The sequence below is a fragment of the Paraglaciecola sp. 20A4 genome (genome assembly GCF_011378905.1).
Taxonomy (GTDB): Bacteria; Pseudomonadota; Gammaproteobacteria; order Enterobacterales; family Alteromonadaceae; genus Paraglaciecola.
Window position 1 is genome coordinate 57672 of sequence record NZ_WTPY01000002.1, and the last position, 230686, is coordinate 288357.

195 protein-coding genes and 2 pseudogenes (2 of these 197 only partly in view) are annotated in these 230686 nt (G+C 43.5%); 111 read left to right on the forward strand and 86 right to left on the reverse strand.

Features of this window, described 5'->3' with window-relative positions:
- Window positions 1-499, reverse strand: the 5' end (the start) of a protein-coding gene (locus tag GQS54_RS02730) for a 7TM diverse intracellular signaling domain-containing protein (RefSeq protein ID WP_240919810.1). Its footprint begins 2519 nt before the window's first position; only the first 499 of its 3018 coding nucleotides appear in the window; its start codon is at window positions 497-499; its stop codon lies beyond the left edge, outside the window.
- 202 nt (window positions 500-701) lie between these two features.
- A complete protein-coding gene (locus GQS54_RS02735; RefSeq protein ID WP_166422481.1) occupies window positions 702-1301 on the reverse strand; it encodes a tRNA-uridine aminocarboxypropyltransferase in 600 nt (199 codons plus the stop codon).
- Between the two features lie 118 nt (window positions 1302-1419).
- Between GQS54_RS02735 and GQS54_RS02740 the strand changes: the two genes are divergently transcribed.
- The gene (locus tag GQS54_RS02740; RefSeq protein WP_166422796.1) at window positions 1420-1764 is read left to right on the forward strand and encodes an MGMT family protein; all 345 of its coding nucleotides are present in this window, start codon (window positions 1420-1422) and stop codon (window positions 1762-1764) included.
- A 99-nt stretch (window positions 1765-1863) separates the two neighbouring features.
- On the opposite strand, the gene GQS54_RS02745 is transcribed toward GQS54_RS02740, so the two are convergent.
- The 4 genes from GQS54_RS02745 to GQS54_RS02760 all read right to left on the reverse strand — a co-directional run bounded on the left by GQS54_RS02745 (window position 1864) and on the right by GQS54_RS02760 (window position 8335).
- Entirely contained in the window at window positions 1864-3354 is a 1491-nt protein-coding gene (locus GQS54_RS02745; RefSeq protein ID WP_166422482.1) for a tryptophan halogenase family protein, read from the reverse strand.
- 26 nt (window positions 3355-3380) lie between these two features.
- The gene (locus tag GQS54_RS02750) at window positions 3381-4424 is read right to left on the reverse strand and encodes a cupin-like domain-containing protein (RefSeq protein WP_346766544.1); all 1044 of its coding nucleotides are present in this window, start codon (window positions 4422-4424) and stop codon (window positions 3381-3383) included.
- A gap of 3 nt (window positions 4425-4427) precedes the next feature.
- A complete protein-coding gene (locus tag GQS54_RS02755) occupies window positions 4428-5168 on the reverse strand; it encodes a SapC family protein (RefSeq protein ID WP_166422483.1) in 741 nt (246 codons plus the stop codon).
- Between the two features lie 125 nt (window positions 5169-5293).
- Complete coding sequence (locus tag GQS54_RS02760) at window positions 5294-8335, reverse strand: TonB-dependent receptor (protein ID WP_166422484.1); 3042 nt, start codon at window positions 8333-8335, stop codon at window positions 5294-5296.
- 389 nt (window positions 8336-8724) lie between these two features.
- Here GQS54_RS02760 and GQS54_RS02765 point away from each other — a divergent pair, with 389 nt between their 5' ends.
- Window positions 8725-9891 (forward strand): HD-GYP domain-containing protein, encoded by a 1167-nt coding sequence (locus tag GQS54_RS02765; RefSeq protein WP_166422485.1) that lies wholly within the window; start codon window positions 8725-8727, stop codon window positions 9889-9891.
- Here GQS54_RS02765 and GQS54_RS23485 read toward each other — a convergent pair.
- The 13 genes and pseudogenes from GQS54_RS23485 to GQS54_RS02830 form a co-directional block, all read right to left on the reverse strand.
- On the reverse strand, window positions 9888-10070 hold the full coding sequence (locus tag GQS54_RS23485; protein WP_166422486.1) for a hypothetical protein: 183 nt from the start codon (window positions 10068-10070) through the stop codon (window positions 9888-9890). The two genes, GQS54_RS02765 and GQS54_RS23485, sit on opposite strands and share 4 nt — an antisense overlap.
- Window positions 10071-10916: 846 nt before the next feature.
- Window positions 10917-14075 carry a DEAD/DEAH box helicase gene (locus tag GQS54_RS02775; RefSeq protein ID WP_166422487.1) on the reverse strand — a complete coding sequence of 1053 codons (3159 nt, stop codon included), beginning with the start codon at window positions 14073-14075 and terminating at the stop codon, window positions 10917-10919.
- Window positions 14065-14874 (reverse strand): Hachiman antiphage defense system protein HamA, encoded by an 810-nt coding sequence (locus GQS54_RS02780; RefSeq protein WP_166422488.1) that lies wholly within the window; start codon window positions 14872-14874, stop codon window positions 14065-14067. Before GQS54_RS02780 ends, GQS54_RS02775 begins: the two co-directional genes overlap by 11 nt.
- Before the next feature lie 12 nt (window positions 14875-14886).
- Window positions 14887-15489, reverse strand: a pseudogene (locus tag GQS54_RS02785) (DEAD/DEAH box helicase); the annotation flags it as partial.
- Window positions 15490-15639: 150 nt separating this feature from the next.
- Complete coding sequence (locus GQS54_RS02790; protein ID WP_166422489.1) at window positions 15640-16041, reverse strand: hypothetical protein; 402 nt, start codon at window positions 16039-16041, stop codon at window positions 15640-15642.
- Between the two features lie 12 nt (window positions 16042-16053).
- Window positions 16054-16509, reverse strand: a complete 456-nt coding sequence (locus tag GQS54_RS02795; RefSeq protein ID WP_166422490.1) for a hypothetical protein — start codon at window positions 16507-16509, stop codon at window positions 16054-16056.
- Between the two features lie 44 nt (window positions 16510-16553).
- Complete coding sequence (locus GQS54_RS02800) at window positions 16554-18590, reverse strand: tetratricopeptide repeat protein (RefSeq protein ID WP_166422491.1); 2037 nt, start codon at window positions 18588-18590, stop codon at window positions 16554-16556.
- Complete coding sequence (locus GQS54_RS02805) at window positions 18587-18820, reverse strand: hypothetical protein (protein WP_166422492.1); 234 nt, start codon at window positions 18818-18820, stop codon at window positions 18587-18589. Before GQS54_RS02805 ends, GQS54_RS02800 begins: the two co-directional genes overlap by 4 nt.
- A gap of 337 nt (window positions 18821-19157) precedes the next feature.
- Entirely contained in the window at window positions 19158-19496 is a 339-nt protein-coding gene (locus GQS54_RS02810) for a type II toxin-antitoxin system PemK/MazF family toxin (protein WP_166422493.1), read from the reverse strand.
- Window positions 19496-19753, reverse strand: a complete 258-nt coding sequence (locus GQS54_RS02815) for an AbrB family transcriptional regulator (RefSeq protein ID WP_166422494.1) — start codon at window positions 19751-19753, stop codon at window positions 19496-19498. Before GQS54_RS02815 ends, GQS54_RS02810 begins: the two co-directional genes overlap by 1 nt.
- A gap of 53 nt (window positions 19754-19806) precedes the next feature.
- The gene (locus GQS54_RS02820; protein WP_166422495.1) at window positions 19807-20331 is read right to left on the reverse strand and encodes a hypothetical protein; all 525 of its coding nucleotides are present in this window, start codon (window positions 20329-20331) and stop codon (window positions 19807-19809) included.
- 92 nt (window positions 20332-20423) lie between these two features.
- Window positions 20424-21650: a site-specific integrase gene (locus GQS54_RS02825; RefSeq protein ID WP_166422496.1), complete on the reverse strand. Its 1227-nt coding sequence runs from the start codon at window positions 21648-21650 to the stop codon at window positions 20424-20426.
- Window positions 21651-21802: 152 nt separating this feature from the next.
- A complete protein-coding gene (locus GQS54_RS02830; RefSeq protein WP_166422497.1) occupies window positions 21803-22666 on the reverse strand; it encodes a YicC/YloC family endoribonuclease in 864 nt (287 codons plus the stop codon).
- Window positions 22667-22843: 177 nt separating this feature from the next.
- Between GQS54_RS02830 and rph the strand changes: the two genes are divergently transcribed.
- The 3 genes from rph to tusA are packed head-to-tail and all read left to right on the forward strand — an operon-like array spanning window position 22844 to window position 24507.
- Entirely contained in the window at window positions 22844-23557 is a 714-nt protein-coding gene (gene rph / locus GQS54_RS02835; protein WP_166422498.1) for a ribonuclease PH, read from the forward strand.
- Between the two features lie 43 nt (window positions 23558-23600).
- Window positions 23601-24254, forward strand: a complete 654-nt coding sequence (pyrE, locus tag GQS54_RS02840) for an orotate phosphoribosyltransferase (protein ID WP_166422499.1) — start codon at window positions 23601-23603, stop codon at window positions 24252-24254.
- Between the two features lies 1 nt (window position 24255).
- The gene (gene tusA, locus GQS54_RS02845; RefSeq protein WP_166422500.1) at window positions 24256-24507 is read left to right on the forward strand and encodes a sulfurtransferase TusA; all 252 of its coding nucleotides are present in this window, start codon (window positions 24256-24258) and stop codon (window positions 24505-24507) included.
- Window positions 24508-24565: 58 nt separating this feature from the next.
- On the opposite strand, the gene GQS54_RS02850 is transcribed toward tusA, so the two are convergent.
- From GQS54_RS02850 to GQS54_RS02875, 6 genes are all read right to left on the reverse strand, one after another.
- Window positions 24566-24745 (reverse strand): hypothetical protein, encoded by a 180-nt coding sequence (locus GQS54_RS02850; RefSeq protein WP_166422501.1) that lies wholly within the window; start codon window positions 24743-24745, stop codon window positions 24566-24568.
- 25 nt (window positions 24746-24770) lie between these two features.
- Entirely contained in the window at window positions 24771-25223 is a 453-nt protein-coding gene (locus tag GQS54_RS02855; protein ID WP_166422502.1) for a hypothetical protein, read from the reverse strand.
- Window positions 25224-25384: 161 nt separating this feature from the next.
- Window positions 25385-26152, reverse strand: a complete 768-nt coding sequence (locus GQS54_RS02860; protein WP_166422503.1) for a class I SAM-dependent methyltransferase — start codon at window positions 26150-26152, stop codon at window positions 25385-25387.
- A 130-nt stretch (window positions 26153-26282) separates the two neighbouring features.
- Complete coding sequence (locus tag GQS54_RS02865) at window positions 26283-27578, reverse strand: amidohydrolase family protein (RefSeq protein WP_166422504.1); 1296 nt, start codon at window positions 27576-27578, stop codon at window positions 26283-26285.
- 172 nt (window positions 27579-27750) lie between these two features.
- Window positions 27751-28275, reverse strand: coding sequence for a DUF1285 domain-containing protein (locus tag GQS54_RS02870; RefSeq protein ID WP_166422505.1), 525 nt, complete (start codon window positions 28273-28275; stop codon window positions 27751-27753).
- 12 nt (window positions 28276-28287) lie between these two features.
- Complete coding sequence (locus GQS54_RS02875) at window positions 28288-29124, reverse strand: DUF3014 domain-containing protein (RefSeq protein WP_166422506.1); 837 nt, start codon at window positions 29122-29124, stop codon at window positions 28288-28290.
- Window positions 29125-29434: 310 nt separating this feature from the next.
- On the opposite strand from GQS54_RS02875, the gene GQS54_RS02880 reads away from it, so the two are divergent.
- Both GQS54_RS02880 and GQS54_RS02885 read left to right on the forward strand, forming a co-directional pair.
- Entirely contained in the window at window positions 29435-30673 is a 1239-nt protein-coding gene (locus GQS54_RS02880) for a sterol desaturase family protein (RefSeq protein ID WP_166422507.1), read from the forward strand.
- Between the two features lie 89 nt (window positions 30674-30762).
- Entirely contained in the window at window positions 30763-31059 is a 297-nt protein-coding gene (locus GQS54_RS02885) for a DUF6482 family protein (RefSeq protein ID WP_240919811.1), read from the forward strand.
- Between the two features lie 14 nt (window positions 31060-31073).
- On the opposite strand, the gene GQS54_RS23405 is transcribed toward GQS54_RS02885, so the two are convergent.
- The 4 genes from GQS54_RS23405 to GQS54_RS02900 form a co-directional block, all read right to left on the reverse strand.
- Entirely contained in the window at window positions 31074-31196 is a 123-nt protein-coding gene (locus GQS54_RS23405; RefSeq protein WP_255455655.1) for a hypothetical protein, read from the reverse strand.
- A 130-nt stretch (window positions 31197-31326) separates the two neighbouring features.
- On the reverse strand, window positions 31327-32451 hold the full coding sequence (locus GQS54_RS02890) for an AI-2E family transporter (protein WP_166422509.1): 1125 nt from the start codon (window positions 32449-32451) through the stop codon (window positions 31327-31329).
- A 114-nt stretch (window positions 32452-32565) separates the two neighbouring features.
- A complete protein-coding gene (locus tag GQS54_RS02895) occupies window positions 32566-33075 on the reverse strand; it encodes a DUF6702 family protein (RefSeq protein ID WP_166422510.1) in 510 nt (169 codons plus the stop codon).
- Window positions 33076-33077: 2 nt separating this feature from the next.
- Window positions 33078-35534 carry a M1 family metallopeptidase gene (locus tag GQS54_RS02900; protein ID WP_166422511.1) on the reverse strand — a complete coding sequence of 819 codons (2457 nt, stop codon included), beginning with the start codon at window positions 35532-35534 and terminating at the stop codon, window positions 33078-33080.
- Window positions 35535-35816: 282 nt separating this feature from the next.
- Here GQS54_RS02900 and proB point away from each other — a divergent pair, with 282 nt between their 5' ends.
- From proB to GQS54_RS02930, 6 genes are all read left to right on the forward strand, one after another.
- Window positions 35817-36914 (forward strand): glutamate 5-kinase, encoded by a 1098-nt coding sequence (proB, locus tag GQS54_RS02905; protein WP_166422512.1) that lies wholly within the window; start codon window positions 35817-35819, stop codon window positions 36912-36914.
- A gap of 78 nt (window positions 36915-36992) precedes the next feature.
- On the forward strand, window positions 36993-38243 hold the full coding sequence (locus GQS54_RS02910; protein WP_166422513.1) for a glutamate-5-semialdehyde dehydrogenase: 1251 nt from the start codon (window positions 36993-36995) through the stop codon (window positions 38241-38243).
- Window positions 38244-38603: 360 nt separating this feature from the next.
- On the forward strand, window positions 38604-39896 hold the full coding sequence (locus GQS54_RS02915) for an NAD(P)/FAD-dependent oxidoreductase (RefSeq protein ID WP_166422514.1): 1293 nt from the start codon (window positions 38604-38606) through the stop codon (window positions 39894-39896).
- A 242-nt stretch (window positions 39897-40138) separates the two neighbouring features.
- A complete protein-coding gene (locus tag GQS54_RS02920) occupies window positions 40139-41416 on the forward strand; it encodes a nidogen-like domain-containing protein (protein WP_166422515.1) in 1278 nt (425 codons plus the stop codon).
- A 28-nt stretch (window positions 41417-41444) separates the two neighbouring features.
- Window positions 41445-41978: an invasion associated locus B family protein gene (locus GQS54_RS02925; RefSeq protein WP_240919812.1), complete on the forward strand. Its 534-nt coding sequence runs from the start codon at window positions 41445-41447 to the stop codon at window positions 41976-41978.
- Window positions 41979-42196: 218 nt separating this feature from the next.
- Window positions 42197-44092 (forward strand): hypothetical protein, encoded by a 1896-nt coding sequence (locus tag GQS54_RS02930; protein ID WP_166422516.1) that lies wholly within the window; start codon window positions 42197-42199, stop codon window positions 44090-44092.
- A 36-nt stretch (window positions 44093-44128) separates the two neighbouring features.
- Here GQS54_RS02930 and GQS54_RS02935 read toward each other — a convergent pair whose 3' ends face one another.
- Window positions 44129-45592, reverse strand: a complete 1464-nt coding sequence (locus GQS54_RS02935; RefSeq protein ID WP_166422517.1) for a M20 family peptidase — start codon at window positions 45590-45592, stop codon at window positions 44129-44131.
- Between the two features lie 73 nt (window positions 45593-45665).
- On the opposite strand from GQS54_RS02935, the gene GQS54_RS02940 reads away from it, so the two are divergent.
- The 5 genes from GQS54_RS02940 to GQS54_RS02960 all read left to right on the forward strand — a co-directional run bounded on the left by GQS54_RS02940 (window position 45666) and on the right by GQS54_RS02960 (window position 50063).
- Window positions 45666-46562: a DMT family transporter gene (locus tag GQS54_RS02940; protein ID WP_166422518.1), complete on the forward strand. Its 897-nt coding sequence runs from the start codon at window positions 45666-45668 to the stop codon at window positions 46560-46562.
- Window positions 46563-46646: 84 nt separating this feature from the next.
- Window positions 46647-47237 (forward strand): carbonate dehydratase, encoded by a 591-nt coding sequence (gene can, locus GQS54_RS02945; protein WP_166422519.1) that lies wholly within the window; start codon window positions 46647-46649, stop codon window positions 47235-47237.
- Between the two features lie 6 nt (window positions 47238-47243).
- On the forward strand, window positions 47244-47738 hold the full coding sequence (locus tag GQS54_RS02950) for a histidine phosphatase family protein (RefSeq protein WP_166422520.1): 495 nt from the start codon (window positions 47244-47246) through the stop codon (window positions 47736-47738).
- Window positions 47739-47987: 249 nt separating this feature from the next.
- Complete coding sequence (locus GQS54_RS02955) at window positions 47988-49220, forward strand: multidrug effflux MFS transporter (protein ID WP_166422521.1); 1233 nt, start codon at window positions 47988-47990, stop codon at window positions 49218-49220.
- 195 nt (window positions 49221-49415) lie between these two features.
- Entirely contained in the window at window positions 49416-50063 is a 648-nt protein-coding gene (locus GQS54_RS02960; protein ID WP_166422522.1) for an OmpA family protein, read from the forward strand.
- 118 nt (window positions 50064-50181) lie between these two features.
- Here GQS54_RS02960 and GQS54_RS02965 read toward each other — a convergent pair whose 3' ends face one another.
- Both GQS54_RS02965 and ilvC read right to left on the reverse strand, forming a co-directional pair.
- A complete protein-coding gene (locus GQS54_RS02965; RefSeq protein ID WP_158772351.1) occupies window positions 50182-50493 on the reverse strand; it encodes a hypothetical protein in 312 nt (103 codons plus the stop codon).
- 755 nt (window positions 50494-51248) lie between these two features.
- Window positions 51249-52733 (reverse strand): ketol-acid reductoisomerase, encoded by a 1485-nt coding sequence (gene ilvC, locus GQS54_RS02970; RefSeq protein ID WP_166422523.1) that lies wholly within the window; start codon window positions 52731-52733, stop codon window positions 51249-51251.
- A gap of 143 nt (window positions 52734-52876) precedes the next feature.
- Here ilvC and ilvY point away from each other — a divergent pair, with 143 nt between their 5' ends.
- Entirely contained in the window at window positions 52877-53731 is an 855-nt protein-coding gene (gene ilvY, locus GQS54_RS02975) for an HTH-type transcriptional activator IlvY (protein ID WP_166422524.1), read from the forward strand.
- Between the two features lie 8 nt (window positions 53732-53739).
- Here ilvY and GQS54_RS02980 read toward each other — a convergent pair whose 3' ends face one another.
- The 3 genes from GQS54_RS02980 to GQS54_RS02990 all read right to left on the reverse strand — a co-directional run bounded on the left by GQS54_RS02980 (window position 53740) and on the right by GQS54_RS02990 (window position 57325).
- Window positions 53740-54960 (reverse strand): PepSY-associated TM helix domain-containing protein, encoded by a 1221-nt coding sequence (locus GQS54_RS02980; RefSeq protein ID WP_240919813.1) that lies wholly within the window; start codon window positions 54958-54960, stop codon window positions 53740-53742.
- 126 nt (window positions 54961-55086) lie between these two features.
- Complete coding sequence (locus GQS54_RS02985; RefSeq protein WP_166422525.1) at window positions 55087-56601, reverse strand: YifB family Mg chelatase-like AAA ATPase; 1515 nt, start codon at window positions 56599-56601, stop codon at window positions 55087-55089.
- A gap of 103 nt (window positions 56602-56704) precedes the next feature.
- Window positions 56705-57325 carry a trimeric intracellular cation channel family protein gene (locus GQS54_RS02990; protein ID WP_166422526.1) on the reverse strand — a complete coding sequence of 207 codons (621 nt, stop codon included), beginning with the start codon at window positions 57323-57325 and terminating at the stop codon, window positions 56705-56707.
- Between the two features lie 502 nt (window positions 57326-57827).
- On the opposite strand from GQS54_RS02990, the gene ilvD reads away from it, so the two are divergent.
- Window positions 57828-59675, forward strand: a complete 1848-nt coding sequence (gene ilvD / locus GQS54_RS02995) for a dihydroxy-acid dehydratase (protein ID WP_166422527.1) — start codon at window positions 57828-57830, stop codon at window positions 59673-59675.
- On the forward strand, window positions 59676-61229 hold the full coding sequence (gene ilvA, locus GQS54_RS03000; RefSeq protein WP_166422528.1) for a threonine ammonia-lyase, biosynthetic: 1554 nt from the start codon (window positions 59676-59678) through the stop codon (window positions 61227-61229).
- A gap of 91 nt (window positions 61230-61320) precedes the next feature.
- Here ilvA and plsB read toward each other — a convergent pair whose 3' ends face one another.
- Window positions 61321-63756 carry a glycerol-3-phosphate 1-O-acyltransferase PlsB gene (gene plsB, locus GQS54_RS03005; protein ID WP_166422529.1) on the reverse strand — a complete coding sequence of 812 codons (2436 nt, stop codon included), beginning with the start codon at window positions 63754-63756 and terminating at the stop codon, window positions 61321-61323.
- A gap of 191 nt (window positions 63757-63947) precedes the next feature.
- Here plsB and lexA point away from each other — a divergent pair, with 191 nt between their 5' ends.
- The 6 genes from lexA to GQS54_RS03035 all read left to right on the forward strand — a co-directional run bounded on the left by lexA (window position 63948) and on the right by GQS54_RS03035 (window position 69469).
- The gene (gene lexA, locus GQS54_RS03010; RefSeq protein ID WP_166422530.1) at window positions 63948-64571 is read left to right on the forward strand and encodes a transcriptional repressor LexA; all 624 of its coding nucleotides are present in this window, start codon (window positions 63948-63950) and stop codon (window positions 64569-64571) included.
- A 420-nt stretch (window positions 64572-64991) separates the two neighbouring features.
- Window positions 64992-66122, forward strand: a complete 1131-nt coding sequence (coxB, locus tag GQS54_RS03015; RefSeq protein WP_166422800.1) for a cytochrome c oxidase subunit II — start codon at window positions 64992-64994, stop codon at window positions 66120-66122.
- 10 nt (window positions 66123-66132) lie between these two features.
- A complete protein-coding gene (gene ctaD / locus GQS54_RS03020; RefSeq protein ID WP_166422531.1) occupies window positions 66133-67731 on the forward strand; it encodes a cytochrome c oxidase subunit I in 1599 nt (532 codons plus the stop codon).
- Window positions 67732-67749: 18 nt separating this feature from the next.
- Window positions 67750-67977 (forward strand): hypothetical protein, encoded by a 228-nt coding sequence (locus GQS54_RS03025; protein WP_166422532.1) that lies wholly within the window; start codon window positions 67750-67752, stop codon window positions 67975-67977.
- On the forward strand, window positions 67974-68588 hold the full coding sequence (locus tag GQS54_RS03030; RefSeq protein ID WP_166422533.1) for a cytochrome c oxidase assembly protein: 615 nt from the start codon (window positions 67974-67976) through the stop codon (window positions 68586-68588). Before GQS54_RS03025 ends, GQS54_RS03030 begins: the two co-directional genes overlap by 4 nt.
- Entirely contained in the window at window positions 68588-69469 is an 882-nt protein-coding gene (locus GQS54_RS03035; protein ID WP_166422534.1) for a cytochrome c oxidase subunit 3, read from the forward strand. The genes GQS54_RS03030 and GQS54_RS03035 overlap by 1 nt, the downstream gene beginning before the upstream one ends.
- A gap of 81 nt (window positions 69470-69550) precedes the next feature.
- On the opposite strand, the gene GQS54_RS03040 is transcribed toward GQS54_RS03035, so the two are convergent.
- On the reverse strand, window positions 69551-69760 hold the full coding sequence (locus GQS54_RS03040) for a DUF2909 domain-containing protein (protein WP_166422535.1): 210 nt from the start codon (window positions 69758-69760) through the stop codon (window positions 69551-69553).
- Between the two features lie 42 nt (window positions 69761-69802).
- Here GQS54_RS03040 and GQS54_RS03045 point away from each other — a divergent pair, with 42 nt between their 5' ends.
- From GQS54_RS03045 to GQS54_RS03070, 6 genes are read left to right on the forward strand one after another with little or no spacing between them, the layout of a single operon-like run.
- Window positions 69803-70534 carry an SURF1 family protein gene (locus GQS54_RS03045; protein WP_240919814.1) on the forward strand — a complete coding sequence of 244 codons (732 nt, stop codon included), beginning with the start codon at window positions 69803-69805 and terminating at the stop codon, window positions 70532-70534.
- The gene (locus GQS54_RS03050; protein ID WP_166422536.1) at window positions 70521-71078 is read left to right on the forward strand and encodes a hypothetical protein; all 558 of its coding nucleotides are present in this window, start codon (window positions 70521-70523) and stop codon (window positions 71076-71078) included. The genes GQS54_RS03045 and GQS54_RS03050 overlap by 14 nt, the downstream gene beginning before the upstream one ends.
- A gap of 10 nt (window positions 71079-71088) precedes the next feature.
- Entirely contained in the window at window positions 71089-72066 is a 978-nt protein-coding gene (locus GQS54_RS03055; protein WP_166422537.1) for a COX15/CtaA family protein, read from the forward strand.
- Window positions 72067-72075: 9 nt separating this feature from the next.
- Window positions 72076-72993: a heme o synthase gene (gene cyoE, locus GQS54_RS03060; RefSeq protein ID WP_166422538.1), complete on the forward strand. Its 918-nt coding sequence runs from the start codon at window positions 72076-72078 to the stop codon at window positions 72991-72993.
- A complete protein-coding gene (locus tag GQS54_RS03065) occupies window positions 72990-73631 on the forward strand; it encodes an SCO family protein (RefSeq protein ID WP_166422539.1) in 642 nt (213 codons plus the stop codon). The genes cyoE and GQS54_RS03065 overlap by 4 nt, the downstream gene beginning before the upstream one ends.
- A complete protein-coding gene (locus GQS54_RS03070) occupies window positions 73631-74248 on the forward strand; it encodes a GNAT family N-acetyltransferase (protein ID WP_166422540.1) in 618 nt (205 codons plus the stop codon). Before GQS54_RS03065 ends, GQS54_RS03070 begins: the two co-directional genes overlap by 1 nt.
- 73 nt (window positions 74249-74321) lie before the next feature.
- Here GQS54_RS03070 and GQS54_RS03075 read toward each other — a convergent pair whose 3' ends face one another.
- Both GQS54_RS03075 and GQS54_RS03080 read right to left on the reverse strand, forming a co-directional pair.
- Complete coding sequence (locus GQS54_RS03075; RefSeq protein ID WP_166422541.1) at window positions 74322-75371, reverse strand: polysaccharide deacetylase family protein; 1050 nt, start codon at window positions 75369-75371, stop codon at window positions 74322-74324.
- A gap of 103 nt (window positions 75372-75474) precedes the next feature.
- Window positions 75475-75612 (reverse strand): hypothetical protein, encoded by a 138-nt coding sequence (locus tag GQS54_RS03080; RefSeq protein ID WP_166422542.1) that lies wholly within the window; start codon window positions 75610-75612, stop codon window positions 75475-75477.
- Between the two features lie 5 nt (window positions 75613-75617).
- Here GQS54_RS03080 and GQS54_RS03085 point away from each other — a divergent pair, with 5 nt between their 5' ends.
- Window positions 75618-76880, forward strand: coding sequence for an MATE family efflux transporter (locus tag GQS54_RS03085; RefSeq protein WP_166422543.1), 1263 nt, complete (start codon window positions 75618-75620; stop codon window positions 76878-76880).
- Here GQS54_RS03085 and GQS54_RS03090 read toward each other — a convergent pair.
- Window positions 76825-77103, reverse strand: coding sequence for a hypothetical protein (locus tag GQS54_RS03090; protein ID WP_166422544.1), 279 nt, complete (start codon window positions 77101-77103; stop codon window positions 76825-76827). The two genes, GQS54_RS03085 and GQS54_RS03090, sit on opposite strands and share 56 nt — an antisense overlap.
- A 16-nt stretch (window positions 77104-77119) precedes the next feature.
- Complete coding sequence (gene nfuA / locus GQS54_RS03095; protein WP_158772002.1) at window positions 77120-77698, reverse strand: Fe-S biogenesis protein NfuA; 579 nt, start codon at window positions 77696-77698, stop codon at window positions 77120-77122.
- 147 nt (window positions 77699-77845) lie between these two features.
- On the opposite strand from nfuA, the gene GQS54_RS03100 reads away from it, so the two are divergent.
- Window positions 77846-80407: a M14 metallopeptidase family protein gene (locus GQS54_RS03100; protein ID WP_166422545.1), complete on the forward strand. Its 2562-nt coding sequence runs from the start codon at window positions 77846-77848 to the stop codon at window positions 80405-80407.
- A 23-nt stretch (window positions 80408-80430) separates the two neighbouring features.
- On the opposite strand, the gene GQS54_RS03105 is transcribed toward GQS54_RS03100, so the two are convergent.
- A complete protein-coding gene (locus GQS54_RS03105) occupies window positions 80431-81144 on the reverse strand; it encodes a ComF family protein (RefSeq protein WP_346766545.1) in 714 nt (237 codons plus the stop codon).
- A 60-nt stretch (window positions 81145-81204) separates the two neighbouring features.
- Between GQS54_RS03105 and bioH the strand changes: the two genes are divergently transcribed.
- The 3 genes from bioH (at window position 81205) to GQS54_RS03120 (ending at window position 83296) form a co-directional block, all read left to right on the forward strand.
- On the forward strand, window positions 81205-81981 hold the full coding sequence (bioH, locus tag GQS54_RS03110) for a pimeloyl-ACP methyl ester esterase BioH (protein WP_166422546.1): 777 nt from the start codon (window positions 81205-81207) through the stop codon (window positions 81979-81981).
- A gap of 68 nt (window positions 81982-82049) precedes the next feature.
- Window positions 82050-82316 carry a hypothetical protein gene (locus tag GQS54_RS03115; protein WP_166422547.1) on the forward strand — a complete coding sequence of 89 codons (267 nt, stop codon included), beginning with the start codon at window positions 82050-82052 and terminating at the stop codon, window positions 82314-82316.
- 35 nt (window positions 82317-82351) lie between these two features.
- On the forward strand, window positions 82352-83296 hold the full coding sequence (locus GQS54_RS03120) for a putative metalloprotease CJM1_0395 family protein (protein WP_166422548.1): 945 nt from the start codon (window positions 82352-82354) through the stop codon (window positions 83294-83296).
- A gap of 124 nt (window positions 83297-83420) precedes the next feature.
- Here GQS54_RS03120 and GQS54_RS03125 read toward each other — a convergent pair whose 3' ends face one another.
- From GQS54_RS03125 to fkpA, 4 genes are all read right to left on the reverse strand, one after another.
- Window positions 83421-83822: a hypothetical protein gene (locus GQS54_RS03125; RefSeq protein ID WP_166422549.1), complete on the reverse strand. Its 402-nt coding sequence runs from the start codon at window positions 83820-83822 to the stop codon at window positions 83421-83423.
- A gap of 327 nt (window positions 83823-84149) precedes the next feature.
- On the reverse strand, window positions 84150-86480 hold the full coding sequence (locus GQS54_RS03130) for a Tex family protein (RefSeq protein ID WP_166422550.1): 2331 nt from the start codon (window positions 86478-86480) through the stop codon (window positions 84150-84152).
- 277 nt (window positions 86481-86757) lie between these two features.
- Window positions 86758-87234, reverse strand: a complete 477-nt coding sequence (gene greB, locus GQS54_RS03135) for a transcription elongation factor GreB (RefSeq protein WP_166422551.1) — start codon at window positions 87232-87234, stop codon at window positions 86758-86760.
- Window positions 87235-87788: 554 nt separating this feature from the next.
- On the reverse strand, window positions 87789-88538 hold the full coding sequence (fkpA, locus tag GQS54_RS03140) for an FKBP-type peptidyl-prolyl cis-trans isomerase (protein ID WP_166422552.1): 750 nt from the start codon (window positions 88536-88538) through the stop codon (window positions 87789-87791).
- Between the two features lie 118 nt (window positions 88539-88656).
- Between fkpA and GQS54_RS03145 the strand changes: the two genes are divergently transcribed.
- Together GQS54_RS03145 and GQS54_RS03150 are read left to right on the forward strand one after the other, a co-directional pair.
- The gene (locus GQS54_RS03145; protein ID WP_166422553.1) at window positions 88657-89631 is read left to right on the forward strand and encodes a hypothetical protein; all 975 of its coding nucleotides are present in this window, start codon (window positions 88657-88659) and stop codon (window positions 89629-89631) included.
- A gap of 17 nt (window positions 89632-89648) precedes the next feature.
- Window positions 89649-89861, forward strand: a complete 213-nt coding sequence (locus GQS54_RS03150) for a SlyX family protein (protein WP_158771991.1) — start codon at window positions 89649-89651, stop codon at window positions 89859-89861.
- Between the two features lie 24 nt (window positions 89862-89885).
- Here the strand turns inward: GQS54_RS03150 and GQS54_RS03155 are convergent, their stop codons facing one another.
- On the reverse strand, window positions 89886-90092 hold the full coding sequence (locus GQS54_RS03155) for a YheV family putative zinc ribbon protein (RefSeq protein WP_166422554.1): 207 nt from the start codon (window positions 90090-90092) through the stop codon (window positions 89886-89888).
- Window positions 90093-90169: 77 nt separating this feature from the next.
- On the opposite strand from GQS54_RS03155, the gene GQS54_RS03160 reads away from it, so the two are divergent.
- Window positions 90170-92092 (forward strand): ATP-binding cassette domain-containing protein, encoded by a 1923-nt coding sequence (locus tag GQS54_RS03160; RefSeq protein ID WP_166422555.1) that lies wholly within the window; start codon window positions 90170-90172, stop codon window positions 92090-92092.
- A gap of 40 nt (window positions 92093-92132) precedes the next feature.
- Window positions 92133-92720 (forward strand): GNAT family N-acetyltransferase, encoded by a 588-nt coding sequence (locus GQS54_RS03165; RefSeq protein WP_166422556.1) that lies wholly within the window; start codon window positions 92133-92135, stop codon window positions 92718-92720.
- Here the strand turns inward: GQS54_RS03165 and GQS54_RS03170 are convergent.
- Complete coding sequence (locus GQS54_RS03170; protein ID WP_166422557.1) at window positions 92706-93593, reverse strand: LysR substrate-binding domain-containing protein; 888 nt, start codon at window positions 93591-93593, stop codon at window positions 92706-92708. The two genes, GQS54_RS03165 and GQS54_RS03170, sit on opposite strands and share 15 nt — an antisense overlap.
- Before the next feature lie 116 nt (window positions 93594-93709).
- On the opposite strand from GQS54_RS03170, the gene GQS54_RS03175 reads away from it, so the two are divergent.
- Window positions 93710-94810, forward strand: a complete 1101-nt coding sequence (locus GQS54_RS03175; protein ID WP_166422558.1) for a YeiH family protein — start codon at window positions 93710-93712, stop codon at window positions 94808-94810.
- A 53-nt stretch (window positions 94811-94863) separates the two neighbouring features.
- Here GQS54_RS03175 and GQS54_RS03180 read toward each other — a convergent pair whose 3' ends face one another.
- The 5 genes from GQS54_RS03180 to GQS54_RS03200 all read right to left on the reverse strand — a co-directional run bounded on the left by GQS54_RS03180 (window position 94864) and on the right by GQS54_RS03200 (window position 104269).
- Entirely contained in the window at window positions 94864-97122 is a 2259-nt protein-coding gene (locus tag GQS54_RS03180; RefSeq protein WP_166422559.1) for a GH92 family glycosyl hydrolase, read from the reverse strand.
- The gene (locus tag GQS54_RS03185; protein WP_166422560.1) at window positions 97119-99350 is read right to left on the reverse strand and encodes a GH92 family glycosyl hydrolase; all 2232 of its coding nucleotides are present in this window, start codon (window positions 99348-99350) and stop codon (window positions 97119-97121) included. Before GQS54_RS03185 ends, GQS54_RS03180 begins: the two co-directional genes overlap by 4 nt.
- An 11-nt stretch (window positions 99351-99361) precedes the next feature.
- Window positions 99362-100549, reverse strand: coding sequence for an AGE family epimerase/isomerase (locus GQS54_RS03190; protein ID WP_166422561.1), 1188 nt, complete (start codon window positions 100547-100549; stop codon window positions 99362-99364).
- A gap of 80 nt (window positions 100550-100629) precedes the next feature.
- On the reverse strand, window positions 100630-101895 hold the full coding sequence (locus GQS54_RS03195) for a sugar MFS transporter (RefSeq protein WP_166422562.1): 1266 nt from the start codon (window positions 101893-101895) through the stop codon (window positions 100630-100632).
- Window positions 101896-101950: 55 nt separating this feature from the next.
- Entirely contained in the window at window positions 101951-104269 is a 2319-nt protein-coding gene (locus GQS54_RS03200; RefSeq protein WP_166422563.1) for a GH92 family glycosyl hydrolase, read from the reverse strand.
- A 356-nt stretch (window positions 104270-104625) separates the two neighbouring features.
- On the opposite strand from GQS54_RS03200, the gene GQS54_RS03205 reads away from it, so the two are divergent.
- The 13 genes from GQS54_RS03205 to GQS54_RS03265 all read left to right on the forward strand — a co-directional run bounded on the left by GQS54_RS03205 (window position 104626) and on the right by GQS54_RS03265 (window position 125489).
- Window positions 104626-105633 (forward strand): LacI family DNA-binding transcriptional regulator, encoded by a 1008-nt coding sequence (locus tag GQS54_RS03205; protein ID WP_166422564.1) that lies wholly within the window; start codon window positions 104626-104628, stop codon window positions 105631-105633.
- Window positions 105634-105925: 292 nt separating this feature from the next.
- The gene (locus GQS54_RS03210) at window positions 105926-108820 is read left to right on the forward strand and encodes a TonB-dependent receptor (RefSeq protein ID WP_166422565.1); all 2895 of its coding nucleotides are present in this window, start codon (window positions 105926-105928) and stop codon (window positions 108818-108820) included.
- A 69-nt stretch (window positions 108821-108889) separates the two neighbouring features.
- Complete coding sequence (locus tag GQS54_RS03215; RefSeq protein WP_166422566.1) at window positions 108890-111724, forward strand: discoidin domain-containing protein; 2835 nt, start codon at window positions 108890-108892, stop codon at window positions 111722-111724.
- Window positions 111725-111815: 91 nt separating this feature from the next.
- Entirely contained in the window at window positions 111816-112685 is an 870-nt protein-coding gene (locus GQS54_RS03220; RefSeq protein WP_166422567.1) for a BadF/BadG/BcrA/BcrD ATPase family protein, read from the forward strand.
- A 40-nt stretch (window positions 112686-112725) separates the two neighbouring features.
- Window positions 112726-113706 carry a N(4)-(beta-N-acetylglucosaminyl)-L-asparaginase gene (locus GQS54_RS03225; RefSeq protein ID WP_166422568.1) on the forward strand — a complete coding sequence of 327 codons (981 nt, stop codon included), beginning with the start codon at window positions 112726-112728 and terminating at the stop codon, window positions 113704-113706.
- Complete coding sequence (locus GQS54_RS03230) at window positions 113703-115463, forward strand: endo-beta-N-acetylglucosaminidase (protein WP_166422569.1); 1761 nt, start codon at window positions 113703-113705, stop codon at window positions 115461-115463. The genes GQS54_RS03225 and GQS54_RS03230 overlap by 4 nt, the downstream gene beginning before the upstream one ends.
- The gene (locus tag GQS54_RS03235) at window positions 115463-116188 is read left to right on the forward strand and encodes a copper homeostasis protein CutC (RefSeq protein WP_166422803.1); all 726 of its coding nucleotides are present in this window, start codon (window positions 115463-115465) and stop codon (window positions 116186-116188) included. Before GQS54_RS03230 ends, GQS54_RS03235 begins: the two co-directional genes overlap by 1 nt.
- Window positions 116189-116280: 92 nt before the next feature.
- Entirely contained in the window at window positions 116281-118851 is a 2571-nt protein-coding gene (locus GQS54_RS03240) for a glycoside hydrolase family 2 protein (protein ID WP_166422570.1), read from the forward strand.
- Entirely contained in the window at window positions 118851-120641 is a 1791-nt protein-coding gene (locus GQS54_RS03245) for a sodium:solute symporter family protein (protein WP_166422571.1), read from the forward strand. The genes GQS54_RS03240 and GQS54_RS03245 overlap by 1 nt, the downstream gene beginning before the upstream one ends.
- Before the next feature lie 8 nt (window positions 120642-120649).
- On the forward strand, window positions 120650-122878 hold the full coding sequence (locus GQS54_RS03250) for a GH92 family glycosyl hydrolase (RefSeq protein ID WP_166422572.1): 2229 nt from the start codon (window positions 120650-120652) through the stop codon (window positions 122876-122878).
- Between the two features lie 71 nt (window positions 122879-122949).
- On the forward strand, window positions 122950-123945 hold the full coding sequence (locus tag GQS54_RS03255) for an SIS domain-containing protein (protein ID WP_166422573.1): 996 nt from the start codon (window positions 122950-122952) through the stop codon (window positions 123943-123945).
- Window positions 123946-124171: 226 nt separating this feature from the next.
- Window positions 124172-125233 (forward strand): hydrolase, encoded by a 1062-nt coding sequence (locus tag GQS54_RS03260; RefSeq protein WP_166422574.1) that lies wholly within the window; start codon window positions 124172-124174, stop codon window positions 125231-125233.
- Between the two features lie 19 nt (window positions 125234-125252).
- Entirely contained in the window at window positions 125253-125489 is a 237-nt protein-coding gene (locus GQS54_RS03265; RefSeq protein WP_166422575.1) for a YheU family protein, read from the forward strand.
- An 11-nt stretch (window positions 125490-125500) separates the two neighbouring features.
- Here the strand turns inward: GQS54_RS03265 and GQS54_RS03270 are convergent, their stop codons facing one another.
- From GQS54_RS03270 to nudE, 3 genes are read right to left on the reverse strand one after another with little or no spacing between them, the layout of a single operon-like run.
- Entirely contained in the window at window positions 125501-126097 is a 597-nt protein-coding gene (locus GQS54_RS03270; RefSeq protein ID WP_166422576.1) for a YceI family protein, read from the reverse strand.
- A complete protein-coding gene (gene cysQ, locus GQS54_RS03275; RefSeq protein WP_166422577.1) occupies window positions 126094-126930 on the reverse strand; it encodes a 3'(2'),5'-bisphosphate nucleotidase CysQ in 837 nt (278 codons plus the stop codon). Before cysQ ends, GQS54_RS03270 begins: the two co-directional genes overlap by 4 nt.
- Window positions 126930-127493, reverse strand: a complete 564-nt coding sequence (nudE, locus tag GQS54_RS03280) for an ADP compounds hydrolase NudE (protein ID WP_166422578.1) — start codon at window positions 127491-127493, stop codon at window positions 126930-126932. Before nudE ends, cysQ begins: the two co-directional genes overlap by 1 nt.
- A gap of 94 nt (window positions 127494-127587) precedes the next feature.
- Here nudE and yrfG point away from each other — a divergent pair, with 94 nt between their 5' ends.
- The 4 genes from yrfG to GQS54_RS03300 all read left to right on the forward strand — a co-directional run bounded on the left by yrfG (window position 127588) and on the right by GQS54_RS03300 (window position 130761).
- Window positions 127588-128271, forward strand: coding sequence for a GMP/IMP nucleotidase (gene yrfG, locus GQS54_RS03285; RefSeq protein ID WP_166422579.1), 684 nt, complete (start codon window positions 127588-127590; stop codon window positions 128269-128271).
- Window positions 128272-128427: 156 nt separating this feature from the next.
- The gene (gene ppa / locus GQS54_RS03290; protein ID WP_166422580.1) at window positions 128428-128961 is read left to right on the forward strand and encodes an inorganic diphosphatase; all 534 of its coding nucleotides are present in this window, start codon (window positions 128428-128430) and stop codon (window positions 128959-128961) included.
- 118 nt (window positions 128962-129079) lie between these two features.
- Complete coding sequence (locus tag GQS54_RS03295) at window positions 129080-130303, forward strand: MFS transporter (RefSeq protein ID WP_205967602.1); 1224 nt, start codon at window positions 129080-129082, stop codon at window positions 130301-130303.
- A complete protein-coding gene (locus GQS54_RS03300) occupies window positions 130300-130761 on the forward strand; it encodes a DUF3299 domain-containing protein (RefSeq protein ID WP_166422581.1) in 462 nt (153 codons plus the stop codon). The genes GQS54_RS03295 and GQS54_RS03300 overlap by 4 nt, the downstream gene beginning before the upstream one ends.
- A gap of 138 nt (window positions 130762-130899) precedes the next feature.
- Here GQS54_RS03300 and GQS54_RS03305 read toward each other — a convergent pair whose 3' ends face one another.
- Genes GQS54_RS03305 through uvrA form a run of 3 tightly spaced genes read right to left on the reverse strand, consistent with a single transcriptional unit; the run spans window position 130900 to window position 134852 of the window.
- Entirely contained in the window at window positions 130900-131607 is a 708-nt protein-coding gene (locus GQS54_RS03305) for a 2OG-Fe(II) oxygenase (RefSeq protein WP_166422582.1), read from the reverse strand.
- Window positions 131600-132007, reverse strand: coding sequence for a thioesterase family protein (locus GQS54_RS03310; protein WP_166422583.1), 408 nt, complete (start codon window positions 132005-132007; stop codon window positions 131600-131602). The genes GQS54_RS03305 and GQS54_RS03310 overlap by 8 nt, the downstream gene beginning before the upstream one ends.
- The gene (gene uvrA / locus GQS54_RS03315; protein WP_166422584.1) at window positions 131997-134852 is read right to left on the reverse strand and encodes an excinuclease ABC subunit UvrA; all 2856 of its coding nucleotides are present in this window, start codon (window positions 134850-134852) and stop codon (window positions 131997-131999) included. Before uvrA ends, GQS54_RS03310 begins: the two co-directional genes overlap by 11 nt.
- Window positions 134853-135141: 289 nt before the next feature.
- Here uvrA and GQS54_RS03320 point away from each other — a divergent pair, with 289 nt between their 5' ends.
- The 5 genes and pseudogenes from GQS54_RS03320 to GQS54_RS03345 all read left to right on the forward strand — a co-directional run bounded on the left by GQS54_RS03320 (window position 135142) and on the right by GQS54_RS03345 (window position 141975).
- Window positions 135142-136485 carry an MFS transporter gene (locus tag GQS54_RS03320; RefSeq protein ID WP_166422585.1) on the forward strand — a complete coding sequence of 448 codons (1344 nt, stop codon included), beginning with the start codon at window positions 135142-135144 and terminating at the stop codon, window positions 136483-136485.
- A 272-nt stretch (window positions 136486-136757) separates the two neighbouring features.
- Window positions 136758-137354 (forward strand): single-stranded DNA-binding protein, encoded by a 597-nt coding sequence (locus GQS54_RS03325; RefSeq protein WP_166422586.1) that lies wholly within the window; start codon window positions 136758-136760, stop codon window positions 137352-137354.
- Window positions 137355-137539: 185 nt separating this feature from the next.
- Window positions 137540-138919: pseudogene (locus GQS54_RS23175) on the forward strand (PepSY domain-containing protein).
- Window positions 138920-139254: 335 nt separating this feature from the next.
- Complete coding sequence (locus GQS54_RS03340; protein WP_166422589.1) at window positions 139255-141651, forward strand: TonB-dependent receptor; 2397 nt, start codon at window positions 139255-139257, stop codon at window positions 141649-141651.
- A gap of 174 nt (window positions 141652-141825) precedes the next feature.
- On the forward strand, window positions 141826-141975 hold the full coding sequence (locus GQS54_RS03345; protein WP_166422590.1) for a DUF2256 domain-containing protein: 150 nt from the start codon (window positions 141826-141828) through the stop codon (window positions 141973-141975).
- 31 nt (window positions 141976-142006) lie between these two features.
- Here the strand turns inward: GQS54_RS03345 and GQS54_RS03350 are convergent, their stop codons facing one another.
- From GQS54_RS03350 to GQS54_RS03395, 10 genes are all read right to left on the reverse strand, one after another.
- Window positions 142007-143494: a deoxyribodipyrimidine photo-lyase gene (locus tag GQS54_RS03350; protein ID WP_166422591.1), complete on the reverse strand. Its 1488-nt coding sequence runs from the start codon at window positions 143492-143494 to the stop codon at window positions 142007-142009.
- Window positions 143487-144824 (reverse strand): DASH family cryptochrome, encoded by a 1338-nt coding sequence (locus GQS54_RS03355; RefSeq protein WP_166422592.1) that lies wholly within the window; start codon window positions 144822-144824, stop codon window positions 143487-143489. Before GQS54_RS03355 ends, GQS54_RS03350 begins: the two co-directional genes overlap by 8 nt.
- A gap of 142 nt (window positions 144825-144966) precedes the next feature.
- The gene (locus GQS54_RS03360; protein ID WP_166422593.1) at window positions 144967-146379 is read right to left on the reverse strand and encodes an aldehyde dehydrogenase family protein; all 1413 of its coding nucleotides are present in this window, start codon (window positions 146377-146379) and stop codon (window positions 144967-144969) included.
- 10 nt (window positions 146380-146389) lie between these two features.
- Window positions 146390-148090 (reverse strand): AMP-binding protein, encoded by a 1701-nt coding sequence (locus GQS54_RS03365; protein WP_166422594.1) that lies wholly within the window; start codon window positions 148088-148090, stop codon window positions 146390-146392.
- A 26-nt stretch (window positions 148091-148116) separates the two neighbouring features.
- Complete coding sequence (locus tag GQS54_RS03370; RefSeq protein WP_166422595.1) at window positions 148117-150441, reverse strand: TonB-dependent receptor; 2325 nt, start codon at window positions 150439-150441, stop codon at window positions 148117-148119.
- 30 nt (window positions 150442-150471) lie between these two features.
- Window positions 150472-150927 carry a cytochrome c gene (locus GQS54_RS03375; protein ID WP_240919815.1) on the reverse strand — a complete coding sequence of 152 codons (456 nt, stop codon included), beginning with the start codon at window positions 150925-150927 and terminating at the stop codon, window positions 150472-150474.
- Window positions 150928-150941: 14 nt separating this feature from the next.
- The gene (locus GQS54_RS03380; RefSeq protein ID WP_166422596.1) at window positions 150942-151499 is read right to left on the reverse strand and encodes a methylamine dehydrogenase light chain; all 558 of its coding nucleotides are present in this window, start codon (window positions 151497-151499) and stop codon (window positions 150942-150944) included.
- Window positions 151500-151513: 14 nt separating this feature from the next.
- Window positions 151514-152134 carry a redoxin family protein gene (locus GQS54_RS03385; protein ID WP_166422597.1) on the reverse strand — a complete coding sequence of 207 codons (621 nt, stop codon included), beginning with the start codon at window positions 152132-152134 and terminating at the stop codon, window positions 151514-151516.
- 6 nt (window positions 152135-152140) lie between these two features.
- The gene (locus tag GQS54_RS03390) at window positions 152141-152665 is read right to left on the reverse strand and encodes a MauE/DoxX family redox-associated membrane protein (RefSeq protein ID WP_166422598.1); all 525 of its coding nucleotides are present in this window, start codon (window positions 152663-152665) and stop codon (window positions 152141-152143) included.
- Window positions 152666-152670: 5 nt separating this feature from the next.
- On the reverse strand, window positions 152671-153822 hold the full coding sequence (locus GQS54_RS03395; protein WP_166422599.1) for an amine dehydrogenase large subunit: 1152 nt from the start codon (window positions 153820-153822) through the stop codon (window positions 152671-152673).
- A gap of 258 nt (window positions 153823-154080) precedes the next feature.
- Here GQS54_RS03395 and GQS54_RS03400 point away from each other — a divergent pair, with 258 nt between their 5' ends.
- Entirely contained in the window at window positions 154081-154752 is a 672-nt protein-coding gene (locus GQS54_RS03400; protein WP_166422600.1) for a TetR/AcrR family transcriptional regulator, read from the forward strand.
- 80 nt (window positions 154753-154832) lie between these two features.
- Here the strand turns inward: GQS54_RS03400 and GQS54_RS03405 are convergent, their stop codons facing one another.
- Window positions 154833-155261, reverse strand: coding sequence for an Lrp/AsnC family transcriptional regulator (locus GQS54_RS03405; protein ID WP_158771972.1), 429 nt, complete (start codon window positions 155259-155261; stop codon window positions 154833-154835).
- 154 nt (window positions 155262-155415) lie between these two features.
- Here GQS54_RS03405 and GQS54_RS03410 point away from each other — a divergent pair, with 154 nt between their 5' ends.
- From GQS54_RS03410 to tldD, 28 genes are all read left to right on the forward strand, one after another.
- A complete protein-coding gene (locus GQS54_RS03410; protein WP_166422601.1) occupies window positions 155416-156621 on the forward strand; it encodes an aspartate aminotransferase family protein in 1206 nt (401 codons plus the stop codon).
- Between the two features lie 5 nt (window positions 156622-156626).
- Window positions 156627-157670 (forward strand): arginine N-succinyltransferase, encoded by a 1044-nt coding sequence (gene astA, locus GQS54_RS03415; RefSeq protein WP_166422602.1) that lies wholly within the window; start codon window positions 156627-156629, stop codon window positions 157668-157670.
- Between the two features lie 58 nt (window positions 157671-157728).
- A complete protein-coding gene (locus tag GQS54_RS03420) occupies window positions 157729-158535 on the forward strand; it encodes a DUF1338 domain-containing protein (RefSeq protein WP_166422603.1) in 807 nt (268 codons plus the stop codon).
- Window positions 158536-158786: 251 nt separating this feature from the next.
- On the forward strand, window positions 158787-159719 hold the full coding sequence (locus GQS54_RS03425) for an MSHA biogenesis protein MshI (RefSeq protein WP_166422806.1): 933 nt from the start codon (window positions 158787-158789) through the stop codon (window positions 159717-159719).
- Window positions 159716-160321 (forward strand): PilN domain-containing protein, encoded by a 606-nt coding sequence (locus tag GQS54_RS03430; RefSeq protein WP_166422604.1) that lies wholly within the window; start codon window positions 159716-159718, stop codon window positions 160319-160321. The genes GQS54_RS03425 and GQS54_RS03430 overlap by 4 nt, the downstream gene beginning before the upstream one ends.
- Window positions 160322-160323: 2 nt before the next feature.
- Window positions 160324-161025 (forward strand): type II secretion system protein GspM, encoded by a 702-nt coding sequence (gene gspM, locus GQS54_RS03435; protein WP_166422605.1) that lies wholly within the window; start codon window positions 160324-160326, stop codon window positions 161023-161025.
- Window position 161026: 1 nt separating this feature from the next.
- Window positions 161027-161377, forward strand: a complete 351-nt coding sequence (locus tag GQS54_RS03440; protein WP_166422606.1) for an MSHA biogenesis protein MshK — start codon at window positions 161027-161029, stop codon at window positions 161375-161377.
- Window positions 161367-163022 (forward strand): pilus (MSHA type) biogenesis protein MshL, encoded by a 1656-nt coding sequence (gene mshL, locus GQS54_RS03445; RefSeq protein WP_166422807.1) that lies wholly within the window; start codon window positions 161367-161369, stop codon window positions 163020-163022. The genes GQS54_RS03440 and mshL overlap by 11 nt, the downstream gene beginning before the upstream one ends.
- Before the next feature lie 4 nt (window positions 163023-163026).
- Complete coding sequence (locus tag GQS54_RS03450) at window positions 163027-163935, forward strand: AAA family ATPase (RefSeq protein WP_166422607.1); 909 nt, start codon at window positions 163027-163029, stop codon at window positions 163933-163935.
- Window positions 163932-165011, forward strand: a complete 1080-nt coding sequence (locus GQS54_RS03455) for a tetratricopeptide repeat protein (RefSeq protein WP_166422608.1) — start codon at window positions 163932-163934, stop codon at window positions 165009-165011. The genes GQS54_RS03450 and GQS54_RS03455 overlap by 4 nt, the downstream gene beginning before the upstream one ends.
- Entirely contained in the window at window positions 165008-166888 is a 1881-nt protein-coding gene (locus tag GQS54_RS03460; protein WP_166422609.1) for a GspE/PulE family protein, read from the forward strand. The genes GQS54_RS03455 and GQS54_RS03460 overlap by 4 nt, the downstream gene beginning before the upstream one ends.
- Window positions 166881-168098: a type II secretion system F family protein gene (locus tag GQS54_RS03465; protein WP_166422610.1), complete on the forward strand. Its 1218-nt coding sequence runs from the start codon at window positions 166881-166883 to the stop codon at window positions 168096-168098. The genes GQS54_RS03460 and GQS54_RS03465 overlap by 8 nt, the downstream gene beginning before the upstream one ends.
- Before the next feature lie 3 nt (window positions 168099-168101).
- Window positions 168102-168614 carry a hypothetical protein gene (locus GQS54_RS03470; protein ID WP_166422611.1) on the forward strand — a complete coding sequence of 171 codons (513 nt, stop codon included), beginning with the start codon at window positions 168102-168104 and terminating at the stop codon, window positions 168612-168614.
- Between the two features lie 18 nt (window positions 168615-168632).
- On the forward strand, window positions 168633-169271 hold the full coding sequence (locus GQS54_RS03475) for a type II secretion system protein (RefSeq protein WP_166422612.1): 639 nt from the start codon (window positions 168633-168635) through the stop codon (window positions 169269-169271).
- Between the two features lie 103 nt (window positions 169272-169374).
- The gene (locus GQS54_RS03480) at window positions 169375-169914 is read left to right on the forward strand and encodes a prepilin-type N-terminal cleavage/methylation domain-containing protein (protein WP_166422613.1); all 540 of its coding nucleotides are present in this window, start codon (window positions 169375-169377) and stop codon (window positions 169912-169914) included.
- Between the two features lie 82 nt (window positions 169915-169996).
- Window positions 169997-170566, forward strand: a complete 570-nt coding sequence (locus GQS54_RS03485) for a prepilin-type N-terminal cleavage/methylation domain-containing protein (RefSeq protein WP_166422614.1) — start codon at window positions 169997-169999, stop codon at window positions 170564-170566.
- On the forward strand, window positions 170553-171122 hold the full coding sequence (locus GQS54_RS03490; RefSeq protein WP_166422615.1) for a type II secretion system protein: 570 nt from the start codon (window positions 170553-170555) through the stop codon (window positions 171120-171122). The genes GQS54_RS03485 and GQS54_RS03490 overlap by 14 nt, the downstream gene beginning before the upstream one ends.
- Window positions 171122-171952, forward strand: a complete 831-nt coding sequence (locus tag GQS54_RS03495; RefSeq protein WP_166422616.1) for a prepilin-type N-terminal cleavage/methylation domain-containing protein — start codon at window positions 171122-171124, stop codon at window positions 171950-171952. The genes GQS54_RS03490 and GQS54_RS03495 overlap by 1 nt, the downstream gene beginning before the upstream one ends.
- Window positions 171942-172382 carry a type II secretory pathway protein gene (locus GQS54_RS03500; protein ID WP_346766550.1) on the forward strand — a complete coding sequence of 147 codons (441 nt, stop codon included), beginning with the start codon at window positions 171942-171944 and terminating at the stop codon, window positions 172380-172382. Before GQS54_RS03495 ends, GQS54_RS03500 begins: the two co-directional genes overlap by 11 nt.
- Before the next feature lie 105 nt (window positions 172383-172487).
- A complete protein-coding gene (locus tag GQS54_RS03505) occupies window positions 172488-176678 on the forward strand; it encodes a DUF6701 domain-containing protein (RefSeq protein ID WP_240919818.1) in 4191 nt (1396 codons plus the stop codon).
- A gap of 254 nt (window positions 176679-176932) precedes the next feature.
- Window positions 176933-177976 carry a rod shape-determining protein gene (locus GQS54_RS03510; RefSeq protein ID WP_158771953.1) on the forward strand — a complete coding sequence of 348 codons (1044 nt, stop codon included), beginning with the start codon at window positions 176933-176935 and terminating at the stop codon, window positions 177974-177976.
- Window positions 177977-178027: 51 nt separating this feature from the next.
- Window positions 178028-178888 carry a rod shape-determining protein MreC gene (mreC, locus tag GQS54_RS03515; RefSeq protein WP_166422618.1) on the forward strand — a complete coding sequence of 287 codons (861 nt, stop codon included), beginning with the start codon at window positions 178028-178030 and terminating at the stop codon, window positions 178886-178888.
- A complete protein-coding gene (gene mreD, locus GQS54_RS03520; RefSeq protein ID WP_166422619.1) occupies window positions 178885-179361 on the forward strand; it encodes a rod shape-determining protein MreD in 477 nt (158 codons plus the stop codon). Before mreC ends, mreD begins: the two co-directional genes overlap by 4 nt.
- 19 nt (window positions 179362-179380) lie before the next feature.
- Window positions 179381-179959 carry a Maf family protein gene (locus GQS54_RS03525; protein WP_166422620.1) on the forward strand — a complete coding sequence of 193 codons (579 nt, stop codon included), beginning with the start codon at window positions 179381-179383 and terminating at the stop codon, window positions 179957-179959.
- A complete protein-coding gene (rng, locus tag GQS54_RS03530) occupies window positions 179949-181412 on the forward strand; it encodes a ribonuclease G (protein WP_158771949.1) in 1464 nt (487 codons plus the stop codon). Before GQS54_RS03525 ends, rng begins: the two co-directional genes overlap by 11 nt.
- Window positions 181409-185290 (forward strand): YhdP family protein, encoded by a 3882-nt coding sequence (locus GQS54_RS03535; protein WP_166422621.1) that lies wholly within the window; start codon window positions 181409-181411, stop codon window positions 185288-185290. The genes rng and GQS54_RS03535 overlap by 4 nt, the downstream gene beginning before the upstream one ends.
- On the forward strand, window positions 185283-186110 hold the full coding sequence (locus GQS54_RS03540) for a carbon-nitrogen hydrolase family protein (protein WP_166422622.1): 828 nt from the start codon (window positions 185283-185285) through the stop codon (window positions 186108-186110). The genes GQS54_RS03535 and GQS54_RS03540 overlap by 8 nt, the downstream gene beginning before the upstream one ends.
- Complete coding sequence (gene tldD, locus GQS54_RS03545) at window positions 186103-187545, forward strand: metalloprotease TldD (RefSeq protein WP_166422623.1); 1443 nt, start codon at window positions 186103-186105, stop codon at window positions 187543-187545. Before GQS54_RS03540 ends, tldD begins: the two co-directional genes overlap by 8 nt.
- A gap of 100 nt (window positions 187546-187645) precedes the next feature.
- On the opposite strand, the gene GQS54_RS03550 is transcribed toward tldD, so the two are convergent.
- Window positions 187646-190081 carry an Ig-like domain-containing protein gene (locus tag GQS54_RS03550; protein ID WP_166422624.1) on the reverse strand — a complete coding sequence of 812 codons (2436 nt, stop codon included), beginning with the start codon at window positions 190079-190081 and terminating at the stop codon, window positions 187646-187648.
- Window positions 190082-190088: 7 nt separating this feature from the next.
- On the reverse strand, window positions 190089-190616 hold the full coding sequence (gene yjgA, locus GQS54_RS03555) for a ribosome biogenesis factor YjgA (protein ID WP_166422625.1): 528 nt from the start codon (window positions 190614-190616) through the stop codon (window positions 190089-190091).
- Between the two features lie 101 nt (window positions 190617-190717).
- On the opposite strand from yjgA, the gene pmbA reads away from it, so the two are divergent.
- Window positions 190718-192043 carry a metalloprotease PmbA gene (gene pmbA / locus GQS54_RS03560; RefSeq protein ID WP_166422626.1) on the forward strand — a complete coding sequence of 442 codons (1326 nt, stop codon included), beginning with the start codon at window positions 190718-190720 and terminating at the stop codon, window positions 192041-192043.
- 165 nt (window positions 192044-192208) lie between these two features.
- Here pmbA and GQS54_RS03565 read toward each other — a convergent pair whose 3' ends face one another.
- Complete coding sequence (locus GQS54_RS03565) at window positions 192209-193321, reverse strand: hypothetical protein (RefSeq protein ID WP_166422627.1); 1113 nt, start codon at window positions 193319-193321, stop codon at window positions 192209-192211.
- Between the two features lie 179 nt (window positions 193322-193500).
- On the opposite strand from GQS54_RS03565, the gene GQS54_RS03570 reads away from it, so the two are divergent.
- Window positions 193501-194103, forward strand: coding sequence for a glutathione S-transferase family protein (locus GQS54_RS03570; protein WP_166422628.1), 603 nt, complete (start codon window positions 193501-193503; stop codon window positions 194101-194103).
- Between the two features lie 2 nt (window positions 194104-194105).
- Here GQS54_RS03570 and GQS54_RS03575 read toward each other — a convergent pair whose 3' ends face one another.
- From GQS54_RS03575 to GQS54_RS03590, 4 genes are all read right to left on the reverse strand, one after another.
- Window positions 194106-194558 carry an NfeD family protein gene (locus tag GQS54_RS03575; protein WP_166422809.1) on the reverse strand — a complete coding sequence of 151 codons (453 nt, stop codon included), beginning with the start codon at window positions 194556-194558 and terminating at the stop codon, window positions 194106-194108.
- Window positions 194542-195498, reverse strand: a complete 957-nt coding sequence (locus GQS54_RS03580) for a slipin family protein (RefSeq protein WP_166422629.1) — start codon at window positions 195496-195498, stop codon at window positions 194542-194544. Before GQS54_RS03580 ends, GQS54_RS03575 begins: the two co-directional genes overlap by 17 nt.
- A gap of 164 nt (window positions 195499-195662) precedes the next feature.
- On the reverse strand, window positions 195663-196994 hold the full coding sequence (gene pepQ / locus GQS54_RS03585; protein ID WP_166422630.1) for a Xaa-Pro dipeptidase: 1332 nt from the start codon (window positions 196992-196994) through the stop codon (window positions 195663-195665).
- Window positions 196995-197060: 66 nt separating this feature from the next.
- Window positions 197061-199055 carry a transglycosylase SLT domain-containing protein gene (locus tag GQS54_RS03590; protein WP_240919819.1) on the reverse strand — a complete coding sequence of 665 codons (1995 nt, stop codon included), beginning with the start codon at window positions 199053-199055 and terminating at the stop codon, window positions 197061-197063.
- A 200-nt stretch (window positions 199056-199255) separates the two neighbouring features.
- On the opposite strand from GQS54_RS03590, the gene fadB reads away from it, so the two are divergent.
- The gene (fadB, locus tag GQS54_RS03595; RefSeq protein ID WP_166422631.1) at window positions 199256-201415 is read left to right on the forward strand and encodes a fatty acid oxidation complex subunit alpha FadB; all 2160 of its coding nucleotides are present in this window, start codon (window positions 199256-199258) and stop codon (window positions 201413-201415) included.
- Between the two features lie 21 nt (window positions 201416-201436).
- Window positions 201437-202597, forward strand: a complete 1161-nt coding sequence (gene fadA / locus GQS54_RS03600) for an acetyl-CoA C-acyltransferase FadA (protein ID WP_166422632.1) — start codon at window positions 201437-201439, stop codon at window positions 202595-202597.
- A gap of 290 nt (window positions 202598-202887) precedes the next feature.
- On the opposite strand, the gene GQS54_RS03605 is transcribed toward fadA, so the two are convergent.
- Window positions 202888-204981: a TonB-dependent receptor gene (locus GQS54_RS03605; RefSeq protein ID WP_166422633.1), complete on the reverse strand. Its 2094-nt coding sequence runs from the start codon at window positions 204979-204981 to the stop codon at window positions 202888-202890.
- A 156-nt stretch (window positions 204982-205137) separates the two neighbouring features.
- The gene (locus tag GQS54_RS03610) at window positions 205138-205983 is read right to left on the reverse strand and encodes a hypothetical protein (RefSeq protein ID WP_166422634.1); all 846 of its coding nucleotides are present in this window, start codon (window positions 205981-205983) and stop codon (window positions 205138-205140) included.
- A 569-nt stretch (window positions 205984-206552) separates the two neighbouring features.
- On the opposite strand from GQS54_RS03610, the gene GQS54_RS03615 reads away from it, so the two are divergent.
- From GQS54_RS03615 to GQS54_RS03645, 7 genes are all read left to right on the forward strand, one after another.
- On the forward strand, window positions 206553-207635 hold the full coding sequence (locus GQS54_RS03615; protein WP_166422635.1) for a purine nucleoside permease: 1083 nt from the start codon (window positions 206553-206555) through the stop codon (window positions 207633-207635).
- A 50-nt stretch (window positions 207636-207685) separates the two neighbouring features.
- Window positions 207686-209107, forward strand: a complete 1422-nt coding sequence (locus GQS54_RS03620) for an adenosine deaminase (RefSeq protein WP_166422636.1) — start codon at window positions 207686-207688, stop codon at window positions 209105-209107.
- Window positions 209108-209518: 411 nt separating this feature from the next.
- Window positions 209519-209830 carry a hypothetical protein gene (locus tag GQS54_RS03625; protein WP_166422637.1) on the forward strand — a complete coding sequence of 104 codons (312 nt, stop codon included), beginning with the start codon at window positions 209519-209521 and terminating at the stop codon, window positions 209828-209830.
- Between the two features lie 187 nt (window positions 209831-210017).
- Window positions 210018-212105, forward strand: a complete 2088-nt coding sequence (locus tag GQS54_RS03630) for a TonB-dependent receptor (RefSeq protein ID WP_166422638.1) — start codon at window positions 210018-210020, stop codon at window positions 212103-212105.
- Between the two features lie 88 nt (window positions 212106-212193).
- Window positions 212194-213315 (forward strand): PepSY-associated TM helix domain-containing protein, encoded by a 1122-nt coding sequence (locus GQS54_RS03635; RefSeq protein WP_166422639.1) that lies wholly within the window; start codon window positions 212194-212196, stop codon window positions 213313-213315.
- A 334-nt stretch (window positions 213316-213649) separates the two neighbouring features.
- Window positions 213650-214918, forward strand: coding sequence for an MFS transporter (locus GQS54_RS03640; protein ID WP_166422640.1), 1269 nt, complete (start codon window positions 213650-213652; stop codon window positions 214916-214918).
- An 83-nt stretch (window positions 214919-215001) separates the two neighbouring features.
- Window positions 215002-215499, forward strand: coding sequence for a hypothetical protein (locus tag GQS54_RS03645; RefSeq protein WP_166422641.1), 498 nt, complete (start codon window positions 215002-215004; stop codon window positions 215497-215499).
- 2 nt (window positions 215500-215501) lie between these two features.
- Here the strand turns inward: GQS54_RS03645 and GQS54_RS03650 are convergent, their stop codons facing one another.
- A complete protein-coding gene (locus tag GQS54_RS03650; RefSeq protein WP_166422642.1) occupies window positions 215502-217217 on the reverse strand; it encodes an FAD/NAD(P)-binding protein in 1716 nt (571 codons plus the stop codon).
- 395 nt (window positions 217218-217612) lie between these two features.
- On the opposite strand from GQS54_RS03650, the gene GQS54_RS03655 reads away from it, so the two are divergent.
- Together GQS54_RS03655 and GQS54_RS03660 are read left to right on the forward strand one after the other, a co-directional pair.
- Window positions 217613-218176 carry an HdeD family acid-resistance protein gene (locus GQS54_RS03655; RefSeq protein ID WP_166422643.1) on the forward strand — a complete coding sequence of 188 codons (564 nt, stop codon included), beginning with the start codon at window positions 217613-217615 and terminating at the stop codon, window positions 218174-218176.
- 315 nt (window positions 218177-218491) lie between these two features.
- Entirely contained in the window at window positions 218492-221065 is a 2574-nt protein-coding gene (locus GQS54_RS03660; RefSeq protein ID WP_240919820.1) for a CotH kinase family protein, read from the forward strand.
- Window positions 221066-221127: 62 nt separating this feature from the next.
- Here the strand turns inward: GQS54_RS03660 and GQS54_RS03665 are convergent, their stop codons facing one another.
- Window positions 221128-222024 (reverse strand): dienelactone hydrolase family protein, encoded by an 897-nt coding sequence (locus GQS54_RS03665; RefSeq protein ID WP_166422644.1) that lies wholly within the window; start codon window positions 222022-222024, stop codon window positions 221128-221130.
- Window positions 222025-222380: 356 nt separating this feature from the next.
- Window positions 222381-222977 carry a TetR/AcrR family transcriptional regulator gene (locus tag GQS54_RS03670; protein ID WP_166422645.1) on the reverse strand — a complete coding sequence of 199 codons (597 nt, stop codon included), beginning with the start codon at window positions 222975-222977 and terminating at the stop codon, window positions 222381-222383.
- Between the two features lie 126 nt (window positions 222978-223103).
- On the opposite strand from GQS54_RS03670, the gene GQS54_RS03675 reads away from it, so the two are divergent.
- The 3 genes from GQS54_RS03675 to GQS54_RS03685 all read left to right on the forward strand — a co-directional run bounded on the left by GQS54_RS03675 (window position 223104) and on the right by GQS54_RS03685 (window position 225848).
- On the forward strand, window positions 223104-223838 hold the full coding sequence (locus GQS54_RS03675; RefSeq protein WP_166422646.1) for an SDR family oxidoreductase: 735 nt from the start codon (window positions 223104-223106) through the stop codon (window positions 223836-223838).
- A 199-nt stretch (window positions 223839-224037) separates the two neighbouring features.
- Window positions 224038-224832, forward strand: coding sequence for a formyl transferase (locus GQS54_RS03680; RefSeq protein WP_166422647.1), 795 nt, complete (start codon window positions 224038-224040; stop codon window positions 224830-224832).
- 146 nt (window positions 224833-224978) lie between these two features.
- Complete coding sequence (locus GQS54_RS03685; protein ID WP_166422648.1) at window positions 224979-225848, forward strand: ADP-polyphosphate phosphotransferase; 870 nt, start codon at window positions 224979-224981, stop codon at window positions 225846-225848.
- A gap of 24 nt (window positions 225849-225872) precedes the next feature.
- On the opposite strand, the gene GQS54_RS03690 is transcribed toward GQS54_RS03685, so the two are convergent.
- Complete coding sequence (locus tag GQS54_RS03690; RefSeq protein ID WP_166422649.1) at window positions 225873-226895, reverse strand: patatin-like phospholipase family protein; 1023 nt, start codon at window positions 226893-226895, stop codon at window positions 225873-225875.
- A 178-nt stretch (window positions 226896-227073) separates the two neighbouring features.
- A complete protein-coding gene (locus GQS54_RS03695) occupies window positions 227074-228270 on the reverse strand; it encodes an alanine--glyoxylate aminotransferase family protein (protein ID WP_166422812.1) in 1197 nt (398 codons plus the stop codon).
- Between the two features lie 413 nt (window positions 228271-228683).
- Between GQS54_RS03695 and GQS54_RS03700 the strand changes: the two genes are divergently transcribed.
- Window positions 228684-229346, forward strand: coding sequence for a YitT family protein (locus GQS54_RS03700; protein ID WP_166422650.1), 663 nt, complete (start codon window positions 228684-228686; stop codon window positions 229344-229346).
- Here the strand turns inward: GQS54_RS03700 and GQS54_RS03705 are convergent.
- On the reverse strand, window positions 229343-229762 hold the full coding sequence (locus GQS54_RS03705; RefSeq protein WP_166422651.1) for a VOC family protein: 420 nt from the start codon (window positions 229760-229762) through the stop codon (window positions 229343-229345). The two genes, GQS54_RS03700 and GQS54_RS03705, sit on opposite strands and share 4 nt — an antisense overlap.
- 66 nt (window positions 229763-229828) lie before the next feature.
- Window positions 229829-230686, reverse strand: partial view of an adenylosuccinate synthase gene (locus GQS54_RS03710; protein WP_158771914.1) — the 3' portion only. The gene runs 441 nt beyond the window's last position; the window shows 858 of its 1299 coding nt (coding positions 442-1299); the start codon falls outside the window, past its right edge; its stop codon occupies window positions 229829-229831.

Genomic DNA, 230686 nt, shown 5'->3' on the forward strand with positions numbered 1-230686 from the left:
TTTGTAGCGTTATCTTCATCGGTGCAAAGAAAAAGTCACTGCTGAATAACATTAACACTGTAACTGTTTCACCAGGTTGTATGGTTATATGACTGCCATAATGTAACGGGTAACTATTTTCATGGTCTAGTCCAGATAGTGTTGTCAGGGCTGCATTGTTACTCTTATAAACAGATATTTGTAACGTCTCGACAACTGAACCGTTGGGATGAAGAAACCAATTTTGGTTTTGAGTATCGTTATAAATTTCGAAAACGGTAACGTATCGGTCTTTAAATAGACTACTCATATTCCGATCTTTGAATGAATGTAGCCAGTCTTTCAACGTACTTTGATAGTTAGGAATTTGAGCGCTACCTACACTTAAGTACGCTAGCTCAGTGCTAATATCATTGTGCGTTATTTCTGATGTTGAAAAGTGCGGAACTAATACGCTTTGCGCTTTCGTTTCGGCACAAAAGCAGCACAACATAAAAGCCAAAAAAAAAGCTATTTTCAAAATAACACCAACATACTAACTAAACTCTCTATATTGCTACTTCAAAGGTCACAAAAGCGCGGTCGACCCTACTGTACGACCATAAATTATATTGTCGCCAATCAACGACTAATTCAAATTATGCATGACAAAGCCTAGAAGAGGTTAGTGTTTTTACCGTTTACGGTGTTTTTCCTTAAAATATGTGTGGTTATTAAAAATTTTACTGGTCTTGGCTCGATTGCATCGCTATATGACGTGCGAAGACTCGCGCTTGCATACCCAAAAATGTTTCGAGTAATGGTCCTGTATCAATTCCTTGCGTGAGATACAGCGTTTGGGCCAACGCCTCAAGTGTAGATAAACCTGATCCTACTGTTGTGTTGCGGATGTGGTATTTTCCTTGGGGCGGCTGAGCAAAATGGCATGCGGATAAATCATGTAGCCAAGGGTTTAATTGCCACATTCTATAAGCTTTACGCCAAGTAGCATCGAGCAATATAAGTGTATCAATTTTGCGCCGTTCCCCCTTATCTATCGATTCCAATGGAATGCTATTTTGACTAGGGTAAATCACATAGGCTTCACGCTTTTGCTCTTTCAAATTATGGGTAAGCTGGGAAAAATCGAGGGCCTTCTCACCCACCCAAATTTGACAGTTGGGCACACATAAGCGAATTAATCTCACGCTACTCTTAGCATGATGCGCTTCAGTGGGATGTTGCAGAATAATAATTTTCTGAGTGCTATTAACAGTACACAGCAAACTACATACGCATACTGACTGTGGATAACCGCAATGTGTACATAAAACTCTCCTCATAACGCTAAACCAAGTAGTTGCGAGTCTGATGTGGATGACAAATAAACGTGTTTGAGCATGGGTATTCTTATCGATGAAGGCATAATGGCGCTGAACGACTATTCTATCGAGATATTTTATAGTGAAAAACACATATTATAGCCAAATTTGGCAAACAGTTTGTGCTATCCCAAAGGGAAAAGTTGCCTGTTATGGGCAAATAGCAGATCTGGCCGGATTACCGGGACGCGCGAGACTAGTTGGAAAATCTCTTGGTTTTGTACCCAAGGATATGTTTGTTCCTTGGTACCGTGTATTGCGTTCAACTGGCCAACTTGCTTTTCCCCTAGGTTCTGAACAAGCGTTGCATCAAGCTGGTTTATTACAGGAAGAAAATGTAGCGGTTATCGCAAATAGAGTGAAACTCGCTACTTTTCAATGGCAACCAACGCTAGATGAAATGCTTTGGAAGCTAACTTCTTAACCTTCGTTATTAAATGCTCTAATGAAAAGTGTTCACTTACTGACATTTTCATAAATACAGTAAAGTACGTTTGTAATGTTTAAGACACTAAGAGATTTTTTAAGCAATAGAACTTTTACAGTAATGTTGGATAAAATCTAAATGGTTGGGTAACGAACTCACTCGCTTCGCTGTGTGATGTTTGCTGTGTGCTAAAAACATTGTTAATTCTTGCTCAGACATCGAATCGACTATGGGATGGTAAGCTTCTGGTTTTATGCCTTGTCCCAGCATTACCTGTAACCATGATGCTTCACCAAACAATTCGCCATCACCCTGATAGACATGACCACGTTGCGAAAACTGTTCAATGCGTGTGCGCAATGTATCAGGTATCGACATCTGCTTGCAGTGGCGCCAAAATCTAGAGTCTTTGCGAGCAGTAACGTGGTAATGCAAAACGATAAAATCTCGAATATTGTCGATTTCATTACGCATAGTAGAATTGAATTTTTCCACTAAGGCTGGCTCCATGCGCTTTGTGGGCAAAGACTGCATAAGACGAATGATACTTTGTTGAATAAGATGAATACTGGTTGATTCCAGTGGTTCTATAAAGCCACCCGCTAAACCTATAGCGACACAATTTTTATTCCATAGCTTACGTCTGACACCGGTTTTGAATTTGATCAGGCGAGGTGAATTCAAAGGTTTTCCCTGAATATTGGCCAATAATTGTCCTTGGGCGTCGCTGTCGGTTATGTATTTGCTACAAAATACCATACCATTGCCCATACGGTTCTGTAATGGGATTTGCCACTGCCACCCAGCATCGTGGGCAATTGAGCGGGTATAGGGGACGCTATCATTGTGCAACTCAGTTTGTATGGCCACGGCGCTATCGCAGGGTAACCAATGACTCCAGTCTTCATAGCCAGTGTGAAGAGCTTGTTCGATCAATAAACCACGAAAACCGCTGCAATCAATAAAGAGATCACCATCGAATACCTGTCCACTCTCCAGAACTAATGATTCGATCTGTCCATTTTTTTGATCCAAATTGACCTGCTGAATTTTACCTTCTACCCGAATTACTCCGTTCTTTTGCGCAAGATCGCGTAAAAATTTGGCATATAAACTAGCATCGAAATGGTAAGCGTGGTTTCTATTTTGCTTAGGAGCCGTGGCAAATTTCCCTAATCTGCATGCAAGGTGTTCGGTACAGTAGTCGCCAATTTCACTAGCAATGTTTAATTTATCGCCTCGTAACCAAAAATGATGAAAGCCTGCAGCCCAACACCCGTGAGAGAAATGTCCAAATGAATGTAAATAAGATTGATTTTTTTCTAGCCAGTTTTCGAACTTGATACCTAGTTTGAAGGTGGCGTTTGTGGCTGCCATAAATTCAGCCTCGTTGATTTTTAGTAAATCATGGAATAAATGCAGAGTAGGGATAGTCGCTTCACCAACGCCTACTGTGGGAATAGCATCAGATTCAACGAGCGTCACTTGAATATTTTTGCCAAATAACTTACCAAAAGCGGCTGCAGACATCCAGCCTGCGGTGCCACCACCAGCAATAACCACTTTTTTAATAGCGTGTTCGTTCATTATTCTTACCTGTACTGCACAGCCTTTTAACGTCTGAGCTTGTTTTGTAAGTCGGCACGTAACTTACGTAAGGTTAAATCATCCATTGGACTAGCTAGTATACTTTTAGCATTCTCTGGGATATGTGAGTAATCACTTTTGTTATAATCGAATACATAATGATCGAACAAATGTCGCCAAGCATCCCGCTGATGCTCGGGTAAATCTCGTAGGCTCATCATGGCGAGTAACAAGGCATTGGTAGGTCTGCCCATTTGTGCTGGTGTATCTCGCCACCAATGCGTTATAAGCACATTGAATCCACTCAACCCTTGTACATGATGCCACCACATACTGGGTAAAATAAGCGCATCACCAGCGTCTAGTTCTGCTACTTGGGCTGATTTAAGGGCATCAGTAAACTTGGGATGCCGTATCAAATCAGGATCGGCAAAATCTACGGTACTAATTGCTTGTCCGCCGGGTGCTTTGTCTATTGGACCAACGTACAGATTTTTAATTTGCTCAGGTGGAAACAAAGTAAAGCGTCGTTTGCCTACTGCACAACAGGCTAAATTTTGGGCAAAGTCATAGTGAGCTGCAATGAAACTAGCATTGCCCAACCAAATATTTACCAGCGGTGCGTTAACGTCACGTAATGGTTCTATGTCTTTGAGTAATCGAGGTAAACTCTGGGCAATGCTGGTGGCGCTAACATAGACACATTCTTGGTTGTCACCGTTACCTCGTCTGAGTATCTCGTCCAATACTTGGGTTAATGCCTGTTGCTTTGTCTGAAAATTGAAGCCCGACATATCGCGATTATAAAATACTCGCCCTTTTTCAGATGCTGGCAGATAACTGGCATTGAACGGTGTACCTTGATCGAACTGTAATAAATATTGTGCCGCTGCCAGATCAGATTGTTTAGCCGCCTTTACAAGTGGCCAATGTTGGCAATAGCCTTTTAAGATGATTGGCTCTTGGCTTACAAGTAAGACTGATGGTAAGTTGTCCGGAGACATACCTTCAATACACTTTACCTTTTGCGTAACGTGAGAAGTATGCGTAATTGTTACCTTAGAATTCACAAATCACGCATCTATAGCATGGCTAATACGCTGGTTTTTACGGGCGACTAAATCTCTAAAGTGTACTTGTGAGGCTAAAATCAGATAGGCTGCTTGCAAATAACCGGTGTTGTGTAAGCGCACTATATTTTCCGGACTTAAATTATTAAGTACTTCTTCATTAATCGTATAAAAGCCAATTAATTGATGTTTTTCGCCACTATCTAGAGTGACGTCTAACGTCATCGACTCAAGTAGGTTGAGCGTGGTTAAAGCACTGACGAATGCTTGGTTACCTTGTAGTCCGTGGTGTAATGTTTCTAATATGGCGGCTATATCTTCTAAATATTGACTGTTACCGCCGTACTCTAAAAATAATTCAATGCCTTCGGTTTTACTTAATCGGGGGGAATCCAAATCGATGGTAATAACGCGTTGCTGCTCTGTTATGCCATCAGTGGTTATATCCTGGGTACCGATAAAGAATGGCAATCGTTGAACTGACAAAGGTAGGTAAGCGGCATCCCATTTATCATCATGTAAAAATAGGTTTTCATGCTGTTCAAAACCAAACAAAGTGATGGGAGTGAATTGACCACTTTCAGGATCTTTATGAAATACAATAGGGTAATGTGCTTGTACGCTGCGTATTTCATCCACGAATGTAGGCGTAAACCAAAGGTTATCAGCATACTGCTCACCTCTTTTGGTGAGCACCCGTAAATCGCTATGTTCAATACTATTTAGTAATGCATGGTTTGCCATATAAGCCCCACCTTTATTTATTGTTGCCAATTAATGCTCATTATTAATTATTTTATTTATTCGCTTAATTAGACAAAAGCCGCAGTACTTTTTAAGTACTGCGACGCACTTTTTAAAATTTAATATTAAAAGGTATATCTAGCTCCAATGTTATAACGAGCGCCTGATTGTGTCAGTTTGTAAATCAAACGATTATCCCGGCCGAATTCATTGATATATTCATCAGTAATATTAATGCCTTCTAAGAATACGGTCAGTCCTTCGAGCTGTTTTATTTCGTAACTTACGTTAAAGTCAATTTGATAATAAGCATCGGTAAATATAGGCGCTGTTAAATCACCATTTACTCGGCGTTCATTTAGAAACTCATCACGCCAGTTATAGGCAATTCGCGCTTGTAAACCGTCTTTATCATAGAAAGCAACTAGATTAGCGGTGTCACTCAAACCCACGAGTGCTTCCGTGTCACTTAATGATGATTTATCGTACTCTAGTCCGGAATCAACCATTGTGTAGTTAACTATTGCGCCAAAACCAGATTCACCAAATAGGTGTTGAACATTAAATTCAATACCGTCTATGGTGTGTTCGGTATCACCGTTTACCGGAACATTGATTCTAAAGTTAACAAGGTTGTCAGTGGCTGAATCGCCCAATATTGTTCCGCCGTCCAACTCGCCATTTTCGTCAAACTTGGGTGTAACGTTCGGATCATCAGCATAGTTCTCAAAGATGTATGTGCGTAACTGTTGGTTTGTCGCACCGGCACCTAATGCAGCTACCGCAGCATCAAATTTTTCACCATCTAATGGGTTCGCAAGATTGAAAATCGTTGAATTGCTGGTACCTGTAGTAATCCAATTTTTTACGTCCTTTCTAAAATACCCTAGGGATACATAACTGCCTTCTTCGTAATACCATTCAGCAGATAAATCGTAATTTACCGATTCTAATGGACGAAGTCCTGGATTTCCTGAATTCCCCGAGTAACCACTCAAGCTACCCGCCGTGCTGATAGTCGTACCGCCTTGTAGGGCACCGTAACCAGCACGTGAAATCGTTTTACCCAACGCAGCGCGCAAAATAATGTCATCTGTGACCGACAGATTAAAATTAAAACTGGGTAAGAACTGTGAATAGTCGGCGGATTGCTTAAGGGTTTCTATTCCGGTAACGCCAGTTACAGCGGTAGAGGTCGCTTCTGACCACTCCACTGTACTATACCCTGGCGCTGATGCAGTTGAGGTGATATCCGTTTTTTCATAACGCATACCTAGATGAGCGTTATACGGCATATCACCTAACTCGCCATCATAGTGGAATTGCACAAACGCGGCTGTCGTTTCTTCTTCAGTAAAGCGGTTAGTTTCAGCGTCCCAGTTGGTTGAAGCACAAAAATGCCCTTCACCATTTGGACCCGCAGATGCTCCGTCAGGAGCTAAACAGTCTCCCCATACAGTATCGACGTTGGCCACTGGATCAGCAAATTCAGCAGCACGAACTATTTCATCGAAATCGGCATACCAAATACGATTAAATAAATCATATTCACCTTGAGTTGCCGTTCCCTCAAAATTACCTGCTTTAGCATCGAATTTATCCAGAATAGTGTCTTCAGTCCAGTTTACGTCAGCAAAGTCACCTTCTACTCCTACACCGCCCCAGTCGGCGCGTTGAACTTGGGTATGGCGGTAGCGATTGTTTACCGTATTTATTGATACACCAAAGTCGATGCTGGCGTCGTCATTTAATACGTATTTACCTTTCACTTGGGTTTGGTCTATTTCTGATGTATAGAAATCATTGGCAAACCAACTGCCCGACAAGCGCATGGTATTTGGATTGAAGTTTTCAATATCACCAGTCGCAATACCTGGTAACTCGCCTGTAAGATCTAAACCTGTCCGGGGACGAGTGTAAGAAGGTAATTGAATATTGTTACGAGTTCCATGGCGAGGGTCTGAAGCCTTCATTTCAGCTTCCGAACTGTGGTGATCTAATGTTAGCTCAAGGTCGTCATTAACCTGCCATTCTACATTAAGGCCTATTGAATCAATACTCTCTTCACGACCCCATGCGCCAACTGTCAATGAGGTATCTTCTAAGTCCGCATCACTGTTAACTTCATAAATTTCCGAGTATATCAGCGGCACTGCGTTTGGTTCGCCGGTCCAAACTGATTCGCTGCGATCACCAGCATAACCAAACCATACTGAAGCGTCGGTGTGTTGCTCTTCTATGTTGTTGCGGATCAAAGTGTAATCTAATGTCGCAGTGATGTTGTCAGTAGGCCTAAACTGTAAAACAAGTTGGCCGTTGGTTCTGTCCCTTTGACGTTCTTCAAATACATATCTAGGTTGTTGGGGGTTTGAATAGATACCTGACGTAGGACGATTTGTTCCACCCTCTGCACCAGCTGGTACACCACCCCAACCAGTATTGGTATATTCACTTGCTCGGTAGCCTTGGGTATCAATAAATTCTTGCATTCCGCTTTCACGTTCTTGATAACTACCAGATATAGATATACCAAAAGTTTCGTCAGCGAAGGTTTGCGAATATAAACCGCTTATTTCCGGAGTTTTGTCGCCCTTATCAGTCGATTTATCATCGACTAATTTAGCCCCAAAAGTCGCTTTTGTTCCTGGAGACTGAAATGGGCGGTGAGTCGACAAGTTAATTGTTGCGCCAATACCACCAGACGTTACGCTGGCATCTGCGGTTTTATAAACTTCAACACCAGATACACTTTCTGAGGCAATATTAGCAAAATCGAAGGTTCTACTACCTGTTGTGGTAGGCATTTGACGGCCGTTTAAGGTAATAAGATTATTCGCTGCACCAAAGCCTCGAACGGTGACTTGTGAGCCTTCACCACTGGCGCGGTCAATCGATACACCCGTAATGCGTTGGAGTGATTCGGCGAGGTTAGAATCAGGGAATTTCCCCATGTCTTCTGCGGATATAGCGTCTACTATGCCACTTGAGTCGCGTTTTATATCCATGGCGCGTAATAAACTGCCGCGAATACCACTGACTTGAATAACTTCTACATCTTGCTGGGCTGCTTGCTCTTGAGCCATAACAGGCATAACTGCTGCACTACTGAGTAGCAGTGAAATACTGCTCGTCAGCAATGACTTTTTAAATTTAGTGTGTGAATTCATAAATGTACCTTGTGATCCTGGTTGATAATCATCCAAAGAGGCGCAAACCTTGGTGCTGCAAATAGCCTTACGGTAACAGCAAGATGTAAACGCACGATTACGTTAAAGTCATGTTAACTATATGTCAATGCGCCATATTTAACTTGTTATTAACAAAAGTTGTTATTAATTTATTTTTTTTCGTGAATTGTTACTTTGCAACGTAATTGGAGAATATAAAGTCAGCGATAAGCCTGAATTGATCCGCTTAATATAAATTCGCTGAGAAAGTAATACGGAATGAAAAGGTAATTATTGCTGTTTAACCATCTATCGGATTTGCGCAAATATGCAAAATCGTTTATTTTTCTCGCATCCTCGGTCTTCCGTCTATTTGGAATATATTTTTAGTGTTGAAAACTATCCCGGTAAATGAACTAGAAATCGGCATGTATGTTGACTCGATTGCAGTGCAAAACGGTAACCTAAAAATTAAAAGTAGAGGAAGAGTGACAAGTGACGCTGCTATTGCTGCAATGAAAAAACAAGGGATCGTATCCTTGATTATCGATTTGAGTAAGCAGTTACCTAAACCTGAAGAATCCCTACCTCAAGTTGAAGACGTTAAAGATATAGATATTAGTTTTGCCGATGAAATAGGTAAGGCTGCCAAGTTGCATGATAAGGGTAAAGTTCTGCAACGTCGCTTACTGCAATCGGTAAACAAAGGCCTACCGATCGACATTGCTATACCAAAGGAATTTACCACTAAACTGGTATCGTCTATTAATCGCAATCCCAATGCGTTGTTGTGCATGACGAAAATTCGCGAAAAAGACAGTTATTTACTTGAACACTCATTAAACGTCGCTATTTTATTAGCTAATTTTGCAAGTTACCTAGAAATGCCTGAAGACGAAGTGCAAGAGTTAGCTTTATCTGGGTTTCTACATGATATTGGTAAAATTAAGGTACCTGATAATATTTTGCATAAACCTGGTCGTCTAACGGATCAAGAATTGGTTGTGATGCGTGATCATGTTTATTTCGGTGTGCGTGTATTAGAAGATATGGGGATCCCTGCACGGATTATTGAAACTATCTCCCAGCATCATGAAAGGTTAGATGGTTACGGTTACCCTGAAGGTGCAAGAGGCGACGAGATAGGCCTGTTTGGTCGAATGATAGCGATAGTTGATACTTACGATGCTATTACCGCTGATCGTTGTTACAAGGCAGGAGTGCCATCGCAAAAAGCACTGAAAATTCTGCACGCAGACACACCCGTTAAATACGACCAGCATCTAGTTGAGCAGTTTATTAAATGTATTGGGGTATATCCGGTCGGCAGTTTGGTGAAATTATCCAGTGAGAAAATAGCGGTAGTGATTAAACAGAACGACAACCACCCTCTCAAACCTTTAGTGAAGGTTTTTTATTCTGTACGCAGTGCGCATTACTTATCTCCGGTAGAAATTGACTTATTACACTCTCAATACCGAGTTGAAAAAGCGGTAATGGCGAGTGAATTCAAGTTAGATTTCAACCGGTACTTCAATGAATCAATAGCTCTCTAGCTGCTTCTTACGCACTGTAGAATCACTTTTACCTGATCCGCTGTAACGTCCGAAGGGCATACTCCCTTACTTACCAATGTATGACGAATTTGCTCGGCATTATCGGCAGCTAGCGCGTTGCTATTGCGTTGAATATAACGCGTAAGTTGTTGCTGTAATTTTCGTGTTAAACAAGACATCTGTACATCTAAACCAGTTAATTATCTTTCATTTAAAGTACGCATCCGCAACGTAAACTATATCAGGTAAAATCGCGGCTACACCATGCTAATACTCGTCTGCATATAGCAAGCCATCTAATTAAAAGTAATATAAATCAGCTTGTTAAGAATGCAGCTCCTTTTGTCACCCAGTCATTGTTAAAAATTTTGACATAGACTAAAGATTAGAAAAGCAAGCTTTGATGACGAATATAACTGCCTTTGCGAATGGTAAATCGATGTGTGCGCATACTAGGGTAGTTGCAAAGATAAGAGAACCGTTTCAACAGTTAAAATGCTGCTTATATATTCAGATAGGTTGTTAAAACGTAATAGCCCGCTTTAGCAGAAGTTAGGCTGCATGATTCACGCCGTAAATATATCGCTAACAAACACGAGTAAGTTGTTAAATGAAAGTTGGTCAATCCGCTTCAATGCATGTCATACATGAAACTAAGATCACCATGTTTAGCAGTCACCAATTCTGTTGGGCGGAGATGTCGGTCGATGGGTTTGGGTAACTTAGCAGTTCAAACATAGAGCGTTGCTAGGTGAAAAACTGACTGTTGGTTAAAAAGTATTTTATATTCGACCTAACTAGACATAAAAAAGCCTCTAAAATAGAGGCTATAAGAGTAATAGCGAATTGTTTTACCTACTCGATATTCGCGATCTGTTTGTTGAGTTATAAATATATTTATTTTAAAAACAAAAGGTTAGCAGTGGTTTTTGTGGGATTAATGTTTTTGCCCACAAATTTGTCCACCTTGAAGTGGCGTAGTTAATTTGGCCCCCTAACTAGAGATGTTTAGCATTTGGTTGTGGTTAGCCGTATATCGTTTTAGCAAATACGCTTGGAAATTGCTGTAAAGCTGGTTCTAAATAAGCTCGAGCATCTTCAAAAAAAGATTCACCGATAGTTTTGTCACCGCCGGTCAACATAATGAGATTACCGATATATCTACATACATAGCGATCCGATAAGCCTTTAGCGTAAAGTAAATGTTCAACATCCGATTTTAAGCCTAGTTTAAGAGAGCGCTGTAAGTTTCTTACTTGCTCAGAGTGAGCTTTTAAACGCTCCTGGCTTTCCATTAAATCTGCTATTGCACCAATTACCAACATGACGTCATAACCCAATGCGCTGTCACACACATTCAAAATATTATCGATTGTGAGAGCTCGTTGCTGACTACCAGCTATAAACTGGTATTCCCGCTCATTTGCTTGATTCAAAATATCAATATAACTATCACCAGCAAGCCACTGCTTAGCAATATAAATACCTGCGTTCTCTCCTACTAACTTATGTAATACTTTATTCTGGGCAACATCAGTTGCCAATGGCCACAAAACGTCAAGCAAGTGATCAGTTAAGAGTTCTTCAGACAATAATTCGATATTCTCATTGATCCAAGTTTCTATTTTATGCAACTCAGCAACACCCAACAGAGCTTTACCGAATGCAGTTCGTTTTCCCACTTCAACAGTATTTACTGATGTAGCAGCAATGGTAAAAACTGATTGCAAACTTACCCTCTCATCATCATTTGCTAAGGAGTAAGCTAAGGTGCTTGAATAAAGTTCAAGTATCTTACTTTCAATCAGGTCTTCTTCAGAAGAGTTCGCTAAAAGATAGCTCTCGATACTTTTAAAATAAGCTTTCCTCAAATCCATTTGAGCAAGCAAACCTGAGATATCTTGTCCTTTGGCAGCCTTAATACTTAACTGAATGTATTTGTCTGGGTCTTGAATGAATTTAATCGGATTTATATCGAAAGGGTCATCTTCAAATGGCTTAGCTAAGCTTAGCAAGCTGCTTGAACAGTGTTCTGACTGTAAAGGGTCAAGCATGGCCTGCATATTTTTCCACTGCCACCTTTGAGTAGAGTGTCTTTTATCAAACAGCTCTGTATCTGTAAAAATAACGCTACCTTCAGTATGTTTACCTGAGCGCCCAGCCCTACCTAATAAGTTGTGGAAGTCACGTGTAGAAATGCGTTTTTGTCCTTGAAATACTCCAGAAACAATTAAGTATTTAATCGGTAAATTTACGCCCTGTGCTAAAGTAGAAGTACAAACAACACATCGACCTAAACCATGTTCCATGGCGTATTCAACTGATATCCTAAGGCCATTAGGAACGCCAGAACTGTGAGGTAATATACCTAGTAATATTGCTTTGGTAAGAACTGAACCCTCACCTAAATGTAATGCTGATAGCTTTGCAATCTTTGTCAATTCGTCTTCAGCAGACGAGATCATTGGTAGATATAGGTCATCAATTCGATCTGCTGCTAAAGAAATCGCTTTACAAATTTTCTTAACAGTTATTTTTGTTCCGCAAAATATAGCTACTGGGCCAAATTCCGATAGTTTTGCTCCCAAATATGCGGCAATACTGCTTTTATCTGACTTATCAGGAAAATATCTTTGCTTTGTTTCCCTACCTATCAATGGAATCTGTATTCGTTCCAATACCCTGGGGACGAAAAACTCTTCAGAGTTTGGCTCTAGTGGTTTGACATAGTGAAACTGGCCACGTTGCCTAGTCCAACTACAGAAAGCTACACTTCGTTCAGTAGACAGGCATTCTGAACCATTAACAGACGTTCCTTCTTCCGCATAAAGCCATTCACCAATAGAATCGGCATTAGAAAGAACGGCTGAGATTAATACATGCTGAGTGGCCGGGTTTAATTTTTGTTTTAGTGAAGTTAATAACAACTCATAAGTTACACCGCGCTGTCCTGTATCAAACTGATGGCCTTCATCATAAATGACTAATGATACTTGATCAGCCAATTCTGGCTTATGCCGCAATAAATACACAAACTTTTCAGGCGTACTCACTACAATACTTGAACCTCGATCGTCTAGCTCTATTGAAGAAAATATTTGAGCAAATAACTCTTCGTCAAAAGCATCAACTTGAGGAACATCATTAAGTTGATTAATTAGTACATTCTCACCCAAAAACGCTTCTGATAAAGAATCACTAATTTCTCTGCATAAAGACCTAAATGGAGCAATAATTACTGCTACACTTGTTCTTTCAGCTAAAAACGCCGAGCGAATAATAAGTTCCGCAGACTTGGTCTTCCCTGCGCTTGTCGGCATTTGAATAACAGCAGATTTCCCTTTGTAAACACCATTTTCACCTAAAAGCCGTTGAGCAGGCCACAGTTCATCAATGAATGTATCTTTACCAAAGGCAGGCATCCATTCATTCAGGGAAATACCACTAAACTCAGGAAGAAGTGATACAACTGAATTATCAACACGCTTCTCAACAATTGCAGCAATAATATCAGCAATTAAAATTTCTCTATCACCGCCCTTATCATGAACATAGTTTCGCAGTTGCAACGCAAACCTTTTTGCATTTTGTCCTTCTCGCATATTCGATTGACCGTAAAATTTTAATAATGAGCTAGTTAAACTCATTACTAACGGAATATCGATTATTGGAGGAGATGGGAATTCTGAAGGTGATGTTCTTCCCATTTTTATTGCATCTATAATTTCTCTATTAACAATTGTTAATTGTGGTATTTGAGGGGCCGTTAATAGTTGTTCAAGTAAAAACTCTAGGCCAATATTAGTTAAAACTTTACGGTTGTTTTTTAGCTGGCTAGAAATTACAGATGCACTTCCTGGCATATCTGACAAATAATACGAAGCGGAACCTAAAAGGTATAAGTAATATTCATAGTTAGGCTCAAGCTGTGTCTGAATTAAAGAATCAAAGTACCTGGCGACACTACGTAACTCATTTTTAGCTTCTAAAAGAAACTCATGATTTTGTTCTTCTGATAATTGTAAATGGCATAAATCACCTAGTATTCCAATTGTCATGATTAACAATTTACTAGGGCTAGTTGTCAAGCGAATATGGTGCTCTTCTTCAATGCCGAGCTCGTACATTTTGGCTTTTGCTTTAGTTATAGACAGCAAAGTTGAAGATGAATTTTCAAACCTCATGAGCAGCCCTCTCGTATAAGGCATGTGCAAGCGACATTAATTCATTACCATGAAAAGCAACTAATTCCAAATCATTGGTATATGGATGAAGATTCGAGTCAGCCTCTGCTAAAACGTCCTTATCAAAAGCCGAATTAGAACAAACAGCAGCGGCACCAAACCTGGTTTTGTATGGCTGGTTAACAGAGTCTTGAAAGCGATTAATTAAAACTATGCTTGGCAATTCCTGTCGATCAAACATCCGCTGTTTAATACCATTCAGTGACTCACCAAGCCTTAAATAATCTTTAGCTGAGTGATCAATTGCCTCTTGTAACATTGGTTTAGGTTTGGCACTTAACTTCGCTTTAACTTCATAGACTAGCAGTTCATCTTTAGAGGAATCTGTAGCATCTTGTTTAAAAGCTAAAACATCAGAACCTTTAGTCGATTCATTTGGTACACCTTTTCTATCATAACGCGTACGTGGGACTGTATAACCTTGAAGGTAAGTTAAATAATCTGCAACTAATATTTCTGCAAAATCACCTGCTCTAATACTAGGACCTGGTGCTTTTGCGGGATCAGGAAATTTCATAGTGAGCAAGTAATCGGTTCGACTCTGTGCAGGGCCTTTAAGAATATCAATATGCCCATCGCAGCAGTAATGATTTCTAAAGTGCTTTGCCCACTTTGTCATTATATCCTGATTGCTTACATCGTAATCAAACCTAAATATTTTCGCTGTTTTACCACATTGTGTAGTTATTTCTTCACCTGTATCTACGAGCCAATCCAAGTGTTCATTCGTCCATGGCATATAAAATTTTCCTTAATAATGTTCTTCAACATAAGCATTATTGAATAACTCTTTGTCCTTACTTAACCCAAATTGGGCGAATGTAAGCATCAAAGCTTTCTGAATTTCACGAGGGCCACTATTAGAATTTTGCCAGCCATCAAAGCGAGTAGCATTTACAATTTTATCTATTTGATCAACAACATCATGAATGACCTTGGGTGTACTGTTTGGCCGTGTTTCTAGGAATAATTTAGTGAGCGCCTGTACATTATCTTCTTCTGTTATAACCTTATCACCAGTCTCTCGCTCAGCTTGAACGGTGTCTTTTGCTGCATCTAGTAGCCCTTTCAACCAATCGATGGCTTTAATGACGCCAGCTTCATATTCTTGGCGACGTTTCTCTAATCGCTCGCCAAGCTCAACAAACTTAGACTCGTCGCTACCTCGTAAACGTCCCATTAAATCAATTTCTAACTTGTTAGCGCGCTGCAGCTGTTCTTTTTCGGTCAGTGTAAAAATGGCATGTTCATCCATCACCAACTCATCAATGTCATCACGAATACGGTTAATATCGGTATGTTCGTGGATCATTTTGATGGTTTCAGGACCCAATGCAGCCCAAACTAAAGCGCCGTATTGAAAACACAGTGACTTTATCAACGCCCTTAAATTCATCGAACAGTAAAGCAATCAAAAGCCCCAGTATTGCAAAAATACACCATGCGCAAATAATAGTTCCTAAAACAACTCTCATAGCTAAATATTCTATCTCAATAAATTGGTTTATTTAGTTAAATACCCGTGATCTTCATGCTGATGACATAGGTACACTTTCCCAGGAGCATAATCTTTAACTCCACTTACAATGACAATACTCGGCCTAGTACAACGTGACCCTTTCTTTGTAAGTGATTGACATCGGTTTAAATCATTATTATTCGCAGTATAAAAAGAGAGTAAGTGAGACTTAGACACGTTGTGGAATTTTGCTAGTTGCATAGCTGGGTCAAGAATGAAAAATAAGGCTTCTTTTTCCTTAAAGTTAAATGATCCAAGTCCTCTTACTCCAACCTCCAAGCTAATAGGGTTTGAAATGGAATTAACTTCGACTATCATATCTAAACCAAACTCTTCAGTTGATTGGTTGATAAGCTGGTTGAGCTTGAGAATATCTTTGTCTTCCATCGTTCAAGTTTCCTATGAACTAAACCATACATACATTAAATCACCATAGCCCCAGATCGCAGTACCCCAACCAACATATCCTAACGAAACAAGTCCTGTAGCAAAAGATGCAATATATTGTTCATGCTTTTCCATATAACGCTTGGTATCTAAAAAATGTAACTTATCTCCAAACAGTTCAATCATTACACCACTAAGTACCATTATAGAGCCAGATCTCTGGAACCATATGGCAGGGTCATCAGCAAAAACATTTAGATATTGGAAATAACTAGCCACAGGAAATACGATTAAACTAAAACTATAAATACCAAGGAGTGTCCAGAAAATTAACCGGCGCATATCGCTTGGTCTTTCGAATGAATTAAAGTGCTTAAGCAATAAAATTAGAAAGTGACTAGCCTTTTTTTTGTATTCACCTATGGTGACCTTAACTTTGACGATTAGAGGTCCTAAGAATTTTTTCAATACATAAGCCTCCTTGTATATTGTTCATCATGTTTCCTATCCCGTTAATTACTTGCTTTTTTCGCCAATTCGGCTCTCGCCTGAGTCAAATTACCCGCAACAAGTTTTGTGTTGGGGTGACTATTACCGAGTGTTTTCGATAAACGTTCCAACCCCAATTCAAAATAGGTAATGGCTTTGTCGAAGTCGCCTTTGGCGTGCCACGCACTGCCCAGGTTATTGCGGTCTCTGGCAACACTGGGATGGTCTTCCCCAAACGTAATGAGGTCGCTTTTTAAGGCCAGCTCATAATAGGCGATGGCTTTGTTGTAGTCGCCTTTGTCTTCCCACGCACTGCCTAAGTTATTGTGACGATTAGCTACATTAGGATGGTCCTCCCCAAAGGTACTCAGGCCGCTTTTTAAGGCCAATTCATAATAGGCGATGGCTTTGTCGTAATCGCCTTTGTCTTGCCACGCACTGCCTAGGTTATTGAGCCCTGTGGCAACACTGGGATGGTCTTCGCCAAACGTAATGAGGTTGCTTTTTAAGGCCAATTCATAATAGGTGATGGCTTTGTCGTATTGCCCTAATGACTGATTAGCCCTGCCAAGGTTATTGAGCCCTGAGGCAACATCGGGATGGTCTTTCCCAAACGTAATGAGGTCGCTTTTTAAGGCCAATTCATAATAGGTGATAGTTTTGTCGTAGTCGCCCTTAGCGAGCCACGCACCGCCTAGGTTATTGCGGTATAGGGCAACACTGGGATGATCTTCACCGTAGGTCTTCAGGTTGCTTTTTAAGGCCAATTCATAATAGGTGATGGCGTTGTCGTATTGCCCTAATGATTTATAAGCCGAGCCAAGGTTATTGCGGCTTGTTGCTACTCTGGGATGGTTTTCCCCAAACGTCGTTAGGTCGCTTTTCAAGGCCAGTTCATAATAGGCGATGGCTTTGTCATAATCGCCTTTGTCTCCCCACGCAATGCCCAGGTTATTGCGGTATTTGGCCACACTGGGATGGCCTTCCCCAAATGTCTTCAGGTTGCTTTTTAAGGCCAACTCAAAATAGGTGATGGCCTTGTCGTAGTCGCCCTTAGCGAGCCACGCACCGCCTAGGTTATTGCGGTCTCTGGCAACGCTAGGATGGCCTTCCCCAAACGTCGTTAGGTCGCTTTTTAAGGCCAATTCATAATAGGTGATGGCTTTGTCGTAATCACCTTTGTCTCCCCACGCACCGCCAAGGTTATTGTGCCTAATAGCGACATTAGGATGGTCTTCCCCAAATGTCTTCAGGTTGCTTTTTAAGGCCAACTCAAAATAGGTGATGGCCTTGTCGTAGTCGCCTTTGGCGTGCCACGCCATGCCTAGGTTATTGCGGTCTGTGGCAACGCTGGTATGGTCTTTTCCAAACGTAATGAGGTCGCTTTTTAAGGCCAACTCATAATAGGTGATGGCTTTGCTGTAATTGCCTAGCGTAGCGTTAATCATACCGGCTCTATTTTGATACAAAGAATTGCCAGGTTGAAGACGAGCTGCTTTCTCATAATTAACTTGTGCTTCAACGTACTCTAAATCAAGCTCTTGAAAGTTAGCCAATTCAAATGCCGTCTCTGCCAATTGCTTATCTTCCAATTGCATTTTTTCTGTTAAAAGCAATTTAATAAACGGCACATCAAAGTTGTTTTTCGCTTCGATGATGCGTTGAGTCAATTCATGTTGCTTATCAAGTAGCGCAATACGTTCACTTAAATGCGTCAACTGAGAAAGTAACTTTTGGGTATATTCTACGGCGCTATCAAGCTTTTCACTGTCACTGAAAATCCGATTTTCTTGAATTTGAAGTTTTTCCAAATTACGGGATATTTGACTAGTGAGTTTTTCTAACTTAATTTCATAATTAGCAATAGCAAGTTTATCTTCCTCGCTGCCAATAATATTCACTACCCCTTGGTTTATTCCAATTTGTAATTGACGCCCTTCAATATTTATTTGGCCTTTGTTGTTATAAACTTGGACACAATCATCGCAGCTTTGTTTGACTTCGATAGCATTAACTGGAAGGGTAAAAAACAGAAAAAGAAATAACCAAGAACATTTCATTCCGGCTCATCCTCTGGCGACTCTTTCTTGGTATTAATATTTATAGTGCCGCTACTTTCTCCTACCTGTATGCAATCATCACCGTTACAGATTTGTTCCGCTGGAGCACTGTCATTTTTAGTAAGATGAAGACCAATGGCAATCACACCAGCAATAAGTGCAGCACCCATTCCCTGTAAAAAACCAGTTTTCAACCACCACTGCTCACCTCCTTTTTTTCTTTTGAACATAGCTCTTGTCCTTTTTTGATTTCTGTTAAAGTTTCCTATATCCGTTTTTGAGCTTTTAGCTCAATTTATTCTTCAGAATCTGAAGGTTTAGAGCCAACACTACAATCAAATCTTGGTAACTGTAAAAAGTCGATAGCAATCTATGCCAGTAACTTTCTGTTTACCTATGCACATGAATGATTCCTCGTCCAAGCGAACTGGTGTCGCTGGTTGTCTGCAAAGCTCATTCGTACACTTGATAACATTACCAATGTCAGCGTCAGAAAAAACGTTGCTATCAAGTACCTTATTATAATTATTTTCAGTTACTTTAAATTTCATGACAAATTTCCCTACATCAACTTACTAATGCGCGAACTCGCGCAAGCGCATCGTTGATAATGCATTGAGGGGCTTTCTCTATAAACTTAATACCCCGATATTCATAGTCGATAGTTTTGACTTGTTGGCACAAAACTACCCCCTGAGTATTTGTTGAGCCATCAAGCTTAACTTCAAATCCATGACCTCTAACTTTTGACGTTATAGGTGCTACTAAGGCAAGCTGAATTTGGTTATTAAATGGTTCAGGTGACAAAACCAACGCAGGGCGCTGGTGCGCTTGCTCATGCCCCGCCGATGGGTCAAAGTCTGTGAAAACAATATCACCGCGAACTGGAATATATTTTTTACTCACTAGACTACCTCTTTCCCAACCGCTGAATCATTCAACCAATTTTTGTCTTCATCATCCAACGCCATAACATTTGGATCACACTGAGCAAGTAATTCATTTAATGAATATTCTGGTATATCCATTTTTTCTATAATCAAACGCCCATCCACAACATTAGCGTTCATTATTTGACCCGCATCAACACCTAAATCTTTTAGCAGTGGCGCAGGAATAACAGCACCCTTTGAATTACCTATTTTTCTAATACAAATTTCCATAAATACCTACATGAGTAGCAACAATGTTATAACTATAGCACAGTAACTTAGAGTTACCACATTGTTATAACTTGTTTTTTGGATCTACCTCTTTTCTTTGATGGAGGCATCATCTTTCTTGCACATTCACGAATATGGTTAAAGTCAACATCTGTATAGTCTCGCTGGCTTCTAACATCTCTATGATGCAATAAGTTTTGTACTATAGGATCAGCATCCAAATCTTTACGTTTTAATAGTTTTTGAGCGAGTCTAGCCATGCTATGCCGCCCCGTGTGACTGCTTGAATTACTAAACCCATAATTTTTGTAAAGCTTAGTAAGCAAGTTTTGCACAGCAGTAGCGACAAAGTATTCTTTGTCTTTACTAATCTTTCTTGTTAAAGAAAAGTTTTGCCAAGTACCACGCCAGTTGCTTAAAAATACGTGGCTTTCAGGATCTAACCCTCTATAGTGCTCGCTACCATCTTTGCTTAATCTAATCCGGTGTTTGACACGATAATCTAGCCATTTATTAACGTATTCTCGTTGCTCGTTTATGATTATAGGAGCACTGGATTGGAGCCAAATAAATGACAAAACCGATCATCTGCCATTAGGGATGGCTGATATCATTAAGATTAATTAGCTTAGATTTATCTCGTCAGTTGCAATGCATAACTTAGTTTAGGCTATAAAAAGCCTGACAATGTTTCTGATAATCCGTGGAGTGCTCTTTTGCGCTCTTCAAAATAGTCGTATCTGTCATATACTCCTTCAATCCCTCGAATTTTATGATTTAAGCATCTTTCTGCAATACGGCTTGGAATGCCTAGTTCAGCGAGTAAGCTTCTACATGTTCTACGGAGATCATGGATAACAAAATGTTCAACTCCAACACTTCCCAAAAAGTTTGGTAGTGGTTTTTTATTACCATCAACCTTTAATCCAAAAAGCTTTGCCAAAGCATGATTCAATGTGTCGTCAGATATATATCCCCGACGTTTACTTGCACGCCTAGACGGGAATAAGTATTCCGATGCATTCGTTCTATAACGCAGTTCCACAAACCACTCTCTAGTTAGCTCTGGAAGCGGAATTTTTATTTCAACTTTAGTCTTTGTGCGTTCAGCGGGTAGCGTCCTAATCAATTTATCAAGGTCAAATTCATTCCATTTTGCAGCGATCAGCTCCCCTTTGCGAACACCTAGTAATAGCAGTAAAGTGACTGCCAAGTAGTTATCACGAGTAAAAATCGGTGCATTGTCTCTAAAAACTTGAAAAACTGTTTTAATTTCATCAAGTGACAAAATACGAGTTCGAGATTTTTCTACTCCGCCTGCATCTTTGGGACTGAGTGCAAGTGCTGGATTGTATTGAAACAGCCCCAACTTCACCGCATGATTGAAAAGTTGCTTACAATAAGTGAGAGCATCATTAGAGATTGTTGGACGGCCAGACTCATTGATACTCCTAACAATGCCTAAAATGTCTGGCGGGGTTACCCTTTTTATCGCGAGCTCTCCAATTGCGGGAGCAATATCATTTTTATAAACCCTTGCTGGGATCTGCGGATGTTCTAATCTTTTTGCGCACTCAAACAACCAATCTTCAGCAACTTGATTGACTGTTGTCATTTCGATGAGCTTTGAGCGCTTCTTTTCAGCCAGTGGGTCAATGCCATTTTTGACATCTGCGCGTTTATGGGCGACGAGATCTCGTGCGTCTCTTAGAGATATTCCAGCAGGTGCGCGACCATAGTTACCGAGGAAAAGCTGTCTACGCTTACCCCCGATGGAATATCTGAATACCCAAAAAGCGGATCCTTCTTTTGATATACGAAAATACAGGCCACGGTCTACGGATATCATGCAGGGCTCTGCTTTTGCAGCTAGAGATTTAAGTTGAGCGTCATTCATAGGATTTAAAAGTGGTTACAGATTATCTGCAACCATTCCTGTAACCACTTTAATTTGACTGTATAGACTAAATTAAGATCTTATTGAGTTTGAAATATAACTAAATCGTTGAATTTACTGGGAAACGTTATATTTTTAGATCTCTTGTTATACTATTCTATGTTCGCGATCTGCTCACGCATTTGTTCTATCAATACTTTTAGCTCCACCGCTGACTGGGTAATGTCGCTGTTAATTGACTTAGAGCCTAGTGTATTTGACTCACGGTTAAACTCTTGCATCATAAAGTCTAGTCGACGTCCTACAGGACCGCCTTTTTTGAGGATTTTACGGGTTTCACCTATATGCGATACCAAGCGGTCTAACTCTTCTGCTACATCAACTTTTTGTGCCAACATAATCATTTCTTGCTCTACGCGATTGGCATCGAGTTCTATTTTGGCCTCTTCAAAACGAGCGAGTATTTTATCTCGTTGCCACTGAATCACGGTTGGCATGTGGCTGGTGACCTTATCCACTTCCACTTGAATTGCGTCGAGTCGTTGTTCGATCATCGCCCGCAAGTTGTTACCTTCCGTCGCCCTGGCGTCAATAAAGTCACTAAGGGTGGCATCAAATTCAGCCAATACATCAGCCTGTATACCTTCCATATCAGCTTCTTCTGCGGCAATAACGCCTGGCCAGCGCAGCACATCTAATGGATTAACGCCGGCTGATTGACCATGAGATTGTACCCAATCTGCAGCATTCATGACTTGGCGTGCTAAGTCTTCATTTAAACTTAGTTTGCCCACAGCCGCGTCGTTGGCGACAAAACGTAACGCACACTCAACTTTACCGCGTTGTAGATGCTTGCGGAAACGCTCTCGCAATATAGGTTCAAGGCTTTTGAATTGCTCAGGTAGACGAAAGTAGGTTTCTAGAAAACGTTGGTTAACGGAGCGGATTTCCCATACGGCTGTTCCCCACGGAGCTTTAAGTTCGCGACGGGCAAATGCGGTCATGCTGTAAATCATTAGGTTAATTCCTTGTTTAAATCATGGCGTCATTATACCTCTGTGAACTCAATGCGCGATAGCTATCATCTGTTCAGTTTTTTTCAGGCATAGATAAGTGCTACTTTAAGCAATTTTATTAACAACCCCTGTCACCATTTCGGTATAATGCGCGCAAATTATTTAAAGGAGTCACCTATGCGCCCGAATGACAGAACTGCGAGTCAAATTCGCCCCGTTACTATTACCCGTAATTTTACTTGCCATGCAGAAGGATCGGTACTGATTGAGTTTGGTAACACGAAAGTATTGTGTAATGCATCAGTGACCGAAGGCGTACCGCGTTTTATGAAGGGCCAAGGTAAAGGCTGGGTAACGGCTGAATACAGCATGTTACCTCGTGCGACGCACACTCGCTCTGATCGTGAAGCTGCGCGTGGCAAGCAAGGTGGACGCACACTAGAAATTCAACGTTTAATTGCGCGTTCATTGCGCGCAGCGATTGATTTAAAACTGCTCGGTGAGAACACTATAGTCGTAGATTGCGACGTGATTCAAGCTGATGGTGGTACACGAACTGCTTCGATTACCGGTGCTTGTGTGGCATTAGTTGACGCCCTCACGTGGATGCGTAGTAAAGGGATTATCAAAGCGAACCCCATGAAGCATATGATTGCGGCTATCTCTGTGGGTATCTACAAAGGCAACGCCATTGCTGATCTAGAATATACCGAAGATTCTGCTGCAGAAACAGACATGAACGTGGTGATGACCGACACGGGAAAAATGATCGAAGTCCAAGGTACTGCTGAAGGTGAACCGTTTAGTATCGAAGAAATGCACGAGATGCTAGAACTAGCAAAACACGGCATCCGCGAATTGTTCGATGAACAAAAAATCGCGCTTAACTAAGTTTTAAAATAAAAAAACTGCTTCTCAAGATATAGGTAGATAAATGCTAGATTATCAAAAAGAATTTATTGAATTTGCCCTTGGCCGTGGTGTGCTTAAGTTTGGTGAATTCACTTTGAAGTCAGGGCGTAAAAGTCCATATTTTTTCAATGCTGGGTTATTTAATACCGGTCGAGATTTAGCAAGATTGGGTCAGTATTACGCTCAAGCTTTGCAAGCTTCAAAGATTGATTATGACCTGCTGTTTGGTCCAGCTTATAAAGGGATCCCTATCGCCACCACCACTGCGGTAGCATTGGCAGACAAACATAACGTAGATAAACCATATTGTTTTAATCGTAAAGAAGCGAAAACTCACGGTGAAGGCGGTAGTTTGGTCGGTAGTCCGCTTACCGGTAAAGTCATGCTGGTTGATGATGTAATCACCGCTGGTACCGCAATTCGAGAGTCGATGGGCATTATTGAAGCTCATAATGCGACCCTTGCTGGGGTATTAATTGCGCTGGATCGGCAAGAGAAAGGTCAAGGTGAATTATCTGCTATTCAGGAAGTTGAGCGTGATTTTGCCACTCAAGTCGTATCAATTGTTAGTTTGACTGATTTAATAGAATATTTGCAAGCCCAAGTTGATGTACAACCTGAGTTGGCCGAACATCTAGCTAATATCAAACAGTATCGCATTGATTATGGGATTTAATGTGGCGTCAGCGGATTTTGACAGTGCCAATCATCAACTTGATGCCATTGGTCTACGTTGCCCTGAACCCGTCATGATGGTGCGTTTAAGTATTCGTAATATGGAACTTGGGGAGACCCTGGCAATCTGTGCGGATGACCATTCCACCACGCGTGACATACCTAGCTTTTGTCGCTTTATGGGGCATACTTTACTTGCTAGCAAGACCGAAGATAAGCCTTATCGTTACTTGATCCGCAAAGATAAAAGCTAACAATAGTCTTACTAAATATGCAGCGCATATTAGTCAACATTCTGTATAAGCCGCGGCACTAAACTGCAGCGGCTTGCAGTAACAGGTTCATTAAGATGCGTTTACTTCTAGTGCACTCGCAATGTAGCTCTTCGGCGCAAACATTATGTTCTGCTAATAATCGTTTGAGCACATCTACCCGTAATCGAATGGGCACAAATTGTTCTTGGTCGAGAGACCCCACAGCATAACTTTGCATATTTCCCCCCTGCTATATAAATTTACTAATGAATACAGTGTTCCTCTTTTATCTGCCCTTGCATCATTTGATTATGGAAACCTGCTCCCAATGCCAGAGACTTGATACAGTCAATAATACATCTCTGAAGTTGTGGTTGCTGATAGCTTAGAACGAGCTCAGGCTTTAGCCTTAGTTGTGCTTGCTCATAAATAGCTAAACTCATGGTTTTCTGACTTAATTTGTGAAGAGTGTCAGCTAATAATACAGCTGTAGCAGTAAAGTCGACGACGTTTGTTGAGGTTAGTTTCTCTGCTTGAACAAGCACTATTTCTGCCGTTTCATATGCGCAGCCTAAAAATGGCAAGGCCTGTTGCCAAGCGCCTTGATCCCGATAGTACTGACCAGTATCTTGCGTTTCTCGAAGGTGCGTATAAGCTGCCAGAGGATTAGTGGCTAACCACTGTCGGTGGTTAGGACACAGAAAATTATGCGACATATCGATTCTCTTATTGATTGCGTAAAATCAAATTAACGCAAATGAGAATGATTATCAATTATTATTGTTAAATAAATTAACCTTCCTTGCTTAGGCTTGAATCAGAATGCAAAAAAGGTCTTTATTTAAAATATAAGTGATTGATTATACTGATATATAGATCAATCAGGTTTTTTGAATTTTAGTGTCCAACGGTCAGTTTGACCCGTTACACTCTTTTCACCTACTTCATATTTCAGTTCATCAGCTTCTCTGTAGTGCAGATCACTGTAATCCACTAGCACGAAACCAGCCTGTTGAATCTCTTGTATGGCCATTACAGGATCGACTCTACGTCGGTTTGCTGCTGTTTCAGGTTCATTATGCCGAGCCGTGTGATCCACTACCGCATAAATCCCTCCAGGTTTGAGAGCGGCAAACGCTACTTCATTCATGTTACGTCGACCTTGCTCGTTGAAGTTATGATAATTTCGAAAGGTTAGTACCATATCCAAGTTAGTTACGTCCAAAGAACTCAACTCTATAGAATATAATCTATCGCCTTCTTCGCGCCACATTCGGGCGTCTTCTGCTAGCACTTTCGCTTTTTCAAAACCTGGCGCTTTAAGTAACTTATCCGTTATGTTACTCGTACCAATGGCAGCGTAATATTGACCTTCTTCGGCTACCACAGGGGCGAGTATTTTTGTGTACCATCCACCGCCAGGAATAAGCTCAACTATGTGCATTTTTGGTTGTAAACCAAAGAATGTTAAGGTTTCTAGAGGCATTCTATTCGCGTCGCGAGCAGTATCGGCGGGGCCACGGATATCGCTCTTCATAGCGGCTTGAACGTTCTCTTTTAAGCTATGGTGAGCAGCGAATGCAGAGCCTGCAAAGAGTAGACTTGCAGCAGTAAAAATAGTTAACGTATTGTGTGCTAATTTCATGTAGTGCTCCGAAAAGTGATAGGTTTATTTTTAATAAAAATGGTTAGCAAAAGTAGTGACCGAGTAGAACAAATGACGCTTTCAAGTTTCATTTTCAAGCATCGGTCAACACGGTCATAAATTAAAGAGATTACGCCTCGGGAGTTTTATAAATTTGGCCATTTTTCATTACAAAACTGACTTGTTGCATGCGTTTAATATCTTCCAGTGGGTTACCTTTTACTGCAACAAGATCGGCTAACTTACCTGTCTCTATGGTACCCAGCGTGTCGAGTTGATCAATAAGAATAGCACCGTGATATGTGGCGGCGCGTATAGCCTCAATGGGTTGCATTCCAGCTTCTACCATTAATACAAATTCTAAGCCGTTATCACCATGAGCGGATACACCTGAGTCGGTACCAAACGCAATTTTCACTCCTGCTTTGTGTGCTTTAGATAAGGTCTGTAAAATTAGTGGGCCGATAGTTGCAGCTTTAGGGCGAACGAGTTCTGGAAAGAAACCCTCTATTTTTGCTTTTTCAGCCACCCAATTACCCGCCATAACGGTCGGCACATAATAGGTATTGTGTTTTTTCATTAATTTAAATGTTTGCTTGTCCATGTAGGTGCCATGCTCGATGGAGGTCACGCCTGCTTTTATAGCTCGTTCCATTCCCTCTTTCCCGTGAGCATGTACAGCAACGGTCATACCGTAGTCTTTGGCTGTATCGACTATGGCTTTTAGTTCATCATCCATAAATTGTGGGTTTTGACCACTCTTTGCGACGGACAGTACGCCCCCCGTCGCTGTTATTTTGATTAGATCAGCGCCATCCTTATATCGTTGACGGACGGCTTTTCGCGCTTCAGCTACGCCATTGATGACGCCTTCTATTGGACCTGGATCGCCTTGAATACGTCTTGCTTGGCCATTTGTAGGATCCGCATGACCACCTGTTGTGGCAATCGACTTAGCGGCAGTAAAAATACGAGGCCCGTCAATCACACCTTTGTTGATTGCGTTGCGCAAGGAGACTGATTCGTTGTAACCATCACCGAGATTACGAATGGTGGTAAAACCGGCCATTAGCGTTCTGTTGGCGTATTGAACACCTTTAATAGCGTAGTCAGCCTCATTTAACGTAAAGCGCTCCATGTAACTAGCAGGCCCATTATGCTGTGATGTAACATGGGTATGCATATCCATAAGGCCTGGCATCAAGGTGTATTCTTGAAGATCAATGACTTTATCTTGTTCGTTGCCTGTTACAAACCCCTGCTTAATTTGACTAATTTTATTGTCATCGATCACAACAGTCACTTCACTCAGCACATCGTTAGAATTCGCTGGGATAAGTTTGCCTGCTTGAATGTAGGTGGCGGCAACTGAATTGACACAAACAAGCGAGGCAGCAAAAGCCGCGCTGGCAATGGAAACACGCATAATATTATTCTCGTTTTAGCTAATGAGTGTTCAGACTAGGGGAAATCATGCAATAGGTCAAAGTACACATTACCGCTGATAAAAGCCTATATATGCATACTTCGTATAAAATTAGCAACACTATGATTTTTATAACTAATGATTAAATGCATATCAGAGGCAGAGCGTTATACTACAGATGGCCTAGACAAAATCTGTAGTCACCACTGGATATATATAACGCGTTACCTTCTTGTTTAGCTTGCGCTATCAGCTGGTAGTAAACATTCTGATGTAAACGCGCCCATAAATTACGCCGAATATTGATATAGGGCAAACTGAGCTTATTTTTACTGTCTTCTTTGAGCTCAACGGGGTGCTCAGCACCAACGATGACCTGTTCTTCGGTTTGCGTAGTGAAAACCAGTAAGTCGTCTTGCCTATCCCATTGAGTAATTACGTAAGGTACATCTTCGACGGTTATGCCAAGTTTCTCGACAGGTGTAACCAAATAATATTTATCATCTACTTTTTTTAGTACGCTGGCAAAAAGCTTAACGAGGGCCTTGCGACCAATAGGTGTGCCCATGTAAAACCAACTACCATCATGTTTAATGACTAAATCCATGTCACCACAAAAATCTGGATCCCATTTATCGACAGGTGGTAGCTTACCTTGTTGATCACCAAGTTGTTTTTGCAGTGTGGCTAAGTCCATGGGCTATGCTTCTTATTCTTGAGCCGCTGAAATAGCGGTTTTCAATTCACGTAATTTGGCTTTGATACGGCGCATATTTTCAGGTCCGGTACGTAATAGCTGTTTTTGCGGAGCAGCAAGCGCTTCAAGGCGTTCATCTTTAAACTTGAACATCACGCTATTTGTATAAACTTCTACTGGCACTGGTACCTCAGGTGTATCAAGTAATAGGTCAATGGCATCTAACAAGGTTTCATCAAAGTCTTGGCCTGGACTGCTTATTTCAGCAAAAATTTTGTTAATCGCAGGTTTATACTCTTCGTATAACAGCTCTAAAGATTGAGGATCAAGCGATTCAAGTACATCCACGTATGGTGTATAGCGTTTATAGCTAGCGGGATCGATCCACTCTTTTTCCGCTTGTTGGAACGTGCGGAATGATTGTTCTGGTGCTTTAAGAACTTGATGATTTGCTGGCAGTTCGTCGTCAGCGAGGTTATTAGTCATAATTACAAAACGTTGTAATAAGTCATTATTAACCAGTAAACGAGCAAGTTCACCGTAATCTGACAATTTAAGCAATTCTGTTTTTACAGCAGCATCGCTGGTATCCAACGGTTCAGGCTCGGGGATCGGTTCCGGTTCAATTTGCTGATCAATTTCGGGCTCAATAATAGGTTCGGGCTCGACTTCAGGCTCAGGAATGGGTTCAATTTCGGGTAATGTCGTTACTGGGACTTCAACTGGCGCAACAGGCTCGTCAGGTTTTTGTGCAGGCCAAAATAATACAGCGCCAATAATAACAACCAGCACAACAGCTATGATTAAGTAAGGGGCTAATGACTTACTTTTAACGTCTTCTTCACTCATAAAAACTCCTTAAGGGGCAATAACTCGGCCTGAAACTATGGATGTCTGCACATAAGTTTACAGCAGCAAAATTTTAAACTAATAGATAGTAACTTATAGTGTTGTGATAAAAGATCAATCTATCAAGAGGGTTTTCTCCCTCTGAATCGCAAAAATATTCGGACAATCAGGCTGACGCAAAATTCAATCTAAGTATACAGGGAATGTATGAATATATAATGAATGTTAATAATATGTTGTCATAGAGAGCCAGACATCTTAATTTATCTCAGTGAGTTGCGGTATTATGTTTGATTAAGGTTCTAGTTCAATGAGTTATATTATCTACGCGATCCCATTTTTCTTTTTGCTAATCGCAATGGAATTGGTCGCCGAGTACGTTCGAAAAACGGATTATTATCGTACCAACGATGCCATTAGTAGCCTTACTGCTGGCGTGCTAAGTCGAATGGTTGGTATTCTTAAGGCTTTGGTTCCCTTTGCCCTGTATATCACTTTGTATAACAATTATGGGCTGTTTTCTTTTGTGGAAAACATCTGGTTGGGGCTCGTTGCTTTTATATTATATGATTTTTGTTATTACTGGAATCATCGACTCGGTCATGAAATGAGTATCTTGTGGGCTGCCCATGTGGTGCACCATTCAAGTGAAGAGTATAATCTGACAACCGCTTTACGCCAGACCAGTGGTAGCTTTATAAGTTGGATTTTTTATCTGCCTTTAGCCATTTTAGGAGTCGATCCTTTACTTTTATTAACGGTGGGATCGCTTAATCTTATCTATCAATTTTGGGTGCATACCCAGCATATCGGTAAACTTGGTTGGTTAGAGTGGATTTTGGTGACGCCGTCAAACCATCGAGCGCATCACGCACAAAATCAAATTTATATTGATCGTAATTATGGCGGCGTATTTATTATTTGGGATCGGCTGTTTGGCTCATTTCAAGAGGAACTAGATAACGAACGACCTATCTTTGGAATTCGTAAGGCGTTGCACAGCTGGAATCCTATTGTTGCCAATACTCATGTGTATCAACAACTTATAAAAGATAGTTGGCGCACGCAACGCTGGGCAGATAAGTGCAAAGTTTGGTTTGGCAGAACAGGTTGGCGGCCAGCAGATATGGAACGGGACTATCCACTTAAACGCGTAGATTTATCGCGATTTGAAAAGTTTGAAATTCCCTTAACAACGTTGCGTAAATTATACAGTTTATTGCAACATACGTTAACGACACTTGTAGGTTTACTCTTTTTGCTCAACATCACTAATTTGGCGTTAAATCAACAATTGTTCATTATTGCCTGGGTAATAGGCGCCAGTATATCAGTTGGGGAAATTTTAGCCTTGAAAGTACTCGGCTGGTGGTTAGAAATAGCTAAATACTTATTATTGGCTACTGTTGTGATTACCCAACCGATTCCAGTTTGGTTAACAATGACCCTCACAATTTTTACTATATTGAGTGCCATAATGTGGCCATCATTGAAAAAAGAGCATAACCAATTATCAAATGAAAAGGCGAATTTAGTGACTACAAACTGATCTAACACGTTGCTAGATCGGTAAGCATATTGCTGACACATAACTTTCGGTTTATGCCAATAAATCAAATGACTAAAATGATCAGGTATATGCTGCAAGACATAATGGCAACTGAACCTAACATTGACATGGCCAGCGTGGAATCGCACGAAATGAGTGTTTACATACTGCGCTTAACCATTGCAGGTAAACAGGGAGTGGTATATGAAAAATCAACCCAACGACTTAAAGTTTTTAGGAGTATTGAGCAAGTGCGCTCGACCTTAGGTAGGTGTATTGTTGCCAAAGCAGAGCTTATTCATCGCAGTCCATTTGATGAAATGGTAGGCAACCCTCAATCTAACAATATTATGGTATTGCCATTTTCAATTCATTCTAACGTGTAATAACCCCCACTGAACTAACGGTTTTCAATGGTGTTGTGTACAAATAAATAAGCGTAATAGCAACATAATGCGACGATAGTAATAATGCCTAAAATTGAACCCCAAGCAACTGGGTCGCTTAATATAAGTGCCATCATGATCGATTTCCTCTGAGTTAGTTTGTTACAACTATGCTAGCGAAAATCCTTATTTAAAAACTGATCTACATCAATAATAAAGCCTATGGGGTCGGTTGCGATTGACCAGATAGACTTCGTCGGTATGACGTCACGCTTCAATAATTTTTAACCAATGAGTCCAAATATTAAGCTGATCTAATGCCAATTTAATACATACTAGAAGTGGTACCGCTAATAACACACCTACTGCTCCCCATAACCAACCCCAAACCAATAACCACAATACCACTATCAGCGGATTTAACTGCATATTGCGGCCTAGTACTGTTGGTGTAATGAACTGTGACTCAACTAAATTCAATAAAAAATAAACACCTGGCGGTATTAATGCCGTGAGCTGCACACCAAACTGAACTAAGCCAGCCAATGTCAGTATGGTGGCGCCGATTAATGAACCTACATAAGGAATAAAGTTGAGCAGACCTGCCAATACGCCCCACAACAATGCATCTTCGATTCCGATGATATATAGCGTTAACGCGGTACTTAACCCAAGTCCTGCATTAATGATACTTACCGTAACAATATAACGAGACAGTTCTTTTTGAATCGTAGCAACTAAGTTACGTACTTTTCCTTTGTCGGTAATTTTTGGGAAGTGTTGAATAAATGCTTCGAACAAGGAGGGGCCAAAAATGAGTAGGAATAGGGTTAATATAATGCCTGTCGCTAGTTGCGCTAAAATCATAGGGGTAGTGGCAAGCATGGATATCATCAATTCCATACCGCCTTGCTTAATACGCTGAGTTACGGTGTTTTCTGTATTTGGTTCGATTTTAGATACTGAAGGTTTTTCATCGAATAATCCGAAAAAACTAAAGCTTTTATTATCTTTAGCCTGAACTTCAGTGGGCTTATTTTCACCGTCCATTGCATCGCTTAATGAATCGATCTGTTCTGTAAGATGCTGGGTTAATTCAGGTACAAGCTTTACCCATTTTTGTGCAGGTTCAGCCAATTCGCTAGCCAAAAAAGTAAAAGGTGCGATTAAGGTACTGACCAATAAAAATGCAGAAATTGTGCGTGGTACATGAGCATGTTGTAACGCACCGACCAAAGGGCTGAGCATAAGAGCAATAAGAGACGTCACGACCACTGGCAGTAATAATGTTTGTGCAAAATATAAAGTGTATAACACCCCAAGGGCTAACAGCCACAATGCTGGCTCTGTGCGCTTGGTTTTTAGCGGAGTATCTGTGGGGAGTGGTTGCATTAAAGTCTCGTCATTATTCGTTCTGCGGCTGATAGGATACATCGAGAAATCAGCGCGGAATAGAAATAAAAATGCTCGACCCATAATAGTCGAGCATCAGACAATTAAGTTACCTTAATGATGGTCAAATTCGACTTTTAATAGCTCTATTGAATCCCTAAAAGTCAGAGTTTGAATATCACCTTTACCTTCCACATTGATGGTATTAATTTGGCTTGGCCATAAATCTCGTAACGCGTTATGACTGATCACTAAGTTATCGAGTTTAGCAGGTTGTTTTGTTTCCTGATAAACCCAGAAAAACTTACCGTCTACTTCAAACCCTGCGGTTTTTAGTGCAATGTGCTGTCCATTTTCTCTGGCGATCGTGAAACGTTCACTGACGTAATCGCTAAATTGCTGCTGCGTTTTAGCTGAATCAATGATATCGGCGCTTTTACCAAAAATATGCCGCACAGCATGTTCAGCGTCATGCAGATTAAACCTATGCATAACTTCTATATTTTCAGTACGAGGATTAAAAAGTACTGTGCTGATGGCGGTTTTCTGTTGATGAGAAAACGCTGAGCTTGCGACTAATAAAAGTAGCAAGCCAGCAACCGTACGCTTCACAAAATTAATCATGACTAGTCGTTGTTGTCATCTTCGTCATCATCAGCGCTTTTTAACTCAGTTTTTATGTCTTGCATAATATCTCGAGAAACTTTCCTCGTGCTCTTCTTCGCTTTATAAGCTTCGATGCGCGATGGAATGATCTTACGTGGATAATCGTTATTGCTTACATCTACATCAGCTGTTTCCCAACGAGGGTCAACTGATACACTGACCAATTCTTGGTCTTTATCGGTGACGATTAATTTGCTAACCGCTTTGGGGGTACGACGCCATATTTCAGCAGGAATATATTGGTTTTGCGTACTACCATCTGCAAATGTTAGCTGCAATATAATCGGCATAACTAGACCGCCTTTATTAGAAAAATCAAGAACGTAGTAGTTCTTATCTTCTTTAACTGCACGTTCAAATACAGTGCGTTCCCAAGGTTCTAGGTCTTTTAAGAATTTGTTGTATTTATTGCGCTCTTTGTTAGTCACGGTGAAACGGTCGTTTTCGTCATAGAAGTCAGTGATATCAGAGAAGCGATTCACCCATAATTCTTTGCCTTCAGCTTTATTGCGCTCGTCAGTTAATGATAATGGCTTGTCTAATTCTTCTTGGCGCTGACGATCAAAGTCAATATCGGGGTTTTTCGTGTCTAAGCGAAGTTTAGATATATTATCTAAAGAGATATCAACATGATCTGTTGTGTAAAACCAACCACGCCAGAACCAATCTAAATCGACACCACTGGCTTCTTCCATAGTACGAAAAAAGTCAGACGGGGTGGGGCGTTTAAACATCCAGCGCTGGGCATATTCTTTAAAAGCAAAGTCAAATAGCTCACGACCTAAGATTGTTTCGCGTAAAATATTAAGTGCAACTGCTGGTTTGGTATAGGCATTTGGACCTAGATGTAAGACACTGTCAGATTGGGTCATAACAGGCACCTGCGATGACGACTTCATGTAGCCTACAACGTCGCGCGGCTCAACACCCCAAGGAATAGTGGGGTCCCATTCACGACCGGCAACACCGTCTAAGAAGCTGTTTAAGCCTTCGTCCATCCAAGACCATTGACGCTCATCCGAGTTAACGATCATGGGGAAATAGTTATGCCCAACCTCGTGAATAACGACACCAATCAAGAAACGTTTTTCCGCTTGAGAATAGGTGCGACTACCATCGTCTTGTAATTCAGTACGGGGACCATTAAAGGAAATCATCGGATATTCCATGCCGCCAACGGGGCCATTAACTGATTGGGCTGTCGGGTATGGGTAATCGAACGAGAAACGAGAATATACGTCAAGGGTATGTACTACCGACTCGGTAGAATACTTTTTCCATAAATCCCCACCTTCTTTCGGGTAGAACGACATGGCCATAACCAAGTCCTGGTTCGCCCCTTTTTGTTTATGACCTTTGGCATCCCACATAAATTTACGTGATGAAGCCCAAGCGAAGTCACGTACATTTTTGGCACTGAACTTCCAAGTCTTTTCTTTGTTAGTCGCTTCTTTTTCGTTATCTAATGCTTCGTCGGCGGTGACTATAAATACTGGACGTTTGGCGTTTTGTGCTTCGTTTAAACGTTCACGCTGAGTAGAAGTAAGTACTTGCTTCGGGTTCTGTAACTCACCTGTCGAACTAACGATATGATCCGCAGGGACTGTCATTTCAACATCGTAGTTGCCAAACTCTAACGTAAACTCACCACGACCAATAAATTCTTTGTTAGTCCAGGCCTCGTAATCGGTATAAGCATGCAAGCGAGGGAACCATTGAGCTAGCAAGAATATATCGTTGCCCCCATCACGCTCGTCATCTGGAAAGTGCTCATAGCCTGAACGGGCAGAAACGGCATCTTCTTCAACAATGTTATATGCGTAATCGATTGCGAATTCTACTGATTTACCAGGCGTTAATGGCTGGGCTAAATCAATACGCATGTTTGTACCGACAATGACGTGATGAAGCTGGTTACCTGATTTATCAACGACTTTCTGTATGTCATAGCCTAACTCATGATCAGCAACAAATTGCTCACGACGAAGTGCTGCTAAACTTAATTGAGCGGGTTTCTCTGCACTTGCGCCTTGTGTTGCGGGTCCACGTGCACCAATGCCACCAAAGGTAGTCGTCATGGCTGACATAGAATCATTTCTGAATTTATTTTGATCTAATTGTAGCCACAAATACTTAAGCGTATCTGGAGAGTTGTTGTTGTAAGTAATGACTTCACTGGCATCTAAACGATGTTTTTCTTCGTTTAAATGTACTTTAATTTTGTAATCAACTTTCTGCTGCCAGTATTGATGTCCCGGCTGACCCGCTGCATTTCGATATACGTTTGGTGTTGGAAGTGATTCGTCGAGTTGGCGAAATTTATCTTTAAAGTCGCCTTTGGTTTGCTCGATTGCAGCATTTGCCGCGTTCGTTGATAGCAGCGACAGTAGCGCTGTGGTGATTATTATTTTAAACATCTTATTCCCTGGCATTTTAGTACGAACTGCATTGAATTAATTATTATTTGTCAGCGCAACTCGGCATAATATTATAAATAGGCAATAAGATCTCGATTTGGAGTGTATTTACTCCGCGACAGATTGTAAGGAAATTGTACAGCTCGGTGAACTTAGGCTTTTAACTTCTTCGCTTCGATAGGCATATTTTGTATTCAAAAGGCCATAGCTTATAACGACTAAAGCTTGTATCTAAGTGGGTTTATCGTAATCTAATAGGATATTAACAAGGTAGGATTTTACATGTCACTGCTTTCGTGGCAACGAGCCGTAATTAAGGTCGGTAGCGCCCTAATCGCCCCTGATGGCAAAGGGTGTAGCAGTCAATATTTGCTGCCTATTGCGCAATTTATATGTGATAGCCGAGCACAGGGTAAAGAAGTTATTTTAGTCTCCTCAGGCAGTGTTGCTGCTGGGCGCAATAAAATAGCCTATAAGCATCATCCGTCTATTGCCGAAAAGCAAGCAATGGCTGCCATTGGGCAAACCCATATGATGGCCAATTGGGCGCGTTTGTTTGACTTTGATTGTGCGCAAATTTTGCTCACCGCAGATGATTTACATCACCGTACGCGCTATGTGAATATTAAAAATACCCTGCGTGAATTACTCCGTAACGGTGCCTTACCAATCGTAAACGAAAACGACACCGTGGCAATCAACGAATTAAAAGTAGGTGACAATGATAATCTTGCCGCCTATACCGCATTGGTTTCCCGGGCCGATACGTTAATTATTTGCTCGGATATTGATGGTTTATATGATGCTGATCCGAGACAAAATTCTCAGGCGAAGTTTATTCCGATCGTACACAAAATTGATCAGCAAATTCATGATTTAGCGGGCGGTGCTGGCACCAGTGTTGGTACTGGTGGAATGAGAACTAAAATACAAGCAGCTGAAAAATGTGCAAAAAGCGGTATTCAAACTCTGATAGTTAATGGTCGAAACCCAGACGTGTTCAAACAACTTGGGCAAGGTAAGCAGGCGGGTACATTGTTTGTTCCGAGCAAGAATCGCGATAGCGCACGCACGCAGTGGTTGCGCCATACTTTACGCTCTAAGGGCACACTGGTTATCGATGATGGCGCTGAACAAGCATTGATGCGTAAAGGGGCTTCACTTCTTCCTTCAGGTATTACCAGTGTTTTGGGCGCGTTTAAAGCGGGGGAAGCGGTTGATATTCGCTTTAAAGACCAGATTATAGCTAAGGGATTAACCTTATACAGCAACAGTGAATTGGTACAGATAAAAGGTTTGCGCAGTGATAAAATTAGCGAATTACTGGGTTATTCATCTGGTGAAGTCATTATACATCGCGATGACATGGTTTTACTTTAAGGTTTCTGGGTATCTGTCGGCTGCCGTTCAGCGATAGAGTTCCGGTGGGATCTGACACTTTTTACAAGGCTTATTAGAATGCAATTTTCAATCGCTCAAGCGGCAAAAGCAGCACGTGTTGCTTCACGTCAAGTAGCTAAACTATCGGCTATAGAAAAAGAAACCTTATTACACGACATTGCTCAACGCATGTTGGAGAAAACCGACGCGATCATCACCGCCAACAAGCAAGATTTGGCGCAGGGTCGTGAGAACAACCTAGACGATGCCATGATGGATCGTTTGCTTTTAACACCTCAGCGCATCCAAGGGATAGCTGAAGCTGTGTTGAATATTGCCGCTCAAGCGGACCCTGTTGGCAGCATTGAGCACCTGCAACAAATGCCGAGTGGTATCCAAGTAGGTAAAATGCGTATTCCGTTAGGCGTTATTGCGATGATTTACGAATCACGCCCTAATGTAACCATTGACGCTGCAGCGTTATGTCTTAAAGCAGGTAATGCAGTAGTGCTAAGAGGAGGGAAAGAAGCCCTTCATTCTAATTTGGCATTGGCTGAATGTATAAGTTTCGCCTTAGATAAAAATGGCATTGACCCGGCTGCAGTTGTTGTTGTGCCTAACCCTGACCGCGCAGTTATGAATGAATTGATGACCCTAAATGAAGACATTGATTTAATTATTCCCCGAGGCGGAGAAGGATTAATTCGCTTCGTAAGTGAAAATAGCCGAATTCCTGTTATTCAGCATTATAAGGGTGTCTGTCATCTGTACGTGGACGATGCGGCTGATGAAGATAAAGCATTGAATTTATTGAAAAATGGTAAAACTCAGCGAACAGGAGTATGTAATTCTTTAGAAACCTTACTGGTTCATCAGGACATTGCGCCAACATTTATGCTTAAAGTAAGAGCCTTATTTGATGAGTTCAACGTAAAAGTACACGCTTGTGAGCGCAGTATCGGCTATTTCGATAATGCTGGTAAAGCAACAGAAGATGATTGGCACGCAGAATACTTAGCGATGGAAATCGCTGTGCGTATTGTAGATGATTTTGATGCTGCTATTGAGCATATTGAAACCTACAGTTCAGGTCACACCGAAGTCATCGCCACCCAGGATTTTAGCCGTGCCCAAGCTTTTATTCGTACGCTAAATTCAGCTGTAGTTATGGCCAATGCGTCTTCACGCTTCTCTGATGGCGGAGAACTAGGTTTAGGTGCCGAGATTGGTATTTCAACCAGTAAGTTGCACGCTTATGGACCTATGGGTGCAGAATCACTCACCACGCAAAAATTTATTGTTTTAGGTGACGGTGAAGTTCGCGCTTAATAACCTCTAAATAACGAAGCAAACATGCAAGGGCGTTGTAGTGCGCCCCATTCCTTTTGGAGCTCACTTTGTACATTTTATTGGCGGTGGCACAGTTTTACCCTATTCAAGCATCGGCATGCTTGCTCGATAGGTATGATGCTGTCTTTAATACCCTGTTATGCAAAATTTGTAAGCACTTACCAACTAGGAGTGCTTTTTTCATCAGGGTAGTAAGCTCAACCACTGTTTATCGAACAACTAAATCTTATTTAACTGTAACCCAACGCCAGTTCGTAGCTACCTTCTTCGCTCTTTTGGAGCCCTCAGCCCATGGCATATGTAAACCAAATTCTATCTCAACTTTAAAAGGTAATTTTTATGAAACGAATAGTCGTTGTAGGCGGCGGGGCGGGTGGTCTTGAGTTAGTTGCTCAACTGAGTCGTTATTGTCGTAAACATGCTGATGTGGAGATGATTTTAGTCGACAAGGTAAGAACCCATGTTTGGAAACCCTTATTGCATGAGGTTGCGGCGGGGATAATCGATAAAAACTCTGATGGAGTGGATTACCGTATTCACGCAAGTCGACTTAAATATGAATTTCAGCAAGGTACGTTAAAAGGTATTGATAAGCCGAATAAATCAATTGCACTAGATGCGCTGTATGACGAAGAGGGCGAATTGATATTGCCAGAGCGTAATATTGAATACGATATACTCGTGTTGGCCATTGGCAGCGTGAGTAACGACTTTGGTACGCCTGGGGTGAAAGAGCACAGTTATTTCTTAGACTCTCTTGGTCAGGCTGAGCGTTTTCATCGCGCTTTGCTGAATCAAATGCTTAGGGTAAATCAGCCAAATACCCAACAGTCTACCTTGCGCGTATCGATAGTGGGAGCAGGAGCAACGGGTACCGAGTTAGCCGCTCAGTTACATCATGTGGCTAACCTTTCTCGCGCTTATGGTATGCCGGCTATGTCGGCCCAGCGTTTAGAAATTTCGATTATCGAAGCGGGACCGCGTATGTTGCCTGCGCTGCCTGAGCGCATTGCCAGTGCGGCGAAAAACGCCTTACAAAAAATCGGCGTGAAAATTTATGAAAATACCAAAGTCATTCGTGCTGAGAAAAACGGTTTTGTAACTGCGGATGATGAATTGATTGAAGCTGATTTAATGGTCTGGGCTGCTGGTGTTAAAGCTGCAAACTTGATTAAAGAGTTAGATATTTTCGAGACCAATCGCGCACAACAAGTGTTAGTTGACCCGCAGCTGAGAGCAAAAGGTCTACAGAATATTTTTGTGTTGGGTGATTGCTGTGCATTTCAACAGGAAGATGGGACTTGGGTGCCACCGCGCGCTCAGTCGGCCCATCAAATGGCCTCGATTGTATATAAAAATGTAGTGAATCAGCTTCAAGGTAAAGAGCTAGAAGATTACAAATACAGCGATTACGGCTCTCTGGTGCATTTGAGTAAATACAGCACTGTAGGTAGTTTAATGGGCAATTTATCCAGCAGCAGTATGTTTATTGAAGGTAAGCTTGCGCGTTTGGTGTATACCTCATTATATAGCATGCATCAATTTTCTGTACATGGTTGGCTTAAAGCGGTGCTTATCATGCTAAGCAGAAGGGTCAGTAAATTTGTTGGGCCCAAACTTAAATTACACTAAATATACCCTCATCTTCCTTTAATGACCAAAGCCAAGACATTGCTCTTGGCTTTTTGTTATTTATCCGTGAATTTTTTTAACCGTAGGTAAATTTTGAAGTGTCAGATTAATTTACATATCATTAAGTTATTATAGCCTTTTTGTCTTAAGTTATTGATTTTTAGTGTATTTGCCAAGTGGTCTGACAATTGCTTAATGGCTAGCCTATTCAATTTATATACAATAAATAAAGGATGTATTAGATGTTTGATTTGAAAAAATTGGTCAAAGCAGTTGCGCTGTGTGGCGTGTTTGCTGCGAGTGTTACTTCAGTGTCTGCTAACGCGAGTGTATTGTTAGAAGGCTGGGCCGGCGCTGGTGAATCTGGGTTCGGCAACATTGCATTGGACAAAAACGATGACAGCTCAAGTGGAGAGATTCTTTTCAGTAGTTTTGATGACTTAGGTTTTGACTCGGGTGTTAATTTTTTCAGCAACAGTCATGATTCTTTCTACGTAAATAACAACGGCAACATTAGTTTTAATGGTGCTATTAGTCAATTTACGCCAGATCCATTTCCTGCTACGAGTAACGCCATGATCGCACCTTTCTGGGGTGATGTGGATACACGTTGTACCGACTGCGGCGATGTCTTTATTGGTTCGCCTAATGCTGAAACCTTAGTCATCACTTGGGACAAAGTTGGTTTTTATCCTTCTGATAACTCGCTCACAAATACCTTTCAATTGGTGTTGATTGACCGTGCTGACACCGGTGCTGGTAACTTTGATGTGGAATTTCGTTATGAAGATATTAATTGGACTACAGGCGATGCGTCTGGCGGCAGTGATGGCCTAGGCGGCACACCAGCACAAGCAGGTTACGACGCTGGCGATGGCGTTAACTTTTTTACTGTGCCTGGTTCTCAAACCGATGAAATTGTTAATTTAGACACGACTGATAGTAATACAGGTACAGTAGGGATTTGGAAGTTCGCTATTCGTGACGGCCAATTACCAGGCGACAACGCTGAGAACCCTATTTTGCCTGTCATCAACCCCGAAACTCCTACAAACTATAACTTTGAGTTTGTCATTATTGAGCCTGAAACACCGATTTTCATCGACCCAGATGTAGCTGTTGGTTATGACTATATCGTTAACAGTGGCCCTAATGTGCAATCAGTTATGTTACCCACTGGTTTTGGCGATGACGTTTATGACCTTTGGTTATGGGATGACGCTCTAGCATCTTGGTATGACACTGATACAGATTTATTCGGCGGCGTTACTTTTGATTTTGGTACCGCAGTGGATCGTTTTCGTATTCTAGGTATTGAAACGTCTGAAATGGTTGATCCTACCGACGGAAGTGCATTTGTAACAGCATTGACCTTTGATTCTGCGGGTACAATAAACATCAATCAAAATGCTATTACTGAGTTTGTTGGTGGTACGCAAGCGGTTTCTGCTCCTGCAGGGCTAGGTATCTTCGCTCTATCTTTGTTGGTACTATTTCGCACTAGAAAGCATCGTGCTTAACGTTAGTTGAATAATAAAAAGAGGAGCGATGGCTCCTCTTTTTTTGCCTTTATGGAGTGATTTTATGCGGTTAATTTTTGCTGCTTTTACCTTTTTATTCTTTTTATCTGGCGTTGCGCATGCTCAAAGTCAGCAAACGTTTGGTTCTTGGAGTTTGTTATGCGGCGATCAGGGCAATTGTTCTGTGAGTCAGCTGGTGGCTATGGACCCCGAAGGCAAAAAAGTGTTATTGGGTGCCAATGTTAATTTTTCTATGTCTAATAGCTTTCCAGTTTTAATGTTACGCATGCCACCCAATTTAAATAAAACCAGTGGTGTGGGGATCAAAATTGACGATAATAAAGCCATTCAAGTTGCTTTATCTCAATGTACAGCAGTGGCCTGTCAAAGCGTGATCAAGATAGATAAAACGTTATTTGCAGAATTGCGCGACGGTAAATTGGCAAAAGTGGCCTTTGCCTTAGAAAAAAGTAAACAGCTTACCCTGCCCTTATCGCTAAATGGATTCGCAGAAGCGTATAAAGCATTACTCGATTCACGAAAAACCTCTGAAGGACGTTAACTTTCTGCTATTTTGATCGGTATAGCCTATTACCGCCTTTCCTGTTATCAACAATGTTATTTCATTCACCGTCGGCATATCCCTTTCCATACGTCACGTGAGAGATTATTCTGCACAGTTAAAATTAGTAGTTTTGATCTCGATAATTTATACTATAAAGTTTAAGTTGATGAAAAATATACTGAAATTATATTCAGTGAATAAAAGGATGTGCAAAAATGGCGTATGATTTTGGTACCAACACGCTCGGGATCAGTAATCCGTTTAAACCCGAAGGTGCTGCGAAAGCACTAAGTGGGCTGGCCGTAGTTGTGCTTGGGGTGATCGCGCTTTTAGGTGTGGCTGATGATTTGAAAAACGATATGGTACTAGCGTGGGTTAACGCATTACTCGGGTTAACCTTACTTACTTTGGGGTTACGCCATGCTGGGATGGGTTTATTTCAGTTGTTTAAATATTTTGTTGGCCGCTCTGTGCCTACGTCCCTTGCCTACAACCATAATTCAAGCGAAAAACAGAATGCTCAGCGTGAGCGTTTTCAAACTGCCTACGATGCGCAGGAGCTGGAATCCATGTTAATGGGGCGAAAAAACGCTACCTTTACTGAGCCTGAAGGCTGGATCGCGCGATTGATACATACGCTAGTACCGCGCCTAATATTTAGTCCCTATCCTATCCGTAACTTTGTACAAGAACTCGGTGGTCTAGTGTGTGCCACTGTGGTTGGCTTAATTGCTTTCGGTGCAGCTTATTTCGTTTCAGCCTCAGGTTTAGTGGGCAATGCGGGCGTTATTATTACGCCGATTTTATCTGTATTGTTATTGGTATATCTGATTGCTCAGTGGCGTAGCACATCCCATTCGTTGGCGGCGCCTAATATGCGTAAACTGCAAGCAAAAACCGCCGCTAGTCTAGCGAAACTTTTGGTCTTTGCGATTGTGGTTCCGATTGCTATTGGCTTTGTTTATAGCCAATTAAATAGTCGTTTAGCAGAGCAAGTACAGCAAGTATTGACTGACGTCGTAGCGTTTGATGCATGGTGGAACTTACTACTATTGATCGTTATGGTCTTCGCCGTAATAGGATTATCGTGGGTGATGGTGAAGGAACGTTTAGCCCTAGCTAATCCCAGTACAGAGGTCAGTGAGTTTCGTGAAAACTTACAAGAGTCTGTACATCCAAATGAGATTTTCATTAATATTGAAAATATCGTATTGGCCAATCGCCGTTACAAAGAAATCCCCAATCGTATGTATCAGGAATTTGACCCTAAGCTGCAAGAGCAGAGTCAGGGCAAAGGGAGTTTCAAAGGCAAGTTACTTATTGAAACGCAACCTGAATTTAGCCAGTTAAACTACAGCGCTAAATTTAATGCATTTCGTTTGCTCGCGACTATTGCCGCGCAAATATTGGTTTTTGCTGGCGCTTTACTTTTGTTCTTTACGGTACAAGAAGGTTATCAGCTGTACCAATTTATCGCTCAACAATTATTTAATTTAGAGGGGATGAGCCAAGTACGCGTTGATGCGATTTTGCATGACTTTGGTTTACAATTGAGCGGTTTTTTGGTGTTGTTATTTAGCTGGCTAACGGTCGCTGCAGGGGCAACTATTCTGGCCAGAGGCACCAATTTATTTTGGGCGGAGATGCAGTTTAGTAGTTTATTAATGTGGATGAAAACAGAGGGCACATTTACCGAGAGCAAAGTGTCTACTGGAATGTCAATTCATGACTCTACGCGCTCTGAGAACGTTGTGGTTCGTAGTTCTATTACGCCTTGGATTATTACCTCTCGCGTGATGACATCTACATTTGCTACAACGGGGACTAAGAACTTAGAGATGCCACGCTATGTCATGCAAATGGATAAAAACAATCAAGAACTGCAAGGGATCGTAGGGGAAATCACGCAGTTTTTACGCAAACGAGAAGCCATTGCCTCGATCACCAATGAGCAAGACTTGTCCAGCGCCGAAAACATCTATCGGGTAAATGAAGCCAGTCGTGCTAAATCTGATGTGTTAATAGGTGAGACTGCTGCATCAGAAAAGCGCAAGCTTGAGGAGCAAGCGGCAGGAAAACTGCGCCAAGATGAATTAAATGAATCATCATGACGTAGCCCGCTTGTTAAGCTAATCAATAAAAGCAGGCTAGCCTTGAGATGCCTGCTTAACCATTGCGTAGTAAAACTGGATGGCTTGCAAGTAATCTGCAACGGCGATTTGCTCATTCACACCATGAAAACGTTTCATCGTGTGCGGATTAAGCCGCACCATCATAAACCGATAAACATTGTCTGACAGCCCATAGAAATTAGAGGCATCAGTCCCGCCTTGCACTAAATAAGGCGCAACCAGCAAATTAGGCTCTAAACGCCGTATTGTTTGCTCAATAAGTTTATAGCCATAGGTTTCAGTGGATGAGACGGGTGATGCTTCATTAGTCATAAAGGCTTCGATTTCAACTCTAGGGTCGCCTATCGCTTTGGTAATGTGCTGAGTAACACTGTCGACGGTATCCCCTGGTAATATCCTAAAATTAACCACCGCTTCTGCTTCTGTGGGTAAAACGTTAGATTTAGAACTGCCTTTTAACATCGTTACCGCCGTTGAGGTGCGAATGCTAGCCGCTGAACTCGGACTGTCCAGCATCATGCTTTCTACAGCTGGAGAGAATAACCATAAGTTCGACATGGGTATGCGCGTGGCTAAGTCGGTAGCGAAACCAATATGTTGAAATGTATCGAGGATAAAGCGCATGTCAGCACTAAACGGGCTGGCTTCAACCTTAACTATGGCTTGTGCGAGTATGCCGGCCGCCGTGTGTGCTGGTGGTTGCGAAGAGTGCCCACCAGCTGCTTTAACCGTTAAACGAAGGTTCACAAACCCCTTTTCAGCTACACCGATCACCGCCACTGGCTTTGATACACCAGGTAACATGTTCTCAGTCACTACGCCCCCCTCATCTAGAACAAACTCAAAGGTGACGTTTTGTTTCGCTAAAAATGCAGCGATTTGTCGCGCTCCGTCTTTACCCCCCGACTCTTCATCGTGGCCAAAGGCAAAATAGATACTGCGCTTAGGTTGAATATTTTGTGCCAGCAGCATCTCCATAGATTCCATCAACGCGACAACACTTATTTTGTCGTCAATCGTGCCGCGCCCCCAAACTGTGCCTTCGATGATTTCTCCGCTAAAAGGAGGATGTTGCCACTGATTTGCTGTTGCTTCATCCACAGGCACGACATCCATGTGGCCCATAAAAAGAGCGGGTTTAAGCGTCGGGTCACTCCCCTTTAGATGGTAGAGCAGGCTATAGTCATTGATCACATCTAGGTTGGCCCGTTGGTGAACAAGAGGAAAAGAGTCTTTTAAATATTGCTGGAAGGCTAAGAAGGCTTTTTCGTCAAATTGACTACGGTCATCAAAAGATATAGTGGGTATTTGAATCGCCTGTGAAAAGCGGTTTAAAGCGGCCTGCGTATCAATTTTTACTGGCTCAATTGGCGTTTCTACCACATATTGTTGGTCGCTATAAAAACTATTGGCTCGATAAAATAGCAGACCAATTAACAGTAAAATAAAAACGCTAAAACTTATTATTATTTTTTTCATCTTTCGCTACTTATCGTTCATTTAAAGATAGAATCGCCAACGAGTATAACGTTATCTGATTCGAGGGATCTAGTTGTCTAATTCAGCCTTATTTGCAATTGTCGCTCTTATATGGGGAACGACTTGGATTGCCATTACATTTCAGTTAGGTGAGATACACCCGATTTTATCTGTGGCTATTCGTTTTTCTCTTGCCGCTGCCATTTTAGGTATTTTCTGCGCGGTTAGGGGCTTATCTTTACGTTTGCCTAAGCATTTACACATCAAAATGGCAGCAGCGGGATTATGTTTTTATGGTCTGGAGTACAGTTTACTGTACTTAAGTCAGCAATATATTATTAGTGCGCTAGTCGCCTTGATGAGCTCAGGCATGATTTATATTAATGTACTGCTCAGGCGGGTTATTTTGAAGAAGCCTATTCGTATGGAAGTCGTCGTTGGAGCGGCATTTGGTATGCTTGGTATTGGGCTGATTTTTTATCCGGAATTTTCCCAACTAAAGGCAGATACTTTACTCGTTTTTGGTATTACATTAGCACTGACGTCGTTTTTATTTGCTGGTTTGGGTAACGTCTTGTCTGAACGTATTTTAGATTATGGTACACCTGTGGTGCAGATGAATTTTTGGGCCATGAGTTATGGTTCCATAAGTATATTGGCTTTTGCTTTGGTAAGCGACATTGATTGGGTGCTGCCTACGCGCTGGGAATACTACTTAGCGATATCGTATTTAAGCATCTTTGGTTCAGTTATCGCGTTTGGCGCATATATGAAGTTAGTTCGTCAGATGGGCTCTGATAAAACAGCATATGTGGTGTTGGTTTATCCTATTGTTGCGCTATTAGTTTCGACCATTTTTGAAGGCTACCAATGGTATTTAGCTTCATTAATAGGGGTTTTCTTTGTTATTTTGGGCAACGCCATTGCGATGGGGAAGTTGTCAATTAAACGTAGGTCGGCGGTCACTTAGCTTAGCGAGAAAATCGCCGACCAATGGTAAGAACTGTTGCACAGTGTAGTTTCACTATGCTGCGCTCATTACAAGCGAGGGTTTATGAGCGATATATTACAACTACTTGAAAATAATAGAATTTGGTCAGAGGGGATGAAAGAGGCTGAACCTAATTTTTTTGATAAGCTTGCCAATCTGCAAAAACCAGAATATTTGTGGATTGGATGTTCTGATAGCCGGGTTCCTGCAAACCAACTTTTAGGGCTTGTGCCTGGGGATATATTTGTACACCGTAACGTCGCTAATTTAGTGGTACATACCGACTTTAACTGCTTGTCAGTTTTACAGTACGCAATCGACGTGCTTAAAGTAAAGCATGTGATTGTGTGTGGTCACTATGGCTGCGGCGGCATAGATGCTGCGCTTCAGGATCAACAGCTTGGCTTAATTGATAATTGGCTAGAGAACATTAAAGATATCGCCAAATTTCATCAAGAAGAGCTTGCAACACTATCGGGCGAGCAGCGTTCAGCGCGGTTATGTGAGTTAAACGTGATCGAGCAGGCGAATAATATTCGTCGTAGTAATATATTCAAAGATGCCGCTGCACGTGGGCAGCGAGTGCGTATTCATAGTTGGATCTATAGCCTACGCAACGGACGCATCAAAGATTTAGCTAAAGTAGAAGGGTAAAGATCAATGCGCTGTACCTCTGTTCGTTTGTATTGCATGACTTTTTTAGCCCTCGCTTTAACGGTAGGATTGGGCGAGGCAAGCGCGGAGCAGCGCTGGTATTTTGTGCGTCATTTTGAAAAACAAATCGGCGATGATCCTAACTTAACGACCAAGGGGCATCAGCGTGCAGCTGCTTTAGCTGATTACTTTCGTTACATTCCATTATCGAAGGTGTTCTCAACCGATTATAAGCGTACTACGCAAACCGTCGCTGATACTGCCAAGCAGCAAAACATGTCGGTTACCATCTATGATCCTTCTGAACCTCAAGCGTTTATTCAACTCATTTCGGCTCAACATGATGTGTTGGTGGCGGGGCATAGTAATACAATACCTGACTTAGTCCGTGCGCTTGGAGGGCAAGCTAAAGATTTGTCGGAGAAAGATTATGGACGATTGTTTATTGTGACGCGCACCGGTGGTGATGTAATCACACAAAGTGTCATCGTACCGTTTTAAATCAATCACACCTGATACTAGCATGAGTGGCAACGTCGTAAGCTGGTCTTATATGTAATAAGGTTGTAGCGCTAATGTCATGTTTTATCATTAGCTTTTACGATATATCAGCGTTTTTGAATGGCAATTAACCAAAAGTCAAAGATGATAAATATTTCTTTCAGTAAATGACGAGTAAGGTTGATAAAACGTTCAAGTCATACTTCAGTCAATGGTAGAATTAACGTTTAATCTAATAGAGGAATTTTCATGCCCAACGCCCGCTCTAAAAATGCTACCAAGGTTAAACCTGCTTTAGGATTAGTCGAGTTCGTAGCGTTAATGGCGTTAATGACCTCTTTAGTGGCATTGAGCATTGATGCCATGCTACCGGCTTTAAATCAGATTGCGTTAGATTTAGCGATCACGGATCCTCAAGATACTCACCTAATTGTTTCGCTTTTTTTCATCGGTATGGCGTTTGGCCAACTGTATTTTGGACCCCTTTCTGACGCGAAAGGCCGACGTTATACTATTATTACTGGGTTGATCATTTTTGCTGTTGGCACGGTTGTGTGTATGTTTGCCGAGTCTTTGACGGTGTTATTAATCGGACGCGTTATTCAAGCTTTTGGGGTGTCAGGTCCGCGTATTGCAGCTTTAGCAGTAATAAGAGACCAATATAAAGGTGAAGCAATGGCCCGAGTAATGTCCTTTATTATGATGGTGTTTATTTTGGTGCCTATGCTGGCCCCGAGTTTCGGTCAAGCGGTTCTTTTTTGGTTTTCATGGCAGCATATTTTTTCATCATTCTTGGTTATCGGCTTGCTAACTGGCGTATGGTATTTTCTGCGTCAACCCGAAACGTTACCCAAAGACAAGCGTGTTCCCTTTAGTTGGCATCAGCTTTATCATTCTAGCCGCTTTATTCTGAGGAATAAGCTCGTGATGTTTTACACTTTCTCTATGGGCTTGGTCTTCGGTGGCTTTCTAGCCTATATCAGCGCTTCTCAGACCGTATTTCAGATTATATATGATACAGGGGAGCTATTCCCTCTCTATTTCGCTCTGCTCGCTTTTTCAATTGGCTTTGCATCATTTATTAATGGTACGTTAGTCATGCGTTTGGGCATGCGTAAATTATGTACTTGGGCTATTTTTGGTTGGCTCGGATTCACCACTATATTACTGATCATGTGCTTAATATATGGTGGACTTCCACCTCTTAATTACTTAATTAGCATTTTATTTGCTGCATTTTTCTGTATTGGCATTTTATTTGGGAATCTTAATTCCATGGCGATGCAACCTTTGGGTGATACAGCTGGACTTGGTGCAGCGATCATCGGCTCACTGAGTAGCATTATATCTGTACCCTCTGCAGTATTTGTAGGTAGCTTTATTGAAAACACCATGACCCCTATCGCTATTGGTTTTGTTGGTTTTGGCTTCGCTTCATTTTTGTTTTTTTGGTTTGCTGAGCGACCAAAAGCACTAACATAACGACCATTCATTCTATGCCCCTAAACCTTTTGTTTAAGGACTATCTTAATTGCCTTGGAACAGTTCGTGCTTCAAGGCTTTAGTAAAGCATTCATATATCGTTCAGCTAAAGACTGGATAATTGGCATTATAAATTTTGTCCAACGTAACGTAGTAATAAATGTTAGGTCAAAGTTGTTTTCTAAGGAGTCTCAGATGTACAAGAAGTTAGTAGTTGGATTAGCCTTGTCGAGCTTAATGCTAGGCGGGTGTGCCTCTAATTCCATGGGTAACGCCTCTAACACGCAAAAAGGCGCAGGTATTGGTGCTGTCGTAGGTGCTTTACTGGGTAAGGGCACTGGCGACAACGACAAGAGCCGTTATGTATGGGGCGCAGCAGTCGGCGCTCTAGCGGGCTCTGCCATTGGTAATTACATGGATAACCAAGAGCAGGAGTTTCGTGATGAACTAGCTGACAGTGGCGTTGAGGTTTATCGTGAGGGCGATACTTTGCGCTTATATATGCCTAGCAGTATTACGTTCAGTTCTGGGAATGCCTCAGTTGACGCTAGTTTTTACCCTGTATTAAAAGATGTGGCATTGGTTATTAACAAGTATGAAAAAACTACATTAATGGTAGAAGGTCATACCGATAGTACCGGCGCTGATGATATGAACCAACGTTTGTCTGAAGCTCGGGCCAATAGTGTGAAAAATTACTTATTGCAGAATGGCGTCGATAACAGACGAATTTCGACACTCGGTATGGGGGAATATACGCCGATAGCTGACAACGCTACTGAGGCTGGTCGTCAGAAAAATCGTCGGGTAGAGCTTAAGATTATACCTATGAGTAAAAACTAAAAGAAGATTAATAATGATGGGGCGTAATGCAACGTGCCTCATTGTTATCCTTAACAATGAAAGCAGGACGACGTTGTTATGTAGTCGAGTTGTTCTGAAACGGATAAATAATTGAAAACTACTTAACTAAACGAATGGCAGGACGTTGGACTTTAGTGGGCTCTATAGCAAGAACTTTTGAACTACGAACACCATTTTTCATGCGGTCATAGCATACATATTTCATGTCTAACGACTCACAAAATTTGTAAATGGTTAGAAAATCGCTTTTAGATAGTTCTTCATTGTCTTTGGTTAGTTGGGTATCGATATACATTTGCTCGCCATTGGCGGTAAGCATAGCGACTGCTGAATAAGGATCTCCATGTTTGGCGACTTTTAACGCTCTAACCATTTTTACTTCAAAGACCCAATCGCCCATTTTAGTCATTCTAGTTATTTTTTCGCTCATTGGATTTCCTGTTATCTTGGTGGGTAAACATTTGGGAGTTCGGGAACTTCGTGTAAAGCAATACATAGGCCATGTTTTTTTTCCGCTAATAACAAGGGCTTACGGCAGGGATAATTTTTTTCGTGTTGCTATATAGAGACAATCGCTTATTTCACTCATATGGATTGTTAATAATTTGTTCCATTAGACTAAGGTCTATATCTTTGTATATGATTTTTATAACAAAAAAGTATACTTTTCTCTGTATGCTTTTAGCTACACACCTTCTCTTTTAACCATAATTATCATCTGTTGTTACGACAAAAATAGTATTTGATAGCAATCAAAAAAATAAATTGTGACCTGGCGAACATTTAGCAAATTCTGTATGCCGCATCTGAGAATTAGTAGCCAATATGCGACTGAATAAGCGCACAATTATTATAATTAATGATTGTTTTTTGTACTAAAATTAGACGTTTTCATACGTTAATTGCATTGCAAGAATATCAATTGTAATGACTGTTGAGAGAGAAATTTTTCGTCTTTTTGACATTATTTTTGCGCTATTTATAAACAAATAACCTTCAAAATCGGCCACATGTGATTTAAAAATTGGCTGAATATTGTCTTAATTCATATTGACTTTGTCGCTACAGACATAAAAAAGCCCAGCCAAATTGGCTGGGCAAAAAGGGCTTTTTACAGCACCTAACGACAGAAATCGTTTAGTTTACTATTCATTTTTTGAAGGGTTAGACCGCTTCAACAATGGCTTTCATGTCAGTCATGTAGCCACGTAATTTGTCACCTACGCTTTCAACACCATGCTCACGAATTGATTTATTTACGGCAACAAGCTTTTTATTGTCAACACTGTTACTGGACGCTGCAAATGGCTTACCGATTAACTCGGTGCCTATGCCTGGCATTAATTTATCTGCTAATAATGGGATGGCTACGTTCGCAAATAAGTAGTTGCCATATTCAGCGGTGTCAGAGATAACGACATTCATTTCGTACAAACGTTTACGAGCAATAGTATTCGAAATAAGTGGCGTTTCATGTAGTGACTCGTAATACGCTGATTCAGGAAGAATGCCTGCTTCAACCATTACGTCAAATGCTAGTTCAACACCCGCTTTGATCATGGCAACAATAAATACGCCGTTGTCGAAAAACTCTTGCTCATCGATTTTACCGCTGTATTCAGGGGCATTTTCAAAACCTGATTGACCTGTTTCTTCACGCCACTTTAATAGGTTTGCATCGCCGTTAGCCCAATCTTCCATCATGGTGCGCGAAAACTCGCCACTGATAATATCGTCTTGATGTTTACCAAATAACGGTTTCAACATATCTTTTAATTGTTCAGATAAATCAAATGCTTTGATTTTAGCTGGGTTAGATAGCCTATCCATCATGTTGGTAACACCACCGATTTTAAGTGCTTCGGTGATAGCTTCTAGACCGAATTGGATCAACGCGCCTGCATAAGCTGGGTCGATACCATCCGCAACCATTTTTTCGTAACCAAGAACCGCTGCTGTTTGCTGCATACCACAAAGAATAGTTTGTTCGCCCATTAAGTCAGACTTAACTTCAGCTACAAAAGAAGATTCAAGCACACCTGCGCGGTCGCCGCCGGTGGCACTTGCTAATGCTTTAGCAATATCCCAGCCTTGTTGCTGTGGATCATTCTCAGGATGAACTGCGATAAGTGTGGGTACCCCGAATCCGCGTTTGTATTCTTCACGGACTTCAGTACCTGGGCATTTAGGTGCGCACATCACAACTGTGATGTCTGAACGAATTTGCTGCCCTTCTTCAACGATGTTGAAACCGTGAGAATAACCGAGTGCAGCACCTTCTTTCATCAACGGCATAATTGCTTCAACTACGCTTGAATGCTGTTTATCAGGTGTTAAGTTGTACACTATGTCAGCGCTTGGAATAAGTTCTTTATATGTACCAACGGTGAAACCGTTACCGCTAGCACGCTGAAATGATTCGCGTTTTTCATCGATTGCGGCTTGACGTAAAGTATAAGAAACGTCTAAACCTGAATCGCGCATATTAAGGCCTTGGTTTAAACCTTGAGCGCCACAACCTACGATTACGATCTTTTTACCTTTAAGAAAATTACAGCCTTCTGAAAATTCGCTGCGCTGCATGAATCGGCAACGACCAATTTGGTCTAGTTGCTGACGTAAAGATAATGTATTGAAATAATTTGCCATTCTTTTTGATTCCTATAAGTGCAACAAGTCAGTGACGATCTCGTGTGATTGAGAGAATAGGGTATTTCTTCCGTTGATTAAAATGATATATTTGCAACGTAACGTTTCATATTTTGCAATACTGTATTTGATAAGGAATTAATGTGGATATTAAGAGCCTCGAATTGTTCCAACATTTGGCCAGCAGTTTACATTTTAGTAAAACTGCCGAAGCCCTGTTTGTAAGTCCTTCAACGTTAAGCCGCATCATTCAGCGCCTTGAGGTAGATTGTGGAACATCCCTTTTTGTTCGTGATAATCGTAAAGTAAAACTGACCGCTGCGGGGGCTAAATTACTTCGTTTTAGTCAGCAAACCTTGTCAGAATGGAAAAAAGTTAAGTGGGAATTACAACAAGATCATAATCAAATACAAGGTGAACTAAGTCTTTATTGCTCAGTAACTGCGAGTCAAAGTCATCTACCAAAATTACTTGATAGTTTTCGTCATAAATATCCTCAAGTAGAGATAAAGCTCAGCACGGGAGACCCTGCATTATCAGCCAGTAAGGTCATGCAACAAGAAGTTGACGCATCAATTGCGATTCATACTCCTGACTTTCCCCAAGAATTGACGTTTTTGCCTTTAGGGGAGGTTCCTTTATTACTTATTGCGCCTAAAGACACCCAACTAACACGTTTAAACCAAGTGGATTGGCGCGAGCACTCGGTTATTTTACCAGAGTCTGGGCCGTCAAAACGTATCGTGCACCATTGGTTTGCTGAACAAGGGATCCGTCCGCGAGTATATGCAACGGTTGCAGGTAATGAAGCGATTGTCAGTATGGTTGCTTTAGGCTGCGGGTTGGGCATAGTGCCGGAAATCGTGCTTGATAATTCGACCATTAGTCAGCGGGTAAATCGCATTAAACTCGATGATATCGAACCCTATCAGATTGGATTATGCTGTATCCGAAAACGTCAAAGCGAGCCAGCTATTCAGGCGCTATTTAACTGCTAACGAATCGATTAAATTTTCAGTGCTGGCGGAGCATTTTTGCCTGTGCGCAATCGCCAGCGAGTAAAGCCCAAGGTAAATAAAGCGAATACGATCAAGCCACAAATTACCCACAAAACTCGAAGTGCTAAGCCCCCTACGCTGCCATTGTGTAAAGCATGCAACCAACCTTTTATGCTATTTGCAGGGCCATGTTTCCACGCAGAAAATATATTAATGATCTGCCCTGAATGGGCATCCACGTGTACAAACGTATTGGGGAAGCGATGAGATGGATCTTCAGGTATTTGGAAGCGAAACGTATAGAATTGTTGAGCACTTAAACTGTTGTCGGGGGTTTGGATCCATGCGAGATGTGATTGCAATAGATCAGCGCCATTTTTAGCAACTTTTGCCTGTCTGGCTGCGGTAATTGCAGCAGAAATCGGTACTGTATGCTGTATTGTCGTATTCACAACACCGCTTAGTTTAGACGTTGTCTGCACAGGTGAAAACACTAGCCCTAGGAGCTTATTTGTTTCTTGTGGCAAGGATAGCATTACGCCGGTGGCAACAAGCAGCAACAAGGGAATGACGCTCGCGAGTCCTAGTATTTTGTGCCAATCGTAAAGCAAACCGATACGTGAGCGACGTCGTTTAAATTTGAGCGCCCTATGCCACTGGCCTTGCTTCGGCCACCATGAAACTAATCCGCTCACCAGCAACAACAATGTCGCTAAACCAATGTAACCGATGACGATAGTGCCTATTTCACCAAAGAGTAATGTGTAGTGTAAATTGTATAGCCAAGTGACTAAATAGTGTCCCCAATAGTCTTCGCGGAGCACTGATAGGCCATCGTTAGATAGCCATACCATTAACGGGGCAAACCCTTCACTGCGAGTTTCTACGGGGTTGTAATAGCGAGCTGACATTGCTCTTTTGCTGTCACTCACCTCAATTCGCCAAGGGCCTTTTTTATCTGGATACGTGTTGTTGAGTGTATGTAATGCGCTGTCCCAACTGCTATCTGTGGCTAGTTGAGAACGTTCTAGCTCCGGGTGTAGCCAAGTATCTATTTCAACGTAAAATACTAACATCGCCCCAGATAGGCATATTATTGTCAGTAAAACGCCAAGACTTAAGCCTAACCACAAGTGAAGCCTTCTGGTGTATTTGCGAAATGAAAATGAATGCAATGTTGAGCCTTGATGCGCTACGTGATTTTTGTTTTTAGCTAATACCAATTCCAATAAATTGCGCTCAGTGGCTAATTATTTAATGGCGTTGGTATAATAAGGGCTATTAAAAGCCTTGGTTGAGAAAGCATAACCCGAAAGATTTTTAATTCACAAGAAACGCCCACATAAAGTGAAAATTTAATTGTAAGCAAGCTGCGCCAACATACGATCAAAGGCGCGGTAATTAAGGGCTTCGGCCAGGTGTTGACGCTTAATATTAGGCTCGCCTGCTAAATCAGCTATGGTACGTGACACCTTCAGTACTCGATGATAAGTGCGTAAAGACAATCCTAGCTTTTCAACCGCACCTTGTAAGAAGTGCTGATCTTCTGGTGACAGAGTACAGTGTTTTTGCACTTCTTTGCTGCCCAGCAAAGTATTGGGTTTGTTACTGCGGGCGAGGGCGACATTGCGCGCTTGGATAACCCGTTGACGTATCACATTACTACTGTGTCCTCGTTCCTTCACTTGCTCGGAAAATTCGTTACTATTTAGTTTGGGCACGTCGACTTGTAAATCGATGCGGTCCAGAAAAGGTCCCGAAATACGATTTAAATAACGCAGTATTTGATCTGCCGTACAACGGCCGTCATTAAGACTGCCTGTGGGGCTGGGATTCATTGCCGCCACTAATTGAAATTGTGCAGGAAACTGGGCTTGTCGCGCGGCTCTAGATATTGATACGAAGCCAGATTCTAGTGGTTCTCGTAGAACATCAAGTACTTTACGGTCGAATTCTGGGAGCTCATCTAAAAATAAAACACCGTGATGGGCTAATGATATTTCTCCGGGTCTTGGCACACTCCCACCTCCGACGAGAGCCACAGCTGAACTGGTGTGGTGTGGATGGCGAAACGCCCGCTGCTTCCATGTTTCTGGGTTAACGGGTTTGCCGACAATCGAGTGAATAGCGGCACTTGCAAGTGCTTCCTCATCGGTCATGGGCGGTAATATTGTGATTAAGCGACTCGCAAGCATTGTTTTTCCTGTGCCTGGCGGGCCGGTAAAAAGTATATTGTGGCCACCCGCTGCCGCAATTTCCAGCGCACGTTTAGCCGACATTTGTCCCACTACATCCTGTAAATCAACCTCATAATCGGCTTCTTTGGCAATATTATTCGAGGTGAATAAGGCAAGGCTCTTTTGCTTACCAAGATGATGAAATACATCAAGTAGTTGACCAGCTGGTACAATCTTTGCGCCACTGATAAGCGCTGCTTCTTCTGCGTTCTCAAGGGGTAATATAGCAATGCGACCCGCTTTGAAGCAGGCATAAGTAAAAGGTAGCGCGCCTTTGATGGAACGTATTTCACCTGATAGGGCAAGCTCTCCCACTAGCTCTATACCGTTTAGGCTTGCGCCAGCGAGCTGATTGCTAGCAGCGATAATACCGATGGCGATGGCTAGATCGAAACGACCGCCTTCCTTGGGTAAATCGGCAGGCGCGAGGTTGACCGTAATACGCCGGGCAGGGAATTCAAATCCGGAATTAATTAATGCGCTGCGAACTCTGTCTTTGGCTTCTCGCACCGACGCTTCAGGTAAGCCAACTAAGTTAAAACACGGCAAACCATTGGCCAGATGTACCTCTACCGTTATAAGAGGCGCATCGATACCAACACTGGCCCTTGAAAACACCACTGCCAACGACATATGCAAAGCCCTTTGCAAGTCAAACTAGAATCTTATAAGGCTAGTCAACGCAGAGACTTAATGCCACTGTGTTGGATTTGCTGGCATTTACCTTTAATGGTGGTTATTCCATATGTTCAGGGTTAAATACCGGTAAATTCCAGTGCCATTTCATGGCTAATAATCGAATGGTTAGGGTGATTACAAAGCCGAGTATCATGCAACTATAAGTAGATAAACCAAAGAATAATGCTACGACATAACTCAAGCCGCCGATGATACAAGCTGTTGCGTAAAGTTCGCCTTTAAGAACCAATGGAATTTCACGACAGATCACATCGCGAATAAGGCCACCAAACACGCCTGTCATAGTACCTAGTGCGATGGCTATAAAAGGTGATGTGCCGTAAGTAAGCGCTTTTTGTAAGCCCATAACATTAAAGAAAGCCAGACCTATTGCATCAGCAACTTGTAAATATCGCAGAGGAAAACGATGACTTATTCTGAGCCAAATAATGGTGCAAAAAGCCGCTGCCAATATCGCAAAGAAGAAACTATGATCTTGCACCCAAAATACCGGTAAATCGAGAATGATGTCCCGTAATGTTCCGCCACCAATGGCCGTTACTGACGCCAGCACTACGACACCAAAACTATCCATTTGCTTTTTGTAAGCCATCAATGTGCCTGAAACAGCAAAAACTGCGACGCCCATTAAGTCAATCCAATGTAACCAGGTACTCATAATATTCTCACCGCTATTTGAGACTGAATGATACCGATAAATGACAAATTCTAAATAGCCAAACAGCTATGTTTGCATATAAACGACACAAAAAAAGCATAGAACATTGCTTGATCCTGCATAGGGGTTCGTGTTACCTATATATACAGTGACGATATACCAAATTTAAGTTAGTAATTAACTAAGTGTTCTATTCCTACTCGTGCAGCAAAGTAATTATTTTGGTGACAGTAACGGAGGCGTTTTCTCCGGGGGGGTAGATCTGGATAAATGTCAGACTTATTTAGACCCTCCGTACGAAAGTTCGGGGGGTTTTTTGCTTTTGTCATGTATTCATTAGCATGACATGGAAGATCGATTAAAATGTAATGGCGGAGTCATTACATAGCACAATTTAAATAACACCGATTTTGACGATAAGCCGAGGTTTTTCACGCGTAAAGTAATTCGATATGCGCCTCGGCCGACTATTTAACATTATTTACAGTAGAGAGAAGAGACAATGCCCAAGTTACGTTCTGCAACCACAACCCAAGGTAGAAACATGGCCGGTGCTCGTGCGCTTTGGCGTGCGACTGGTATGAAAGATGGTGATTTTGGCAAGCCTATTATTGCTGTTTCTAATTCATTTACGCAATTTGTACCTGGCCATGTGCATCTAAAAGACATGGGACAACTCGTAGCGCGCAGCATCGAAGCGGCAGGTGGCGTAGCCAAAGAATTTAACACCATAGCGGTAGATGACGGTATCGCCATGGGTCACAGTGGCATGCTATACAGCTTACCATCGCGGGAAATCATTGCCGATTCAGTCGAATATATGGTGAACGCCCATTGTGCCGACGCTATTGTATGTATCTCCAACTGCGACAAAATCACTCCGGGTATGTTAATGGCAGCAATGCGCCTAAATATCCCAGTTATTTTTGTTTCGGGCGGACCAATGGAAGCAGGTAAAACGAAGCTTTCAGACCAAATAATCAAACTAGATTTGGTTGACGCCATGGTTGCAGGGGTTGATGACAATGTCAGTGATGATGAAAGCAATGAAGTAGAACGTTCCGCTTGCCCTACTTGTGGTTCATGTTCAGGCATGTTTACCGCTAATTCTATGAACTGCTTAACCGAAGCCCTTGGTTTATCTCTACCTGGTAATGGCTCAATGCTCGCTACTCACGCAGACCGTGAAGGATTGTTTAAGCAAGCGGGTAGTCAAATTGTTGAGCTTTGTCGTCGCTACTATCAACAAGACGATGACTCTGTGTTACCACGTAACATTGCTAATTTTAAAGCGTTTGAAAACGCTATGAGTCTTGATATCGCTATGGGCGGTTCAACCAATACTATTTTACATCTCATCGCTGCAGCTATTGAAGGAGAAGTGCCTTTTACTCTCGATGATATCGATCGTTTGTCGCGTAAAGTGCCACACCTGTGCAAGGTTGCACCGTCTACCCCGCTTTACCATATGGAGGATGTGCACCGTGCCGGTGGCGTGTTGGGTATCCTGAATGAATTGAATAAAGCCGGATTATTACATGGCGACAATATGCATGTTTTAGGTAAAACGATTGGAGAGGTGATTGCAGAATGGGACGTCACTAATCCAGCTAACGAACATGCGCTAACGTTTTACAGAGCGGGTCCAGCAGGTATACGCACCACGAAAGCCTTCAGCCAAGACTGTCGTTACCCTACAGCAGACATCGATCGAGAAAATGGTTGTATTCGCAGTCGTGAAAATGCATTTAGTGAAGAAGGTGGCTTAGCCGTATTGTTCGGCAATATTGCAGAGCAAGGTTGTATTGTAAAAACTGCTGGTGTAGATGAGTCAATTCATGTCTTTACGGGCCGAGCGCGTATATATGAAAGCCAAGATGATGCAGTAAAAGCCATATTAGCTGACGAAGTGGTCGCTGGTGATGTCGTTGTTATTCGTTACGAGGGTCCTAAAGGTGGTCCAGGTATGCAAGAAATGCTTTATCCAACCACGTATTTGAAAGCGAAAGGTTTAGGTAAGCAGTGTGCACTGATTACCGACGGTCGCTTTTCGGGTGGCACGTCAGGTTTGTCTATCGGACACTGTTCTCCTGAAGCCGCTAGTGGTGGTGGTATCGCTTTGGTTGAAGAAGGCGATAGCATGACGATTGACATACCTAATCGTAAGATTGGTGTCGATATCTCAGATAGCGAACTTGCCACGCGCCGCGAAAAAATGGAGCAAAGCGCCAAGCCTTGGAAACCCGCTACGCGTCAACGTAAGGTCTCTTTGGCTCTTAAAGCTTATGCGTTATTAGCAACCAGTGCCGATAAAGGCGCAGTGCGTAATGCTGCGATGTTGGAAGATTAAATGAGTCTGTCAGCAAGCGAATATTTGAAGCGCATTTTATTAGCGCCCGTTTATGACGTGGCGGTAAAAACGGATTTGGTCAAACTTGACAAACTATCTGCTAATTTGGGCAATGAAGTGTGGCTCAAGCGCGAAGACCAGCAAGTGGTTAAATCGTTTAAATTACGCGGTGCCTATAACAAACTTGCTAGTTTGTCTGATAAACAATTACAAGCCGGTGTGGTGGCTGCTTCGGCGGGCAACCACGCCCAAGGTGTGGCGTATTCCGCGAGGATGAAAAAAATTCAGGCTACTATCGTTATGCCTGAGACCACCCCCGATATTAAAGTGGATGCGGTGCGCAGCTTTGGCGGTGAATACGCCAACGTTATATTGTTTGGTACCAGTTTTGATCAGGCTAAGGACGAAGCCTTGCGTCTAGCGAAAGTCCATGGTTATACCATGGTTGCTCCCTTTGACGATGAGGACGTTATCGTTGGGCAAGGTACGATTGGTCGAGAATTACTCGAGCAAAACCCCGATATCGATACCTTGTTTATCGCCGTTGGCGGTGGTGGTTTAGCTGCGGGCATTAGTGTTTTCCTTAAGCAGTTAAAACCTGACTTAAAAATTATTGCTATCGAATCTGACGAGTCGGCTTGTTTGCAAGCGGCGTTAGAAGCAGGCGAACCAGTACCCTTGGCCTCTGTTGGCATATTCGCCGATGGCGTTGCGGTGAAAACGATTGGTACCGAGCCCTTTCGTTTATTGCAAGAATATGTCGACGAAGTGATCACGGTTAATACTGATGAAATCTGTGCGGCGATTAAAGATATTTTTGATGATACCCGTGTAATAGCTGAGCCTGCTGGTGCGCTTTCAATAGCCGGTATGCATAAATATCTGCAGCAGAACCCCATGCAAGGGCATACGTTTGGCGGTATTTTGTGTGGCGCCAATATTAACTTTCATACCTTGCGTTATGTGTCAGAGCGCTGTGAATTAAGTGAACAAAAAGAAGCGGTGTTTGCGGTGAAAATTCCGGAACATGCTGGTGCCTTTAAGCAATTCTGTGAGTTGCTCGGTGGACGTATAATTACCGAGTTCAACTACCGTTTTGCCACAGATCGTGAAGCACATATCTTTGTAGGTGTAAAATTACGTGGTGGCAGAGCTGAATTTAAACAGCTTACTGAAACGCTCGCAGCTCATGACTACCAGTGTTTTGATCTGAGTGAAAACGAAACGGCTAAGTTACATGTTCGTTATATGGTGGGCGGCCGCCCAGCTAATCTGCAAAATGAACATATATTTTCTTTTGAATTTCCGGAATATCCCGGGGCTTTGATGAAGTTTTTAAATACCTTGGGCGAAACGTGGAATATCACATTGTTTCATTACCGTAATCACGGTGCTGCCGCAGGCTTAGTATTATGTGGTTTCGAAATTCCTCCAGAGCAACGCGATAACTTTAATCAACATCTCGATGCTTTAGATTATCAATACACTGAGCAAACCGTGAACCCTGCCTATAAGTTTTTCTTGTCGGATGTAAATGGCACTTCGACTAAATAGTAAACCTTAAAAAGGATGTGATGGGTTGATAAAACCCACACATCTTTTTATCAATTATTCTGCCAAATAAGATTTTTATCCAACCTAACTGCTAAATTTGCTGCAAACGCTGAGCGATTTCAGGAGAAATCAAGTTCTCTACTGTGGCCAATAATGCTTCACTCGTTTCAGAGTGCTCTAACTGACCTTCATTGGATGCATTAATTAAGGCATTGTCTTTAAGCGCATGAATAAAGGTTGATAATACGTTCTTATCAAAAAACTCTGGTGAATTTATACCATGTAGCGCGGCTAAGCGTTCTGCAAATTCGCGACTTTGTTTCTCTAAACGACCGCGGCTAATGGTTTGCTCTTTTTTCAGGATCGTTAGCACGGCTGCATAGCGTTGCAATGTTTCTTGAATACTGCGATTAAGTAACCAAAACGAATAAAATGCCTTGCTGGTAGCAGCTGGTGGCAAAATTTCATTTTCCGCGGATTTTAACAGACCTGTTTCAAGCATGGCGCTTATTATGTGGTCAGTATATTCCATTGCTTTTTCGTGATTCATATAGATAAACAATTCACGTTGCAAAAGCGGATAGAGCTGTCCAACCAACGCAATGACTTTATCTTTAGCTAAGCCTTTATGAGCAAATACGATGGCACTGATTAAACCCGGGATGGCGAACAGATGAAGAATATTATTGCGATAATAGGTTAACGCTACCGCATTCTTACGTTTAAGCGAAATAATGGTGCCAAACGTATCTTGGGATACTTCAAGTTTATTGAGTTTTAATGTACTTTCGAGTAGCGCTTTGCCATTACTTTGTGGCGCGCTAGATAATTCACTATAAGGGGCGAGTTTCAGTAAAGCTAAATAATCATCAATCGCTCGCTCCAACTCATCTTGTGCCATGGCGTGTTTCTTTGCTGATAATAAACACATCGCGCACAATGACATTCCACTGACTGCGGCAGCTTGGTTGATACGACCCATGACATCGTTTGCTAACGTATTTACGACAGGGGTTAACCAACGAGGCTTTTTGTCTGTTTCTGCGCTTTGAGCGTCACGCCAATCAGGCTGTTGGCTATCAAGGAAGTTCGTTAAATTAATTGGGTCGCCAAAGTTTAGGAAACCATTACCATAATTCTTGAGCTTACGAACCGCAGAAAAAACCTGGAAAAACGATTCCTTCTTCTTGTCTGTGCCTTTTAGTTCTTTTAAATAGCTTGAGACTTCCATGACGTGCTCATAACCTATATAAACAGGTACTATGCTCACAGGCCTGTTAATCCCTTTAACAAGGGCTTGAAGTGTCATAGCAAGCATGCCTGTTTTGGGGGGCAGTAAACGTCCTGTACGACTTCGGCCGCCTTCAGGGTAGTATTTTACCGAGTAACCTTTGTTAAATAACAACTCCAAATATTCTCTGAATACAGCGGTGTATAGTTTATTTCCGGCAAAACTACGGCGTAGAAAAAAGGCACCACATTTTCGTAAAATGCCGCCTATGGGCCAGAAATTTAGATTTATTCCTGCTGCAATATGAGGGGTCACTAATCCTTCGTGATAAATAACGTAGGTTAACAGTAAGTAATCCATATGGCTGCGATGACAAGGCACATAGATAATTTCGTGGCCACTTTGGGCAAGAGCTCTTACCTTGTCGGCATGTTTTACTTCTATACCGTTATATACTTTGTTCCAGATTTTAGTTAACAAGCGGTCGCCGATCCTAACGATGCCCTCGCGATAATCGGCGGCAATTTCGTCAACGTATTTTTTAGCTTTTGCTTGAATCTGATGATTAGATTTCTTTTTAGTGCGCGCTTCATCTTCCACCGCTTGGCGAACTGAGTCGGCACCTAGAACTGAGTTATAAAGTGCTTGGCGTTCTAGCAGCGTTGGGCCAATCAAATTTTGACGGCGGCGGTGAAAATGCGTACCAGCTAATCGAATGAGCTTATGGGCTATTTCCTCGTCACTGCCTTTTAAATCAGCCATGGTGCGAGAAGACACAGCTTTGCTGTAGCATACGAAATTATCACGCCCTAAAAATAAAACGATAAAAAATTTACGCAGCCAACTTGGGGAGACTTGGTGAGCGATAACGTCTGACCAACCTGATAGTTTGCGGCCCGGTGCCCTGCCCCAAAATATTGAAACGGGGACTATTTGTAAATCAAGTTCGGGGTGTTCTCGATGAATTTGAAATAGTCGAGTCACATCATCAGCGATATTGGTGATTTTCACTTTGCGGGTCAAAACCGAGCGTGGTTGTTGCAAATACAAACAGGCGGGTAATTCTTGACCGCCAATACTCACTGTATCGGTAGGTTTGGGCAAACCAAGTTCATTCGTCGACATTTTTAAGGCAAATTGGTCGGTGACTGAATGTGTGCGTAACAAATAGACAATAGGTTTAGCTGTATCGATCCCAAGTTCGGTCTGTATATCTGTGGGGATGCTGTTGACCTTAACAAGCCATTTAAGCGGAACAGATATAATTGTTAGCAGCAGTGTATGCAGCCATGCCATAGAGTGGTACCTAAATAGTGAAAGACCTCAATAGGATACCACGTTATTCAGCTTTTCCACCCCGTAGGATCAGTTTACAGGTCAGAGGTCTTGTATAAATTCCGGTTAATCGATTGCATACAATAAATATTTGAGATTTAGCAACGACTGTATATACTCACAGTTAAACTGTATGAAACAACAGGCTGTGTATGCGTCCACTAACTCTTAGGCAAGAAGAAGTCTTGCAATTGATTAAAACCACCATGATCGATACCGGCATGCCGCCTACACGTGCGGAAATTGCGAGGCATCTTGGTTTTAAGTCTGCTAATGCCGCTGAAGAACATTTAAAAGCTTTAGCACGAAAGGGGGCGATTCAAATATTACCGGGGACTTCTAGGGGTATTAGGCTTACTGAGCCATTAGAAGATCAATTAGAAGAGCAAGGCTTACCCCTCATTGGGCGAGTAGCCGCTGGCGAACCGATTTTGGCTCAAGAGCATGTTGAAATGCACTATAAAGTTGATCCGAATTTATTCAAACCTAGTGCTGATTTTTTACTCCGTGTTAGTGGTATGAGCATGAAGGATATTGGTATTTTGGATGGCGATTTACTTGCTGTGCATAAAACTACTGATGTTCACAACGGCCAAGTAGTCGTCGCTCGTGTTGATGAAGATGTCACCGTTAAGCGTATTGAGCGCAAAGGGCGTCAAGTGATCTTGCATGCTGAAAACGAAGAATTTCAACCCATTAAAGTTGATTTAGCGACTCAACCTTTCAATATCGAAGGCATCGCCGTAGGCGTGATACGTAATTCAGATTGGATGTAAGCAGTAAGCAGTAAGCAGGTAAAGAGTTTACGCTGAATTATACTGATAAATAGGTAGTACGTTTGGGGTTTCGCAATGATGCCCCAATGCATTTTTACATGATCGTTTCCTCCCGCATTTATACTCTCTAACTCGCCTTTTCTACGTTGTCATTGCGATATAATTTGTTACTGAAATGTAAACGTAACATACTGATCGACTGATTAAATTTTACCCAGTTGAATATAAATTAAACAAAATAACTGGACTCCTCCCCCTGTTTTGAGTAATGCTTGTTACATCCTTAACAAGTTAGTAACATTTTTTAACTTGTATTGAATCTTATAATAATAAATGAAGACGTAAATTTTGCTGGCTATCGCCATTATTTCAAACGTTTGACAAGCAGGGGGTCGAGTGAAGAAAATTTCGTTGAGTGTGATGGCAATGCTAAGCGCGTTTCAAAGCGGTACTGTTTTCGCAGAGTCCGTAGCTGACTTAGATCAATATCAACTGAATATGCGCAAGGGTGTCACAGATATCAGCGCAGATGTATATGACTTGCATATGTTGATGTTTATTATCTGTGTGGTTATCGCCGTTGGTGTTTTTGGCGCGATGTTTTATTCCATTTTATTTCATCGTAAGTCCAGAGGTGCAAAACCAGCTAACTTTCACGAAAGTGTAAAAGTAGAAATCGCTTGGACCGTTATCCCTTTTGTTATTTTAATTGTTATGGCGGTTCCTGCAGCGAAAACGCTAATCGCTATGGAAGATGCCAGTGAGCCTGATGTCACTGTGCTAGTGACGGGATCGCAATGGAAGTGGCATTACAAATACATGGATAACGACGTTGAGTTCTATTCTCGCTTAGCTACCCAAGCCGATGAGATATCTGGCAAGTTAGATAAAGGTGTTAACTACCTTCTAGAAGTCGATCAGCCTCTGGTTATACCAACAGATAAGCGAGTTCGTTTTTTAATTACCTCAGACGACGTTATCCATTCTTGGTGGGTACCTGACTTTGCTATCAAGCAAGACGCAAACCCGGGTTTTATTAATGATGCTTGGGCGAAAGTAAACGAGCCAGGTATCTATCGCGGTCAATGTGCTGAATTATGCGGCAAAGACCATGGTTTTATGCCTGTAGTGGTCATTGCTAAAGAACCCGCAGAATATGATAAATGGATAGGTGAAAGACAAGCTATTCAAGAGAAAGCCAAGGCGGAAGAGCAAAGATTACTCGCCATGAACATGAGTAAAGATGAACTGATGAGTAACGGTCAGAAAATTTACACTGCTAATTGTGCTGCGTGCCATATGCCAAATGGCGAAGGGTTACCAGGCGTATTCCCAGCGTTAAAAGGCAGTAATATTGCGTTGAATGATATGGCAGCTCATATCGACATTGTATTAAACGGTAAATCTGGTACAGCCATGGCAGCCTTTGCTAAACAGCTAAGTATGTCTGAGCTGGCAGCAGTGATTACCTTTGAGCGAAACGCTTGGGGTAATGACACTGACGAGTTGGTACAGGCTAAAGATATTAATGCTGCTCTGAACGGGCAATAGGGGGACGATCATGAGCACAGTTACTGAAACGCTTCATCACGACGACGACCATCACGAACATCATGCGCCACCTTCAGGGATAAAGCGCTGGTTATACACGACCAATCATAAAGATATTGGTACGTTATATCTGTGGTTTGCCTTCATCATGTTTTTAACCGGTGGCGCCATGGCGATGGTTATTCGCGCCGAGTTATTTCAACCGGGTTTGCAAATAGTCGAGCCGCACTTTTTCAACCAAATGACCACCGTGCATGGCTTGATTATGGTTTTTGGTGCGGTTATGCCGGCTTTTACAGGGTTAGCTAATTGGCTTGTGCCCATGATGATTGGTGCGCCTGATATGGCTTTACCGCGCATGAATAACTGGAGTTTCTGGATCCTGCCATTTGCTTTTTTAATCCTCTTGTCTTCGTTGTTTATGGATGGCGGAGGTCCTGCATTTGGTTGGACTTTCTACGCGCCTTTGTCCACTACCTATAGTGGTGACAGTACAGCTCTATTTGTATTTTCGGTACATATTATGGGTATCTCGTCCATTATGGGGGCGATTAACGTCATCGTTACCATATTTAATATGCGGGCCCCCGGTATGACGTGGATGAAAATGCCACTTTTTGTATGGACGTGGCTAATTACAGCTTTTTTATTAATCGCGGTCATGCCTGTTTTAGCTGGAGCGGTAACCATGGTGCTGACAGATAAGTTTTTTGGGACCAGTTTCTTCGATGCCGCAGGTGGTGGTGATCCGGTCATGTTCCAGCATATTTTCTGGTTCTTCGGTCATCCCGAGGTGTACATCATGATCTTACCGGCCTTTGGTATTATTTCGCAGATCGTACCGACATTTTCTCGAAAGCGGCTATTTGGTTATTCCTCCATGGTTTATGCGACCGCATCAATCGCCTTATTGTCATTTATCGTTTGGGCGCACCATATGTTTACCACAGGTATGCCGGTATTTGCCGAAATGTTCTTTATGTTGGCCACCATGTTGATTTCGGTGCCAACAGGGGTAAAAGTCTTCAATTGGGTGGCAACGATGTGGCGTGGTTCGCTGAGCTTTGAAGTGCCTATGTTGTTCGCGCTGGCGTTTATCGTGCTGTTCACTATTGGTGGTTTGTCGGGCCTGATGTTGGCAATTACCCCAGTAGATTTCCAATATCATGACACCTATTTTGTAGTTGCGCATTTCCACTATGTGCTAGTAACTGGCGCTATATTTTCGATTATGGCCGCGGTTTATTATTGGCTGCCTAAATGGACTGGAAAGATGTTTGATATACCCTTGGCTAAATGGCACTTTTGGTGCTCATTAGTGTCGGTCAATGTGTTGTTCTTCCCTATGCACTTCGTCGGTTTAGCCGGTATGCCAAGACGGATCCCTGATTACGCGTTGCAATTTGCAGATTTTAATAAATGGATAAGCTTAGGCGGATTTGCATTCGGTCTATCGCAATTAATTTTCTTGGTTATCATTATTAAAGCTTGCCGTAAGCAAGGTGAACCTGTGAGCGACCAAGTTTGGGAAGGAGCTGAAGGCCTAGAATGGGAAATACCTTCACCAGCCCCTTATCATACGTTCGAAACGCCGCCCGTTATTAAGTAAGCGGTAAAGGAGAATTTTATGTTGCTAAGTGAAGTGAGGTTTTCAAAAAAAAGACTGCTTAAACGTTTTGTAGCATTAGCCATAGGTTTTATAGCATTTGGTTTTTGTAATAGTCTACAAAACGATGCATATATGCCGCTCGATGACTCAGCGTATTTTGCCCTACAAAGCAAAATGCATAATGCAGAAATTGCACAACAAGGATTAGTGCAGTCTTATTCAGGTATGTTCTGGCAATCCTTATGACAGACAAAAGGCAACAACCTCAAGCGCCTGACGCCGCCAACAATAGTCCCCCGTCTAGCAATGCGAAGATGGTGGGTAAGTTATTGGTGGTCGTGCTGGGGATGTTTGGTTTTGGTTTTGCGTTAGTTCCACTTTATGACGTGTTTTGTGATTTGACCGGATTAAACGGAAAGACTGCAAATTCCGCCGCTATTTATGAAGTGATGGAGATTGACGAGTCACGAACCATCACTGTGGATTTTATCACTCGCGTCAACTCAGGTATGGCGTGGAAATTTGAAGCACAAACACGGCAAGTGAAAGTGCATCCTGGTCAAATGAACGAGGTGAATTTCACGGTAAAAAATCCAACAAAACACGTCGTCATTGGCCAAGCGGTGCCATCGGTTTCACCTGGTATGGCAGCGTTATTTCTCAATAAAACAGAGTGTTTTTGTTTTGAGCAGCAAGTTTTGCAAGCAGGTGAGTCAGCGGTCATGCCTATGCGGTTTTATGTAGACCCTCAATTACCACAAGACATTACCTATTTTACGTTGCAGTACACTCTATACGACGTCACATCGACGGCAGGTGATCTTGCAATGAATAGCGGTGAACAGGAGAACGAATAATGGCTCAGCCAGATTATGAAAAATACTATGTACCAGCTAGTAGTCCATGGCCAATTGTGGGGGCTGTGGCACTATTTCTGATTGCCGTAGGAGCCGGAAACTTTGTTATTGAACACACAAAAGGAACGTCTGGGTATGGTGGATATGTATTATTAGCTGGCTTTGCAACGTTGATTTTTATGTTGTTTGGCTGGTTCAGGAATCAAATCCATGAGTCCATGACGGGTTTATACAGCGCACAATTGGGCCGTTCATATCGACAAGGTATGGCTTGGTTTATTTTTTCAGAAGTGATGTTCTTCGGTGCTTTTTTTGGCGCTCTATTTTATGCACGAATGATAGCTATTCCTTGGCTGGGTGGCTCATCTAATAATGATGCAACCAATGAAGTACTTTGGCCGGCTTTTCAGGCTATGTGGCCTTTAATAGAAACGCCTGGTGGAACTAAAACCGAGGCTATGGGTTGGTATGGTTTACCTCTTATCAATACAGTCATTCTGTTAATCTCTTCTGTGACATGCCATTTTGCACATGTGGCTTTAGAAGAAAATAAACGTGGTCGGTTAAAATTGATGCTGGGCCTCACCGTGTTGTTAGGCGCGATATTCATGACTTTACAAGTGGAAGAGTATATCCATGCGTATCAAGAAATGGGATTAACGTTGCAGTCTGGCGTTTATGGCAATACCTTCTTTTTGCTTACTGGCTTTCATGGATTGCATGTAACCCTAGGCGCGATTATTTTATTCATTATGTTGTTGCGAATATTTAAGGGGCATTTTACCCCGGAACATCACTTCGCCTTTCAAGCCGCTAGTTGGTATTGGCATTTTGTCGATGTGGTTTGGGTGATGTTGTTCTTTTTCGTCTATATTTTATAACCGGGCTGGGTATCCCATTGGCCTACTCTTTAGGTCAATGGGAAAATTAGGTCAATGGGAAAAATAGATATTGAATAGGGTTTAGAACGGTCGATGGTTCGGTTCGATAAGCCCTGTTGCAATGGCGATGAGAAGCAAGACGACAATCGCTACCGACGTTAGAACGCGTCGCCCAATGTACTTGCTCATATTGGGTTGTGTCGGTTCGTCTTTAAGCATTATCACCATGGCTTTAAACAAATTAAAGATCATAACAATAAGTAGTATTCCGATGATTATCTTTATTAGCACTTTTCTTCTCCCTCTCGCTGACGTTTCTATTGTTGATTAAGCATGCTTAAGTATATTAAGCGTTTACCTATAGTTTCTACCCTAGTGACTTTATGTGCTGTTGTCATTATGTTTGGCTTAGCAAACTGGCAACTACAAAGAGGGCTAGACAAAACCCAGCGAATTGAAAGTATGGCAACTGCATCAGCACGGGAGTCACTCTCCTTAGAACAAGTCAGAACATATAAGGGAGATATTCAAGACTTACCTATCACTATTAACGCGACGCTTAATCCTGAGCAGATCTTGCTACTTGATAACCGCATACATCAAGGACGGCCAGGTTTTGAGGTATACGCCGTGGCGAAAAGTGATGGGCATAATGTATTAGTTAATTTTGGATGGATAACAGGTAAGCAGATGCGCTCGGATTTGCCTACTGTGACATTACCTGATTTATTGGCAGGCGAGCGCGGGCGCGTCGTTCTGCCAAGTAATAACCCACTTATTACCGAAACGGCGTCATTAGCAGTGACCTGGCCTAAGGTAATACAACAAATAGACATCCACTTTGTTGAACAGATGCTCCAGATAGAGCTTGTTCCCTTTGTCATTGTGCTGACAGTCAACGACAACCCACAATTTGTGCGTAAATGGCAGCCAGTCGTCATGCCACCAGAAAAGCACTATGCCTATGCCGTTCAGTGGCTCGGCTTAGGTGTGGCCGCATTTTTAGTTTATTTTTTTGCACTTCGCAATCGACTTAATAAGGTATCCAACGATGAACACCAGTAATAAACGCATGATAATTACCCTTGCCGTTGTTTTTATTTTACCGGTGGCATTGGCCAAGCTTGCCTTAGATAACAATTGGTTTAATAAAGCATCAACAAATAAGGGACAACTGCTTACCCCGACACTAGATATGACCGCCTTACAGGACCAAACCACCGAGCCTAAATGGCAATTGTTATATGTGCTACCTACTAAATGCGGCGCTGAGTGTAAAAATGCCTTATACAGTGTTGAGCAAGTATGGACAGCACTGGGTAAGGAGCACGATAGGGTTCGTGCAACAGTTGTCATTACTCCTGAGAGTGATGCCTTGGCGATGCAGATAATAGAACAGCAGAATTCAGTTAAGTTGTTAAAAACTAACACGGAAAATGTTAATAATGTGTTTAAAGGTGAGCCGACAAATGCTATTTTCATAGCAGATACTTTGAATAACGTCATCTTGCGTTATCCACTTCAGGTAGAGCAGCAGCAAGCGATCTTACATAGTCGCGACATATTATCTGATTTACGAAAGCTGCTGAAATTATCGCGTATAGGCTAGAGGGAAATACATGAGGAAGTTGGTATTGGCGGGGCTTATCCTCGCTGTAACTGTGATTGTGTTAGGTGCATATACGCGGTTAACCGATGCAGGGCTAGGATGTCCAGATTGGCCGGGGTGTTATGGCCATTATAAGGTTCCTGCTGCACAAGAGCAGATCAACGCTGCAGAGCTCGCATTCCCTGAACGACCATTAGAGCCGCAAAAAGCATGGAACGAGATGATCCATCGCTATTTTGCTAGTGCTCTGGGTTTATTGATTGTTGTTATTTTTATCATCAGTATTGCTAAAAGAGCCTATCACCGACCTATTAAATTACCGCTATTTCTCCTGTGCTTAGTGATTTTTCAGGGCATGTTGGGTATGTGGACTGTTACCCTAAATTTATTACCCATAGTGGTGCTTGGCCATTTGCTTGGAGGTTTTGCGGTTCTATCGTCGCTATTTTTATTGTATTTGCGCTTAGTGCCTTATCGAATTCCAGGAGGCGACCACCAGACCCGTAAGCTCGCAAAGTATGCTTTATTGGGTATCGGTATTTTGCTTGGGCAGATCGCGTTAGGAGGTTGGACATCTGCTAATTATGCGGCTCTTGCGTGTACCGAATTACCTATTTGTGAAAGTAATTGGTACGAGCGATTAGATTTTATTGGCGCGTTTAGCCTACCTGAGGCAGTTAACTATGAGTATGGCGTACATAATTATGCTCAACGTATGACGATGCACATAGTGCATCGAGCGGGTGCGTTGCTCACCTTTATTTATCTTTGCTGGCTCGCGACGCGCATATATGCAGTGGCCAGCTCTAGCTTTTTGAAAAAAATTGCAGCCGCATTAGTCGTCGTGTTGGGTATTCAAGTGATATTAGGGGTCAGCAATGTGGTATTTAGTTTGCCTGTCGCCGTCGCCGTATTGCACAACGCAGTTGCTGCGGCATTGTTGCAAGTACTGGTTTTGCTTAGCTACACCCTTTATCGAAAAACATAGGAGAGACCAATGAGTAAATCAGTTGGTATTACAGCTCATAGCATTACTGCGAAAATTACCGCAGATTGGCGTGATTATTATGAAATGACCAAGCCCAAAGTAGTGTTGTTATTATTACTAACGGCTTTAGTAGGTATGTGTTTGGCAAGCGAAAATTGGATAAGCTGGAAAATCCTTATCGCAGGTCTAACAGGTATTGGATTTCTTTCCTCTGCCGCTGCGGTTATTAACCATGTAGTCGATCGAAAAATCGATGCGCAAATGGCTCGAACGTCAAATCGGCCTTTGCCAAAAGGTAAGGTTTCTCCTCAAAGGGCAATAATATTTGCGGGGCTGCTAACTGTTGTTGGTTACATAATTCTAGAGTTATGGGTTAATCGTCTAACAGCATTACTTACGTTGGCAAGTTTGGTTGGTTACGCCTTCGTTTATACTATGTATTTAAAGCGTGCTACCCCACAAAACATCGTTATTGGTGGGTTGGCTGGCGCTGCACCACCTTTATTGGGCTGGACAGCTGTGACAAATGATATTCATGCACACGCTTTGTTATTAGTGTTAATTGTTTTTATTTGGACCCCACCTCATTTCTGGGCGTTGGCTATTCATCGCGAGAAAGACTACGCTCGGGCGAAAATTCCTATGTTACCTGTAACGCATGGTATCGAGTTCACCAAAACTTCAATTTTGTTATATACAGTATTACTGACCCTTATCTGTCTATTACCTTATCTCATCGGTATGACAGGCGTCATATATTTGCTTGGCTCTAGCGCATTAAATGCTGGCTTCTTGTATTATGCGTGGAAACTGAAATTCGCCAGTGATGACAATACTGCTATGCAAACGTTTAAGTTTTCAATTATTCATTTGATGGTTTTGTTTGTGGTTTTACTGGTTGACCATTATATGAGATTTACTCTTTGAATAAATTAAGTTTAGGATTAGTTGCCGTATTAGCATTGGCAGTAGGGGTTGTAATTGCGATAAATATTGCGCCACCACAGAGTGAAAAAACTGAATATATTAAGCTGTATCCTCAGGCGCGGGCCCTACCAAAATTTTCGCTAATCGATAGTAATGGTCAAGTATTGACCCATAAAAATTTCCAGCAACAGTGGACGTTGATTTTTGTTGGATACACTTTTTGTCCTGATATATGTCCAACTACACTGGCCGATTTAAGCAGTATTTATCCTCAGCTGCAAAAAATTGATGGTCAATACCCCATTAAAGTTGCATTTATTTCTGTTGATCCGGCTCGTGATACCACTGAAAGGTTAGCCGAATATATAGATTTTTTTGAGCCTGAATTTATAGCTGCTACTGGAGAACATGCCGATATTTTCCCGTTTGTTCGAGCCATGGGCATGATGTATTCCATTTCACAAAGTACTGATGATCCAAATTATTTGGTCGATCATAGTGCGTCGATAGTGTTGATAAATCCGCAAGGGAATGTGATTGGGCGCTTTAAGCCTGAATTTGCGCCAGGGAAAGTCGCCGTCAGTGATAGCGAGCGCATTTTGCATGACATGTCGATTTTGGCCACAGAGCAACCCTAATGCCTGCTTTACGCAAAGCAAACGCGGTTGATACAAAAGATGCCGTGGCGTTAGTTATGTCTTCCGCTCCCCTAGCACTAAATAGACTATTTAACCAGCGAACAGAAGACCGTGATTACCTCGCTATAACTTATCTGTTAAAGGCATTTTCTGAGCAAGCGGGTCAATTTGGCTATGGTAACCACTGCGTTATTGAAATTGATAATAAAGTCGCGGCGATAGGTTGCGGTTGGCAATTTGATATGGGCGAGGCTTATGTGCAAGCAACGCTTGGAAGCATGACTAGCTACTACCACGGTACAGACGTACTCGAGGTTTTACATCGATGTCAGGCTTTGCAACAACTATTTGCACGCCCTGGAGTTGATGAAATGTGTGTGGGCCACATAGGCGTGGCTGACAAATTTAAACGCCAAGGGTTATGCAGCCAATTATTAGCGCATTTCGAATCTCTGGCAAAAGCTAGCAACAAGCAAGCGCTGACTTTAGATGTGAAACAAGACAACCTTGCAGCGGTACAATGTTACCAACGTTTTGGTTTTAACATCATTCGCACCACCGAAGATATAAGCCCAATGTCACTTGGTATTTATGTGCATATGCGCAAAATGCTATAGCATGCCAGTTAATGCCGTGCCACCCGCAATTCGAACTGACCAACCTCAGTAAATTCCAATATTTAGCAAAAACTCAGTCTAACCATTTACCATCTTCTGTTGGAACAAACCATGGTTTAGAGTACCAATAATAACGTGATGGCTGTCGTTTACTTGGCGCTGTACAGTTAATTCTTGAACGGCCAAATGGCAACTGTTGGGTAAATGCCACAGAAATACGCTCGTCTTCACGCGTTATGGCTTGAGAATTACCTTGAAAGTAACAGCTCAATTGACTGTTATTAATATCGTCACTTTGTATGCTAAATTGAAATACAAATGGCGCTGGTGAGACTAATGGTGTTGCTGGTGAAACATTAGTTACAGGCATTGCTAGGCTCGCCATTTTGACTTTTAGTCGGTCTAGGTTGGCGTAAATGCCCGCTGCTGGAAACCGTGATAAAGCTGAAAAGTCACTATAACTGGCGATGGCACCAGAAGATTGCGCAAAACCCACGTAGCCAAGTTCCGTTAAACGTGCTTGTAAAGCTGGTGAGAATTCACCATAAGGATAAGCAAAAAATTTATCCTTAACATTTAAGTTATCCTCAAGTAACGACTCAGCCTGCTCTATATCAGCAATGCGACGGGATAACCAAGCATCATCACTTTCATCAGGTAAGCGGTTTAATAAATGCTCATGGCGTAAATTGTGGTTAGCAAAGCTTGCTCCATGCTCAGCCATATTGCGCATATCGTCCCAACTTAAATGATAATCAACTTTGTTGACTAAATCTGGGTTGATAAATACGGTATAGGGGAGATTCAGTTTGGCCATTATAGGATGGCCATTCTGATAAATATTCTTAAAGCCATCATCAAACGTGATCGCGAGCGCGTTGTCTGGCAATGTTTGTTTATTTTGAAGCGCAACAACGATGTCTTTTAAAGGCAAAACATTGTAATGCTCGGCTAAATAATTCATATGTTGCGTAAACGTTTCCGGCGTTACACTCGTTGAAGCCGGTGTGGTATCGCTGACGTGATGATAGAGTAAAATAACGGCGTTGTCAGCGGCATGCACCTTACTACTTGAGACGAAAATACAGGTGCAAACTAATATACAAAAAATGATACGATCCATAGAGTTACCTTCAAATAGGTTGAAATTCAACTGGCACCGCGTAACGCTTATAAACGTTGCATAGTACCTAAGAGCATAAGTGTAACACTGAATTATCTCAGCATTATGTGTGCTGGTTCCGCTTTAATACGTTTTTATTATTCTTAATTTTTGGTAGATAGCGACTTGGCTCAATCACACGTTCTAACGCATCAGCGATTTTGGCATCGAGCCTCTCATCAGCAGCTAATTTTGCTGGCATTGCCGATGATCCTAAGCAATATAACGACTCCATTGATCGGCATGGTTGATACCGCAGTGCTGGGCCACATGGGGAGTAGTCAATATCTAGCTGGTGCAGCGATAGCGTCACTTATTTTGACTCAAACCTACTGGTTATGCGGCTTTATTCGTATGTCGAGCACAGGCCTTAGTGCACAAGCTAAGGGTGAGCAGGACGGTGAAGCGAAAAGTCGCGTGTTTTGGCAGAGCTGCAGTGTGGCGCTAATTATCGGCTTAGTTATATGGGCAGTGCAAAAACCTTTGCTGGCTTTGGGTATTCACTTTGCCCAGCCAGAAACACAACTGTTAGAAGTGATTCAACAATATTTTAGTGTACGCATAGCGGGTGCTCCTGCTGCCTTAGTGAATCTTGCGATAATTGGCTGGTTAATTGGTCAGCAAAAGACTAAGCAAGTGCTTTATATTCAAGTTTTTGCGAATTTACTTAATGCCGGATTGAGTATATTGCTGGTCTTTGTGTTTGACCAAGGAGTGAAAGGGGTTGCATTGGCGAGTGTTGCCGCTGAATACAGTATTTTACTTCTGGGCATGTGGGTGGCGTTTAAAGGTATGGGATTACTCACGCCTCACCTGGCACTGTGGCGGTGGTCTTCGCTTGCGCAGTTGATGAGCCTCAATGGCTACAGCTTTGTACGTAATCTGGCATTACAACTGTGCTTAGCTTTTGTGATTTTTCAGGGGGCTAGATTTGGCCCGTTAACGGCTGCCAGTAATGCGATAATTATGCAGTTTTTTGCCTTAATTGCGTTAGGTTTAGACGGCATCGCCTATGCGGTTGAAGCATTGGCGGGTGAAGCAAAAGGTAAGAAAGATGCACAAGAAATAAAGCGAGTCGTGCTTCGAGGTTTACTATGGTCTGGTGTGGTCGCGACGGTGTATAGCTTAAGCTTTTTGCTTTTTGGTCGACAAATAATTGCTATTTTAACGGATTTACCTGAGCTGAGAACCTTCACTGAGCGGTACTTATTTATCATTTGGCTACTGCCTATTGTTAGCCATTGGTGTTTCTTGCTTGATGGGATTTTTGTGGGATTAACGCGAGCCAAAGCGATGCAAAATAGTATGCTACTGAGTGCCGTGTGTTTCTTCTTTCCCAGTTGGTGGTTACTGCAAGATTTTCAGAATTACGCATTATGGATTGCGTTGTTGCTGCTTATGCTAGGGCGGGGCCTTAGTCTTGGTGGGTATTTCGCTTATCTTTACCGCGCTCAGCGTTTGCTAAACTAAAAGCACTTTGCATCCGGTAAGCAAGAATGCCAACGTAGCCATAAAGGGCATAAACACAGCCAATAACGAGCGCGAGCAATCCGGGAATTTGTAACCAAACCCAGCTGTTGGCTCCGAGTAAAACCAATACTACTCCAACACAAAAAAAACCAAGGCCGTATTTAAAACGACCCCAGCTTTTGTGAGGATCAGCCGCTAATCGAGAGAGCGGCTTTTTTTGCATTGCGTGAGTCTATTAACTAGTAGTACGAGTGCTCACCGGCTTCATGCTCGGTGGCGTCTTTTACTGCAGTCAGTTCGCCAGAAAATTGAGCAAGCATTTGTTTTTCAATGCCATCTTTTAACGTAACATCAACCATCGAGCAACCGTTACAGCCGCCACCAAACTGCAATATGGCTTCGCCTTTATCAGTAATTTCCACCAACATCACTTTACCGCCATGGCTGGCTAGTTGTGGGTTGATCTCTGCTTCAATCATATACTGTATGCGCTCTTCAAGCGGCGCGTCGTCATCGACCTTACGGGCTTTGGCATTCGGGGCTTTTAACGTTAACTGAGAGCCCATTTGGTCTGTCACGAAATCAATTTCGGCTTCGCTTAAAAACGGTGCACTTTCCGCATCAACGACTGCATCGAAGCCATTAAATTCAAGGGTAATATCCGTTGATTCAACTGCATCAGGGGGGCAATAAGACACACCACATTCCGCACTTGGCGTACCAGGATTAACAACAAACACCCGAATATTACTGTCAGGCTCTTGTTTTTCAAGCAATTTACAAAAATGCGCTTGGGCTGTATCTGAGATAGAAATCATAAAAAAGGTCCTGTTGTAGAAACATATAAATATTATATCAAAATTACTTGACTAAAACACTCAAGTAATAAGGTTTGCTTATGTTAATTTCAGCTTAAATATGCGAACCTTTTAAGCTTATTTTACGGTAATAAAAGGTATAGCAATATGAAATGCGGTTGGTTTTTGGGATTTGTTAGTCTAATTATGTTTTCGTTTACGGCCCAAGCCCTAATCGACAGCGACTATTTACCCAATAATACGCAATTTCGTGATGATATTCCTAGCCCGTCTCAAGTTATCGGTGCGCCAGTCGGAGAATGGCATGTCCGCCATGATCAGCTAGTTGAATACATGCGTATTCTGGCTGCTAAGTCCGACCGGGTTAGTATATTAGAAACAGGCCGTTCACATGAAAATCGGCCTCTTTTATTACTGACCTTTACCTCCGCGAAAAACCAACAAAATTTAGAATCTATTCGTGAACATCACGTGTCATCATTTGGTCAAAAAAACGCGCCAGATCAACCTCTTGTCCTATGGATGGGCTACAGCGTGCATGGCGATGAATCGTCGGGAGCTAATGCTTCGTTGTTAATCGCTTACTACCTTGCTGCGGCTAAAGGCGAAGCTGTTGAGGCCCTACTTGATAGTAATGTGGTGCTGATGGAGCCCAGTATCAACCCTGATGGCTTAGCGCGATTTGCCCAGTGGGCTAATGGCAATCGTGGTGAGCAGCTAGTCGCAGATCCTAATCATAGAGAGCATCAACAGCCTTGGCCTAGTGGACGAACAAATCATTATCTATTCGATTTAAATCGGGACTGGTTATTGTTGACTCATCCTGAGTCACAAGCGCGTATTGCTCAGTTTCATCGTTGGCGCCCTCATGTGCTGACTGATTTTCATGAAATGGGCACTAACAGTAGTTATTTCTTCCAACCAGGTATTGCTTCACGCAATAACCCTTGGACCCCAGCGCGCAATACTGAGCTAACGGCAGAGCTGGCAACGTTTCATGCCGCCGCCTTGGATGAAACGAAACAGTTATATTTTACTCAGGAAGCATACGACGATTTTTATTACGGTAAAGGGTCAACCTATCCAGATGCACAAGGCAGCATTGGCATACTGTTCGAACAAGCAAGTAGTCGTGGGCATAAGCAAGAGTCGATTAACGGAGTGCTGCATTTCAGCGATACGATTCAGAATCAAGTGACGACATCTCTTTCTACATTCACTGGCGCTCAGGCGAATAGAGCTGCGTTGCTCGCTTATCCTGAGCAATTCACCGCGCAAACCAATAAGCTTATTAAAGATGATAAAACAGTCGGCTATTTGCTCAGTGAGTCCCAGGATGCTAGCCGTTTTATGCAATTGAAATCTATTTTGCAGCAGCACAAAATTAAGTTCAGTTACTTGGATAAAGAAGCTCGTGTGGATGATGTTGTTTATCAGCCATTGTCGAGTATCTTCGTGCCTTTAAATCAACCCCAATACCGTTTAGTGAAGTCGCTCTTTTCAGACCGAAAAAGCTTTAATGACAATAGCTTTTACGACGTATCAAGTTGGAATTTACCTCTCGCATTTAATATTCAATACTCGCCTGTTGAGCGCAAGTTGTGGCGAAATATCCCTACTAATGACGTACAAAATAGGTCTGCCAATCAATTAACCGCCATTGATGATAAAGACGCCTACGCTTTCGGTTTTTCATGGCAAGATTCTAACGCGCCTCAGTTGCTTTATCGATTACTGGCCAGTGGTGTGCAGGTTAAAATAGCAGGTTCAGATTTCGCAGCTCTGACGACGCAGGGCAATATTAGTTTTACAGCTGGCTCAGTGCTGATCCCATTAGCACTGAAGCAGCCTGATAATCTCCAGTCACTATTGAACGAAGGCTCAGCGCATAGCGAAATAAAAATTTGGTCGATACTCTCTGGCTTAACCGCACAGGGTATCGATATAGGTAGTCGTGATATGCACGCACTTAAAACGCCTCAGGTGCTATTGGTGGGCGGAGAAGGTACCTCACAGTATGAGGTCGGAGAAGCATGGCATTACCTTGATACGGTTGTTGAAATGCCAGTGACGATTACCGATTTATCACGCTTACCTCGTCTAGATTTAACCCGTTATAGCCACATTATTTGGGTCAGTGGTAATTATGCTGAAGTGCCTGAAAAAACAGTGTTCAGGTTAGAAAAATGGTTATCTGCTGGGGGCGTAATGATAGGCCAGCGCACTGGTGCCAAGTGGCTTGCGGATAAGGATTGGTTAAAAGCGTCATTTTTAAGCCCAGATGAAATTAAACGCGCCTTTTCGACGACGGATTTAAATTACGCAGATCGTAATCAACTAGCGGCGAAACGACGTATTGCTGGTGCGGTTTTTGATACCCAGCTTGATTTGAGCCACCCCCTTACTTTCGGATTTACCCGATCACATCTGCCCTCATTTAAAAATAGTACTGTGGTTATGCGAGTGCCTAAAATGCCATTTTTTACAGTTGGACGTTATACGTCATCCCCTTTAATGTCTGGTTATGCTGCAGATGAATTACAAGCGATCATGAGTAAAAGTGCTTCAATTGTGGCTCACAGTGTAGGCAAGGGGAAAGTAATTGCATTTGTGGACGACCCTAATTTTCGTGGATATTGGCGGGGAACTAGGCGGCTGTTAAGCAACGCGATATTTATGTCTAATCTTATTGCCACTGATCAGCCATAATTCCTCAGTATGTTACGGCCATACTAACGTGACGGCTTACTATCATGCTCAAGCGTAAGGCACATACTCCAAATATCGATTTGTATGTTTGGGTTATGGCTTTTGATAAGTTGATAAATAGCTTCAACCGTTGCACCCGTGGTGATGACGTCATCTAAAATCGCTATATGCTGGAATTTGATGGGACGATGAAGCGAGAATGCATTTTTCATATTGGCCTTTCTCTGGGAACTGGAAAGTGACGTTTGCGTTTGAGTGGCTTTATGGCGTGTAATTAAATCCGTTTTCAACGTTATACCTGTTAGAGCTGAAATGCACTTACCTAGCTCTACACTTTGATTGTATTTACGTGTTTGATAGCGCCTAGGGTGCAATGGCACAGGAATTATTACTTGGGGTAATGAATCATTCTTGCTTAAAGCGTGATGAAAAAAAAGCTCGGCTAGCGCATTAGCATGCATGATTTTATTGGAAAATTTTAAACCAGTAATTAAGCGTGACAAAGGCCACTGATAATCTGCCATAGCCAATACATGATCAGCTGATAAAAATTTAAGGCCCCGTTGCGCCTTTGGCCAATTCAATAAGTTGTAATTATATCTTTCGCATTCGAATAATACTAAATCTTGGGTGCAATACCCACACACTAGCGCCTTACTTTCTTGTTTGCACAGTAAGCATTGTTGGGTTTTAGGTATATTTACGTTTGCAAAATTCCACACAAGAGCTGTATCCACTTGATTTCACGGTTTGCGTCTTTACACTAACGCGCTAGTCCTTAAGCGTAGATGAAGTAAATGACAACAGCTTTGAAAACTCATGAATCAGGTAGTGGCCCCAATCTCATTTTAATACATGGATGGGGCGTGAACAGTGGCGTTTGGCAACCGATTTCTGCGCAATTAGAGCAGCTTTTTACCGTGACTTATATCGATTTACCAGGATTTGGTCAGAACAATAAGGCATTTCCAGAAACGTATAGTATCGAGACAGTGGCCGCTGACGTTGCTACCATTATTCCGGCTAACAGCATCGTTATCGGTTGGTCGTTAGGAGGGCTGATTGCACAACAAATAGCCTTAACGGAGCCAGCGGCAATCAAACAACTCATACTCATAGCGACCTCGCCTAAGTTTCAAAAAGATGATAGCTGGCCGGGTATCGCGCCTACTATTTTAAGTGCGTTTTCACTGCAACTGGTACAAGACCTAAGCAAAACAATTGATCGGTTTCTCGCTATACAAGCGATGGGTAGTCAGTCAGCGAAAACAGATATGAAAAAAATTAAAAGCAGTATCGAAGCATATCCACAAGCTGATATTCGCGCCCTTACCGCTGGACTTAGTATATTGGAATGCGTTGATTTAAGACCGAAGCTGCATACGCTAACAATGCCAGTGCATTGGATGTTGGGACGTCTCGACAGCTTAGTGCCAGCCAAGTTGGAAGATTATATACAATCTACCTTACCTGCCACCCACAGCGTGACAGTATTTCCTCACGCATCGCATGCGCCATTTATTTCTCATACTGAAGAATTTTTGACTGATCTGTTAAGTAAAACCGGCATGTAAAAAGTAACTGTTAAATTTCTCCTTTTTGGTTAATAATTAAGCATAAGAGGTAAGTAGAGGTACTCAAAGTGGCAATTTCACTTAACAGCAATATTAATTCGGCATTTGCCAATGGTGTTCAAGGTATTCAGCGTTCCAGTGACCAGATCGCTGAGGCAGGTCAAGACATTGCTAATGTAAATGGTGATTTGCAACGCCATAGTAACACTTCGAGCGTGAGTTTGACCGATAGCATAGTTGATTTGAAAACCGGCGCATTAGGCGTTGAAGCGTCCGCTAAAGTACTTGACGTAGCAAACGACACGATTGGTACCTTGTTAGATACCTTCGCTTAACAATAAATTATTTAATGGAAAAATGACCTAAGAAAATGAACATCGTTACGCCTATTCCTATCGCTGTTGGATTTCCGACAACGAATATAAATACTGAAGCTGCGCGCAGAGATAACACCTTGCGCGAAACAGTTCCAGCGACGACGGGGTCTGAAAATTCAGCCGCAGAGTCGGGCTTAGCTGGTGATCATGACAAAGTAAGAACGCCCGTTCAACAGCTTACGTACGAACGTCCCCAGATTCAGCCTCAAGGCGAGTCTGCATCTGATGTGCAGCAAAACGCAGACAAAGACAATGCACAACAAGAAAGTGCAGGCAAAGACGATGCTGAACAGCAGCAGTTGGCGCAACAAGAACAGCAAGAAAAAGCGGAAATAGACGAACTTCAAAAACGTGATACGGAGGTGCGTACTCACGAGCAGGCTCACGCTAATACCGGCGGTCAATATGCTGGCGCCCCTGATTACGAGTATACAACAGGGCCTGATGGTAAGCGTTATGCCACCAGCGGTGAAGTGTCTATTGATATATCAGAAGCGGACACACCAGAAGAAACGATCCGTAAGATGCAGCAAGTCAAAGCCGCTGCTCTCGCACCAGCCGAACCTTCATCGCAAGACTTGCGTGTTGCGGCTGAAGCCAGCCAAAAAACGCTTGAAGCGCGCAAAGTATTAGCTGAAGACAAAAGTGAACGCACACAAGACGTACCAGATAGTATGGGCGTGAACAAAGCCCAAGGCCAGACAGTGTCTCAAGCTTCGTTCGGACCTGAGTTGGATGAAATAGTACGCGGCACGGATGAAGGTGCACCTACCCGTGATTTAGACGTAGAAATAGCATCACTAAAAAGTGCTGAGCAATCCTCTACTTACTCGGATGAACAACGTAACGACAACACTCTAGTTGCTGAGCGTGTTGTGCAGCGCTTCTATCAAAGTATCAGTGAACCGAAGAGCTACGGTTTGAATTACTCCGCTTGATCTTGCCAATTCTAATCCATTGTGGACGCTCCTAACCTCAGGTAAAGGGCGCTAATTTACTGTGTCATTAATAACGTCGCACTTAGGCTAGCCTACAGTGAATGCAACAGATAACGCCATAGCGCTAATAACCGAAATTATTCACAAACCGGCTTTTATCCTCAGGCGTTGCAGATTCATTACATTTACCAAGAAGATGAAAGCGATTTTCTGATTCGTAGGTATCAATTTCAACGTATCCTTCACGACAATATCCGGTTTCACTTAACTTCAACTCGAGGCGACTATAAAGCGCATCGAGTAAATTTTTGTTTGCAATATGGCTATCTGATTTGGGTGAATTATTTCGCTTTGCTGGAGGACCGCCACCACGCTGTGACATGTTTTTCCCACGGTCACCTTTCTCTTGGTTAGCGCCAATACTGAAATTGAAAACTTTATCATTGGTGTATTTGATGTTGGTCACGAATATATCGCTTTGTTTTGCTTCAGGGCGATGTTTGTCTGCGCATGCACTTAGCACCATAGGCAACAAACACTTACATACTGTTGGATGTATCAGACCTTATGTTAGTTTCGCAAGGGTATGTAAAAGCTATGTAAAGGTCGTAACTCGGCGGGGTTGAATTCGAGGAGTAGCGAAGTTAATTTCTTAACGTGTGCTATGTAAAAGAGGCAGCGTTAAAGCTCGATGAGCTATACCGACTTAATTGTTTTGGTCAATGGTGATGCGAGCATTTGCTTCTGACTACAATAAAAAATCCGCTAAACATAGTCAGCGGATTTTTATATTCTTTTCGTCGGACGTTTTAAGGCTTATAGATTCTAGCGCTGGCAACAGCGTGGAAGAAGCTTAGCTTTTTTTGGCTTTTGCAAAGGCATCAGCGAACGCGTTACCCATAGCTAGATTCGCTGAGGCGGGCTTGGGCTTTTTGTTGTGAGGCTTGCCCGATGGTTTATTAGCTTGATGCGGTTTATTTTCACTATTACTTCGACCCTGATTTGCCGGTGCATTGATATCGTCGTCTAAGCGCATGGTGAAAGATACCCGTTTACGGGCAACCTCTACTTCCATCACTTTGACTTTGACTATATCACCAGTTTTAACTATCTCGCGGGGATCAGAAATATATTTATTGGTCATGGCTGATATATGAACTAATCCGTCTTGGTGCACGCCTACGTCTACAAAGGCTCCGAAATTAGCAACGTTGCTTACCACTCCTTCTAAAATCATCCCTTCTTTTAAGTCACTCAACGATGACACGCCTTCTTTAAAGGTCGCTGTTTTAAACTCGGGACGCGGGTCGCGACCAGGCTTATGTAATTCTTTAATAATATCGCTTACCGTAGGTAATCCGAAGGTGTCATCAACAAATTGTTGTGGCTCAAGCTTCTTAAGCAGCTCGGTGTTACCGATTAAGTCATTGACTGCACTGCCCGAATTTTTCACTATCGCTTGCACCACAGGATACGCTTCTGGGTGAACCGATGATGCGTCAAGTGGATTACTGCCATTCACAATACGTAAAAAGCCAGCTGCTTGCTCGTAAGCTTTAGGGCCTAAACGCTCGACTTTAAGTAAATCTTTGCGGCTAGCAAATGCGCCATGTCTATCTCTGAAATTAACAATGTTTGTTGCCAATGTGCGGTTTAAGCCTGATACATGGCTTAATAAGGCGGCAGATGCCATATTTAAGTCAACACCCACAGCGTTAACACAGTCTTCAATCACTCTATCTAGTGAGCGACCTAAGTTGCTTTGGCTGACATCATGTTGATACTGGCCAACACCAATGGCTTTAGGCTCAATCTTGACTAACTCAGCGAGTGGGTCTTGCAAACGTCGAGCAATGGATACTGCGCCCCTTAACGATACGTCCATATCTGGTAATTCGTTTGATGCCAGTTCCGAGGCCGAATAAACAGAAGCACCTGCTTCACTTACCATTATTTTGCTTAGGCCTAACTCTGGATTCGCTTTAATGACTTCAGCTGCGAGCTTGTCTGTTTCGCGAGAGCCAGTACCGTTACCGATACTGATAAGCTTCACTTTATGCTGTTTACACAACATACCTATAGTGCGTAGACTCTTGTCCCACAAGTTCTGCGGAACGTGAGGGAATATAGTGCTGGTGGCTAAAACCTTGCCCGTAGCATCTACAATCGCGACCTTTACACCTGTGCGTAAACCCGGATCGAGTCCCATGGTGTTTTTTGCGCCTGCAGGTGCCGCCATTAATAAATCATTTAGGTTTTTGGCAAAGACTTGAATCGCTTCCTGTTCGGCTTGCTCTTTTATCACACCGAATAACTCAGTTTCCATATGCAGGGCAATTTTCACCCGCCATGCCCACTGAACAACAGTCATTAACCAAGCATCAGCAGGACGATTAGCGAAATTCAATCCAAAGTGCTGAGCGATGATATGTTCACCATAAGAGCTCTTATCACTGTCTTCTTTTTGTGGATCAGCGTCCATTGACACCTGCAAAAAGTTCTCATTTCGACCACGAAAAAGGGCCAAGCAGCGGTGAGACGGAATTTTGCTTAAGCGTTCACTGTGTGCAAAGTAGTCAGTGTATTTAGCCGCTTCTTTTTCTTTGCCCAGGATCACTTGACTCTTGATATGAGCATTTGCCATCAAGTACTGACGCACCTTTTGCAGCAACGCAGCGTCTTCTGCGAAGCGTTCCATTAAAATATATTTTGCACCTTCTAAGGCCGATTTTTCATCAGCAACGCCTTTATCTTGGGCAATGAACTTGGCGGCTTCAGCTTCTGGGGTTAAATTCGGATTATCAAAAAGGATATCCGCTAACGGCTGCAAACCTGCTTCAATAGCGATCTGGCCTTTGGTTCGACGCTTAGGTTTGTACGGTAGGTATAAATCTTCTAGTTCGGTTTTATTATCACAACTTAAAATACTGCGTTTAAGCTGGTCGGTTAGCTTCCCTTGTTCATCAATCGTTTTGAGGATCACGTTACGTCTGTCATTAATATCACGAAGATAAACCAAGCGCTGCTCCAGCAGACGAAGCTGAATGTCGTCTAGGCCGTTGGTCGCTTCTTTACGATAGCGAGCAATAAAGGGCACGGTTGAGCCTTCATCTAAAAGCTTGACGGCAGCTTGTACTTGAGTGGCGTTGACGTGAAGTTCACTCGCGATTTTTTCAATGATCATGTAACGGCCCTATTTTGGCGAATTTATGAAGGTGTAAAGTAATTATGAAAATAGCTCAACAAGGCTATATATGGGTCTCGAGGGTAAAATACTAGCGTTAAAAGGCATAATTATGGATTATTTTTTGAAATTGTAGATATAAACTTTAATATGGCACGCGTCGTTAACTGTTATGGGCTTTTTGGCCAATAAGTCCATAAAGCTAATTCAATATTTTCAAATCCATTATACAAGGGCTAAAGCGGTTATATCCATTGACGTATTAGTCTTAATTTGACTATTTTTTATACTCTATCGAAGTGATATACCAGTCTTTACAGCCTGTGGGTGTGCTAACACTTGCCACATCATCCACTTCTTTTTTGATTAACGCACGCGCCATGGGCGAGTCAATTGATATATATCCCTTCGCATCACCGTAGATTTCTTCTGGGCCAACGATGCGAAATTTTTTTGTTTCTCCTTGGTCATTCTCGATTTCCACCCATGCACCGAAGAATACTTTTCCATCTTGTTGGGGAGAGTAATAAACTATTTTTAGATCCGGCAGAAGTTTTCTTAAGTAGCGAACGCGGCGATCAATCTCTCTTAGTTTTCGTTTGTTGTATTGGTAATCTGCATTTTCGCTTCGATCACCTAAGCTTGCGGCCCAAGTAACGATTTTTGTAATTTCTGGTCGCTGTTTTAGCCACAGATCGTCGTGCTCATCGTTGAGTTTTTTGTAGCCCTCAGGCGTGATCAATTTTGTTTTCAAGCCTCAATCCCTTTCTACGTAGTAACGAGTATTATTTGTGCGCAATATGTATACGTTATGCCTATGGGTAGTATTTTTCATATTGGGCTTTAGGTTTTCAGAAAAACAGGAGCTCTAGAGCAGACTACATCTGCTTAAGTCTAACTGGAATAAAAACGATTTTATTAGCGTAATTTATTACAAAAAATAATCACTTTCTAGGTATCAGTTTTTAGTTTGTAGGCTAATCTTAAGGTATCAAGTAGTTAGAAAGCGCATTCGCTTCAGTTAACTAGTTGATTATATCAAATTCACCCTTTATTTTTTTGGTGCTAAGGTAGGGCATCTGCAGAGATACAGCATACCAAGTTCAACCATTACCCGGATATTCTGGGCCAAATAACCCTTTTTTAAGGGTCTAAAACCGAGGGAACAAGGTTCAGCAAGGAAAGAAGCTGGTGAGTAATAAAAAACCGAACATCTGTGATGCTCGGTTTTTTTATTTATTAGGGCCTATTGATGATGGGTCTACACGACTTCATACATTTACAAACCCAATTTCTACGCGTAAAAAACTATTCGCTAGCTTCTTCAGTTGAGGCTACATCTAATAACTCAACTTCGAATACTAAAGTTGAGTTAGGTGTAATTTTACCTGTTGCGCGTTCACCGTAAGCTAATTCAGACGGAATAAAAAACTTGAATTTAGAGCCAACCTTCATCAATTGAACGCCTTCAGTCCAACCTGGAATGACGCGAGCTAATGGGAACGTTGCAGGCTCGCCACGGGTATAAGATGAGTCAAACTCAGTTCCGTCAAGTAACGTTCCTTTGTAATGCACCGTTACCGTGTCTTCAGCTGTAGGAGAAACACCTTCGCCTTCTGTTAGCACTTCATACTGCAAACCTGAGTCGGTTACTGTCACTTCTTCACGCTCTGCGTTTTCCGCAAGGAATTTTTCGCCGTCGGCAACATTGGTTTCAGCTTTTGCATCAGAAATGGCTTGTTGCTTTTCGCGAGAAGAGGCTTCCATAGCTAAAGTAAGCGCTTGAATTTCTTTCATCTCAAGCTGTGATTGTCCTTGCAGGGCAGCAACAAAACCTTTAACGACTAAATCTTTATCAAGGTTAACGTCTAACGCTTGTTGTTCAGCCATTTTCTGCTCAATAAACTGACCCACGCTTGCACCCATAGCATAAGCTTGTTGCTGTGCTTCGGTATCAAGCTTTTGCTCTTCAACTTTTAGTAAATCCGTGTTTTGTTGACCACAGGCTGTAAGGCCAATGGCTGAGGTAATCAAAATCGCGATAGCAGTTTTTTTCATTTACGTCTCCCCTGAGATAATATGTGTCGAATACATGACTTGTGAAGTGTTTCAACTTGATAAAGCGCTTATACTAAACGCCCTGAGCGAAAAGAGAAACCCAATTAGGAACAATCCATTGACCGTATTACTAAGATTAAGTTTAATTTTTTTATTCCTAAGTGGCTGTTCTGGGCAATCATCAACACCAATAATGTCTTGGCGACATGCTGATGATGGTGCTTATGCGGCAAATATATCGGCTGATGCCTCGTTAGCTGTAGTCTCAAGTGTGACCGGTGGTATATCGGTTTGGGACTTAGAGCACAATAAAAAGCTTTATACTTGGCAACACCAAGGCGAAGGTAATAACTTGGTTGCAAATGTGCATATCGCCTTCGATAACAGTTATGTGGTGACTTCAGACCGAGAAGCTTTTGCCTTATGGAACGTTACCAGTGGCGATCCTGAGGGTTTCTGGCGCATTGATGAATCAAGCATTCGAGATGTGGCTGTTTCGAACCAAGGGCGGGGTGTTTTAGTAGCCAGAGGCAATGGCAAGGTGATGTTTTTTGAACCTAAAACCGGTCGTCGACTGGAGTTTTTAGGGCATCAAGAAAAGGTCAATAGCGTCGATATATCGCCCAATGGATTCTACGCCCTCACGGGAGGTAACGATTACACAGCTTATCTATGGGATACTCGGTCTGGGCAAGTTATTCATAGCTTTACCCATAGTAGTCGCGTGACCAAAGTTGCATTAGATGATAATGGGCGTTACGGGTTTACCGCAGATAGCAAGCGCGATGCACGCATTTGGGATCTCGTGACAGGCGAAGAAGTCAGTAATTTGCATTACCTTGCCCGTCAGAAAATTTTTAGCACGGCAGTTTTTTCCCAAGACGGCCAATATTTATTAACAGGTTCACCGGCTAAGCGATTGAATTTATGGCGTGTGTCAGACGGTAAAGAATTGCAAGAATGGCAAGTATCACCAAGAGAGGGCAGTCGACCGCAAACCGCCGTGGTTTATGGTGTTGGTTTTGCTAAGAACAATCAAGTTGTGTCAGAGAGTAGCAGTGGTTTAGCTGAGTTCTGGCAGATAAATGAGTAATTAAATTAGAGTTGAATATGCAACACATAGAAGCAGATATAGAACAGCTACAAATGAAAGTCGCCTTTCAGGAAGACACGATAGAAGAACTGAACAAAGCCTTGATCAAGCAGCAAAAACAGCTAGAGTCATTGGAATTTCAGTTGTCTCACGTCATCAATAAGGTTAAAGAAATTGAAGTGCCCAGTGGCGATTCTCTTGACGTCGAACCGCCACCGCCTCACTACTAAGAGGAAGGTACTGAATATGAATGTTTACTCAGGTTTGAATACGCCAATCACATTTTCACTTTGGTGAGACGCTTTTTTCACCTCTTTATTGGTTTGAGTTTGTTGATAATGGCACTTTATACATTCCATTTTTTCAACATTGTTCTCAAAATAAAGCATCAGAGTATCCATGCTTTTACATTGAGGGCAGGTTGCCCCAGCGATAAAACGTTTTTTAATTTTAGTCGTCATACAAGAAGATTTCTTCGGTCAGTCATCTTGTTATCATACCGCAATCGACCGACTATGTTATCCGTCAATAGGTATTCATGATCCAAATTTCTGATTTATCCCTTATGCGTGGCAATAAAACCTTGCTACACGAAACTAATGCTGTGTTGTACCCAGGGCATAAAGCGGGCCTTATTGGCGCCAATGGCTGCGGAAAATCCAGCCTTTTCGGCCTTATTCGTGGAGAGTTACATCCTGAGCAAGGGGAATGTAATATCCCCAAAGACTGGCAAGTGGTGTCCGTAGCACAAGAAACACCTGCGGTAGACCGCTCTGCTCTTGACTACGTCATTGATGGTGACAAACTTTATCGGCGTTTACAGGCTGAGCTTGAAGAAGCAGAAAGCGCTCATGAAGGGGTTAAAATTGCTGCTTTGCATGGCCAGTTGGAGCATGCAGGTGCTTATGATATTGAATCTCGCGCGGCCACAATATTAGCTGGGTTGGGCTTTGACAATCAAGCTATCAGCAGACCAGTTACCGCATTTTCAGGCGGCTGGCGCATGCGCTTAAACCTTGCTCAAGCGCTGCTTTGTCATTCTGACTTATTGTTACTTGATGAGCCAACTAACCACCTAGATTTAGATGCGGTAATCTGGCTCGAAAAATGGTTACAGCGTTACACTGGCACCCTATTACTTATTTCACACGATAAATCGTTTCTTGATAGTACCGTGAATGAAATTATTAGCGTAGAGCATCAACAACTCATAAGCTACACGGGTAATTATGATGCCTTCGAACGCCAACGTGCAGAGCGTTTACGCTTACAAAATCTGCAATTTCAGAAGCAACAAGACAAAATCGCCCACTTAGAATCTTTTATAAATCGCTTTGGCGCAAAGGCTAGTAAGGCTAAGCAAGCCCAAAGTCGGGTGAAGCAGCTCGAAAAAATGGAAACCTTGTTACCTGCTTTAGCAGCTTCGCAGTTTAATTTCGAATTCTTTATGCCGCCGAAATTGCCGAATCCTTTAGTGAAAATGGAACACGTGCAATTAGGCTATGACGACACCATTATTCTTGAAAAGCTGCATTTAAACTTGGTGCCGGGCAGTCGTATTGGTTTATTGGGGCGTAATGGGGCCGGTAAATCGACGTTGATCAAATTACTTGCCGGCGAAAAACAGCCTATGAAAGGCATATACGAAACCTCAGCTGGATTGCGGATCGGTTATTTTGCCCAGCATCAGCTTGAATATTTACGAGCTGACGATTCGGCGATGGATCACCTCCAGCGCCTCGACCCGAAAGCAACTGAGCAAGGTATGCGAGATTACCTAGGGGGATTTGGCTTCAAAGGGGATGATGCACTGGGACGGGTTGCGCCCATGTCCGGTGGAGAAAAAGCCCGGTTAGTTCTGGCGCTTACCGTCTATCAAAAGCCAAATTTATTGTTATTAGATGAACCAACCAACCATTTAGATTTAGATATGCGTCACGCTTTGAATATGGCGCTGCAAGGTTTTGAAGGTGCAATGGTGCTCATTTCACATGATAGGTTTTTGCTGTCATCTGTATGTGATGATTTCTACTTAGTGGATAACCAACAAGTGACGATGTTCGATGGGGATTTAGATGATTACCGTGATTGGTTATTAAAATCTGAACGAGATAAGCAATCGACAGACAAACAAACGAGTGACAAAAAAGAACCTAAACTCGATCGCAAAAATATTAAACGCCTAGAGGCTGAGTTTAGGCAAGCTACGCAACCTCTTCGTAAAACTGTGCAGGCTCAAGAGAAAAAAATGGCCGAGCTTGAAAGCAAACTTGACGTCATAGAGCAGAAAATGGCTGATCCCGAGATTTACGATATAGATAGAAAAGCCGAACTGAAAGTTCTATTGGCTGATCAAGCCAGTTGTAAGATGGCTCAAGAAGAGGCCGAAATGTTATGGCTAGATGCCCAAGAGCAAATTGAAGCCAAGCAAGCGGCTTTTGATACCGAGGTCGCGGGCTAACCTCAACGACCTTTAACATGTGTTGCAGCTAGAGAAATGGATGACTCATATACTTGAAACCGACAGATTAATTTTACGCAATTGGATTCAAAGTGATTACACCCCATTTTACGCATTAAACGCTGACCCTGTCGCCATGCGCTATTTTCCGTCGATTTATACGCAAGCGCAAAGTGATAGTTTGGCGGACAAATGCAAAGCGCATATTACGCAAAATGGATGGGGGCTATGGGCTGTGTGCACAAAATCGGATAATTTTTTTATTGGCTTTGTCGGTTTACATACCCCAGATACAAATCTGCCATGCTCGCCATGTATCGAAATAGGTTGGCGACTGCAACCGGAGTACTGGGGGTTAGGATATGCCAGCGAAGCTGCCCACAAAGCACTGGAATATGGGTTTAATGAATTAGCTTTACCTGAGATTGTGTCATTTACTGCCAAGATTAATCAACCTTCACGAGTAGTAATGAAACGAATTGGTATGCGGGATACAACACGTAATTTTCAGCATCCGTCTCTTTCATCGGACAATCCATTAGCTGAACATGTTTTGTATAACATTACCCGAGACAGATGGTTGCAGCAAGTTAACCCATCCAGAATTGGCTACTCATTCATTAAGTAGCGTAAATAAGCTTTCTTCGAAAGCCGCCGCTGCGGGAGACAAAGGGCGTTCTCGGTAACGTAGCTGATAAAGGGGCCTTGTTAATGCTGAGTTGTGTTTAGCTGATATTATTTTTAATTTTCCCAATTGTACTAAATCCTCCGTTACTACTTTAGGCAGAAGTGCCACCCCCATGCCTTGGGCTACCGCTCTAGCAATCGCTTCGTTACTACCGAGTTGCATGGTCTTTTTTACGCTAATATCTTGTTGAGTTAATAATTCAAACGACATTTGCCGTGTGCCTGAGCCTGGCTCCCGCAGCAGCCAGAGTTGCTGACTCAACCACTTTGCAGCAGCGCCGGTGCATCTCAGTGAACTTGGGATAACGATAGCCATTGGATCATCTTGCCAATGATGACTTGTGATATGCGGATCACTGGCACTGCCCTCGACTAATGCAACATCAATACTACAGCTAAGTAGTGACTGTTCAATCTGTGCGGTATTAGCTACTTGCACTTCTATTTTAATGTGTGGATATTGCCAGTTAAAGCGAGCCAAATAAGGCGCAAGCCAATAACTCGCAATAGTGGTGCTAGCACCGATAACCACAGTGCCTTGCTTTAATCCCGTTTGGGCTCTTATTTCTTCCATTGCCGCTTGCTCGATGGCAAAGATACTTCGGGCATGATTAAAAAGTCTCTGCCCGCCCTCTGTTAGCGTCAGTTTTTTTCCTCTGGCTGCGCGCTGTACCAATTGCATACCTAATTGATATTCCAACTCTTTAAGCGCTTTAGATATCGCAGGCTGACTAATATAAAGCGCTTCAGCTGCTTGCGAAAAACTGCCTAAATGAGCAACGGTATGAAATACCCGAAGAGCTTGTAAATTCAATTTATTAACCTGTAGTTATCAATGCATGATTTTAATGTATTGGAGTTATATTTTGACGCTGCCTATCATTAAGTCAACTTTTAAAATGACTCTTACCCAATAACAGGAGTGGTCTTATGTATGGTGCAGTTAAACGTTTTTTCTCGTTTAGTAAGCGGGGCGATACAAACACGCTCAGTCAATATGAGGATTTTCGTTGGTGGATCGGTTTGCTGCTGGTGATAGGTATTGCTTATTTTGCTGTCTATTTGAGTCATGTACCCGTGATACACCAAACTGGTTTAAGCCCACTTACTATTGGGATTGTTTTGGGTATTGTGATCGGAAATAGCTTTTTCTCACGCATTGCTGCGCGCACTGACGTAGGGGTAGATTATGCTAAAAGTACCTTGCTCAAAGCTGGAGTCGTGTTGTTTGGTTTTCGTATTACCTTTGCACAAGTCGCTGAGGTGGGTTGGCAAGGAGCGGTAACTGACATAGCCGTACTGAGTTTAACATTTTGGTTAGCAGTGCAACTAGGCAAGCACGTATTTAAGTTGGACGAGCAAACCGTCATTCTTATTGGTGCTGGCAGTTCTATTTGTGGCGCTGCGGCAGTGATGGCCACCGAGCCCGTAGTAAAAGCACAGGCACATAAAGTCTCTGTTGCAGTGGCTACCGTGGTGGTGTTTGGCACGCTGAGTATGTTTATTTACCCCTTAATGTATGATTATTTAGGGTTAAGCGAGCACGCATATGGCATTTTCGCGGGTTCTACTATTCATGAAGTCGCCCAAGTAGTTGCCGCAGGCAGTGCGATTAGCCCACAGGCTGCTGATGTAGCAGTGATCGAAAAGATGCTTAGGGTGATGATGTTGGCTCCTTTTTTAGTGTTGCTCTCAGTGTGGCAGAACAAAAAAACAACCAAGACGATGATGCGAAGTCACGCAGACCATCCAAAGGACTTCACAAAAACGCATATCGTGATCCCCTGGTTTGCCGTGTTGTTTGTCGTTGCCAGTGGTGTTAACTCAACACAAATGATCTCGGGGCACATCACTGATCAAATCGTGCAGCTAGATAGCATTTTATTGACCATAGCCATGGTTGCCTTGGGGCTAAGAACGCATATAGGCGCCATTCGTCAAGCAGGTGTAAAGCCATTACTACTCGCAGGGTGCTTATTTTTATTCCTAACACTGGGCGGATATATGCTTAATATCGCGTTTGGGTCCTGATTAAGGAAAACGGAGACTACTCTTTATCAAATAAAGAGCAGTGGCTTTTTTGGTCAGTGGACTAGCAGGTGCAACTGACCGCCTTGGGTAAGCTGCTGATGGGTAACGAAGCCTTCGTTGAGAGGATTACCATTAAGTGAGGGTTTTCCTTGGTGCTCCCGTAGGGGGGCAATAGTGAGGGTTTTGCCTGAATAATAAGTTGGATCAAGATGAATGGTGACTTGATCAAAGGCTGTACTGGTCGTTGCATAATTCATGTCTCCCGGCGAGACAGGATAAATGCCCAACATACTAAATACTAACCACGCCGACATCGTGCCTGCATCGTCATTGCCAGGTAGTCCTGCGGGCTGATTAGTGAAATGCTTAGCGATGAGTTTTTGAACATGGCGCGGGGTATTATGTTCTTGTCCTTTTACATAATTGAATAAATACGGATAAGTAATATCAGGTTCATTACCCATGTCGAAATTATGCGTATCGAAGGTCGCATTCAAGGCGTCGACGAAGGCATCATCACCGCCATTTAGTGTTATTAAGCCAGGTATATCAAAGGGAACATAAAAGCGATAATTCCAAGCATTACCTTCGATGTAGCCGGGTGCTGGCTCGAAGTCGCGTCCTAACTCAGGATCGTATGGTGTTAACCATTCACCACTGCGTCTTTTAGGGCGAAGCATGCCGGTACTTTTATCAAATAATTTTTTATAGCCTTGAGCTTGAGTTAAGTATTTTTGTGCCTCTTGGTCACGTCCCAAACGCTTTACAAACTGACCTAAAGCGAAGTCAGCTACGTAATACTCAAGACTCGTAGATACACTACCATCGTAAAGTTCCTCGTCATCAACCGGCACATACCCTAAGGACAGGTAGTCCTTATTTTCAGGACGCAGCGGATTGTTGTCGATGGTATCGGCCGACTTTTTCATCGCGCGATAAGCCAACTCAACATCAAATGTTTGCACGCCACGTAGATAGGTATCGGCGATCATGGCTGTGGCAGGATCACCGACCATGGTTTGCGTTTCCATACTGAGTAATTCCCATTTGGGAAGCCAGCCACTTTCTTGGTACATGGCCAGAGCTGAATCCACCATTTGTGATTGGATTTCAGGATAAACCAGACTCAATAAGGGATGTAAATTACGACTTGTGTCCCATAATGAATAGACTGAATAGCGGTTTTTGCCATGAGTGTTCCCTACTTGCGCTGTGTGCTGATGGCTCATAATAGGGTATTCGCCGTTCACGTCTTGAATAATACTGGGGTGGATCAAGCTATGATATAAACCTGTGTAAAGAAGCGTTTTATTGTTATTACTCCCTTTCACTTCTATACGTGAGAGTAACGTGCTCCAGGCATCGACTGCCTTTTGGCGGGTGGAATCAAATGCGAAGTTAGGTTGTTCAGTGTCCAAGTTTTGTCGAGCATTTTCGATGCTGACATAGGAAATACCGACCTTTACTTTAATCTGCTCTTGCTGCTTAGTATCGAAGCGCATGTAGGCGCCGATATTATCACCGCTCATTATATGCTGGTAGTTAGGGTAAGGCTTAATGCTATCGTTATATTGCATCCATTCACCTTCGACACCGGTAAATTTCGGCATCTTTTTAAATGTGCCCATTGCTTTAGCTGATTTACTAAAACGCGCAACAAAATACACGGGGCGCACATCCTGAGAGTTATAACAAAATGTCCCTACGGTGCGCGTGCCTTCAATCTCATGATCAGAGACAATTTTAAGAGAGCCACCTGTTTCGTTAGTCAGGCCCAATCCTAAATTAAGAATAATATTGGCTTCACCTTGTTCGAAGGTATAGCGGCTTAACCCCGTACGCAAAGTGCTGGTGGCCTCAGCCTTAATATCATACTTGTCCAAAGTGGTTTGATAATAGCCTGGTGTAGCGTGTTCATCAGAATAGGTGGAGCCATACTTTTGTGCGTCAAGTTCTAAATTTCCCATAGTAGGCATAATATTGATCACGCCTAACTCCGGGCAACCCACGCCACTTAAATTCACATGGGTAAAACCTGTTAAAAATTTATTTTCGTGGATATAAACGCGAGAATTCCAAGCTGCGTCTTTCTCAAATTTATTCAGCTTTTCGTGCTCAAAAGCCACATTGAAAGGTGCCACTGACGTTAATGCATGAGGGTATTGCGCGCCAGGATGTGTTGCACCAAAGTTAGAGGTACCTATAAAGGGATTAACGAAATCCACAGGACTTTTTTGCTGCTCTTGCGCCAATAGATGCGCACTACTTGATAGCGTAAAAAGACCTACAGCGATACTGAGTAGAGTTTTCATTGAGCTTGTGACCCCATTTCAAATACTAACTTACCTCCGGCCAAAATGTCCTTATGGGTAATATAAAACTGCGTTAATGGTTTATCGTTTAGGGTAACACTCTGTACATATATATTGTCTTTAGACTGGTTGTGCGCCTCTACGTGAAAGCGACGTCCATTTTCTAGGTGTATCGTGGCAGAAGATACTTCTGGACTACCCAATACATACTCGCCAGATACCGGATTCACCGGATAAAACCCTAATGCACTAAATAAGTACCAAGCTGACATTTGCCCTGCATCTTCATTGCCTGACAAACCGTCAGGGGCGGTATGGTAAAGCTCGTTCATCACCTGACGCACGTACTTTTGTGTTTTACTGCCTTTGCCTACATATTGATAGAGGTAAGGCACGTGATGACTGGGCTCATTACCGTGAACATACTGACCTATGTAACCGGAAATCCATTCTGGAAATTTACCAACCGTTTGCTGCGCTTCAAACATCGTATCTAATTGGGCTTCAAAAGGCTCAGCCCCGCCCATAATATCGATTAAACCAGACACGTCCTGAGGGACAAAAAAGCTATATTGCCATGCGTTAGCCTCGCAATAATCTTCTGGATGATAAGCTGCTGGATCAAAATCAGCTCGAAACTCACCGTTAATTCCTTTTGCACGCATAAAATCAGTTTGCGAATCAAACAAGGTGCGATAGTTTTGTCCACGCGCTTGAAACTCTTGATACAAATCGGTTTTTCCTAATGACTTAGCCAACTGAGCAATTGCCCAATCATCAAAGGCGTATTCCAACGTTAACGACACATTCCAACTGCGTTCTTCATAAGGTACATAACCTAGTGCTTGATAGCTCTGTAAGCCAAATTCCTTTTGGGTTGCACTGTGCAATGCGGCTTCTAAAATTTGTTCTCCAGTAGCATCAATTAAGCCTTTAAAATAGGCATCAATAAGCACTGGCACACTATGGTAGCCCATCATCATATCGGTTTCGTTGCCTTGGAAATTCCATACGGGCAAGCGTCCTGCTACGTCATAATGGTCCATTATCGAAGCCATAAGTTCGCGTGTACGCGTGGGTTCAACAATGGTTTTCCAAGGATGTAAGGCACGAAATGTGTCCCACAACGAGAAAAACTCGTAGCGAGGATAGCGTTCGCTTTTGTGGGTATTCCCATCTGGGCCTTTATACTCGCCGTTACTGTCTGAGAATACGCGGGGGGCTAATGCAGTGTGGTACATGGCAGTATAAAACTGCGTCATGTTGTCTTTATCTGCTGTTATCTCGACGTTGCTTAGTTGTTCGCGCCATGCCTGCTGAGCAAGGATTTTGACTTGGGCAAAGCTTCTGTTTTCATCTTCTGTAAGCAGGTTTTGCTTAGCATTCTCGATGCTAACTGAGCTGATTGCCGTGCGAACCGTGACGACTTTATCCTTTGTTTTAAGTGAATCTAGGTCAAAATCAAACTCTGCTGCAACATTTTCTCCCGTTGCCTCACTTGCGAGTAATACGACATCATCTTGTGTCAACGTATAGTTGTGAATGGGCTGTGAGAATTGAGTATAAAAAAACACCCGTTGATCGCTTGCCCAGCCGGTAGATTTTCGGTATCCGGCTATGGTTTTCTCATCAACGATTTGCAGGTGAGTATTCAGTGTCTTATCCCAATTACGGCTGTAGGCCAAGTCTAAACGCACCACTCCTTTGCTAGCGTCATCCGCATATTGGTACTTTTGGTAACCCGTGCGCAGCCCTGCGGTTAATTCAACGTTGATCCCATAATCTTCTAAAAAGACTTGATAGTAACCTGGCGATGCCTGCTCTTTTTGATGGCTAAAGCGTGAAGCAATGGTGCCATTATCCGGTCCACCTTGGGTTTTTACGCGGTAAAATGGACGTGTTAAAGGCATAAACGAGATATCGTATAAATCACCAGCACCGGTGCCAGATAAATGCGTGTGACTAAAACCAGCAATAATGTCGTCAGGGTAAAAGTAACCTGAGATCCAGTCCCAACCAGTGCGCCCATTGTCTGGACTTAGCTGCACCATTCCGTAAGGAACCGTAGCACCTGGGTAGGTTTTGCCCTTACCGTCGGTGCCAATAAATGGGTCAACGTAGTCTAGTGGATTAAATGGTTTTGCTTGCTCAGACGAAACGTCTGTTTGCTGAACTGTGCATGCGCAAAGCGCCAATAGCGCGCTGGTGATGATAAATTGTTTGATCATGGTGATATCCGTTATTTTAAGCGGGTATTGCCTAGCGTGCGCAGCACTTCGAAACATGCCCCAAGGGTGTGGTAATCACACTTGGCACCAGCAGCACTTTTTTGTTCACTGTATGCCGTGTTATCACGATGCAACACTCTAAACCAAGCACCGTATTTGTGATCGACCATATGCTGCCAGCTGTATTGCCATAGTGCGTTGTACTGCTCAAGATAGTGTTGGTCTTGTGTGACAGAAAATAACATGGCGGCGGCAGCAAAACTTTCAGCTTGGACCCAAAAATATTTGTCGTCATCACACCAGCTTCCATCTGGGGAAAAACCGTAAATTAAGCCGCCATGGGTGGAATCCCAGCACTTCTGGTACGCACGATCAAATAATGTTTTGGCACGCTCTACAAGCTTTTGGTTCGGCGCGTGGCGATGCAGGATAAGTAATAGTTTTGTCCATTCCGTTTGATGGCCTGGTTGGAATCCCCAAGGGCGATATAAGTTTTTCGGATCGTCTTTGTTATATTCCCAGTCAGGTTGAAAATCGGTAGTGTAATGCTCCCAAATCAAACCATCAGTCAAATCTGCTTGTCGAAATGCAATATTCTCAGCAAGAGTTTGCGCCCGTGTAAGAAATACATTATCACCACTGGCCTCAAAGGCCGCTAACATGGCTTCACACAAATGCATGTTTGAGTTCTGACCACGATAAGCGCTCAACTCACCGGCCGGGCTTATTTCATCTGCGTATAAACCAAAGTCGGCCTGCCAGAAACGAGACTCAAGCTGCTGATACGTTTTGAGTAGCATGTCATTGGAATCTATAATTCCGGCTTTACGCGCGGCGGCATAAGCAAGTAATACAAATGCGTAACCATATGCCTGCTGTGTCATGTCTTGGGGCTGATTGTCTTGCAGGGTCCAAGCATAACCGTCTGCGTCAGGCCGCCAGTGTACTTGCTCAACAAAATCTAAGCCGTGACGGGCCATGGCTAAATAATCGTCACGTTCGAATAAAACCCCAGCAGCGGCATAGTTAACAACGATGCGTGTGCTACTGACTAGTTGTTTAAAGCCTGAATCAAACAACTCGCCGTTGTCCATGAAGTTTTGAAAAAAACCACCTTGGGTATCTTTGACCCGAGGATCATAGAAGTTCAAAATATCGTGGCAGTGCGTCATTAAGAATTCTGGGCTGTGATAGTTCATAAAATTTTACTCATTCGTTAACGATTGAAATCAGTTGTTTGTCTTATATCTGGTCAGCTAACCAATTAAGCTGACTCAGTTTAATTAGGGGTAATGGCGGGTCTGCTTTTCAGTTTCGAACCGACCAATGCATACCATGCGATATAAACGTACGCCATCACAGGCACAATAAAGCTTAATTGCACGTTTGTGATATCCGCTACATAACCTTGGATAAGAGGTAAAATCGCGCCGCCTACTATGGCTTGACATAATAAGCCTGAGCCACGACCAGTAAGAGGGCCGAGTCCGCGAATCGCTAATGTGAATATGGTAGGAAACATAATCGAGTTAAAGAAGCCAATTGAGATTACCGACCACATGGCGATATCGCCTTGAGTATTCATGGTGGTAAATAGCAAGACAATGGCAATGGCAGAATTGAATGCTAAAACATATATTGGCGCAATAACGCGGGTCAAAGCGGCACCTACAAAACGACCAATCATCGCGGCACCCCAGTAGTAAGATACCATCTGACTGGCTTGACGCTCGTTTAGCCCACCTATCTCAGGCTGTGACAAATAATTCACTAAAAAACTACCAATACTGACTTCGGCACCAACATAAAAGAAGATGGCGATTGTGCCAAAGATCAATGCCTTATGGGACCATATAGAGTCTGTACTTTTAACAGCATGATCGCTTTCTTCAGATTGAATAGTGGGTAATTTCAAAAACTTAAACCCAATAGCCGTTGCAACCATCACGCCTGCCAGTAATAAGTATGGAAACTGCACCGCTTTGGCGTTTATTTCTACGTCTTCAGAAGCTACGCCTATTGTGGCGAAAATTAATGCTGCACCAAACATGGGGCCAAGGGTATGGCCTACAGAGTTGATTGCCTGAGCCAGACTGAGACGGCTAGTCGCTGTGCTTTCTGGGCCTAAAGCAGCGACATACGGATTGGCGGATACTTGCAAGATAGTCACACCGCTAGCAAGGATGAAAAGTCCCAGTAGAAAAACGGCATATACTTCAACCTCTGCTGCAGGGTAAAACATACCGCAACCTACAGCGATGGTTATCAAGCCAGTGATAATACCGCGTATGTAGCCTATTTTTTCGATAAGCTTCCCAGCAAAAGGGGATACGATAAAATATGCTCCGAAAAAGCAAAACTGAACCAACATAGCTTGGGTATAGTTAAGATCAAACGCGGCTTTTAAATGCGGAATTAAAATGTCGTTTAGTGCCGTAATAAAACCCCAAATAAAAAACAACGTGGTCATTGCTGCAAAAGCAAAATGACTATTTTTTACTGGCTCACTTAGGGTTACGGATGATTGTGTAATCGGTCCAGCCATAATTATTTACTCTTTAAAGGTGCCAGAGGTGCTGGCACGTTAATTAATGAATTGCTTAGTCTGCCGTTGACATTGAATAAGGCACTGCGTCTTTGCTAGTGGCCCAAACTTTATTTGGCTTGTTTGTCATGTCGAAAGAGATTTCACCACCCTCTATAAGCTGTTGATGAGACAAGAAGGTTTTATTGAACGCTTTGCCGTTGAGGGTCGCGTCTTGTACATAGATATTTTTGGCACTGTTGTGTTTGGCGTTGATAGTAAAGCGCTCACCATTTTGTAAGTGCAATGTCGCTTTATCAAAAAGAGGGCTACCTAAAATGTACTCATCACTGCCAGGGGTAACAGGATAAAACCCAAGCGCACTGAATACATACCAAGCCGAGGTTTGGCCGTTATCTTCGTCTCCGCAATACCCATCAGGCGTTGCTGAATAAAGTTTCTCCATAATATCGCGCACATGGAACTGGGTTTTCCAAGGCTGCCCTGCGTAGTTGTATAAATAACTCATATGTTGAATAGGTTGATTGCCATGGGCGTAGTTACCCATATTAACAATTTGCATTTCGCGAATTTCGTGGATCGTAAAGCCATAATAAGAATCATCAAAATCAGGCGGCATACTGAACACGCTGTCTAGTTTGTCTACAAATGCTTGATCGCCGCCCATCAAACCCTTTAAACCAGCAATATCGTGAAAAACCGACCAAGTATAGTGAAGGCTATTGCCTTCAGTAAATGCGTCGCCCCACTTCAATGGGTTAAAAGGACTTTGAAAACTGCCGTCTTCATTTTTGCCGCGCATCCAGCCACTTTTTTTGTCGAAAAGATGTTGATAATTTAGGGCTTTTTGTTTGAATTTAGCCGCGTCGTCCGTTTTGCCTAAGCGCTCAGCTAAACGGTAAACATTAAAGTCTGCGAAAGCGTATTCCAATGTGCGCGCAGCATTCTCGTGAATACCTACGTCATATGGTACATAGCCTAACTCGTTGTAATAATTAACCCCTTCTCTACCGACTGAACTGACAGGGCGTCCTTCTTCTACTTGAGCATTTTTTATGATTGCTTCATAAAGCGTATCGATATCAATATCGGTAATACCTTTTAGATAAGCATCTGCAATGTTAACGGCAGAGTTTGAGCCAATCATTACACCCCGATGCCCCGGGCTTGCCCACTCAGGAAGCCAGCCTGATTCTTTATAGGTGTTAGCTAGGCCTTCCATAATTTGTGCGTCTAGCTCTGGATACATCAAAGTAAAAAATGGGAAAACAGCCCGAAAAGTGTCCCAGAAACCATTGTCTGTGAACATGTATCCTGGTAGCACTTGACCATTGTATGGGCTGTAATGAACTACTTCATTAGCCTCGTTATACTCGTAGAATTTTCGCGGGAATAACAACACGCGATAAAGGGCTGAATAAAACGTGCGTAAGTTATCAGTATTATTATCTTCTATTTCGATACGAGACAGCTCTGTTTGCCAGTGCTGATGCGCCTTTTGACGGGTAGTTTCGAAGTCGTCCTGACCAATTTCTCGATCTAAATTCAACTGCGCTTGCTCGGGACTAATAAAAGACGAAGCAATCTTTACAGATACTTGTTCACCGCGTGTCGTCTTGAAACCGATGACCGCTCCTACGTGTTCGCCCTGACTACTTATAGCATCACCATTAAGTTGATATTCATCAGTCCATGTACGACTAATTTCGAAGTCTTTATCAAACTCGGCGACAAAATAGTTATGAAAATTATCAGGTACGCCACCGTGATTATTGCGTGCGTAACCAATTATTTTACGTTGCTCAGGCAGAATTTTAACCATGGAGCCTTTATCGAATGCATCTAAAATAATGTAAGCGTTGTCTGTATCCGGAAACGTAAAACGAAATTGTGCCGCGCGTTCGGTCGGGGTGATTTCTGCGGTAACGTCATAAGAGGCAAGATATACGCTATAGTAATCTGGGCTAGCCTGTTCAGCTTTATGTGAAAACCATGATGCTCTGTCATCTTGGTTGAACTTCATCTCACCGGTCACCGCCATCAATGAAAACGCCCCATAGTCATTTAACCAAGGACTAGGTTGGTGAGTTTGCTTAATGCCGCGTATTTGGTCGTCGTCGTATTTGTAGGTCCATCCATCACCAATAGGAGCCGTCATCGGTGTCCAGAAATTCATTGCCCATGGCGTAGCAATAGCGGGATAAGTATTGCCATTTGATAAGCTAAACTTTGAATCTGTGCCCATAAGCGGATTAACATACGCCACTAAGTCAGTTTTAGCTGGGTTATTAACCGTATCGGTGTTTTCATGTGTCGAACCGCAGGATGCTAACAGCAGCATCATGGGAATAAAAAATATATTCTTATAATTCATTTATTTATACCTACAAAAGTAAATTTTCTCTGGCACTTCGTAGCCACCATTGAAGTTTAAATTTCATTTTGTTGTGAACGTAGAGTTCAAGTTAAAAGTTAACGCATTGTTAAATTGTAATCGATTACAATTTGATGGTCTAGCAAAAAGTCCAATAAAAGCGCTAATTACCCCTTAAATTCGCACTTTATGTTTAAATATTGATATATTTGTCATCGATTACAATTAATTGTTTTGACGATTTACTGATATCATTGACTTATTCTTGAGTGTAGATTGAATAAGACGGTTCTTATAACGGTGAGATAAAATAACTGCGGTTATGGTCGGCCTAGTTCATGGAAGTGAAGACGTAGATGACGAATATAAAAAAAGTAAGTGAACTGGCTGGGGTATCAACCGCAACGGTGTCACGGACCCTTAAAATGCCAGATATGGTCACAGCACGCACAAGAGAAAAAGTGATGCAAGCTGTGCGAGAAGCGGGATACCGACCCAGTTGGCTAGCGACCAGTGTTAAGACTGGGCGCACAAACACTATCGTTGTTTTAGTACCGAATTTGGTCAATCCATTTTTCATGCGCATCATCGGTGGCATAGAGCAAGCCGCTCAAGAGCGGGGGTTTACTGTGCTTTTATGTGACACCCAAGGAGACAGTAAGCGCGAAAGTGACTACGCGTCTATGGTGTTGACCAATCGAGCCGACGGCCTAATTCAACTTGATCACTCCTTCCCATTTTCTGATGATGACGCTAAATTGGCCGAAACGATCCCTATGGTCAGTGTGTGTGAGCGTATCCATGCCGAAAAAAAATACCCAGTAGTGTCTCTCGATAATTACGCTGCTAGCCGCTCATTAGCTCATCATTTGGTGAGTTACGGGCATAGGAAATTTGCTGTTATTGTGGGCCAAGTGGTCAGCCAGATACATAAGGATCGCCTCTCTGGGCTGCGCAGTGTTTTGGCTGAAGAAGAAATCGTTTTTGATGAAAATATGATTGTTGGCGAAAGTTACAGCATTGAGAATGGCATAGAAGGTATGCGTCAATTATTAGAAAAAACCCAACGGCCAACGGCTGTTATTTGCTTTAATGATGATATCGCCATTGGCGCAATGCATGAAATTCATCGTCAGGGGTTAAAAATTCCCGATGATATTTCGGTGGTTGGTTTTGACAATGTCAAAGTCTCTGCATTTTTAAACCCTCCATTAACAACTATCGATCAACCCGCCTATGAGATGGGACGTCGAGGTATGGAGCTGCTGAGCGATCTTATTAATACCGTTCCCCTTACCCGTAGCAGTGAAATGCTTCCTTTTCAGTTACTTGAACGTAAAAGCAGCGGCCCTGCTCCCGTCTAGAGCTGATATTCTGCCTGTTTACGCAGTTGGCTAAATATCTTTTTAGTGAATCAATGTTAATTTTTTGTATGTTTTTTGTCTTGTGTTGTTGACATGTGGAGTGCGTCGAACTATATTTTTCCTGCAAATTGTAATCGATTACATTTTATTGGATAGAAAACTTCCAATTAAATGACCTGTATACAACGTAAAACAAAGAAAAAATAAGCAGTTACTGAAGTAAACCGCGGCGCATGTTCACGGTTACATTTAGTTAAAGCGGTACTATCCGATGGCGATTAGGGAAACACATATGAACAACACCAGTGACAAAATATTTGGTAAATCCATGCTGAGCTTAGCCGTTGTGTGTGCTTTGGGCCTCATGCCCTCGCATGCCTTTGCGCAACAAGCAGATGATAACTCCAGTGCAAGTGTAGACGAAACTGAAGTGATTCAGGTTCGTGGTATTCGTGCATCAGCAGCAGAAAACTTAGCTATTAAGCGACTTTCGAATGCCGTAGTTGATGCCATTACTGCAGAAGATATTGGTAAGTTTCCAGACAAAAACGTTGCTGATTCATTGCAGCGTGTGCCTGGTGTCGTTATTCAACGTAATGGCGGTGAGGGCTCAAGTGTTAGTATTCGTGGTTTGTCCCCTAGCCTTACGTTTACCCAGCTAAACGGTAACTTCATTGCGGCATCTTCAGGCAATCCGTCCCGTTCATTTTCATATGAATTACTTCCCTCTAATCTGGTCGGCAAAGTTGAGCTTTTTAAATCGTCTGAAGCACGTTTAGACGAAGGAGGCATTGGCGGTACGGTTATTGTGCATAGCCGTAAACCACTGGATATGGAAAAAAATTCTGGTGTTGTCAGTCTTGAATATACCTATGCTGATATTACTGATAAATACGAGCCTCAGTTAAGCGGTATTTACTCATGGAAAACCGATGATGAAGATTTTGGTTTCTTGGTGGGTTTTACCCAACAGGATCGAACCAACCGTACCCAAACTTCTCGCGTTAATATTATTAATCAAAATTTTCTCTACACCGAGCGCAGAAATGGTCAAGAAATAGAAGGTGGTGCACAAGGTTATGCAAGGCAAAGTTTAGTTCAAGAGGTATTAGAAGAAGATCGTCAACGCACCGGCGTTCAGTTTACTGCCCAGTGGCGCCCTACCGACAATTTAGAAATCGGTTTCAATTATTTTCAATTTAAACTCGGATTAGATTCCGTTTTACACCAACTCGAATATCCAGAATGGCACGATACTAACCAATTTATGACCGACGTGTACGTTGATGCTGAGGCACAGTACGTAACCGGTATCGATTACGCCAGAGGTGTTTCAGGTGAAGCGCTGGACACGCAAATTCCTCGTATGAATGGTGAATACGTAGTTGAAGAGTCTACCTCTGATACGTTTGATTTCTTTATGGAATACGAAGGCAGTGAATTTAATGTGAAATTCGTTGCCGGTCATACAGAAGCTGAAGGCGGCCCTAGCGAGAAATATCGTGCAGCTTACTATTCTGGTAGTACCGCAGATTATTGGGGCTGGCGTTTCGAGAATGAAAATCTAGTGACCAATATCGACCCAGAAATGTTTAACCGCTTAAAAGCCGGTGAAGGTGGTCAAGCGGATATAGGTGCTACAGATTCAAGTTTTGTTGGTGGTACACAAGAAGAGGATTATGCGCAAATCGATACTGATTGGTTTGTTGATTGGGGCATAGTAGAAACATTGCGTTTTGGTATGAAGTATCGCAAAGGCTCTATTCATCGTGATACCCGAAATACTTATTACCTAGACAAGGATTTTGATGTTGCTGCGGGAGAAGCGCGTCCTGGAGGGATCACCCTAGATGATGACTATTCACGCAATGGTGGAATTCCACTCTTAACTACGGTTATCGCTGATCAACCGTTAGGTAACCTTGGCGGCTCAATAAATACCAATCTTTTCCCTGTGGTAAATTGGAATAAATACCAAAACGAGTTGGAAAATAATTTCCAACGTTATACTCGCTTTGAACCAGACTTTGTTTATGAAGTTGAAGAAGAGGTCAAAGTCGCTTACGTACAAGCTGACTACCGTTGGGAAAATTTCCGCGGTAACTTTGGTTTGCGCTTTATTGATACCGTCAATACAAACACCGCCAGTGATCGTTTGGAATACCGTTTGGATCGCGTGAATTTGGACGGTGAAGATGTTGCCCAAATCAATGGGATAGTCCGTGATGTTATCGTCAATCCAAAAGAAAATTCTTACAGCCATGTATTACCGAGCTTTAACATTGCTTGGGATATTAACGACGATTGGGTACTGCGCGGCGCCGCTGCCAAAGCCCTATCCCGCCCGGATTATGCTGATTTAGGCCAGTTCCAAACACTTACCTATAACTCAAGCGAATGGGAAGCCGACTCCAGTGACCGCCCAGACTATGATCCTCAGCGCGATGGCGAAGGTTGGACCGGAGGAGGTGGTAACTCATCTTTGCGCCCGCTCGAATCAGTGCAATATGACCTATCTCTTGAGTATTACTACGGCGAAGGCTCAGGTGTGAGCCTGGCGGTATTCTTGAAAAAAATCGATAACTTTGTTGTGCCATTTGTGCTTGACGTGAACACCAGTGTACCGGATCAAACTTTTACATTGGTTGAATCAGGAGGAGGCACAGTCAATGTCGGTGGTGATATTTTAGTGCGCGACTTCGACACAGCTGCAAATGGTACCGATGCTGAATCAAAAGGCGTTGAATTCTCATTCCAACATTTCTTTGATAATGGCTTTGGTGTATCGGGTAACTATACACGCAACATTACCAGTGCCGCCACAGTCGAGACAGATGGACGTATTGTTGGTGAATCACCGCTGACTGGTAGTTCTAAATACCAAGGCAATTTTTCAGGATTTTATGAAAATAATGATTATAGCGTTCGTGTTTCCTATAACCGCCGAGGCCCAACTATCGGTGTGTTAGCAGAAGATTGGGATATTAATCGCTATAGCGATACCTACGACCAAATTGACGTAAACGCAAGCTACAGCATCAATGAAGATATTACTTTGAGCGCATCGGTTATCAATCTGACAAAGTCTGAAGACTACGTCCATTTAGGAGATGACACCAAAACTCGTTTCTTAACCAATTCGTACAGCGGTCGTCGATTCTTTGCTGGGATCAACTACAGATTTTAGAGTGCCAAATCGGCTTATTTAAGTCGATTAAATGGAACGTAAAAAGACAGATTGAATAGAGGAATAATAATGAAAAAGCTCAAAATGAATAAAACCACAGTGGCCATGCTGATGGCAATGAGCACCCTATATGGTTGTGGCGGCGGGGCAGATGATCCCAATCCAAGTGATGCCGTTGATACACGTATTACTACCTCTGCTACCCTTACTGGTAGCGCGGTTAAAGGTAGTTTAGACAGCGCGCAAATTAGCGTTGAACAAATGAATGATTCGCCCATTAATATCACTAGCGGTGAACTAACGGATGCATCAGGAAATGTTAACTTGGTTGTGCAAAGCGCTCTTGGTTTCGGTATCAATAGTCCATTTAAAGTGACTGTTACCGCTACCGATACAACTAGCATGATATGCGATGCCATTGATTGCGCTGGTGTTGATATGGGGCAAGAATTAAGCGGTGAGCCATTAACCGGTACTGTGCTTAAATCATTGTCTTTCGTCAATGTACCTTACGGATCTCAAGCGTCCAGCAGTAACCTACCTTTGCAAGCGAATGTCCTTACGACTATCGCTACACCATTAGTGGAAAACGCAGTTGCGAACGGTGCCAATATTACCCTAAAAGTGTTGTTTGATTTACAAGCCGTAACAGCTTCTGACTTAGCACTACGGGCATTGGGTATTTCTGCTCCCGGTGTTAACGTGTTTGAAACGGCACTTGTCAGTGCAGAATCTTACGAAAACTTTGTTATAGGTGAAGATTGCTCCACCGTTATTTCAACTGATGCACAGGGCAACGAAGTTTCACAAGAAGAGTGTAGCGACGTACTCGCTGCACCAGCGGTTATTACACTATCGTTAGCCAATGCTGCATTTGCTAACGTTGCACAAGACGAGAGCTTTAATGCGCGTTTTGATGCGGTTAATACTGCCATTACAACGGCGATAGAAGGCGATACGACCGCACTTATACCTATTAGAGAACGCTTACTTGCATCCGTTAGTGCAGTACCGTTTCTCTCTGAATTGGGTATATCTGCTGAAAGTGTGATCGATGTCGGTTTATCTTTTGCTCTGGATGATGAAAATAGTGGCCCAGTTCAAGAAGTAACCACAGCTGATAACCTCGCCGGAGCAACGATCACTGGTCGCGCACGTATCAGTGACGGTGAAGCTGAAACCATGGCGTTTGATAAAGACACGCAAACTAAATGGTTAGACAACGGGGGAGTACCCAGTGCAGAAGAACCTTCTTGGGTACAAATTGAATTTTCTGAAGCTCATGCAGTTAGCAGTGTTTTTATCACCAGCGCCAATGATGCACCTGAGCGGGACCCAGAGAACTTTGACTTATTGGGGTCAAATGACGGTGAAACCTGGGTAACACTCGCTAGCTTCTTAGGGGAATCTTTTGATGAACGTTTTGAACGTAAAGAATTTTCATTCTCGAACGGCCTAGCGTATTCATTCTATCGTTTGAATATCACTAAAAACAAAGGCGATACGAGCTTAATGCAACTTGCTGAAATCCAGTTAGTTGGCCCAATTTACACAAGTACAGATCACACTGATCCGGTAGGCGTGGCCACCATCACTGGTCGCGCGCGTATTAGTGACGGCGAAGCCGAAACGATGGCGTTTGACAATGACGGGCAAAGCAAGTGGTTAGATAATGGTGGCGTGCCCAGTGTTGAAGAACCTTCTTGGGTAAGAGCTGATTTCCCTGAATCCGTTGCGGTCAACGTATTGGCAATCACCAGCGCCAATGATGCGCCAGAGCGGGATCCTGAAAACTTTAGCCTTGTTGGTTCGAACGATGGTGGAGCGACATGGACGACTATCGGTGACTGGTTGGGTGAGTCATTTGACGAACGTTTCGAGCGCAAACTATTCATTGCTAATAATACCTTGGCTTATAGTAGCTACCGACTAAATATTAGTAAAAATAAAGGCGATACCAGCTTAATGCAGTTGTCTGAAATTGAACTTATTGGGCCTGAAGCGGCTAGTGTTCAACATAGTCACGGGGCAGGCGTCACATATACTGAGCGAGCGCGTATTAGTGATGGCGAAGCAGGTTCAATGGCCTTTGATAAAGACACCCAGACCAAGTGGTTAGACAACGGTGGTGTGCCTTCGGTTGAAGAGCCGTCTTGGGTTGTGGTTGCGTTACCTGAAGCTGCTGCGGTAAATACGCTTGCACTGACAAGCGCGAATGACGCACCAGAACGTGATCCTGAAAACTTCGCAGTCTGGGCATCAAATGACAATGAAAACTGGGTTGAGTTAGCCAGTTGGTTGGGTGAGAGCTTCGACGAGCGTTTCGAACGTAAGCAATACGCTTTCTCCAATGACGTTGGATTTAGCTTCTACCGTTTTAATATCACCAAAAACAAAGGTGATAATACCTTGATGCAAATTGCCGAAATTGAGCTGATTGGTCCACAAGTCGCTTCTGTTGATATTTCATCTACGCCAGGCACTACTATTACTGGCCGAGCACGTATCAGTGATAATGAAGCTGAAACCATGGCCTTTGACGACTTAACAAGTACCAAGTGGTTAGACAACGGTGGCGTACCTAGTGTTGAAGAACCATCATGGGTTCAACTTGACTTCGTTGCGCCGCGCATCGTGAACAGTATCTCCATCACCAGTGCCAATGATTCACCAGAACGTGATCCTGAAAATTTCACAGTCTTGGGTTCAAACGATGGTGGGGCCACATGGGAAGAAGTGGAGTCGTGGATTGGTGAAAGCTTTGACAACCGATTTGAGCGTAAGCTTTTCGAAATGAGAAATGGTTTTGCTTACACTAGCTATCGAATCAATATCACCAAAAACAAAGGTGACAGCAATTTAATGCAACTTGCGGAAATTGAATTGATAGGTCCAAGCGAATAAGTAAAACATGAGTTTAAAGTCCACTATTCATCTTGGTGGGCTTTCTTCTTTTTTCTTTATTTGAAAACCACTAAGACAAAAACGAATCAATATGCATGAGCAATTTTACCTCGGAATAGATGCAGGCGGAACGCAAACACGGGCCGCCTTATATGACCATAACAATGTGTTAATAGGAGAAGGTGCTGGTGGACCAGGTAATCCAGTCAATGGGCTACATCTAGCGCAAGCTTCGATTGTCCAAGCTGCAGAGAACGCCTTGTTCAATGCGCATCTTATCAATGTGAGTCTCGACCAATTGCACTTAGGTGCCGGAATTGCTGGCCTGCACTTACCAAGCCAGCAAGAGGCGATGAAACAATGGCAACACCCTTTTAAATCACTTTTTTGTACCACCGACTTGCATGCAGCAGTGACGGGAATGCATCAAGGAGAAGATGGAGGCGTCATTATTCTGGGAACTGGCTTTAGCGCGTTGGGTGTGGTTAAAGGTGTTATGCATCCTATTGGCGGATACGGTTTCCCGATTAACGCCCAAGGTAGTGGCTCATGGCTAGGTTTGCAAGCGGTTGAGGCGTCTCTACTCGCCCATGATGATATCGGAACACCTACTAGCATGCTGACAGCCATGACCGAGCAAGAGGATATTCTCTCGCTAGCAACACGTTTAAATCATGCTACCTCTACTGAATTTGCCTCGTTCTCGCCGCTGGTATTCGAACATGCGAGCCAAGGCGATCTTGTTGCTAAAGCTATACTTGAACAAGCCACCGAGTTCTTACAGCGGGTGATTTTGCAGCTCAACAAGTTAGGTATAAGTGAAGTAGTTTTGGTCGGCAGTGTCGCACAGAGATTGCACAGCCGATTAAATACTCGTTGTAGTAGCTGCCTTGTCGCAGGAAAGGCATCTGCCGAGTTTGGTGCAATGCTACTGGCAAAGAAAAATCTCGACAATTCGTAAGCCCTTAAATAACCCCATCAGTAAGATAAAGAGAATAAATATGACGGCCACACGCAGAGGTTTTTTAAAGTTTTCATTTTTAAGTAGTGTTGTTGGAGCATTAACGGGCGTGAGCAAGTCCGTGATGGCGGCAAAGAAACCGAATAAACCTATTGTGGTTTCTACATGGGAGCATGGTTTAGCGGCGAATGCAGTTGCATGGCAGGTACTCAATAATCATGGTCGCGCGTTAGATGCGGTAGAAAAAGGTGTTCGCGTGCCAGAAGCCGATCCTGATGTAAGAACCGTTGGCTTAGGAGGGTATCCTGATAGTGACGGTAATGTCACATTAGATGCCTGCATCATGGATGAAAATATGAACTGTGGCGCAGTAGCTTATTTGCAAGATATTAAGCATCCCATTTCAGTTGCGCGCAAAGTGATGGAAGAGACACCGCACGTTATGTTAGTTGGCAGCGGTGCAAAAAAGTTTGCCTTAGAGCAAGGCTTCACATCAGAAAACTTATTAACTGATCAGTCCAAAAAGGACTGGTCAGAATGGAAAAAGTTAGGTCAACAGAAAAAACAAATCAACATAGAAAACCACGACACGATAGGTATGTTGGCGCTTGATGATGCTGGTAATTTGAGTGGTGCATGTACTACTAGTGGCGCCGCTTTCAAATTACCAGGTCGAGTGGGGGACTCGCCAATTATTGGTGCTGGGCTGTATGTTGATAATGAAGTTGGCGCAGCTACGGCAACCGGAATGGGCGAGCTAATGATGAAAACGGTTGGTTGTCACCTTGTGGTCGAACTTATGCGCCAAGGGGCATCACCACAAGAGGCATGTCAAAAAGCAGTTCAAAGGATAGCCACTCGACTGGATGACTTTGCTGAATTTCAAGTAGGCTTCCTCGCGTTAAATAAAGCGGGGGAATACGGCGCTTACTGTATACAGCCGGGGTTTAACTATGCCGTCAGAGACATCAGCGGTGAGCACCTGTTTGATGGTGAGAATCTACTGGGAGCGTCTAAATGATAACTAGGCTGGTGGGTGTACTCTTCCTTCTTTGTGTCAGTTTTACCCATGGGGCAGAGCTGCACATCAAAGCTAATCAAGCGCCTTTTGCATTAACCTTAGATCAAGTCATGAACTGGCGAGCTGATGGCGAGTTCACGTCACTGGACAACGTCTCTAGTGAGCCTTTGGCTCGTCGCTACCCTGCACAGCTCGATGATGCTCGGGCAGATTTGGATACACGGGTTAAAATATTGTACGCCCCTGATGGTATGAACAATTTCGCGAATTATCTGACTTCTCAAGATAAATTTAATTTATACAATTTTACTCATTGGTCACAAATCGATGTATTGAATTGGTTCGCGGGCACGGCTGATCACGTGGTGCAAATACCGGCCCGACCATGGGTAGATATCGCTCATAAAAACGGCGTAAAGGTGATTGGCTCAATTTTCTTAGCTATTGCTAAATACGGCGGCAGTCCCGATACCGCCGAAGCGTTACTTAAACAAGACGAAAATGGCCGTTTCATTATGGCGCACCGACTGGTCGATATTGCCCAGTACTATGGATTTGATGGTTGGCTGATGAATCAAGAGACCAACTTAACTGCCGTTAAAGACGCAAGCAATGAATTAGTCGAAGGTGAGACAGACACTAAGCGCGGAAAGGCCTTAGCGAAGAAGATGCTAGCGTTTATGCAGTATTTGACGGCCATCGCACCTCAAACAATGGAGATCCATTGGTATGACTCCATGCTCGAAAATGGTCAAGTACGTTGGCAAAATCAACTGAATGCCAAAAACCAAGCATTTTTACAACAAGGTGTAGCGAGTGCCGACGCTATGTTTATGAACTATTGGTGGAACAAACCTATGGTTGAGCGTTCCGTAGCGCTGGCTCAACAATTAGGCCGTTCAGGTTATGAGTTGTACTTTGGCGTTGATCTATGGCCAAGTCGCAATGCTCAGCGCGCGTTTAGCAAAACCCAATGGTTGCACGACTTATTTGATCCTGATTCGAGCCAAGGTCTGACCTCTATTGCTTTATTTGCTCCAAATTTTAATTTCAATTTTAGTGGTGAAACCCACACTCCCATCTTTAGCCACTTTAAAGACGACCCTAATGACTACCTTAGTTTTTATCAAACCGAGCAGCGTTTATTTGTTGGTGACGATTTGAATTTGGCAACGAACGACAAAAATACCTGGCCAGGAATAGGCCGTTATTTACCCGCTAAAACGACGATTGCTGCTTTGCCGTTTGTGACGAATTTTAATACAGGCCAAGGCCAGATGTTAATTGAAAATGGTCAAAAGGTCTTAAATGGCTGGACTGATATGAGCAAGCAAGACCTATTACCCACCTGGCAGTTTGCTGTGTATGGTAATGCGTCAATGTCGGTGGAATACAACTTCGAACAGGTGTTTTCTGGAGGAAGTTCTTTAGCATTTAAAGGAACGCTAACTAATCAAGAAACCCAGATCCCGTTATATCAAACCAATATGCTTGTTGGCGCTGAAAACGAAGTAAGCCTGACTGTCAAAGGCAGCACTGTTGGCATGTCTTTTTATATTCAAACTGCCGATGGCAAGCGCCATGCTTACTTGCTCAATAATTATCAATCAACGGATAAAGGCCGTGGTTGGCAGCGCTATTCCATAGCATTGAAAAACATATCAAAGCAGCATTTAGTGCAAATCGGTGTGCTTTTTTCAAAGGATATTTCTGTTGATGATGTGGCAGTCTACGTGGGTCAATTGGCGATTAAGTGATGATTGATATAGAGATTTGCTTAGCATGCGATCACCCTGACGATGTTGCTAAGCAAGTTAAGGCCGCATATGCCGGAGGTGCCACTCGAGTTGAGCTTTGTAGTCATATGGCGCAAGAGGGATTAACGCCTAGCTTTAATGCAATGGTAACGGCTAAAGCTGCAGCGCAAAAAGACCAACAGCTGTTATCGATGATACGCCCTCGCGGAGGGGACTTTTGTTATGACGCAAGTGATATAAAATACATGCAACGTGACATTCGTCTAGCCGCCCAAGCGGGTATGCATGGCGTAGTACTTGGCACGCTCACGCAACATAATACCCTCGATATATTCAATTTGAAGTCGCTGCTAGCTCTCGCTGAAAAATCGAATTTAATGGTGACGTTTCATCGTGCTTTTGATGCACTGGTGGAGCCAGAACAAGCCATTACGACTTTAATTGACTTGGGGGTTAAACGAATTCTGACGTCTGGGGTCGCTTGGGGAAGCAGCGATAAAGCGGTGCAACATATTGATCGATTGGAACATTACCTGCAAATTGCCAATGGTAATATTGAAATTGTTATTGGCGGTGGAATAACGTCATCCAGCGCGCGCCAGATTTCTGCTCAAATTGCTCGCTCGTCATATTACTCCTTCCACGCATACTCCTTCGCAATCTGTCATGGCCTGGTGCATAAAGATCGAGTTAAAGAACTCTATCAAGGGGTGAATGACACATAGTCCCGACTTAATATTTGACATCTTTCTCGTGGGCCATTTTTCATTGGGCGCGCCCACGTTAGATATTCCGCCCATTTCACCCATTGGTTTTTATGATTAACAACGAAAATAAGGCACAAATGAAGACATTAACGCTAAATGGAACATGGCAATTTTGCCAAGCTGACAAGCAAGATTGGCGAAGTGCTGAGGTTCCTGGCTGTAATTTTACTGATCTTCTCACCCATAAATTGATAGATGATCCGTTTGAGCGAGACAACGAGTCACATTTACAGTGGATAGAGAAAGAAGATTGGCATTATCGTCGCTCATTTACGGTTTCCGCTGCCGATTTGGCGCACAGCGAGGCCAAACTGGTTGCATTGGGATTGGACACGTTCTGCGATATTTATCTTAATGGTCAACACTTGGCCAGCGGAAAAAATATGTTTGTGGGTCAGCATCTTAGCTGCAAGGACTTACTTGTTGTGGGTGAGAATGAGTTGACTATCCACTTCCGTTCTCCCATGAATGAAGTGTATCCTCAATTTGTTGCAAACGGTTTTACCTATCCAGCGGAGAACGACAAGAGCGACGAGAAGCTCAGTGTTTTCTGTCGTAAGGCGCCGTGCCATTTTGGTTGGGATTGGGGGCCAAAATTTGTGACCTCTGGCATTTGGCGCGATATCTATTTGTCATTTATCGATGGTGCAGAAATCAAAGACGTGCACTTTATTCAACACAGACTAACGTCAAAACGTGCTGATTTTAGTTTCGAGTTGGATATCGCCGCATTGGCTGATTTTGACGGTGAGCTACAGCTCACATGTGAACAAGCACCACAATTGAATCAAATGCAAAAGGTGGTTTTTTCGACCTCATTCACGAGCCAACATGTTTCTGTCAATCTCACCTTAGCGGATCCTAAGCGCTGGTGGCCAAACGGATTGGGAGACGCTTTTCTATATGACTTCAACTTCGCATTAGTCAAAGGTACACAGGTACTTGCGAGTCATACATTAGCCGTGGGTTTGCGAGAAATTGAAGTAGTTAACCAAGCTGATGAAATGGGGGAGTCGTTTTATTTTAAAGTCAACGGTCATCCTGTGTTTATGAAAGGCGCTAACTATATTCCTGATGATAGCTTTATTCACAGGGTAAGTGATGCGCGCCACCAACAGGTTTTTGATGCTGTAGTTGCTGGCAACATGAATATGCTGCGGGTTTGGGGCGGCGGTATTTATCAAGATGATACCTTTTATGAGTTAGCTGATCGCAATGGCATCTTGATTTGGCAAGACTTTATGTTTGCTTGCACCTTGTATCCTGGCGACGAAGAGTTTCTATCGAATGTCAGACAAGAAGCACAATACAATGTTAAACGACTGCGTAATCATCCTTGTATCGCGATGTGGTGTGGTAATAACGAAGTGGATATGGCCATTGAAAAATGGCAGTGGGCTGAAAAATTTGCCTATTCAGATGAACTCTATTCGCGCTTAAAACAGGACTATATGAGACTGTTTGATGATTGCTTGCCTAATGTTATAAAAACCCTTGATAGCCAACGTTTTTATTTACGCTCTTCACCCATTGGCTTTTGGGAAAATGATGAAGACAATAAGGCAAATCATCATTATTGGGGAGTTTGGCATGGTGAAGAGCCGTTCACCGAATATAAAAAACGTATTCCGCGCTTTATGAGTGAATATGGTTTTCAATCATTTCCTATTGCCGAATCAACTTATCGTTTCACGCGGCCTGAGGATCGAGAACTAGACTCAGCCGTAATGCAGGTGCATCAAAAACATCCTCGCGGTAATAAGTTAATACGCAGCTATATGGATGAAGAGTTTCATCCGCCAAAAGATTTCGAGCAGTTACTCTATTTGAGCCAAGTACAACAGGCATTAGGTTTAAAAATGGCCTTTGAAGCTCACCGAAAAGCAATGCCATTTTGCATGGGTACCTTGTACTGGCAGCTAAATGACACTTGGCCTGCGGCCTCTTGGTCGGGTATTGATTATTACGGCCATTGGAAAGCTCTACATTATCAAGCTAAGCGTAGTTTTGCTCAGCAGTTATTAGTCATAGAACAAAGTGACAACCGCTTAGATGTGACACTGGTGTCTGACGATCTAACGACATTTCCAGCTACATTGCAGGTTACTATTTATCAATTTACAGGCGATATTTTGTGGTCACATAAGCAAAGTGTCATTGTGCCAGCCAATAGCTCTGAAGAGATCTTCAGCCTTGAATTAGCCAACATTATCTCACAGGAACAGCGAGATAATTCAGTAATAGTAGCGAGTCTCGTTGATGTCAAAAGTGCACAAATACTCGCGCAAAACTCACACTTTTTGGTGGCCAATAAAGCCTTGGCTTTGCAGTCAGCCAATATTGCGTGCACAACGATAATAGCTAACGAGCAGCTAACGGTAACATTTGAGACCGATACCTTTGTCCGTCAAATGTATGTCAGTGTTAGTGGGCATGATGGCAATTTTAGCGATAATTTCTTTGATCTCATACCCTCGCTACCAAAGACTATTAGTCTGTCTTTACCCGGTATGAGTCACAAAGATATTAACGCATTAGCAGATCGCCTGAGTTGGAGTTCGTTAATTGACAGCTTTGATCATCAATATGCTCAGACTCCTCACAGGGTTGGAATAAAGTAATGAATTTAAGTTGGATAGATATTGTTGTCATCATGGCCTACTTGGTGGCGGTATTGATGATTGGTTTATATATCTCTAAGCGTGCAAGCCGGGACATGGATTCCTATTTTTTAGGGGGCAAAACCATCCCCTGGTGGGCGCTTGGGGTGTCAAATGCGTCGGGCATGTTCGATATTGCTGGCACTATGTGGCTGGTATCCATGTGCTTCGTATACGGTTTAAAAAGTGCTTGGTTACCTTGGATTTGGCCGATATTTAATCAAATATTTTTAATGATTTACCTATCAGTGTGGCTGCGTCGTTCAAATGTTATGACCGGAGCGCAGTGGATGGAGACCCGATTTGGCACAGGCAAAGGCGCAGAAATGAGCCAAATGGTGGTGGTGGTCTTTGCGCTCGTCAGTGCTATCGGTTTTATCGCATACGCCTTTAAAGGTATAGGAAAATTCGCCGCGATCTTTTTCCCTTGGGAATTATCCCCGGATATCTACGCGTTAATTATTTTCTCAATCACGACCATTTATGTCGTAAAGGGAGGAATGTATAGCGTGGTATTCACCGAAATTCTGCAATTTATCATTATGACTATAGCGGCGATTTCGGTGGGCGTGATAGCGATGTATATGGTGTCCCCTGAACAATTAGCCGCTGCCACACCAGCAGGCTGGGATAATTTATTCTTTAGCTGGCAGCTAGACCTTAATTGGCAAGGCTTGATTGATAGTGTCAATGTGAAAGTAGAAGAAGACGGTTTAGAGCTATTCGGCTTGATGATCATGATGATGTTGTTTAAAGGGGTGCTATCAAGCATGGCGGGCCCCGTTCCTAATTATGATATGCAACGTATTTTGGCCACCAAAAGCCCTAAAGATGCCGCCAAAATGAGTGGTTTAGTGTCTTTGGTTATGTTTTTCCCGCGCTACATGATGGTTGCTGGGCTGTCTATCTTAGCCATTGTATACATGGGGCCGGATATTCAAGCACAAGGTAAACAATTCGATTTCGAACAGATATTGCCTTTCGCCATCAATAACTTTGTGCCTGTTGGCCTAACAGGCCTGCTAATCGCTGGGTTATTGGCCGCATTTATGTCGACCTTTGCTGCGTCGGTTAATGCTGCCCCTGCTTACTTTGTGAATGATATTTATCGTCGTTATTTTCGTCCTAACGCCGACAGTCGCACCTATGTGCGTGTGAGCTATATCGTCTCGGTGTTATTGGTTTTATTTGGTATGGGCCTGGGCCTAATGCTGGGCAGTATAAACGCCATTATGCAATGGATTTTTGCTGCCTTGTTTGGCGGGTATGCGGCTGCCAATTTATTAAAATGGCATTGGTGGCGATTCAACGCCTATGGGTATTTTTGGGGCATGTTAGCCGGATTAATTGGGGCGTTGCTGCTACCAATTGCATTACCTGATGTTCAGCCGCTTATGGCATTCCCGCTATTGTTGCTTTTCGGTTTAATCGGCTCTGTAGTGGGTACGTTGTTAACCCCTGTGGAATCTGACGAAGTGCTTTGTGAGTTCTACCGTACCGTCAAACCTTGGGGATGCTGGGGGCCTATTCGTGACAAAGTGATAGCGCAGGATCCTGATTTTGTGCCCAACAAAGAATTTTCCCGGGACATGGTCAATGTGATAGTGGGTATTGTTTGGCAATTAGCCCTAGTGGTTATGCCTATTTATTTAGTGATCCAGCAGTGGTGGTCAATGCTGGCTGCCTTTGGTGTCATTTTAGTCACTAGCTGGCTCTTGAAAAAGAACTGGTTAGATAAACTTCCTGAGTGAGTTGTAGTATGAAAAAACATATTTTAGCGAGCGTATTCTCGGTATGCGCATTTGGTGGACTAACGGGGTGTGCTGCGACTTTGGTCAAGCACAACAACTTTGAGTCTGTTAACAGTACACTTGATGTTAACGCATTAGCTTACGTTGACCCTTTTATTGGTACTGGTGGTCACGGTCATACATTTCCTGGTGCGGTTGTGCCTTTTGGTATGGTGCAGTTAAGCCCAGATAATCCGTCTAAAGGCTGGGATTGGACCTCAGGTTATAACTACAGTGACAACCAGCTATTGGGCTTCAGTCATACCCATTTGTCAGGCACGGGGGTGGGGGATTTACTTGACGTGCTGGTTATGCCGTTCCGCGGTGATTACCAAATCCGCCGCGACAACGCGTTAAAGCGAGTGGTTAGTGAATATTCACATACTGATGAGACTGCGTCAGCAGGATTTTACCAGGTAGGGTTACCACAAGAAAAAGTCAATGCAGAACTAACCGCAACTCAGCGCAGTGGCGTGCATCGATACACTTATTCAGGTAAAGAAGACGCTAAAATACTTATAGATTTGGGCTACGCACAAAATTTCGATAAGTCTGTGGCGACCTTTATGCGGGTGTTAGATGATCACACTTTAGTGGGCTATCGTATTTCAACAGGGTGGACAGATTTTCAACCCGTGTATTTTATCGCTCAATTTAATCAACCATTTCGCTATCAGTTTTATAAAGAAGGTGAAGCGCAATCAGGTCCGTTCATTAATACCGAGAAAAGCGAAGTTGTGTTGAATTTTGGTGATATAGCCAATCAGCCTTTGGTGACTAAAGTAGGCATTTCTTATGTCAGTATTGATGGAGCAAAGCTGAATCTAGCGTCAGAGGTGCCTGATTTCGACTTCGACAATGTTAAGCAGCAAGCAGAAATGCTTTGGGCTAAGCAGTTAGGAAAATTCAAGGTAACTGACAGCAATGAGCAAGCTAAGCGTAAGTTTTATACTGCTTTGTACCATTCATTTTTAGCTCCTCAGACTTTTAATGATGTCAATGGCAGTTATTTTGGCGCAGATGGTAGCGCCCACAATAGCCTCGATTTTAAACGTTATTCATTGTTTTCATTATGGGACACCTTTCGTGCATTGCATCCGCTATTGACCATTTCTAATGGTGATCGAGTCGATGACATGGTCAGTTCTATGATGGCTTTTTATAATGAGACAGGTTTGCTGCCTTCTTGGGATTTGATGGCCAATGAAACGGATGTAATGATTGGTTATCATGCCGTACCGGTTATCGTTGATGCTTACTTTAAAGGGCTGACGACGGTTAATCCTGAGCAGCTTTTGAAAGCGTTAAAAGCCTCTGCCATGCAGGAGCGTTTCGGAATAGACTTATTTGCCAAGTATGGCTATGTACCGTCTGACTTAGAAGTTGAAGCGGTGTCTAAAACCTTGGAATATGCGTTTGACGATTGGGCGATTGCACGTCTTGCCAAAACCCTGAATAAGGACGCGGATTATCAATATTTCAGCCAACGATCCGAGTCCTACAAAACGCTGTTTGATAAACAAACAGGTTTTATGCGCGGTAAAACCGTAACTGGCGACTGGGTAAAAAACTTTAGCCCAACCCATGTCGATCACAGAACAACCGATTACACCGAGGCAAATGCATGGCAATACACGTGGTTTGTGCCCCATGACGTTAATGGACTAATGGCATTATTTGGTGGCGAGGATCCGTTTATAGCAAAATTAGATACCTTGTTCGAGATGGACTCTTTTATGGAAGGCGACGTCTCTCCCGATATTTCAGGCTTAATTGGGCAATATGCGCATGGGAATGAGCCAGTTCATCACGTGCCTTATATGTATTCACTTACGTCACAAAAGTGGAAAGGTGAACAGCGTATTAAGCAAATTCGCGACACCATGTATCGGGATAACCCCGATGGGCTATCAGGTAACGATGATGTAGGACAAATGTCTGCTTGGTATGTATTCAGCGCGATGGGTTTTTATCCCTTAAATCCCGCCGATGGACAATATGTATTGGGTACCCCGCAATTTCAGCAAGTTGATATTCAACTGCCAGAGAACAAAACGTTCACTGTTAAACGGGTTGTTTCAGGCAAAAAAGCAGATGCTTATGTCAAACACGCCACGCTAAATGGTAAGCCAGTCAACATGAACACGATTAGCCATAAAGATGTGATGAAAGGCGGTGAGCTGATCTTTACTTTTTAGCCTTTCATTGATTTTTTCAGGTGGCCAATAGCGCCACCTTCTTTTCTTGAATAACATCTTTGGAGACATTAATGACCAGTATTATGGCAAGGGAAGCATCTGCTTCACCTACGTTGATTGCTGAACAGTTAACGCTGAATAAACCAATTTGTGAGCGTTTAGCGGTTAAAATACGTCAGTTTAATCCTAGCGTGGTGTATATCATCGCCAGAGGTTCATCGGATCACGCTGGGGTATTCGCTAAGTACTTGATTGAAATTGAATTAGGTATTCCTGTTGTTGCGGCAGCTCCCTCAGTCGTCACTGTTTTTAATAAACAATTGAAACTGCACGATGCGTTAGTTATCGGCATTTCCCAGTCAGGTCGCAGCCCAGACATATTGCAACATATGCAGATGGCGAAAGAAGCGGGGGCGTTATGCTTAGGGCTGGTAAATGATGAAACCTCACCACTAGCAAGCTTGGTTGATGAGTTGATTCCCCTCAGAGTCCAGCAAGAAGTCGCGGTGGCAGCAACCAAGAGTTATCTAGCCTGTTTAAGCGCTCTATTGCAGTTGGTGGCATACTGCAAAGGTGATCCTGATTTAATTGATGCCGTTACGCAGATCCCACAGGCACTTACCATTGCCATTGATGGACCAGCACAGCTTGAGGCTAATATGTTCAAAGGCTGTGACAAATGTATTGTCTTGGGCAGAGGGTTTGGTTACGCCATCGCTAAAGAAGTCGCCTTAAAATTAAAAGAGGTGTGCACAATACAGGCTGAAGCATTCTCCAGTGCAGAGTTTGTGCATGGGCCAATTGCTTTAGCGCAAAAAACACTGAAGGTATTGAGCCTAACGCTAATTGATGAATCAATCGATGCCCATCAGCAGCAAGTAGTCGACGTGATTAAGCGCGGCGCTAATGTGGTGCGACTTGATCAATTCCCTAAAACGCTCCACCCACGTATTGCTGCCTTAGTCTTAATGCAGCGCTTTTATCTCGACATCGCTGAGGTTTCATTGCAGCTGGGCTGCGATCCAGATACGCCATTGGGGTTAAATAAGGTGACCTTAACGGTTTAATATAGAACTGACATATTGCTCGGGTAAGTCTTACGTGAGGTTTAGGGCTAGGAGAATATTGACGTTTATTGGGCCTGTTTTCACCTTAAAACATTGCTCGTAGGCACATTTTTATCTCCTTAAACTCGGCCTTTCCTAGCGAAATTGCATATGCTTACATATGGCTGGGGAGTTGGTATACTCTGGTGAATGACTATTTTGCAATCTGGAATGCATACGCTACTCAATGTCTCAGTCTTTAACCGCTTCTCATGCGCTTGCCCCCCCTCAGACCCTTGCTGAAAATCATGTCTTTGGTGAAATTGTACAAAGTACTTTTATACCACCTTGGTGGGCTAAAAATCGGCATGTGCAAACTATTTGGCCGCGTTTTTTTCAGCGAAGATTAAAGGTGCACTGGCAAAAAGAACGCTTGATTTTACCTGATGGCGATTTTGTGAATTTAGCGTGGAGTGGCAAACGCCAAGATATTGAGCAGTCGAAAGGATTAGTGGTTGTTTTTCACGGTTTGGAAGGCTCAAATAAATCCCACTATGCCAACGATATGACCGCCAATTTGATTGCCCAGGGGTACGTTGTCGTTCTTATGCATTTTCGGGGTTGTGGTGGTGAGCATAACGCTCTGCCTAGAGCATATCACTCGGGTGAAACTCAAGATGCTTGGTATTTACTTAATTGGCTGGCAGAACTTTACCCCGGTGTACCTAAAGTGGCGATGGGCTTTTCATTAGGTGCCAATATGCTGCTAAAACTGTTGGGAGAGCGCCCAGAGCAAACGATTTTGCGTGGTGGTATAGCTATCTCTCCGCCATTTAAATTGGCTGAATGCTCATTAAGCATCAATCAAGGCATGTCGCGTATGTACCAGTCCTATCTTCTGAAAAGTATGATAAATAATTTGGTGGATAAAATGCGCACCATCGATTACTCCGATCATTTGGAAATTGATGACGTAAAAGCGCGAAAAATAAAGACATTTAAAGAGTTTGATGACCATGTCACGGCTCCTTTGCATGGTTTCGCTAGTGCCGACGATTACTATGATAAGTGCAGTGCAATTAATTTTTTAGCCAGTATTGTGACCCCAACCTTAATTATTCATGCTAAAGATGATCCCTTTATGAGTGAGTCGGTATTACCAAAAAAAACTGACTTAGCCACTATGGTCCGTCTTGAATTAAGTGACCGAGGGGGTCATGTTGGTTTTATGCAAGGAACGCCATGGCAACCCAGAATTTGGATGCATGAGCGAGTAAATCAATATTTTCAGGAGATTTTGCGCGTCTAAGCGCAATCTAACGTAGTTTATGATTATACCTATTAGTGAAATAAGTACCGATGCCCTTAGTAATCTGATTGAAGGATTTGTGTTACGAGAAGGAACCGATTACGGAGATGCTGATTGCAGCTTAGCTGATAAGGTGGAACAGGTGCGTGCGCAATTAAAATCAGGCGAGGCATTACTGGTGTATTCCGAATTACATGAAACCGTCAATATTATCCCCAAAGGCCAGCTAGAGCTGACCGATGAGATGACGGAGTAAGTTAACAGAGGTTACATTAATTCGATAAACGTCAAATTGAAGGTAACGGGCACGGTTGGGCTGATGCTTGACAACTTAGCGACGTTTTGCAACCAGTCGATGCCTGATTGTAAGCCATAATCCCCTGCATTTATCAGTATCGGCTTGGCGCTAGTGGCCACGAATCGATTGTGGTCAGTTTTAGTGATTTGCACTTCAACTTGCACGTCGTTTTGTTGGCCCATAATTGTCAGCTTACTCGGGATCACAAAGGTGCCAGACTGACCAGGGGTAAACTGAGTAATCTCTTCAGGGAGTGTTGCCGTCAAGGTTGCCTTGGGGAAGTTATCCACCATAAACAACTTTTCACGCATACGTGTATTACGAATATCGATCCCAGTTTGTACCGATGATAAGTCAATATCGACAGATAAGTCACCTTTGCTGCTCAGTGAGCCATCAAGCTGTGAGAAATGATGAATTTCGCTCACATTAACATTTTTAGTCGAGACGAAATTAAGGTGCGAAGAATCGTTTAATAAGCGCCAATCAGCAGAAGCAGATGCGCAGAAAAGAAAACTCGATATAACCGCTATTTTTAGTAGCCCAGTGCGCTTGGTAATGTTCATTTGTTATTTCCTGTGGTGTATTTTACGATGGTTTGCCAATTAACTCTTTGATCTCCCATGACGATAAAATCTGGGTTGGTGACTGAGTTGCGCTCGTTATAGCTAAGGGGAGAAAAGTCGTGAGCTAAAATGCTGCCCCCAGCCTCACTTACGATGCACTGAGATGCGCCCGTATCCCATTCTCCGGTGATACCTACCCGCAAAAACACATCTGCTTTACCTTCAGCAATAAAACACGATTTTAACGAACAACTGCCTGTGGGGTAGGTTTGATATGTACGATGATCACTCATGCTTTGCATGACTTTTTCTCTGGCTTGCCTGCGGCTGATAGCAATCATAACCGCATCATTTTCTATATCGTCAAATTTACGGACAAAAATTTGTTTATTCTCTGACAAGCTTTCTTTAAATGCGCCATTGTCTTTAGATGCAAAATACAGCGTCTCGCCAGGGGGCCAATATATCACCCCTATAATGGGCTGGTTTTTTTCGACTAATGCGATATTAACGGCAAAGTCACCACTTCTAGCAATAAACTCTTGAGTGCCATCAATAGGATCGATTAACCAATATCGATCCCAATCTTTTCGCTCGGCTAATTCACCGTTCTCAGACTCTTCTGACATAATTGGAATATGTGGGGTCTCACGCTGTAATATAGCCAGAATAACTTCATTGGCCTTATAGTCAGCTGACGTTACAGGAGAATCATCTTCTTTCTGATAACTTTGATAATCGCCGCTATCATAAATCTCCATAACCACTTTACCTGCCTCTCGGGCAGCGGTTTTAGCAATTTCGAGTAATGCAGGTATTTGGTTGATAGGCATTATTGTTCCTTTAACCACTTTTGGGCCAGAAAAAGCGCTGTGATACAGCGGGCTTCGATAAAATCTTCACGGGCAAGCAAACCATCAAGATCATGTATAGACCAGGGAATAACATCTAATGGCTCTGGCTCATCGCCAGGCAATGTTTGTTCATACAAATCTTCAGCGATGAATATATCCATGCGTGCATTAAAGAATGCCGGCGCCATACTGACGTTTTGTATGTAGTGAAGTTTTGCAGCGCCATAGCCCACTTCTTCTTTTAGCTCACGGTTTGCTGCATCTTTAGGCTCTTCACCTGCATCAATTAGGCCTTTAGGGAAACCTAATTGATAAGAATGCATACCAGCGGCATATTCTCGAACCAATAGAAATTCATGGTCGTTGATAAAAGGCACAATCATTACTGCGCCACGTCCACCGCCCGCCATGCGTTCGAAGGTACGTAATTCGCCGTTAGAAAACTCAAGATCAACCTGCTCAACGGTAAATAATCCGCTTTTGGCGACGGTTCGTCGTTGATGTATTTGTGGAAGTGGTTTGTTGGGGTCTATTTTGCTCATCTGCCTATCACGTTATCATAGCCTCACTAATTGCATCAATGACGCGTAAACTACTGTAAGTACGAATATAACGCTTAACTTAAGGACATGCCACTTGCCTGACTTACCTTGGAACAAAATTAAAACCGTTTTACTCGATATGGACGGTACATTACTCGATTTACATTTTGACAGTCACTTCTGGTTGGAGCACTTACCGCGCAAATATGCCAGTACAAAAGGGATCAGTGAGGAACAGGCAAAAGAATATATGATGGCCGAGTATCGTCAGGTATTTGGAACAATAGATTGGTATTGTTTAGACTATTGGGCGAGCCGACTTGAGCTAGACATCATGGAGGCCAAACGCGAGGTAGAGCACCTAATTGGCTTGCGTGATGACAGTATTCCATTTCTCGATGCCCTTAAAGCATCTGGCCGAGAGGTGGTATTAGTGACGAACGCGCATCCTGATAGCCTATCGTTAAAAGTTGAGCATACTGCTCTTGATAGCCATATCGACACGCTTATATCCACGCACGAATTCGGCGTTACCAAAGAGTCCCAGCTGTTGTGGCAAAAATTACAACGACGGCTTGGTTTTGATTGCCAACATACCTTGTTTGTGGACGATAGCTTGCCAATTTTGCAATCAGCTAAAGATTTTGGCATTGCACATTTACTGGCTGTGAGTAATCCAGACAGCCAATTACCGATAAAAAATGTTACACAATTTTTAGCGACACACGATTACCGCTCGCTTATCGCTGATATTGAAAAGCATCCGTTTGACGGGTAGCGCAACATTTAACGAAAAGTGACATTATTTGCTGTTATTTGCATATTTTTTCGCAATAACTTACAAAACCTGCGCTTTATTACCTCTGTGGCGTTTCATATTGTTGTTGATCGCCCTATAATTCGTGCCAATTTCATCAATCTATAGGTCAATTTTATGAGTCTTAACGATGTTCCAGCTGGTAAAAACTTACCGGAAGAAATTAATGTAGTTATTGAAATCCCTGCACATTCAGATCCAATAAAATATGAAGTGGATAAAGATACGGGAGCAATCTTTGTTGATCGCTTTATGGCGACATGCATGCATTATCCGACTAACTACGGCTATATAAACCAAACGTTATCTGAAGATGGCGATCCAGCTGATGTATTAGTCATGTCACCGTTTCCACTTTTGGCAGGTTGTGTCATCAAATGTCGCCCTGTTGGCGTGTTGAAAATGACCGATGAGTCAGGTACAGATGCGAAAATTTTAGCCGTTCCTGTTGATAAACTATCTACTATTTATCGTGGCATCAAAGATATCGACCAAGTTGATGAGTTGACCTTGAACCAGATCCAACACTTCTTCTCACATTACAAAGATTTAGAGCCTGGTAAATGGGTCAAAATCGATGGCTGGGAAAACGTTGAGTCAGCCAAAGCTGAAATTGTCAGCAGTGTAGAGCGTTACAAAAACGAAGGTTAATTTTCTCATGTTATAAAATGGGAATTTCTACCTAAAAGCCGACAGTCTGTCGGCTTTTCTATTTGTGCTTCACCGCGCCTATGAGACACTAAACCGATCCTCGGCAATGACCTAATCTATGAAACTTTATCGTTCACTTAGCGCTAACCCACAATACTTTTTGCTTGCCATGGCGTTTGTTATGCCGTTAGTTTTTTCGGTATGGAATGCGCTATTAAATAATTTTGTGGTCGAAAAAGCACAATTTGATGGTGCTCAAATCGGCATGTTGCAAAGTTTGCGTGAAGTGCCCGGATTTTTAGCTTTTAGTGCCGTATTTCTGTTGTTAGTGTTAAAAGAACAAACCATCGCTTTGGTATCTTTAGCGCTTATGTGTATAGGCGTTGCAATGACTGGGTGGCTGCCCTTTGAGTTGGGCTTATATTGCACAACAGTATTAATGTCTATTGGCTTTCATTATTTCGAGACGATCAATCAATCGTTAACCCTACAATGGTTAGATAAAGACAAAACAGCCCATTTTATGGGCCAACAGTTGGCAGTAAAAAGCTTCGCCTCGTTACTCGCCTATGGCGCCATTTGGCTATTAATGGAGTGGGTTGGGGTCTCTTATATTACAATGTATATGCTAGCTGGGGGGGTGGGGTTGCTAATTGTTATTTGGTTGTGGGTTGGTTTCGACAAATTTACTCAGACCTCGGTGCAGCATAAGCATATGTTTTTACGCAGACGGTATTGGTTGTACTATGGTTTGGTATTTTTCAGTGGTGCTCGACGTCAAATTTTTATGGTTTTCGCGTCATTTATGATGGTAGAAAAGTTTGGCTACTCGGTGGGCGACATCAGTCTGTTATTTATGCTTAATTATGTGTTCAATCTACTCTTTGCACCCAAAATTGGTCGTTGGATCCATAAAATCGGCGAGCAGCGTGCGCTGTGTATCGAGTACGTGGGATTAATAGGGGTTTTTGCTGGTTATGCATGGGTCGAAAATAGCCAGTTAGCCGCAAGCTTGTATGTGATTGACCATTTGTTTTTTGCTATGGCGATTGCCGTGAAAACGTATTTTCAGAAAATTGCTGACCATAAAGATATTGCTTCGACGGCCGGAGTGAGCTTTACCATAAACCATATTGCTGCGGTAGTGATCCCTGCTTTATTAGGGGTTGTATGGTTAACCTCCCCTTCATCGGTGTTTTTTATTGGTGCAGGATTTGCAGTGTGTTCTTTGGTGTTAGCGTTGAATATTCCTGTGCAACCTACACGGGGGAATGAAGTACGAATGAATATGTTACGTTGGGCAAATACGCCCGTTGAAATGCCGCCTAAGGAGCATTTATGAAGTATCTACTGTTATTGCTTACGATGAGTTCGTTTGCTGGTTTTAGCCAAGAGCCTGAAGAGTTATTTTGGGAAGATATGATCCCTAAAAATTATATTGCTCCTCAAGATGAGGTCAATCACGATGGCGCTATGATTCAACAAAGCTTAAATGCGCCTGTGGTCAAAGAGCTTAACGGCAAGTTAGTCAAAATCCCTGGCTTTGTTGTACCCCTAGAAGGTGACAGTGATACCACCACTGAATTTCTTTTGGTTCCGTATTTTGGAGCCTGTATTCATGTACCACCTCCACCACCAAATCAAATTGTTTATGTTAAATTTTCAAGCGGTGTACCAATAGATAATATATACGATGCGGTATGGGTCACAGGTACGCTTTCCACAGATGTATGGCAAGGTGACATTGCGACAACAGGTTACTCACTGCAAGGTATTGAAGTGACTCCCTACGACGGCTAGTGGCTAGGTTGCGCAGGCGAGCAGAAACCCATTACGACGGTGAGGGTGGGTTATTATCAGCATATATTAAGGGGGCTCACTCAATCGTTTCTTGTGGCCATTTATGGAACAATACGACTTGTTAGTCTTATACAGAGCTTATTGCTGCTGAAAAATAACATTGCCCGAATTGAACGATACCCATGAAGTGAGTATATATTTATCGTTTGAAATGGGTACTTGACCTCTATGGGTATGAGTGAAGTAAGCAGGCGCGATTACCATAGTACCTTTGCGTGGTTTAATACTGATATCTTGGTAATAAAAGTCTGTTTCTCCCCCTTCATCCACATCATTTAAATAAAACATAAATAACAAGACTCGGTGCAATGCATCAGTGCTGTTGGTTTGAGGATAAACTTCTGAATGCCAATAAGGATAACCACCTTGTTGGCGTTCATACTTTTGCGCGTTTATATCGCCGAGTCGAAATAGGTAGCGCATTAAATTGCTTAAGTTAGGCAGCCCTACTTCGTTAAAATTTTCGTGCGATAGTTTAACAGGTTGACCTGTATTAGGGTGCTTAACCGTTAACCCTATTGGCCCAATTAAGGCGAAAAAGTATTTTTCGAAATAACGCAAGATATGCTGCCCTACTAAAGGCAGCAAAGCCTGATAGGGTGCTTTGAATTCAGGATGTTGAACAATGGACACATCAAAACTGCGTTTCTTTTCAGTATCTACACCACCACCAGTGCGTCCCGGCTGTGTATGTTTGCTTAATTCGAATTGCGTGACGAACTGTTCGCACATCTCGTCACTGATAGCATTTTCAATAACCTGAATAAAGGTTTCTGTCTTAGCCATTCACACCACGGGGTATAGCATGTTCGGTAAGTTGTGCACGCATCTCTTCGTTTATGACTAAAGATTTTTTGTCAGCATAATTATATTGAACCAAGGTGGTCGTGCCTGTGGCTCGCTTGGTTTCTTTTTGCCAAAGCTCTTGATAGACATCGAACGAACTACCGCCAATCCGACTTATATAGGTGCGCACCTGTACCGGATGACCGTAATGCATTTGATCAAGAAAATCGACTTTGTAGCTAGCCAAAATGAGTGGCCAATTTTGCAAGTCTAGTTCCGGAGAAAAGATTCTAAAAATAGGCTCACGGGCCATCTCAAACCAATCTACCAATACCGTATTACTCACATGCGCTAGGGCATCCGTTTCACAAAAGCGTACATTAAATTCTTCAAGTAACATCGGTCAATTCCTTCTTTTTGTTTAATAGCAAAGGTTTAAGAAAACGCGCTGTATGAGACACCTCAACCTCGCAAACTTGTTCTGGTGTTCCTTGAGCAATAATTTGTCCGCCACCTGAACCACCCTCAGGACCTAGGTCAATGACCCAATCGGCGGTTTTAATAACGTCAAGGTTGTGCTCAATAACCACTACAGTATTGCCATGATCACGCAGACGATGCAATACCTGCAATAGCTGTTTAATATCATGAAAATGCAAACCGGTTGTTGGTTCATCTAGTATATACAAGGTTTGCCCTGTATCGCGCTTCGATAATTCTTTAGCGAGTTTCACCCGCTGAGCTTCACCGCCAGATAACGTAGTGGCAGCTTGCCCCAATCTTACATAAGATAACCCGACTTCTTTCAATGTTTGTAACTTACGTGCAATAGCAGGTATAACATCAAAGAATTCTCTAGCATCTTCAACGGTTAAATCCAGAACCTGATGAATGTTCAAGCCTTTATATTGGATCTCCAGCGTTTCCCGATTGTAGCGTTTACCTTTACATACATCACAAGGCACATATACGTCGGGCAAAAAGTGCATTTCAACTTTTATGACTCCGTCACCCTGACAGGCTTCACAGCGTCCACCTTTAACATTGAAGCTAAAACGACCAGGTTTGTAGCCTCTCGAACGAGCTTCTTGGGTGCCGGCAAACAATTCGCGTACTGGGGTGAAGATACCTGCGTAAGTAGCAGGGTTCGAGCGCGGAGTACGGCCGATGGGGCTTTGATCAATATCGACCACTTTGTCGAGCAATTCCATGCCGGTAATTGTTTTATAAGGTGCGGGCTCACCTGTCGTGGCGCCATTTAACTCACGATGGGCAATACGGTAAAAAGTATCGTTTATCAGCGTCGATTTTCCTGACCCTGATACACCCGTTACGCAGGTCATTAAACCAAATGGAATGCGTAAGTCGACATCTTGCAAATTATTGCCTGATGCCCCATTCATTTCTATCCACTTGTCTTCATCAATTTCAGTACGCTTGGCAGGAATAGCGATAGATTCACGACCTGATAGGTATTTACCGGTCAGTGAATGTTCACTTTTCATAATATCTTCAATGGTACCTTGCGCGACAATCTCGCCGCCGTGTACACCAGCCCCTGGGCCAATATCTAACACAAAATCTGCCGCACGAATTGCGTCTTCATCATGTTCAACCACGATCACTGTGTTGCCTAAATCGCGCAGGTGCTCCAACGTAGTTAGTAAGCGTTCGTTATCTCGCTGGTGCAAACCGATAGAGGGCTCATCGAGTACATACATCACCCCGACCAAACCTGCTCCAATTTGACTGGCAAGACGAATACGCTGGGCTTCACCGCCTGATAAAGTATCGGCACTGCGTGATAGCGACAGATAGTTCAGCCCCACGTTAACCAAGAAATTCAAACGGTCATTTATTTCTTTAAAGATTTTGTCTGCTATTTTTTCCCGTTTTCCGGTTAGTTCTACTTCGCTGAAAAACTGCAATGTCTCGGCAATTGACATTGCCGTTATCGTAGGCAGTGCAGTTTCACCAATAAAAACATTACGGGCTTCAAGACGTAAACGGGTGCCGTTACAGCTGTTGCAATGCTGTTGGCTTAAGTACTTAGCCAGTTCATCACGTACGGCGTTTGATTCAGTTTCCCGATAGCGGCGCTCCATATTGGGGATAATCCCTTCAAACGGGTGCTTGCGCTCCATTATATCGCCGCGATCGTTTATGTACTTAAAGTTGATTGATGTGCCTTTACTGCCGTTAAGCACCAAATCTTTGGCTTCTTCATCAAGTTCAGCGAAGGGTTTGGCTAAATCAAATTTGTAATGATCGGCAACGGCTTGCAGCATTTGAAAGTAATAATAGCTACGTTTGTCCCAGCCGCGAATGGCGCCACCCGATAAACTTAATTCGTCATTGGCGATAATGCGTTGGGGATCAAAAAACTGTCGTGTGCCCAATCCATCACATGTCTGACATGCACCAGCCGGATTATTGAATGAGAACAGTCTTGGCTCAAGTTCGGCCATTGAATAGCCACAGTGAGGACAGGCGAAATTAGATGAAAAAACCACTTCTTCTTTTTTCGGGTCGTCCATGTAAGCAATTTTGGCCGTGCCAGCGGATAAATTCAGCGCGGTCTCGAATGATTCAGCTAAGCGCAGCGCCAAATCATCACGCACCTTAAAGCGGTCAATAACGACTTCAATATTGTGCTTTTTATGTAAATCAAGATCAGGTGGATCAGACAAGTCACACACTTCACCATCAATTCTTGCTCGTATAAACCCTTGAGCAGCTAGGCTTTCTAGGGTTTTAACGTGTTCGCCTTTGCGGTCTTGTACCACAGGCGCTAGCAGCATGAGTTTTTCATCTGCAGGCATCGCCATAACACGGTCGACCATTTGACTAACCGTTTGCGCATCTAAGGGCACATGATGTGTTGGGCAACGCGGTTCGCCTACGCGAGCGTAGAGTAAGCGCAAATAATCGTAAATTTCGGTAATTGTCCCCACAGTTGAGCGTGGGTTATGAGACGTCGATTTTTGCTCAATAGAAATGGCTGGTGATAAGCCCTCGATGTGATCCACATCGGGCTTTTCCATCATAGATAAAAATTGTCTAGCGTAAGCTGATAAAGACTCAACATAGCGACGTTGCCCCTCGGCGTAAAGGGTGTCGAATGCCAGTGAAGATTTACCTGAGCCAGACAAGCCGGTTATTACGGTAAGTTTGTCTCTAGGGATATCTAAATCAATGTTCTTTAGATTGTGAGTGCGCGCGCCTCGTACAGCTATTTTATCCATTATTGACCAAAGTCGACCTCAAAAGAGTGAGTATTACATACTTGATATAAGAGCTCTATGTGGTTGATCAATTATACTTTCAATACTCAGTTGATTAATGGCTATCAATTACGAGCGTAGGCGCTGATTGGATCGCTTAATAAATTTGTAAGTTCATGTTTGTAAGTGATGCATATCCTTGAACTTATGTTATTTTCACCTATCTTAGCTACTAAGTTGCTGTCGTTGTGCGCGATATATTTATGCTAAACTTCAGCGCCTTTAAATCCTCAATTGAATAGTTACTGATTTGAATAGAACAGAAATCCGCGCTTCTTTGGCTTTGGCTGCCGTGTATGTCCTGCGAATGTTAGGATTATTTATGGTAATGCCTGTTTTGGCCATTCTTGCCATAAATTACCCCGATTATTCTGCTTTGATGCTTGGTCTAGCAATTGGCGGCTACGGTCTGACTCAAGCCATTTTGCAAATTCCAATGGGCGTACTGTCAGACAAAATTGGTCGAAAGCCCGTTATCATTGGTGGCCTTTTGATGTTTGCCATAGGCAGCGGGGTCGCAGCAACAGCTGACAGTATGTTATGGATTGTCATAGGCCGATTCTTGCAAGGTGCAGGTGCCATTGCTGGGGCCATTATGGCGTTAGCGGGTGATGTTAGCCGCGAACAGCATCGTCCAAAAGTGATGGCTATCATTGGGGTTGCTATTGGCTTCTCTTTTTATATCGCTTTATTGATTGGGCCGGTTATTGCTGATAGTTACGGCTTGCACGGCATTTTTGGTATAACGGGTATATTAGCGATTCTATGTATCCCTCTGGTCATCTGGGTGGTTCCTAGTGCAATAAACTACGCCCCCAAAGGGGATACCTTACCTGTTCTAACTGACGTTAAAAAACTATTTTTCGATCCGCAATTACGCCGTCTAAACATTAGTGTCTTACTGCTGCATATGATGATCACGGTGCTATTTGTACAAATGCCCTTATTACTTAGTGCACTAGGTTGGCAGCTTGACCACCACTGGCAACTCTATTTACCGATATTGAGTGCCTCAGTGGTGGGGTTGGTAGCCCTGATGATGTTAACTAAGAAGATGAGTCAAGCGGGGGTTATCCGTTTGTGTGTATTGCTACTGGGTAGCGCCTTACTCGGGCTTCACTTTGCGCACGGTACCGTGTTGGCTGTTATGATTTTTGGTTGGTGTTTCTTCACCGGGTTTAACTTTTTAGAAGCCAGTTTTCCGGCCATGGTATCAAGCATTGCCCCTGCGGGTAAAAAAGGCTCTGCCATGGGTATTTACGCTAGCTTTCAGTTTCTTGGTGCGTTTTTAGGCGGGACACTATCAGGCTTAGCAAGCCAGTATATCGGTCCTCAGTGGGTGTTTGTGATTGCAGGCGCCGTATGCGGCTTGTGGTGGTTTGGGCTGCGTAAGCTTGATGGTAGCGAACGTTTGAAACGTTACACCCTAACGCCCGATTTCACCCGCTATTCTGCACAAACCATAGGCGAGCAGTTATCGACGTTAGAAGGAGTGGTTGATGTCACCGTCGTACCTGATGAGGGTGTGGTTTATATTAAAGCTGACGGTAAACTATTCGCGTTAGACAAAGCGCAAGTTTTGGTGAATGGCTGATATCATTTTCACGATAATCAACCGTAAATTTCCAAGAAATAATCTCATAAATAACGTTATAATGTGTAGCACAGTGAAAATCATTTTTGTTAACGACAACATTCAGATTTTGCGCTAAGCGGTGACGTAAAGCGCATATTTAGCCTTTTAGGCAACATGTTTAATGATCACTAATTAATTGAAAAATAGACAAATCCATACATAAAGCCAGCGTATTGCCTAAGCAATATATGCTTATAAATTGAGCTTTAGGAAAGAACATAGGAGTTAAAATGGCGAGCAAAGGCGTAAACAAAGTCATATTGGTGGGCAATTTAGGACAAGATCCTGAAGTACGTTATATGCCTAATGGTAACGCGGTAGCGAATTTAAGCATCGCGACCAGTGAAAGCTGGAAAGACCAACAGGGGCAAATGCAAGAGCGCACCGAATGGCATCGTCTAACGATGTATCGCCGTTTAGCCGAAGTTGCCGGTGAATACCTACGTAAAGGTTCGCAAATTTACGTTGAAGGTAAATTGCAAACCCGTAAATGGCAAGACCAGCAAGGTCAAGACAAGTACACCACTGAAATCATTGTTGACCAAATGCAAATGCTAGGTGGCAAAGGCGGCGGTCAGTCTGAAGGTGGTTTCCAAGGGCAACAACGTCCAGCAGCCGCAGCCCCTCAGCAGCGTCCTAACCAAGGCGCACAAAATTCAGGTGGCCAACAGCCAGGTTATCAACAAGCACCTAATCAAGGTTACAATCAGGCCCCGCAAGGCGGCCAACCTAACCAAGGTTTTAATCAAGCCCCACAAGGCGGTCAAAATAAGCCAGCACCCATGGCCGAACCTGACTTTGATTTCGATGACGATATCCCATTCTAGGAAACGTGGATTAGCACATTGAAATAATATTAATTAAGCCTCTGTTATCAGGGGCTTTTTTTCGCCTATTGTCTGGGCGGGTGCGACATTTTGTCGCATTACTTAACGACTAACATTGCACTACACTAACCCCGATTTTAGGCACTTTTCGCTGATTTAGTTGTAATATCTTTGGAATACACACCATGCTTCAGTTGAATTCAGGCTCACCTTTTAACGCAAAGCAGCTTTATTTAGCCCTTTGGCGTTGGCATTTTTACGCTGGCCTGTTTGTTATCCCATTTTTGCTGATGTTGACCTTAAGTGGCTTTGGAATGTTGATAGCTAAGCCCGTTGAAGCATTCTTTAATCCGACTTTTACCATGGTTGATGCTGGCGCTGAGTCATTATCTGCTGAAGCGCTGGTGAGTTCGGTAGAAGCGCGATATCCCCAGTTCGATGTAAAACTTTATATACCTAGCACAGTGGGTACTGAAGCGGCTAAATTTGTAATGGTATCCGGTGGCAGTGAAGGGCACGCGGGCCACCATAAACAAAGTTTGATGGTTTATGTGAACCCATTTACTGGTGCATTGCTAGGCGCCAAAGATCCGGCAGACTCATTTTATGCGTTACTAGAGACCTTTCACGGTTCATTATTTATAGGCGATATTGGTGACAACCTAATTGAAATTGCCTCTGGCTTGAGCGTGTTAATGATCATCAGTGGTTTATATCTCGCGTGGTCAAAGTCTAATAGCCCTAACAAAACATCGATCTTTACTTTAAAAAGTCGTGCGGGCTGGCGAAGACTGCATAGACTTATCGGATTTATTATCGCGTTACCCTTATTCTTATTTTTGCTGTCTGGATTGTCCTGGACCAATATTTGAGGCGGTGTCTTGGTGCAACCTTGGGGCTCACTGCCGGGTAAGGGTTTCGAGATTCCTAAAAAAGAAATAACTCATGATGCAATGAATGAGCATGGTGCGCATAAGGTGCCTTGGGCTTTAGAGCAGACACCCCTACCAGAATCGAGAGCCGCCGAGCAAACACTCGAGTTAAATTCTATCGTTGGCATTGCTAAGGAGGAGGGGTTAACACATTACCGTATACACTTTCCGAAGTCTGAACGTGGCGTGTGGACTATTTCGTCTACTACTATAGCCGGCGATATAACTAACCCTTTTGCTGAACGTACCTTGCATATAGAGCCAAGTAGCGGTCAAATATTGGCAGACTTACCGTTTGCTGATTATCCGCTATTGGGCAAGGCGATGGGGGCATTCATCCCGTTACATCAAGGAGATTTAGGGTGGTGGAACTGGGGGATGAATGTATTCTTATTGTTTCTTATTCTGACTATGACCGTAAGTGGGCTGATGATGTGGCTTAAGCGCAGGCCTAATAATACCCGCGGGTTAGCCGCGCCCAATATGCCAAGCTCAGGCAATCAGGCGGTGCTTTTACTGATGTTTATGCTGTCTTTATGTTTTCCGCTTTCGGCACTTTTTATTGTCAGTGTGACGCTTTTCGATGTTCTTGTGGTATCGCGTTTAAGGCGCTTAACATCACGGATAAAGTAAATTAATTTCCAGTTCTGTTCAGGAAATATCAACTGAAAAAGTCGCTCTTATTTTTGTGTGAGTGCGCTGCTAAAAGGTTGCTATCTCTTAGAGGTGCAATGCCAACGACTTTTGCAATGCCACTCACCTATGTCTTACTTTAGGTCTTTATTACCTTTCTGATTCATCCAAAAAATGTAGATTAATCCTCTGTTATAACGGTATTTTTCGTTTGTTTTAGTCAATTTAAAGATAATTAGCAATATATCTCTCTTAAACAGTAGAAATGGCTGATTTTTTTTGACACATTACGTTGCGGTTATTAACAAAATTACAACAACTATCTGGATGGACACATGTTTAAACGAAACACACACAAATTTCACCTAAGCACCTTGAGTGTTGCAGTGATGGGACTGCTTAGCACTAGTGCAATTGCACAGCAGTCAAACGCTGCTCAAGAAGAGGATGTGGAGCAAATCATAGTTACGGCGACTAAGCGCGCAGAATCAATAGGCGACATTCCGTTTTCAATCAATGCGCAGACACAAAAGGATTTCGAAAGAAGCGGAGCTAGCAATTTGGAAGATGTTGCTAGAAATGTCGCCAGTGTATCAATTCAAAACCTAGGACCCGGGCAAAGCCAAGTATCGATGCGCGGTGTATCAGCTGGCCAAATCGTACGTGACCAACCCGGTGTAAAAGAGCAAGTGGGCGTTTATTTGGATGAAAGTGTTATTTCCCTTTCGCTGTTTACCCCTGATCTAGACTTATTTGATTTAAACCGCATAGAGACGCTGCGCGGTCCTCAAGGTACGCTGTTTGGTTCCGGTTCAATTGGTGGAACGCTACGTTATATCACCAATCAACCTGAACTAAACACGTTCGAGGGTAAATTTGAAGGGAATCTGAATTCTGTATCAGATGGCGGTGTTGGTGGCAATGTGAAAGGCATGATTAACCTTCCTATTTCAGATTCTGTTGCCATGCGTGCGGTTGTGTATCGCACTGAATATGCAGGTTTTATCGATGCACACGGACCTGATAACACTTTTCGGGAAGATGTAAACGACGGTGATAGAACGGGTGGTAGAGTCGCGTTTGTTATCAGCCCTAATGACAAACTCACTATCACCCCGCGGATCATATTCCAGGAGCTCGATATTAACGGCTTTAATAGGCAAGACGCTTTCAATATATTTGCCAATCCTTACACCACAACGTGGCCAGCAAAACAATTAAAAGAAAGAGAACAGTACTTATTCTTAGAAGAAGGCTTCTCTGACGATACACTTATCGCCGATTTAACGGCAGAGTATCGAGCGGACATTGCCGATTTTACCTTTGTTTACAGCTATACAGACCGAGATATTCTAGTGAGTCGCGACGCGAGCACGTTATCAGGCTCAGTAAGCGTAGATTTAGGCTTTCCTGATGCTGCAGTAACGCTTCCATCAAACCTATTAGATCGCACAGAAGTGGAGCAAGACACGTTCGAGCTTCGCGCAGCATCGAATGGTGATGATGCACTAGATTGGATAGTAGGTGCCTTTTATTCATCAACGGATAGAACGTACGATCAGTCTTTACCCACACCTGGTTATGATAGCTTTACCGATGCAACCTTAGGTGAAGGTACTTCTGCTGCCGTGGCTAATGGGTTTAACGCAGACTCACCCTATAACGCATTCTTACCCTATGATTTAAGCCAATTGGCGATTTTTGGTGAAGTTAATTATCAAGTAAACGATGATTTAAAACTGACAGCGGGCTCGCGTTTTTATGATTACGAAGAAGAACGTGAGTTTATTTCGGGCGGTTTATTTGCTAATGGAGACAGACAAACTGACGGCACTGAGTCTGATGGTTTTACGTCACGGTTTCTTGGTCAATACAGCTTAAACGAAAACGTCAATATTAACGCTCAAGTTTCCCAAGGTTTCAGGCTTGGTGGCGTAAATGATCCGCTGAATAGAAGCTTATGTTCAGATCAAGATGAAGCTATTTTTGGCGCATTTCAAAACTATGAAGACGAGCAGCTAACAAACTATGAATTAGGCGTTAAGTCTTCTGGTCGAGGCTGGAGTGCAAATGTTTCTGCTTTTTATAATGATATCGAAGATTTACAAGTAACGTTAGATGCGGGCTCTTGTTCTTCTCGTGTTTCATTCAATGTACCAGATGCTCACAGCCAAGGTATTGAATTTGAACTAACTCGCCAGTTCACCGATCAATTATTCTTTTCCCTCTCTGGTAGTATTATAGAGGCAAGATTTGACTCAACCGTGGTTGATGGATCAGGTGCGGTTCTAGGGGGGGTAGAAGATGGTAACCGTTTGGCGTCAGTGCCAGAAGAGAGCTTTGCGATTGCCCTTACCTATGATCTTCCACAGCCTATTTTCTCTTCCAATAGCAGCTATTTCCAAGGTTCTTATCAATACGTAGGTGATCGTATCACGCAACCTAGTGATCAAGTGGCTGGTGCAGGTGTATTTACCTCTGGGGTCGCGTTTGGGGGAGCAACAGGACTGGAAACAACCGAACTGGACTTGATGCTAGACGCCTACGGCACATTGAATCTAAGCTTTGGACTTGCATATGACGACTATGAAATTTTAATTTATGCAAACAATGTGTTTGATGAAAATGCGCTATTGTCGTTGGATCGTGAGCGCGGTGGACGCGCAAGACTTGCCTTCACGACTAACCAACCAAGAACGATTGGTGCGACATTCCGTTACTTCTTTGAGTAACATTAATTAATCACATACCCCGAGAAAATCGCTGAGTACCTGAACGTTGCAGTGGACGTTCAGGTACCCAGTTGCAAATGAAATGTTGAACTGACATTTTTCTTTATGCGTAAAGCAAGGCTATTCGTTTAAGCTAGAAGGCGCGTATTAACGGTTTTTTAGCTGGCAATTGTCATGAAAAAAATAAATTTACCCAGCAAAATATGCCCTGTTTGTCAGCGGCCATTTGCATGGCGCAAAAAATGGCACAAGGACTGGGACCAAGTAAAGTATTGTTCGAAGCGTTGTGCAGGGAATCGAAAGCAGCGCAATGAAAATGCGTAATCATTTAGGTCTTATTTTCATCATGTCAGGCTCAGCTTTTTCTAGGACGATTTGGCAGCGTGTGTTGCTTGAGGATCCGCTTACTTTCTTGTTGGACATCATCGCGTTTTTGAAACGCCCAAAGCGAGTCTCTCGCTCGCTTGGCTGTTTGTTCAAGATCAACGATAGGATGTGGATAAGTTTGCCCTAATATCACATCATACAACTGTGATTCCATGGGAGTTAGTAGCCATGGCGCATGGATTAATACGTCAGGTAGCTCTGCTATTTCAGGCACAAAGCGGCGAATAAATTCACCTTTTGGGTCTTTCTCTTGTGATTGTTTGACCGGGTTGTATAAGCGAATAAGGTGGGTGCCGGTTACCGATGCTTGCATCTGAAACTGCGGATAATGTATCCCTGGTTCAAAGTCTAAAAACAATTGTGCTAAGTGAGGTGCTCCTTCTCGCCAGTCGATATTTAAATGGTGACACAAAAAGCTTACTAGCATGGCTCGCATACGAAAATTAAGATAACCCGTTTGATGTAGGCAGCGTATCGAAGCATCCACGATTGGAATGCCTGTTTGACCGTTTTTCCATGCTTGTAAATTGAGGTCTTTGACCTCTCCTTGAGCGTATTCATATGCAAGGTAGGCTTTGTTTACGGGGCGAAACTCCATCTCTGATTCACTTTCAAATGTTTGCATAAAATGGCAATGCCAATGCAGGCGCGCTCGAAATGCGCTGATTGCTCTTTGCCATCCGACTTTTTGCTTTTTCGAAGCGGTGAATTGGTAAGTTTGACGAGTACTTATGTTCCCCCACGCTAAATAGGGAGACAGTCTAGAGCAGGCGGTTCTGCTTTTGGTCGGGCTAGACAGGGAGTAGGCGTAAGCTTTGCCCCGCTCTTTTAGAAAATGGTGGAGGGTATACCAAGCTCGTTTTTCACCTCCAAGTTGAAATGCTGGGTCGCTCGTTTTGTACCCTTCTGGTATTACATTACTGTTATCTAGCATTTTGGATTTCTCTGAGGCTAACCAATTTACTTCATTCAGAGGCTGATCTGCACATGACGCGTTCATGTGCGCGTGCCATTTTTGCTCCCAGTTTCGTCGATTAGTTACACCACGGATAACACCGCCGTGACTAAATTCATGCCAGCCTATACCTTCAGTATTCAATAATAGCGCGATAGCCTTGTCGCGCTTAAAAGTGCACGCAAGGCCGATTTCTTGGTGGCTATACACGCCAGCAATATGAAAATGCTCCATCAATTGATGAAACGCATTTTGTGCTTCTTTATAGAACACGATAACCCGAGAGTGATAAGCGGCAAGTTGACTGTTCAGGTCTGCTATAGATTGCCAAATAAACCGCCAATGGCGTATATCGTAGTGAGAGTCTGCTATGACTGATGGCTCAAAAACGTAAATCAATAGTACCGGCAGCCGATGTTGTGCGGCCGCGACTAAGGCTTGATGATCTCTTAAGCGTAGGTCTCGTTTAAGCCAAACGACATTAATCAGGGTTTTATCCAATTGGCCAATCTACCGCATCAGTTTGGTCAATAGGATTAACGTTACTATCACCGCCCCATTGGCGAACGAATTCTCCGTTTGGATCATATTGCTCAGCCTGTTTAGCGAGATCGAATCGTCTATGGCCTCTGGGGTCTACTCCTACACCCGCTAGGTATTGCCAATTTCCCCAGTTTGATGCCACATCGAAGTCGATAAGTTGCTGCTCAAAGTAGGCTGCCCCGAAACGCCAATCAACGCCGAGCTCATTCACTAGGCAACTCGCGACCCACTGACGGCCTCGGTTTGACATAAAACCCGTCTGATTCAATTGCTTCATACACGCATTAACGATGGGATAAGGCGTGTGGCCTTGGCACCACATCGCGAACCGCTTGGCAATAAAGGTGGTTAGCGGGCGAGCTTCTTGCGTACCAGAAAATTGAAATAATTTTGATTGGTATTTGACCAAATGCCATTGGAAATATTCACGCCATAGAAGCTCAAAATACAGCCAATAAGTGGAGTCGTTTTTTCCATGCTCTGATTCATAACGGGTCAGCTCAGAGAATACTTGCCTGACAGAAAGGCTTCCATTGGCGAGCCAAGGGGAAAGTTTGCTGGAATAGTCCCAACCATCGAGACCATTGCGTGTGAGTTTATATTCTTTGATGTTGTGACTGGTAAAAAGTGTGTATTCGAGTTGCCCTAACGCAGCGTCTTCCCCCCCTGTGAAGCCATGGTGTTTGACCATATCTAGCTGATCGAGCTCCCGCACCGGTAACCATGCTAATTCAGGCGCCAGAGGCAAAGAGGTCGGTGATGGTAAGGCAGAGTCTACTTGTTGTTCTTCAATGCGTTTTCTAAATGGAGTAAAGCTTGCGGGTAGGTATTCAACTTCAAAGGGCAGTGTATTAATGTGAAATAAGCATTGGGCGTTTTCCTGAATAAAATGAATATCAGGATTACCCTGTTTTAATCTCTGCCATTGCTGACGTTCATATACGCCAGGGTGCATGCCTGAGGCGACTATATTGGGGGTATAGGTTTCTATTAATGAACCAAGTACATCTAAGGTTTTACCATCGAGTACAAACAAACGTTGTCCACGTTTTTGCAAATTATGTTGCAAGGTTGTCAGACTTTGCTGCAGAAAAACCCAGCGTGTATCGCCCATATGTGCCGACTGAAAGTGGCTGCTCTTAAACCATCGAGGGTCTATTACAAATACACATAGAAGTTCGTCAACTTGTTCACTAAGCGTCACAAGTGCAGGATTATCATGTAGGCGCAGGTCATGTCGAAACCAAAAAATCCCACGTTTTTTGTGTTCAGAAGCTAACTTTTTCAAAAATGGGCACCCGTAAAAGTAATCATAGTAATTATTGATAAATACGCGTGTTCACAGGGATGGGATCAGCTTAGTCAAAGCAAGCAGAATAAGCCGCCCATATTGATATAGGGCGGCGGCAGAACGTTTTATGTACGGGGTATTAAAAAGTCTGTTTAGCCATATTAATGACGTGGACTTGGGTATATTCCAGTAACCCTTCTTGGGCGAATTCAACGCCTATGCCGGACTCTTTTGCGCCACCGAATGGCACTGTTGGGCCAAAGGCTAAATGTTGATTAATCCAGGTCGTGCCACACTCTAAACGCTTAGCAACTTCATACGCCTTGTCCAAATCGTTAGACCACACCGAACCGCCTAATCCAAATACTGAGTTATTAGCACGCTCAACGACTTCGTCGATGGTTTTGTATTTGATGACCGGTAAAATGGGTCCGAAGGGCTCTTCGTCTACCACTTTGCAGCCATCGGTTATATCACGCACTATGGTGGGGCGCATAAAGAAACCGGGTCCGCTTGGCAGCTCGCCGCCGGCGGCGATAACCCCGTTTTCTTTTGCATCAGCCAAGTATTCTTGTACTTTGAGGAATTGAGCTTTGTTTTGGATAGGACCAAAAGTCACGCCTTCATTTAATCCATTACCTACAACCGCATTGTTCGCCAGCTCACAAAGTTCGCTCACGAGCGCATCGTAAATATCCTCATGGACATATAAACGCTTGAGGGCGATACACACCTGGCCGCAATTCATAAACGCAGTGGCAAAAATGGCAGGGGCTATTTTTTTCGGATCGACATCGGGTAACACGATGCCTGCATCATTGCCGCCTAATTCAAGGGTTAAGCGCTTGAGGGTTTCAGAGGCACTAGACATGATCTTTTTGCCCGTTGGGGTTGAACCAGTAAATGCGATTTTATTCACATCTGGATGGCCGCTAAGAATATGCCCTAAATCATTGTTATCAGTAATAATATTCACTACGCCTTTAGGGAATATTTGTTGACAAATTTCAGCTAATTTCAGCACACATAAAGGGGTTGTGGCAGGGGGCTTTAATATAAAGGTGTTTCCCGCCAATACTGCAGGGGCCAGTTTAAAACTGCCAATCATTAATGGGAAGTTCCACGGCACTACACCGGCCACCACACCGAGGGGTTTACGGTGCAGTTCAATCTTAGCGGTTTCATCGTCTTGAAAGGTTTCAATGGGTAACTCGCTTTGAGCAAAATAGCGAATAAAGGCACAACTGAACCCCACTTCAGCGGTAGATTCCGCTAGGGGCTTGCCCTGTTCTTGGGTGAGTAATTCGGCAAACGCTTGGGTTTGCTCTTCTAAAGCATCCGCCAGTTTATTTAGGCAGTTTCTGCGCGTTTGCATATCAATCGTTTGCCAAAGTGGAAATGCAGCTTTGGCAGCCGCTATCGCTTGCTCAAATTGGTTTTCATCAGCGCATGTTATGCGCTGAAACACTTCTTCAGTGGCTGGATTAATGACTTCCAGTGGACGGTTACCTTTTACTAGCTCGCCGTTTATCAGCATTGAAAATGATTGCATCTCTTATCCTCTATTTTGCAAGGGAAGGTGAAGAAGAAATCAGGGAGATTTCGAGCTCCATAACTTCACGCATTTTGAATTTCTGTACTTTGCCGGTCACCGTTAAGGGAAACGCCTCGACAAAACGGATATGTTTTGGAATTTTAAAGTGGGCAATTTGGTTCTTGCAGAAATCAGTAATTTCACTGGCACAAGCACTGCTACCCGGCTTGAGGCAGATCCACGCGCATACTTCTTCACCGTAATCAGTATGGGCAATGCCAAACACTTGTATGTCTTGCACTGCTGGATGGGTATATAAAAACTCTTCTATTTCTTTAGGGTAAATATTCTCACCTCCGCGAATGATCATGTCTTTACTGCGCCCGACTATGGTGACGTAGCCATCTTCATCCATGACGCCTATATCCCCAGAATGTAACCAACCACCGGGATCGATCGTTTCCGCGGTACGTACTGAATCGTTCCAATAACCGCGCATGACCGAATAGCCTCGGGTACACACTTCACCACGTTCACCTATGGGAATAACGCGATTCTGTTCATCGATTAATTTTACTTCGATACGTGCCATCACCCGACCTACGGTTTCAACACGTTTCTCGATGGGATCTTCAGGTAATGTAAGGTGATTTAACGGGCTGAGCTCCGTCTGTCCATAGCCAATAAGTACGTGTTCCATATGCATTTCATTAATAACCCGCTTCATCACTTCCGCTGGGCATAAGGAACCGGCCATGATGCCGGTGCGTAAGCTTGACAAGTCAAACTCGTTGAATTGCGGATGATCCAACTCTGAAATAAACATAGTCGGCACCCCATGCAGTGCGGTGCAGCGTTCTTTCTCAACCACTTGCAATGTGGATAACGGGTCAAACGCATCATTGGGATAGACCATGGTTGCCCCATGAGCCATGCAAGACAAGTTGCCTAGCACCATGCCGAAACAGTGGTACAACGGCACCGGAATACACACTTTGTCCTGTGGCGTCAGGCGCATGCCTTCCCCCGCTAAAAAGCCGTTATTCAAAATATTACAGTGGGTCAGAGTCGCGCCTTTGGGTTGGCCTGTGGTACCACTGGTGAATTGAATATTGATCGGATCGTCAGGCAGTAACTGGCTGGCGATAAGCTTCAGCTTTGCGTGATCCTCTGCTTTGCCCATATTGGTTACATCGGCATAATTGAGCATGCCAGGCACCACGCTGTCGCCCATCTTTATAATATTGCGTAAATGAGGAAAAGCGTCGCTTTGAATGTTACTCGGCGCACACTGCGCCAATTCAGGCAGCAATTCTTGCAGCATATCCGGGTAACAACTGCTTTTAAATTGCTCTGCACAGACAATGGCTTTGCACTCGACTTTGTTTAAGGCATATTCCAGCTCACGAAGGCGATAAGCGGGATTAATGCAAACCATGATCGCACCAATTTTAGCGGTGGCGAACTGGGTGACGGTCCATTCATAAGAATTCGGGCCCCAAATTCCGACGCGGTCGCCGGTAGTAACACCCAATGCCAGTAATCCCGTTGCTAAGGCATCTACTTTCTGCCGCAGCGTCGCGTAGGTCCAGCGAATATCTTGGTGCGCAACCACCAGAGCTTCGTTGTCTGCATGTGTGTGGCTGATAAAATCAAAATACTCGCCGATGGTTTGATAAATCAGTTGTGAGTCGGCTTTACCACATATATAGCTTTGTTTAAGTGCCATAAAATTTTCCTAATGTATTCTGTTCTTTATTCAAATTTGTAGGTGGCGCTGACACCCCACCATCTTGGTTTACCATAGTAGTTTTCGACCATTCCGAAGCCACCTGCTTCAGGACCGCCAGCAAGATCAAATGCCATAACCCGGTATTCTTTATCTAGCAAATTGTCTACAAAACCTGCGAGCACCCATTTCCCGTCGTCTGAGGTATAGGAAACCCTAGCGTTAAATAAGGCGTAACCACTTTGCTCGCCAACGGGAGAGTTTTTTAATTGAAAGAAATGTTCACTCATATAGACGAAATCTATTTGGGCAGCCAGTTCACCGTCGGTTAACTGCCAGCCGTATCGAGCTAAACCATTAATATTCCATTCTGGGGTCACTACTGCTCGGCGATCTACCAACTCGCCATTGGGTAGTTGGTAGGCATCTTCCACGTTGTTGTCTATGTAACTTACGCCTAATAATAGGTCGAGGTTATCCACTGGGTTCGAGGTGATTTCAAGCTCTGCTCCACTCACACTGGCGTCAGTGTTAAACACAAAGGTGGTAAGGCCTTCTAGGCGAAAAGCTTGATAATCATCATAGTCGTAATAATACATAGCTCCATTTACCCGAGTGGTTGAATTAAGCTGGTGCTTAATACCGAACTCGTAGGCATGCAAGGTTTCCTTATCGAACGTCATTTCTTCAGGCCCACCCGTTTCTGGATTGCCGTCTAAAAAGTCGCTGATATCTAATGGCGCATTGTAGCCACCACTTTTAATGCCGCGGTTGTAACTTAAATAGAACAAGGTGCCTTTGGCGGGCGTAAAATCGACTTCTGCTTTGGCCGTGACGTAATCGTCGTCGAGGCTAGCGAAATCAAAGGTGTCGTCATTGAACACAAATAACGGCCCACCAAAGCCCAGAGGATCAGGATTGACAATATTGGCCGCTGAAGGATTGCTGCCGTTAGCCATTTCCACGTAGTTTTGTGAGTAGTCCATAGACTTTTCTTCATTGGCCCAGCGTAAGCCACCGATGACAGTCCACTGTTCATTCAAGTCATATTCGACTTGGGCAAAGACAGAATACGTTTCTGTGGTGGTATCAAACGGTGTCCATATGGTGACAGGTCCACCTGTTTCAGGGCCCGTGCCAGCTCCCGCGCCTGCAAGTTGATCAACAAATCCTCTTACCTCACCGCCATTGGCAAATGTGCCGTCAATATCGAGATAGTAAAGCCCTGTCACCCAGCGGGTATTATCACTTTGACCATTTAGGCGTAATTCTTGTGAAAACTGGTCAACATCAGATTGTAAAAAGAAGTTGTAGTAGTCTTGGGGTGAGGCATCTGAATCTTCTATATAGTCTTTTTCTAGGCTCCAGATATCGGTAATGGAGGTAAAAAGAATATCGCCGAAGTCCCACTGCAAATTGCTAGTAACGCCTTGGCTTTCAACTTTATTGAAGCCAATTCTATCGTATGAACCAGTGTAAACGCCGTTGTCAGGCTCTTGATAAGCAGAGGTGGTTAAATTTGGTCCATCAAAGTGCTCCCCCAACCCTGTCGCTGGATTTAGCCGTGCACTGGAATGTTCAAAAAAGCCACTGTCTATGTCTTGCTCACCCCTTCTGGCGCTGATGAGCCATTCCACATCGTCGGTCACTTCTAACAAAAACTGCAAGCGAGCAGCCCAATCGTCACCGTTGTTAAGATCTTTACCGAGCGTATTGTTGATATAGGGTTGGTGATTATTGGTAGTGAACGAGAAGCGAGAGAATAGGGTGTCGGTTAGAGCGCCACCAACGGCGCCTTCGGTAAGGACTTGGTTATAGCTACCTAATGTGAGCTTACCGTATCCCTCAAAGGTGTCGGTAGGCTTACGTGATATGTAATGAACCAAGCCCCCCGTTGCATTTCTACCAAATAAAGTACCTTGTGGCCCCTTTAGTATTTCGACTCGCTCGATATCAAATAATTGAAACCCCGCCCCCGATGATGCGCTGATATAGGCCTCATCGAGATAAACCGCAACGGGAGACTCTTGGTGATCACCAGAGAAATCATTTTGTGCTACGCCTCGTATATTGATATAAAACGCAGATGGGCCATTAGGTTGAATAGCTGTTACCCCTGGCGCCATGGCAGTAACCTCTTGGGCATTGTCATAGCCTAGGGCGTCTATTTGCTCGCCGCTGAAAGCGGTAATTGAAATGCCCACTTCCTGAACACTTTGCGTGCGTTTTTGAGCGGTCACTTCTATGACTTCTAATACATCTGCATGGGCGCTGATACTGGCCAGGCCGCTTAAACCGGCGAGGCCGAGAATGACCGCGGTCGATATGGTTGAATAGCTTAAAGTTTTCATGGTGTCTCCTAGGTGCGAATCCAGTCGTGTTTAATTATTGTTTTTGTACTCTTCTATTCGGGTAACCAGCGCTTTGCGCGTATCTCCCAATTCGCTACGTAGAACGTACTGCCGCAATCGTTCCACCTCTTGTTCATCAAACGGTTTAAAGTCATCTGGTAGTTGTTCAGCGCTAAATGTGCGCAGCATCCAATTGACTATGTTGGCTAATTCCTTACTTTTTAACGGCGCGGTTGACACACCCGGTACTTGAATTAAAAACTCTCGACCCCCTTCGACCGCAGCAAAGTAGCCAACGAAGTTGCGCATGTCCGGTATGCGAGGATCACCACTGCCGCGGCCATCGGCGGTATGACAGCCACTGCAAAACAAGGTGTATTTCATTTTGGCTTGGGCGTCGTTGGCATAACTAACACAGGGCTGTAGCAGCAATAAAGTCAGCCCGAAGGCTGAGGCTATTTGCTTGAGTTGAGTCGTTTTAAGCATAGGGAAGCTCCCAACTATGATTCAATCGACGTACCAAGGATCACCGCCGTCGAACAAACGTATGTTTCACTCGATGCGCCCACACACCAATTGGTGTCGTTATTTGAAAACGCCCGATACATTGGGGTGTCATCTTCATTGCGGTTACAGAAACAACGCCCGCAAGCGGCTTTACCGCAGCAATCGTTATAAGAAATGATGTAGTGTTTGTTATCCGCTGGGTTGAGGCAGGTGCCTATCCAGGTGATGGGGGACATTTCAGTGCCTGGGGGGCAAGCGGATTGCGAGCCGCCACAACAAGAACATAAAAAACCGTCTATGCCGCAATAACGCCAGTATTCACATGTTGTCGGATCCCCAGGGTCACCCTCATTGGTGTTAGGTTGAGGGGACACGCCTGGGTAATGGGCACCCGCCGAGGCACCGCCGCCCGCCGCTTTAGCAACCGGTAACGCAGGTATGACTGAAACACCTACCACGGCCTTGCCGACGTTAGATAAAAAACTGCGTCTTGAACTGGTGCGCGCAATATTTCGGGTTCTAGTTTCGAAGAATTTATCAAACCATTTCATAATAGAGTTTCTCCTTAAGCCTGCTTGTAGAGGGTGCGTTCGTTGTTGCTTTGCTTCTCTAGGAACTCTTGAATCGACGCAACGTTTAGGTCTTGAGCGTTAAGTAGACTTTCGATGTGTTCTCTTGAGTTCACCAAGCCCATTGATGAAATGATGCCGCTTTTATCGATTAGCGTGGCGTAAGGTAAACGGCTAACACCGTATTTTTTGCCCACTTCTTCAGAAAGAACATAGGGGAAGTTTTCGAGTTTTTTCTCTTTAATAAAGGCTTGATGATCAGGGCCTTCACCATCACTCACTAACACCACATCCAAATGAGAACGTTCCGCACGAGATAGCGAGGTGATGACAGGCAGGTACTCTTTACATACGGGACAATCTGGCGATAGAAAAAACAGTAACGTACTTTTTTGGGTCGGTTTACCAATGAATAGTTTTTCATTAGTGACGGTTTTAACTGAAACCTCAGGTGCTTTATCGCCCGCTTTGAGCTGTTGATTCATGGCTAATGCGCCTGCAGGGGCAACACGCTCATATAACACACCGACTTGACGAGCTAAGGCGTAAACCACCACGCTAAGTGCGATAACCAATACCCACAATAGGGCGAAAGTGAATAAAAATAAGTTTGACATAATAAGTTACCTCTTTAGGGCGTTAATGTGAGATTGGTTGCGAATTACCTGTTGGACAATCACACCGATAAACAACGTGACAGCGCCAAACAGTAGGCTAGTGAATACATCTGAAGTTTGAATCGGTGTACCCGATTGCAAACCTATAACGGCAAGTACATGTAATAAAAAAATACCGGCGTTGCGCCACAAAAGACTGGCACTCAGGCGTTGTTCCTGATTGCCAAACAAGCAGCCACAGTCGAAATCTCGGTTACCAGAAAGGATGTTCAGTGCAATAAGTACGCTATAAGCCAGCAGCAATGAGCATGCGATAAATAGTCCGAGCATATGCAAAGCCGGCAATACCACAAAAATTGCACTTATGGTTTCTGCCACGATCAAGCCGCTAAGCAATATAGTGTGGTTGATGGGAGGAACCCATTGGTATTGCTTCAAGCTGTGGTTGAAGCCGTTAATGTCTGCAAGCTTATGAATAGCGCAGGCTATCCAAAATACACTGAGTAAGCCGAGTAATAGAGTCGTTAGCATTGCTTCTACTCCACTGCTGTTAACGTGAAGGGGTTTGCATTATCGCCACCAATAGAGAGAGTGCGCTGTAACTCAGCGTTCTGGATGTTGTATACATCGATCATCATATTAGCGTTGGTCACGGCTAAGAGAGGCTTGTTACCTTTGGTGACTTCAAGCGAGATACCGTGAGTGTTAAGGGGGATTGTTTTCACCTTTTTATGTTGCTTTATGTCATACACCCACACCTCTGTGCCGCCGTCCTTGTGGCTACCGTTGACTCCGTCTTTATGCATTAATATAAATACCTGCCCATCGGGATGGCCTGAAATTATTTGCCAACCACCAGGCCGCCAGTTTTGCTCACGCTCACTGGGCGTTAGTAAATCCCACTTTTCTAGGGGTTTCGCTACCGCACCGCTTAAATCAACAGGCTGCATGTAGCCATGGAATGTTGGGAAATAACCAATATCGGTTATGCGCGCGTATTTTTCGAAAAGCGGATCTTCATCCACATTAAAAAATGACGGTACACGTGTCTCGCTGGCGACAGTTCCTTTTTCATCTAACTGAATGCTCAGCATTGAGCCGTCGGCACATAAGGTACTAAAACCGCGTTTTCCAGATGGATAAATTAAACTACAGCCTGGAATGTCGATTTCGCTGAGCACCTTATGCTCAAGCATATCGACAACCGATACTGAGGTGGCGGGGGTAAAGTTGAAAACAAGCAGGTACTTGTCATCGTCGATTAATTGGGTGGCATTTTTTTCAGAAACCGTTTGTGCGCGCTTTTTATGGGGTAATTCAATTTCATTCGTTACGGTTAACGTGGCGTTATCCCATATCGAAAGTACATCGGTTCGCGCACCACGGGTACCACGGGCATAGTAAGTTTCGGCGCTGTACATTTCATTACGCTGGGTAGAGGGAATAAATGATCCAAAGAATCCCGTGCTGACTTGGCCTTTGTAATTATGACTGGCGCTAGCGATATCCAAAATAATCACCTTGCCTTCGGTCATTCCCCAAAAATTCATGTCTTGTACATATAACCATGACTCACCGTGTTCTTGAGGCAGTGTCAGCACCTTAGGTACTGTGTCGTTGGGCAATTCGGCATGGCCCACTGAACAAAAAAGCAGTGAGGATAAGAGTAATATTTTTTTACTAACCATTTAATGTTCCTAGTAATTGACAAGTCATTGGTTGAATCAGATGACTTAGCATTGATTAATTAATGCGCTAAATAGTACGTGTGTACTAAATTAGTACAATCGTACAAATGATCCAAGGGTTTTTTACAATTTTTTTACAAGGGGTGCTTTTTTGAACGTTCATTCAAGCTTTTTCAGGACTTACTCTGTGATCTGATATAATCAAGCGCAAGGGTCAGGTAATGACACTGCATGGGGCAGCAGCATCAAGGTAAATAATTGAATAAAATGAGAAATATTAGAAAGGGAACCGGTGAGTCTCGGCGTGGTAAAGAGACCATTTTATTGATATTAAATTCTGCTAAAACGATATTAATTGAGCAGGGTTACAGTAAGTTATCTATGCGTAAGGTCGCAGTAGGCGCACAAATCAGCGTGGGCAACTTGCAATATTATTATCCGAGCAAGAATGATCTACTAAAAGATTTACTCGACCATAGCATTGACGAATTTATGGATGAATTTGAACGGCTGAGATTAGGCGCGAATAATGACCCTGAATTACACCTTCGGTCGATTATTAATTTTATCGTGCTCGATTTAGGTAACCCCACAACGACAACGTTTTACCCTGAACTTTGGGCGCTGGCGAATCATGACGAATATGCCGACAAGTTAATGGATGAAGTGTATGCGCGCGTGCGCATACCTCTTGAAGATTGTATTAAGCAGCTAAACCCCGCGTTGAGTGTTGAGCAAGTGCAAAAAGTGGCATTGTTTATTTCTTCGTCCATGGAAGGCATGACCATGTTTGTAGGCCACGGCAAAGTATGGAACGATTCGATTCAACAGATGGCCAACATCGCCACCATGAGTTTTCTAGCAATGGCGAGAAATATTACATCTGAAGATATAGAAAAAGAAATACAAACCGGCTCGTCGCACAACTGATCGTCAATAAATTGCGCCGTGTTAGTACCCATAGCATTTTATTAGTTTTTTTTGGCTTGCATTAAGAATGATAAAAAAATTTAACGTTTAAATTTTGTTTCCAAAATAACCGATGAATTCGTACGCTCTACACCTTTGAAATTACCAATTTTGTCTAAAATATGACTGAGTTGCTCAAGCGATTCTGCTTGCACTATGGCAATCAAGTCATATTCACCGCTAATGGCATAAAGCTCGCTTACTTCACTGACTTGGCGAAGTTCGGCGTTGGTTTTAGCGGTTAACTTTTGTCTTACTTTAATCGACACGTGCGATGACACAAGATTGTCTTGATATTCGCTACCATATTGCACTGCGTAGCCTTTTATTACGCCGCTTTCTTCAAGCTTACTCATTCTGTTTTGCACGGTGGATCGAGACAAATTTAGCACTCTAGCTAGGTCCGAAATACTTGCTCGAGCGTTAGATCGCAGTATAGAAAGAAGTTGTTGTTCTTGTTTAGTTATCATTTTGACACTTATTTTGGTTATTTTGATAAATCACTCTGCCATTTTAACCATAATGCTACTGCAATTTTAATCTGTTTACCCTGATAATATAGCTTTACCCACACTTTGTTTATCGACAGAGTGACCTATTTAAAATCTAACAGGAGAACCAAGTATGCAAGTAACCAGAGAATTGTTCGATGAAGTGATGGTCCCCAATTATGCGCCTTCAGCGATCATTCCCGTGCGTGGTCAAGGTTCTCGCGTGTGGGATCAAAACGACAAAGAATATATAGATTTTGCTGGTGGCATTGCAGTGAACTGCTTAGGCCATTGTCATCCCGCGTTGGTGCAAGCCCTAACTGAGCAAGGTCAGAAGTTATGGCATTTGTCGAATGTTATGACTAACGAGCCAGCGTTGCGTTTAGCCAAAAAATTAACTGAGTTGACGTTTGCCGATAAAATCTATTTTGCCAATTCAGGTGCTGAAGCAAACGAAGCTGCATTAAAACTAGCCCGCCGCTGGGCGCTGGATGTGCACGGTCAACATAAATCACAAATTATCTCGTTTACCAAGAGCTTTCACGGTCGTACATTTTTCACCGTAACGGTGGGCGGCCAAGCGGCGTACAGCGACGGATTTGGCCCTAAACCAGGTGACATCGCTCATGCAGATTATAATGATTTAGCCAGTGTCGAAGCGCTCATTTCTGACAATACCTGTGCTGTGATGTTAGAACCCTTGCAAGGCGAAGGCGGCATTATCTCCCCTGACGCTGATTTTATTAAAGGCGTACGTGCACTATGTGATAAACATAACGCGTTAATGATTTTTGACGAAGTGCAAACAGGTGTTGGCCGAACGGGCGCGATGTACGCGTATCAGGATTTGGGCGTTACGCCAGATATTTTAACCTCAGCTAAAGCATTGGGCGGTGGATTTCCTATCGGTGCAATGCTGACGACCACTGAAATAGCCAAGCATCTAAAAGTGGGTACTCATGGCTCCACTTACGGTGGTAACCCGCTTGCATGTGCTGTCGCTGAAGCGGTTTTAAATGTGGTGGGTGATCGTGACGTACTCGCAGGCGTTACAGAACGAGAGCAACTATTTCGCAATGGCCTCGAGCGTATCAATGCCAAATATAACGTCTTTGCTGAAATTCGAGGCAAGGGCTTACTTCTTGGCGCAGCATTGAATGATACCTATAAGGGGCAGGCGAAAGCATTATTAAACGCCGCCGCCGAGCAAGGTTTGATGTGCCTGATTGCGGGTGCTGATGTGGTGCGTTTTACCCCGTCTTTAGTGATCCCTTTACAAGATATTGAGCAAGGTCTGGTGCGCTTTGAACAAGCAGTCGCACACCTCGTAAAAGGCTAGAAAATATGTTGGTAATTCGCCCTATTTGCGCTGCAGATTTTCGCGCACTAAAACAGATCGCGATTGAATCTGGGCATGGCTTTACATCATTGCCTGACAATGATGAATTACTGCTGAGTAAAATAACCCGGGCGGAAACGAGTTTTGCTGAAAAGGTAACGACTCCTGGTCAGCAAAGTTACTTATTTGTACTGGAAGATACCCAAAGCAAAGACATTATTGGTGTAACGGCTATTGAAGCCGCCGTTGGGCTGAGTGCACCGTTTTACCACTATCATATCGCTAGTCATGTACATTACTCGCCTAGCTTAGGGGTGAAAAAAGTCGTTGAGACCTTGAACTTATGTAACGACTACACGGGTGCATCTGAAGTATGCACCTTGTTTGTGCGAGAAAAATACCGTCGTGGTTTTTCTGGTCAGCTTTTATCACGTGTACGCTATCTGTTTATGGCTAACCACCCCGAGCGGTTTGCAGATTTGGTGATTGCTGAAATGCGCGGTGTTTCCGACGAAAACGGCCACTCACCATTTTGGGCATGGTTAGAATCAAACTTTTTTGGCATTGATTTCCCTACTGCAGATTACTTAGTCGGGATAGGCGATAAGTCCTTTATTGCTGAATTGATGCCCAAACACCCTATTTACGTGGCACTGCTTAGCCCTGAGGCACAAAATGTAATTGCTAAAGTGCATGAAAAAACCGCACCGGCTTTACGTTTGCTACAAAAAGAAGGTTTTTTGCACCGTGGTTACGTGGATTTGTTTGACGCTGGGCCCACGGTCGAGGTGGCCCTTAAAAATATACGCACTGTGCAGCAAAGCTGCTTAGCTAAAGTCGTTATTGATGATGCAGTAACGCCTGCTAAATTGGCTCACTCGAAAGAGAAAAATTACATGTTGTGCAACACTGACGTGAGTCAATTTCGCGCCACAGTATCGGCTTTAGTGAACTATTACGAGACAGCAAACGAACTACATATTCATGGGGATATGGCCGACGCGCTGGGTTTATCCAATGGCAGTGACGTTCGCTTTATCGCACTTTAAGAAGCAAGGTTACGCCTTGTCTTTTACCGACATAATATTTTAGAAAAAGGTTTTATTTATGCATACTAACGTAAACATGTTGTTTGAAAAATTATGGGAAAACTACTTAGCGGTTACACCTTCTGCGGTCACCGTGCATGATTTATTTGGAAAAACCCAAGGCCAAGAAGTGATCAATGATCACATTGCGTTGCGCACGTTCAATTTACCTAACATCGGATTGAGTGCTCTGGCCGCGCATTTCGAAGCATTAGGTTATCAAGCTTGCGGTGAATATCACTTTGTTGCAAAAAAACTTTACGCCAAACATTTTGAGCATCCTGAACACCCTGATTTACCTAAAGTGTTTATCTCAGAATTACTGCTCGAACAGTGCAGCGAATCATTACAAAGCACCATTGGCGCGTTAGTAGCCAACATGGACAAAAATGCCGTGACGCAAGATAACTTCTTGTACTCAGGGCGCCACTGGGATATTGATTACGCAACGTATCAACAACTGTTGCAAGAATCCGAGTTTGCCGCATGGGTAGCAGCTTGGGGTTATCGGGCTAATCACTTTACCGTGAGTAACAATCACTTGAGTGAATTTGATTCAATCGAACAAATCAACCAAGCAGTAAAAGATGCCGGTTTGTCATTGAATACATCAGGCGGTGAAATAAAAGGTTCGGTTGAGGTTATGCTAGAGCAGTCTTCAACGTTAGCTGATAAATATCCGGTCGCGTTTAGTGACGGTGAGCGGGCGATCCCTAGTTGCTTCTACGAGTTTGCCAAGCGCTACCCCAAGCCCGATGGCACACTGTTCACAGGCTTTGTAGCTGAATCCGCGGACAAAATTTTTGAAAGTACCAACGCTAGATAAAGGTGTTGGTTTATTTTATTACCGTTTTAGGGGCCTTCGTGGCCCCTTTTTTTTAGCCGATTGTCTAATTGTTTGCGCCTCGCAATGTCGTTATTGTCTTCTATACTAAAGCAGATTTACACTGTTAAACGTCAAGTTAACTTATTGGTATAGCTGATAAATCACGAATGGAGCAGGGATTTATATTACTAGCGCTTTATTCCAAAGTTTGTTGTAATGTCAACGTAATGTAACAAGGTATGAACCGAAAAATGCGAATTAGCTGGCGGGAGGTTATTAAGCAGTATTTTAGTAAGCCTTCAAAGTTTCATTCAATTGGAATTGAACTTGGCGATGCTGAGCTGCACCTCAATGTTATTCAGAGAAAATCTGGTAAATTTGAGTGGGTAAAACAACATAGCCTGCCTATGCAAGATTGGGTGAAGCATCTTGCAGCCTACGTAGAACAAAATAAATTGGCACGTACCCCCTGTTATGTGGCGTTAGGGCTAAATAAATATCAACTTTTTCAAATCGATAAGCCAGATGTTGAAGAGCAAGAAGTTGCAAAAGCGCTGAAATGGCAAGTTAAAGAACAGTTAATTGGCACAGATGAACATGTACTTGATTATTATGACCATCCCGACGCCATAGGCGGCAAAGAAAAAGTTAACGTTGTTGCCGTCAGTCGCCCTCAAATTAGCGCAATTATAAAAGGTATTCTTAAAGCCGATTTAAAACTTGTGACTATCAGTATAGAAGAGCTGGCTACCAGCGAACTGTTACCTATTAACGATGATGCTATTTTGACCTTGTTTCAAGAGAAAGGGGGGCAGATTAATTTAAACATTATCAAACAGGGTAAGCTGTTTTTCTCACGCCGATTGAAAGGTTATGAAAACTTGCCGAGCTTTTCGTTAGAAGAATTTCAGATGGGGATGGGTGACACGTTAAGTGTGGAAATTCAGCGTTCTATGGATTATTTCGAGAGCCAGCTGCGTCAAGCCCCAGTAAGACGCATAGTGGTGTACTTAAATTCGCCGATACAACAACAGCTAGCCGAAATTATTAAAGATTTGACCTTTATGCCGGTAGAAGTAATAGCCTTGCCCCTAAACTCACCAGAGGTTAATCAAACTGTCAGCTTAGCCAGTTTAGGCGCCGCTTTGTCCGAAACAGAACTCGGTAATAGGGCTACCCAATGAAGTCACGCATTAATTTATTTCTACCAGAGCTACAGCCTAAATTAGAAGTGTTGACGTTATCATTTGTGCTGTCTATCTGGTTTGTTCTATTGACTATTATTAGCCTAGTTTACTTTCTAAGCTATACCCAAGAACAAGATATTCTTGATGAGTTGACCGCGGCGCAAAATCAAAAAATACAACTTGAAGACAGATTGATGGCGTTAAATGAATCTCTTGGCAGTCGCACAAAAGATCCTGAGTTGGTTGCTGCAATTGAGAGTAAGCAATTTGGTATAAGGCAGAAGCAAAGAATAATTGATGAACTTTCAGGTCAAGAGCAGTTTAAATCTAATGGTTTCGCTGGGCTAATGAATGGCTTGGCGCTAAATCATCAAGCAGGTTTATGGCTAACACGTATTCACCTTAATGAACGACAAGTCATGATTGAAGGTGGCGCCACCGACTCGTCTCTTATACCTAAATGGGTTAGTAGTTTGAGTTTAACACAACGCTTCAAAGGCCAAGAGTTTGCTACTACTAAACTTTATCGTGACGAAAATGAACAGTTGATGTTTACGCTAGGCACCGAAAATTCATCACAAGCGCAAGGAAAAGAGTAACCATGAACCAAGGGCTAAGCGATAGATATAAAACGCTGTTTAAGCAGTTTCAAAACATTACGCAGCGTGAAAAAATGCTTATTTTAGTCGCTGGTGCAGTGGTTATTACTATGGTGGGTTACATGTTATTCATTGAACCCCTGAATGAAAAAATCGTTCGAGAAGAGCAAGATTTAGCCGCTCAGCACAATCAGTATCGCAGTGTTGAAGCCCAATTAGCTGTAAGTGAACAACTATTTAATAACGACCCAAATCTTCAGTTGGCTGATTCTTTGGCTAAGTTAACTCAACGAATGAAAGAATTAGATACGCATTTGCAGCATCAAACGGTGAATTTGGTGCGTCCAACACAAATGCCAATGTTACTTGAGAAAGTACTAGCAGATAGCGAGGGCGTGACCTTAGTGAGTATGCAATCTATTGCGCCAACTGCCGTGCTTAGTCCTGCCATGAAAAACAATGATGAAAAAGAGACCAATGATGACGCCAGCACATCAGACGATATCAATTTGTACCGTCATGGCGTGATGCTATCGGTCAAGGGAAGCTATTTTGATATTCAGCGTTATTTGACCAAGATTGAAAGTCTTAAGTGGCAGTTTTATTGGAAGCGCTTTAACTATGCGGTGGACAGCTATCCAAATGCATTGGTCGAGGTTGAGCTCTATACGCTCAGTACTAGCGAGGCATTTATAGGTGTGTAATATGAAAATTAAATTTGCTTTTATATCTACATGGTTACTGGTTGTATTGGGAACTGGCACGACAGCAAACGCGCAAACCTTAATAGATCCCACGCGACCCATGAATGCCATTTCTAGTACTTCAGCTGAAGCAGAACAGGACGATATACTTATTCTGAATGCCATATTTATCAATGGTGTTAATAAGCGCGCCATTATAAATGGTATGAATGTGGAAGAAGGGCAAAACGTGGCGGGAAAAACACTTATATCGATCAGCAAAAATCGAGTTGTATTGCGCGGCGCCAAAGGCTCGCAAGAACTTTTCGTTAATCAGTCTCAATTTATAAAAGATGCAAATGATGGATTTTAAGCGTATTACGTTAGCCGGTCTTGTGCTGGTATTAGTTGCCTGTCAGTCGAAACATGATACTCAGCATTATGAGAAGTCACTGGACGACGCAATCGCGGATAGCGATCAGGCGGTGACCCATAAAAAACAAGATGTGCCCTTATTGCCGGATGCAGTTCAGCAGACCTTAATGCCACAATCAGAAGGAACAGATAACGTTCTTTTTGGTGAGCCTAAATTCGATATAAATGCACAACAAATCGATGCGGTAAGCTTTTTCGCTGGAATAGTGGAAGACACCCCTTTTAGTGTGGCTATTCATCCGTCTGTTTCTGGCGTGATTACACTTAATTTAAAACAAGTCACCCTTGAGCAAATTTTTGACATTGTCACTGAAATCTACGGTTATGATGTGCAGCGTCGGCAAAACATTTACCGTATTTACCCGTCTGGAATGCGTACAGAAACCTTCGCGGTTAACTACTTATTAATGAAACGTGATGGGGCCACACAAACCAGTATTACGTCGGGTGGTGTTTCTCAATCTCAGGGTAATAATAGTAACCAAAGCGGTTCGCAAAATAGTTTCAGTGGTAATTCGTCATCCAGTAGCGGTAGTTCAAGTAGTTTGAATTCTGGAAGTAACGGTAATGGCACCAGTATTTCAACCAGTACAGAAACCGATTTTTGGAAAGACTTACTGGCGTCGCTGCAAGTGATGGTAGGGGTTGAAGACGGTCGTAATGTAATGGTTATGCCTCAAGCAGGGCTTGTTACCGTTAGAGCGTTACCAAGCGAAATTCGTTCAGTGAAAGAGTTTTTAGCTATTTCAGAAGAGCATGTGCAACGACAGGTTATTTTAGAAGCACGTATATTGGAGGTATCCCTAAGTGACGGCTATCAGCAAGGGATCAATTGGACAGAAGTGCTAGCAAACAGTGGCAGTACTGATTTCCAGTTTTCAACGACTTCAGGTAGCTTAGGTGATGCGATTTCAGCTTCGCTAGGAGGCATTACCAGCCTATCGTTTATCAATAAAGATTTCAGTGGCGTTCTTAATTTACTGCAAACCCAAGGTAACGTGCAGGTTTTATCTAGTCCCCGTGTAACGGCTATTAATAATCAAAAAGCGGTGATTAAGGTTGGCGACGACGAGTACTTTGTGACCGACGTATCCAGTTCAAGCACGGTTACGACGACGACCAGCACCAGTACCCCTGATATTGAACTTACGCCGTTCTTCTCAGGGATTGCCCTTGACGTTACCCCACAAATTGATGCCACGGGTGGCGTACTTTTGCATGTGCATCCATCAGTTATCGAAACTGAAGAACAACAAAAAGTGGTCACGTTAAACGAAGAAGAGTATGTATTGCCCTTAGCAGCCAGTAATATTCGTGAATCAGACACCATTATTCACGCCCGTTCAGGTGAAATAGTCGTTATTGGCGGCTTAATGCAGTCGATTATTTCCACGACCGAATCAAAAACTCCTTTGTTAGGGGACATACCCGTGTTGGGTAATCTGTTTAAAAATATTCAAGAAACTGAAACCAAAAAAGAATTGGTTATTTTGCTTAGACCCACAGTGGTAGGTGCAGATACGTGGCGTCAACAATTGCTTAGAAGCCGAAATCAAATGGCCGATTGGCTGCACGTGGAATAACGCGATGTATTTATACCACTACGGTATAAAGGAATTGCCTTTTACCCTTACCCCTAACACTAGCTACTTTTTTGGTCTACCTAGCCATAAAGAAGCCATAGATGTATTACTCACTGCAATAAAGACCGGTGAAGGTTTTATTAAAGTGACAGGGGAAGTGGGGACGGGCAAAACGCTGATTTGTCGCAAATTGCTTAACGAGCTACCTGAACCATTTGTTGCGGCCTATATTCCGAATCCATATTTAACGCCCAGTGAGTTGCGACGCTCAGTAGCTGCAGAGCTCAACGTGACGTTAAGTAGCAATGCGGATCAACAGGAATTTACCCAGCGTCTTCAACAGCGTCTTATTGAAGTTAATCAACAGAATCGAGGTGTGGTACTAATCATAGACGAGGCTCAGGCTTTGCCTATTGAGAGTATTGAAGCACTGCGCTTGATCACCAACTTAGAGACTGAATCGCGCAAACTGTTGCAGGTCGTGTTGTTTGGCCAACCTGAGCTAGACGATAAGCTTGCATTACCTGAGTTACGCCAATTAAAACAGCGCGTGACATTTTCCTATGCGCTAAAACTAATGAACGCTGATCAGGTGTTTCAGTATGTGCGTCATCGCATGTCCGTTGCTGGTTATCGCGGTGATGATATTTTTTCTAGCCGTGCGTGTAAATTATTATTTAAAGCCAGTAAAGGCACCCCTCGAATAGTCAATGTTTTGTGCCATAAGGCCTTAATGCTGGCGTATGGCGAAGGGAAACAACAAGTGGAAATTAAGCACATTAAATTAGCCATTAACGATACCGAAGCGGCTTATACCAGCCGATTTAGCGTAGTAAAACTGCTGCTTGGTTTTACCACCACAGTCGTCGTGCTCGCCGTTGCCTATTGGGCTTATCAGAGGTTCGCGTTATGAGTGTGGTCAATAAAATGCTGCGTGATCTTGAAGCCAGGCAAGCCCCCCAAGAATCGGCTAGTGCCGATTATCAGCCACCAAAGCAGAATACTAAAAGGTTGGCGTGGTTGCTGTCACTAATGGTGATTACGCTACTCTTTGCTGCGATTAGTTACATTTGGCCTACCGTGACGGACAATGATCCCGTGTCTAGTCAAGACAAGTTAAACCAGATGATCAATCCTGCACTAATAGATATGGTAGTGCCTGACCCGATCCAGCCTGATAAACCAGTCGCAGGTGCAATGACGTGGGTTGAACCACCAGACGTTGGGCAATCCGATGTTCCAGAGGCAAAGGGGCATCAAGCTGCAGATATGAATTCGCAGTTGGAAGCGGAGCCAGTAATAGTTAACAAACAAGAACCGCTAGCGTCAGTCGTTCCGCCCCCAGTTGCTCCGGTTAACTCTGATAAGGTGATGCCGTCGACAGCATCATTTAGCAAAAAAGCCAATCGTAGTGAGAATGCTCAAGCTGGATTAAAACAAAGTATTAATCAGGCACTCAGAGAGGGAAACACATTAATCGCCATCAACGGCTTGCAAAAACTGCTCAGCAGTGAGCCTGAAAATGTGCGTATTCGTAAAAAATTAGCCTCTCTGCTATTTGCTGAAAATCGTATGCGAGAAGCGCAAGCGCTGCTTAGCGACGGTATCGTGGCCCAGCCTCAGCAGCATGACTTACGTTTAATGTTAGCCAGGTTATTTGCGCAGCAAGGTGAACCTAAAAAAGCATTGCTATTATTGTTAGAAGTTTCGCCATCGTTGGCCATGCACAGTGATTTTTACGCCTATCGTGGCGCGCTAGCACAGCGTTCTGCTGATTATGCTCAGGCTCAGCAAGATTACCAACAATTAGCCAATGCAGAACCTCAAAAGGCTAAGTGGTGGTTAGGACTAGGCATCGCTCAAGATAGTAGTGGGGATAACCTCTCAGCATTAAAAAGCTATCGTCAAGCTGACAACGAGCAGCAGTTATCACCTGAAGTGATTACCTTTGTACGTCAAAGGTTGAATGATTTAGTAGGTATAAAATGAAGCCAAAAACTAAAATTCGCTTAGGAGATCTGCTGGTTCAAAAGGATATCATAAGTGAAGAGCAGCTTATGCAGACCTTGTCGGCGCAAAAACAAAGTGGCCGTAAACTTGGATATATGCTTATTGAGCTCGGGTTTATGACCGAAAATCAACTGCTCACTTTCTTATCTCAGCATTTGAATGTACCCCTTATTGATATCACTCAATATCGGGTGTCTGTTGAAGCCGTGTTATTGTTACCTGAAGTGCAGGCTCGGCGCTATCGCGCTTTGGTGCTTGAGGATAAAGGCGATCATTTATTAGTGGGTATGAGCGATCCAGCTGATTTGGCCGCGATCGATATTTTATCTGGTGTTTTGCCTAAGCCAGTCGAAGTGGCGGTGGTCAGTGATGCCCAGTTATTCCAAGCTTATGACCGTTTTTATCGGCGCACCGAAGATATCGCGTCTTTTGCACAAGAATTGGCGGAAGAATATCAAGAAGATGCCGAGTTCGATTTTAATACTGGGGTTGATAACGAGCAAGACACAGCGGTCGCCCGTTTATTGCAGTCAATATTCGAAGATGCATTGCAAACTAAAGCGTCAGATATTCATATCGAACCAGATGATGACATGGTGCGCATTCGCCTGCGGGTTGATGGGGTGCTACAAGAAAACATCATCAAAGAAAAAAATATTGCCTCAGCGTTAGTCTTACGTTTAAAACTTATGTCTGGGCTGGATATTTCCGAAAAGCGTCTGCCCCAAGACGGCCGTACGAATATGCGTATCAAAGGCCATTCTATTGATGTGCGGGTATCAACCATGCCTGTGCAAAATGGCGAGTCGGTGGTAATGCGATTACTCGATCAGTCGGCAGGTTTGTTGTCGCTTGATCAAACGGGTATGCCCGGCCCATTACTCAAGCGTTTTCGAGTTCTTCTTAAACGCCCTCACGGTATGATCTTAGTAACGGGTCCTACAGGGTCAGGTAAAACAACGACCTTATACGGCGCACTTAGCGAGCTAAATCAACCGTCGACTAAAATCATTACCGTTGAAGATCCGGTGGAATATCGCCTGCCCCGTATCAATCAAGTGCAGGTAAATAATAAAATCGGTTTGCATTTTTCAAATGTGCTGCGTACTACCTTACGTCAGGATCCCGATATCATCATGGTGGGGGAAATGCGCGACCATGAAACGGCTGAAATAGGTCTGCGAGGAGCACTAACGGGTCACTTAGTGTTATCTACCTTGCACACTAATGATGCCATCAGCAGTGCTGTGCGTTTGCTGGATATGGGCGCACCTGGATATTTGGTTGCCAGCTCATTAAGGGCGATTATTGCTCAGCGCTTAGTACGTAAAGTGTGTGAAAGTTGCACGCAGACCTACCAACCTAAACCGGAAGAAACTCTGTGGTTACGCAGTATTGATCCGCAAATAACCAATGTCACCTTTCGACACGGGCGGGGTTGTCAGACTTGTAACAACACAGGTTACCGTGGTCGTGTAGGGGTTTTCGAATTATTAGAAATGACCGAAAACATGATGAACGCGCTGAAAATGAACGATTCGATTACGTTTGGCAAAGCGGCTCTGCTTAGCCCTGGTTTTGTTCCGTTAGCCAAAGTCGCTTTGACCTATGCAAAAATGGGTATTACGACGGTAGAAGAAGTGCTGAAATTAATTGAAATGGTCGCCGATGAGCGAGCTGATCTATCAACAGATAATATGACTGATGAGCCACAGGAGCCAGGTGAAGAAGAGTCTGTGATGGCTCAAAAGCCGCCCACGGTAAATACAAAACAAGATAAAATAGTGCCTTCAAGTAGCGAGTTTTCCTTTGAACTAGAGCCTCGCAACGATACCCCGGATGGTGGCAATGGCTAATTTTACCTATACAGCCAGAAACGCAAGTGGAGAGCTAACCTCGGGGAATCTTGAAGCGACCGATGCGTCAAGTGTGGCGCATATTTTATTGGGACGTAAATTCACTCCAATTGAGATCAAAGAGGCCAAAGCGAGTGCTAATACGTCTCTCGATATGTCGCTTTTTACGCCCAAGATTAAGCTGGAAGATTTGATTATCTTTTCTCGACAAATGTTCTCATTAACAAAATCGGGTATTCCGATCATTCGTTCGGTTAAGGGATTAGCCGATACCGCTAGCAGTGAACGTATGACTGTGATTTTAAATGATGTGTGTGATCAACTTGAACGGGGTCGTACATTGTCTTCTGCGATGCACCGCCATAATAAAGTCTTTGGCCAGTTGTTTGTTAGCATCGTGCATGTAGGGGAAAATACCGGGCGATTAGATGAGGCCTTTCAGCAATTATCAGATTATTTAGAGCGAGAACAAGAAACGCGTAAGCAGATCAAAGCAGCTACTCGTTATCCTACTTTTGTCATACTCGCGGTGGTCGCTGCTTTAGTTATTATGAACATATTCGTGATCCCCGTTTTTGCTAATATGTTCAATAGTTTTGGTGCCGAGTTGCCCATAATGACCCGTGTTTTATTAGCTACGTCTGACTTCTTTATTACCAAATGGCCGTACCTATTAGTCGGCATTATTTTTGCCGTATTTTTAATTTCGCATTATATCGGCACTCCCTCAGGTCGATATAAATGGGATAGAACGAAATTACGATTACCCATAGTGGGAAGCATTTTTGAGCGCACATTACTCAGCCGTTTTGCTCGCAGTTTTGCCATGATGTTACGCTCGGGTGTGCCGTTAATCTCCGCCCTAAATTTAGTGTCAGAGGCGGTTAACAATGCCTTTATGGCCGATAAAATCGTGCAGATGCGCAAAAATATTGAAAAAGGCGAGAGTCTTTCAAGGGTGGCAAGTTCTAGTAAAATGTTCACGCCTTTAGTGCTACAAATGATCAGCGTGGGCGAAGAAACGGGCCGAGTAGATGAGTTACTCGGTGAGGCGGCTGAGTTTTATGAGCGGGAGGTCGATTACGATTTAAAAAGTCTCACCTCAAAAATTGAACCGATTTTAATTATGATTGTAGCAGCTATGGTGCTCGTATTAGCACTGGGTATATTCACCCCTATGTGGAACATGATGGGGGCAATACAAGGCTAAGTTATGCGCAAACATGAAGCCAGTGAAGAACGAGAACGAAGCATCTTTAATAATTTGGTGGTCGTGGTGGTGTTCACGTCGCTTATATTAGGGTTCATTTTTTATTTCAATGAAAGTAGTCCGAATATTCGCAAAGTAGCATTGCAAAATTTAGTCGAACAATTCGGCAGAACGACTTTAAATGCGCACTGGCAATGGCAGAATGAAGGTCGCCCTAGCAGTATTTTGCTTATTGAATATGGCGCTCAAGGCGACGAAATAGGTCGTCACCCCCTTGCCATGACTCACTTAGGCTGGCCGCGCTTAGAGCCTACCAGTAAAGGGTGTGCCGTTTTGTGGCAGGAGATATTAGATCTCGACCTAGAGGTTGAAGGGTTTAAAATGTACGCCGAATTTTTTGATGGGGTGCAATTAAGTAATAATGCTCTGGCCTCTATATGTCGATATAGATTATCAACCGGGCCTTATTTTGAATATAAAGTTTATACGGGACAGGTTTCCAAAATCATAAGTTAATCGAATGGGTAGATAAAGATGATGAAATTAGCGAGAGCACAATGTCAGCCATATTCAGTGGGGCACCCCCAAGGCCAACAAGGCTTTACCTTGATTGAATTGGTAATAGTGGTCGTTATCTTAGGTTTATTAGCCGCTACGGCCTTGCCACGCTTGCTTGATGTGACTAAAGAGGCTGAAGATGCCACCGTTGATGGTGTAGCAGGCGGGTTTGCAACTGGGGTTGGTTTAATACGGGCCCAGTGGGAAATAGAGGGTCGACCGACCGAAAATTTCTCGACCAACTTGAGCTTTGTGACCATTGACGATATCCGTATTGGAGTGGATCAAGACACAGGGTACCCAACTGGTCAGCTGGACACCGATAGCAGCACCGAAGACACGCAAATAAGTTTGCTGGATTGTGAAAGTATTTTTAATTTGATTATGCAAAGTGCACCAACTATTTCATCAGATTGGAGCCAGCGCCCTTTTGAGGATTATCGTTATTTTACTCGCCAAAGTGAAGGCACTGGGTCAGGAGGAAATGACCTTTGTTATTATTATTTAACCCAAACGATAAAAAATGATACGTCGGAACCTGTTGACAACACCGCAGGTAATGGCTTTATATATGATCCAAGAATAGGGCAAGTCATTGTTTTTAGTAATAATTAGTCAATAATTTGACACGCTACCATTTGCTAATGGCTGCGCGCTTAGCAAGTGGTATAAAATACACCAAGTTAAAAAATATTATTTACAAAATTGGAGCGACATTATGGGTCACAGCAAACAGCAAAGCGGCTTTACACTAATAGAATTAATTATTGTTATCGTGATTTTAGGTATTTTGGCCGTTACCGCTGCACCAAAGTTTATTGATATTCAAGGTGATGCAACGGCTTCTACCTTACAAGGTGTAAAAGCAGCGTTGCAAGGGGGGTCACAACTGGTTTATGCGAAATCTGCTATTTCAGGTGAGCAAAAAAATGCTTATGTAGCCAATGTTACCGCACAAGTAACGGTAAACGGGGAAGATGTTTTTACTGACTATGGCTACCCTGATGCTGAGGTAGCTTCATCAGGGCTTGAAGGATGGGTTGATATAAGTGAGACTGACTTTACGTATGTAGAGGGAGCAGGTACAGGTACAGCAACGACACCAGCAGCAGGTACTTTTGCTATTATTCCTGTTAATGCAGCAACAACCGATTATTTGGAAACCGGTTCCGACGGAGATAGTTGCCACGTGTTATATACCGAAGCAACGGATGCAAATACATCAGCTAACGTCACAGCTGTTACTGGCGGCTGTTAATTAGCTAAGCTAACTTAGTTCGAGTAAACATTCGTTTGCTCGATGTATTGTTTTAGCTTTAGCGGTTTCGGGAGCAAATTAAATGAAAACGTTGCTGGGCGTAAACAAGTTTCATGTTACTGCTTTGCAACGTGGTTTTACTCTGCTTGAATTGATAGTTGTTATTCTTATTATTGGTATACTGGCGGTATCCGCTGCCAGCCGCTTTGATAGTTCAGGTTACGCCGAGTATGGCTACCAGTCACGTTTGCTGTCAGCCCTTCGCGCCATGCAGCAGCGCGCTATGCAAGACACTCGAGCAGATTACTGCTTTCAAATTAATTTCAACACCAACGCCCCCGCATTTGGCCCTCCTACCCTTAGCTATCTTAACAATACAACAGCAGAGCATACGGCGACCTGCTCGAGTACTATCGATTTTACTACTGCCGAATTTCTTCGAACCAGCAGCGGTGAAATAGCCAGCGATAACGTGGCCATGACCACCGATGATCTTAATGTCGATACATTCAACCTCATTCGATTTGATAACTTTGGACGGCCTTCAACCAATGTGGGTAGTTGTCAGGTTCAATGCCGCGTGACCTTTCAAGGGCAGCAAGCCCCAGCGATTTGTATTGAAAGCCAAGGGTACATACATGAATGCGAATAAGGTAGGCAAACACCGCGCTGGGCAGGTCGGTTTCACCTTGATTGAGCTGGTCATTGGCATGTTGGTATTTGCGATTGCGGTAACGTTTTTTGTTAGTTTTATTGTGCCACAAACCACCCGCAGTATTGATCCTATTTTCCAAGTTAGGGCCACTGAGTTGGCACAATCCCTGATCAATGAAATCAGTGGTAAATCTTTTGATGAAAATTCTAGTCGAAACAGCAATATACGCTGTGGTGAGGTCGCAGCAACGGCGTGCACATTACCTGCAGCACTTGGTCCGGATAATGAAAGTCGCGCGGCGTTTAATGATGTAGACGATTTTGATGGTTTGAATGAAAGCGGTGAGAATATCTTAAGCGCAACTGGAGAAAAGATTGTTATAAATGCCGTTAATTTATATCAGGGATTTCGTGCAAACGTAGCCGTCTTTTACGATGCTGACCTAGATGGCTCGCCTGATAATGCAGTCAGCACAACAAAGTTGATCACGGTCACGGTCACCATGCCCAATAATGAAAACATGGTATTTGCTACTTATCGGTATAATTACTGATGTCTAGGTCAGTGAAAAACCAAGGTGGGTTTACGTTAGTTGAGCTTGTGATCGTTATCATCGTGTTGGGGGTGGTTTCTATCGGCATCTCGAGTTTTATTCGTTCAGGGGTGCAAATATTTAATGACGTTAGTGAGCGTGATGAGTTATTGAGTCAAAGCCGTTTTGTACTGGAGCGTTTAAATCGTGAGTTGCGCAGCGCGGTACCTAACAGTGCTAGGCTTGCTCAAGTTGGGGGCGCCCAATGTGTAGAGTTTGTGCCAACGATGTGGGCAACCTATTACACTAGCTTGCCTTTAGTACCGTCAGCCCAGCGTACCGTAAATACGGTTGAATTAGGGGATCCTAACGGGCAGTTCAGTTTGGTCGCGGGTGATATGGCGTTGGTCTATCCCACAGACAGCGATGATGTGTATGAGCTGAGTCAGCAAAAAAGACGCACAATTTTATCGTGTAGTGATAATGGTATCGACGATAGCTGCACAACGAATGACAGTCCAGAACATTTGGCATCTCTTACGGTTGACGGTGCATTTGCGGATATTTCTCCAGCGTCACGTCTATATATAGTGCGCAACATGGTCAGTTACTGCGTAAGTGGCGGCAGTATTTTCAGGCAGGAGCGAGCTATTGACGTTGCCCAAACGAATTTGGGAGTATTGATGGCAGAAAATATCGTCAATGATCTTACTGACTCTGCACAGTTTCCGTTTACGGTGCAACAGGCTACGCTGAATAGAAATGGTTTAATTCAGATTCTTCTAGCCTTTGAATTAAATGAAGAAACCATCAACTTAAGCAGTGATATACATGTCCCTAATGTACCTTAAGTCTGCCCCTAACCCTCATACCACAACTATGCAAAAGCAGCGTGGAAGCATGTTAGTGATTGCGTTATTTGTCATTATTTTATTGGCAGTTTTAAGCTTAGCTATGCTCAGAATGTTAGCAGCTTCAGCAGATAGCGTGGTTAGCGAAGTCTATGGTCAGCGAGCACTAAACGCGGCTAGAAGTGGAGTTGAGCGATCTATCGCTGCGGCTTTTCCAATTACCGGGACGAGTAATTGTTCTGCGTCCGAGGCGTTCACCTTCACCAATACCCCTGGGCTGCTCAATTGTGGTTATGAAAGTCGCTGTTCGGTGGTGACTGTCAATGATGATGGTGATGAGTATCAATATTACCGATTTACCGCTCAAGGTAGCTGTGTTGCAGGTGATACCGTTGTTAGTCGAAATGTGTCGGTCGAAGGGATCCAGTAATGTTATTACTTTGTGCGTACTGCAACGCTTATGTTCTGCTCAATGAGATAGGTGTGCTAGATGCGTAAATTCGGTTACTTTTTTTTTGCAGTAATAGCATTGCTAATGTCCTTTTCATCATGGGCTAGAATCGATAGTTGCAGCAGTGAAACCTACACTGTGGCTGATAATTTTCCGTCTGCTAGTTATAACGCAACGTCAGGAACCGCTCCTTGGACGTCAAACTGGTTAGAAGCTGGCGAGTCTGATGGTCCATCCGAGGGATTTTTACGGGTAAATGATTCTTTATGCACCAGCGCAAGCTGTATGCGCTTAGGAATTGTCGCCTCAGGCACGCCACAATCATATTCGGCTCACTTTTTGTATCGAACGCTGGATTTATCCGATGCTGTTGCTGCACAACTAACGTTTAATTATCGCACTGGGCATAATGCAGGTAGCTCTTTGGTGCGACTAGGTATTTCTCGGGATGGCGGGATAACTTGGACAAATCTTGCACAATACACTGTGACGGCCAGTCAGTTTTCGGCGACGGCAGAAACGTTTGATATTTCATCGTTTATCGGAAGCAATGTAGCAATTGGTTTTGAAGTGAGTGGAACAGACGCCCGCTCTGGCTTTTATGTTGACGATCTGGTCGTAACAGCCACCAAGGCAGAAGTGTGTGATGGTGCGGCGATTGCATTTTACCAGTTTGAGCAAACCGAGTGGTCAGCGCCCGACAGTATTATTGATTCTTCATCATCGGGATTTAACGGCTCGCCGATTGGCAGTGTCATTCCACAGTTTCCGAGTTCTCAAACCTCGTGTCAGGTATTAGTTGCACCGAGTAATGCATCAGCATCCACTATCGATGCACTCGATACGCAATTGCAAGTGGATACGGACATTGGTTACCGGGGGACAATTTCATTTTGGTATCGCAGCACACAGTCTTGGCAAAGTAACACTGGACGTATTTTATTTGATGCATCAACCTGGATAGGTAATGCGAATTCCAAGTATTTTCGAATGAGTTTACGCGCAGGCACTCTAGATTTTGGCTTAGAGGATAGCGACGATACCGATGCCGTTTTTGGCGTGACAGGTTTGAGCTTTGCCGCGAATGAATGGGTGCATGTAGCTGTTAGTTATAATTATCAAGAAGATAGTGCTGCAATTTACCTTAACGGCGCTATTGCTGCGCAAACCACTAATCTGGGTTTCAATGGCCTGTTGCCGGTCTTAGATACATTGTATATTGGCGATAATCGCAGTCTCTATGAAAGTACTGACAGCTCTGGGTCGTCAGCGAGTGGTGAGTTCGATGACGTACGTATTTATGACTACGATCAAACGGTAGCGCAAGTCGGCACAGACTTAAGCAACTTATCGCCCTGCGACGTGGTGCCCTATGCTGTATATGAATTGGAACAAGCCGAATACGATGGCAATCTAAGTATCATCGATAGTAGCGATAATTTACGCCATGGCTCACCGGTAGGTGATATTTCGTCGATATTATCCGTTGAGCAAATTTCCTGTCGCTTTGTCGATATTCCACTTAATTCGTCAGCTGCTACGTTTGACGCCATCGATACTGGCTTTTCTCCAGACGATATTGGCACCGCAGGTACCATCTCATTTTGGTATCGCAGTAGCGAGGACTGGTCGAGTACAATTGGGCGACAGCTATTTGATGCATCTACAGATGTAGGCAGCACCAATTCTAAGTATTTTTACTTGAGCTTAAGCGCCTCCACTTTGTATTTTGGACTTGAAGATAGCAATGACACTGACGCTGAAGTCGTTGCTGGGGGGCTCGATTTTGCGGCCAATGAGTGGGTGCATATCGCGGTGAGCTATGATTATGCTGCTAAAACCGCGGTCATTTTTGTTAATGGTACTGAGGCTGGTCGCTCAAACAGTCTTAATTTGAACAGTAGCATCGCGCAATTTCAAACGTTGTATATAGGTGATAATCGCAGTAGCTACATAGTGACTAACATGTCGGGCAATTCTGCCAATGGCCAATTTGACAACATTCGCCTGTATGCTTATGTACAAAATAGTAGTCAAGTTAGCACTGATATGAACCTGTTGAGTACTTGCCAAGCCATTAGCCACTTCCAGCTTGAACATGATGGACAAGGGCTAACCTGTGATGCTGAAAGTATCACCATAAAAGCCTGTGCAGATGATGCTTGCAGTCAGCTGTACACCGACGTAAGTAACCTAACGTTATCACCCGAAGGGTGGGAATCAGGCAATCCACTGGTATTTAACGGCTCGTTGAACGCGACTCAACTTCGCGTATTAGAGCCTAGCTCGTTCGTGTTTACTAAAAATGCATCCTACCCCGATGTGCCTTTGCGCTGCATAAATACCGGCTCAGGTGAGCAAAGCTGTGATATGACGTTTGTCGATGCAGGCTTTGAGTTTATTGGCTCACAAACAACCGATAAATTCTTACCCGATCAACTGTCTCAGGTTAATTTCAGTGGTGCGAATTTGCGTGCAGTACAAAATGATGAGGGTGTGTGTAAGGCCTTATTACAGGGGGAGCAAAACATCACTTTGGGCGTGACGTGTACTTCGCCTAATGTGTGTTTAACGTCCTTTGGCTCAGTGGATACCAGCGTTAATCCAGGGGGGGAGTCTACCGGTAATATTAGCCTGACATTTGATGAAGATGGTATCGCGTCTTTAAGTTCGCTTAGTTACGCTGATGCAGGTCGAGTGATGTTACGCGCTGAAGCCCAGATAAGCGGCGTGACAGTGACTTCTGGCGAAGCCAGTGTCGATGTGGTGCCATCCAGCTTAGTATTATCAGTCGCTCCCGCGTCTTTACTTTATACCGACAGCGATTTTAGTACTTATCCTTCTATTGTTGATAGTGATTCGTATCCCGCTGGCGAAGAGTTTACCTTTAATATTACCGCTTACGGGGCAATAGGGGATACGCCTTTGCTTAACTACCAGCCAGGTGAACTGCAAATAGCGCTGGAGCGAATGTTGCCCTTTGAGACAGCAGGTGCCGACGGCTCACTAACGTATGGTAAGTCGGGCGAAATATTACGCAGCACGCAAAGTAATTTAACGAAGCAATTTAGTCCTACTGCAGCTTTAACGTTTGCAGGTGGGCAATATAGTTATCAGGCGAATTACAGTGAAGTCGGCGTTATTCGAGTGGACGTACGCGACAACGATTATTTAACCGATAACAATAACCCAACCAGTATTATTAGCAGCGGCGGGACACTAACCTTGGGGGAATTTAGGCCTGCTTATTTTGATGTAAACGTGCTTACGCCTCCAGAATTGACTAACCAGTGTGATAATTTTAGCTACATGGGCCAAGATATTGAATTTTCACCTGCAACACAGATAGAACTGTTAGCAATGAGTGCGTTGGGCAGTGTGACCAAAAACTACGCCAATGGTTATTGGCGTTATGACCCAGATCTGCTAAATGGTGTATTGATTGAAGACGCGTCTATTTACGGATCGACCACTCCAGCAGTAACACGTGTGACTTATGAGACAACGGCCGTTATCACCGAACCAGTCAACTTTGATGGCATAACCTTAATTGAGTTGCCTGACGCGCGTTTTAAATACCAGAAAGTTGATGCAAGTTTTGCCGCTTACGCTTTGCTTGAACCCTTTGCTGCCACAATCGATATTCGCTTGTTAGACACATTTTTAAGTGCTGACAATAATGTGTGTTATCAAAGTGATTATCCCGTATCGGGATGCGAAGAGTTTGCGTTAAATGATATTTCTGGGCCTGATGTGATTGTACGCCACGGTCGCCTAGCCCTTGAGCCTAATTTTGGTCCAGAGACTGACTTTTTAGTGGTGCCAGTTAAGGCAGAGCATTATCTTAATGGGCGTTGGCAATTCAACCCAGAGGATAGCTGCACAGCAATTGATTTAACCGAAAGTATAGGGCAAATTGTACTTACGGCGGAGGGCAGTATTGATATTACTGGTGATATAGACTCGGTGTCCAGTTCAGGTGATTTGGTCAATGGTGTGTCAATAGGGCGTTTTAATTTCGCCTTGTTAGGGAATGCTTCAAACAATGGTCCAGGCGCTGCCGGTGTGGTTAAGGTAGCTCTAGATCCAAGTGCAAACATGCCTGCTTGGGCAGAATATATGAACTTTGATTGGAATTCTGATGGTTATATTTGCGCCAACTCAATTCAGTGCCCAAGCGCCTCAATCGAACTGGATGAGCCTTCATCCGTCATGACGTTTGGGATATTTCGCGGCAATGACAGGATCATTCATTGGCGCGAGGTATTTAATTAACGCAATAAAATAATTTTCTTTGTTGAGGCACTTTTATCAAAATGAGTTGTCTCAACGTGATCATAATTTTCGTCAGCGAAAGTCAACTTTTATCCTTTTTTGGCCCATTAATAAATTAATAAGCGCTAAACCTCTATTAATCTAAGGTTTCTGCATTTTTTATTGCGTCAAACGTGGTGTTTACTTGCCCAATACGAGGGGCATTGGTAAAGTTAGCGGATTATCTCTCTTATCAAACAGGTTGCGGTTTTTCAATGTTCAAAAAGCTTCGGGGAATGTTTTCCAACGACTTATCTATTGACCTCGGTACAGCAAATACTCTTATCTACATTAAAGATCAGGGAATTGTATTAAATGAACCTTCGGTTGTTGCTATTCGACAAGAACGTGCGGGTGGTCCTAAGAGTGTTGCGGCTGTCGGTGGTGAAGCAAAACGGATGTTAGGTCGTACTCCTGGCAACATTAAAGCCATAAGACCCATGAAAGATGGCGTAATTGCTGACTTTTACGTGACTGAAAAAATGCTTCAGCATTTTATTAAGCAAGTGCACGACAACAACTTTTTACGTCCAAGTCCTCGCGTACTCGTTTGTGTTCCTTGTGGTTCTACTCAAGTAGAGCGCCGGGCTATCCGTGAATCAGCACTTGGCGCTGGAGCTCGTGAGGTCTACCTAATTGATGAGCCAATGGCTGCAGCGATTGGTGCAGGCTTGCCTGTCTCAGAAGCAACAGGTTCTATGGTGGTTGATATCGGTGGTGGTACTACAGAAGTAGCGATCATTTCACTAAACGGAATTGTTTATTCATCATCGGTACGTATTGGCGGTGACAAATTTGACGAAGCCATTATTAGCTATATTCGCCGTAACTTTGGTTCACTGATTGGTGAAGCGACTGCTGAACGTATTAAGCATGAAATTGGTGCGGCTTATCCAGGTGAAGAAGTTCGAGAAATTGAAGTTCGAGGCCGTAATTTAGCGGAAGGTGTGCCCCGTGGTTTTACCTTAAACAGCAACGAAATTTTAGAAGCCTTACAAGAGCCGCTAAGCGGGATTGTTTCTGCTGTCATGGTAGCATTAGAGCAATCACCACCTGAGTTGGCATCGGACATTTCTGAGCGTGGTATGGTACTTACCGGTGGTGGTGCTTTGCTAAAAGATTTAGATCGCTTATTAATGGAAGAAACTGGTATCCCTGTTGTGATTGCCGATGATCCTTTAACGTGCGTAGCACGGGGTGGTGGTAAAGCATTCGAGATGATCGATATGCACGGTGGCGATTTATTTAGCTACGAGTAACCCCAACCAAAGGATATTAAAAAAGCGGCGTTAGCCGCTTTTGCACTTCATATGAACTCGATTTTTCTGAGTGGACCATCATTACAAATAAGACTGGTTGTCGCGCTAGCGCTGTCGGCTGGTTTGATTGTGTTTGATCATGTATTTGACGGTTTTGCGACCACCCGTGTTTACCTCAATTCTGTCGTTAGCCCAATTCAATATTTGGCTAACCTACCCAGTGAAATGCTTAATGCCAGTGCGAGTCGCTTGGTATCCCATCAGCAGTTAGTCGAAGAGAATGCCGAATTACAACACAATGCTGTTGTGCTCAACGGTAAGCTGCAACGTTACACCATGCTGCAAGAAGAGAATGACCGTTTGCGTCGTTTGCTCAATACTCCAGTGCGTGGAGATATCCGCAAAGAAGTGGCGGAGTTAATGGCAGTAGATAATAATCCTTATAGCCACCAAATCGTCATTGATCGGGGCGCCATTCAAGGTGTGTATGAAGGGCAGCCGGTAATCGATGACCAAGGTATTGTTGGACAAATCATGCAAGTGGGCTCAACCAATAGTCGGGTTTTGCTTATTTCTGATGTAACCCATGCCATTCCCGTGCGAGTGGCGCGCAATAATATCCGTATGATTGCTTCGGGCTCTGGTAGTTTGGATGACTTAATCATTCAACATGTTCCTCATAGCGCAGATATTCAAGAAGGTGATTTGTTGTTGTCTTCGGGGCTAGGTAATGTGTTTCCTGAAGGTTATCCGGTGGCTAAAATTACCTCGATTGTGCGGGATGAAGGCCGCCCTTTTGCCCAAGTGAATGCCCAGCCCGTCGCACAACTCGACAGACTGAAGTATTTACTCTTATTATGGCCGAACAATCTAGTAGGCCCTGAGCAACAGAATCAGAGTGCAGACCAATGAAATTAAGAAATAATGCAATCGGTCTGAGTATTATTGTCGCGTTAGTTTTGCAGATTATGCCAATGCCTAGCATTGTTGAACAGTACCGACCTGATTGGGCCTTTTTGGTTTTAGGCTACTGGGCGCTAGCAATGCCAGAGCGCGTTAACGTAGGTGTCGCCTTTATTGTCGGGTTAGTACTTGACCTGCTATTAGGTACCAGTATTGGGGTACACAGCTTCGCCATGAGCTTAAGCATTTTTGTGCTCGCTGCCAATTACCAACGTTTGCGTAATTATTCGGTGTGGCAACAAGCGATTGTAATTGGAATTTTGTGCGCGCTGTATAACTTAGTCGTTTTTTGGTTAATACATCTATTAACTGACATTTATTTCATGCTTACATACATGTGGCCCGTTGTTACCTCTATGGTAATTTGGCCTTGGATATTTTGGTTATTACGTCGGGTTCGTCGTCAATTTCGTTTGAGCTGAACCCCACCAGACATCAGTTATGCTTATTTTAGCTTCTCAGTCACCCCGTCGCGCTGAGTTACTTAGTCAGATCGGTGTGCCGTTTACCACCCTTAGCGCGGATATTGACGAAACGCTGTTACCTACTGAAACCCCCAGTACTTATGTGCAGCGATTGGCTGAGCAAAAAGCGCAAGCCGGATGGCAAGCGAGTGCGCACCTTGCTGACAATCGGCTAGCGTTAGGGGCAGACACAGTGGTGGTTATTCACGGTCAGGTATTGGGTAAACCTAAAGACTTTGGCGATGCCAAACGGATGTTAAACCTACTTTCAAACCAACAGCACGAAGTGCTAACAGCCGTTTCTGTATACTCGGGAACGCAACACGACAGCATTTTAGTGCGTACCCAAGTGACATTTTGTACACTTAATGACACCCAGATTTACGACTATTGGGAAAGCGGCGAGCCCGAAGATAAAGCCGGCAGTTACGCCATTCAAGGTATAGGCGGCAAGTTCGTCACCCATATAAACGGTAGTTATAGCGCCGTAGTCGGGTTACCTTTATATGAAACGAATCAACTACTATCCCGGATGAGCGAAACCCATGAGTGCTGAACTACTAATTAATGTTACCCCCTCTGAATCCCGTGTGGCGCTTATCGAAAACGGTATTTTGCAAGAAGTCCATATAGAGCGTCATACCAAAAGAGGTTTGGTGGGCAATATTTATCGCGGTAAAGTCAGCCGCGTTTTACCTGGTATGCAAGCCGCCTTTGTTGATATTGGTTTAGATAAAGCTGCTTTTTTGCACGCATCCGATATCGCTATTCATAGCGAGGTAGAAGATGAGGTGTCATCCAGTCATCTTGAAAAGCGCGATATTCGCGAGTTAGTTCGCGATGGACAAGACATCGTCGTACAGGTTGTTAAAGATCAAATTGGTACCAAAGGTGCCCGCCTAACTACTGACATCACTATTCCATCACGTTATTTGGTGTTTATGCCTAGCGTAGAGCACGTAGGCGTGTCTCAGCGTATTGAAGATGAAGAAGAACGTGAAAGATTAAAGAGCTTAGTGCAGGAATACTGCAGTAAAAATGGTGGGTTTATTTTACGCACCGCAGCCGAAGGGGTGAAAGCCCAAGAGTTGCGTCAAGATGCCGATTTTTTACGCCGTTTGTGGGAAAAGATCCGCTCGCGCATGAAGAAAAAGACCCATATTTTATACGAGGATTTACCCTTAGCGCGCCGAGTATTACGCGACTTTGTGGGTACAGAGCTTGATAGAATTCGCATCGATTCTAAATTGTCTTTTCATGAGCTTCAGCAATTTACCCGCGAATATGTACCAGAGTTGCACCGCTTGCTGGAATATTATCCGGGCGATCGTCCTATTTTCGATTTGTATGACGTGGAGAACGAATCTCAGCGCTCTCTTGAGCGCAGAGTTGATTTGAAATCTGGCGGCTATTTGATTATCGACCAAACCGAAGCCATGACCACAATTGATATTAATACTGGTGCGTTCGTGGGTCACCGTAATCTTGAAGAAACCATTTTCAACACTAACATTGAAGCGACATCTGCGATTGCTCGTCAGTTACGACTGCGTAATTTAGGCGGTATGATTTTAATTGATTTCATCGATATGACTGACGCCGATCATAAAAGACGCGTTATTCACAGTCTTGAAAATGCAACTAGCAAAGATCGGGCTAAAATAAACATACATGGCTTTACCGCACTGGGTTTAATTGAGATGACCCGTAAAAGAACGCGAGAAAGTTTGGAACATATCTTGTGTGGTGAGTGTCCAGTATGTAAGGGCCGCGGCTCGGTAAAAACCGTTGAAACGGTTTGTTTTGAGATTATGCGTGAAATAGTACGGGTCAACCGAGCCTACGAAGCGGACAAATTTGTCGTATACGCAGCGCCTTCTGTGGTCGAGGCTTTGCTAGGCGAAGAGTCACATATGCTAGCTGAGCTAGAGGTTTTTGTATCTAAACAGATTAAGGTGCACACCGAATTGTTATACAACCAAGATAAATACGATGTGGTAATGATGTGAAATCAGGCTCTTTTTATGCCGCTTATTGCATTAAAAAGTTATGGTATTGCGCCGCTATTCTGCTGGTGCTGGTGGCCGTGGCGATTAGCGTCGTGCGCTATTCTTTACCGTACATGGACGGTCAAAAGCATCGCTTAGAACAATGGATAGAAGGCCAATACGGTGTTGAAATTAACATCGGTAATATCACCGCCCAGTGGAAAGGCGCAGGCCCAGCTATCGTGCTAGAAGATTTACAATTGGTGCAAAATGCCCAATCTCCCCTTAGTTTAGATATCAAAAAAACCGTGATAGATCTTGATTTCTGGGGATCAATTCTAGCGCGTCAAATTCGCTCTCAACGTTTTGATTTAAATGGCTTAGACGTCAAGATGGATTTAACCTTGATGCAAAAAGAAGGCAGTGATTTCCCTGTCGTTTCAGCCTTAAAGCAGTTATTTCTAGAACAGTTACAGTCGTTTTCAGTGAGTGATAGTCAATTCGAAATTATCACCGATCACGATCAGCAAGTGGTACTCGTTAACCAGTTGCTTTGGAGCAACCAAGGTAAGCATCACCAAGGCGTGGGTGAGCTACAAGTTGAAGAGTTAGCCCGCAACTCTGCCTCATTTACGTTGGATTTACGTGGTAATAAAGATTCACTCAGCGGAACGTTTTATGCCAGAGCGCAAGAGGTTGATTTATCGCCTTGGATAAACCAATGGCTGGCTTCGCGCTATGATCTGGTGGAAAGTCGCGGCAATTTTGTTGTGTGGGCGAGCATTAAAAATGGTGCCTTCAAAAATGCCCAGCTAGATTTAGCTGACAGTCGTTTTGTATGGCAAAATCAGGATGCTCAGATTAAGGCCGCAATATTGGGCGGGCAGCTCAATGCTGAGCCGAGCAAAGACGGTTGGATATTCAATCTGTATGACTTTGCGCTACAAGCTAACGAGCGAAAAGTGACTTCGAACTGGTATGGTGAAGTGAACAGCCAAGGGCAAGTACACATTCAAAATGCTGACAAGGTCAACTTATCGGCCATTATTCCTTTGCTGCCTCTGGTGCTTGACCCAATGGATTACAGCAAATTAAATGATTTAGAACCCAATGCCACATTAAATAAATTCAATGTGCAGTTTGATAAAATTGATACCTTCGCGCAAATGAATATTAGCCAAATTAGTTGGCAACAAGGCGAGCATATTCCAGGTGTTGATAACTTAGAATTGGACGTGAATTGGTATAACAACAAGGGCCGAGTACAAATACGCGGACGTAATTCCCAATGGAAACTAGACAACATAGTCGATAGAAATATTGAGTTTCAAGCGGTCGATATTGATATGTTTATCGAATCTATCGAGCAAGGTATTGCGGTGTACGTGCCGCAACTGAAACTAGAAAGTGATTGGTTGAATATCAATCAGCATGTCCGTTTTGAGAGTGAAAGTGGTTTCTTAGCCCTAAATGGCACGGTAGGCGGTCTCGATATGGCTCAGGTGAATAAATTGTTCCCTGGGGATGTGATGGGCAAAGACACCAAAGCCTATTTACAACGTTCGCTCAAAGCGGGTCGAGTAACCGGTGCAAACGTATTGTGGAACGGCGAACTCAGCCAATTTCCCTATGTGAACAACGAAGGGGTATTTCAAATTACCGTTGGCGTTGAAGACGCCGCTATGGAATTTGCCCCTGAATGGCCTCAATTAACGGGGTTAGATATACAGTTACTGTTTGAAAACCAGGGTTTGTTTATGCAGGCCAGCAAAGGTAAGTTGTTAGATGTTAGCTTGTCGGGCTTATCCGCAGATATACCCAACTTGGATGTAGGAGCCATATTAACCATAAATGCCAATGGCTCTGCACTAGGGTCACAAGTTACCCAACTGATGAACCAAAGTAGCCTCGCGGATAGCCTCGGTAAAGTATTGGATGAAGTTCAGGTTAGTGATGATCTCAGCGTAGATTTAAATTTGGTTATTCCTCTTTCAGGCAAAGATGTTGTGGCAAGTGGCGTCGTTTATCTAAACGATAACCGAGTGTATGTGCCTCGGGTTGATATGCACCTTACACATGCCAAAGGACAGGTTACTTTTAAAAATGAAGTAGTAGATTTAAGCGCTTTACAGGCGCAGCTTTTTGATCAAAATGTAAAAATTGATTTTACTGGACGTCAACGTAAAGAAGGTTATTTGGCCAATATCGATTTACAAGGAAATTGGCAAGTCAAACCTCTCGCTCAACGATTTATCCCTGGTTTAGCGAGTTACTTAGATGGCGTGACGCCTTGGCAGACTAACGTCAAGTTAACCTTGCCAGAAAACGGTTTTAGTTATCAAGCTAGTCTTATTAGCGGCTTGCAGGGTGTGGGTTCGCAGTTGCCTGAACCATTAAATAAAACAGTCAACCAGAATAAGCCGCTAACGTTAGAAGTGCGAGGTGATGAAACGGCCTCAACTGTCAATTTGAAATTAGGTTCTGAGGTGAAATTTGATGGGGTGTTGCCGTACGAGACGATGCAATTTTCTCGTGCCCATCTTGCCATAGGTGAGTCAATTGAACGAACCATGGGGGTTGGCTTTAGTGTGGCGCTCAATATGCCTGCTGTTAATATCGATCATTGGTATCAAGCGGTTTCGTCACTGATCCACGGTTTTTCTGACTCAGAGAACACGCCAATTTTAGGCGAGCCGCAACGGATTTTTGTTAATGCAAGTAACGCCACCGTCGCCTCTCAACAACTGACTGATTTAGAAGTCGTGACCAAAAATACCAGTGATAGTTGGGAAATTAACCTTAATGCTAAACAAGTACGTGCCGATCTAACCTTTTATAAAGACTGGTTAGCGAAAGGCCTAAATGTATCTGCAGATTATGTAGATCTTGCAGACTGGAAGCAGAGTGACACTAAATCCGTTGCTTTCTCGCCTAGTTTGGAAACGTTACCGCCGGTAGAGTTTTTATGTGAGCGTTGTCGTTTCGAAAATAAAGATCTCGGCCGAATTGACTTTAAGCTATCCAGAGCAGCAAACGGTATGCATATAGACTCCCTGCGATTAAATAACGATCATGGATTATTTTACGCCAGTGGTGATTGGCTGTTTGATCAAAACGGTAGTGAAACTAAGCTAACCGGAGAATTTAGCAGTTCCGATTTTGGCTTGTTTCTAAAAGGCTTTGACTTCGACTCAGGTATCAAGGATTCGAAAGCCTCGTCTAAATTTGATTTAAACTGGCACCGGGCGCCCTATGAATTCGATTTAGCTACCTTGAATGGCAACGTAGATTGGCGGCTTAGTGATGGTTACCTAACCGAGGTGACAGATAAGGGCTCACGAATATTCAGCTTGCTAAGTTTAGAGTCCTTAGTGCGTAAGTTACGCTTAGATTTCCGTGATGTGTTCGCTCAAGGCTTTTTCTACGACAAAATGAAGGGCTCGTTTCAAGTTGCCCAAGGTACCGTGGATACGCGAGACACAGTGGTTGATGGTGGTGCGGGCGAAATTACCATGAAAGGGTATACCAACCTTAACACCCGAGAGGTTAATTATAATATTGCCTTTGCCCCCAAAGTAACCTCTAGCTTGCCATTGATTGTTGCTTACATGGTTAATCCAGCGACTGCATTGGCAGCCTTAGCGTTAGATCAAGTGTTAACTTCGGCTAAGGTCATATCAAATATTAAGTTTTCATTAACGGGTACCTTAGATAATCCCAAGTTAGAAGAGCTTGAACGCGACAGTAAAGAAATCAGCTTACCGGCTCAAACTGCACCCGTAAGAAACGCTTCGCCAAAAGTCGGGCTTGTTTCTGACCCTGACGGCCTTAATACAAATATAAAATTCCCGCAAGATATTGATAAAGAGCGCGTCGCGTTGGAGGTGTCAGGTGGTTAAACTTATGGCATTACAGATGACGTCAACACCAGACGTCACGCAAAATCTTGATTTTGTAGAACATCAGCTTGCTGAGCTGGTGATAACAGAACCCACCCTAGTGGTCTTGCCAGAGTGTTTCGCCTGCTTTGGTGGTGGTGATAAAGCCCTGCTGAATATTGCGGAATTTCTCGGTGATGGCCTCATTCAAACTCGCCTGATGCATATGGCAAAGCAATATGCAGTATGGTTAGTTGCAGGCAGCATGCCGCTGAAATCTGCCAGTGCTGACAAATTTACCGCTTCGTGCTTATTAATTAATGACGCAGGTGAACTGGTAACCGAATATCAAAAAATTCATTTATTCGATGTGCAAGTAGCGGATAACACGCAAACTTACTGTGAATCTCGTTATACCCAAGGGGGCACTAAGATAGTCAGTGTCGATACGCCTTTTGGGCATGTAGGCTTAGCTATATGTTATGACGTGCGCTTCCCTGGATTATTTCAGGCCATGGCTGAACATAAGGCCCTTGACGTTATTGTGTTACCTGCTGCCTTTACCCAAAAAACAGGCCAAGCTCACTGGCAAGCCCTATTAACGGCGCGCGCAGTGGAAAATCAGTGTTATTTAGTGGCGGCGGGTCAGACTGGTATACACGCCAATCAGAGACAAACCCATGGTCATTCCTGTATTATTTCCCCTTGGGGTGAAACCCTAGCTGAAATACCGCAGTCGGTGGGCATGATCCATGCTCAGCTAGATCCCACTATACTTAATAGAATTCGCCGGGACATGCCGGTCTATACCCATAATAAATTCAGGAGTTACCTTGTCTAATCTGGTTGAACAAAACCTGCTTACTGCCGCTAATCTCGACAGAGAACATCTCGCTTCGGCCTTAGATGCCATTTATCAGCACGATAACGATTTCGCCGATCTTTATTTTCAAGCGAGCCAGCATGAAACGTGGGTGCTAGAAGATGGCATTATCAAAGACGGTAGTTACAACGTTGAGCGAGGCGTAGGAGTGCGAGCGGTCAGCGGAGAAAAAACTGGATTCGCTTACTCTGATGACATCAATCCAGAAGCGTTAATGCAAGCGGCGAAAGCCTCGCGCAATATTGCAAGCGTCGGTGGCAAACATAAAGTGACAGGCTTAAAAAGTAGCAAAGTTGCCCCCAGATACCATGCTGACAATCCAATTTTAGGTATGCAGGACGAAGAAAAAATAGCGTTGTTACGTGCCGTTGACAGCTATATTCGCAAACAAGAGTCGGCTCTTAGCCAAGTGGTAGTAAGTATCAGTGGTGTCTACGAAGAAGTTTTAATCGCGGCGACCGACGGTACTTTTTGTACCGATATTCGACCCCTTGTGCGTTTGAATTGCTCTGTGTTAATGGAAAAAGACGCCCGACGTGAGCGCGGTAGCTCTGGTGCCGGTGGTCGTTATGCTTACGAATATTTCTTGAGTCAAGAAGACGGACGTCCGCTATATGAACAGGTCGCCGACGAAGCCATACATATGGCACGGGTGAATATGCGAGCCGTTGCCGCACCAGCAGGTCAAATGCCCGTTGTTTTAGGCAGTGGCTGGCCTGGCGTGTTATTACACGAAGCCGTAGGGCACGGACTAGAAGGCGACTTTAATCGTAAAGGTGCATCTACCTTCAGCGGCCGCATGGGTCAGCAGGTTGCATCCACTGGTTGTACGATTGTGGATGACGGTACGTTGGCGAATCGTCGTGGTTCATTGTCAGTAGACGATGAAGGAACACCTAGTCAATACAATGTATTAATCAAGGACGGCATTCTAACCGGTTATATGCAAGATAAACTCAACGCCCGATTAATGGGAGTTAAGCCAACGGGTAATGGGCGCCGAGAATCTTATGCGCACTTGCCCATGCCGCGTATGACCAATACCTATATGTTAGCGGGGCAGTATGAACCCGAGGAAATTATCTCTACCATTAAGAACGGTATTTATGCGCCTAATTTTGGTGGCGGGCAAGTCGACATCACTTCGGGCAAATTCGTGTTTTCTACTTCAGAAGCGTATCTGATTGAGAATGGTAAAGTCACCAAGCCTATTAAAGGGGCGACGCTTATTGGAAATGGCCCTGAGGCTATGCAGAAAGTCTCTATGGTGGGTAATGACCTTGCATTAGATAGAGGCGTAGGGGTTTGTGGTAAAGACGGTCAGAGCTTACCTGTGGGCGTTGGGCAACCAACACTTAAAGTGGATGAGTTAACCGTAGGCGGCACCGCCTAGTGTCTAACGAGCGTTTTACTTTCTGAATAATAAAAATGGCGCGAATTTCGCGCCATTTTTATATCTGCTGAATTGTGCTTATCTCGTTAGTCCAATGTCACTAATTCAACGTGACTATCATGCTTGTTGCGGACTGCACGCCACTGGGTGAGGTAATTAGCACGCTCACTGTGGCTTGTGTTATTTCAGTCACATCGTTCTCCAAGGTGAAGGTGGCGCGGAATTCTGCATTAACGGCGGTTTGTGGCATGGTTAAGTTAGTTTGACCATTTAGTTGCCCTGCGCTGGTGCTTATAACGATGGTCGAACCACTAGCGATAGGCTGACGAGCCGTATCGGCAAAGGTGAGGGTATAACTGACCGCGTTGTTTCGGGCAATCGCTGTGGGTTGGCTAACGGTTTGATAGTTACTGGCGACAATCGCATCAGTACTATCCAAAATATCTATTTGTGCAGCTGAACTTGACGTTACCAACACTAAAGCGCGACGTACATGAACCGTGCCTGCTAGACCAACTCCGCAGGTATCTCCGGTACATTGCGGGCCATTGAATAGCCCATCTGGTGCATTGAATTGACCATCATTGTTATAGTCTAAGAATATTTCGGCGTTATCTCGGATCCCATTTTCATTATCATCACGCCATGCATCGCTTATATCAACAAAGCCCGTTTGACCATATAAGCTGGTAGTAAAACCGCTATCGGTGCCGTCGTTAAAACCTACGCCATCAGCATCGTCATAAATATTGTTACCGTTACTGTCGAACAAGGTTTCATGGCCAATGGCGGTGGCTAATATAGTAATGCGATGATCGGGCACAGTGGGGTTAGCGCTTACCCAAGTCACAGCGCAGGTCCCTGCAACCGTTGTGCAGCTACCGTCGATAGAGCCGCCTTCAGCTGTAAAGCTGACCGCCGTTCCATTAGGCACGGGGTTATTAAACGTATCAGCCAAGCGCACCACAAGGTTCACTTCTTGTTCGTTTATATCAAACGCTTCTGGATTGACGTTATCAGCACTTAGCGTGACGCTGTTTTGGTCCGGTAACCCTGTGTTAACCGACAATAAATCAGACTGGGTGACGATAGTCTCTCCGGAATCGGTTTCGACTTCAGCCGTCACGCGCACTGCTGTAGGCACACTACCGGCGGTAACACGGGTGCTAACCTGACCTTGTGAGTTAGTTAAGCCAGAGCTTGATGAAAGCGTGAGGCCACCTGTTTGGGTGTTTAAGTTAAATGACACTTCTTGCTGGGCTAATGGATTTCCCAATGCACCGTTTACCTGAAATACCAAGGTTGAAACAGAAGCACTGTTTTGTCCTCCTGTTCCGCTAAGTACCAACGCGCTAGGCTGTGCTGAAATAAACGCCAATGAGCCGATAGATTCAGCTTGAATAGTTATTGTCTGAGAAACGCTGAGCGTCGCGTTATTAACCACTACTGATGCGACGATGGAATCGCTATTACCATCACTACCGGCGCAACTTTGATCTTCATATGTAGCATTAGCGACGCCATTTATGGTATTGACTAAGGTGTCGATCGTGGCAAAACCATTCGTTACACAGTTGGCACTAAAGGTCACGGGAGTTTGAGTCAAAATACGCTGATCGTTTTCATCCACAAGCGCTATGGAAAGGCCTAACGTGCCACCTGCACTTATTTCAACATCACCGGCAGCGTTGCGTGCACTCACGCCCATTTGGTTTTCAACAAATATCCCATTATCGTCAAAATAGCCTAAGCGGATTAATTGCTCGCTAATCGCACCCGCCGATTGCACTTCATAATTTAACGAACTGGCTAAATCAATGTCGTTCACTACCGCCGTTGCCGTGGCAACGCCTGCGCCAATATCATCATCAGTGGCAGATAAGGTTACCTGTGCCACTCCATTGCTATCCGTTAAGGCTGAATCCGTGTTCAATGTGCCCAGCGGAGCACTAAAGGTAACGATTATGCCGGCAAGAGGCGCATCGTTTACGTCTAGAATTTGTGTTTGTAATTGCACGTCACCATCGGCTTGAAAGCGGTTGACGGCTTGGCCATTTTTAAGCATGACAATACCGAGCACCACAGATTGAGCAGTGGTAGTCGAGTCGCTTAAATATTCGTAGTTTTGTAGGGCACTGGCATCACTGAACGTCGCGCTAAGTGTCGCTGCACCTAAATCGGTATTTTCGCTATCAATGGTAACCTGTGCTATCCCTTGGTTATTTGTCAGCTTGGTGCTGGTTGAAAGCGACCCGAGTGAGCCGCTAAATGTCACTATTTCACCTTGAACTGGGTTACCGTCTTGGGTCAAAGTTGCTTGTACGCAGGCCACTTCGCCTGAGGTAAAGCTTTGTGTTGATGTTGCGCATTGTTCTTCAAAGATTGATAGCGTTAACGCATAGCTTAACGTTTCATTATCTGAATCACTGCCAGAGCCAAATGGGTCATCGCCATTTTTACCTGACACCCCACCACCACAACTGGTTAATGCAAAAAGCATTAACCACACTATGCAAATCGGTAACCTAAAACTCATATTTTATTTATCCATCTATTGAATACTGCAGATACTTAAATAACTCGCGAGCCGCCTTGGGCGGTTTATTATCCGCTCGTTGTTTTGCCGCTTGGCGAACCAACTGGCGCAATTTCTGACGTTCCAGAGCTGGGTGATCTTCTAGTAGTTCTTCGATTGCGCTATCGCCTTGGGCAATTAAGTTATCGCGCAAAACTTCCAATTTGTGAAATTTTTGATTACTTTTTTGATGGGAAGCTTGAATTTGCAGCAAAGCTTGTTCAATTGGCGTCACATCTCTGTGGCGCATTAACTTACCGATTAATTGCAATTGTCGACGGTAGCCCTCTTTTTTGCGCAAAATACGCTGGGCTAACAACACAGCATCGAGTAATTCCTGATCCATTGGAATTTTCGCTAACGCTGCTGGGCTTAAGTCCACGAGGGATACGCCCAATTTTTGTAAGTCGTTTGATTGATTCTTGAGCTGAGTCTTGCTCAATTGCGTGTCGTCTTGTTCTACTTCGAATTCGTTTTTATCTGGAGATAAGGCCATAACAATGTCTTTAGTGGTACACTAGAAAAATATTGTAACCTTGTATGGGCGATTAATATAGTTCGTCGCTCAAGGTAATCTCGTTTGATAGTGAAGGGTGTATGCAGCAGCAATTAACGGATATCCAACAAATAGTCGAAGATGTACTAAAACTTGCCAAAGAAAAAGGCGCCACACAAGCTGAAGCAAGCATGTCTAAAGTGCGTGGTATCGCCGTTTCATCACGTTTGAAGGAAGTTGAAACCGTCGAATTTACCAATGACGGTGGTTTAGGTATAACAGTTTATCAAGGCCAACGTAAAGGCAGTGCATCAACTGCAGATTTAAGTCCTGGGGCACTGCGGTTAACGGTTGAAAAAGCAATTGAGATTGCTAAATACACAGGTGAAGACCCATGTTCCGGTTTGGCCGACAAAGATCTAATGGCTTTTGAGCCACAAGATCTCGATTTGTATCACCCTATTGAGCTTGATACTGACTTCGCCATTGAGCAAGTCATTAAAGCGGAAACCGCTGCGCTTGCTTTTGACCCTCGTATTACGAATTCTGATGGCGCGTCTTACAATGCCAACCTCGGCACTAAAGTATACGGTAATAGTCATGGCTTGAACGTAGGTTACAACAGCAGTAGATACAGCATGAGTTGTGTGGTTATTGGTGAGCAAGACGGCGATATGCAACGTGATTACAGCTATACCGTTGAGCGTCAGGCTAATTTAATGGCTAGCCCAGAGCAAGTGGGTAAAGAATCAGCTGAATTTACGCTTGGTCGCTTAGGCGCTCGTCAAATCAAAACCGCAAAAATGCCGGTATTGTTTGATAAAGAAATTGCCTCAGGCCTTATCGGTCACTTTATCAGTGCAATAAGCGGTGGTAACTTATTCCGCAAATCATCGTTTTTGCTGGATAAATTAGGTGAGCAAGTATTACCTAGCTGGTTTGCTATTAGTGAACGTCCACATATTATGCGCGGCTTAGCCAGTTCGTCATTTGATCATGAAGGCGTGCGCACGCAAGATGCCGAAATCGTGACTGATGGCATACTGAATCAATATCTATTGACCAGTTACTCAGCCCGTAAAATGAATATGCAGACCACGGGTCATGCTGGTGGCATTCATAACTGGTTGATTAAATCTTCAGGACAAAGTGATAAGCAAATGCTGGCAGAATTAGGCACTGGTTTATTAGTGACCGAATTGATGGGGCAGGGCGTAAATGTGGTGACCGGCGATTATAGTCGTGGCGCGGCTGGCTTCTGGGTTGAAAATGGCATTATTCAGTACCCAGTACATGAAATCACTATTGCGGGCAACTTAGCCGATATGTTGAAGAATATCGTGGCGGTTGGCGCAGAAATTGAACGTCGTGGCAGTATTCAAACCGGCTCTATTTTAATTGATAATATGCAAGTCGCTGGCGACTAATGCGTAATGTTAGGCCCGTGTTCACGGGCCTATTCAATGATACTTTTTTGAACGTTTCGTTCACACGTTCTCGTTAACACTCTCCATTGACCATTGACCATTGACCATTGACCATTGACCATTTCCCATTACCCAGGCGTGTCGGGTTAACTCAATAGTTTATGCCTATGCAATCAAATCATGTATTTCATTCAATGACGGCAAGGGTTGTTTCTCTTGGTAAAATAAACGGTTCAGTCTGCCAAGTAAGTTCACGCTGCGACTAGGATCATGTTCTTTCATGCGGTGTTCGCTGGTGGTTTCTAAAAACTCCCATGGCTTTAAGTTCCACGCAGCGATTTGTTTCGGGGTTGAGCCTACCGCGGCCACCGTGCTTAAAATGCGCTCGGTCTTGCTTTCATTAGTCGATATAAGCTCATTCTGATAGGTGTTTTCTAACGGCGTTGCAATCGCAGCAATGGTGCTATCAATAGCGTGCCATATTTGTTCATGGTCAAATGCTTGTCCTATGGGGGCGTAATAGCCCATGACTTCCCATTCGAGTTCAGCATTGCCTTTGGCAATAGAGCTGCCAACCTCTGAGCTATAGGCTAAATCGGGTCGAGCACCAATGTTATATGCGTCTACCGACAAGCCCACACAAACAGCAATATCGCCAAAGCACTTAGGGGCGTGGTAAATAGCTTCAAAAGCGGCGCGTTTTACGCCCATCCAACCATGCACTACGGGCTCTTCTAAGGCGAATTTGCGAACTTCATCGGGTAAGTCTTCACCGTATTTATCAATAAATAAATGCGACGGATCTTGGGCTAAATGCTGATCTTGTACCCAAACCTCATATTCTTGACGATTATCTGCTTTGCCTCGACTTTTTATTCCGTACGACAAATTGATTGGACGGCAGATATTACGATTTTCACCATCTTTGTGAAAAAACTCTGAGCGGAAACGTTTGATAAACGGCGCATCGCTACCCGCAATAGCGGCTGTTGGGTAACGGAAGCCAATTTCGCTGTTCGGGATTATGTGAAAACCGGGAATACTTCTAGCTAATTGATTTTTAACCCCACGAAGCACAGTTACGTTAGGCACCACTATGCTGCGCTCTGGCTCTATGGTCAGGCGTCTACCATCCGGGGTAATAAACTTAGGGGTCTTGTGAAATTCATGATTACTTAAGCCCAACTGCTCAACGTATTCGCTGCGTAATAACGCTAATTCAGAGAACAAGGCATCGTGATTTCTAATATGTTTGAACAAGGGGCGATGGTCAGCCATAGGAGCATTCTTCTCTATTGTGGGTTATTTTCGCATTTGACTGCCGAGTATTTTTTGATTACTGCTGATTATTTATATGGATTTATCGGTTAAATTACAAGCGAGGATTGTTAATTCATTTCAACCGCTGCCCGCAGCTATAAATCGTAACGACAACCATAAGATAAGGTCAATATTGCATGAAAATTTATGCTGATGAACAATCGGGTAATTGCTACAAGGTCAAATTGGTTTGTGCCTTGTTAGGTATCAAGCATCAATGGGTTCATGTTGATATTCTCGCTGGTGATACCGCAGCTAATTCTTTTCTGGCTAAAAATCCAAACGGTAAAATACCGCTTGTGGCACTGGATGACGGGCGGCACCTTTGGGAGTCAAACGCGATTATCAATTACTTGGCCAGTAGCAGTGATTTACTGCCCACGGATGCGTTTATGGTGGCTAAAGTGCAGCAATGGCAGTTTTTCGAACAATACAGCCACGAGCCATATATCGCCGTTGCTCGCTTTATTGCCAAGTACTTGGGCTTACCTGAGGACAAAAAAGCCGAATATGCAGCCAAACAAGCTGGTGGGCATAAAGCCTTGTCTGTGATGGAGTCTCAGTTGACCCATAGCGTATTTTTGGTCGGTGAACAGCTCACTACCGCCGATATTAGTTTGTACGGTTACACCCATGTGGCCCATGAAGGCGGCTTCGATTTGAGCCTTTACCCCGCTGTACAAGCTTGGTTGGCGCGTATCGAAGCCTTACCTCATTATGTGCCAATGGGCTCAGCGTAAGCTTACTTGCAAGGTTTTATGGTGAATTGCCCTACGTCCACAGCAATCACCTCTACCTGGGTGCCACTGGCGATGGGATCTTGACTGACTACACGCCAGTTTATACCTGAATAACGATGCATTCCGGGTCTTTCAGCGCTGATGTCTGTGGCGACCATAAACGTTAGGCCGATTAGGTCATTGCTGGCCTTTTTAGGATCCACATCTTTTTGCATATTTTTAAGCGGTTTCCATAAAAACGCCGCCAGTAGAGCTGTAAACAGGGACACGTATAATGTCGCGTTTAAATTGGTGTCTTCCACCACACCGATTTGCATCAGCAAACCAGTAATAACGGCCGCACCTCCCACAAAAAACAGCACGAAAGTGGAAAACCCCAAGACCGCTATTTCAATGACCAGTAATATTAAGCCAACGCTTATTAGGCCAATACCGAGATTATCGCTTAACCACATCATGCTTTGCTCGATTTAGTGAGTTAATAATGGTGGTCGCTTGCGCGACTACGCCAGCAATATCGGTTCCGCTATCAGGCAGCAAAACCACGGATGATTCTTTTGCTATGGCATGTTTTGCTTCAATTGCCTTGGTCGCTAAATCAAGTTGTATGGCCTTTTGACCTTCGTCGGTGGCTGCGGCTTCACCGACCTGACGTAATGCCTCAGCTTGCGCCGTCGCAACCGCCACAATGGCCGTCGCTTCACCTTCGGCACGTAACACGGCTTCGGCTTTATCTGCTTCGGCGGCGAGTACCACTGACGCCTTTTCACCTTCAGCGCGGTTAATGGCTGCTTGTCTATCGCCTTCTGATTCTAAAATCTGTGCACGTTTCACCCGTTCGGCTTTCATTTGGGCTTCCATGGCTTCCATGACCGATGATGGGGGAACAATATCTTTAATCTCATAACGCAGTACCTGAATACCCCAAGGGCCTGACGCTTCATTGATGGCGGCAACGATATTAGTGTTTAGTACATCACGCTCTTCAAAGGTTTTATCTAGCTCCATCTTACCTAACTCTGAACGCATGGTGGTTTGGGCTAGCTGGGTGACGGCAAATACATAATCGTCGATACCGTAAGTGGCTTTATAGGGGTCAAGTACCCGAAAATACAACACACCGTCTACCGACAATGAAATATTGTCTTTTGTTATCGCGCTTTGCTCTGGCACATCGACGGCTTTTTCTTTCAATGAGCGGTCAGCAGAAACGCGGTCAATAAAGGGGATAATAAAGTTTAAGCCAGCTTCTTTGGTCGACTGGTACTTACCAAAACGTTCAATCACGTACGCGCGGTTTTGGGGCACAAATTTGATAGATGATTTAAGTAATACGATCACAAACACTAAAAGCAATGTTTGTACCGAGAGTAAATAATTGAGTAAAACGTCCATATATATCTTCCTTATTGAGCGGCTAAAGAGCCGTATTACTATTGTAAGTTAGACTGACAAAATTCACGTGTATCGCTAACCTCGTTAGTCTTCAAATATTCAATCTTGAGCTAATGCGTTCTAACTTTAAGACGTTATATACCGCGCAGTGAGTTTCAGTTCAATTAGTTTAAACCCAAGTCTCGGGTCATATTTTCATTTTTGTCTCTGTGCACAATAATGTTGTCTTCGATACGAATACCGCCGTAAGGCCTAAAGCTATCAACCACATCCCAATTAATAAACTTAGACTTTTCAGAGCCTTTCAAATCAGCCAACAAACTATCGATAAAGTATAAACCAGGTTCAATGGTGAAAACCTGACGAGGCTCAATGATACGGGTTGTGCGTAAAAATGGATGTTCAGCAGGAGGAGGATTTGGCGTACCGCGATCATCGGCTACGTAGCCAGCCACGTCATGAACCTGCAAACCCAAAAAGTGGCCAATTCCATGAGGGAAGAACGTGCTTACAATCTGTTCAGCGAGAATGTCTTGGGCAGCCAAATTAACGATGTTAAATTGATTCAACAGCTGTGCAATCAGCCCATGAGCAGCAATATGTACGTCAGTGTATGGCACGCCTGGTTTTAGCATATCGACCAAGGTCAGTGTCACGTGATCCATTCCCTTGATGAGCTCGGCGAAGTGATTGTTTTTGGGACTGTTTGCAGAGCTATACGTGCGGGTAATATCCGCGGCGTACCCGCGAAAGCTAGCACCAGCATCGATTAAGAACGAACGAGACTCGCTAGGGGCAGCAATGTCCTGATCCATATAATGCAAAATAGCGCTGTTCTCATTTAGCGCCACAATATTGTTGTAAGGCACTTGGTTATCGCTTTGGCGCACAGCCGCTAAATAGGCTTGGTTAATATCAAATTCGCTTCTGCCTGCGGCAAAAGCCGCCGCCGCCGCATTGTGGCCAGCAACCGCTAATCGGTTTGCTTGGCGCATGCAGCCTAGCTCGTAGTCTGTTTTATAAGCACGCTGATAGTGCAAGTAATTCAGTACACGGTCTGGATTTACCAAATCGAAACCAAGGGCTTTAGCAACTTCGATATACTCACCAATATAGGCAAAGCGACTTCTGTCGTAGGGTAAATGTTTTTCAACAGCATCAGCTTGGGTTAACAAGACAACATCGAATTGCTCAACCCAAAAGTCATTGGGTTCAGGCGGCACTTTATGCCAGAAATCTTTTGGACGATAAAAAATCAGCTTAGGCTTATCTGAGCCATTCACAATTAACCAGCAATTTGGGTTATCAATGACAGGCAACCACGCTTTGAATTGCGGGTTACATTTAAACGGATAATTATTGTCATCTAAGAACATGCGCTTAGCTTGCCCAGAATGAATAATTAGGCCGTCTATGCCCTCGCGAGACAAGGCCTCTTTTGTTCTGGCTTGTAATTCTTCGATATGTTGCGGATAAAGTTGAGCTAGCTGTTGCATGTTTTACGTCCACGAGTTGATCATCCCTTTACGGTATCACAACCCACGATTATCGCGCTAGCTACCTCATTGATGTATAGGGGCAATTTGCATATCGACTAACTCTTTAAACACATGACTCGGCTGGCCTAAGCGCTGAGAATATATCTGCTTGTATGCCATCACCGCTTTTACATAATTGCGGGTTTCTTTGTAAGGAATCGTTTCCACCCAGATATCCATCGGCACGGTGTCTTGCTCAGGTAGCCAGTCTAATACTTTACGCCAACCTGCATTATATGATGCGGTAGCAAGTACAGGGTTGTTGTCCATTTTGTCCATTAGGTAACGCATGTATTGCGTGCCAAACTCGACGTTTTGTTTTGGGTCAAACAAGGTGCTACGACCGACTTTCTTTTTGGCTAAATAATTTGCTGTACCGGGCATCAGCTGCATTAGGCCACGAGCCCCAGCATGTGAATTGGCATCCGCCATAAAGGAGCTTTCACGGCGCACAATAGCAAACGCCCAAGCGGGATCTATTTGATTTTTTTGCGCGCTATTGATCAAGGTTTTATCGTATGCGATAGGAAAACGACGCTCTAAATCATCTAAATAGCCCACTCGCGCAAAGGTGAATATAGCTTGGTCATGCCACTGCCAACTATCGGCCAGCACAGCGGCCATCAAGCTTTGTTGTTCCGTTAGCTTTAACTGTAAGTCGTACCATTCACGCCTAGCGCTAAGGTCACGTTCTAATTGTAGAAACTCATAAGCCCGCCTAGCTTGGGGCATATTAGCCACTTCAAGAAGCTCCACTGCGCTAAAACTCAGGGTTTTGTCGTGTAGCGTAGGTTTTTGAGCCAATTTACCGCTGGCCATAAACCCATAATAATGTCGTTGATCCGCCAGTTTGCTAAAGGTTTGTTGGGCTAAATCTGCCGCTTTTAATTGTTCGTATGAGCGGCCTAACCAGTATTGAAAAGCCAAGTCTTGAGAAATTCCTTGTGGTGCCGCTTCAATCAGCTCTAAGGCATGTTGCCAATTACCTAAACGCAATACGTGAGCCAGATGCCAGCGAAACAACTCAATATCAGATGAATCAGCACTGGCTTTATCTAACCATAAATCTGCCTGGGGATGGTCGGCTACCGCCAGAGCAATGGCGAAGCGTTCAGTTATTGACTGACGCTGAGGCGCAGTAAAAGCAAAGCGTTTTTCTAACGCAAACCAGCTTTTTAAAGCTAACTCAGGCTCGCTAAAAGCCAAGCGTCGTAACCCGTAAATCAATATCTGGGTTTCTTTGTCTACCTGTTTATGGGGAAATTGCGAACCGCGACTGACATAGCTTGGATCTTTGCGCACGGCTAGCCATAAATCGGCTAGGTAGCGCTGATCCTCAGGCAGCAACCTTTTCAAATAGGGCACTAATGTCTGCTTACCGTTGGTGGCGGCCAGTACTAGGCGTTGCCAAACCATTTCTTTGGTTAACAGATTCTCTTTTTGCCAGATACGAAAAACCTGATCACAGGCTTTGGGCTGAGACTGACCTACCACCCATAATCTGGGTACTTCGGTTAAGGCAACTTCGCGCTGAGCGGGGTCCGACAGGCTAAATTCAATTTTTCGACAAGCTAACTCGGCACTACCGGTGTTTTTGTATGCGTCTAAAAACTCAACTTTACGCTGGGATTTTGACAAATACCGCAACCACGCCTTGCGTAATGATCTGTCCAGTGGGGTATTTTCATAACGCGCTAGAAAAGCCTTAACTTGGGTTTCATTTTTTCTATTGATGTTGTGCATCAATGCTTTCAACTGGACATAAGGTAGCAAAGGATAGTCTACTAACTGTGCGACTAACGCTTGATACTCAGCGCTTTGAGGATTGTAAGCCAGAGATTCTGCTTCGACGAAAATTTTGCGCTGGTTTGTCAGTTTTTGTTCTGTTGGGGAAAGTACAGTTGTTGCTTGAGATGAAAAACACACTAGCAGTAGCAACAGAAAATGGTTGATACGCAGAATAGCCCTGCCTCGTTTATTGGTTAAATTACTACCATAAGATATCTGCATTGATGGCATAGGGACAACCTAAGTTTCAACATATTTAACTGGCATGACCAGTTGAAATATGGCAAGTTACCCCAATTTTATAATTGTTATAAATTAGTTGATGTTTTGATATGAAGATATTAATTAAAAAGTTGTTCAGGAATTAATCGTAATTTGAACGTTTATCCAGTTGATACCCTCAATCCTGGCCATAGCCAAAGGAGAAAATAATGATATATGAAGGCAAATGCCTCAACGTAACGCTGTTGCCAAACGGCATTGCAGAGCTTGTATTCGATGCTCAAGGTTCGGTGAATAAATTTGACCGTCAAACTGTTAGTGAGCTAGACGAAGCCACTCAAGCCCTTAACAGTCAGTCAGACGTGAAGGGTGTTTTGGTTCGTTCGAATAAGTCGACCTTTATCGTAGGGGCTGATATTACCGAATTCACTAGCTTGTTCGACATGCCCGAAGAAGAAGTGCTGACTTGGGTAGCGAAAACGTCTCAAGTATTCGATCGATTCGAAGACTTACCTTTCCCGACAATTTCGGCTATCAATGGTTTTGCCTTAGGCGGCGGTTGTGAAATGACGCTAGCCTGTGATCTGCGCGTGGCGGACACCACAGCAGCCATCGGCTTACCTGAAGTTAAACTCGGTTTAATGCCCGGTTTTGGTGGCACAGTACGCCTACCTCGCTTAATCGGTGCTGATAACGCCCTAGAGTGGATGACCACAGGCCGTGACCGTAAAGCCGCTAAAGCATTAGCGGAAGGCGCAGTCGATGCAGTCGTTGCACCTGAAAAATTACGTGATGCAGCGCTTAGTATGTTGCAAGACGCGATTGACGGTAAGTTTGGCTGGGAAGCACGTCGCGCCCAGAAAAAGGCTCCGCTTAAGTTGAACAAAAACGAATCCTTGATGAGCTTCTCAACAGCAAAAGCCATGGTATTCGCTCAAGCGGGTAAACATTACCCAGCACCGCACGCCATGGTAGATACTGTTGCTAACGCAGCCCGTTTAGACCGCGATGGCGCACTAGCGCTTGAAAACCAAGGTTTTACCAAATTAGCGAAAAGCGATGCAGCGAAAGCCCAAGTGGGTATCTTTCTTGCTGACCAATTGGTGAAAAGCAAAGGTAAGAAGCAGGCTAAAGCGTCGACTAAAGACGTTAAGTCAACTGCGGTATTAGGCGCAGGCATCATGGGGGGCGGTATTGCCTATCAATCAGCCGTGAAAGGCACGCCGGTTATTATGAAAGACATTAACCAAGGTGCATTAGACCTTGGCTTAAATGAAGCGGCTAAAATTCTAGGCAAAGGCATGGCGCGCGGTAAAGTCTCCCCAGCGCTAATGGCCAGCACCTTAAACAGCATTGTGCCTACCCTTGAATACTCAGCCATTAAAGATGTTGATTTGGTTATCGAAGCGGTCGTTGAAAACCCGAAAGTTAAAGGCATCGTGCTTAAAGAAACTGAGCAACATGTGTCTGATGACGCGGTGATTTGCTCAAATACATCTACTATCTCGATTAATCAGTTAGCGAAAAGCTTAGAAAAGCCAGAGCGCTTCTGCGGTATGCATTTCTTTAACCCAGTGCACAAAATGCCATTGGTTGAGATTATCCGTGGTGAGAAAACCACAGACGCAACTATTTCAACCGTTGTAGCAGCCACCTTGAAAATGGGTAAAACCCCGATTGTAGTGAATGATTGCCCTGGTTTCTTGGTAAACCGTGTGTTGTTCCCTTACTTCGCGGGCTTTAGCAAGTTAGTTATGGACGGCGCAGATTTTGTTGCAGTCGATAAAGTCATGGAGAAAATCTTCGGTTGGCCTATGGGCCCAGCGTACCTGCTTGACGTAGTGGGCATGGACACCGCAGATCACGCATCAAGCGTCATGGCTGACGGTATTCCTGAGCGTATGCAAAAAATCGATAATGATCCGGTGACGTTGTTGTACAAATCTGAACGCTTAGGTCAGAAGAACGGTAAAGGTTTCTACAACTTCAGCCTAGACAAACGTGGTCGTCCAGCGAAAGTAGCTGCGACTGAAGCATACGAGTTGTTTGCACCACATTGTGCTGACAAGCGTGATTTCGATGCTGATGAAATTATTGCTCGCGTGATGATCCCCATGGCTAACGAAGCGATTCGTTGTTTAGAAGAAGGCATAGTGGGCAGTGCAGCAGAAGCTGATATGGCCTTGTTGTACGGCTTGGGATTCCCTCCTTTCAGAGGCGGCGTGTTCCGTTACATCGAAACCATGGGCTTGGCTAACTTTGTAGCCCTAGCCGACAAATATGCGGATTTAGGTCCGATTTATCAGATTTCAGATGGTGTGCGTGAAATGGCCGCCTCAGGTAAATCTTATTTTTCTCAATCAGCCTAAATAGCACCAGAGGACAAGAACATGAAAGAAGTCGTAGTAGTCGATTGTATTCGTACCCCAATGGGGCGCTCGAAAGGCGGTATTTTCCGCAATGTACGAGCTGAAACCTTATCAGCTCACCTAATGAGCAAATTGATTGAGCGTAACCCGAACCTTGATCCAAACGAGATTGAAGACATTATTTGGGGTTGTGTACAACAAACCAAAGAGCAAGGCTTTAATATCGCCCGTAATGCGCAATTACTGACTGATATTCCACGCAGTGTGGCAGCCGTAACGGTTAACCGTTTATGTGGTTCATCTATGCAAGCCTTGCATGATGCAACCAGTGGTATCATGAGTGGACGCGGTGACGTGTACATGATTGGTGGTGTTGAACACATGGGCCATGTACCCATGGACTTTAATATCGATTTTCACCCAGGTATTGCTAAAACGGCTGCTCGTGCGTCAGGCAGCATGGGCATGACCGCTGAATTATTAGGTCGTCAAAACGGTATCACCCGTGAAATGCAAGATGCATTCGGTGCGCGCTCACACCAAAAAGCCCACGCAGCTGCTGTTGAAGGTCGCTGGAATGAAATCGTCGCCACCGAAGGCCACGACGCTGATGGCGTGTTAAAGCTAATTGATGCCGATGAAACGATTCGTCCAGACTCAACGGCGCAAAGCATGGCAGCGTTACGCCCAGTATTTGATCCCGTTAACGGCACGGTGACTGCGGGTACATCATCAGCGTTATCAGATGGCGCATCAGCCATGTTGATTATGTCTGCCGATAAAGCCAAAGCACTAGGCTTAACCCCACGTGCGAAAATTCGCGCCATGGCAGTAGCGGGTTGTGATGCCGCTATCATGGGCTTTGGCCCAGTACCGGCGACTCAAAAAGCCCTTAAGCGTGCTGGCATGACCATGGCCGATATCGAATTAGCGGAGTTTAACGAAGCGTTCGCGGCACAGGCACTGTCTTGTATTAAGCATCTGGGTTGGTTAGATTCTTACGAAGATAAAGTGAATCTTAACGGCGGGGCGATTGCGCTTGGTCACCCACTAGGGTGTTCTGGTTCGCGTATCTCAACTACCTTAATCAACCTAATGGAAGCGAACGATAAATCTATCGGTTTAGCGACTATGTGTATTGGTTTAGGTCAAGGGATTGCAACTGTGTTTGAACGCGTATAGCGTTCTTTTTAACTCTGTATGATGAAGGGCGCCTTGATTGGCGCCTTTTTTTTAGCTTCGCCCACAAAGCATACGCTGCGCTTATTTATGTTGTTCGCCTGTGCCTTTTGACTAACACTGGTTTAATTACGGGATGCCATAAGTAGAGTGCACAAGGCGCATTCTATATAGTGCTCAATGCATAAGTGTTTGAAAATTATAAAGTTTGTGAAGCGGATAGAAAGGCCTCAACGGGAGCTGAGGGGGAACAGCAATAACGTACTGACACGTTAATGCTGTTTCAAAAATAACTAGTTGCCGAATTTAACTCTAACGCCTGCATTAGCGATAAAGCCATCGTTTCGTGACCATATGTCTGTGGTCCACTGGCCGCTCGCGGCTCTTGAGGGCAGTAGTAGTGGATGTTCATCGGTTTGTTTTACATCTAACAGGTTTTCTAGGTTCAAAAACCAGCTAGCTCTGCCGGTAGTGATTTCACCCATGAGCCCTAAATGCCAATAAGGATTGGAGTCATCGATATACGGGTTGTCGTTCAGCCTTTGCGGCCCAGTGTAATAGGCTTCAAAGCCGACTCTGAAGTTTCCGTGTTGCTCCCACATGGCAACAAAACCAGCGGAATGCCTTGGCGTGAGCGCGATTTCTCTTCTACCGTTGCTGTCTGGTGAAACTTCTGTTGCATCTAGATATAAATAGCTTGCAGTTAATTTTACGTCGCGCCAGTAGTATCTCACTAATACTTCTGAGCCGCGGATCTGTGTTTCGCCTTCGGCGTTTACGAGTCTTACTCTGTTGAGTTCATTTGTGTTGTTCGATGAAAAGGCTTGTAACTCAGTCACATTTTCAACATTAGAGCCAAATGCTGTCACGCTAGCTTCGATACTCTCGAATAGATAGGTTACATCCAGTGACGCCGTTTCGGCTTGCTCTTCTTTCAGGTTTTGCAAGGGCTCGAGGCGTGATAACCCAGCGGCTTCAATCTCTTCTACAAAGGGCGTTGGGGCAAAATAGCCTTGGCCGTAAGAGCCTCTGATAGTTAAATCACCAGGGCGATATAACATCGATATTCTAGGGCTGAATTGCGTGCCATACTCACTGTGCTCATCTAAGCGGGCGCTTACTGAGGTAGTCAGTTGCTCATTCCATTCATAATCTAACTGAGTAAATATGCCGGGTACTTCGTAGGTATAATCGAATTCGTTATAGGTCTCAGAGGTGAACTGTTCTGTTTGGTAAGCTAAGCCCACTAGCCAGTCAGCAGCACCGCTATAACCGGCAATACTGCTTTCTAATAAGTAGCTTTCATGTTGGTCGTCTTCTGCCAGAACACCATAAGTATGGTCGTGATCTTGCACCATAGCAGAGGCTCTGGCATTAAGGGTTAGCGTATCGAGCATCGGCATATTAAACACCAAGCCGCCATCAATACGTTGAGAGTCTTGGGTTTGCTCATAAGGGTTACCGTTCGCTACGACCGCCCCAGGCATAGTGCCGCCTTCGCGCTGCTCGGTCATAAAACCTGCCGTCGCATAAAGTGATTCGCCGTCTTGCCCTTCCCAAAATAATCGAGGGCGAGCGGTGTAGCGCTCGTAACTCGGTAGGTCTATCCAGCCATCGTCGTCGATATCTTGCTTGTTTTGATGATGAGCTCCTACCGTAAGGGAGCCTTTCACATCGTCACTTAGTGGGCTTTCCACATATGAAGTTAGGTCTTGACCATTGCGAGTCGTCACATTAAGTAAGGCTTCGCCGTTTAAAGTATCGCCGGGCGTTCTAGAGACGAGATTAATTACCCCACCTAATGCTGAACCGCCATACAATGAAGACGCGGAGCCCTTGATGATTTCAACACGTCCGAGATCGGTTGGCGGTATTTGCAATAAGCCGATAGACGATGCCTGATTGCCGTAAAGGGGTAACCCATCTGCGAGTAACTGGGTATAGCGTCCGTATAAACCTTGTAGGCGAATGTTGGCACTGCCTAGCGCCGGTGACGTGGTTTGCACGCGAACACCACCTGTTTCAGCCACCAGCATCGAAATATTGCCTGGGCGCATGGCGGCTTTTTCTTCAATCTCTTCGCGGTCAATAAGCTCTACGCGTATAGGTTGATCATCGGCGATACGCCCTGAACGTGTGGCCTGAACAACAATTTTTTCTACCTCTTCTGTATGCTCATGTTCATCTTCGTGAGCGTCATCATCATGTGCGTCCTCGCGACTGAGATTCCCTTTAGACGGGTCTGATGCTTGAGAAGCGAGAGCAGTCGATTGGGTCTTCGCATCACGTGCCGTGAGTCGTTCATCAGCCTGACTAAGCGGCGTAAAGGTTAAGGGTATACAACTCAAGGTAAAAGCAAATGTGGTAGACAAAGAGGGACTAGGCATAAATAAATTCTTGAACGTGTGAATAAAACTTCGTGTAAGAATAAAGGTTCTTGTAGGTGGAAGGTCAAGGTAAAAAGAAAGTTTAGGTAATTAAAAAGAAAGTAGGCTATCTCAGTACAACCATGGTCACTGTTTAGGCTTCTATACTTTTCTTCTTTAGATATATTTGCTCAACTGGCTTGCTAATGCGTGGGGCCTTCTATTATGAAGCGAACTTCGGGCGATAAACCCGATAAATGCGAATAAAATCAGCCAGAACGTTGCTGGTGCTGGTACGTCAATAATGCGCTGTGCTGATACCTTTGAAAAGCGAAATCTCAACGTGGAATCGATGGCCGCTGTAGAATTTGTAGCAAGGTCGGTGGTGGCATAGTAATACCTATAGCTTCCTCCTCCAGATCTACCATTATCTGTACCGTCATTTGTCCAGACATATTCTTGTAACCAATCAGGTTGAGGTTCTGACTGCCCAGGTACTGGACGAAAGTCGGTTAAAAAATTGCTATTAGTGTCGGAAATACCAAAAGCAAATCTTTTATCAGAAAACACTTCTGTATTATCTGTAATGTATTCTTGTTGTTCAGTATCTCTGAGCCCCATGTTATCAGGGATTGGCAACCCAGATTCGTCGATGCCCCCTCCGTACTCTAAAAACTCATCTGTGAAATAACTGTCATACATAGCAGAGTAATCATATTCGCTCGATAAAGAATAAGTGTCTCCGCCCACTTCAAAATAAGTGGATAGTGCACCTGGGTCCGAATCAATATTGTGCCACCAGTAATACGATGCTTCTTCTCGCCCACCTAAGGCTAATTCTGTGTCCATTATCATATAACCGCTAATGCTAACACCAAGCGTAGATATAGGATCCCAATAAACGTCATTCGTATTTTCAACATCGGTGATGTGTCCTTCGAAAGAGAATTTCATTAACGCAGCAGATACCGAAAAAGAAGCAGTTATTACCGTTGCACAGATAAGGGCGATTAGTTTTGACATTGTTTATTCCTTAAACAGTTTTCTGTACAAATTTTAGCCTATTATGGAAGTTGTGAAAAGAATATAAGCTTAAATTATTGTGCAGAAAATATAAGCAGGCACGTTAATTCAGCGTGTTTAGAAGAGACAGTGTGACTGAGGGGGGTAATGGTATTGTTTCTGCTTGTGTAAAGGTGATATTTCACTATTGATGCGTGATCAGGCTCCGGTTCTGGTTTAATGGAGTAAGCCATAATTAATTGTATTCAACAGAAGATCCCCAATTCAATAGCGCCCTATCTGGTTATTATGTTAACGCTAAATTAAGCTTATCAAGAAATGCACCTAAATAGCGCATTTGCCGCTTAGTGAGCCTTATCACCCTTACCGTTTTCATGTAAACAAAGTAAACCACGCATTCTTTACTGTGCATATTCAAGCGGATTTATTCATTACAGTGCAGTATTGGCAGGTGTTTGCTAGGGTTAGACTGTGACCTTTTTAAGATTCTAAGCATGGAATATTGAAAGGGCATGGTATTTGCTGACCGTTTGGTCAACTTTTGTTAGCTTCTATGGATTTATTTTTTTATGTTGTTTTTAAAACACGCTAGATCTGCATTTTTTGTTTTGTTATCCCTCAACGCATTTAGCACCCGTGCTGCTGATAGCGTTGCTACTGACATTATCCCCGTTAAAACCGTTGTAGTGACCATGTACGAAGATGGTGAAGCGATGGGCGATAGAGCCGGTGAATTGCAGTTATGGTTAGAGCGGGGTAACTTTTCAACTAAATTAGACTTTCCGTTGGGGGAGTACGATTTATATCTAAGTGAAGACGGTGTATTGGTGATATGCGTAGGCGGCGGTATTCCCAATGCCACGGCGTCTATTATGGCCCTTGGTCTTGACCCTCGCTTTGACCTGAGCAAATCATATTGGTTAATAGCAGGTATCGCAGGTGGCGACCCTGAAGATGTGTCACTGGGCACAGCTGCTTGGGCTAAGCATATTGTTGATGGTGACTTAATATATCAAGTGGATTCAAGGGAAATACCAAAATCATGGCCTTATGGCATTATTCCATTGGGTGCGACTGAACCTGCTGAAGAGCCAGAAGATATTTCAACTGGATGGACGTTAGACACGGTTTCTTTTGATTTAAACAGTGCGTTGGCTGATTGGGCTTATGCGCAAACAAAAGATATTAAGCTTGCTGATTCAGACGCGATTAAAGCATTTAGATCCCTATATAAGACTTATCCAAATGCGCAAAAACCGCCCTTTGTTACCCAAGGTGATACCTTAAGTGCAAGTAAGTATTGGCATGGCAAATACCTCAATCAGTGGGCAAATGATTGGTTAAAGCTATATGGCGGTGATTCAGCTAATTTTATGACCAGTAACATGGAAGATTCAGGCACGTTAACCTCGCTTATGCGCCTAGCCCGTATCGATAAAGTCGACCCTAACCGCGTCATGGTGTTACGCACGGTGAGCAATTATACTATGGCTCCCGCAGATAAGGCGACGAGTTGGAGTATTACCGCTCCTTATCCTGATGGTGGCTTCCCTGCTAAAGACGCAGCTTATATTGTGGGTAATAAGGTCGTGCAAACCATCGTTAATAACTGGGGTAAATACGAAAATACCCTACCTTACGATGCGAACTAGTGTGTTTGTTACAGGCTTAAATTAGTGATACCCCCCTTGGAGTTTTGGTTATGAGAATGCTTTATTTACTCATCCTTTTATGTGCCAATTCTATGTCTTTTGCACAGGCAAAAACGTTTGATGATGAGTTTGAAGCACTCAAAAAGACCGCCTCAGCCCAGGCGTTATATACCTTTTTATATGCCATGCCCAAGGGCGGTGATTTACATAACCATTCAACGGGTTCGAATCGGTCTGAATGGTGGTATGCGGAAATTCTAGCCCAACAAGAAAAGGGCTATCGCTACTACACAAAAGTTAAAATTAACAATTGTCGAGCCTATGGCAGCAATGAATTTACCCAAGCGCCGTACTTGTTGTTATTCGTCAATATTCAAGCGTATGAATATGAAAAGCTTGATAGCTGCGAGCAATCTGAATACGTACCCATACAAGATCTTAACCCTGAGCAAAAAAAGGCTTGGTTAAATAGCATTCGTCTCGATAAAAGCAGCGAAGGCCGTGACGAGTTCTTTCAAACTCATTGGGCGCGCATTAATTCGTTGATGTCTAATCCCTATATGCAGGCCAATTTAATCGTTAAAAATATGCAAGCCTTTGGGGCGGAAGGGCTGACCTATCTTGAAACTGACGCCGGGGTACGCGGCTTTGTGCACCCTGACGGTAGTCCGTTTGATAGTGAAGAGGTATATCAAATTTACCTTGAGCGTTTCGCACAAAAAGATGCTCTTGCCACGGGGGTTACGGTGCGATTGCAGTACGCCTTAGTGCGTTTTATCACCCAAGCAGAAGACGCGCTCAAGTGGATGTATGAATTTGTAGCCTCGCATCCAGGGCTCTACGTTGGCGTGGATATGGTGGGCCGTGAAGATAACGACAAAGGCCACCCATTACGTTTTTTGCCAACACTGCGCGCGCTTAGGCATCAGTATCATGGGGTGAATTTATCTATTCACGCTGGGGAGTCAGACGAGCCTAATCATCATATACGTGACACGCTTTTGCTTGGTGCGACGCGTATTGGTCATGGCTTAAATTTAACGGGCGACCCAGACACACTTTTACTGATGCGTTACAGCCAATATCTGATTGAAATTAATCTCATCAGTAATTTGCTGCTGGAATATGTGGATGATTACTCCCAGCACCCTTTCCCTGAATATTTACGCATAGGCATACCTGTGGCGCTTTCAACCGATGATCGCGGCATGTGGGACTCGAACATGACGGATGAATACTACACAGCGGTCACCAATTTCAACTTATCCTGGTCAGAATTAGTGAAAATCGGTGCCAACTCATTAGCGCATGCATTTGTTGATGAAAAAACTAAGCAGCAGCTTTTAGATGACTACTATCAACGTATTGCTGCTTTTGAGAAAGCCTTTAGCGATAAAAAAATGGCGGCGTTTAACAACGTGAAACCCGAAAGCTATTACTTCGCTTGCAAGCATTTCAAGGTATGTAGTTAAACAATCGGTACAAGCTGAGAGAGTCTTAAGTAGGCCTGTCAGGTTTATATTAGGGGTTAATCCAAGCGTCGTATGTGTGTGCAATTAGCGCAAAAAACTTAAACTCACTAGCGTAAAAGTTTTAAGTTGACCCTGACCCCAGTTTTACCAGTTTTACAGTTTTAAAAGAAGGCTTTAGTTGCTGCTAAAGCTTGGGTCTCACTTTACCTCCCCCCGATTAAAATCAGGATGATTTACCTGCGTTATTATCCATACAAGCCATTCAACAGGACAAATACGATTGGCTATTTTCGTCCCTAAAATTTTAGCCAATCGCATTTTGCGTGTTTAATTGGTGGAATGTGTAGTGCCCGTTTTGGCCCAGAAAAACCATTGTTTTGTGCTTTTTTTGTGTGTGCAATGGGTTGGACTGTGGCTATTAATAGTACCTCGTCAAACATGTTTTTAATGGGGTTATTCCCAGCTATTTGCGCCTTGCAATTTAGCTTCCCGGTGTTGTTATCGTTAGCAGGAACACTTGATAATCAAGGTAAATGGGCAGCAGTAGCTACACCATTACTCACCAGTGGTTTTGCTTGGGCTGCGGTGTTGTCGGGGCAAGTAGTTGAAGTGTGGGGATTAAAAGCTTTGGCTACTACCACTCAGCTTGGAATGTTAATTTGCGTATTGTTACTGGGTTTCAGCGTATGGCTGTCGAAACAACATAGTAAAGCCATTATATAGAATTTTTGTGACCTTTGGTTAGGGGATTATCTGTCTTTTGACGACTGTCATCCTGCCTGCTTACTACATCAGCCTTCACTTTTAATTGTACTTTAGTCTAATAAGTTCCCAAATGGGAATTGATGTCATTCGCATTTGTGTTACTATTTTAAATGTTGTTCAAAATACAAAATATTAATGGAATAAAATGCAATTAAATCGAATCTTCGTCAGTGTCACTTTAGGCTTATTAGCCGTATCAAATTCAGCTTTATCTCTAGACAAAAGTAACGATGAAAATGTTGAAGTGATGGAGGTAACAGGGTCATATTTTAATGATTATCAAGTAGAAGATGCGTCGGGCGCTATGCGTTCAAATGTGTCTTTACTTGAAACTGCACAGGCGGTTACCGTAATTCCAGAAACCATCATAGATGAACAATTGGCTACCACCTTAGGTGAAGTACTTAACAATGATGCTAGTTTATCTCCGGGCACTAAACAAAGAAACCGAGAAGTATTTAGCTCTAGAGGTTTTGAGCTTAGTTCGTCAACTGGATATTTGAGAGACGGTCATCAGCATTGGTCTCATTACCAACAACCCATTGAAACCTTGTCACGAGTTGAGGTTATTAAGGGGCCTTCAAGTATTTTGTATGGTCAATCTGCTCCTGGCGGTTTGATTAACATGGTGACCAAGCAGCCGACTACATCTCCTTTACTAGAAATCAGTGCAGATACCGACCAAAACGGTTCAACCCGTTTTATGTTAGATGCCGGTGGCGAAATATTTGAAGACACCGCTTATAGAGCTGTATTGGTTAAACAAGATGTTGATTTTCAAAGAGAGTACCAAAATGGCGAAGCTCGTGAGCGAGATCGCTTTTTAGGATCTTTAGTGGTTGAGCATAATATTTCCGATAATCTTGTATTAAATGTTCATTATGATCGTACTGATGATAAAGCTGGTTTAGACACTGGCGCATGGTTAAATGATGAGCCTGACGTGATCAGTGATAAAAATGTGATTAATGATTTTTCTTGGTCATTTACCGATATTGAGGTTGAAAATATTGGCGCGAAGTTAACTTATTTTATTAACCCAGATTGGGAAATGAAAGTTGGTTACAACGAACAAAGCTTTACTAGACAACGCTTTGAGTCATCGCCTAGTTTACCTTCTGATTATCAATCTGGCGACAGCTACGACTCTAATCCATACGACCGCTCTGATGATTGGCAATTTAAAACTGTGTACTTTGATCTTAATGGTACCTTCACTTTCGGTGGTGTAGAGCATAATTTGCTGATAGGTGCTAACGGTCTAGATTATTACTACGGACAGCTAATTGAAAGAGGCGACACTGTAAGCTTTACGCCGGGTCAAACTGAGCCTGCTAAGCCTGATTTAGATTTTAATCGAGACACAAGCTTGAGTGTGACCGAATATGATTATTATGGTGTTTACTTTCAAGATTTAATTACTTTAGATGAGCATTGGCAAGTCGCGGTAGGCGGTCGTTACGATAAGCAAAATAGAGATGGGGCTGATAACGAATCGTTATTGCCAAAAGTGGGAGTGTTATATCACCCTGCTGAAAACAGCACGGTTTATTTGAATTACTCTGAAGGTTTTGAACCTCAATCTAGTGAGACTATCGAAGACGAGTTAGATAGTAACTTTGGTATGGAGATTGATGCCACCACCTCTAAACAAATAGAGTTGGGAGCCAAATGGCAGTTCTCAGAACGTTTATTATTAAACACTGCTATTTTTAATATCGAAAAAACCGGTACCTTAATTTCTGAACAGTTGCTTGATGATCCTCTTTTTGAAACGGTTACTACCCAATCGGGTAAGCAAGTGCACAAAGGTTTTGAATTATCTGCCCAAGGTGCTGTAACCGATAAATTGTTTGTTATGACTTCTTTAATGTATCTAAGTGCTGAATTTGAAGAAGATGAAAGTTTTGAAGGTAACACGCCTGTTGATGCCCCTAAATGGTCAGCTTCGGTTTGGACTCGTTATGAATTAACCGAACAATTAGCATTAAATGCAGGGCTATTTTATCAGGGAGAACGTTTCGCTGATAATGCCAATACTGTGCTAAAAGATGCGTATACGCGTGTTGATATTGGCGCTACTTATAGAACCAATATTTGGGATAAGAAAGTAGATTTTCGACTTAACGTAGAAAATGTATTGGATGAAGACTACCTAGCAGGTGGTGGTATTGATAATGTGACAATTGGGGATGGCGCAACTGCCCGTATTGAAGCTAAAATTTCTTTCTAGTAAACCCTAATTTACCTTGTAAGGTTCGCCTTGCAAGTAATATTACTAAAGCCCCTTATTTGGTGCTTTTTTATGTAAGATAAATCATATGACTATTAGAACATTATTTTTTTGGTTCCACCTTGTTATTGGTTGTAGTGCAGCGATATTTATTTTTTTAATGTCGTTTACAGGCGTAGCTTTAACCTACGAAAGACAAGTTATTCAAAGTGCCCAAAAGACTGATTTTCCGGTTGCTTCAAGTGAAAATTTCCGTCGTTTGGCTTTAGACAAAATTGTTTATATCGCCAAGTCTTATCCCGTGGAAAAAGCGGCGACTATTAGTTTTTCGAAAGAGCACAATGCCCCGTTTGTGATTAAAGAAGGCCGAAAAACGTTGGCATATTTGAATCCTTTCACTGGTGAAGAAATAGCTGAGCCAGGCCATGGTACTAAGATATTCATGGGGAAAGTCAGAGCCTTTCACCGTTGGTTAACCTTTGATGGAAAGTTCAGTGAAGCGGGCCGTTGGGTTAATGGCATTGCCAATATCATCTTCTTTTTACTGGCACTAACAGGTTTGTATTTATGGTTGCCAGCTAAGTTCAAACAAAGGGCTTTTAAACAAAAGCTTACTCTCACTAAAACTCACCCTAATAAACAGGCTAGAAACTACCAGTGGCACAATACTTTTGGTTTTTATATGGCTCCTATTTTAATTGTTGTGATTTTTACTGCGTTCTTTTTCTCATTTAAATGGCCAGGAAAAACCTTAGAGTCATTGGTATCAACAGAAGCTAAAAGTTTCCCTGCAGGCGTAGTGTTAACCTCGCAAATTTCTCAGAAACCCTTGAGTACAGAAGAGCTGTTTGTAAAAGTGAATAAGGCTACCCCAAATTGGAACACCTTGAGTTTTTCGGTTGCAGATAAAGCCCAAAGCCTGCAAGTATTTGATGTAGATATGGGGAGTGGCGGAGAACCCCAAAAGAAGAAGAGTGTGTATGTGGATACCTTAAGTGGTGAATTTGTAGCTGAAAAAACTTTTGATGACTATTCAACCTATCGAAAAATCAGAAACTATATTCGCTTTTTACATACAGGTGAAGTTTACGGTTTGATTGGTCAAACCATCGCAGGCATTGCATCGTTGTTAGCGTGTTTATTGGTGTATACCGGACTTATGATGTCGTTAAGACGCTGGAAAAACAGTAGAGCTAAAGCCACGGCTTAGCCACCACTCTTTTGAGCGTGTTTATGTACTGAAAAAGACAAGGCTTAACTTTATGGCTACGCTATGCGCTCCAGTTGAAAGTATGTTGTGCTGGGCCGGCCCAGCCACGTCCGCCTCCATGCAGTTATCTTTGTCCTTGTTCTTCGTTAATCAACGATTTAGCTGATTGTTGTTGGGTTAAGTTCAAATTCATTCTGGACTTCATATGCCGAAACAACCACTATGTGAATCTTCAATATTTCAACGCTCTCAACTTTGCTTTAGCATGTTTGAGCCAGTGTTTGTACCTGTCACTGTCGGTGGCTTAAGCTAAATTTTCGAAATGGATCGCGCTATGCCGACCTTATTACACTCCATGTTTTCTTTATTGTTGTCTGCCGCCATTTTACTTATCGGCCATGGCTTGCAGCTCACCGTTGTGCCTCTTTACGCTATTAGCTTAGGGTGGGAAGCTGATCTAATAGGCTATATTGGCTCAAGTTATTTTCTCGGTTTTGTCTTGGGTTGCTTGACGGTTCCGCGCCTCGTGGCACGGGTTGGTCACATTAGGGTCTTTACCGTGCTGGTTGCGCTATTTACGGCTTCACTGTTATTTATTGGTTTGGTTGATAATTTTGTGCTTTGGCTACTCGCCCGATGCCTAATTGGCTGGGGTATTGCGGGCATTTATATGGTCATTGAAAGCTGGCTTAATGATAAGACGAGTATTGAGCACCGAGGTAGCGTGCTTTCTGTGTATACCGTGATCTCGCTTTCAGCTATCTGTGTGGGGCAGTTATTGGTTGGCTTTGATCTTGGTTACGCTGGTTTATTTATGTTAGCGGCCGCTTTGTTGGTATTGGGTATTGTACCCGTGGGGTTAACTAGACGCGCTGCTCCGCACCCCATACCAGCCGTTAGCTTTAGCTTTAGACGTTTATTTGCTGTATCGCAAGTGGCCATGGTGGGCGCGTTTTTTGGTGGGTTAGTGACCGGTGGTTTTTGGGCGTTAGGGCCAGTGATAGCGGATGCCAATCAGTTGAGTGCAGGGCAAGTGGGTGTGTTTATGGCGGTGACTATATTAGGCGGCACAGCATTACAGCTGCCAGTTGGCCGCTTATCTGACCGCATTGATAGGCGCTACGTGATAACCGGTTTAGCCGTTGTAGCAGTATTAACCAGTATTGCAGCCATTATGCTTGATAGCCGCACGCCTGAAGTCATTTATGTGACCATGTTTTTGTTAGGGGGATTGAGCTTTCCGCTTTATTCCTTGTGCCTAGCTCATGCAAATGACAACACTGATCTGTCTATTATGGAGGTTGGTAGTGGTGTGTTAATGATGAATAGCGTCGGCAGTATTCTTGGGCCACTTATTGTTTCGTTTTTGTTGGGGTATACCCATATGGCCCTGTTTATGGTGTCGGGTGTGGCGTTGTCGATTTTGGCTTGCTGGACGTTATACCGTATTCGCTTCCACGATGTGGCCAGAGAGCATTATGAGCCGTTTGTGAATATGCGAAGTACTACCCAGGAAGTCGTCGAGATGGGCCTTGAAAATGAAGATGAAGATGAATCGGACACGACAGAAGATAACCTAAAGGCTCAAACAGCGAACAAGTAACATTGTCGTCGCTGGTTTTTACACTTTAATATAGTTGACGGTTAATTTTTCACGCTTATTGGTAACGGTTGAGGGATAGAAAGATGCGATTATGGACAGTGTTGTTGGTACTTTTTATAGCAGGTTGCAGTAGTACTTCATCAACTCAGGGCAGTAACTCTTCACTAACCCAACCTGTGCAAGTTGATGCAGCCAGCGATAAGAGCGACACCATGACGTATCGCGGTTTAGCCGCTGCACTTTATCCCAAAACGTTAGAGACCGTGGGTGTGTTCAAAGTAAAAGCTACAGGAGACATAAAAGGGCAGGTATTCTTAAATACTGACGATGACTACCGCGACCCAAGAAATATCACTGTGGTGATCCCACTTGAGCTGGCTGCTGAATTTGAGCAAAAACACAAAACGTCACCCAAAACGTATTTTTTAAACAAACAAATTTTTGTTAAAGGTGAGCTAGCGCAAGTCAAAATTTGGTTTGGCTTTGACGGTAAGCGTAGCAGCAAATATTACTACCAAACTCATATGCGTATTGCTTCATTAGACGATATACGACTGGTGAGCAAAGACGAATCTAGTTAGCGTCATTGCGGCGCTTTTTCACAGAGTTTATCCACGATAATGCTCGAAACCTGATCGCAAAAATCAAAGCCGGAATAATCAGGGTTAAAACCGCTGATAAAAGGCACCGCCATGACAAAATATCGATTGCTCGGTGAGCCATCTGCCAATATTGGCTGAAAGTAATCGTTGATCGCCAATCCTTTCAGGCTAAGGTAGTAGTGCCCATCACTGCCTAAATTCACAGCTTTATCACCCTTTGCTGATGCCTCTTCCCCTTGTTTTTTATCTTTAAATCTTACTTTAGCGGGCAATATTGGCTCATTGCTAAACATGGACTTAAACGGAAACGCGTCATTTTCCAGGTGCTGCTGGCCTGTACAATCCACAAACGTTGCGTATCTTTGTGTTATTAGCTGATGGCTTTCATCTTGATAATGGTAGTCGAATTGTTTATCCCCTTGGACTTGCAAATAACTGTCACGATCAACGGGAATAACCTCAAGTACACCACAATGATGTAGCGCCAAAAGTTGTTCTGCAGACGATTGGGGCACGTTCGCTATCATAAGACCAATTAAGGGCAGCAACACAGTATGTAAGCGGGTCATATCCTCGGCAGACAAATATTTTGCTGGGTGATTAAGGGTGAAACTGAGCAGCGCCAGTACTTCTTTCCATTGTAAGGTTTTTTCGTTTTTAATTGACTGCTCGGCCTGCAAATACTCTATTTTAAATAACGTAAAGGGCTCGAAGGCTTTCCTTGATTCAAGCATCCATTGCGCGAAGCTTTCAAGGTTCTTATCGACGATCTTTTCATAAAAGAGTGGGTCTTTTTGCTGTAATACCGATTTGAAATTATGTTCAAACATAAAATCGAGACTCAAAAAGCCATCATTTTCAGCCATGTGCTGTGTTATCTGTTGCTGCGTCAGCATGCCATCGTCTGAAACTAACGGGTCATCTAAGTGAAAGCGAATATTGGGTAACAAACCGTTTAGTGAGTGCATAACAACCTTAAAATTGGGCACGTCGTTATCTACCTGATAACTCACTTGCCCTTGATCATCGTAAAATTGTCCATTGGCTGTGCTAAGTGAGCGAATGGCATCAATGGCGGTTAATGAACTGCCTTTTAAGGCTACCGGATGATTATATTTTTTGCTTAATTTAGCGGGTGGGTAAGGTGAGTCATAATAGCCCGCTACCTTTCCTTCTTGCTGTTTTGGCCATACATGACCGGTGCAAATAATCACTTTATCAAAGCCTTTCACACTTTTCTTTGCTAGCTGCACATCGCTGGTATGGCCATTTTCGGCAGATGTTATATCCAGCACCTCACTGTTGAGATGTACATGAGTGGTCAACCCTTTTTCGGCGCATTCATCGAGCAAAGCGCTAAATTGTTGCTCTAAATAAAGACCAAATAATAGCCTAGGAACGACATGTTTAGCATGCAATGTTGTTTTATCGATACCATAGTTAGCGAGCATTTTATGACTTTGCTTGCGCAGCCATGCTTCTAACGTTTCTCTAAAAGGACACAGTTCATCGGATGACACATTAGTGATGTGTTCAAGGGATGCGCCTTGCTCACTATAGGGCATACCTTTTCCTAGGGACGCATTGCGCTCAAATATATCAAGAGCAAAATTTTGCGGCTGTGCACACAATAATTTCCTAACGATCGTGAGTGCACTGGGCCCGCCGCCAATCAACGCAATACGTATTCTGTTCATATGACCCGCTCTATAGAATGAAGTGCTATACCTTTTGCTACCTAAGCAGTTGTCATGCCCATTCTATTTTTTACGCAGGTGTAAATAATACACCTGTAAAAACAAGCACTGCGGGGGGATCTGTGCGGGAAATCTGGCCTGTAGACTTTTGGATGTTGCGATTGGATGTCGCGCTCAGAGGCACGTTTTTTCTTGCTCTGAGAAATAATTACAGGGGCCTAGCACACCCAGAAAGCCAGTAAGGTGAATATGTGGTCGGTCTTTGAGTATAATGGCAAGATAAGGTATCTATTGGTGATAGCAAGTGCGTGAAATAACTGTTATCAGCCCGTGGGTATTCGATAACGTGCTATTTTCAACGCTTGGTTGTTACCTGATATAAAAAGGCAAATGTTGTGACACAGAAAAAAGAGCAAATGAACGTCAAATTTAGCGAATTTATGCAATTGCACGTTAAGGGCATACGCAATACAGGTATTGTCTTAGTCGTACTGGGCTTTATAGCTTTACTGCTCCCAATGGCTGCTACGCTAGCCATCGAATTAATGCTTGGTTGGCTGATTATGCTCGGTGGAGTAGCGCAAATTATGCATGCATTTCGCAGTAAAGGCGTTAGTCGCTTTTGGTGGGAAACTGGGATTGGTGTGCTTTATTGCTGTATTGCCTTGATGTTATTAATTAATCCTATGCAAGGGGCAATCACTATTACGTTACTGCTGACGATTTTATTTTTGATCGAAGGAACATTCAAAATTGTGTTGGCATTGCAATTGTGGTCAACATCGACTTCTTTGTGGATGCTTTTTAGCGGCCTAATATCTGTGGCGTTAGGGATCATGATCTTGTCGGATATATCGGGAAGTGCAAGTTGGATACTCGGTTTGATGGTCGGAATAAACTTTGTATTTGCAGGATGGGCATTGATCCGTCAAGCCAGTTATTTTAAAGCACACAAATAAGTACCTATGCTCTGTTAATTACACCTAACAGAGCTGATCCCCATGCTAGCTTGATTGACTGAACGCTAGCGTGGTCTGCGGCTTACGGGCTTGTTTATATGGCGGTATTTTTACCATAGCCGCGAACCGTTAATACCTTCACTTTTGATATATTCTGTCTGAGCTTTGCCTCATACACGACTTAATGCGCTACGTGGTCAAATGTCTGCTTAGGTCATCTGCGCGAAATCTCCTTATTTACTGCACGGTTACTACAAACTTATCCGCTAGGTTAGGTCAATTGATTTGATAAATTTTGATTGCGGAGATATTTTCATGACCCGATCCAGCATATATCGGCTTTTAGTGGTTTTAATGATCACTGCCTCGCTGAGTGCCTGTGGTTCTTCTGATTCGTCCTCTGACAGCACCGAGAGTGACATTATTGATAATAGCGACACTGATGAGAGCACGTCGCTGGCATTGGTTGTGAATGAAATTGTCGCTGCAGCAACAGATGATGGCAATGATTGGATTGAGCTCTATGCGAATACAGATATTGCCGACCTGTCTATTTACTCGCTGGTAGATGATAGTGCCGATCACGCGCTTCAAGCCCTGCCGGAAATTGCCTTGTCCGCGGGCGAATTTTTGGTTATTCAAGCCATCGATGAAAGCGATACGCCCCCTGATGGCGGGTATTATGTGACCTTTAAATTGGGCGGCGATGACGCGGTTTATCTATATGAGAGCGATACACTGATCAGCCAATTAGATTGGCAAGACGGTGAGGCCGAAGAAGGCTACAGCTATGGTCTGTATGTTGATGGCACGGGCAGTGCGCAAACCATGTTACCCACTCAAGGTGCCGCCAATGAAGAGTTGACTGAAGATGTCGTGGTAACGGATACCATTATTAACAACGACGCCCAACTGCGTATTAATGAAGTTGTTGCTAAAGACGCTGATGACGGATACGACTGGATTGAGTTTTACGCCTCAGGCGACGACGCTGTTTTCTTAGGGGATTATTCCGTTAGTGACGAAGGGGGGGAGTTATTCTCATTGCCTGATGTAACTATTGCCGCGGGGGAATTCTACCGAGTGTATGCCACTACCGATGAACTAGACGATTTTGCTACGGTTGGCTTTAAACTGGGCTCATCTGATGAAGTCAGCTTGTTTCTTGATACAGATTTAATTGACCAACTTAGCTGGGATAGCGGCGAGGCGCTAATCGGGTTTAGTTATGGTCGATATCCAGATGGCAGCGATGCAACGGCTACCCTCGCGCCTACGCCTGTGGCAGCCAATAGTTTAGCCAGTCATGGTCCATTGGTCATCAACGAAGTCGTGGCCTCGGCCGAAGATGACGGCAATGATTGGTTTGAGCTATATAACAACAGCGCCAGCGCTATCCTACTGAGTGATTTTCAGGTGCTAGATAGCAGTGATGATATCGACCCTGTCACCTTGCCTGAGGTTACCCTGGAAGCGGGTGGATATATGGTCATCTATGCCACCGATGAAGACCCTGGCAGTGACTATGTGCCCTTTAAGCTAGGCAAAGAGGACGAATTGAGCTTAATCAAGAATGATGAGACAGTCGATTACCTAGAGTGGCAAGAAAGCGATGTTTCACAAGGATACAGTTATGGGCTAACAACCGACGGAAGCTGGGCAATCAACACGCTAGCTGTCACCCAAGGGACGGCCAATCAACTGCCTGATATCTACGCCAAAGATGTAGTGGAATCTATTTATTTTGAAATCGACGAAGACCAATGGCAAGACCTTCTTGATAATGCCTTAGATGAAGAATATCACCTTACATCGGTGACTTTTAAAGGCGTAACGCTGGATGAAGTAGCGATACGCACTAAGGGTAATTCAAGCCTGCAATCTGTTTACCAGTCAAATAGCGAACGCTTTAGTTTTAATATAGATGTGAATGAATACGTGAGCGGCCAAAAGCTATTGGGCATGAAAAAGTTTGTGCTCAATAATATGTACAACGACCCATCTTATATGCGCGAGTATATAGCCTACGAATTGATGGACGAAATGGGCGTGGCAGCCCCTGATCATAGCTACGTTAATGTCTATGTGAATGACGAATTGAAAGGACTATATTTGCTGGTGGAGTTTGTCAATGAGCAGTTTCTTGCTAAGCATTTCAGTAATACGAATGGCGATTTATACAAACCCGATGGCACAGGTAGCGATTTACAATACATAGATGACAACTTTTCGAGTTACAGCGGTGTGGAATTAAAGACTAACGAAGACAGTTCAGACAACGGCGCACTTATGGACTTTGTTTATGACATGGAATACAGGGATGGTTTAAGTGTAATTGACCAAGATTCTGTGTTGCGTTATTTATCTGTTAGCGTGTCGTTATCGAACCTTGATAGTTATCACGGCTCGCTTGCCCATAACTATTATATCTATGATCAAGATAACGTATTTACCATGTTGCCATGGGATTTAAACGAGTCTTTTGGTTCCTTTAGTCAAGGGTGTAACAGTGCTGATATTCGTGAATTGTATATCGATGAGCCCACTGACGGCGCCCTTGCTGATAAACCCCTAGTGGCACTTGCATTAGCGAGCAGTGATAACCTAGATACCTACCATGATTACTTAAATCAACTTATCGATGGACCACTTTCTAGCAGTGCATTTGCTGAGCGGGTAGCCAATATTGACATACTGATTAGTGAACATGTGGCTAATGATCCGAGCGCTTTTTATTCATTTTCTGAATATGAGCAAAATCAAACCACTACCGTGGGGCGCTTTTACGGATTAACATCGTTCATTAATTACCGAGTAGAAAACATGACGCAACAGCTGAATGGCACTATCGCATCAGCGGGCAACGGGAATGGTTTCTGTAGCCGCTAATTAGGTTTGCTCCCGGTGTTTTAAAGGGCTGAACAGTTTTACATGTTCAGCCCTTTTTTTATTTAGCCGTTAAGCAAATTTGTTTTAAAAAAAGCGATTGTGCGCGACCATGCTAACTCCGCTGCCTTTGGGTCATAGCGGCTGGTGGAGTCGTTATGAAAACCGTGTTGGGTGCCAGGGTAAATATGCGCTTGATAGTCCACCTTATTCGCTTTTAATGTGCTTTCGTATGCTGGCCAACTTGCATTCACTCGGCTGTCGTTCTCAGCGAAATTAAGCAAGAGTGGCCCTTTAACTTGACTCACTAAGTTTTCCGCGGCGGGGGTGCCATAAAACGGCACCGCTGCATTAATTACGTCGGGTATTTTAGCGGCTAAAAAGTTACTGATATACCCCCCAAAACAAAAACCTACCACGCCTAATCGATCAGTTGTTTTTTCGTGCTGCTTAATAAAGTTGGCAGCAGCGATAAAGTCATTTTCAATTTTTTCACGATCCATACTGCGCTGCATTTCTTTGCCCTTATCATCATTTCCTGGGTAACCGCCCAGTGAAAATAATGCATCTGGCGCAAAGGCAATAAAGCCTTCTTTGGCTAATCTGCGGGCCACGTCTTTTACATACGGGTTTAAACCACGGTTTTCATGTACAACTAACACAGCTGGGGCGGATTTTGACAATTTGCTAGGTAAGACTAAGTAACCTTGGCCTTCGCCGTAACCATCCGGCGACGGGAATTTTTGGTAGCTGGCGGTTATGGCTTCATCATTAAAGGAGACCTGTTCAGCCAACGCATAATTAGGCGTGAGTGCGCCGCTTAGGGTGCCAATGCTTAACCCGGCCACTGACAATGATGTTAAACGTGACATAAAGGTACGCCTGTCCATATCTCCGTGGGCATATTCATCATACCAATCAAAAGCTTGCTGGGGGATATGTTTGGGATCGATATGTGACATTGGGTTTCTCCTAGGGGTTGATTATGTACGCTGATTGTAAAGTGGCAAGATTAAACATTGACCATATTGATTAATATTGAATTAATTGACTATCTGCCGATACGCATAAGAATTCAATAGGCACATAAACACAAAGCCGGGATAACTGTTTTAAAATGTAACAAGTAAGGGTGAGAAAACGAGAAGGGTAGAAGTTAAAGGCTAGGCTGGCTTGTCTCTTAAAGAATAGGGTTTATTCCATCGATACCTGATGTGAATCGATTGCTGCAAAAAGACCAATGTGTGTTTATTCATGCTTGGCAAAAATGCAGGACAGCGCGTCCATCAAGTCAAAATGATAGCCATTTTGACTGTTACTAAGATAAGCCTATACCACGAAGGCTATGCTCGATAACTGTTTTCAATTCACTTAACGGTACTCCTGCTCGGGCCATAGAGGCTGTTCCTCTGAGCGTGGTAGCGAGACATAACGCGATGCTCGCTGCGCGGGTATTTAGTCCAAGTTTAATCGCTTCTGGGTCATGGCTGAAGACCTCAACTAACGCATCTTGAATTTTTTGACTCGCCTGATTCAGTAAGTTGCTAGGAAGCTCCGGCATATCGCCACTGGCTATCTCCCCTTGGCATAAAAATATGAAACATCCTTTGGGGTTTTCTGATGTGCACTGCTCGCTTACCACTGATGTCATGTAATGTTTAATACGCTGTACTAACGAGACGCCATCTTGATGCAAATGCGCAAAATGCGGTTGGGCATTTTTCTCGATATATCTTTGGGTAGCCTTAATAAATAACGCCTCTTTGTTGCCAAAGGTGCGGTACATACTGGGTTTGTTGATCCCCATGCTTTGGGTTAGCTCCGCTAGCGAAGCACCCGCGTAGCCCTTTTTCCAGAACACGCCCATAGCAGACTCAAGTGCTTTTTCATCATCAAAAGTACGTTTACCACTCATCGCTATGAACCTCGTAAAAATCAATTTAGAAATGTATTTGACGTATGTTACCGATCGGTATAAGATTAATCAACGTTACCGATCGGTACAACTTAAAATACTTTAAACCTTAACAGGAGCAAAATAATGAGCGACGCAATAAAAGACAAAGTTGCACTAGTCACAGGCGCCAATCGTGGTATTGGTAAAGCAATAGTAGATTCACTAATCGAAAATGGCGCGACTAAGGTTTATCTAGCAGTACGCAACCCTGAATCAACCAAAGAAATCGAAGCGCAATACGGTGACAAGGTTGTTACATTAGCTGCTGATGTTGCGGATACAGCATCTATTCAACGTTTAGCTAAGCAAGCCATCGACGTGGATATTTTAGTTAATAACGCTGGTATTATGCATGTGACTTCACCCCTGGCTGAAAACGCAGAAGAATCTTTGATGGAACAAATCAATGTGAATGTATTTGGTTTGATGCGCGTAGCCAACGCTTTTGCTGAAACATTAGAGCGTAATAAAGGCGTATTGGTGCAATTGAACTCTATCGCATCGATTAAAGCCTTCGGCGATATTGCTACGTACTGCGCATCTAAAGCGGCATCATATTCGATTACCCAAGGCTTGAAAGACAAATGGGCTGACAAGGGCATTCGTGTATTGAGCGTACACCCAGGACCAATTGGCACCGAGATGGGTGATTCAGCCGGTTTTGAAGGTGCACCAGGTGCAACCGTGGTTTCAGAAGCGATTATTACTGCGCTAAATAATGGCGATTTCCACTCGTTTCCTGATCCAGTGGCGAAGCAGCTCGAAGCGGCTTATCAAAGCTACTCAGATGCGATCATCACCAGTGACTTATCTTTATAAGGCTATAGCGTAAATTCGCATTAGCCAACACAGCAGCGCGGTTCTGGGGTTTATACTCAGCTCCGTGTTGTAATTAATGTATTCTAGACCCCTGCTTTTTGTTCTTTATCCCTTTTGTTCTTTGCTGCTAAAGCCAATTTTCTTTCTATTGAATAAATGGTTTACTCATTGTCATTGCAGTAATAAAGAAGCGACCTGTATGAATATTGTTATTTTAGCCAACCGAGATCTCGCCAGTAATTACGCGTTAAATCTACTGCTTCCGCAACTGTCAAAGCACAGCGTCAGCTTATTTTTATCTGCAAAAGTCGGTGGTAATAGCAGTAAACCCCCTGAACTTGTTTCCCTTAAGTTTTTTGAACAAACTTTATTCAATGAATTACTGTCGCCTCTGTTTGAGCAGCTACCTAGCCATAAAGGGTTTATGAGTTTTGCGCAAATGAACCGTATATTGGTGCAACCTGTTGAAGCGCTAAATGTCATCAATAGCCCACACGGTTTAGCAAAAATCAGTGCCTTACAGCCAGAATTAATATTGTCTATTCGTTATGGCAGTATTTTAAAGCAAGAGATACTGAGCTTGCCTCGTCTTGGTGTATTGAATTTACACTCGGGTTTATTGCCTGATTATCGTGGTGTTATGGCGACATTTTGGGCGATGTTACATGGGCAAAATAAAATCGGCACTACGTTACATTTCATTGATGATGCAAGTATCGATACCGGCCAAATCGTCGCCCAATCACATCTTGAAGTAGAACCTGACAAGTCTTATTTATGGCATGTTTTACAATTGTATGTTGAGGGCATCGCTCTGTTGAGCGAAGCGGTATCAACTTTAGCCTTAGGTAAAAGCTTATCGCTGACAAAACAAATTGGCGGTCAATATTTTTCATTTCCTGATAGCCAGGACCTGACAAAGTTTAAAGACCAAGGATTGAGTTTAGTGAATGAAGATGAACTGACGACATTTATTCATCAGCATTACTGCTAGGCTAATCAATAAGATTATTTGTGGACTACTGCTAGGGTATTGCTATGTCCATTTGCCTTCGCGCAATGAATTGACACAGCACATATTTTGAGATCATTTTATGGTTATAGTGGCAGTTGCTTTTGTTACGAAAAAGAAGGGAAAATATGAAAATTAATCCAGCAGATTTTAAAGCCGCCCACGGTGAGTCGTGTAATTTAACGCAGCGACCCACAGCTATAGCCCCATTGTACACCTCAAAAGCCCATTACAAACAAAAGCTAAAAAAACAAATCGGCAAGATGAGTGATCAACAGCGTTTGCTTTATGCATCTAACGAGCATTCAGTGCTGATAATTTTTCAGGCAATGGATGCAGCGGGAAAAGATAGCTCTATTCGTCATGTTATGTCGGGTGTTAATCCTCAGGGTTGTCAAGTACACAGCTTTAAGCACCCCAGTCAAAACGAGTTAGAACATGACTTTTTATGGCGCTCGAATGTGGCATTACCAGAACGGGGTCGTATCGGTATTTTCAACCGCTCTTATTATGAAGAAGTGCTGATTGCCCGTGTGCATCCTGAGATACTGCACAGTCAAAATATTCCTGATGAAGCGCTGCACTTAAAGGACATTTGGAATGAGCGGTTTCGTTCTATCAACGATCTAGAGCAGCATTTACACCGCAACGGTACTCGCGTGATTAAGTTTTTTTTACATTTGTCAAAAGAAGAGCAGCGTAAACGGTTTTTGGCGCGCATTGATAACCCAGATAAAAATTGGAAATTCAGCGATGCAGATATTAAAGAGCGTCAATTTTGGCCGCAATATACACATGCCTATGAAGATTGTATTAGTCAAACCACGAGTAAAGAGGCACCTTGGTATGTTATTCCCGCAGATGATAAGCGCAATGCCCGTTTAATTATTGCTAAAACAATAGTTGAGACGTTTGCGTCATTAAATATGCACTATCCGGAAGTGGATGAGGTGCGTAAACAAGAATTACAACGTTTACGCACGCAGTTGGCAGAATGAGTTGTTTAACTTAGCCTGATATTGTTAACCCGGTTGATAAGTCATTGGTTTGCCGGTCTCGGGATTGATTCGATCGAGTGATGGGCCGCTGTAACTATCGTTCAACAAGTCGACAACGGCATCACCATACTGCTTAAACCAAAAATCTCCCATGCCCTTAAGGCGTTTAATATTGGTTTGGCTGATATCGTCTAGCGCATCATCCGGTGCCTTATCGAACCCTGGCTGGGCGCGCATTTCTGCATTTACTCTTATATAGCTACCCGGTGGTGAGATAGTGATAGCTTGATAACCAACCACTTTTTCGTCTGCTAATACATCAATAATACAACCTTTTAGCATCCATTGCAGGGCTCCCCAGTTACGCGAGTCCGGGCCGTTAATTTTGCGCGTACGCGTTCCTGTGCCGACCGATAACACGCGCCTTTTGTTGTCAGGCCATAAACGACACGCCTCCGCAATCGCGCACATGGTCGGGTTATTAGCTATTACGCCACCATCGACCATCCATGCTTGTTCGTTGTCCGGCGGAAGTCGCATATCTCGGGTCGGGAAGTGCGTGGGTGCTGCACTTGACGCATCCGCAACCTGATACGAGAGTAAATTCTGAAATTCGCTACGGGTTGACTTAATAACATAAGGGCGACGCTGTTCAATGCCATAAGCAATCGCCAATACATGTTTGCCCTCTGGTACATCCTTAATTTTAGCCTGACCTAAATACTTCTTGAGCATGGCAGTTTTGCCTTTGGCCTCATATTTAGGTGCATTTAGGCCATCTATTTCTAGAAAACCGCGGTTCTCAATAAATATTTTTTTAGCGTTAGGGTAACTATACAGCTTATTAATATCTTCAATGTCCATGTCGGTCGTGGCCAAGGCTAAAGCAATTAGGCTGCCGGTGCTGGTGCCAGCATAAAAATCGACGCAATCTCTTAATGATTTTTGATGAGTGCTTTGCAGGGCTTTTTCGACATGCGTTAAAAATTGGGTAGTGGCTGCACCGCGGATACCGCCGCCATCTAATGAAAGTATGAGCTTAGACATACGCTTCTCCTGTGATTTCTGATTAGTCCGTTGTAACCCAAGGGAAATACAGCACGATGACAGCTAGGCAATGGCTATCCCTATGGGTTATTTAAGCATAAACGATGAAAAAAAAGATACGTATTTAAAATGGCACACAAAGGGCAGACCTACCGCTTTGTATGCTCAGGAAAAGGTTCTAGCGCATATTATCGAGGGTACTTTCTAGCGCAGACATACCAGTGGGCAAATCTACTTTGTGACCTAAGTCGATAAATGCAGAACCTAAGGCGTGAATGGTTCTAAATAGGTTATGAGTACGGCACTGTTCGCCCATTTGACCTATGCGTACAATATTGGGCCCAAAAGAGCCGGATATTTCAACGCGATAACGATTAGACATGGTTTTAAGTAACTCTTTGCCAATCACGTTCTCGGGTAGGCGAATGCCGACGACTGAATTAAGACGCGCATGCGGTGGAACATATAACGTCAACCCCATACCCTCTATAGCTGCTTGTAGAGACCTAGAGCACCTTTGATGGCGAGCGAAACGTATTGGCAAGGTTTCGATGCATACTAAGCGTAATGCTTCGTGTATGGCGAGTATGCCTGAAACGGGCGCGGTGTAGTGATACGACTTTTTATACCAAAACTGGTACGCCAATTTAGCATCAAGGCACCAGTGGCGAAGTTGATCGGTGCGAGACTCAATAAAGGCCCAGGCTTTTTCAGAAAATCCAACCAAAGATACACCTGGAATACACGATAAGCCTTTTTGTCCGCCTGTTATCACCGCATCAATGCCCCAATCATCCATTGCCAATTCCATGGTGCTTAAGGTGCAAACTGCATCGACAATCACCATGCAGTCATGCTGCTTGGCGATGCGACAAATTTCTGCCAATTCAGCATTATGTACCGTGTTCGAGGTTTCCCCTTGCACTATTGTCATCACGTTTGGCTGAGTACGAATGATGTGCTGCTCAATCAACTCGGCGCTAGCAGTTTGCCGCTCATCGATAATTACTTTTACGACGTCAGCTTGTAAACGGTCGGCCATTTCTGCCAATCGACTACTAAAGAAACCATTACAGATACTCAGTACTTTGTCGCCTGGGCGCACTAAGTTGGCCACTGCCATTTCCATGGCGGCTGAGCCTGGACCTGCAACACCTAAAATCAGACCATTCTCAGTTTGAAAAACATATCGAGACATCACTTTTACTTGTTCGATAATTTGCGCCATGGTGTCGCCAAGGTGGTTTATCACTATGCCGTTCGCCGCTGCAACTTTGGCCGGGATCGGTACCGGGCCTGCCCCCATCATCAATAATGGTTCATCGGGTAAAATATTATCTAGCGAAATAATTCCTTGTGGCACACAAATCGACACTGGGTCTCCTGAGTCTTTCGACGGCTTTATAAAAAAAAGGATCACTAGCATATCGCCAAGCAGCATTCGCGCATAGCGCAAATTTGAAACAATTAAATTTAATGGTGAACGCATTGCCAAGACGATAGGTTGCTCAAAAGTGCATCCGTAAAAACAATTTGCTGGGATCGGCGTATCGCGTGACATCTGTTATGTACGCCTAATTTGGATGGTATTCCAAGCTAAACAAGAATTAAATTTACATTAAATATCATATATTTACTTTGCATTAACGGAATCCTTGATTCAGCTGGTAAGCTTGGATTTTTACTGTACACTCCCGCCCCTCGAAATTATCGAGCTGTTTAAAATGTGCGCAATTTAAGGTTCGTAAGCGATCACCTTTATTTGGCTAATCTAGGAGCAAAAAAGGTATGCATTCTTCAACTCATCGATTTTATGAAGACGTATTAGCAATATTAAGCGGGACAGTTTTTGTCAGCTTGGGGTTGGCAATATTCAAAACTTTGGACTTATTAATTGGGGGGACAGCTGGCATCGCACTGTTACTCAGTCAGTTTGTACCGTTAAAATTTGGCTTATTATTTTTTCTGATTAACTTGCCGTTTTATTATATTGCACTTAAGCAACTAGGCTGGCGCTTTACCATTAATACCTTTGTGACGATTACATTAGTGTCATTGCTGGTAGAGAATATGCATCTATTTATCTCTTTGAGCGATATTCAACCTCTTTTTGGAGCCGTGGTTGGCGGGATGTTAATTGGTATGGGAATGTTGATACTATTTAGACATAAATCAAGTTTAGGTGGCCTTGGTATATTAGCCTTTTATTTACAGGGCAGTAGAGGGATACGCGCGGGTACGTTCCAACTGGTGGTGGATAGTACCATTGTAGTCGGCGCATTATTTATTATGGATCCAGTACTGTTGGCTATCTCACTTTTAGGTATGGTGACCATGAATGTGATTTTAGCGGTTAACCATAAACCTGGGCGCTATCATAGTAACTACGCTGAAGCTATGGCAGAGCTGGCGACTGAATCCGTACAAGAGCCAACCAAAATATCTGACTAGCTGACAAAAAGCTGTCCTATATCGTTAAAGGCTTTAAATTCTAAAGCATTACCACATGGGTCTAGCAAAAACATTGTGGCTTGCTCGCCAGGCTGGCCTTTAAAGCGCACATAAGGTGCAATCACAAACTCAATTTCTGCCGCTTGCAGACGGTTAGCTAAGCGTTGCCAGTCATGCATTTTCAGTACGACGCCAAAATGCGGTACAGGCACCGCTTTATCATCCACGTTGTTTGGAGCTGGACGGCTCGGCATCGCCGCCACTAAGTGCGTGACTAATTGATGACCAAAAAAATTCCAGTCTATCCACTGTTCAGACGAACGGCCTTGTTCACAGCCAAGTAAATCAGCATAAAATCCTCGACTTGCGTGCAAACTGGTAACCGGAATCGCTAGGTGAAACGGCATAACTGGCATGGTTGGTCTCCTTAGGATATAAAAAAAGCCGCTTAAAAGCGGCTTTCAGAATACAGCAATTGCTTATTACACTTCAAACGGATGACGTAAAACGATCGTTTCGTTACGATCAGGGCCGGTAGAAATAATATCAATTGGTACGCCAGTTAATTGTTCTAGGCGTTTAACGTAGTTCTTCGCTGCTTGTGGCAAATCTGCATACTCAGTTACGCCGAATGAGTTTTCACTCCAACCTGGCATTTCTTCGTAAACAGGGGTGATTAGATCGTAATCATCCGCTGCCATAGGAGGAACATCTTTGACCGTGCCATCAGCATGTTTATAGCCAATGCAGATGCTTAAGGTTTCTAAACCATCGAGTACGTCGAGTTTAGTCAAGCAGAAACCAGTAATTGAATTGATTTGCACGGCACGTTTCATTGCCACTGCATCGAACCAACCAGTTCGGCGTTTACGGCCTGTGGTTGCACCAAATTCGTGGCCTTTTATACCTAAATGCTGACCTACATCACAATCTAATTCCGTAGGGAAGGGTCCAGAGCCAACGCGAGTTGTGTAGGCCTTAACAATACCCAAAACGTAATCGAGGTGAAGAGGACCAAAACCTGAACCTGTTGCAACGCCACCAACAGTGGTATTGCTTGAGGTCACATACGGGTAAGTACCGTGGTCAATATCAAGCAAGGTGCCTTGAGCGCCCTCAAACATAATGGCATCGCCGCGTAAACGAGCGCGATCCAATACGTCAGTGACGTCGACTACCATGGCTTTTAATACATCAGCAACAGCCAATGCATCAGCAAGTGTTTTCTCATAGCTTACTGGCTCAACTTTATAATAGTTGGTCAGCATAAAGTTATGATACTCAAGTACTTCTTTTAGCTTGATAGCAAAGTCTGTTGGGTTGAACAAGTCACCAACACG

Coding starts and splice junctions, on each gene's coding strand:
- GQS54_RS02900 (WP_166422511.1), bottom strand. CDS start 35,534: ATGTTTAAAATAATAATCACCACAGCGCTACTGTCGCTGCTATCAACG.
- GQS54_RS02745 (WP_166422482.1), bottom strand. CDS start 3,354: ATGAACGAACACGCTATTAAAAAAGTGGTTATTGCTGGTGGTGGCACC.
- GQS54_RS03055 (WP_166422537.1), top strand. CDS start 71,089: ATGAGGAAGTTGGTATTGGCGGGGCTTATCCTCGCTGTAACTGTGATT.
- pmbA (WP_166422626.1), top strand. CDS start 190,718: ATGCAGCAGCAATTAACGGATATCCAACAAATAGTCGAAGATGTACTA.
- GQS54_RS02870 (WP_166422505.1), bottom strand. CDS start 28,275: ATGGACTTAGCCACACTGCAAAAACAACTTGGTGATCAACAAGGTAAG.
- GQS54_RS03440 (WP_166422606.1), top strand. CDS start 161,027: ATGAAAATTAAATTTGCTTTTATATCTACATGGTTACTGGTTGTATTG.
- GQS54_RS02790 (WP_166422489.1), bottom strand. CDS start 16,041: ATGGAAGACAAAGATATTCTCAAGCTCAACCAGCTTATCAACCAATCA.
- GQS54_RS03305 (WP_166422582.1), bottom strand. CDS start 131,607: ATGGCTAAGACAGAAACCTTTATTCAGGTTATTGAAAATGCTATCAGT.
- GQS54_RS02950 (WP_166422520.1), top strand. CDS start 47,244: ATGCGCTGTACCTCTGTTCGTTTGTATTGCATGACTTTTTTAGCCCTC.
- GQS54_RS03455 (WP_166422608.1), top strand. CDS start 163,932: ATGAGTGTGGTCAATAAAATGCTGCGTGATCTTGAAGCCAGGCAAGCC.
- GQS54_RS03365 (WP_166422594.1), bottom strand. CDS start 148,090: ATGGCACTTAAACAAAGCTATATATGTGGTAAAGCCGACTCACAACTG.
- GQS54_RS02955 (WP_166422521.1), top strand. CDS start 47,988: ATGCCCAACGCCCGCTCTAAAAATGCTACCAAGGTTAAACCTGCTTTA.
- GQS54_RS02990 (WP_166422526.1), bottom strand. CDS start 57,325: ATGAGTACCTGGTTACATTGGATTGACTTAATGGGCGTCGCAGTTTTT.
- GQS54_RS03295 (WP_205967602.1), top strand. CDS start 129,080: ATGAAACTTTATCGTTCACTTAGCGCTAACCCACAATACTTTTTGCTT.
- GQS54_RS03485 (WP_166422614.1), top strand. CDS start 169,997: ATGAAAACGTTGCTGGGCGTAAACAAGTTTCATGTTACTGCTTTGCAA.
- GQS54_RS03185 (WP_166422560.1), bottom strand. CDS start 99,350: ATGATCAAACAATTTATCATCACCAGCGCGCTATTGGCGCTTTGCGCA.
- GQS54_RS03650 (WP_166422642.1), bottom strand. CDS start 217,217: ATGAACAGAATACGTATTGCGTTGATTGGCGGCGGGCCCAGTGCACTC.
- GQS54_RS03420 (WP_166422603.1), top strand. CDS start 157,729: ATGCATACTAACGTAAACATGTTGTTTGAAAAATTATGGGAAAACTAC.
- pepQ (WP_166422630.1), bottom strand. CDS start 196,994: ATGCAACAGCTAGCTCAACTTTATCCGCAACATATCGAAGAATTACAA.
- proB (WP_166422512.1), top strand. CDS start 35,817: ATGTCACTGCTTTCGTGGCAACGAGCCGTAATTAAGGTCGGTAGCGCC.
- mshL (WP_166422807.1), top strand. CDS start 161,367: ATGGATTTTAAGCGTATTACGTTAGCCGGTCTTGTGCTGGTATTAGTT.
- GQS54_RS02985 (WP_166422525.1), bottom strand. CDS start 56,601: ATGTCGTTGGCAGTGGTGTTTTCAAGGGCCAGTGTTGGTATCGATGCG.
- GQS54_RS03375 (WP_240919815.1), bottom strand. CDS start 150,927: ATGCTTAAAACGACTCAACTCAAGCAAATAGCCTCAGCCTTCGGGCTG.
- GQS54_RS03465 (WP_166422610.1), top strand. CDS start 166,881: ATGGCTAATTTTACCTATACAGCCAGAAACGCAAGTGGAGAGCTAACC.
- GQS54_RS03230 (WP_166422569.1), top strand. CDS start 113,703: ATGATAACTAGGCTGGTGGGTGTACTCTTCCTTCTTTGTGTCAGTTTT.
- GQS54_RS03495 (WP_166422616.1), top strand. CDS start 171,122: ATGTCTAGGTCAGTGAAAAACCAAGGTGGGTTTACGTTAGTTGAGCTT.
- nfuA (WP_158772002.1), bottom strand. CDS start 77,698: ATGATTTCTATCTCAGATACAGCCCAAGCGCATTTTTGTAAATTGCTT.
- GQS54_RS03265 (WP_166422575.1), top strand. CDS start 125,253: ATGATTATACCTATTAGTGAAATAAGTACCGATGCCCTTAGTAATCTG.
- GQS54_RS03610 (WP_166422634.1), bottom strand. CDS start 205,983: ATGTCAAAACTAATCGCCCTTATCTGTGCAACGGTAATAACTGCTTCT.
- GQS54_RS02780 (WP_166422488.1), bottom strand. CDS start 14,874: ATGCCATGGACGAATGAACACTTGGATTGGCTCGTAGATACAGGTGAA.
- GQS54_RS02755 (WP_166422483.1), bottom strand. CDS start 5,168: ATGGCAAACCATGCATTACTAAATAGTATTGAACATAGCGATTTACGG.
- GQS54_RS02930 (WP_166422516.1), top strand. CDS start 42,197: ATGGCGTATGATTTTGGTACCAACACGCTCGGGATCAGTAATCCGTTT.
- GQS54_RS02960 (WP_166422522.1), top strand. CDS start 49,416: ATGTACAAGAAGTTAGTAGTTGGATTAGCCTTGTCGAGCTTAATGCTA.
- GQS54_RS03180 (WP_166422559.1), bottom strand. CDS start 97,122: ATGAAAACTCTACTCAGTATCGCTGTAGGTCTTTTTACGCTATCAAGT.
- GQS54_RS02890 (WP_166422509.1), bottom strand. CDS start 32,451: ATGCAACCACTCCCCACAGATACTCCGCTAAAAACCAAGCGCACAGAG.
- GQS54_RS03090 (WP_166422544.1), bottom strand. CDS start 77,103: ATGCAAAAAAAGCCGCTCTCTCGATTAGCGGCTGATCCTCACAAAAGC.
- GQS54_RS03390 (WP_166422598.1), bottom strand. CDS start 152,665: ATGCTAACGACTCTATTACTCGGCTTACTCAGTGTATTTTGGATAGCC.
- ctaD (WP_166422531.1), top strand. CDS start 66,133: ATGAGCACAGTTACTGAAACGCTTCATCACGACGACGACCATCACGAA.
- GQS54_RS03680 (WP_166422647.1), top strand. CDS start 224,038: ATGAATATTGTTATTTTAGCCAACCGAGATCTCGCCAGTAATTACGCG.
- mreC (WP_166422618.1), top strand. CDS start 178,028: ATGAACTCGATTTTTCTGAGTGGACCATCATTACAAATAAGACTGGTT.
- GQS54_RS03550 (WP_166422624.1), bottom strand. CDS start 190,081: ATGAGTTTTAGGTTACCGATTTGCATAGTGTGGTTAATGCTTTTTGCA.
- GQS54_RS03025 (WP_166422532.1), top strand. CDS start 67,750: ATGTTGCTAAGTGAAGTGAGGTTTTCAAAAAAAAGACTGCTTAAACGT.
- GQS54_RS03225 (WP_166422568.1), top strand. CDS start 112,726: ATGACGGCCACACGCAGAGGTTTTTTAAAGTTTTCATTTTTAAGTAGT.
- GQS54_RS03660 (WP_240919820.1), top strand. CDS start 218,492: ATGACCCGATCCAGCATATATCGGCTTTTAGTGGTTTTAATGATCACT.
- GQS54_RS03300 (WP_166422581.1), top strand. CDS start 130,300: ATGAAGTATCTACTGTTATTGCTTACGATGAGTTCGTTTGCTGGTTTT.
- GQS54_RS23405 (WP_255455655.1), bottom strand. CDS start 31,196: ATGATGGCACTTATATTAAGCGACCCAGTTGCTTGGGGTTCAATTTTA.
- GQS54_RS03690 (WP_166422649.1), bottom strand. CDS start 226,895: ATGTCTAAGCTCATACTTTCATTAGATGGCGGCGGTATCCGCGGTGCA.
- GQS54_RS03450 (WP_166422607.1), top strand. CDS start 163,027: ATGTATTTATACCACTACGGTATAAAGGAATTGCCTTTTACCCTTACC.
- GQS54_RS03050 (WP_166422536.1), top strand. CDS start 70,521: ATGAACACCAGTAATAAACGCATGATAATTACCCTTGCCGTTGTTTTT.
- GQS54_RS03270 (WP_166422576.1), bottom strand. CDS start 126,097: ATGAACATTACCAAGCGCACTGGGCTACTAAAAATAGCGGTTATATCG.
- GQS54_RS02895 (WP_166422510.1), bottom strand. CDS start 33,075: ATGATTAATTTTGTGAAGCGTACGGTTGCTGGCTTGCTACTTTTATTA.
- GQS54_RS03165 (WP_166422556.1), top strand. CDS start 92,133: ATGACTCATATACTTGAAACCGACAGATTAATTTTACGCAATTGGATT.
- GQS54_RS03125 (WP_166422549.1), bottom strand. CDS start 83,822: ATGGTGCTAAGTGCATGCGCAGACAAACATCGCCCTGAAGCAAAACAA.
- GQS54_RS02910 (WP_166422513.1), top strand. CDS start 36,993: ATGCAATTTTCAATCGCTCAAGCGGCAAAAGCAGCACGTGTTGCTTCA.
- GQS54_RS03130 (WP_166422550.1), bottom strand. CDS start 86,480: ATGATCATTGAAAAAATCGCGAGTGAACTTCACGTCAACGCCACTCAA.
- GQS54_RS03685 (WP_166422648.1), top strand. CDS start 224,979: ATGAAAATTAATCCAGCAGATTTTAAAGCCGCCCACGGTGAGTCGTGT.
- GQS54_RS23485 (WP_166422486.1), bottom strand. CDS start 10,070: ATGTCTTGTTTAACACGAAAATTACAGCAACAACTTACGCGTTATATT.
- GQS54_RS03220 (WP_166422567.1), top strand. CDS start 111,816: ATGCATGAGCAATTTTACCTCGGAATAGATGCAGGCGGAACGCAAACA.
- plsB (WP_166422529.1), bottom strand. CDS start 63,756: ATGGCATGGCTGCATACACTGCTGCTAACAATTATATCTGTTCCGCTT.
- yjgA (WP_166422625.1), bottom strand. CDS start 190,616: ATGGCCTTATCTCCAGATAAAAACGAATTCGAAGTAGAACAAGACGAC.
- nudE (WP_166422578.1), bottom strand. CDS start 127,493: ATGAGCAAAATAGACCCCAACAAACCACTTCCACAAATACATCAACGA.
- GQS54_RS02850 (WP_166422501.1), bottom strand. CDS start 24,745: ATGCAAAGTTATGCTGTGGGGTCTCTCGACCAAGAACAATTTGTGCCC.
- GQS54_RS03245 (WP_166422571.1), top strand. CDS start 118,851: ATGAATTTAAGTTGGATAGATATTGTTGTCATCATGGCCTACTTGGTG.
- GQS54_RS02875 (WP_166422506.1), bottom strand. CDS start 29,124: ATGAGTGAAGAAGACGTTAAAAGTAAGTCATTAGCCCCTTACTTAATC.
- fadA (WP_166422632.1), top strand. CDS start 201,437: ATGAAAGAAGTCGTAGTAGTCGATTGTATTCGTACCCCAATGGGGCGC.
- pyrE (WP_166422499.1), top strand. CDS start 23,601: ATGCTAGATTATCAAAAAGAATTTATTGAATTTGCCCTTGGCCGTGGT.
- GQS54_RS03620 (WP_166422636.1), top strand. CDS start 207,686: ATGAGAATGCTTTATTTACTCATCCTTTTATGTGCCAATTCTATGTCT.
- GQS54_RS02925 (WP_240919812.1), top strand. CDS start 41,445: ATGGCTCCTCTTTTTTTGCCTTTATGGAGTGATTTTATGCGGTTAATT.
- GQS54_RS02815 (WP_166422494.1), bottom strand. CDS start 19,753: ATGGAAATTTGTATTAGAAAAATAGGTAATTCAAAGGGTGCTGTTATT.
- GQS54_RS03210 (WP_166422565.1), top strand. CDS start 105,926: ATGAACAACACCAGTGACAAAATATTTGGTAAATCCATGCTGAGCTTA.
- GQS54_RS03070 (WP_166422540.1), top strand. CDS start 73,631: ATGCCTGCTTTACGCAAAGCAAACGCGGTTGATACAAAAGATGCCGTG.
- GQS54_RS03255 (WP_166422573.1), top strand. CDS start 122,950: ATGACCAGTATTATGGCAAGGGAAGCATCTGCTTCACCTACGTTGATT.
- fadB (WP_166422631.1), top strand. CDS start 199,256: ATGATATATGAAGGCAAATGCCTCAACGTAACGCTGTTGCCAAACGGC.
- GQS54_RS03175 (WP_166422558.1), top strand. CDS start 93,710: ATGTATGGTGCAGTTAAACGTTTTTTCTCGTTTAGTAAGCGGGGCGAT.
- GQS54_RS03665 (WP_166422644.1), bottom strand. CDS start 222,024: ATGTCACATATCGATCCCAAACATATCCCCCAGCAAGCTTTTGATTGG.
- GQS54_RS03670 (WP_166422645.1), bottom strand. CDS start 222,977: ATGAGTGGTAAACGTACTTTTGATGATGAAAAAGCACTTGAGTCTGCT.
- GQS54_RS03380 (WP_166422596.1), bottom strand. CDS start 151,499: ATGAAATGGTTTGATAAATTCTTCGAAACTAGAACCCGAAATATTGCG.
- GQS54_RS03195 (WP_166422562.1), bottom strand. CDS start 101,895: ATGGCTGGACCGATTACACAATCATCCGTAACCCTAAGTGAGCCAGTA.
- cysQ (WP_166422577.1), bottom strand. CDS start 126,930: ATGCCTATCAACCAAATACCTGCATTACTCGAAATTGCTAAAACCGCT.
- GQS54_RS03235 (WP_166422803.1), top strand. CDS start 115,463: ATGATTGATATAGAGATTTGCTTAGCATGCGATCACCCTGACGATGTT.
- coxB (WP_166422800.1), top strand. CDS start 64,992: ATGGCAATGCTAAGCGCGTTTCAAAGCGGTACTGTTTTCGCAGAGTCC.
- GQS54_RS03460 (WP_166422609.1), top strand. CDS start 165,008: ATGAAGCCAAAAACTAAAATTCGCTTAGGAGATCTGCTGGTTCAAAAG.
- can (WP_166422519.1), top strand. CDS start 46,647: ATGAGCGATATATTACAACTACTTGAAAATAATAGAATTTGGTCAGAG.
- GQS54_RS03080 (WP_166422542.1), bottom strand. CDS start 75,612: ATGCCAGCAAAATTAGCTGCTGATGAGAGGCTCGATGCCAAAATCGCT.
- GQS54_RS03360 (WP_166422593.1), bottom strand. CDS start 146,379: ATGCAATCATTTTCAATGCTGATAAACGGCGAGCTAGTAAAAGGTAAC.
- GQS54_RS03470 (WP_166422611.1), top strand. CDS start 168,102: ATGCGCAAACATGAAGCCAGTGAAGAACGAGAACGAAGCATCTTTAAT.
- GQS54_RS03370 (WP_166422595.1), bottom strand. CDS start 150,441: ATGAAAACTTTAAGCTATTCAACCATATCGACCGCGGTCATTCTCGGC.
- GQS54_RS02965 (WP_158772351.1), bottom strand. CDS start 50,493: ATGACTAAAATGGGCGATTGGGTCTTTGAAGTAAAAATGGTTAGAGCG.
- fkpA (WP_166422552.1), bottom strand. CDS start 88,538: ATGAAAAAAACTGCTATCGCGATTTTGATTACCTCAGCCATTGGCCTT.
- GQS54_RS03410 (WP_166422601.1), top strand. CDS start 155,416: ATGCAAGTAACCAGAGAATTGTTCGATGAAGTGATGGTCCCCAATTAT.
- GQS54_RS02775 (WP_166422487.1), bottom strand. CDS start 14,075: ATGAGGTTTGAAAATTCATCTTCAACTTTGCTGTCTATAACTAAAGCA.
- ilvD (WP_166422527.1), top strand. CDS start 57,828: ATGCCCAAGTTACGTTCTGCAACCACAACCCAAGGTAGAAACATGGCC.
- GQS54_RS03605 (WP_166422633.1), bottom strand. CDS start 204,981: ATGCCTAGTCCCTCTTTGTCTACCACATTTGCTTTTACCTTGAGTTGT.
- GQS54_RS03045 (WP_240919814.1), top strand. CDS start 69,803: ATGCTTAAGTATATTAAGCGTTTACCTATAGTTTCTACCCTAGTGACT.
- GQS54_RS02735 (WP_166422481.1), bottom strand. CDS start 1,301: ATGAGGAGAGTTTTATGTACACATTGCGGTTATCCACAGTCAGTATGC.
- GQS54_RS03250 (WP_166422572.1), top strand. CDS start 120,650: ATGAAAAAACATATTTTAGCGAGCGTATTCTCGGTATGCGCATTTGGT.
- GQS54_RS03475 (WP_166422612.1), top strand. CDS start 168,633: ATGATGAAATTAGCGAGAGCACAATGTCAGCCATATTCAGTGGGGCAC.
- GQS54_RS02860 (WP_166422503.1), bottom strand. CDS start 26,152: ATGAAATTAGCACACAATACGTTAACTATTTTTACTGCTGCAAGTCTA.
- GQS54_RS03030 (WP_166422533.1), top strand. CDS start 67,974: ATGACAGACAAAAGGCAACAACCTCAAGCGCCTGACGCCGCCAACAAT.
- GQS54_RS03345 (WP_166422590.1), top strand. CDS start 141,826: ATGAAAAAAATAAATTTACCCAGCAAAATATGCCCTGTTTGTCAGCGG.
- GQS54_RS03525 (WP_166422620.1), top strand. CDS start 179,381: ATGCTTATTTTAGCTTCTCAGTCACCCCGTCGCGCTGAGTTACTTAGT.
- GQS54_RS03385 (WP_166422597.1), bottom strand. CDS start 152,134: ATGTCAAACTTATTTTTATTCACTTTCGCCCTATTGTGGGTATTGGTT.
- GQS54_RS03645 (WP_166422641.1), top strand. CDS start 215,002: ATGCGATTATGGACAGTGTTGTTGGTACTTTTTATAGCAGGTTGCAGT.
- GQS54_RS03500 (WP_346766550.1), top strand. CDS start 171,942: ATGTACCTTAAGTCTGCCCCTAACCCTCATACCACAACTATGCAAAAG.
- GQS54_RS03395 (WP_166422599.1), bottom strand. CDS start 153,822: ATGGTTAGTAAAAAAATATTACTCTTATCCTCACTGCTTTTTTGTTCA.
- GQS54_RS03200 (WP_166422563.1), bottom strand. CDS start 104,269: ATGAATTATAAGAATATATTTTTTATTCCCATGATGCTGCTGTTAGCA.
- GQS54_RS02920 (WP_166422515.1), top strand. CDS start 40,139: ATGTTTGATTTGAAAAAATTGGTCAAAGCAGTTGCGCTGTGTGGCGTG.
- GQS54_RS03510 (WP_158771953.1), top strand. CDS start 176,933: ATGTTCAAAAAGCTTCGGGGAATGTTTTCCAACGACTTATCTATTGAC.
- ilvA (WP_166422528.1), top strand. CDS start 59,676: ATGAGTCTGTCAGCAAGCGAATATTTGAAGCGCATTTTATTAGCGCCC.
- lexA (WP_166422530.1), top strand. CDS start 63,948: ATGCGTCCACTAACTCTTAGGCAAGAAGAAGTCTTGCAATTGATTAAA.
- gspM (WP_166422605.1), top strand. CDS start 160,324: ATGAACCAAGGGCTAAGCGATAGATATAAAACGCTGTTTAAGCAGTTT.
- GQS54_RS03700 (WP_166422650.1), top strand. CDS start 228,684: ATGCATTCTTCAACTCATCGATTTTATGAAGACGTATTAGCAATATTA.
- uvrA (WP_166422584.1), bottom strand. CDS start 134,852: ATGGATAAAATAGCTGTACGAGGCGCGCGCACTCACAATCTAAAGAAC.
- rng (WP_158771949.1), top strand. CDS start 179,949: ATGAGTGCTGAACTACTAATTAATGTTACCCCCTCTGAATCCCGTGTG.
- GQS54_RS03325 (WP_166422586.1), top strand. CDS start 136,758: ATGGCGAGCAAAGGCGTAAACAAAGTCATATTGGTGGGCAATTTAGGA.
- GQS54_RS03215 (WP_166422566.1), top strand. CDS start 108,890: ATGAAAAAGCTCAAAATGAATAAAACCACAGTGGCCATGCTGATGGCA.
- GQS54_RS03405 (WP_158771972.1), bottom strand. CDS start 155,261: ATGATAACTAAACAAGAACAACAACTTCTTTCTATACTGCGATCTAAC.
- GQS54_RS03425 (WP_166422806.1), top strand. CDS start 158,787: ATGCGAATTAGCTGGCGGGAGGTTATTAAGCAGTATTTTAGTAAGCCT.
- GQS54_RS02885 (WP_240919811.1), top strand. CDS start 30,763: ATGCTGCAAGACATAATGGCAACTGAACCTAACATTGACATGGCCAGC.
- GQS54_RS03085 (WP_166422543.1), top strand. CDS start 75,618: ATGATCCTAAGCAATATAACGACTCCATTGATCGGCATGGTTGATACC.
- GQS54_RS02805 (WP_166422492.1), bottom strand. CDS start 18,820: ATGTTCAAAAGAAAAAAAGGAGGTGAGCAGTGGTGGTTGAAAACTGGT.
- GQS54_RS03590 (WP_240919819.1), bottom strand. CDS start 199,055: ATGCCATCAATGCAGATATCTTATGGTAGTAATTTAACCAATAAACGA.
- GQS54_RS03310 (WP_166422583.1), bottom strand. CDS start 132,007: ATGTTACTTGAAGAATTTAATGTACGCTTTTGTGAAACGGATGCCCTA.
- GQS54_RS03340 (WP_166422589.1), top strand. CDS start 139,255: ATGTTTAAACGAAACACACACAAATTTCACCTAAGCACCTTGAGTGTT.
- GQS54_RS03035 (WP_166422534.1), top strand. CDS start 68,588: ATGGCTCAGCCAGATTATGAAAAATACTATGTACCAGCTAGTAGTCCA.
- GQS54_RS03260 (WP_166422574.1), top strand. CDS start 124,172: ATGTCTCAGTCTTTAACCGCTTCTCATGCGCTTGCCCCCCCTCAGACC.
- GQS54_RS02855 (WP_166422502.1), bottom strand. CDS start 25,223: ATGTCGCATAATTTTCTGTGTCCTAACCACCGACAGTGGTTAGCCACT.
- GQS54_RS03100 (WP_166422545.1), top strand. CDS start 77,846: ATGAAATGCGGTTGGTTTTTGGGATTTGTTAGTCTAATTATGTTTTCG.
- bioH (WP_166422546.1), top strand. CDS start 81,205: ATGACAACAGCTTTGAAAACTCATGAATCAGGTAGTGGCCCCAATCTC.
- GQS54_RS03640 (WP_166422640.1), top strand. CDS start 213,650: ATGCCGACCTTATTACACTCCATGTTTTCTTTATTGTTGTCTGCCGCC.
- cyoE (WP_166422538.1), top strand. CDS start 72,076: ATGAGTAAATCAGTTGGTATTACAGCTCATAGCATTACTGCGAAAATT.
- GQS54_RS03490 (WP_166422615.1), top strand. CDS start 170,553: ATGAATGCGAATAAGGTAGGCAAACACCGCGCTGGGCAGGTCGGTTTC.
- GQS54_RS03190 (WP_166422561.1), bottom strand. CDS start 100,549: ATGAACTATCACAGCCCAGAATTCTTAATGACGCACTGCCACGATATT.
- mreD (WP_166422619.1), top strand. CDS start 178,885: ATGAAATTAAGAAATAATGCAATCGGTCTGAGTATTATTGTCGCGTTA.
- ppa (WP_166422580.1), top strand. CDS start 128,428: ATGAGTCTTAACGATGTTCCAGCTGGTAAAAACTTACCGGAAGAAATT.
- GQS54_RS03615 (WP_166422635.1), top strand. CDS start 206,553: ATGTTGTTTTTAAAACACGCTAGATCTGCATTTTTTGTTTTGTTATCC.
- GQS54_RS03705 (WP_166422651.1), bottom strand. CDS start 229,762: ATGCCAGTTATGCCGTTTCACCTAGCGATTCCGGTTACCAGTTTGCAC.
- GQS54_RS02830 (WP_166422497.1), bottom strand. CDS start 22,666: ATGATTTACAGCATGACCGCATTTGCCCGTCGCGAACTTAAAGCTCCG.
- GQS54_RS02935 (WP_166422517.1), bottom strand. CDS start 45,592: ATGAAAAAAATAATAATAAGTTTTAGCGTTTTTATTTTACTGTTAATT.
- GQS54_RS03675 (WP_166422646.1), top strand. CDS start 223,104: ATGAGCGACGCAATAAAAGACAAAGTTGCACTAGTCACAGGCGCCAAT.
- ilvC (WP_166422523.1), bottom strand. CDS start 52,733: ATGGCAAATTATTTCAATACATTATCTTTACGTCAGCAACTAGACCAA.
- GQS54_RS03575 (WP_166422809.1), bottom strand. CDS start 194,558: ATGTGGTTAAGCGATAATCTCGGTATTGGCCTAATAAGCGTTGGCTTA.
- GQS54_RS03205 (WP_166422564.1), top strand. CDS start 104,626: ATGACGAATATAAAAAAAGTAAGTGAACTGGCTGGGGTATCAACCGCA.
- GQS54_RS03150 (WP_158771991.1), top strand. CDS start 89,649: ATGCAACACATAGAAGCAGATATAGAACAGCTACAAATGAAAGTCGCC.
- GQS54_RS03565 (WP_166422627.1), bottom strand. CDS start 193,321: ATGGCTGACCATCGCCCCTTGTTCAAACATATTAGAAATCACGATGCC.
- GQS54_RS03075 (WP_166422541.1), bottom strand. CDS start 75,371: ATGGATCGTATCATTTTTTGTATATTAGTTTGCACCTGTATTTTCGTC.
- GQS54_RS03160 (WP_166422555.1), top strand. CDS start 90,170: ATGATCCAAATTTCTGATTTATCCCTTATGCGTGGCAATAAAACCTTG.
- GQS54_RS03505 (WP_240919818.1), top strand. CDS start 172,488: ATGTCCTTTTCATCATGGGCTAGAATCGATAGTTGCAGCAGTGAAACC.
- GQS54_RS03570 (WP_166422628.1), top strand. CDS start 193,501: ATGAAAATTTATGCTGATGAACAATCGGGTAATTGCTACAAGGTCAAA.
- GQS54_RS02800 (WP_166422491.1), bottom strand. CDS start 18,590: ATGAAATGTTCTTGGTTATTTCTTTTTCTGTTTTTTACCCTTCCAGTT.
- GQS54_RS02760 (WP_166422484.1), bottom strand. CDS start 8,335: ATGAATTCACACACTAAATTTAAAAAGTCATTGCTGACGAGCAGTATT.
- GQS54_RS03630 (WP_166422638.1), top strand. CDS start 210,018: ATGCAATTAAATCGAATCTTCGTCAGTGTCACTTTAGGCTTATTAGCC.
- rph (WP_166422498.1), top strand. CDS start 22,844: ATGCGCCCGAATGACAGAACTGCGAGTCAAATTCGCCCCGTTACTATT.
- astA (WP_166422602.1), top strand. CDS start 156,627: ATGTTGGTAATTCGCCCTATTTGCGCTGCAGATTTTCGCGCACTAAAA.
- GQS54_RS03580 (WP_166422629.1), bottom strand. CDS start 195,498: ATGGACGTTTTACTCAATTATTTACTCTCGGTACAAACATTGCTTTTA.
- GQS54_RS02915 (WP_166422514.1), top strand. CDS start 38,604: ATGAAACGAATAGTCGTTGTAGGCGGCGGGGCGGGTGGTCTTGAGTTA.
- GQS54_RS02825 (WP_166422496.1), bottom strand. CDS start 21,650: ATGAATGACGCTCAACTTAAATCTCTAGCTGCAAAAGCAGAGCCCTGC.
- GQS54_RS03430 (WP_166422604.1), top strand. CDS start 159,716: ATGAAGTCACGCATTAATTTATTTCTACCAGAGCTACAGCCTAAATTA.
- GQS54_RS03120 (WP_166422548.1), top strand. CDS start 82,352: ATGAACATCGTTACGCCTATTCCTATCGCTGTTGGATTTCCGACAACG.
- GQS54_RS02865 (WP_166422504.1), bottom strand. CDS start 27,578: ATGCGTGTTTCCATTGCCAGCGCGGCTTTTGCTGCCTCGCTTGTTTGT.
- GQS54_RS03155 (WP_166422554.1), bottom strand. CDS start 90,092: ATGACGACTAAAATTAAAAAACGTTTTATCGCTGGGGCAACCTGCCCT.
- GQS54_RS03635 (WP_166422639.1), top strand. CDS start 212,194: ATGACTATTAGAACATTATTTTTTTGGTTCCACCTTGTTATTGGTTGT.
- GQS54_RS02880 (WP_166422507.1), top strand. CDS start 29,435: ATGAGTTATATTATCTACGCGATCCCATTTTTCTTTTTGCTAATCGCA.
- GQS54_RS03480 (WP_166422613.1), top strand. CDS start 169,375: ATGGGTCACAGCAAACAGCAAAGCGGCTTTACACTAATAGAATTAATT.
- GQS54_RS03240 (WP_166422570.1), top strand. CDS start 116,281: ATGATTAACAACGAAAATAAGGCACAAATGAAGACATTAACGCTAAAT.